The organism is Tibeticola sediminis (assembly GCF_003843835.1).
Taxonomy (GTDB): Bacteria; Pseudomonadota; Gammaproteobacteria; order Burkholderiales; family Burkholderiaceae_C; genus Tibeticola; species Tibeticola sediminis.
The window spans coordinates 222,267-449,016 of sequence record NZ_RKQL01000001.1 but is presented as its reverse complement, the minus strand read 5'-3'; the positions used below and the strand labels follow the sequence as shown (position 1 = coordinate 449,016).

The following is a 226,750-nucleotide window of genomic DNA, read 5'->3' as shown; positions in this document are numbered from 1 at the left end:
GTCAGGGCGCGAGGCGTTCGCGCACCCAGACGCCGTTTTCGAGGCGGTAGCGCAGCCGGTCATGCAGGCGGCTCCGACGGCCTTGCCAGAACTGCCACTGATCGGGCTTGAGTCGGTAGCCGCCCCAGTGCGGCGGGCGCGGCGGGTTGAGCATGAATTTCGCGCCGTATTTGGCCGCGGCGGTGACGAGCACGCTGCGGTCGGGGATGACTTCGCTTTGCGGGCTGGCCCAGGCGCCGATGCGGCTGTCGAGCGGCCGGCTGTGGAAATACGCGTCGCTCTCTTCAGGGCTGACTTTCTCGACCACGCCTTCGATGCGCACCACGCGCTCGAGCTCGACCCAATGAAACTGCAGCGCGGCGTAGGGGTTGCCGGCGAGCTCCTGGCCTTTACGGCTGTGGTAGTTGGTGTACCAGACAATGCCGCGCGCGTCGTAGCCTTTGATGAGCACCACGCGCGTGCTCGGGCGCAGGTCTGGCCCGACGGTGGCGAGCGTCATGGCGTTGGGCTCGGGAATTTCGGCGCGAATGGCTTCCTCGAGCCACTGCTCAAACTGTTTGAGCGGGTCGGCGTGGGAATGGGCCTCGCTGAGTTCGGCCTTCTCATAGCTCTTGCGCAACTGCGCGAGGTGGCGGGCGGTATCGGTCATGGACGTGGGGTCTTTCGGAGGTGGCGTCAACGCAGGCTCGTACCGGACGATGCCTCGTCGGGCCGCTCGATGAGTTCGATTTTGTAGCCATCGGGGTCGGTGATGAAGGCGATCACCGTGCGGCCGCCTTTGACCGGGCCGGGTTCGCGCGTGATGGTGCCGCCAGCGGCGCGGATTCGGTCGCAGGCGGCGTAGATGTCCGGCACGCCGATCGCGATGTGGCCGTAGGCCGTGCCGATTTCGTAACGATCCACGCCCCAGTTGTAGGTGAGCTCGATCTCGGCTTGCGCGGGGTTTCCACCTTCGTAGCCGAGGAAGGCGAGCGAGTATTTGTACTCGGGGTTCTCCGAGGTGCGCAGCAGCGTCATGCCCAGCACCTGGGTGTAGAAGTCGATCGAACGCTGCAGATCACCGACCCGCAACATGGTGTGCAAAATGCGCATCGAAAACTCCAGGACTTCGGGGTTCAAGGGGGCGTGCAGCGGTAGCGGTGCAGGACGCGATAAAACACCCCCTGCGCCGACGAGCACGATTCAACGAGAGCATACCCGCGCACCGCCCAGTGCACGCCCCGAGCGCCGCGCGGCGGCGGGAGTGCAGCGGCTTGCGCCCGGCGCGCCAGCGTCACATGGGGCTGAAATGGTCGAGGGTCGACCCGGTGGCCTGCCGCGACGATGCGGTCTGCCAGGCGCTGGTGCAGCGTGAGCAGACCCTCGGGCACGGCCACGGGCATCCAAACGGCAATGCCATGTGGCCACAGCGCGTAGCGGTCGCCCTCGAGGTCGAAAAGGGTGCAAGCGACTTTGAGTCGTCGAATCCAGCGCGGCAGCTCGGACTCGTGCACGGCACCCAGGTAGTGCAGGGTCAGGTGCAACTGCGCCGCATCGACCAGCCGCACCCCGCGGGGCCAGGCTCCAAGCGCCTGCCTCGCCCGCAGCGCCGATCGGGTCCGGCCGTCCGGCCACAGGGCGATAAAGAGGCGGCGTGTCGGCGGGGACGTGTCCGGGGACGGGGGCACCGGCGACGGGTCTGAGCGTGCGTGTGCGGCCATGGCGACGTGAACTACTGCGCGTGTCCGAGGTTTATGTCGTTCCTTTGGACCACGAAGGCCCACCGTCTTCGTTGAGAATCATCGGTTATCTTCAAAACCATGATTCCACGCCGTCTATTTCTCAAGGGTATCGCCCCGCTGACTTGGCCGCTGCCTGCGGCGCTGGCCGGCTCGGCTGCGGCTGCAGCGGCGTCCGGCTCGTCGCTGGACGGCGCGCCGCGCACGACCCAGGCTGCTGCGCCGCTGCAGTCCCTGGCGTTTTATTACGGAGCGCAAATTCCGTTCGACGAACTGTCGGCGTTCGACGGCGTCGTGCTCGAGCCTGAACATGCGCTGGCGGCGGACCCGGCAGTCGTCGCTCGGCTCGCGCCGCAGACGCTCGCGATGGCCTATGTCTCGCTCGGAGAGGTGCAGGCGAGCCGGCCCTACGCGGCCGATCTGCCCGCAGGTGCGGTGGTCGGCCGCAACCCCGAATGGGATGCCCAGATCATCGACCAGACCCATGCGCGTTGGCCGGCCTTTGTGGCAGAGCGGATCATTGCACCGCTTTGGAAGGCAGGCTTTCGGGCATTCTTTCTCGACACGCTGGACTCCTATCACCGCATCGCGAAAACCGACTCCGCCCGCCTACAGCAGGCGCAGGCCTTGCGGGCCACGCTGCGGGGACTGCAGCAGCGATACGAGGGCATTCGTTTCCTGCTCAACCGCGGTTTCGAGCTGGTCGATGCCGAACTCGCCCCCAGCGTGCTCGCGGTCGCCGCCGAGTCGCTGTTCCAGCGCTGGGACCCACAAAGCCGTCGTTACGGCGAAGTGCCCGAGGCCGACCGCCGTTGGCTGTTGGACCGCTTTGCCGAGCTGCGCAGCCGTTACGGGATTGCGGGCGTCGGCATCGACTATTGCGCCCCCGCCGAGCGGGCGCTGGCCCGGCAGACCGCGCAACGCATCGCCGATGCGGGATTGATCCCTTGGGTTGCCGAACCCTCCCTGACAAGCCTTGGGGTGAGCACGATCGAGGTGCTGCCGCGCAAGGTTTTGCTGCTGCACGCCAACCCAGACGGCAATACGCCGGATCTGCAGGCCGAAAGCGCCCATATGTATGGCGCACTGCCGCTGGAATACCACGGCTTCGTCCCCGAATACCGATACGTTGGCGATGCGACGCCGGTGGAAGGGCCGCTGGCCGGCCGCTACGCGGGCGTGGTGTTGTGGTCCGACCGATCCGAGGTGCCCGAGCCCGCGCGCGCCTTGCTTCGGCTGGCGCGCGAGCAGGGTGTGCCCTGTGTCATTCTGGGGCAGAGTGAACCCGCCTTGTTGCGCGATTTTGGCTTGCAACCCGGGGTCGATGCCCTGCCCGGGCCGATTCGGGTGCAACGTCTACCAGCGGTCCCCGCGGGCGAGGTGCTGCCGCTGATCGCTCCAACCGATACGGTGGAGTTGGCGGCGGGGGCGGGCAGCGAAGTTTGGCTTTCGGCACTAGCCCGCGATGGTCGCCGCATGGACGGCGCGGCCATCACGCCCTGGGGCGGCTACGCACTGGGCAACTTCGGCGTCTTCAATTTGCCTGGGGCTGCCGGCGCGCGCTGGTCGGTCGATCCGATCGAGTTTTTCCGCCGTGCGCTGCGCGTGAGCGACGCGCCGATGCCCGACGTCACCACCCGCGTCGGGCGGCGGGCGTTTTTCGTGCATTTCGATGCCGATGGCTGGGTCAACCGCTGCGACCGACCCGGCTCTCCGCTGGTCGCGGAGGTACTGTTGCGTGAGTACATCGAGGTCTACCGCACGCCGATTCTGGGCTCTGCGGTCGTGGCCGAGATTTCGAAAGAAGGGGTCTACCCGGAGACGGCTGAAGCCGCTCAGCAATGGGCGCGTCGGCTCTTTGCCTTGCCCTTCGTCGAAGCCGGCAGCCACAGCTGGAGCCATCCGTTCGACTGGGTCGTGGCCGCAGGCGAGCAGAGCAGCCACCGGCCCTACAACCCGCTCAAATACGGCGCCTACCTGCCGGTGCCGGGCTATCGCTTCAGCACCGAGACCGAGGTTGTCGGCTCGAAGCGCTGGATCGAGCAAAACCTATTGCCACCCGGGAAGGCGTGCAGCATGTTCCTCTGGCCTGGGGATTGCAATCCCCCCGTGAGCGCGGTTGCCGCGGTGTATGCCGCAGGCATGGGCAACATCAACGGCGGCGGGGCGACGATCACACGCTCGGCACCGACCCTCTGCAATGTCTGGCCGCTGGGGATCCCGAAAGGGGGCCGTTGGCAGGTGTATGCGCCGATGTCGAACGAACAAGACTACACGAACAATTGGACCGGCCCGTTTTTTGGCTTCGAGCGCGCCATCGAAACCTTCGAGCTCACCGACGCGCCGCGTCGGCTCAAGCCGCTCAACCTCTACTTTCATCCCTACGTGGTCTCGAATGCTGCGGGGGCCAAGAGCCTGCACAAGCTCTGGCGTTGGGCCCTGGCTCAGCCCGTGCACACGATCTATGCGAGCCAGTATTTCGCGAGCGTCCTGGCCTGGCAGCGGGCCGTGGTCGCGCGTCGGCTCGACGGGGGCTGGCAATTGCGTGCGCCCGACGCCCTGCGTCAGTGGCGGCAGCCGCTGCCTTCGGCTGCGCCCGATCTCCGTCGCAGTCAGGGACTGGCGGGCTACAACGAACATGCGCAGATGCGCTACCTGCATGCCGTGGCCTCCACCGTCGTCCTGCGCACAGCCTCCGAGCTTGCGGCTGCCGCGCCGCGCTTGGTCGATGCCAATGCCGCCGTGGTCCGGTGGGAGGCGATGGACCAGCGCCTCGAGGTCGAGTTTTCCGGCCATGGCCCGCTCGACGTTCGGTTCGAATGGCCACCGGGCTGGCGTGTGAAGGATGCGGCCAGCAGGGGCTGGCGGATCGAACGAGAGGCAGGTGGCGTTTGGCGCCTCGCATCCAAGCACAGCCGCGGTTCGATCGAGCTCGAGTTTCGGGCTGGATGAGCTTTTGACGCCGCAGAGCCCATGCCCGCGCCGCCCGATCGCCATTCCAACCGTCCGCCACCGCTGACCGTGGTGCCGGACGATCCGAGCCGCAGTCGGCTGTTCCCGCGCGGAACTCTGGTGGGCTTGGCCTTGCTCGGCCTCGCCGCCATGGCCGTGATGTGGCCGGAGCGGCAATTGGCGCGTTTCGTGGAGGCCAGCCAGGACGACCGTTTGGCGATTCAGTACCTCGAGCAATTGTTGCGGCTGCGTCGCGGCGATGTCCAACTGCGCCTGCAGCTTGCGCGGCGCTACCTCCACGCGGGCGAGCCCGATGCGGCGCTCGAGGCACTGGCACCCTTGGGCAACGACCCGCGCGCGGATGCTTTGCGTTTGGGCGTCTATCAGCGGCGCTGGTTCGACGCGCAAGCCCAGGGGAAGGCGGACGAGCAGGCCGCCGCCGAAGCCGCCTTGCGTAGGCTCCTGGCGCGTGCCGCACCGCCGGAGCGTTTCGATCTTTGGCGCGAGCGTCTGGTTACCGCTCAGGCGCTGGGCGATGCAGCGCTGATCGAGCGGACCGCGGCGTCGGTCGAACGCTTGCTGCCGCTGCCGCTGGCGCAAGCCCGCGAGGCGGTGTCGGCACTCGTGGGCATCGGGCAGTACCGGCGCGCCGCCGAAGTTGCGCTGCGGTCCTTGCGCGCGGTGTCCAATCCGGTGGCCCGCCGCGAGTTGCTGATGCTCGCGGCCCAGGCCTTGCTGGCTTCGGGCGATGCGGTGGCGGCCTATGACACGGTTGCGCCCCTGGCGCGCAGCGGACCGGTCGACACCGATCTGGCCTGGTCGCTGCTGAAGTGGGCCTTGGCGGCGAATCGACCCGGTGATGCCCGGCAGTGGCTGCTTCAGGCGTGGCCCGCAGCGAACACGGCGCAGAACAGCACGGCGCGGTTGACGCCCGAGCAGGCCGAGTGGGCCTGGCGCGCGGCGCTGGGCGGCGCGGACTTACCGCTCGCGCTGCGCGTCGCCGATGCGGTCCTCGCGAACCAAGCCAGCGAGGAGTGGGCGCGACGCCGCGCGCAGGTGCTGGAGTGGAGCAATCAGCCCGACGCGGCCATGCGGCAATGGATGGCCTTGCTCGAGCGTCATTTCAGCACCGAGGCGCTCGAACAACTGGGCCGGCTTGCCACCGCCTTGGGTTCCGGGCCTGGGCAAATCGCCTACTGGCGTACCCGTGAGCGTTCGGGCAAGCTCACCGCCGCAGAGTGGGAGCAATACGCGAAGGCCGTCGAGCTTCAGGGCGATGCCCGCGAGGCGGTCGCCGTGCTGCGGCGAGGCGCGCTGCAGCACCCCCGGCTTTACGGCCGCATGGGCTGGCTCTTGCTGGCGATGGGGGAGATCGACGAGGCGAAAGCCGCTTACGCCCGAGGGCTCGAGGCCGGTGCGCTCGACCTGCAGGCAGCCATGGACGATGCGCTGTTGCTGATTCAGACCGGTGCTTACGAGGCAGCCCTCGAGGTGCTCGAGCGCACCCGCACCGCTCCAGGCACAGAGGCCCAGCGCATCGCCCACGGCGGCTTGCGCGGCGACCTTGCGTGGGACCTCGGCCGGGTGCCGCAGGCGGTGGGCGCCTACCGGGAACTGTGGGCCGCGCCCGCGCTGCGCCGCGGACTCAAGCCCTATCAGTTCCAGCGTTTCGTCGCGGGGGTGGCGGAAACCGAAGGCCCGGCAGCGGCCCTTGCCCTGATCGAACAGGTTTGGTCGGAGGCCCCGAGCGCCGCGTTGGCGATGCAGTGGTTGGCGGCGCTGGTCAAGCAGCCCAGTTTGGCGGGGCTCGAAGCGTGGCAGCGCGCGACGGCCTCACTCGCCGGGCAGCTCGAGCGCGATGCCGCCGTGCACGCGGCCAGGGCGCAGGTGTGGTTGGCGCTCAAGCGTTCGAATGCGGCCCTCGGTGATCTGCAGCAGGCGGTGCGTCTGGATCCGGCCAGTCGCGACTATCGCGTGGCCTTGATGTGGTTGTTACTCGATCTCCAGCGTCTCGACGAGTTGCGTCAGCAGGTTCGGTCGGCCGCACGAATGTTGTTGACCTCGACCGAGGGCCAGGATTTGCTTGCGGTTGCCTACCAAGCACTCAATGATCTGCCGCGGGCCCTGGCGCTGTCGGCACGGCTGTACCCGAGAAAGCGTGGTGACGCGCTGTGGCTCATCAACTATGGCGACTTGCTCACGCGCGCGAACGACGGCGTGCGGGCACGCGCGGCCTACGATCGGGCCTGGACGCTGCTGCAACAGGCGGCGCGCACCGGTGGCGCTGCGGGCGGCGGCAACGCGCCGAGCTTCGAGCAACTGCTGGCGGCTTTGCGCCTGGCCAAAGAGCCGCCCGATCGGGTGTCCGCGTCGCAGCAACAGCGGCTCATCGCTGCGTTACGTGAGAAGCTGCGCTGTACCGGGCAGCCCGTCTCCTGCACCGAGCGATTGCCCGAGCAGGCGCGCGCCCAGCTCGATGCGGCCATCGCCACCTGGCTGGTTCGTCTCGACACCAAGGATGCGGCGCGTGCCTGGTTGGCGAAGGCGGTGCTGACTCAGGCCGATCGACAGTCGATCGAGTTGCAAATTGCGCTTGCCGAGAACGATCGTCAGCGCGTCGACGAACTCATCGACGCGGGTGCTCTGAGGGCACTGACGCCGATCGACCGGGTGGAAGCATTCCGCGTGGCGGGGCGGAACATGGATGCGCGGGCGCAGGCGGCCGAGGTGCTCGAGGAGACCGCCGATCGCGGGCAGAACAGTGACGCCATCAAGGCGCTCATGCGGGATGAAACCCAGCGCCGCATCGACATCGCCCACCAAACGGGGTTGCGATTCGAGCATCGCCTCAACGACGTCGTGCGGCGCGAGGGTCCGGTCCTGTCGCAGAGTGTCACGCTGACATCTCAGCTCAAGCTCACGCTCGATTTGGGGCGTTGGCGGCTGCAGTCGACCAATGCGCAAGCGTTGACCGGGCTTCCGGCTCAGGCGCAGGAGGCCCGAGTCGCCCTGCAGTACGCGGACGAGGGCTTGCGCGCCAAGCTTTCGGTGGGACGCAACGAGGCCGTCGGTGCGACGAATCCGCTGTCGCTCGAAATCCAAGGCAAACTGCCCTGGGGCATCCAGGGGGATTTCCAATGGCACCGCAACGAGGTCACCGAGGATTCGGCCGCTTTGCTGGTTGCGGGTAAGGCCGACCGCGTGCATGCCGGGGTCAGCAAGACCGTCGGGCGTTGGTGGGTGCAGGGCGGGCTCGATACGCTGCGCTATTCGACCCGATTGGGCGCGCATCTGGGCAACGCGCAGCAGGCCGATGTTCAAGCCGGGGTGTGGCTGCGCCAGGGCGAGCCCGACATTGGTCTGCGCGCCTCCGTGACGAGCCGACGATCCCAAGCGAACGGGGTGCCCGAGGCGGCGTACGCGCGGCTCGACATCGACGGTAACCGGCCTGATGCCCGCTTTTTCGTGCCCGCGGGGGATGATTTCGTGGGCGTGGGCCTCACGATCAACCAGTTGGCCGCCGACCGTTACAGTCGGCACTGGTTGCCTTTGTTGGATGCGGGCTGGACACAGTCTCGGCGTCAGGGTGGGGCTTTGGAATGGACGCTCGGTGTGCAAGGGCCGGTGGTCGGTGCAGACCGCCTGTCGCTCGTGTACCAGCGGCGGCGGGATGCCGCCGGGCAAAGCCGTCAGTGGAGCATCCAATATCGGATCTGGTATGGACCCTGAGGCTGCGTGAACGGTCGCGCCCGCCGGTTGGATGGTCGGTGTCGCGCGTGGATGGAAGCTTGAATCGAAGAGGAGTCGCGTATGTGGACGGGAAATGATGCCTTTGGATGGCTGCGCGGGGTCGCGCGGGTGGTGCTGCTCGCTGGGGCGCTTGGGAGCCTCGCAGCTTGTGTGACGCAGGCCATTCCGGGCAACCGGGTGAATTTGGACGCGAAGGCGCGGGTGGCGCTGCTGCCTTTGGCCAATGCCACCGAAGTTCCGCAGGCGCAGGACCGCGTCGGGGCCATCGTGGGGTCTTTGCTGCGCCAAAAGGGTTTAGAAGACCTCGTGGTCTATCCGCAGAAGCTCCCGGACAACCCGCTCGAGGGCGCGCCGGTCGTCACGCCGGAGCAAGCCCTCGAGTGGGCGCGCAAGCAAGACGCCCGCTATGCCATCACAGGGACGGTGACCGAATGGCGCTACAAGACCGGCGTCGATAACGAGCCCGCGGCCGGGGTGATGCTGCAGTTGCATGAGCTGCCCTCGGGTCGGGTGATCTGGTCGGCTTCGGGTGGGCGCACCGGCTGGGGGTATCAGGGTCTCGCAGCGGTCGGGCAGGCGCAGATCGCGGACCTGCTTTCCGGGATGACGGTGACGGCGCCTCCGGCAAAGCCGCAGGCCACGGAATGATCGAACGCGTTCGACGCTTCGCGGCGCTGCGCCGGCTGTGGACGCCTCGCGGCTGGCTGGCGCGCCTGCGCGCGCGCGTCGTTGCAGGACGGCACGTACAGGAAGAGCCTGGCTGGTTGCGGCTTTGGCGTTTTTTGCGGGTTTGGCGTCCCAGCGAGCGCGGGGATCGCTGGCTTGCGATGGCCGAGAGTGCGGCGCTGCCCCTGTTGGCGCTGGCCCTGGCTTGGCGCATCGATCCCTCCGACCCTTTGGGGTTGAATTCGGGTTTTCCGTGGATATGGTTTGGGCCCTGGCTCGCGGGCGTGCGCTACGGCGCGGGCTATGGGCTTTTTGGCGTCGCGCTCTACCTCACGGTGTGGGCAGTCTGGGCGTCACCCCAAGCGCTGGAGTTCCCGGGTGAATTTTTCCTGGGCGGCGCCCTGGTGAGCTTGATTTTGGGCGAGTTCGGCTCCGCCTACCGCAATCAGGCCGAGCGTCATCGTGAGGTGGAGCAAGACCTGATGGCCCGGCTGGAGCGCACGAAGCGCCGCTTGTTCGTCATTCGGGAATCGCTGGCGCAGCTCGAGCAGGAGCTGACCGATCGGCCCATGACCTTGCGCGACGCGCTGCTCGCGCTGCGGCGCCGGCTCGTCGACTACGACGGGGAGCCGAGGTCGGGCGGCGTCGCCTTGCCCGATCCGGCGGCGTTTCTCCAACTGCTCAGTCAAAGCTGCCGGATCGTCGAGGCCGGTATCTATCGGCGAAGCGAATCGGACTGGAGCTTGATGGCGCAACTCGGCCAACAGCTTCCGGCGCTCGCTCCGTCGCATCCCCTGATCGCCCATGTGCTCGAAACCGGTGAGGTGGCCCACATCGCAGAGCCCCGCCTGACCGACCCGAGGTTCAACGAGTGGGTGTTTGCGGCTGCTTTGCGCCGTGACCAAGCGGGCGAGGTCGATGCGGTGCTTGCCGTCCACACCATGCCGTTCATGGCGTTCGACGAAGTCAACCTGCGTCGGATGCAGGTTCTGTGTACCTCGTATGCGGATTTCGCCCAGCTGGAGCAGGGCGTTGCCGAAGTGCGCGCGGCGTGGCCTCAGGCCCCGATCAGCCTGCAGCAAGAATGGGCGGAACTCGCTTCGCTGTATCAGCGCTCGCGCCTGACGAGCTACTGCGCGCTCTGGGTGGGCAAGGAGCGTCTCAGTACCGAGGTGCTGCAGGAGTTCGCTGCCATGCAGCCGGCAGACTCGAGCCAGTGGATCCTGCCCACGGCCCATGGCCACGATGTTTTGTTGGTGCTCTTGCGCATCACCGGCGGCGCCGGTCTGGTCGTCTACCGCCGGGAGATGATCGAAGCGCTCGAGGGCATCCTCAGCCGGCGGGGCGTGCCGAAGCAAGCGATCGCGCTCGACTTCCATCCGGTTCGCAGTGCCGAGGACTTTGCGGGTCTGCGCCGGCACCTGGAGCGGCTTTGAGGCGCAGTGACGCACCGCTATGGATCCGATCCAGTTCTACAAACTTGCCTTCCTCTCGCTGAGCCTCGAATCGGCGGCCCTGGTGTTGCTCAACACGCGGGGCGACGCTTATTTCTTTGCCTTTTGGGTGACCCATGGGGCCGCCGCGGTGGTCGCCGCGTGGCTCGTCTGGACGACCTTGCCCAAGACGCTGCGGCGGCCACGTCGCTACGCACTCTCTTTGGTGTTCCTGCTGGCCTTGCTGTTTCCCTTGCTGGGGGTGGCGGGGCTGGTGGTGGCGGTCCGCATTGCTTTGGCTAGCCCCAAGGCACCCCGGGTGCAGGATGCGGTGCAGGACGCGCCAAAGCTCGAGATTTATGCCATACGCCCAGGCATGGATCATGAAGTCGATGCCCTGCCCCCCGGCAAAGTGGCGCGCATCGCGGTCGATCCGAAGCGCTCGACCTCGCAGCGCATCCGCGCGGTGCTCGCGCTGCGGGATATGCCCGCGCGCCTCGCGCTGCCGCTGCTGCGCCAGTTGTTGGGGGACCCGGACGAGGAGATTCGGTTGCTGGCTTACAGCATCGCGAGTACCTGGGAGCAGCGGGTCACGGCCGATCTACAGAAGGTCAAGCAGGAGTTTGAAGCCTTGCAGGCGCGGTCGACCGCGCGCCCTGAAGCGCTGGCCCAAGCGGCCAAGCGCGTTGCCGAGTTGCAGATGGAGTTCATCTACCAGGGGCTGGCGCAGGGCGATTTGCGCCGCTTTGCGCTGGACCAGGCTTGGACCTACACCCAGTTCGGCCTGCGGGTGCAGCCGAACGATCCGACGCTGTTGATGCTGCAGCTTCGCTTGGCCATGGCTCGAGACGATCTCGACGCCGCGCAGGACGCCTTGATGCAGCTCGACGAGAATGCCAGCCCCGCCGTATGGGTGCCCTACGCGGCCGAACTGGCCTGGAAGGCGCGTCACTTCACGGCGGTTCGTGCCATCCTCTCGCAGTTGCGTATGGCAGAGGTGGCTCCGCGACTGCGGCCCATGATGCAGCTTTGGTTCGCCGAGGAAGGCTGAGGATGTCCGATACTCCCGAAATCGACGTGATGCTGCTGCTCGAGGGCACCTATCCGTATGTCTCCGGAGGGGTGTCGAGCTGGGTGCATCAGATCATCGGGGGCTTTCCCGAGCTGAAGTTTCACTGCTGCTTCTTGGGCTCACGCGAGCAAGACTACGGAGAGCCGCGCTACAAGATGCCCAGCAACGTGGTGGGGCTGACGCACCACTATCTCTTCAGCGACTCGGTTTTGCCCCCGCCCCGTGCCCAGCGTGGCGATCCACAGACCAGCGTGCTGGTGCGTGAGCTTCATGAGCGTCTGCGCGGCCAGGGCAGCGACGTCGATGGCGGCCGTGCCGCGAGGGCGCAGGTGCTCGACCGCACGCTGCGCGAGATGGACCACAAGCTCACGCTCGACGATTTCCTGCATTCCAAGGAGTCGTGGCGTTACCTCACCGAACAGTATCTCGAACGCTGCACAGACCCATCGTTCGTCGATTACTTCTGGACGGTGCGGACCATGCACACGCCGATCTGGACGCTGGCAGCGCTGGCCCGCGAACTGCCGCCCGCGAAGGTCTACCACACGATTTCCACCGGCTATGCGGGCTACCTCGGTGCCGTGCTGGCGCACCGAACCGGTCGCCCGCTGGTTTTGTCCGAGCACGGGATCTACACCAAGGAGCGTCGGATCGACCTGTTTTCAGCCCAATGGATCAGCGACAACCAGCCCATCCTCGAGCGCAACGCGGGCGATGCGGGTTACTTCCGGGAGTTGTGGATCCGTTTGTTCGAGTCGCTCGGGCGCATGTGTTACGACGCCGCCGACCCGGTGGTTGCGCTCTATGAAGCCAACCGCTTGCGTGAAATCGCCGATGGCGCCGATCCGGTGACGACCTGCCTGGTGCCCAATGGCATCAACGTGCCACCGTTTGCGGCCACTCGTTCGCAGCGGCCCGAGCAGCCGCCGCTGGTGATGTGCCTCATCGGACGGGTGGTGCCGATCAAGGACGTCAAGACTTTCATCCGCGCGGTCCGTGTCGCCAGCAGCCGCATGCCGGGCTTGCAGGGCTGGATCGCCGGCCCCGAGGACGAGAACCCGGACTATGCGCGCGAATGCCACGAGCTGGCCGCCAGCCTCGAACTGGGGGATACGCTCCAATTTCTCGGCTTTCAGAAACTCGTCGAACTGCTGCCGAAGGTTGGTGTCGTCGTTCTGTCGTCGATCAGCGAGGCGCTGCCGCTGGTGTTGCTCGAGGGCTTTGCTGCGGGTGTGCCTGCGGTGACGACCGATGTGGGTTCGTGTCGGCAACTCATCGAGGGCTTGGGCGATGAAGACTGTGCGTTGGGCGAAGCAGGTGCGGTCGTCGGCATTGCCGATGCGCAGGCTCTGGGTGAGGCCTGCGTGGCGCTGTTGTCCGACCCGGAGCGCTACCGCCGGGCGCAGCATGCAGGGATTGCGCGCGTGGAGCGCTACTACACGCAACCCCTGATGTTTGGGAAATATCGGGCCATCTACGAAGACGCCTTGGCGCGCAGCGCGGGCGCACAGCGGCCGCGAGGTTACATTGCCAGCGTCATCCGCGAAGGCCGTCCATTGCCCGAGCCCACGCCGGCCGGGCTGGCGTCTGACATCGGGAGGGGCTGATGGCGGGTATCGGGTTCGAACTTCGCAAGCTGCTGCGCAACGAAACCTATCTGGGTTTGTTGCGCGCCTATGGCTATGCGTCGATCATCAGCTCCGGGCCCTGGGTTTTTTCCATTCTGGGTCTGATCGTCATTGGCGGGCTGTCGCTCGGCGTGGTTTTGCCCGATTCGCGCATCACGCAATTCCAGGTCACGGTGACCTATCTGATCATGTCCTCCTTGATTTTGTCCGGCGGTATCCAGCTGGGCTTTACGCGGTGGGTCGCAGATGCCTTGTTTGCCAAGCGGGACGACACCGTGGCCTCGGCCTTCCTGGGGGTTTTGCTGGTGACGACGGCCGTTGCTGGCGCGATCGGCTGGGTGGTGGCTTGGCTCCTCTTTCCCGCGCAATCCAACCTGTACCGAGTCTTGATCGTCGCGGGCTTGCCCTTGCTGTGCGACATCTGGGTCGTGACGGTGTTTCTCTCGGGCTTGAAATACTACAAAGCCATCGTCGCGCTGTATGCGCTGGGCTATGGCGTTTCGGTGGTTTTTGCCTGGGTGGGGCGCGCTTGGAACCTCGAGGGGCTGCTGGCCGGTTTTCTTGGCGGACAGTTCTTGATGTGGGTGGGCATGATGACCCTCGTGCTGCGCAACTTTCCGCCGCGCCAACCGATTTCGATGGCCTGCTTCGAGCCTCGTGCGATGTACCGCAGCCTGTTGCTGGGCGGGACGCTCTACAACTTGGGGGTTTGGGCCGACAAGCTGGTGTTTTGGTTCACGCCCGAAACCTCCGAACCCGTCATTGGCGTGCTTCGGGCCTCGCCGATCTACGACTTGCCGGTGTTTCTGGCCTACCTCTGCGTCATTCCGGGCATGGGGGTGTTTCTCGTGAAGTTCGAAACCGATTTCGTCGAGTGGTATGACCGGTTCTATACCGCGGTGCGTTCGGGCGGGTCGCTCTCGGACATCGCCCGCTACCACGACCGAATGCAGGAGACGGTGCGCGAGGGGGTCTATCAAATCATCAAGGTCCAGGCGATCACGCTGCTGGCGTTGACGACTTTCGTGGTGCCGCTGTTCCGCTGGATCGGGATCAGCGAGCTCTACATTCCGTTGTTCCTGGTGCAAGCCACCGCTGCGAGCTTCCAGGTCTTGTTGCTGGCCGTGCTCAACGTGTTTTTCTACCTCGATCGTCGCAAGGCCGTGGTCGCGCTCACGGCGATTCTGGTCGTGTTGAATTTCGGTCTCAGCCTGGCTTCGGTTCGCTTGGGACCAGTGTTTTTTGGCTATGGGTTTGCGCTGGCGCTGTTGATCACCCTGCTCATCGGTTTGGCGATGGTGCAGCGGCTGTTGCGCCAGTTGGAATACCGCACCTTCATGCTTCAGGGCGCGTAGCCCTCGGGGTTTTGCTGCTGCCAGCGCCAGGCGTCGGCGCACATGCGGCCGAGGTCGTGTTCGGCTTGCCAGCCCAGTTGTTCGCGCGCCTGCGTGGGGTCGGCGTAACAGGCGGCGACGTCGCCGGGGCGGCGCGGCTGGATGACGTAGGGCACCGGGCGGCCGCTGGCGCGTTCGAAGGCGCGCACGACTTCCAGCACGCTGTAGCCCCGGCCGGTGCCGAGGTTGACGGTCAGCACCTTGGGCGTGTCGAGCCGCTCGAGCGCGGCGAGGTGACCTCGGGCCAGGTCGACGACGTGGATGTAGTCGCGCACCCCGGTTCCATCGGGGGTCGGGTAGTCGTTGCCCCAGACATTGAGGTGGTCCCGTCGGCCGATGGCGACCTGGGCCACGTAGGGCATGAGGTTGTTCGGCGTGCCTTGCGGGTCCTCACCGATCAGGCCGCTTTCGTGGGCGCCGACGGGGTTGAAGTAGCGCAGGATGGCGATGCGCCAATGCGGCTCGGCCCGGTACAGGTCGCGCAGCATCTCCTCGATGAACAGCTTGGTGCGGCCGTAGGGATTGGTCGCTGAGAGCGGATGATCCTCGGTGAGCGGCAACCGTTGCGGCTCGCCATAGACGGTGGCTGACGAACTGAACACGATCGTGTGCACGCCGCAGCTGCGCATGGCGCGCAGAAGGCGATGCGTGCCGATGAAGTTGTGGTCGTAGTACTCGAGGGGTTTCTGCACCGACTCGCCGACCGCCTTGAGGCCCGCAAAATGAATCACCGCGGTGCAGCCGTGCGTGCGCAGCGCGTGCTCGACCGCAGCCTCGTCCCGGATGTCTGCCCGGACGACCGTCAGCGTGCGACCGGCCAGCCGTTCGACCCGTTTCAGCGCTTCGGGGTGGCTGTTGGAGAAGTTGTCGTAGACGACGACGTCGTGGCCCTTTTCAAGCAATTGCAAGCAGGTATGCGAGCCGATATATCCGGCGCCGCCGGTGACGAGAATGTTCATGCGAGCACTTCCTTCAGAGTACGGCGATTCTAGGGCGGCCCTGCCGGGAGCCTTGCCTGCACCTCGGGGGCTCTGCGCAGCGGGGCGGTAGGCCTGCGCTTGGCGCGGGAATACCCTGAGTCTCGATGGGCTGCGATGGGCTGTGTGACGGCTAGAATTTGTTTCGCAGACCGACCGGTCGGTTAATGAATCAAAGCCGGCCGATGGCGGTCGCTGCCCGATCCCTCACCCTTGGAGACAAGCACCATGAAGCTGAAGAAAGTTCTCGTCGCAGCGCTCGCCGCGGGGGCCTCGCTGGTCGCGCTGGCCGACATCAACGTCGGCGTCACCGTCTCGGCCACCGGGCCGGCGGCCTCGCTCGGCATTCCCGAGAAGAACACGATTGCGCTCATGCCCAAGACGATCGCCGGGCAGAAGATCAACTACATCGTGCTCGACGATGCCTCGGACACCACGGCCGCGGTGTCGAACACGCGCAAGCTGATTGCGGAAAACAAGGTCGATCTCATCATGGGCTCGACGATCACGCCCAACTCGCTGGCCATGATCGACGCCGTGTCGGAGGCCAAGACGCCGATGATCTCGTTCGCCGCCTCGGCCGCCATTGTCGAACCGGTGGATGCGAAGAAGCGCTGGGTCTACAAGACGCCGCAGAACGACATCATGATGTCGCTCGCCATTGCCGAGCACATGGCCAACCACGGCGTGCAGACGGTGGCCTTCATTGGTTTTTCCGACGCGTATGGCGAGGGCTGGGCGCGCGAGTTCGCCAAGGCCGCGGATCTGAAGAAGCTCAAAATCGTCGCCAACGAGCGTTATGCCCGCAACGACACCTCCGTCACCGGTCAGGTGCTCAAGATCCTCGCCGCCAAGCCCGATGCGGTGCTGGTGGCCGGCTCGGGCACGCCCGCCGCGCTGCCGCAAAAGACGCTCAAGGAGCGCGGCTACGCCGGCAAGATGTACCAGACGCACGGCGTGGCCAATGCCGACTTCCTGCGCGTGTGTGGCAAGGACTGCGAGGGCACCTTCCTGCCCGCCGGCCCGGTGCTGGTGGCCGACCAGTTGCCCGCCACCAACCCGGTGAAGAAGTCGGCCATGGCCTACGTCGCCGCCTATGAAGCCGCGCACGGCAAGGGCAGCGTGTCCACCTTCGGCGCTCATGCCTGGGATGCGGGCCTGCTGATGGCGAGTGCGGTTCCGGTGGCGCTGAAGAAGGCGCAGCCGGGCACGCCTGAGTTCCGCGCCGCGCTGCGCGACGCACTCGAGGGCGTGAAGGAAATGCCCGGCGCGCACGGCATCTTCAACATGTCGCCGACCGATCACCTGGGTCTGGATCAGCGCGCGCGCGTGATGGTCAAGATCGAAAACGGCACCTGGAAGTACCAGCCCTGAGCGCGAGGGCGGGCAGGTCGGCTGGCGGGCGCTCGGGCCGCCTTGAGCCTGGCCGTGCCCGCGACTCCACACGTCGCGTGGCGGCGGGCCAGCGCCGCTGGCGCAAGCCCCGGTTCATCGGTGCGCCGTCGTCGGCCTGAGCTCGCCCGACTCTCACCTTCCGGCCGAACCTGCTGCGGCTCTTCAGAGCTTCTTCAACCTAAATCCGGCAGTTGACCGCTTCTCGCGAAAGGCAAGGTGTTGATGTTTAAGCAATTTTCGGTGCGCAGGCCGTTCACCGTTTGGGTGAGCGCTGCGCACCCGTTCGAGTCGCCCTCGGGCGCGGGGGCGGCGTTGCAAATCCTCGCCATGGCGAGCGCCATGGCTGTGGTTTGCGCCTTGCCCGCGCGCCCGATGACGACCCGCCCAGGCGCGCCCAACTGCCGGATTTAGGTTCAATGGATGCACAAATTGCCCTGATGCTGGGCCAGGATGGGCTGGTCAACGGCGCGGTGTACGCGCTGATGGCGCTCGCGCTGGTGCTGGTGTTCTCGGTCACGCGGGTGATCTTCATCGGCCAGGGTGAGTTTGTTACCTTCGCTGCGCTCTCGATGGCCATGCTGCAGGGCGGGGCACGCACGCCCGCCACGCTGTGGCTGCTGCTGGCGCTGGCCGTGGCCACGCTGGTGGTGGAGGCCTGGCGGCACCAGCGCGGCGCCCCGGTGGACTGGGGTTCGACCCTGGTTTGGACGGTGGGCCTGCCCGCGTTGGCCTGCGCCGCAGTGCTGCTGTGGCGGCCGACTTCGGTGTGGGCGCAGGCCTTGGTGACGCTGCTGCTGATCACGCCGCTGGGGCCGCTGTTGTACCGGCTGGCCTACCGGCCGCTGGCGCATGCGACCGTGTTGATGCTGCTCATCGTCTCGGTGGCGCTGCATGGGGTGCTGGTGGGGCTGGGGCTGCTGTTCTTCGGTGCCGAGGGCTCGCGCACGCCGGCGTTCTCCGAGGCGCGCATGGACTGGTTCGGCGTGCCGGTGACGGGGCAGTCGCTGGTGGTCATCGCGCTCACGGCGGTGCTGGTGCTGGCCATGTTCGGGTTCTTCGAGCGCTCCATCATTGGCAAGGCCTTGCGTGCCACCGCCATGAACCGGGTGGGCGCGCGGCTGATGGGCATTCCGACCGAACTCGCCGGAGACGTGAGCTTCGCGCTGGCTGCGCTCATCGGCGCGGTGTCGGGGCTGATGATTGCACCCATCACCACGATTTATTACGACACCGGCTTCCTGATCGGCCTCAAGGGTTTCGTTGCCGCCATCGTCGGCGGGCTCGCCAGCTACCCGCTGGCGCTGGCTGGGGCCCTGCTGGTGGGGCAGTTGGAGGCGTTCTCCTCGTTCTGGGCCAGTGCATACAAGGAGGTGCTGGTGTTCACCCTCATCATCCCGGTGCTGTGGTGGCGCTCGCTGCGCAGCCACACGGTGGAGGAGGACGAAGAATGAGCGCGCGCACCCTCACCCTGCTGGCGGTGGCCGCGCTGGCCGTGTCTTGGCCGTGGTTGCCGGATTTCACCGTCACCGAGCTCAACTACATCGGCCTGTATTCGCTGGTGGCGGTCGGTTTGGTTATGCTCACTGGCGTTGGCGGTATGACCTCGTTCGGGCAGGCGGCTTTCGTCGGCCTGGGCGCCTATGCCACGGCCTGGCTCAGCACGTCGCCCTGGGTGGCGCAGACGCTTGGCGGCGTGCTGCCGGCGGCGTGGCTGCCCTGGATCGGGCTGCCGCTGGGTCTGCTGCTGACCTATGCCGTGGCCTGGCTGCTGGGCACGGTGACGCTGCGCCTGTCGGGCCACTACTTGCCGCTGGGCACCATCGCCTGGGGCCTGAGCCTGTACTACATCTTCGGCAACCTGGAGGCGCTGGGTGGCTTTACCGGCCTGGCCAACGTGCCGGCGCTGACGGTGGGGGACTTTTCGCTTGCCTCGCCGCGCGTGCTCGGGCCGGTGATCTGGGCGGTGCTGCTGTTGGCGCTATGGGGGCTGCACAACTTGCTCGATTCGCGCGAGGGCCGCGCCATCCGTGCGCTCAAGGGTGCTCGGGTGATGGCCGAGTCCATGGGCGTGGACACGGCGCGCCAGCGCATCAAGCTGTTCATTCTGGCGGCGCTGCTGGCGAGCGTGTCGGGCTGGCTGTATGCGCACATGCAGCGCTTCGTGAACCCGACGCCGTTCAACATCCACATCGGGATCGAGTACCTGTTCATGGCCGTGGTGGGGGGTGTCGGCCATCTTTGGGGCGCGGTGCTGGGCGCGGCCATCATCACGCTGCTCAAGGAGCAATTGCAGGACATCCTGCCCCGGCTGTTGGGCAGCAGCGGCAACTTCGAGATCATCGTCTTCGGCCTGCTGATGCTGGTGGTGCTGCAGCGCTTTGCCGATGGCTTGTGGCCGCGCATCGCCGCCTGGACGGCGCGCTGGCGGCGTGCAGACGCCGCTGCGCGCCCGGCTGCGGCCGCCGCAGCGGCGCTGCCCACGCGCGAACTCCCCGCGCGCGGCACGGTGGTGCTGCAGGCCGCCGACGTGACCAAGCGTTTTGGCGGGCTGGTCGCCAACAACGCGGTGAACTTCGACGTCAAGGCCGGCGAGGTGCATGCGCTCATCGGCCCGAACGGCGCAGGCAAGAGCACGTTTTTCAACATGATTTCGGGCGTGGACGCGCCGACCAGCGGCGAGGTTCGCCTGATGGGCGAGCGCATGAACGGTCAGCCTGCTCGGGCTTACGCGGCACTGGGTCTTTCGCGCACCTTCCAGCATGTGCGGCTGCTGGGCGCGCGCAGCGTGCTGGAGAACGTGGCGCTGGGGGCGCACCGGCGCGCGCGGCGCGGCTGGGTGGCGGCCATGCTGCGCCTCGACCGCGCCGAGGAGACCGCGCTGCTGGCCGAGGCACGCCGTCAGATCGAGCGCTGCGGCTTGGGCGCGCATGCGCTGCAGAACGCAGGCTCGTTGGCGCTGGGCCAGCAGCGGGTGGTGGAGATTGCGCGCGCGCTGGCCAGCCAGCCCGCGGTGCTGTTGCTCGACGAGCCGGCCGCGGGCCTGCGGCATCTGGAGAAGCAGGCGCTGGCCACGCTGCTGGCGCAGTTGCGCAGCGAGGGTCTGGCCATCGTGGTGGTGGAGCACGATATGGAGTTCGTCATGAATCTGGCCGATCGGGTGACCGTGCTCGAGTTCGGCACGGTGATTGCCGAGGGCACGCCCGCGCAGGTGCAGGCCGACCCGCGCGTGCTCGACGCCTACCTCGGGGGTGCGGCATGAACGCGGGCAACGGGCTGGCGCTGCTCGAGCTCAGCGAGTTCAGCGTCTCGTACGGCGCGGTGGAGGCGGTGCATGCCGTGGACCTGCGCGTGGGCGAGGGCGAGATCGTCACCGTCATCGGCCCCAACGGCGCGGGCAAAAGCACGCTGCTCAACGCGAGCATGGGTCTGTTGCCCTCGCGCGGGGTGCTCACGCTCGCGGGCGAGCGCATCGACCGCCCGAGCGTGGAGGCCATGGTCGCGCGCGGCGTGGCGCTGGTGCCGGAGAAGCGCGAGCTGTTCGGCGAGATGTCGGTCGAGGACAACCTGCTGCTTGGCGGCTTCGCGCGCTGGCGCCGCGGCCTGCGCGACCAGGCCAGCCGCATGGAGGAGGTGTTCGCCATCTTCCCGCGCCTCAAGGAGCGCCGCGCGCAAATGGCGGCGACGCTCTCGGGCGGCGAGCGGCAGATGCTGGCCATCGGCCGCGCGCTGATGAGCCGGCCGCGGCTGCTGATGCTCGATGAGCCCTCGCTGGGCCTCGCACCCCTGATCGTGCGCGAGGTGCTGCACGTGGTGGCCTCGCTGCGCACGCATGGTGTGTCGGTGCTGCTGGTCGAGCAAAACGCCCGCGCCGCGCTGCAAGTGGCCGACCGCGCCTATGTGCTGGAGATGGGGGCCGTCGCGCTCAGCGGCGAGGCCGAGGCGCTGCTGCACGACCGCCGCATCATCGACACCTACCTCGGCCTCGGCGGCAAGGCGCAGGCGGCTTGACGGTGCCGCGTGCTGTGCGCGTGCTGTGCGCGCGTGCCGTTACGCCTCGCTGCTGCGACATTTTTTGAAGTTTTTCCCTCAAACCCCGGCGTCAAACCCAGGGTTTCTGCTATCAAAAAAGGAATGACCATGAGCCAAGTTCTACAGAGCTACCTTGCCGGCCGCTGGATCGGCGCCACGCCCGCGCAGGCGCTGCGCCATGCGGTCAACGGCCAGACCGTGGCCTACACCCATGCCGAGGCGGCCGATTTCGCCGAAGCGGTGGACTATGCGCGGCGCGTCGCGCTGCCCAAACTGCTGGCGCTCGACTTTCAGCAGCGCGCGTCGCGGCTGAAGGCGCTGGCCAAATACCTCAACGAACGCAAGGAAGCGCTCTACGCCGTCTCGGCCTGGACCGGCGCGACCCGCGCAGACGGCTGGATCGACATCGAGGGCGGCACCGGCACGCTGTTTTCCTACGCCAGCGTCGGCTCGGCCGAACTGCCCAGCGGCAACCTCATCCACGAAGGCCCGGCGCTGCCGCTGGGCAAGAAAGGCGTGTTCGCCGGCACCCACATCCTCGTGCCGCGCGGCGGCGTCGCGGTGCACATCAATGCGTTCAACTTCCCGGTCTGGGGGCTGTTGGAGAAGTTTGCGCCGAGCTTTCTGGCCGGGATGCCCTGCATCGGCAAGCCCGCGACGGCGACGAGCTATCTGACCGAAGCCTTGGTGCGGCTGATCAATGAGTCCGGCATCCTGCCCGAGGGCGCGCTGCAGCTCGTCATCGGCTCCACCGGCGACCTGCTCGACCAACTCGATGAGCGCGATGTGGTCACCTTCACCGGCAGCGCCGACACCGCAGCGAAGCTGCGCGTGCACCCCAACCTGGTTCGCCACAGCATTCCCTTCAACGCCGAGGCCGACTCGCTCAACGCGGCGATCCTCGCGCCCGAGGTCACGCCCGACGACCCCGAGTTCGACCTCTACGTCAAGGAGCTGGTGCGCGAGATGACCGTCAAGGCGGGGCAAAAGTGCACCGCCATTCGTCGTGCCATCGTGCCGCGCGCACATCTCGACGCGCTGGTCGAGCGTGTGCAGGCCCGGCTGGCGAAGGTCGTCGTGGGCGACCCCGCGGTCGAGGGGGTGAAGATGGGGCCGCTGGCCTCGCACGCGCAGGTGGCCGACGTGGCCGAGCGCGTCGCCCTGCTGCGCCGCAGCGCCGAGGTGATGTTCGACGGCGGCAGCGGCTTCGCGCCGGTGGGCGTGGGCACGGCCGACGGCGCCTTCTTCCCGCCGACGCTGCTGCTCGAGCGCGCGCCGCTGGGCGACGCCCCCGCGCACGACGTCGAAGCCTTCGGCCCGGTCAGCACGCTGATGCCCTACGACGGCCTCGATGAAGCGCTGGCCCTGGCCGCCCGCGGCCGCGGCAGCCTGGTCTGCACCCTCGTGACCCGCGAGCCGCAGACCGCCGCGCGCATGGTCGGCGCGCTGGCTGCGCTGCACGGCCGCGTGCACATCCTGGATGCCGAGGCTGCGGCCGAATCCACCGGCCACGGCTCGCCGCTGCCGGTGCTCAAGCACGGCGGGCCGGGGCGCGCGGGCGGCGGCGAGGAGCTCGGCGGCCTGCGCGCGGTGCGGCACTTCATGCAGCGCGCAGCCGCCCAGGGCTCGCCCAGCATGCTGGCCGCCGTCACCGGTGAATACGTGCGCGGCGCGCGCCGCATCGAAACCGGCACCCATCCGTTCCGCCGCCATTTCGAGGACATCCAGATCGGCGAGTCGCTCACCACGCCCAGCCGCGTCATCACCGACGCCGATGTGCACGCCTTCGGCCAGCTCACCGGCGACCTGTTCTACATGCACTTCGACGACGAAGCGGCCAAGGCCAGCCCGTTTGGCCAGCGCATCGCGCACGGCTACCTGGTGCTGTCGGATGCGGCGGGCCTGTTCGTCGTGCCCGAGCCCGGCCCGGTGCTCGCGAACTACGGGCTCGACACGCTGCGCTTCGTCAAGCCGGTGGCGATCGGCGACAGCATTCAGGTGCAACTCACCGCCAAACGCAAGATTGACCGCCAAAAGACCGACGCGCAAGGCCGCGGCCAGGGCGTGGTGGCTTGGGATGTGCAGGTGACGAACCAGCACGGCGAGCTGGTCGCGAGCTACGACATCCTGACGCTGGTGGCCAAGCGGGAAAGGTAGGGCAACGCTGAACAAGGCCCCCGCGCGTCGCGCATCCCGGCTGCGGGCGGTCTGCGTCGAGAGCAAATCCTCGCCAGAGCTGCGGCTATGGCTGCGGTTTGCGCCTCGCATCCCATCCCGCGGCCGGGCGCGCGCCATCACGGAAACTGTTCGGCGTTGCCTTAGGCGGCTCCAGTAGTCCTGTTTCGATAGCGCAATCGCACCGATTCACGCCGGCATCCCGCCGATTTGGCTGAAAAATCAGCTTTTGGGGCCTCCACGGGCGGTGCGCGCGCGCCGCTCATGGGCTTGGGTCCTCGGGGCCGCTGCTTCGCTGGCCAGCGCAGCCACCGGCAGGCGGACATCGGCCTTGATTTCTTTGAGCACGATGCTCGAGCGCACATGCGTCACGCCGGGCAGCTTGAACAGAGTGGCGTGCAGGAAGCGCTCATAGGCGGCGATGTCGGGCATCATCACCGTGAGGATGTAGTCGGCCTGCCCGGTCGTGGACAGGCAGCGCACGATGGCCGGCTCGGCAGCGACGGCGCGTTCAAAGCCGCGCACCAGTTCCTCGGTGTGCGCCGCCAGATTGACTTCGACGACGACCAGCAAAGACAGCCCCACCCGGCTGCGGTCCACCAGCGCGCTGTAGCCGCGAATCACGCCCGCGTCCTCCATGGCCTTGATGCGCCGCCAGCAGGGCGTGGGCGAGAGGCCCACCGCGTCGGCGATTTGCTGCAGCGTCTGGCGCGCGTCGCGCTGCAGCTCCTGCAGGATGCGCAGGCTCCAGGTGTCTAGGGTGAATACTTCGCTCATCGGGGCTATTTGAGAAAAAATCGGTCGTAATCATGCCGATCTTGGCGAAAAGAGCAAACGGTTTCTCCGAGCGTGCGCAGAAACTGGCGCCTCCACCGTTCCCCACGAGGAGGCTGCGCCATGTTCACCCATCCGGCCCCAGCACCGTGCGAAAGCGCATCGGATCGCATCGCTGAAGCACCGCCGTTGCAACGCCCTGGCTATCGGCTGGACGACGCGCTGTGGGCCGACGAGGGCGTGGTGTTTCTCAGCGGCACCCAGGCGCTGGTGCGTCTCTTGCGAATGCAGCGCGCGCGCGACGCAGCAGCGGGCTGGAACACCCGCGGCTTCGTGAGCGGCTACCGGGGCTCGCCGCTCGGCGGGCTGGATCAGGCTTTGTGGAAGGCCGGCACCCGGCTCGAGGAGGCGGGCGCGCACTTCGTGCCGGCCGTCAACGAAGAACTGGCGGCCACGCAGGTGCTCGGCACGCAGCGCGTCGAGTCCGACCCCGAGCGCACGGCCGACGGGGTGTTTGCGCTCTGGTACGGCAAGGGGCCGGGTGTGGACCGCGCCGGCGACGCGCTCAAGCACGGCAATGCCTTTGGCGCCTCCCCCCACGGCGGTGTTCTGGTGGTGGCCGGGGACGACCACGGCTGCGTGTCCTCATCCATGCCGCATCAAAGCGATGCGCTGTTTGCCGCCTTCCACATGCCGGTGCTGCAGCCGGCCAACGTCGCCGAGTTGCTCGAGTTCGGGCTCTACGGCTGGGACTTGTCGCGCTTTTCGGGCGCCTGGGTGGCGATGGCGGCGCTCTCGGAGGTGGTCGAGAGCGCCGGTACGGTGGACCTCGACGCGGTGCAGTCGCGTGTGCGTGCCTGGGTCGGCCCTGAGGCGGTGCGCGCCGCGACCGGCTACACGCCGCCCGCCGATGGGCTGCATTACCGCTGGCCCGACCTGCCCTCGCTGGCGATCGAGACGCGGCTCGCAGCCAAGCTCGAGGCGGTGGCGGCCTTTGCGCGCGTCAACCGCATCGACCGCATGGTCATCGAGGCGCCGCAGGCGCGGCTGGGCATCGTGACCTGTGGTAAGGCGCATCTGGACTTGATGGAGGTGCTGCGGCGGCTCGACATCAGCCTCGCGCAGCTCGCGGCCGCAGGCGTGCGCCTCTACAAAGTGGGCCTGGCCTGGCCGGTGGAGCCGACGCGGCTGCGTGCCTTTGCCGAGGGGCTCGAGGAAATTTTGGTCGTCGAGGAAAAAGCGCCCGTGGTCGAGCAGCAACTGCGGGCTTTGTTCTACAACGCGCCGCCGTCGGCGCGCCCGGCCATCGTCGGCAAGCACGACCGACGGGGGGCGCCGCTCATTGCCGCCACCGGCGAGTTGCGCCCCTCGCGCCTCATCGAAATCTTCGCGCACTGGCTACAACGGCATTTTCCCGACGCAGCCACCTTCAACGACCATCTACAGCATGTGCGCGACTTCACGGTGCCCGAGCTGCTCTCAAACGCCGCCGACACGGTCAAGCGGCTGCCGTATTTCTGCGCCGGCTGCCCGCACAACACCAGCACCGTGGTGCCCGAGGGCTCCACCGCGCGCGCGGGCATCGGCTGCCATTTCATGGCGAACTGGATGGACCGCAGCACCGCGGGCCTGATTCAGATGGGGGGCGAAGGGGTGGACTGGGTCTCGCATGCACGCTTTACGCGCGTGCCCCATGTCTTTCAGAACCTCGGCGACGGCACCTTTTACCACTCGGGCACGCTGGCGATCCGCCAAGCGGTCGCCGCGCGCGCCCACATCACGTACAAGATCCTCTACAACGACGCCGTTGCGATGACCGGCGGCCAGCCGGTCGATCGCCGCATCAGCGTCGATGCGATCGCGCGCCAGGTCGAAAGCGAAGGCGTCAGCGCTGTTGCCGTCGTGTCCGACGACATCGGCAAGTACGCTGGCTTGCGCAGCCGTTTCCCGGCCATGACCACCTTTGCCGATCGCAGCGAGCTCGATGCGGTGCAGCGCCGCCTGCGCGACACCCCAGGCGTGACCGTGCTCATCTACGAGCAGACCTGCGCTGCCGAGAAGCGCCGCCGTCGCAAGAAAGGCGCGCTGGCCGAGGCGCCGCAGCGGCTCTTCATCCACGAGGCGGTGTGTGAAGGCTGTGGCGACTGCACCGTGCAAAGCAATTGCGTCGCCGTGCTGCCCGACGCGAGCGGGCCGTCGGCGGCGCTGTTTGGCCGCAAGCGCCGCATCGACCAGACCGCCTGTAATCAGGACGAACGCTGTGCCGACGGTTTTTGTCCGAGCTTCGTCAGTGTCCAGGGCGCGCGCATCCGGCGCAGTCTCGGTGCCTTGGCAGGCCCCGCGGCCAGCGCCTTCGAGGCCGCGGTGCGCGCCTTGCCTGAGCCCGGGTCGCATGTCTGGCAGGCACCTTATGACCTGCTGATCACCGGCGTCGGTGGCACCGGCGTGGTCACGGTCGGGGCGATCGTGGCGATGGCGGCGCACCTCGAGGGCAAGCGCGCGAGCGTGCTCGACTTCATGGGCTTTGCGCAAAAAGGTGGCGCCGTGCTGAGCTTCGTTCGTCTGGCCGACCGGCCGGAGCGGCTCCACCAAGTGCGCATCGATACGCAGCAGGCGGACGCGGTGCTGGCCTGCGACCTGGTGGTGGCAGCCTCGCCCGAGGCCCTGCAGACCGTGCGCCACGGTCGCACCCGCATCCTGGCCAACCTGCACGAGACTCCGGTGGCCGAGTCCTTGCGGAACCCCGATGCCGATCTGCACGTGCCCGAACTGCTCGCCAAGTTGTGCCATGCGGCGGGCGAGGAGCGGGTGCAGACCTTCGACGCACAGGCGCTGGCCGAGGACTTCCTCGGCGACACCGTCACGGCCAACATCCTGGCGCTGGGTTTTGCGTGGCAGCGGGGTCTGGTGCCCTTATCCCGCGCGGCCCTCGAGCGCGCCATCGAGCTCAACGCCGTGGCGGTCGACGCCAATCGCCGCGCTTTCGCACTCGGGCGCCTCGCCGCTGGTGATGCGCGGGCCCTCGAAGCGCTGCGCGTGGCCGCGCACACGCCAGGTGCCGCCGCAGATCTGCGATCAGCGACCGAGGCGGCCTTCGACCTCGATGGCTATGTCCAGGCCGGCGTGGCCCATTTGCGCGCTTACCAAGACGCGGCCTGGGCCGAGCGCTACCGCCAGCGCGTCGCCGCCGTGCGTGCGCGTGAGGCAGCCTGGGGCACGGTGGGCCGAGAAGGCCGGCTGGCGCAGACTTACGCCCGCAGTCTCCTCAAGCTCATGAGCGTGAAGGATGAATACGAAGTGGCGCGGCTTTACAGCGACGGTAGCCTCGAGCGCGCGCTCGAGGCCCATTTCGAAGGGTCCTACACGCTCACCTACCATTTCGCGCCCCCGCTGCTCGCGCGCGCCCGGGGCGGCCAGCCGCCGCGCAAATGGCGCTTCGGGCCCTGGGTGCGGCCACTGCTGCGCCTGCTGGCTCAGGGCCGACGGCTGCGCGGCACGCCGCTCGACCCCTTCGGCCATACCGCCGAGCGGCGCATGGAGCGCCGCCTGCTCGCCGACTACGAGGCACGCGTCGACGAACTCCTTGCCGCGCTCGAAGGCGCGGATGCTCGAAGCCCGAAGCGTGTGGATCTTGCGGTGCAGATCGCCGCACTGCCGCTGTCCCTGCGCGGCTATGGACATGTGAAGGCGGCCCAAGTCGCTCAGGCCCGGCTGCGCGAGGCCGAACTGCTGCACCGCTTCGACCCCAAGCGATATCCCGCGCCGGTGCGCACCGCGCAAGCGGGCCAGTTGCGCGGCATTCCGGTTGCTCGTGCAGGTTGAGACAGCGCCGACTACCGGAATGCTTTCCGCCTTGGTTTCAGGCAAGAAAAAAGGGCCCGAAGGCCCTGGATTTGGCGTTGGCCAAGAAGGTTTACTTCTTCGCTTCGCCGGTCACGGGCTTTTCGCCCGCAGGGATGGTGCCGGCCTTGGCGGCTTCCTTGGCTTCAGCCTTGACTTCCGCACGCTTCTTGGTCGACTTGGTGGCCTTGGCCGGAGCGGGTTTGTCGCCAGTGGCGACTTCACCGGTCTTCATGGCTTCCTTGGCTTCGGATTTGACCTCGGCACGCTGCTTGGTCGACTTGGCGGCCTTGGCCGGAGCGGGCTTGTCGCCGGTGGCGACTTCACCGGCTTTCATGGCTTCCTTGGCCTCGGCCTTGACTTCGGCGCGCGCCGGGGCAGCGGCCGGAGCCTGAGCCTGAGCAACGAGCGAAGAGCCAGCGAGAAGGGCGAGCAGAGCGAGCTTCAATTTCATGGTCAATCCTTTGAAAAGTTGGACCGGATACAGTGGGTTTGCCCGGAAGCGCGATGCACTTCCATGCAGGTCTGACAACGGCTGGGTATTGCTCGGCGTTGACCGCATTCCGTCCAACCCTGCAAATTTCGGTATCAGAGTGTGTCCATGAAGCTGCGCAGTTTGTCCGAGCGGCTCGGGTGCTTGAGCTTTCGCAGCGCCTTGGCTTCGATTTGGCGAATGCGCTCGCGCGTGACGTCGAACTGCTTGCCCACCTCTTCGAGGGTATGGTCGCTGGCCATTTCGATGCCAAAGCGCATCCGCAGCACCTTGGCCTCACGCGGGGTCAGGCTGTCGAGGATTTCCTTGACGACTTCGCGCAAGCCAGCCTGCATCGCCGCATCCACCGGCGCGACGTTGCTGCTGTCTTCGATGAAGTCGCCCAAGTGGCTGTCGTCATCGTCACCGATCGGGGTTTCCATCGAGATCGGCTCTTTGGCGATCTTCATGATCTTGCGGATCTTGTCTTCCGGGATTCCCATCTTCTCGGCCAGCACGCTCGCGTCGGGCTCGTAGCCGAACTCCTGCAGGTGCTGCCGGCTGATGCGGTTCATCTTGTTGATGGTCTCGATCATGTGCACCGGGATGCGGATGGTGCGCGCCTGATCCGCGATCGATCGCGTGATGGCTTGCCGTATCCACCAGGTGGCATAGGTCGAAAACTTGTAGCCGCGCCGGTACTCGAACTTGTCGACCGCTTTCATGAGGCCGATGTTGCCTTCCTGGATGAGGTCGAGGAACTGCAGGCCGCGGTTCGTGTATTTCTTCGCGATCGAGATGACCAGGCGCAGGTTCGCCTCGATCATTTCTTTCTTCGCGCTGCGGGCCATGGTCTCGCCTTCGTTCATGCGCTTGTTGATGTCCTTGAGCTCATGCAGCGGCACGACCACCTGGGCCTGGAGGTCGATGAGTTTTTGCTGCAGATCCTGCACCGGCGGGATGTTGCGCGCCATCACTGCGCTCCAGGGCTTGCCGGCAGCGGCTTGACGCTCGATCCATTGCAGGTCGAGCAGGTGCGAGTTCGGCCCGCTGAATTCGGCTACGAATTGCTCCTGCGGGTAACCACACCGCTCGACGATGATTCGGCGCAGCTCACGCTCTTTCTTGCGGATGTCGTCCACCTGCGCGCGCACCATGTCGCAAAGCTTCTCGATCGTCTTGGCCGTGAAGCGGATGGTCATGAGCTCGTCCGACAGCGCCTTCTGCGCCTTCTGGTAGGCCGGGGTGCCCCAACCTTCGCGGTCGTAGACCTTGTGCAGCTTTTCGAACAGCACGGCAATGCGATCGAAGCGTTCGAGCGCCTGGTTCTTGAGCTCTTCGAGCTTCTTCGTGAGTGCCTTCGAACCGCCCTTGCCATCGTCGTCGTCGGCTTCGTCGAACTCGTCGAAGTCTTCCTCGGCAACGTAGTCGTCGGCTTCGTTCGCGTTGACGAAACCATCGACTACGGTGGAGATGACGACCTTGCCCTCGCGGATCTCTTCGGCCATGCGAAGGATCTCGGCAATCGTGGCGGGTGACGCGCTGATCGCTTCCATCATCGCCGTCAGGCCTGCCTCGATGCGCTTGGCGATCTCGATTTCGCCCTCGCGGGTGAGCAGTTCAACCGTGCCCATCTCGCGCATGTACATGCGCACCGGGTCGGTCGTACGGCCAAATTCGCTGTCGACGGTGGAAAGCGCGGCCTCGGCTTCTTCTTCGGCCTCTTCTTCCGAGGCGGCGGTCGGCGCCGCATTGCTCAGCAGCAGCGTCTCGGCGTCCGGGGTCTGCTCGTAGACCGCCACGCCCATGTCGTTGAGCATGTTGACCACGACCTCGAGCGTCTCGGCGTCGACGAGCTTGTCGGGCAGGTGGTCGGAGATTTCGCCGTGGGTCAGATAGCCGCGCGTCTTGCCGAGCTTGATGAGCTTCTTGAGCCGCTCGCGCCGCTTGGCCAAGTCTTCCTCGGAGAGCACGGTTTCGTCGAGGCCGAACTCCTTCATCAAGGCGCGTTCCTTCGCCTTACTGATCTTCATGCGCAGGGGCTTGACCTTTTCTGCGGTCGGCTCGGCCGCGACTTCGGTCTCCTCGATCAGCTCTTCTTCGACTTCGATCAGGTCGAGATCTTCTTCGAGTCCGATCTCGTCGCCCGCCTTGGCCTTGGGCTTGCGGCCGCGTTTGGCGCCACCCGTCTTTGCGGCGGTGGTTTTCTTGGCGGCCGCCGGGCGTCCCGGTTTTTTGCGGGCAGGGGCTTCGGCTTCGCTCACGGCCAGTTCGGAGTCGAGTTTTTCGACGGCGGCAGCGGCAGATTTCTTCTTGGCAGACTTTTCGGCAGGGGTTTTGGATGCAGGCACGGGGACGACTTTCCGAACGATGGTTTCAGACGAGCTTGGGGCTGCGACACCGGCGGCCGCCGCGGCGGCTCGCGGGTTCTTCGCCGGGGTGTCGCGCACAATGGAATGCCCGGCCGCGGCCGGTTTCTTCGACGTGGAAGCAGGCATCTGGAACCTCGAAACACAAAACTACACACGGCGCGCGGCGCTACGGACGCAGCGGCGCGTTCACGCCAGCCCGCATGGGCCGGCACTCGAGGCAAGATGGTGGGCGAACATTTGGCGTGCAGTCCTTGCGGTAAGGTGGCCGGTCGAGCGCGGTAGACGCTGGCTGCGGTTGGCCTGGCCCGGAGGTGCTGCTGTCGCTCTTGCCGTAGGCAACCGGTAAGTATATCCGATCCGGCAGGTATTCAACCTAAATCCGGCAGTTGACCGCTTCTCGCTGAATGCAAAGTGTTGTTGTTGCAATGGCTTTTGTTGCGGAGGCGGTTCACCGCCCGGGTGAGCGCTGCGCACCCGGTCAAGCCACCCTCGGGCCCGGGGGCGGCGTTGCAAATCTTCGCCATGGCACCCGCCATGTCTGCGGTTTGCGCCTTGCCCGCGCGCCCGATGGCGGCCCGCCCGGGCGCGCCCAACTGCCGGATTTAGGTTCAAGGGCTCGACGCGGGCGATTCGACGGCGTCGAGCCCCGCCTGGAGTTGGCGCCGGCGCTCGTGCAGGGCGCGCAAGCGATCGAGCGCAGAGGGGTCCTCCGCGGCCTGCGCGACGGCCTCGTTTTCGAGTGCGCTCAAATGTTCGAGCAGCATGCGATTGAGCAGGCCGCGCAACTCCTGTTGGGCTTCATGGGGGCGACGCTCGTCGCTGCCGCGGGCCAGTTCGCGGGCGAGCGACATCGCGCGCAGCGCCAGATCCTCGAACGGCTCTCCGCGCAAGGCCTCGCGCAGCGTGCCCCAGGGGAGCGGCCCTTGGTCATGGAAGGTCCGGTCGATCCACCGGAACAGCTCGCCATGCGGCTCGGGCAGCGCGCACAGCAGGGCTTGATCCTCGTGCGTGAGATGTTCCCACTGGGCCATGTCATCGAGCACCAGACGCGCGGCATGGTCTGCCTTGCCGATGGGCGCGGGGCGCCGCAGCGGTCTGCGGCTCGTGCCCGGAAACCGCACGGCGCCGGGATGGCCGCGTCCCGCCGCCGGGTAGGTCGGCGCTCCGTGAGGCGCGGTGTCGCTGCGGCCACCCGCGGGCGTGCCGCTTGTTGCGGGGTTGGCTTGCCAGACCGCAAGGAGGTTGGCGGTGCTCATCTGGGCGGCGCGTGCCAAGTCCTCCAGGATCTGCAGGCGCAGCGCGCCCTCGGGGAGCGCTTGCCAAAGCGCTTGGGCGGCCCGCACCATGCGGGCCCGGCCTTCGGCGCTGTCGAGGTCGCATTCCTGCGCCGCGACTTCGAGGAGGAAGCGCGAGAGCGGCACTGCCTCGGCGACGCGCTCCGCGAACGCGGCCTGCCCCAAGGCGCGGATGTAACTGTCGGGGTCGTGTTCGGGCGGCAAGAACAAAAAGCGGACGCTGCGCAGGTCGGTGGCGTGGGGCAGGGCGGCGATCAAGGCTTTTTGCGCCGCGCGTCGGCCGGCAGCGTCACCGTCGAAGCTGAAGACGACGGAGTCGGTTTGTCGAAACAGCTTTTGCACATGTTCCGGGGTGCAGGCCGTGCCCAAGGTCGCAACCGCATTCGGAAAGCCCAGTTGGGCGAGTGCCACCACGTCCATATAGCCCTCGGTGACCAGCGCGTAGCCGGCTTGATGGATCGCCTGGCGGGCTTCGTAGAGGCCATACAGCTCGCGGCCCTTGTGGAACAGGGCGGTTTCGGGCGAGTTGAGGTATTTGGGTTTTTCATCGCCCAGCACGCGCCCCCCAAAGCCGATGCAGTCGCCTTTGATGTTGCGGATCGGGAACATGATGCGGTCGCGGAAGCGGTCGTACCGGCGGCGCTCGCCCTCGTCCTCGCCTTGGGTGATGACCAGCCCACTTTCCTCCAGCAGGGGATCGTCGTAATTCGGGAAAACCCCGGCGAGGAAGTGCCAGCCCGGCGGCGCGTAACCGAGCCCGTACTGGCGCGCGACCGCACCGCTGACGCCGCGCCCTTTGAGGTATTCGATCGCCCGCGGCGCGTCTTTGAGGGCGCGCCGCCAGGCCTGGGCGGCTTGCTCGAGCACCAGACCCAAGGTCTGGCGGCGTGTGCGCTCGGCGGCGTCACGGGCTTGATCGGCAAGGCTGCGCTCTTCCTTGGGCACGGTCAGGCCGACCTGCGTGGCCAGATCCTCGACCGCGTCGATGAACCCCAGGCCGAGGTGCTCCATCAGGAATCGGATGGCGTCGCCGCTCGCGCCACAGCCAAAGCAATGGTAGAACTGCTTGGTCGGAACGACGTTGAAGCTCGGGGATTTTTCGCTGTGGAACGGGCACAGACCGACGAAGCTCGCGCCGGCTTTACGCAGCGGCACGTAGCGGCCGACGACGTCGACGATGTCGACCCGGGCGAGCAGCTCGTCGATGAAGGACTGGGGAATGGCCACGCGGCCATTTTCGCCGATTCGATCCCCAGCCAGCGCCGCGGGGAACCCGACGCTCGCCTCAGTCTCCCAAAACCACCCCTTCGCGTCGCGGGTCGGCGCCGCCCAGCCAGCCGCCGCCGGGCCGCCGCATGAGGGCTTGCAGGCCGCTGGTCATGGGCATTTCACGCACCTCGGCGCCGCGTCGGCGCAACGCCTCGACGGTGGCTGCCGGGAAGCGTTTTTCCTCGAGCAAGGTCGGTCCGTTGAGCGAGCCGAAATTGGGCAGGTCGATGGCTTTCTGCGGGCTCAGGTCCCATTGCAGGCTGCCATAGAGCGTCTTGACAGTGTAGTGGATGATGAGTGCGCCGCCTGGGCTGCCGGCACTCATCAGCAGTTCACCCGTGGCCGCGTCGAACACCAGCGTGGGCGACATCGACGAGCGCGGGCGCTTGCCGGGCTGTACGCGGTTGGCAATCGGTGTGCCGCTGGCGTCTCGGGGCGTGAAGCTGAAGTCGGTGAGCTCGTTGTTGAGCAGGAAGCCGCCGCTGCGCGCGGGCTGGGTGGTGACCATTTGCCGCGAGCCGAAGGCGTCCTCGATGGTGGTGGTCATGGCGAGCGCGTGGCCCTCGGCATCGACGATGCTGATGTGGCTGGTGCCGTGCTCGACCTGCTCGGGCATGGGGGCGAGGCTGGTCTGGAGCCGTCCGGGGTGGCCCGGACGGGCGAGCTTCATCGACGGGGCGTCGGGCGCCACGCCGATGAGCTTGGCGCGTTCGGCCAGGTAAGCCGGGGCAAGCAGACTCGACCACGTGCCCGCAGGCGGTGCGACGAAGTCGGGGTCGGCGACGTATTGTGCGCGGTCGGCAAACGCCAGGCGTGCCGCTTCGGTGTAGAGGTGCAGCCAGTCGGCCGAGGGTAAGCCCGCTTCGAGCGGGATCTCGGCCGCGGGCGTGTGGGCGAGCAGCCCGAGGATCTGCCCGATCGCGAGCGCGCCCGAACTCGGTGGCGGCATGCCGCAGAGGCGCAGACTCCGGCCGCGTGCGGTCCAGCCGTGGCACAGCGGTTCGCGCTCCTTGGCCTGATAGCGGGCAAGGTCTGTGGTCGAAAGCGTGCCGGGGTTCTTCGCATGGCCTTGCACCTTCGCGACGATGGCCGCTGCCACCGGCCCTTCGTGCAGCGCGCGCGATCCTTGTGTGGCGATCAGGCGCAGCACGGCGGCCATTTCTGGGTTCTGGAGCCTGTGGCCCACCGGCCAGGGTTGCCCATCTGGACCGTAGAAATAGGCGCGCGCCACCGGGTCGTCGCGCAGGAAGCGGTCGTTGGCGAGCAGGCTGTGCAGGCGCGGGCTCATCGGGAAGCCCTGCTCGGCGAGCGTGATCGCGGGCCGGAACAACTCGGACCACGGCAAGCGGCCGTGCTGACGGTGGGCGAGCTCCAGCATGCGCACCGCGCCAGGCACGCCGACCGAGCGGCCACCGACGACCGCTTCGTGAAAGGCCATGGGCTGGCCGTCGGGTCGCAGAAACAGCGTTTCATCGGCCGCGGCCGGTGCGGTCTCGCGCCCGTCGTAGGCCTGCACGCGGCGTCCGTCCCAGTGCAGCAGGAAGGCGCCGCCGCCGAGGCCGCTCGACTGCGGCTCGACCAGCGCCAGAACCATTTGCACCGCGACGGCGGCATCGACTGCGCTGCCGCCCGCCTTCAAGACCTGGTAGCCCGCATCGGTGGCCAGCGGGTTGGCAGCGGCGACCGCAAAACGCGCGGTTGTCCAGCCCGGTTTGGCATTGAGGCCCGTGGCGGCCTCGGGCTGGTTCGGGACGGCGTACTCGAGCCGCGGCGGGGCGCTCGCGCAGGCGGCGAGCAGGCAGGCGGCTGCGAGGCCGAGCCAAGCGCTGCGGCAACGACGGAAGGTTCCATTCATGGCGGCTCCTTTGACGAGTTCGTTCTCGGCCCGGTAGCGATACTCGCAGCGTTCGCTGCGGCTGTCAGAGTTTCTCGGTCTCACCCGCCTTGGGCTGCCACTTCATCAGCTGTCGCTCGATGCGGCCCACGGCAGCGTCAAGGGCCAGCGCGAACGCGGTGAGCACCAGGATGCCGGCCGTGACGGTATTGATGTCGAAGCTGCCCTCGGCTTGCAGGATCAGGTAGCCCACACCCGAGGCCGAACCCAGGTACTCACCGACCACCGCGCCGACGAAGGCCAGCCCGACGGAGGTGTGCAGCGAGCTGAACACCCAGCTCGTCGCGCTGGGCAGGTAGACATGGCGCAGCAGCTGGCGCTGGTTCGCACCGAGCATGCGCGCGTTGGCGAGCACCACGGGGCTCACCTCCTTCACGCCCTGGTAGACGTTGAAGAACACGATGAAGAACACGAGCGTGACGCCCAGCGCGATCTTCGAGCCCATGCCCAGCCCAAACCACACCGAGAAAATCGGTGCCAGGATGATGCGGGGCATGGAGTTGGCGGCCTTGATGAACGGGTCGAGGATGGCCGAGGCCATGGGCGCGAGCGCGAGCCACAGGCCCGCAGCCAGCCCCAGCACGGAGCCGATGCCAAAAGCCGCCACCGTCTCCAGCAGCGTCACCCACAGATGCGGGTAGATGTCGGCGTCGGTGACGAACCAGGCCCAGATCCGGCTCAGCACCACGAGCGGCTGGCCAAAGAAGAACGCGGCCTGGCGGTCGTTGTCGAACATGAAAGGCGGAATCAGCCCCGGCTGCGTCATCACATGCCAGAACGCGAACAAGGCGAGCAGCAGCGCGCCCTGCCACAGGCGCAGCGTGCCGGCCCGGGGCTTGAGGAGTTGCCACATCGTTTCAGCCCACCTTTTGCAGTTGCTGGGTGTAGCCCTTGAGCACTTCTTCGCGCAGCACGTCCCAGATGGCGCGGTGCAAGTCGATGAAACGCGGCGTCATCTTCACCTCGGCGACGTCGCGGGGGCGGGGAATGTCGATGCTGAAGTCACCGATGGGGTGGCTGCCCGGACCGGCGGAGAGCACGACGACACGGTCGCTCATGGCGATGGCTTCATCGAGGTCGTGGGTGATGAACAGCACGGCTTTTTTCTTGCGCTGCCAGAGGTCGAGCAACTCGTTTTCCATGAGCTGCCGAGTCTGGATGTCGAGTGCGGAAAACGGCTCGTCCATCAGGATGATGTCGGGGTCGAGCACCAGGGTTTGCGCGAGGCTTGCGCGCTTGCGCATGCCGCCGCTCATCTGGTGCGGGTAGCGGTCGCCAAAGCTGCCCAAGCCGACGCGGCGCAGCCAATCGTCGGCCTGCGCACGCGCCTCGGCGAGGGGCACGCCGCGAAATTCCAGCCCCGCGGCCACGTTGTCGCGCGCGGTGCGCCAGGGCATGAGGCTCTCGGCCTGGAACATGTAGCCCGCCCGGCGGTTGACGCCGACGACGGGCTCGCCAAACGCGCGGATCGTGCCGGTGCTCGGCATCAGCAGGCCAGCCGCCACATTGAGCAGCGTGCTCTTGCCACAGCCCGTGGGGCCGACGACGCTCACAAACTCGCCCGCGGCGACGGTGAGATCCACGTCGCGCACGGCGGTGTAGCGCTGCGCCGGGGCATCCCGGGACACGAAGGTGCAGGAAACGCCGCGGAATTCGAGCGCCGCGGCGGTGTGTGCGCGCGTCACCGGCTCAACCCTTCGGGTACTTGGCGTTGGCCTTCTTCGCGAACTCGTTGGTGTAGACGGCCTTGAGGTCGAGCTTGGCGGCAGCCATCTTCGGGTCGATGCTGGCGAGCGCGCGGTAGGCGGTTTCGGCGCCTTTTTCGGGGATCAGTCCGTCGGGCGAGAGCGCGCCCCTGGCGGCGAGGAAGGCGTCCACGTACACCGCGCGATCGCCAAGCAGGTAGCTCTCCGGCACGGCCTTGATGATGTCGCCGGCGCCCGCCTGCTGAATCCACTTATCGGCGCGCACGATGGCATTGGCAAGCGCTTGGGCCGTTGCCGGGTACTTGTCGAGAAAGGCCACGGGCGCGTAGAGGCAGCCCGCCGGCATGGGGCCGCCGAAGACTTTTTCCGCTTCGGCGGGCTTGCGGGTGTCGGCGATGATCTGCAGGTCGCCCGAGCGTTGCAGCAGCGTGATGACCGGGTCGAGGTTGCTGATCGCGTCGATCTGCCCGGCACGCATGGCAGCGACCGCCCCGTTGCCCGCGCCCACTCCGATCACGGAAAAGTCCGTCGGCTTGAGCCCGGCCTTGGCGAGCACGAAGTTGGCCACGATGTTGGTCGAACTGCCCGGCGCCGAAACCCCGATCTTCTTGCCTTTGAGGTCGGCCGGGGTCTTGTAGTTGGGCAGGGTCTTGGGATTGATGCCCAGCACGATCTGCGGGGCGAGCCCCTGCAGCACGAAGGCGCGCATGGGCTGGCCCTTGAGCTGCATGTTCAACGTGTGCTCGAACGCGCCCGAAACCACGTCCGCGCTGCCGCCGACCACGGCTTGTAGCGCCTTGGCGCCGCCGGCGAAATCGACGATGGTGACATCGAGCCCCTCGGCTTTGAAGTAACCGAGTTGCTCGGCCACCGTCAGCGGCAGGTAGTAGAGCAGGTTCTTGCCGCCGACCGCGATCGTGAGCTTCGGTTTTTCGAGGCTTTGCGCGGGCGCGGGCAGGGGCAGCGCCGCGGCGAGGCCGCTGGCGAGAACGAGGCGGCGTTTCATAGGGTTGTCTCCTGGAAATGTTCTTAGGGTGCCCCCAGCGGCTGCCAGGGCGCAAAAATCATACTCCCGGGGCAAAAAAGCCGACAAAACGCCAGTATGCCAGCGTGAAATGGCGCTTAAGTGCTACCAAATCAGGAGCTTTTCAGCGCGGGGCGAGGCGGATGGCGCCGTCGAGCCGGATCACTTCGCCGTTGAGCATCTCGTTTTCGATGATGTGCTTGACCAACTTCGCGTAATCCTCGGGCGTGCCCAAGCGGCTGGGGAAGGGCACGCTCGCCGCCAAGGCATCTTGCACCTCTTGCGGCATACCAAACAGCATCGGGGTGCCGAAGATGCCGGGGGCGATCGTCATGTTGCGAATGCCGTTGCGCGCGAGGTCCCGGGCGATTGGCAGCGTCATGCCGACGACCCCGCCCTTGCTGGCGCTGTAGGCCGCCTGGCCGATCTGTCCATCGTAGGCCGCCACGCTGGCGGTGGAAATCAGCACGCCGCGCTCACCCGTGGACTCGGGCTCGTTCTTGCACATCGCGTCGGCGGCGAGCCGAATCATGTTGAAGCTGCCTACCAGGTTGACCATGACGGTCTTGGTGAAAGTGGCCAGGCTGTGCGGCCCGTTCTTGCCCACCGTCCGCTCGGCGGGCGCGATGCCCGCGCAATTGACCAAGCCCATGAGCTTGCCCAGTGACACCGCCTGGGCCACGACCGCCTGGCCGTCGCTCTCGCTGCTCACATCACACCGCACGAAGGCGCCGCCGATGGCCGTCGCTACGGCCTGGCCCTTGTCGGCCTGCATGTCCGCGATGACGACCTTGCCGCCATGGGCCGCGAGCATGCGCGCCGTGCCTTCACCGAGGCCCGACGCGCCGCCGGTGACGATGAACACCTTGCCTTCGATTTGCATGGAAGTCTCCTGGATGAGTTGACGTTAACGTAAACGTCAATTATGCCCAAGGCAAAAAAAAGGCTGGTCGCAAGACCAGCCTTTGAAAGGATCCCTGAACCTTAGAGGTTTCGAAAGGACCCGAGGAGACAACCAATACAGGATCGCACGAGTGTTTCGAACGACCGTTCAAGTTCAAATTATGCCCGAACAGGCCGATGGTTTGCTAGAGCGAGCGCTCCATTTCCACCTCGGTCTGCGGGCTTTGGGCAACGCTGAAAAAGCCCCTCGCGGGAACTTATTCAGCGTTGCCTTTGGTCTTCAGCGCTTTTTAGCGCCGGCGGTCGCCGTCTTGGCCGCGGTCGCGGTGGTCGAGGCCACGGCTTCCATGTTGGCTTGAGCGACGTCCGCGGCTTGCTTGACGACCTTTTGCACCGACTCGTACGCATTGTTGGCGGCAGCGACGGCGCTCTTCATCATGGCGACGGCGGTTTCGGAGCCGGCCGGCGCGTTCTTGGCCGCGTTGTCGAGCAAAGCGGCGAACTTTTGCTGCGCGTCTTCGGCCTGGGCTTCAAAGGTCTTGGTGAACTCGGCGCCGGTCGACTGCGCGATTTCGTAGACATGACGGCTGTACGCAGCGGCCTTTTCAGCCAGCGGCTGGAACATGCCGGCTTGCAGGGCGAGCAGTTCCTGGGCGTCCTTGGCGCTCAGCAGCGCCTGGGTATTCTCAGCGCTCTCTTTGAGCGTGGCACGGGCGACGGCGAGGTTGAGCTCGACGAGCTTCTCGACGCCTTCAAAGGCTTTGTTGGTCAGACCAAACAAGGTCTCCATGTTGGCTTTTTGCGCGGCCAGCAGTTGTTCGGGGGTCAGCATCGGAAATTCTCCTTCAGGTTGGGGTTTCACCATCTGCGCCGAACCGACCCGGGAAGAGCCCGATTCATGTTGCAGTGCAGCATGGACAAATTGTAGGGCGGGTTTTCCCGAATGCAAGCATTTTTTTGTTGCGGCGCAACAAATAGAGGTGATTTTCTAGAGACCGATCCGTGTCGGGTGACGACACCGACGATTTCATGCGCCTTCTGGCGGCGCCGCTGGCAGAATCGCAGCGCATGAACACGCCCGCCGAGCCACGATGAGCGAGACACGCCCAAGCACCGAGCCCCCGCGAAGCCCCGAGTCCCGTCCCGCGCCACGGCCGCGCGCCGACTTTCGGGCCTGGCGCTCCATCAGCACGCGCTGGATGGACAACGACGTGTACGGGCACGTGAACAACGTCGTGTACTACAGCTGGTTCGACACGGCGGTCAATGCCACGCTGATCGAGCGTGGCGTGCTCGACATCGAGCATGGCGTCGTCATCGGGCTGGTGGTGCAAACGCAATGCCATTATTTCGCGCCGCTGGCGTTTCCGCAGACCGTCGAGGCGGGAATCCGCGTCGCGCGGCTCGGTGGATCGAGCGTGCGCTATGAGATTGGGCTGTTTGCGGAAGGCGAGGCGTTGAGCGCCGCGCATGGCCACTTCGTCCATGTTTACGTCGACCGGCAGAGCCGCCGGCCGGTGCCATTGCCGCCGGTGCTCCGGGGCGTTTTGGAGACACTGCAATGAATGCACCCAACACCCGACCGAGCGAGCCGGTCAGTACCGTGGTCCGCGACCCCGACAGCGTCGACGCGGCGATCGAAAGCCGCTTCTCGGCGCGCGCCTTCCTGCAGCGTGCCGTTCCGCGCGAGACCATCGAGCATCTTTTGCGGGTGGCATCGCGCGCACCCAGTGGCACCAACACCCAGCCCTGGAAGGTCTACGTGTTGCAAGGGGCGGCGCGCGACAGCTTGGTGCAGAAGGTCTGCGCCGCGCACGACGCGCTCGCTGCCGACCCGGCGCTCGCGGCCGAGTACCGGGAAGAGTACGACTATTACCCCGAGAAATGGGTCAGCCCGTACATCGACCGGCGGCGCGCCTGCGGTTGGGGGCTGTACGGCGCGCTCGGCATCGGCAAGACCGACAAGGCACGGATGCACGCGCAGCACCAGCGCAATTTCCGCTTTTTCGATGCGCCGGTGGGGATGATGTTCACCATCGACCGCATCCTGGGCCGCGGCAGCCTGCTCGACTACGGCATGTTTCTGCAAAACATCATGGTGGCGGCGCGGGCGCGCGGGCTGCATACCTGCCCGCAGGCGGCATGGAACGGCTTTGCGAAGATCGTGTTGCCGCACATCGGCGCCGGTGCCGATGAAATGCTGGTTTGCGGCATGGCGCTGGGCTACGCCGATGAATCCGCACCCGAGAACCACTTTCGCACCGAGCGTGAGCCCGTCGAGGCCTTCACGCACTGGCTGGCCTGATGTATCACCGCCCGAGCGCGCCTTCACGTTGCATTTCTGACGACGTCACCGGAGACCTTCGCTCATGAAAACCACCCGGCGCGCCCTTGGGGCCGCAACTCTTGCCCTGGCGATCGCCAGCGTTCCCTCGCTGGCGGTCGCCGCCGACCTCGACGGGGCGAACCTGTCTGTGCTTTGGGCGGTGCCTTTCGCCGGCATTTTGCTGTCGATTGCGCTCATGCCTTTGTTGGCGCCATTCTTCTGGCACCACCACTACGGCAAGGTGGCTGCAGGCTGGGCGCTGGCGTTTCTGCTGCCGTTTGCGGCTGCGTACGGGCCGGGCGCCGCCGGCGGGGTGCTGGTGCATGCGGCGGTGGCTGAATACATTCCCTTCGTGATTCTGCTCACCGCCTTGTTCACCGTGGCAGGCGGCATCTTCATCCGCGGCAACCTGCACGGAAGCCCTGGGCTCAACACCAGCATTCTGGCCATCGGCGCGGTGCTGGCGAGCCTGATGGGCACGACCGGCGCGTCGATGCTGCTGATCCGCCCGCTGATTCGCGCCAACGACAACCGCAAGCACACCGCGCATGTGGTGGTGTTCTTTATTTTCATCGTCTCTAACGCGGGCGGCTCGCTCACGCCGCTGGGCGACCCGCCGCTGTTCCTGGGCTTTCTCAAAGGGGTGGATTTCTTTTGGACCGTCTCGCACATCTTCCCGGAGACCCTGTTCCTCGTGGGCGCCTTGCTGGCGATCTTCTACGCGCTCGACAGTTGGTACTACCACCGCCGCGAGGAGCTTCTGCCCCGCGACCCCACGCCCGATACGCCGCGCCTGGGCTTTGATGGCGCGATCAATTTCGTGCTGCTGCTCGTCATCGTCGGCCTGGTGCTCATGAGCGGGCTGTGGAAATCCGACGTGGTCTGGCATGTGGCCGGTGCCGAGGTGGGGCTGCCGGGGCTGGTGCGTGACATCGGGCTGATCGCCGTGGCAGCGGTGTCGCTGGCGATCACGCCCAAGCAGGTGCATGCCGACAACCAGTTCGGCTGGGGCCCGATGCAGGAGGTGGCCAAGCTGTTCGCTGGCATCTTCCTGACCATCGTCCCCGTGATCGCCATGCTCAAGGCCGGCGTGAACGGGCCGTTCGGCGCGGTGGTCTCGGCCGTCACGCGCGCCGACGGCACGCCCGACCCGGCGATGTATTTCTGGGCGACCGGTGCGCTGAGCTCCTTCCTCGACAACGCACCGACCTACCTGGTGTTCTTCAACACCGCGGGCGGCGACCCGGCGGTGCTCATGACCACGCATGCCGCGACCTTGGCTGCGATCTCGGCGGGCGCGGTGTTCATGGGGGCGAACAGCTACATCGGTAACGCGCCGAACCTGATGGTCAAGGCCATCGCCGAGGACCGCGGCGTGAAGATGCCGAGCTTCTTTGGTTACATGCTGTGGTCCTGCGGCATTCTGGTGCCGCTGTTCCTGGCCATGACCTTCATCTTCTTCCGTTGAGGCGAGAACTCATGAGCCGACCAGCCGTTCTGGTGGCGCGTGCCGTGTTTCCCGAGGTGGTGGAGCGCCTGGCCACGCACTTCGAGGTGGAAGCCAACCCCGACGATGTGATCTGGAGCCGGGCTGAGCTCATCGCCCATTTGCAGGGCAAGGCCGGCGTGCTGACCACCGGCAGCGAACGCATTGACGCCGATCTGCTCGCCGCGTGCCCGGGGCTGCGCATCGTCGCCAACATGGCCGTGGGCTACAACAATTTCGATGTGGCGGCCATGACGGCGGCGGGTGTGCTGGGCACCAACGCGCCGGACGTGTTGACAGAGACCACGGCGGACTTCGGCATGGCGCTGCTGCTGGCGACCGCGCGGCGGGTGTGCGAGAGCGAGCACTTCCTGCGCGCGGGCCTGTGGAAAAACTGGCGCTACGACCTGTTCCTGGGCGCCGAGGTGCACGGCAGCACGCTGGGGATCATCGGCATGGGGCGCATCGGCCAGGCGGTCGCGCGGCGCGCGGCATTGGGTTTTGGCATGCGGGTGCTGTATCACAACCGAAGCCGGCTCGCCGGCGAGATCGAGGCGGCCTGCGGCGCGCGCTACGTGGAAAAGGACGAGTTGCTGCGCACAGCCGACCATGTGATGCTGGTGTTGCCCTACAGCGCCGAGTCGCACCACACCATCGGTGCGGAAGAGCTCGCGCGGATGAAGCCGACGGCGACGCTGATCAATCTCGCGCGCGGCGGCATCGTCGACGACGCCGCGCTCGCCCGTGCCTTGCGCGAGCGGCGCATCGCCGCTGCGGGGCTCGATGTGTTCGAAGGCGAGCCGCGGGTCCATCCCGATCTGCTGACCGTGCCCAACGTGGTGCTGACGCCCCACATCGCCAGCGCCACGCGCGGCACCCGGCTGGCCATGGCGAACCTGGCAGCGGACAACCTCATCGACTTCTTCACCACGGGCCGGCCGCGCACGCCGGTGAACCCGCAGGTGCTGCGCTGAGTCGATTTTTTCGATCATTTGCCCGTTTGCCTGCATGAATGCATGCTTAGTTGCTACTATTTTGTGATTTTTTTAGGGCGGGGAAACAACAATGCTGGTGTCTGAACTTTGGCTCTGGGGCCTGTCGCTGGCGCTGGTGGTGGCCCTTTCGCTGCTGGTGCTGCTGCTGTGGCGCCGCCCGCGGGTGGATCTGCCGCCCGAGTGGGCCGCACGGCTGCAGGCGATGGAGCAAGCGGTGCAAGACACGCGTCTGGCCGTGGCGCAAAACGGGGGGGTGCTCGATGCCATGGCCGACCAGGCGCGGAGCGCCAGCCAGGCCAGCGGGGCGCAGGCCGAGGCCTTGCGCGCGGTGGTGGACGAGCGGTTGGCGCAGGCGGTGGCGGAGTCACGCAACGGCCGCGCCGAGCTGCTGGCCGCGTTTGCCGGGTTCGAGGTCAAGCTCGAGCAGCGGCTGGGCAGTTTCGATGCCGCGCTCGCACAGCGGCTCGCCGCGCTCGAGACGGCGCTCGCGCAGCGGCTGGCCACGATGGACGCGGCGCTCGCGCAGTCGCTTGCGGCCTCGCGCGCGGACTTGAGCGGCGCGCTCGCGGCGATGTCCGCGGCGCTCAAAGACCAGCTCGAGGCCAGCAGCTCGCAGCTGCGCCAACAGTTCGGCGTGCTGCAAGACGGCTTGCAGCAGCAGTCGAGCGTCTTGCAACAAGGACTCTCGCAACAGCTCAGCGCGCTGGTGCAGGGCAGCCAGGCCAATGCCGAGCAGTTGCGCACCGCGCTCAACGAGCGGCTGGCTGCGATTCAGGCCGACAACACCGCCAAGCTCGAAGAAATGCGCCGCACGGTGGACGAAAAGCTCCACGCCACGCTGGAGCAACGCCTGGGCGACTCGTTCAAGCTGGTGAGCGAACGGCTCGAGCAGGTACACAAGGGCCTGGGCGAGATGCAGTCGCTCGCGGGCAGCGTGGGCGACTTGAAGCGCGTCATGACCAATGTGAAAACCCGCGGCACCTGGGGCGAGGTGCAACTGGGCGCGATCATCGACAACGTGCTCACGCCCGAGCAGTACGCGCGCAACGTCAAGGTCGCGCCTGGCAGCGACGAGCTGGTGGAATTCGCCATCCGCCTGCCCGGTCGGCGCGACGAGCAGCCCGTGTGGCTGCCGATCGACGCGAAATACCCGGTCGAGCACTACCAGCGCCTCATGGACGCGCAGGACAGCGCCGACCGCGCCGCCATCCTGGCCGCAGGCACGGCCTTCGAGAACTCGCTGCGCTTTGAGGCGAAGAAAATCGCCAGCAAATACATCGCGCCGCCGCACACGACCGACTTTGCGATCCTCTACCTGCCCACCGAAGGTCTGTTCGCCGAGGCGCTGCGCCGCCCGGGCCTGATGGAGGCGCTGCAGAACGAGCACCGGGTGATGGTGTGCGGCCCGGCCAACCTCGCAGCCATGCTCAACAGCCTGCAGATGGGGTTCAAGACCTTGGCGATCGAAAAGCGCTCATCCGAAGTGTGGGCGGTGCTCGGTCAGGTGAAGACCGAATTCATGAAGTTTGGCGACGCGCTCGACGCCGCCAAGAAGTCCATCGACACCGCCGCCAAGAAGTTCGACGACGTCGGCGTGCGCACCCGCGCCATCCAGCGCAAGCTGCGCGACGTACAGGAACTGCCGGCGCCGGAGTCGCCCGCTGGCCTGGACCCGCAGGCGCTGCTGGGCCCAGCGGACTGAAACGCTGCCGCTGGTCATGCCCCGCCGCGCTGCTGCGCTCGAATGGCTGGCGACGCTGCGCTGGCCTTTGCCTGCGGTCCTCAGCTGGGGTGTGGCGGCTCTGGCCTATGCGGGCTTGCGTGTCCTGACGCTCGGGCCTTGGCCCGCGGCCATCGGCGCCAGCGTGCTGGCTGTGGGGCTGGCAAGCCAGACCCCCACCACGGGGATGCGGCGCGCGTGGATGGCGCTGGGTTTCCCACTGGCCTGGGCCTTGCTGCAGGGCACGGGTGAGAGCGGCGGTGCGGCGCAAACCGCTTGGGCTTGGTTGCTGGGCTTGGCCGCCTTGCTCGCGCTCTATCCGCTCGGGGCCTGGCGCGACGCCCCTTTGTTCCCGACGCCGCACGACGCCTTCGAGGGCCTGGCCGCCGCGCTGCCTTTGGGGCCGAAGCCCACCGTGCTCGACGCGGGCTGCGGCCTCGGCGATGGTTTGCTGGCGCTGGCCCGGGCGTGGCCACAGGCCCGGCTCGAAGGGGTGGAGCGCAGTGCCGTACTCGCCTGGCTGTGCGCGCGGCGGCTACCTCAGGCGCACATCCGCCGCGGGGACTTGTGGCAATCCGACTGGTCGGTGGCGGATCTGGTCTATCTGTTCCAGCGCCCGGAGAGCATGCCCAGGGCATGGGACAAAGCCCAGCGCGACATGCGCCCCGGCACTTGGTTGGCAAGCCTGGAGTTCCCCATTCCCGGCCGCCCCGCCGATGCTGAGTTCCGCTGCCCCGACGGGCGCATCCTGTGGCTCTACCGCATTCCGGCCAGCAGCCCTCGGAGCGGCGGGCAATAGGCTGGGGAAAGTCCGGATGACAGGCGCAGCGCCTTCGTTTCGAATCCAAGCCTTACTCGGTACGGTATTTCGGGCTGCCTGAGTCACGCGCGCGCAGCACACACCGGACGGTCGGTGTGCGCCGCTTGCGGGTGGTTCAGCCCGGCCGAGATGCCGTCATACGGGCCAGGTTCCACATCGTTTCCCACACCCACGCCCATGACGCTGCTTCCCCCTCTGCGCTTGCTGATCGTTGCGATCTTGCTGAGCCTCCTGGCGCACGCGGCGCACGCGGTTGCGCCGTACCAGCGGGGGAATCCCCTGCCGGCATCCAGCCTGAACGAGCAGATGAGCCGGGTGGAAAAAAAGCTCGAGGCGGCCGGTTTTCGGCTGCTGGGCCGCCACCAGCCCAAGGGCCTGGGCGAGCGCGGCGTCGTGGTCTACACCGATGCGGCGCTGCTCGATGCCATCGGCAAGGTCGGCGGCCATGCCATTTTGGCCGCGCCGCAGCGGGTGGGCGTGAGCGCTTCCGGTGAACTCAGCTACACACGGCCCGAATACTGGTTGCGGGCTTATTTCCGGGATCGGTTCGCGCTCGCCGCGCCGGTTGCGCGGGCGATGCAAGGGCGGCTGGAGCAGGCGCTGGGCCGCGGCGAGGTGTTCGGTGGCGATGTCCCGGAACAGACGCTGGCCGACTATCGCTACATGGCTGGGATGGAGCGGCTCGATTCGTTCCGTGCGGAATTGATCGATCTCCAGCAGTTCGACGCCGCGGTTCGGACCGTGCGCAGCCGGCTCGCCGAGCATGTCGCGGACACCGCACCGGTGTACGAACTCGTGCTGCCCGAGCACAAGTTGGCGGTCTGGGGTGTTGCGCTCAACAGCGCGCGCGACGGCGAGGGAGTCTGGGTCAACAAGCTCGGCCCCGTCGGGCCGCAGCACATCGCGGCGCTCCCTTATGAGATCTACGTGATCGGCGGCAAAATCTATTCGCCCGCGGCGCGCTTTCGCATCGCGCTGGCGTGGCCTTCACTCGACCTCGGGCAGTTCATGAGCATCCGCTACACCCCCGATGCCATTGCCGCGACCATGCGGCGTGTGGCCAATGTGCCGGATTTGGTGCAACTGGCCAACTGAGCCTGAATCCCTTCATTCAAGCCGGGCGGGCCAGCCCGTAGAAGTCGCGAATGAGGTTCCAGGCCGTCAGTGGATCGTCGACGAAGTGCAGCAGGTCGAGGTCTTCGGGGGAGATCACGCCTTCTTCGACCAGCAGATCGAAGTTGATGAGCCGCTTCCAGTACGCGCTGCCAAAGAGCAGGATCGGCACGGGCTTGGCCTTCTTCGTCTGCACCAGGGTGACGACTTCGAACAGTTCATCGAGCGTGCCAAAGCCGCCGGGAAAAGTCACGAGCGCCTTGGCACGCATCATGAAGTGCATCTTGCGCAGCGCGAAGTAGTGGAACTTGAAACTCAGCTCCGGCGTGACGTAGGGGTTGGCATGCTGCTCGTGCGGCAGTGAGATGTTGAGCGCGACCGAGGGCGCGCCCACATCGTGCGCGCCGCGGGTGGCTGCTTCCATGATGCCCGGGCCGCCGCCGGTACAGATGTAGAGGCGTTGCTCGGCGGGGCAGGCGAGGCTGTCGGTCGCGACTAGGCGCGCGAATTCCCGGGCCTGCGCGTACCACTGCGCGTTGCGCAGGTCGCGCTCGGCCCGGCGGATGGCCTCGGGCTCGCCTTCGGCCTGTGCAGCGGCAAACGCGCGCTGCGCGACGTCGGGCGGGAGCATACGGGCGCTGCCAAAGACGACGATGGTGTTTTCGACGCCAGCTTCGCTTTGCATCAAGTCGGGCTTGAGCATCTCGAGCTGAAAGCGAATGCCGCGGGTTTCACGCCGCAGCAGGAACTCGGGGTCGGCAAACGCCAGTCGGTAGGCGTCGCGTTTGAGTGTTCCCCCGGCGACGGCGTGGTTTTGCAGCTCAGCCCAGGCATCGGCGATGCGGCGTTCGGTGATGTCTTGCGTGGTTTCCATGGTGCGAGTGGTCGGCGCGAGGCAAAAGAAAAAAGGCTCCGAATGGAGCCTTGTCGGTCGCGGGCGTCGTTCAGACGCGTTTTTTGTATTCACCCGTGCGGGTGTCGATTTCGATCTTGTCGCCCTGGTCGACGAAGAGCGGAACCGCCACTTCGAAGCCAGTGGCGATCTTCGCGGGCTTCAACACCTTGCCCGAGGTGTCGCCCTTGACGGCGGGTTCGGTCCAGGTGATTTCGCGCACGACGGTCGTGGGCAGCTCGACGGAAATGGCCTTGCCGTCGTAGAAGACGACTTCCGCGCTCATGCCATCTTCGAGGTAGTTGAGCGCGTCGCCCATGTTCTCGGCCTCGACTTCATACTGGTTGTAGTCGCTGTCCATCCAGACGTACATCGGGTCGGCAAAGTAGGAGTAGGTGCACTCCTTTTTGTCCAGAATGATCTGGTCCATTTTGTCGTCGGCCTTGAAGACGACTTCGGTGCCGAAGTTGTTCAGCAGGCTTTTGAGCTTCATGCGCACCGTGGCGGCGTTGCGGCCACCGCGGCTGTATTCGGTCTTCAAGACGACCATCGGGTCTTTGCCGTGCATGATGACGTTGCCGGCGCGAATTTCCTGTGCGATTTTCATAACGATTCCAGTGTCGAAAGAGCTGCCGCTGCATGAGGTCCCACGGTCTCTGTGCACCCCAGGGGGCCAGCGGCGAGCGAACGGCAAATGAACGGCGGTCGGGCTTGGGTGGGCGCGGCAAGCGCCATCACCAAAGCCTTCTATTTTAGCCGGCTCATGGCTGCTCCTGCAGCTGTTGACGCCGGTCGGCGACGAAAGCCCTCAATTGCGAGAGGAGATCGGGCTGCGTGAGCAGTCGCTCGCGCGCGGCGCGGATGCACGCACCCCAGAGCGCCAGGTCGGGTGGGGGCAGGGCGCCGCTCGAGAGCCCATTCCAGATCCGGTGGAAGCGGCGCAGACTGGGCGGGGCGTCGAGCCAATCGAGAAGTGCCTCCAGCTTGGCCGCGTGCGCGCCGTCGTCCTGCGGGTAGATGTTCCAGATGAAAGGCTTGCCGGCCCAGAGCGCGCGCACCAGCGAATCTTCCCCGCGCACGAAGTTGAGGTCTGCTGCCCAAAGCAGGTGGTCGTAATCAGTCTGCGTGAGGGCTGGAAGGTATGAAACTTGTAGCGCTTGCGCACCGTTTTGCAAGGGGGTTACCGGGTTTCCAGCGCAAAAATGGCCGCGGACGGCCGCAGCGGCACGCCCATGCGTCACCCACAGCTGCACGGGTTGCCCCGTGCCCGATCCACCCGCGGCGAGCGCGTCGAGCCAAGCCCCCAGCGCTGGCGGCTCGTAGCAAAAAAGGCTGATGCGCAGCGCCCGGCCCGAGGGCAGCCGCTGCCGCTCCCGCCAACGCGCCGCGTCGAAGGCGACCTGGCGGGCCAACAAATCGGGCTCGCGCAGCAAGCCGCCGGTGCGCTCGGTGTAGCCCGGAAAGAAGAAATGCCGCGTGCGCCCCCGCGCTGGCCCGTGCAGGATGGGCGAGGGCAAGCCGTGGCTACGCTCGACGTAGGCTTCGGCCGAGAGGTATTCGAGGTTGATCCAGACCGGGTTATTTTTAGGGCAACGCTGAACAAGTCCCTCGCGCGTCGCGCATCCCGGCTGCGGGCGGTCTGCGTCGTTGCCAATCCTCGCCATAGCTGCGGCTATGGCTGCGGTTTGCGCCTCGCATCCCATCCCGCGGCCGGGCGCGCGCCATCGCGGGAACTTATTCAGCGTTGCCTTAGATTTTGCGCCGGATGCCGGCGTGAAACGGTCATGTTGCGCTATGAATTCAGGATCGATGTCGCAACCGAACAATTCCACCCACACGTCCGCCGCACCCTGCGCGAGCGCGTCGGCCGCGAAAGGCTGCGTCCAAGGCCGCACCTGCAAACGCGGCCAACGGCCTTCGAGCGCGCCCGGGGCCATCCAGGCGAGCGCCTCGGGCGCGTCGACCCAGAGCTGCACCGTGTCGCCGCTCGCGGCGATCTGGCTCGCCAGCCGCCAGGCGACGCCGAGGTCGCCGTAGTTGTCGATGACGCGACAGAACAGCGCCCAGTGCATGGGGCCTGCCTCTAGGGTGTCTCGCATCCCGATCAGCCGCCGCAGGGACGGTAGAGGTCCAGCTCGGGCCGGTAGGCCGAGGTCTGCACGCCAAGCAGCCCGAGCACCGAGTGGAAGTAATGGTCGTGTGACACGCGCTCGTCCTGCCGCGCCTTCAGGCAGGCGGTCGAGATGCCGCGCTCGCGCGCGTAGCGGTTCGACAGCCACGTGATCCAGGGCACATGCTTTTGCACATCGGGTGCGACGCCGTAGGGCAGGCCGTGCAGGTAGAGGTTGTTCTCGCCGAGCGACTCGCCATGGTCCGAGAGGTAAATCATCGCCGGGCTCCAGGCGCTTTCGCGGGACTTGAGCCAAGAGATCGTCTGCGCGAGCACATGGTCGGTGTAGGCGATGGTGTTGTCGTAGGCATTGACGACCTGCTCGCGCGTGCACTCTTGCAGTGCGTTGCTGGTGCATTCGGGCAGGAAGCGCTTGAACGCCGGCGGCGAGCGTTTGAAATACGCTGGGCCGTGGCTGCCCATCTGGTGCAGCACCAGCACCACGCCACGCGCGCGGCGCTCGGGGTCGAGCGCGGCGATGCGTTCGTCGAGGCCGCGGAGCATGATTTCGTCAAAGCACTCTCCGCCGCTACACAGCGCCGGGTCCTTCAGCTCGGCCGTGCTCACGTGCGGCGTGCGGTCGCACACGCCTTTGCAGCCCGATTGGTTGTCGATCCACAGCACTGCAAGGCCCGCGTGCTGCAACACGTCGAGCAGCGTCTCGCTGTTGTAGGGGCGCCGCTCAAATTCGTCGCGCGGCAGCGCCGAGAACAGGCAGGGTACGGACGCCGCCGTGTTCGTGCCGCAGGACCAGGCGTTGCGCTGGTTGATGATGTCTTCGCGCGCGAGTTCGGGCGTGGTTGCGCGCGCATAGCCGTTGAGCGAGAAGTTGTCCGCACGCGCCGTCTCGCCGAGCACCAGCACCAGCAGCGGCGGCTTTGCGCCCGCAGGGCGGGGGGCGAGCCGCGCGTCCTGCCCCAGCGGCTCGAGTCGCCGCGTGTCACGCTTGAACGGCGTGGCCGCGACGTCGGCCAGCGCCCACACCGAGTTGAGCGGATTGATGAGGTAGCGCAACTGCGTGTGGTTGCGCATCACCGAGGAAAAGTCCTGGAAGATCGCCATCAGCGCGCCAGACGTGAGCGCAAGCCCGCCGACGATCAGCGCCAGATGCACACCGAGTTGCCGCCCCAGCGGCTGCGGCTGCAGAGGCCGCCGCCAGACCCACCACAGCCCCGGCCCCGCCAGGCCCAGGAGCGCCAGCGCGAGCTTGAGGTTGAGCAGATCGCCAACTTCTCGGGGGTCGGTCTGCACCACGTTGACCATCATCGTCGGGTCGATGACGACGCCGTAGCTCAGCATGAAATACGCGCCCACCGCCGTCGCAACGAGCAGCAGAGAGAGCAGCGGCCGCAGCAGCCGTCCCCAGCCTAGCGCCGCCACCAGCGCCACCAGCAGCCCCGCGATGCCCAGCGCAAAGCCAAGCGCGAACGCCAGCCCGCGCGGCCCGCTCACCTCGGGCAGGGCGCGGATTTGCTGCCACAGCGCCAGGTTGCCCACGCTGGCCATCCAGACGCAGACCGCGAGGATGAGCGTGTGCCGCGCCTGGGTGCGATGGGCGCCCGCGTCCGCCGTGGACATGGGGCGTTTGGGCCAGGCTGTGACCGAGATGTGTGCGCTCATGAACGATGGAAACACCTGGGGCCGGGCTCTCAGCCTCTCAGGCCGGCCAGACCGAGCCGTGCTCGGGCACGCGGGCGCGCCAGTACAGCTGATGCTCGATGCGTAGTCGCAGTGCGTCACTGGCGCCGACTTCGCCATGCACGACATACACCTGCCCGGGCGGCTGCGGCAATCGGCGCAGCCAGGTCATGAGTTGCTCGCTGTCCGCGTGGGAAGAGGCCGTGCGCAGTTGCACCACCTCGGCAGCCACCCAGACGTCTTGCCCATGGATGCGGATCGAGGTTTCACCGGCCGCCAGCCGCGCACCGCGCGTGCCCGGCGTCTGATAGCCGGTCAGGATGATCATGTTGCGATGGTCGCCTGCATAGTGCGCCAGATGATGAAGCACCCGCCCGCCCGTGGCCATGCCCGAGGCTGCAAGGATCACCATCGGGCCGTGCTGCGCCGCCAAGGCCTTGCTCTGCTCGGGGGTTTCGATGAAGTGCGCGACCTTGGCCATCGCACGGACTTCGTCTGGGCTGAGCTTGTGCGAGCCTGGGTGGTCGATGAAAACCTGGGTGCTGTGGATCGCCATCGGGCTGTCGAGATAGACCGGCAGACCGTGCGGGATGCGCCCCTGGGCCTTGAGCGTCGCAATCGCGTGCAGCAGCGTCTGCGCGCGGCCGACCGCGAAGACCGGCACGACCGCGATGCCGCCGCGCCGTGCCACGCGTTCGAGCGCGGGCGCCAGTTCGTCGAGGACGGTGCCTTCTGGGTGGCGGCGGTCACCGTAGGTCGACTCGATCAACAGCGTATCGGCCGCGGGCGGATCGGCGGGCGGCTTCATGAGGAGGTCGTCGCTGCGCCCGAGGTCGCCTGAGAACAGAATGCGGCGCCCGCCGACTTCGAGCAGCACGCTGGCCGCACCGATGATGTGTCCCGCCGGAATGAAGCTCACGCGCCAGCCCCGGTGCGGCTCGAACGGGTGAAAGAAAGGCACGGTATGAAACAGCCGCAAGCTGTCGAGCGCATCCTGCCGGGTGTAGAGCGGCAAGGCCGGGTGATGCTTGGAAAACCCATGCCGGTTGGCGAACGCGGCGTCCTCTTCCTGCAGATGGCCGCTGTCGGGCAACAGAATCGCGCACAGGTCGCGCGTGCCCGGCGTGGCATGCACCCGGCCGCGAAAACCCTCCTTGGCCAGCAGCGGCAGATAGCCGCTGTGGTCGAGGTGGGCGTGCGTGAGCACGACCGAATCGATCCGGCTCGGAACGACCGGTAAGGGACGCCAATTGCGTTCGCGCAGCGGCTTGTAGCCCTGAAACAGGCCGCAGTCGACCAACACCCGAACACCGGCATGTTCGACCAGGTACTTCGAGCCCGTGACGGTCTGCGCGCCGCCGAGGAAAGTGATGTTGACGCTCATGAGCGATCGCCCCAGGAAAAGATTGCCCGATGGATGCGCGGCCGGCGGCAGGGGTCTCGGGCCGCACCGCCCACCCCGGTCAGTGCCTGCATGCTTCAGGCGGCCGTGAAGAAGCGCTTGATGCGCTCGGCCCAGCTGCTGCCGTCGGGCGAGTGCTTGGCGCCGCCCTTACGCAAGGACTCGTCGAGTTCCTTGAGCAGCTTCCTTTGATGCTCGGTCAACTTGACCGGCGTTTCGACGCGGACATGGCAATAGAGGTCGCCCGGCGTGGCCGAGCGCACACCCTTGATGCCCCGGCCGCGCAGCCGGAAGCGTTTGCCGGTTTGCGTGCCCTCGGGGATGTCGATCGTGGCGCTGCCCTCGAGCAAAGTCGGAACTTCGATTTCCCCCCCGAGCGCCGCCGTGGCGAAACTGATCGGCACCTCGCAGTGCAGATCGTCGCCGTCGCGCTCGAAGACATCATGCTTCTTGACCCGCACCTCGATGTAGAGGTCGCCCGCGGGCCCGCCGTTCTTGCCGGGCTCACCGTTGCCGCTGCTGCGGATGCGCATGCCGTCGTCGATGCCGGCGGGAATCTTGACTTCGAGCGTCTTGTGTTTGCGCACACGACCTTGCCCATGGCAACTCGGGCAGGGCTCGGGAATGATCTGGCCGGTGCCGTGGCATTGCGGGCAGGTTTGCTGGACGCTGAAGAAACCTTGGCGCAGTTGCACCACACCGGCCCCGTGGCAGGTGGTGCAAGTGATCGGGCGGGTTCCGGGCTTGGCGCCGCTGCCGTGGCAGCTGTCGCAGTTTTCCCAGCTGGGGATGCGGATCTGCGTCTCCTTGCCGGCTGCGGCCTCTTCGAGCGTGATCTCGAGCACGTAGCTGAGGTCGGCTCCCCGGTACACCTGCCGGCCGCCGCGGCCACGCCCTTGGCCAAAGAGATCGCCGAAGATGTCGCCAAACGCCTCGGCGAAGCCGCCAAACCCGTCACCACCACCGCCGCCGAAGCCACCCATGTTCGGATCGACACCGGCGTGGCCGAATTGATCGTAGGCCGCGCGCCTTTGGGCGTCGCAGAGGGTTTCGTAGGCCTCCTTGACCTCTTTGAAGCGCGCTTCCGCCTCTTTGAGCCCTTCCCCGTGGTTGCGGTCGGGGTGGTATTTCATGGCGAGGCGCCGGTACGCCTTCTTGATTTCTTCTTCCGATGCGTTGCGGGCAACGCCCAGAACTTCGTAATAGTCGCGTTTGGCCATTGCGTTCCTGCTCTCAAACCCGTTGCGCAACAACGCCGCGTCGGGTCATTTTCCAGGGGAAAACAACTCGACGCGGCGTCGCTGCAAAGAGCGGAGCAGTCAGAGGAGCTGCTCCGCTGTTTGCCACCAAGGCGCTCAGTCTTTCTTGACTTCCTTGACCTCGGCGTCGACGACATCGTCATCGCCGCTGCTGCCGCTCGTGCCCGCGCCCTGAGCGCTCGCACCGCCGGCCGACTGCTGCGCCTGCTGGGCATACATTTTCTCACCCAGCTTTTGGCTTGCAGCCATGAGGGCATTGGTCTTGGCCTCGATGGCGGCCTGGTCCTCGCCCTTGATCGCTTCCTCGAGGTCTTTGATGGCGGCCTCGATTTGCGCCTTTTCGGACGCATCGACCTTGTCGCCGTGTTCGGCCAAGCTCTTCTTGACCGAGTGCACGGTGGCATCGGCCTGGTTGCGCGCTTGTACCAGCTCGACGCGCTTCTTGTCCTCGGCGGCATGCAGCTCGGCGTCCTTGACCATCTTCTCGATCTCGGCCTCGGACAAGCCCGAATTTGCCTTGATCGTGATCTTGTTCTCCTTGCCCGTGCCCTTGTCCTTCGCGCTCACGTGCAAGATGCCGTTGGCGTCGATGTCGAAGGTCACCTCGATCTGCGGCATCCCACGCGGTGCCGGCGCAATACCCTCGAGGTTGAATTCGCCCAGCAGCTTGTTGGCTGCGGCAATCTCACGCTCGCCCTGGTAGACCTTGATGGTCACCGCCGGCTGGTTGTCTTCCGCGGTCGAGAAGGTCTGCGAGAACTTCGTCGGGATGGTCGTGTTCTTCGGAATCATCTTCGTCATCACACCACCCATCGTCTCGATACCGAGCGACAGCGGCGTCACGTCGAGCAGCAGCACGTCCTTGCGCTCACCCGAGAGCACCTGGCCCTGGATGGCGGCGCCGATGGCCACCGCTTCGTCCGGGTTGACGTCCTTGCGCGGCTCCTTGCCGAAGAATTCCTTGACCTTCTCCTGCACCTTGGGCATGCGCGTCATGCCGCCGACGAGAATCACGTCCTGGATGTCGTTGACCGACACCCCGGCGTCCTTGATTGCGGTGCGGCAGGGCGCGATCGTGCGCTCGATCAGGTCTTCGACCAGGCTTTCGAGCTTGGCACGCGTGAGCTTGATGTTCAGGTGCTTCGGCCCCGACGCATCGGCCGTGATGTAGGGCAGGTTGATGTCGGTCGAGGTCGAGCCCGACAGCTCGATCTTGGCCTTTTCGGCGGCGTCCTTGAGGCGCTGCAGGGCCAGCACGTCCTTGGACAGATCGACACCAGACTCTTTCTTGAACTCGGTGACGATGTAATCCATGATGCGCTGGTCGAAGTCCTCACCGCCGAGGAAGGTGTCGCCATTGGTCGACAGGACCTCGAACTGCTTCTCGCCATCGACGTCGGCAATTTCGATGATCGAGATGTCGAACGTACCGCCGCCCAGGTCATAGACCGCGATCTTGCGGTCGCCCTTGGTCGCCTTGTCCAGGCCGAAGGCCAGCGCCGCCGCCGTGGGCTCGTTGATGATGCGCTTGACTTCGAGGCCCGCGATGCGGCCGGCGTCCTTGGTGGCTTGACGCTGGGCGTCATTGAAGTAGGCGGGCACCGTGATGACCGCCTCGGTCACCTCTTCGCCCAGGTAATCCTCGGCGGTCTTCTTCATCTTGCGCAGCACTTCGGCGCTGATCTGCTGCGGGGCGAGCTTCTTGCCACGCACTTCGACCCATGCGTCGCCGTTGTCGGCGGGCACGATCTTGTAGGGCATGAGCTCGATGTCTTTTTGGACTTCTGGGTCGGTGAACTTGCGGCCGATCAGACGCTTGACCGCATAAATCGTGTTCTTCGCGTTGGTGACGGCCTGGCGCTTGGCCGGCGCGCCGACGAGGATCTCGCCGTTTTCGAGGTAAGCGACGATCGAAGGCGTGGTGCGGGCACCCTCGGCGTTTTCGATGACTTTGGGCGTGTTGCCCTCCATTACCGCGACGCAGCTGTTGGTCGTGCCCAGGTCGATACCGATGATTTTTGCCATGTTGATTTGCTCCGTTGGGTCAATGATTTTTGGTGGGCCAAGCAGCTCTTGCCGACCCCGTTGTCTTCTAAATGCGGCTGCCCGGCGCGGTTTCAAGGCGGGGCGGGCTGCCCCGCCCGGATGCGGCGCCCTTTGCAGGCTTTAGCCGCCTTGCCCGGGCGTGACGGTCACGAGCGCAGGGCGCAACACGCGGTCGGCAATCAGGTAGCCCTTTTGCAGCACGGCGACCACGGTGTTCGGCTCCTGGTTGGCCTCGGCAACGCTGATCGCCTGGTGCAGGTTCGGGTCGAAGCGGGTGCCGGGGGCCGGGTCGATCGGCACCACTTTGTTGCGTTCGAGCGCGGCACGCAATTGCCGCAGGGTGGCTTCCGCGCCTTCGCGGATTTGTTCGGTCGTCGCATGTTGCACGGCCAAGCCCGCCTCCAGGCTATCGACGACGGGCAGCAGGCTCTCGGCGAAGCTTTCGAGCGCAAACTTGCGCGCCTTGGCGATTTCTTCCTCGGCGCGGCGACGGGCGTTTTGCACGTCGGCCTGGGCGCGCAGGTATTGCTCGCTCAGCTCGGCGTTTTTCGCCCGCAACTGCTCGATTTCCGCCTGCAGCGCCGCGCGCTCATCGGTCGCAGCCGTTGGCTGGGCTTGCGAGGCTTCGGCCTCGTTCGGGTTTTGCGTGTTGGAGTTGGTTTGGGTTTCGGCCATGGGGTTCAAAGAAAGCAAACAGCCGGGATGACCCGGTTGTGGGGATGAATCGAGAGGAAGAAATACGGGTCCATCGCGCCGACAGACCCATCGGGCAGGCAACTGGGGGTCAGCCCAGAAAATTCAAGAGGCTGAAGGCAGCGCTGAACCAGTCCCTCGCGCGCCGCGCAGGGGGCAGGGCTCAGGCGCTGCGCCATTCGGGCAAGCCGGGCCGTGTCCTGATCGCTTGCTCATTCCGCCGCCTTGCGCGCCTGGGCCGCTGCCCATTTTGCGGCGAACGCCTGCAGATCCGAGAGGCGCTTGACCAGGTCGAGCCCGCTGGCCGTGAGCCGGTAGCCTTCGTTACCGTGGGCGATGAGCCCGGCCGCGCGCAGCGCCTTCAGCCGCGTGTTCAGGGTGTTGGGGGTGATGCCGCCGACGCTGTCTTGCAGCAGCCGAAAGGTTTGCGGGTGTCCATCGCGCAGCGCCCACAGCACACGCATGGCATAGCGGGTCTCGAGCAGAGCCAGTAACTGGCCGATGGCGGCGGTGTCTTTGGAACTCATGGCGATGTTCTCCTTCGATCTCGATCGTGCCTGTTGCGTGCCGGCCTCTCAGGCTAGGCGCAATTAGGGCAACGCTGAATAAGTTCCCGCGATGGTGCGCGCCCGCAGCCGGGATGCGCGACGCGCGAGGGACTTGTTCAGCGTTGCCTTAGCTCCCTGGAAGGCTGGTGTTGCCCCAGGCGCGGCGCGCGAGCCTGCTCCAGGTGTGTGCCCGGCCACGCTGCGGCAACTATAGCGCAAAGTGACTCGATGCTACACCTTTCATAGCTGGAGGGCTTCTCCTCGAGCCCGGTCGTGCCGACCCCGAAGCGCTTCGGGTAGACGGAGCAGCGTTTGCGACGAAAATACCGGAATTCGGTCAACGCTGAACCGGCCGCTCGCGCGCGATCGCGGCAGCGGATTGAGCGTTGCCCCAACGCGGCCACCTTTCATTTTTTCATCTGAACTCAAGCGTCCTTCGTCGTGAACTCAACTGCATCTCACCCCCTGGATCTGGCCCAACTCGATGCGCTCACCGGGGGTGCCTTTACGGCGCCGACTTCCGGGGAACGCGCGGCGCGTGTGCGCGATTGGCTCGCCACCGAGCCTTCTGCCGAACTGATGCAGGCGGTCTTCAAAGAACTCAGCGTCAAGGACAAGGGCGCGGCGCGGCCGCTGCGCGAGCGGCTCGACGAGCTGCGCCGCGCCAAGGCGCAAGAGGCTTTGGCCGCGCAGTGGGCCGAGCGTGCCCGGGCGCTGCTGGCTGCGCCGCGGTTTTCGATCGCCGACGCCCTGGCTTGGCAACGGGATGCGGCCCGTGCGGGCGCGCCGCTGTCTCGTGAACCTCTGACGGGTTTGCGGGCCGCGCTGGCCGAGCGCATCAAGGCGGTCGAGGATTTGCAGAACCAGGTGATGGTGCTGCGGGAGGCCTCGGTGCTGCTCGCGCAGCGCATCGAGATTCTCTCCACCCGGAGCTGGAAAGATGCCCAGGCGGCCGCGCCGGTGCTGCGTGAAGACGTGGCGCGTTGGCTGGCCCAGGTCGAAGCGTTGCGCCAGCAGCCCGATTGGTCCGTCATGGACCCGAAGTACGCGCCCATGCTCGATGCGGCGCAGAGCCAGCTTCAAATCGTTTGGGACGCTTTTACCGCCGCCTTGGCCCAGGCCGAGGCGGCTGCCGCCGACCCATCCGTCGCGCCGCCCCCGGTGCCGGTGTGGGCGGCGGAGATTCGCGCCGCACGCGGCGAATCAATTGAGGCACCCGACGCCGAACGTCATCGGCCTAAGGCCGACCCGGCCGAGCGGCAAGCCCGGCGTGAAGCGGCGCTCGCAGCCGTCGTGCCGCTGCTCGAGCGGCTCGAGCGGGAGGTGGCCGAGGGACACGGCAAAGCCAGTGCCGGCGTCGCGGCTGCGCTGCGCGAGGCCTTCAAGACGCATGCGCGGCATCTGGAGGCAGCGATCGAATCGCGCGTGCACGCGGCGCTGGCCGCAGCCGGCGAGCTCGAAGGCTGGGCCCGTTGGCGTGCGGACCAGATCCGCGAGGAGTTGATCCAAAAAGCCCAGGCGCTGGTGGACGGCGAACATGCGCCGCAAGGCCGCAAGCTCCAGGAAGCGCTGCGAGCCCTGCGGGAACAGTGGAAGGCCACCGACCAGAGCGGCGTGCCAAACCATGCGCTCTGGAAGCGGTTTGACGAGGCCTGCACCGCAGCCCACGCCCGGGTGGAGGCTTGGCTCGAGCAAGTGCGCGCCGAAGCCGCAGCCCACCGCGCCGAGCGCCTGGCCTTGATCGACGAGGTCAAGGCATGGACCGAGGCCCAGGCGCAGCAGACGCCTCCCGACTGGAAAGCCCAGATCCGTGCCTTGGCCCAGTTTGCCGAGCGCTGGCGCAAAGCCGGACACTTGAGTGAGAAGGCCTTTGCCGAGCTTCAGCCGCTGTGGAAAGCCGCCATCGGCGAGGCAGGCGCCGCTTTGGCCAAGGCCCAGGAGGAAAGCCTGCAGCGCCGCCAAGCCTTGATTCAGGAGGCGCAGGCCCTGGCGCAGGAGCCTGTGTTGCGCGTCGATGCGGTGCGCAGCTTGCAGCAGCGCTGGCAGGCCGAAGCTCAAGCCGTTCCGCTGGATCGGCGCGCCGAGCAAAAGCTTTGGGAGGCGTTCAGAAAGCCCATCGACGAGGCCTTTGCACGCAAAGGAAGCGAGCGCGCGCGCGTGGAGCAGAGCCTCAGCGAGCGCGACCGTGCCGTCATCGAGGCGGCGCGCGCCCTCGAGGCGGCCAATGCCAGTGGCGACGCGCAGCGCATCCGGGCCGCCATGGCGGCGTTGGAGGCTGCGGTGCGCGGCGGATCGACCGCGCGGACCGCAGCCGCGCCCGCAGGCGCACCGCTGGCGCAGGTTCTCGAAGAAAAACAGCCCAACGCCGGCGAGAAATCGGCTCCGGATGCTACGAAAACAGAAGTTTCAGAGCCGGCGGAGGCGAGCGGGAGCGCCAGCACCACGCCCGCCAAGCCGGTGGTGGCCGTGCGCGGAGACGATCGGCCCGGTGCCCGCCGCAGCGCCCCGGAAAGCCGCGCCGGCGCCGGAGCCGAGGGCTTGCGCGGACGCGGCCGCGACGGTGGGGCCGCCAGCGCGGGTGGCGGGCGACGCGAGGCCCGGCCGACGTTCGGGCGCGGCTCTGAGCCCGAACGGGCGCCGCGCCTCGGTGATGCGGCGTTTCGGGCGCAGCGCGAAGCGCTCGAACATGCGGAGGCGACGCTGCGCCGGCTCGCGGCCCAGGCGCATGGCGAAGCGCTCACGCAGTTGCTTCATGCCTGGGAGGTGCGCGATCCGCAAGCCTTGCCCGGCGCTCAGGCCCTGGGCCGCGCCGTGTCGGCGGGCGTGCGCGCCGCTTGGGTCAAGGCGCTCGGCGCACCGCCCTCGGGCGATGCGGCCGAGGCCCTGCTGCGCCTCGAGATCGCTGCCGAGGTGCCCACCCCAGCCGCCCAGCTCGACGCCCGGCGCGCGCTGCAGCTCAAGCTCTTGACGCGCCGGCACGACCCCGCACCGGCCGAGACCTGGCCGCTGGATGTAGCTACCGTGCTCGCCAGTGCCTGGAACGCCGAAGCCGCCCAGCGCTTGCAGTCGGCACTCAAGGTTCTGCTGCGGCGCGGCTGAACGCAGCGGCTCGACCGTGAGGCCAACATTGCCTTAAGGCCCTCTTCAGCCGGCCGCGTCAGCATGATGTTTTCGGATTCTGAGGGGGAGCGATGCGCATTTTGCTGGCGGAGGACGATGATTTGCTCGGCGCCGGGCTGCGCGCGGGCTTGACGCAGCAAGGCTTTCAGGTCGACTGGGTGCGCGACGGCGTGGCCGCTCTGCGGGAACTGCGCAGCGGTGAATACCAGGCGGTGGTGCTCGACCTGGGTTTGCCCCGAATGGACGGCATGGACGTGTTGCGCGAGGCGCGGGCGCAAAAGCTGGCCGTTCCGGTGCTGGTGCTGACCGCCCGCGATGGACTGCCGCAGCGGGTCGAGGGGCTCGATGCCGGGGCAGACGACTATCTCGTCAAGCCGGTGGATTTGCTCGAACTCGCCGCGCGGCTGCGTGCCTTGGTGCGGCGCGCTCATGGACATACCTCGGCACGGCTGGGGGCAGGGCCGATCGAACTCGACGAAGCCGCGCGCCAGGTGTGGCTCGAGGGGCAGCCGGTGGCGATTGCCGGGCGCGAGTACGACCTGCTGCACCTGCTGGTGCTCAATGCGAACCGCGTGCTGAGCCGCGAGCGCATCGAGCAGCAGCTCTATCGCTGGGGCACCGAGGTCGCGAGCAATGCGGTCGAGGTACATGTCCACAACCTGCGCCGTAAGCTCCGGCCCGACCTCATCGAAACTGTGCGCGGCGTCGGCTATGTGCTGCGCACGTCGGCGCTGCAGGGACACGCATGAGTGCAGCCGAGCGCCGTCCGGCGCGGGCCCAGCCGTCCTTGCGCAGCCGGCTGCTCCTCACGGTGCTGAGCCTGCTGGCTGCGGGCTGGGTGCTGGTGCTGGGCCTGACCTGGCTGGATTTGCGTCATGAGCTTGACGAACTGCTCGATGCGCATCTCGCGCAGACTGCCGCGCTGCTCTCAGGCCTACACCTCGAGGACTTACGCAACCTCGACGCCGTAGACGCGCCGGTGCTGCATGAATACCAACAGGAAGTGGCGATCCAGGTCTGGCACGAGGGTCGGCTCGTCGCGCGCTCGGTCAATGCGCCGGCCGCGCCGCTGGCCCCGCTGGGGGAAACGGGCTTCAGCGTGGAGACGCTCTCGGGCGAGCCCTGGCGGGTGCTGAGTGCACCGGGGCTCGAGAGCGATGTGCACATCCTGGTGGGCGAGCGCGAGGCGGCGCGCGCGCATGTGTTGCTCTCGAGCATGGAGCGCGCCGTCTGGCCGATCCTGTTGGGTTTCCCTTTGATCGTGCTGGGTATCGTCTGGGCCGTGCGCGGGGCGGTGCAGCCGCTGCGGCGCCTGGGCGAGCAAGTGGCCCAGCGTCGACCGCAGGCGCTGGAGCCGCTCGAAGCGCAGGACGCGCCGCGGGAAGTGTTGCCGCTGGTGCAGGCACTCAATCGGCTGTTCGAACGCATGGCCGAGCGCCTCGAAGCCGAGCGGCGCTTCACCGCCGACGCTGCGCATGAACTGCGCACGCCACTGGCGGCAATCCGCATGCAGGCACAGGTCGCGCAAGGCGCGCTCGATGCCGGCGAGCGCGCGCAGGCGCTCGCCGCCACCGTGGCCGCCTGTGACCGCGCGAGCCATCTGGTCGATCAGTTGCTGCAGCTCGCGCGGCTCGAAGCCGAGGCTGGCGCAGGCGTCGCCTCGGCGCATGCTGTGGAGTCCGTGACCGTATGGCCCCGCGTGGTGCATGAGCTCTGCGAGCTGCTCGAGCCGCAGGCGCAGGCCAAGAACCAGCGGCTCGAGCGCTCGGTGGCAAGCGAGGTCGCACCGGCTGCCCTGCCGGCGGCACTGGCGCGCGTGCTGCTGCGCAACCTGCTCGACAACGCCGTCCGTTACAGCCCCGAGGGGGCGCGGGTGCGCTTGTCCGTGGTCGCCGCAGGCCAGGCGACGCGGATCACGGTGGAGGACAGTGGCCCCGGCTTGTCGCCCGAGGCGATGGCCCGCTTGGGCGAGCGATTCTTTCGCGTGCTGGGCACCGGGCAGCCGGGCAGTGGTCTGGGCTGGTCCATCGTGCGGCGGCTGGCGCGCATGTATGGGATGGACGTCGAGGTCGGGCGCAGCACCGAACTCGGCGGTCTACGGGTCACGCTGACCGTGCCCGAGGCGCTTGCCGTCCGCGCGGCGACTCGATGAATGCTTGAGTTGGGTCAAGTGTGATTTCGTGACAAAGTTGTCAAATCGCGTCCCACAACCGATGTGGAGATTTGACGATGCGCACAGACATGCTCCAGCAGGCGCTGGAGGACCTCAACGGGTCGACGGCCGACATCGAGGCCTCGGCCCTGATTTCAACCGACGGCTTGATGATCGCCTCGGCCCTGCCCAACGGCATGGACGAGGACCGCATTGGCGCGATGTCGGCGGCCTTGCTGTCGTTGGGTGAGCGCACCGCCAAGGAACTGGCCCGCGGCGGGCTCGAACGCGTGCTGGTGCAGGGCGAGCGCGGCTATGTGATCATGAGCGCGGCCGGGCCTGAGGCGGTGCTGACCGTGCTGGCCAAGTCCAATGCCAAGCTCGGTCTGATCTTCCTCGACATCAAGCGGGCGGCGGAGACGCTGTCCAAGCTGCTCTGAGTAGGAGCGTGTCATGGCTTTGCCCGACATGGCGCCGCCGGCCGCGCCGTACCGTGAATGCCGGCTGACCTACACCGATGGCAGCTCGCGTACCGTCTATGTGACCGAGATCGAAGTGCCGTTCCCCGAGGGGCGGCTGATCGTTTCCCGCACCGACCTCAACGGCATCATCACCCACGCCAACGACGCCTTCGTCGAGATGAGCGGCTGGTCGCGCGAGGAACTCATCGGTGCGCCGCACCACATCCTGCGCCACCCGGACATGCCCAAAGTCGCCTTCAAGGGGCTGTGGGACGACCTCAAGGCGGGCAAGAAGTGGCACGGCTATGTGAAGAACCTGCGCAAGGACGGCAGCTTCTACTGGGTCTATGCCACCGCCGTACCCAACATCCGCAATGGCGTGGTCGTGGGCTACACCTCGGTGCGGCGCAAGCCTTCGCGCACGCGCATCGCCGAACTCGAACCGCTCTACCGTCAATGGCTGGCCGAGGAGAAAGCAGCATCATGACCCTCAACTTCATGATCGCCCCGGACTTTGCCCCGGATCGTTTCGCGGGTTGGCACATGCTCAACACGGTGCTGCAGCGCCGCTCCGGCCTGGGCCTGCATCTGCTCACGCCCGCCGGTGCGCGCGAGCAGGCCGAGCTGCTCGCCGAAGGCAAGGCCGACATCGTTTACGCCAATCCCTTTGACGCCGCGGACATGATCCGCTCGCAGGGCTTCATTCCGTTCGCACGGCCCGCTCAACGCTATGACGAAATGGTGATCGCCAGTGGCGCGTCCTCCGGCATCAACCGGGTGGAGGACCTCAAGCCAGGGTGCCGCATCGCGCTCACCGACAACCGCGATGTCAAGCTCATCGGCCTGCGCCTGCTTGAACCGGCGGACCTGACCGATGCGCAGATCCAGTGGATCGACGTGGACAGCTACCAGGCGGCGGCCCGTCTCGCCATCAAGGGCGAGGTGGAGGCCGCGTTCTTCCTGGCCGATGCATATGCCTCGCTCACGCGGATTTCCCGCAGCCAGTTGCAGGTGCTGGTGGAGAGCGCCATCCACGACATTTCCCACGTGCTGCTCGCGCATCCGCGCCTGGCGGCCGAAGTACCGCGCATCGCCGAGGCGCTGCTGAGCATCGGCTCGCAACCGGGCGATGCGGATGTGCTCGATGCGCTCGGCCTGCCTGCCGGTTTTGAGCGCATGAGTCAGGAGCAGGCCGAGTTCATGATCGACCTCATGGACACCTTGCTGGACTGAGGCTGGCATGGTGAGCAATGCCCGCCCTGAGCCTGCGGCGCGCCTGTCCTTGCGGCGGCAGGCAAGGCGCTTGCTTCGGGACCCGCGCGATGCCCAGGCCCACCTGGAGCGGCTGCGCTGGGCGCTGGCGTTGCCGGGTTCGGAGCCGGTTCAGGGTGCCTTGGCCGATGTGTACGTCGCGCTCGACGAAACCTTTGGCCCGCTCAAGCGGCAGGCGCTGCGGCTGGCGCGCGAGCGTCTGGCCGCGCACGTGGCGCGGTCGTTCGAGGCGCAGGTTGAGGGCGCGGCGCTGGCACGCATCACGCCGCTGGCCACGCGCTGGAGCGTGCTGGCCCGGCCTTCGGCCAACATGACAACGCGGGCACGGCGCTGCAGCGTCGACGACTCGCGGTCCCTGGCGGCTGCAGCGGTTGCGGCGTTCGAAGCCCAGGACCGGGCCGCGCAGCAGGCGTTTCTCGAGCACTGCGTGACTTGCCACGACAACCTGGCCTTCATGCTCGCACGGCGCGCGTTGCTGCGCGCGGGCGCCGTGCTGCCGCCCGAATGGGAAGCCGTCAGCCAGCAACTCGAACAAGGGGAAGATCTCAGATGAAAGTCGCCTACATCGGGCTGGGGCCGCAGGAAGCCGCGGCCTTGGCGTTTCTCGTCGAACGCGAATTCAAGGGGAGCTGCATCCAAGTGCCCCAGCCCGAATCGGGGGCTCGGGTCGAAGCAGACGTCTGGGTGATGGATCTGCTCGCGCTCGGTCTGCCACACCATACGCCGCAGGGGCAAGCGCAGCTCGAGCGCTGGCTGCAGCTGCGTCCTGCCGTGGCCCTGGTTCCGGCCAGCGACACGAGCTGGGCGGCCGCGTGGGCACAGCCCGTCGGGTCTGCGCGCCCGATCGTCGCTTTGCGCAGGCCCTACGGAGCCGAAGCCATGCGCGCGGCGCTGGCACGGGCCATGTCGCTCGCCGCAGCCGATGCAGCCCCCTCGCGGAGTGTCGAATCCCGGCCAGAACCGCCTCGGCCCGCGGCGCCGCTGCCAACCGCCGCAGCGCCGGCGAGCGTTGCGGCTCTGTCGCCTGCCGACGAGGCGTCGTCCGTTTCGGAAGCCCAGCGCATGCTCGACGCCGCGGCGCGCGAGCCCGGTCGGGCCTTGCTGCGCCGAATGGCCGGTGCCATCGGGTCGGGCTCCGCATTCGAGATGCATTTCACGGTGCAACACAGGGTGGTGGTCGACCCGGGCGCCGCTTGGGTGGCCGGCAATACGCCGATGAGCGTGGTGCAGCGGGTCAGCCGCAGCGATGCCCTCGCATCGGTCGTCTCGCTGCGGACCATCGATTCCGCGCAGGCCGAGGCCCGCGTGCGGCAGCTGCGGCTCGATCTGATGCCGCTCGAAGATTTCGTTGGCGCCCTGCTCGCGCCGCCCGAGGCTCGCCCACAGCGCGCCGAACAAGGGGCGGTGGCTTGAATGAACCGGGGGAGGCGGCTCGATGGGATGCCGCCGGGGCTGAGAGAGAAACGTAAACGATGAATGCACGCTCGAATCGTTGGTGGATCCTGACGCCGCAGGGCGCTTTGCGGGCTTTTTCGAGCCCTGAGCCGGACGCGGAGGCGCGCGCCTTGCAAGGTCTGTTGACGTCGGATCGCGCGCTCGACGAGGCTGCGTTTCTGGCGCGCAGTGGGGTGACGGTGGCGTGGCTCGATGCTGCGGCCGAGGCCGGCTGGGTCGAGTCCTTGCCGCGCCCTTTGCTCGGGCCCGATGCGCGGCTCGACGACTTCTTGCAGCATGTGATTCCCTCGCTCTCGGGCGTGCGGCGCGCCGTGCTGGCTTCGGATGGGGGCTTTTGCCTCGGTGCTTGCGGTCTCGCGCCGGACGAGGCCGAAGCCCTGAGTGTTGCGGCCGCCGATTTCGGCGCGTATGCCGAGCGTCAGCAGCGGCGCGGCTGGGGCGGCGCCCGGGGTTTCGTGTCGTTTCACAGCGACCCGGAATTTTTGCTGCCCAATTGGTCCTTCGTGCCGCTGTGGGTCGATGGCAATGGCTATTGGCTGATCGTCGGTGGTGAGCCGCTGCTCAACAACGCCGCGTTGGTCGAACTGCTCTGGGGCCTCAAACTCGCGGGTGAGCGCTATTCGGCCGCTTCGGCCCAGTCGGGACCGAAGCCGTAAAAGGTTGCGAGCAGTTCAAAAAGAGGAGCATGTTCGCGCCGGAATACGCCGGGCGACACGAAATAAGCTTCGGACGCGACTGCGAAGAACTCGGCCGGTGACGCTGCGGCATAGGCATCGAGCCAGGGCGGATCGACCAGGCCGCCAAAGCGCTCGGCTGCCGTGACCGCCTCGCAGAATTCGGCATACAGCGGTTCGAAGCGTGCCTGCCACTGCGCCCGCGCGGCCTGCGGGCTTCTCGTGCCGAGCCAGCCCGGCGGCAGGGGCGGGCAGCCGTCGATCGCGCCGTCGCGCGCGTCGATCTTGTGTGCAAACTCGTGGATGACGAGGTTGTAGCCCTCGGCGGCGGTTTCGTCGGCGCGCGCGACATCCGCCCATGCGAGCATGACCGGCCCGCCGTCCATGGATTCGCCGGCCAGTTCTTCTTGCCATTCGTGCAGCACACCCGCCTCGTCGAGATGCTGCCGGCGCGCCAGCACCTCGCCGGGGTAGAGCACGATACCGACGAAGTCCTCGTACCAGCGCAGCGCCTGCGCGCTCGACTGGCCGGCGGTGATGTGCAGCAGGGGCAGACACGCTTGCGCCGCCACGGCCACCGCCATGGGGTCGGTCACGACGAGCCCGCCCGCGCCAGAAAATTCCTTGCGCGCCAAAAAAGCGGCGGCCAGCGCGCGCAGCCGCTCTTGCTGCGGCGGCTGCAGGCGCGCGAGGAAGCGGTGGCCGGTGAGCACAGGCTGCCAGAGCGCATCGGGAATCTCGGCGGCCGAGGCCCGGCGCCGCGCACCGCGCGCCGTGGCGACCAGGCGCTTGAGCGGCTCAAGCCAGGCGATCATGGTTCAAAGTGGAAGCGCGATGCGCTGCCACTGGCCGCTGCGTTCGACCCGAAGCACCGACCCGCGCGCGGGCTCGGCGTCGAAGTCCCAGTCGCTCAGAACGATGCGAGAGGCTGAGCTCGTGCGGCACGGCAGGGTGTGAACCGCGGGGCGATGCGTATGGCCGTGGATCAGCACCGGTGCGTCGGCGGCTTCGAGCCAGGCGCAGGCAGCTTGCGCGTCCACCTCGGCCAACGCGTCGGCGGCAAGCGCACGTTGGCGTTCGGCGCTCTGCGCGCGCAGCGCCCGGGCCAGGGCGAGTCGCGCGTCGATCGGCTGGGCCAGAAAGGCCTGTTGCCATGGGTGCGCGCGCACCTCGGCGCGAAACGCTTGGTAGGCGGTGTCGCCGGTGCAGAGCGCGTCGCCGTGCGAGAGCAGCCAGCGCCTGCCGCCGAAGTGGAGCACCGTCGGGTCGGCCAGCGGCCGCACGCCGGTGCGGGCGAACCACGCGGGGCCGACGAGAAAGTCCCGGTTGCCCGGCATGAAATACACCGGGCGGTGGGCCGTCGCCTCCGAGAGCACCTCCGCACAGTCGCGTGCGAAGGCGTCGCTTTCGGCCAGGTCGTCGCCCACCCAGACCTCGAACAAGTCGCCGAGGATGAAGACGGCGTCGGCCGTCGTCCGGTGCAGATAGTCGCGCCAGACGGTAAAGGTGCGCGCTGCGGCGGCCTCCAGGTGCAGGTCGGCGATGAAGTCGACGGCACGCCAATCGGCGCGGGCGTCGAGGTCGGCCATCGCCGGAGCCTGCATGGCTACGTTTATTCCTTCACGATCGCGCGCTCGATCACCACGTCGGTGACGGGCACGTCGGCATGTCCGGCCTTGTTGCCGGTCTTGACCCTGGCGATCGCGTCGACGATCTCCTGGCCCGCGATCACCTTGCCGAAGACCGCATAGCCCCAGCCCTGCGCGCTCGGCGCCGTGTGGTTGAGGAAGTCGTTGTTCGCGACGTTGATGAAAAACTGGGCCGTGGCCGAGTGCGGCGCGCTGGTGCGGGCCATGGCAATGGTGTAGGTGTCGTTCTTCAGGCCGTTGTTGGCCTCGTTTTCGATCGGGGCGTCGGTCGCCTTTTGCTTCATGCCCGGCTCCATGCCGCCGCCCTGGATCATGAAGCTCGGGATGACGCGGTGAAACAGCGTGCCGTCGTAGTGGCCTTTGCGCACGTAGTTGAGAAAGTTCTCGACCGTCTTGGGCGCGCGTTCGGCGTCGAGTTCGAGGGTGATGACGCCGTGGTCTTTGATGTGCAGTTCGACTTGAGGGTTGCTCATGGGGGGGGCTCAGTTCAGAAGGGTGGCGGATTGGATGACGACGGGCGTGCGCGGTACATCGCGGCCGAACGGGCCGCCGGGGCCCGTCGGTACGCTGCGGATGCGGTCGATCACGTCCATGCCTTCGACGACGCGTCCGAACACGGCATAACCGTAGCCGTCCGGCCGCGGCGCGTCGAGGTTGGGATTGTCCACGACATTGATGAAAAACTGTGCCGTGGCCGAATTCGGGTTGGCCGTGCGCGCCATCGCAATCGTGCCGCGCTGGTTTTTGAGGCCGTTGTTCGCTTCGAGCTGGATCGGTGGGCGCGTGGGCCTCTGCGCGTATTGCGCGTCGTAGCCGCCACCCTGGATCATGAAGCCGTCGATGACGCGGTGAAAGACGGTGCCGTCGTAGTGCCCGGCGCGGACATAGGCGATGAAGTTTTCGACCGTCACAGGCGCTTTGGCCGGGTCGAGCTCGACCGTGAACGCGCCCAGGTTGGTGGAAAAGCGCACCCGCGGCGCGGGCGTTGCGGCCCGCGCTGCAGCAGCGCCCAGCGTGGCAAGGCTCGCTGCGGCCAGCAGCAGCGCGCGGCGACCGAAGTGGGGCGTATCGAGCTGGGAAAACGGCTTCATCCGATGACTCCTTCGAAAATGATTTTCCAGTGGGTACCGCGACGCACCCAATACTGGCGCTTTACGGGCCCGGTTCGGGCGCCGGCGACGACTTCACCGAAGGTGGTCACCATGATGTCGTCGCTGTCGGTCCAACGCAGAACACTCAAGTCTTTGAGTTCGATTTCACGTCCCCGCGTCGCAGCGACCTCCTGCGCGAGGGCGGGCATCCACTCGGGCAGTGTGCGCTTGTAGGTGCGAAACTCCGGGGCATAGAACGCGAGCACCCGCTGAACATCACCGCTGCTTTTCGCCGTGCGCCAGGCCCTGAGCGTGTCCTCGAAGCCCTTGATCTCGGCCCGTAGGGCCTGCGGGGACGCCCAATGCAGCTGGCGGGCGATCACCACGGGGGTGGAGCGAACCTCGACCGTGCGGATGATGTGGTTGAGGTCGGTGTTGGCGAGCACGATGCAGCCATCCGAAGCCTGCGGTGCGCGCGCGTACTGACCCGGCGGCGTGCCATGTAGCCAGATCCCGTTGCCGGAGCGACCCCGCAGTTGATCGATCGGGTTGGGGTAGTTGATCGGCAGGGCACCGGAGCCGTAGAAGTCTTTGAGGCTGCGCGGGTCCAGGTTGCTGGTGATGTAGTAGACACCCAGCGGGGTGCGCTGGTCGCCCTCGGCCTGCTTGTCGACACCGAGCTTGCCCACCGAGATGTAATAGTCCGCGACGAGCCGCAGACCCTGCTCGGCCGTGTTCTCGAACAAATACAGCCGCGAACGCGAGGTATCGATCGCGATGGCGTGGCGCGTGCGCGGCGAGAGCGCCACGAAGTTGCTCGGAATCTTGCCGGGTGGCGGCCGCTCGCGCAGCGCGCGCAGACGCTGACGCGACTCTTCGCGCAAATCACTCAAGGCTTCAGGGGCGGCCCGCTCGGCCGTGTCGGGAACGTCACCGAAGCGGCTCACTGGCCGCACACGGCTGCTGAGCAAGTCGCCGTAGACCAGCTGAGCGAGTTGAAAGTCGGGATAGTCGTTGACCAGCTGCTGCGCGGCTTCGAGCGCGGCGCGCGTTTCGGCACGGCCGATCAGGCGGTAGACGGCCATCAGACGGGCTTCCGCGTCACCACTGGGCCGGGCTTCGGTCTTGGACGGCGCGCGCGGCGATGCCGCAGAGGGCGCTGACGCGTGTGCCCGAGCCGCAGCCCGCTCGCTGCGCGCCGAAGCTTGGGTGACGAACGTCAAGGTCGCTATTAAAGAAATAGCGATCAGCGACCATTTCATGCCGGCAATCCCGGAAAAATCTGTGAAGTCGCGTGCGATGCGGCACGCGGCGACGGCGGCGCTCAACCGCCGGTCGTCTCGCGCACGATGAGCCAGCGGTCACCGGACTTCACGAGGTCCAGCCGCTTGCGGCTGGTGACGTGCAAGCCATCGGCCCGGTAATCCTGGCGGAATTGCGCGCTGGCCTTCGACCCGTCGACGGACACCTTGAGGTCCTCGATGCGGACTTCGATCCGCGACTTGCCCAGGATGCGGCTGCGGCGCTCTTCCTCCCAGGACTTACGTGGCTTCTTCCCCGGCGTCTCGAATTGCGGCGCATAGGCCGAGAAATACTTGCCGAGGTCCTTCGAGGCCCATGCCGTGGCCCAGGCACGCACGGCGGCTTCGACCGCACGCGCTTCCGGGGCGGGCGCGGCGCTCGGGGCCGCTGCGGTCGAAGCCGATCCCGTGGCTGCTGGGGCCGTTTTCGCCGCGGCGCTGGCCGCTGGCGCCGGCACCGGCGCGACGGCGGATGCTGCTGGCGCGGCAGGGGCGGGCTTGGCTGCAGCCGAAGCCGTTTTTGCACTGGCTGGCGGCTGTTTGGCGGGTGCTGCAGCGCCCTTGGGCGCCGGCGCCAACAGTTCGCGGATCAGGGCGAGCTTGGGCTGGACGGCGGTGTTGCTGGCATCGAGCTGCAGCGCCTTGCTGTAGGCCTGGCTGGCCAGCCGGGCGTAGACGTCCCCGAGGTTTTCGTGCGCGGTGGCGTAGCTCGGGTTGGTGCGGATGGCCATTTCCAACGCGGCACGCGCCTTGTCGTACTGGTTCTGCGCGGCGTAGAGCACGGCGAGGTTGTTGTAAGGCTCGGGCAGTTCGGGATAGTCCTCGGTGAGCTTGACGAAGACGTTGATCGCGTCCGCGGTTTTTCCCATTTCGGTCAGCACGACCCCCTTAAGGAAGCGCAGGCGCGGATCGCCGGGCTTGGCCGTCAAGGCCTGGTCGACGCGGGCGAGCGCCTCGGAGCTTTTGCCCGCACGCAGCAGCTGGGTCACGTCACTGGCCTCATCGGCCCAGGCATAGGGGCCGGCCAGCGCGAGCACGAGGACGCTCAGCGACGCGCGGCGCAAGAAGCGTGTAAGCATCGGGTTTGGGTTGACGTTCATGGATTTGGGAGGATGTGGCGTCGAACTGGAGCCAGCCCAAGGGACTGGCCGTCGGTATACTGAAACGATTGTAGCCACCCATCACGGGTCGCCTTGCGCGCGTGCGCTGCACCGTGATCTCGGCGCCGCCGGCCGTGCAGGCGCCTTTTTTGTTTTCCGAATTTTCCATGAGCCTACGCATTTACAACACGCTCGCGCGTGCGCTGGAGGCATTCCAGCCGCTCGAACCCGGCCATGTGCGCATGTATGTTTGCGGCATGACGGTCTATGACTTCTGCCACCTCGGCCATGCGCGCTCGATGATCGCCTTCGACGTGGTGCAGCGCTGGCTGCGCACTTCGGGCTATCGCGTCACTTATGTGCGCAACATCACCGACATCGATGACAAGATCATCCGTCGCGCGCTGGAAAACGGCGAGACGCTGCGCAGCCTGACCGACCGCATGATCGCGGCGCTGCACGAAGACGCCGATGCGCTCGGGGTCGAGCGCCCGAGCTTCGAGCCGCGCGCCACGGACTATGTGCCCCAGATGCTCTCACTGATCCACACGCTGGAAGACAAGGGGCTCGCCTATCGCGGCGAGGGCGGCGACGTCAACTTTGCGGTGCGGCGTTTTGCCGGCTACGGCAAGCTCTCGGGCAAGTCGCTCGATGAACTGCATGCGGGCGAGCGCGTCGCGGTGGCCGCGGGCAAGGAAGATCCGCTCGACTTCGTGCTTTGGAAAGCCGCCAAACCCGAGGAGCCGGAAGAGGCCAAGTGGAGCGACACCGTCGAGCCCGCACATCCCTACGGGCGCGGGCGACCGGGCTGGCACATCGAATGCTCGGCGATGAGCTGCGCGCTGCTCGGTGAGACCTTCGACATCCACGGCGGCGGCGCCGATCTGCAGTTTCCGCACCACGAAAACGAGATTGCGCAAAGCGAGGGCGCGCACGGCAAACCGCTGGCGCGCTTTTGGATGCACAACGGCTTCATCAACGTCGACAACGAGAAGATGTCGAAGTCGCTCGGCAACTTTTTCACCATCCGCGATGTGCTCCAGCGGTTCGACGCCGAAACCGTGCGCTTCTTCGTGGTGCGCAGCCACTACCGCAGCCCGCTCAACTACAGCGATGCGCATCTGGCCGATGCGCGCGCGGCGCTCAAGCGGCTCTACACCGCGCTCGACGCCGTGCCGCCCGAGCCGTTGGCTGCCATCGACTGGAGCGAACCGTACGCCGCGCGTTTCAAGGCTGCGATGGACGAAGACTTCGGCACGCCCGAGGCCGTTGCGGTGTTGTTCGACCTCGCCGGCGAAGTGAACCGCACGCGCTCCGGCGCGCTCAGCGGCTTGCTTCAGGCGCTCGGGGGTGTGCTGGGCTTGCTGCAAGACGAGCCGCGGCGTTTTCTGCAAAGTGGCGGCGCGGCGCAGTCGATCGACGCCGCGTGGGTGGAGGAGCGCATCGCGGCGCGCGCCGCAGCCAAGGCGCGCCGCGACTTTGCGCAGGCCGATGCCATCCGCGCGGAGCTGGCCGCCGCCGGCGTGGTTCTCAAAGACGCTGCCTCGGGAACCACTTGGGAAGTGGCGGCGCCATGACGTCCCGAGACGACTTGGATGCACCCCTGCGGGTTCCCGCGGCGGGCCCGGTGGCGGACGCGGTTGGGGGCCTGTCGCCTTGCGTCAAGCCCGCATACTGGGATGAAGCGACGCGCCACCTCATGCGCAAGGACCGGGTGCTCAAGCGCCTGATTCCGCGGTTTGGTGATGCCTGCCTCGAATCCCGCGGCGACGCGTTCGGCACGCTGGCGCGTTCGATCATCGGCCAGCAAATTTCGGTCAAGGCCGCGCAGTCGGTCTGGGACCGCTTCAAAGTGCTTGCAGACGAGGTGACGCCGCGCGCGGTCTTGCGCATGCGCGTCGATGACATGCGCGCCGCAGGCCTGTCCGCGCGCAAGGTGGAATACCTGATCGACCTGGCGCTGCATTTCGACTCGGGCGCGCTGCACGTCGAGGCTTGGCCCCAGATGGACGACGAAGCCATCATCCGCGAACTGATTGCGATTCGCGGCGTGGGCCGCTGGACGGCCGAGATGTTCTTGATTTTTCACCTCTTGCGGCCCGACGTGCTGCCGCTCGACGACGTCGGGCTCATCCGCGGCATCAGTGAAAACTATTTTTCTGGCGAATCGGTGAGCCGCAGCGATGCCCGCGAGGTGGCCGCCGCCTGGGCGCCTTACCGCAGCGTGGCGACTTGGTATATTTGGCGCGCTTTGGATCCCCACCCCGTTTCCTACTGAACTGAATGCGATCTGGGGTGGCCGCAGGGCGCGGCGCCGACCTCGGCGGCCTGCAGCGTCCGATCCACCCGGGGCTCCAACACCCGAATTCACGAGGAGAACGGCCTTGGCCAAGAAGACCTATCTCGACTTCGAGCAGCCGATCGCAGAGCTCGAAAGCAAGATCGAGGAATTGCGCTATGTCCAGAGCGAGTCGGCGGTGGACATTTCCGAAGAAATCGAGCAGCTCAGCAAAAAGAGCCAGCAGCTGACGAAGGACATCTATTCCGACCTCACGCCGTGGCAGATCACGAAGATTGCGCGCCACCCCGAGCGTCCCTACACGCTCGACTATGTTTCGGAAATCTTCACCGACTTCACCGAAATGCACGGCGACCGCCATTTCGCCGACGACCTCTCGATCGTCGGCGGGCTGGCCCGGTTCAACGGCATGCCGTGCATGGTGATCGGCCACCAAAAAGGCCGTGACACCAAAGAGCGCGCCTTGCGCAATTTCGGCATGACCAAGCCCGAGGGCTATCGCAAGGCGCTGCGCCTCATGAAAACCGCGGAGAAGTTCGGGCTGCCGGTGTTCACCTTTGTCGACACACCGGGCGCCTACCCCGGCATCGACGCCGAGGAGCGCGGCCAGTCCGAGGCCATCGGCCGCAACATCTTCGAGATGGCGCAGCTCGAAGTGCCGATCGTCACCACCATCATCGGCGAAGGCGGCTCGGGCGGCGCGCTGGCGATCTCGGTCGCCGACCAGGTCTTGATGCTGCAGTACGCGGTCTACTCGGTCATCAGTCCCGAGGGCTGCGCGTCGATCCTGTGGAAGACCGCCGACAAGGCCGAGGAGGCCGCCGCGGCCCTGGGCATCACCGCGCATCGCCTCAAAGCGTTGGGCTTGGTCGACAAAATCGTCAATGAACCCGTGGGCGGGGCGCACCGCGACCCCAAGCAGATGGCCGCCTTCCTCAAGCGCGCCTTGGCCGAAGCCTGGCGCCAACTCGCCGACCTCAAGACCAAAGACCTGCTCGACCGGCGCTACGCGCGCCTGATGAGCTATGGCCGCTTCACCGACACCAAGGCGGAACGACGCTGAGGCGGCGGCCGCTCCTCGCGTCCGACTGCCGGCGCGCGGCGTTCATCGATGATGAACACCGCGGTCGATGTCGCCCTGGCGCGCTTTCAGCCGCGGCTGCCGCTGGCCGTGGCCTACAGCGGTGGGGCCGATTCGACGGCTTTGCTGCTCGCGTGCGCCCAGCGTTGGCCAGGCCGGGTCCACGCGATCCACGTCCACCACGGCTTGCAGCCCGCGGCCGATGCGTTCGAGCAGGCGTGCCGTGCCTTTTGCGCCCAGATCGGCGTGCCGCTGAGCGTGGGCCGCGTCGACGCCCGTCACCGCTGCGGCGAGAGCCCCGAAGACGCTGCCCGGCGCGCCCGATATGAAGAAATTCGGCGGATTGCCGGCGCCATTCGGTCGCCGGATGCTATTGAAGATATAGCGCTGGCGCACCACGCCGACGACCAGGTGGAAACCCTGCTGATTGCGCTCTCGCGTGGGGCGGGCCTGCCCGGCTTGGCGGCCATGCCCGCGGTGGCCGAGCGCTCGGGCCTGCGCTGGCACCGCCCGCTGTTGGAAGTGCCTGCGGGGGCGATCCGCGAGTGGCTGCGCTGCCGGGGCGTGCGCTGGATCGAGGACCCGACCAACGCCGACCCGCAGTACCTGCGCAACCGTCTGCGGGCCACGGTTTTGCCGGCGCTCGACGCGAGCCTGCCGCAGTTTCGAGCGCTCTTTGCGCGCAGCGCCCGCCACGCAGCCGAGGCGCAAGGTCTGCTCGAGGAACTCGCGCGCGAAGACCTCGAGCGCGTGGGCGATCCGCCCGCCCTCGCAGCGCTGCGCTTGCTCTCGGAGCCGCGCCGCCGCAACCTCTTGCGGTTCTGGCTGCGGACCCGGCATGGCACCACGCCGACGGCCGCGCAGCTGTCCGAACTCTCGAGGCAGATTGCCCACTGCAGCACGCGCGGCCATGGACTGCGGATTCGCGTCGGCCGAGGGCTGGCGGAGCGCCGCGGCGACTGTCTGGTGTGGATGCCCGAAGAAAGCTAAACCCTGGCTCGGCACGTGCTTCGACCTCGTCAGGTCCGGTCAGGACGGGCCGATACAATCGGGAGTGGTCCAGTGTCGTCATCGAAGCTCACCGGCAGCGGCTTCGTCTGCGGCGCGTGACGGCCTCGCGACCCGGCGCCGCGTGGATCGTGGCGCCTGCCCGCCGCTTCGCGTCTGGATGGCGCCGGAACCCTCCCTACTTATTCGCAGCTTGCAAGCATCATGTCATTGATCGTTCACAAATACGGCGGCACGTCGATGGGCTCGACCGAGCGCATCCGCAACGTCGCCAAGCGCGTGGCCAAGTGGGCCCGCGCCGGCCACCAGATGGTCGTCGTTCCGAGCGCCATGAGCGGCGAGACCAACCGCCTGCTCGGCCTGGCCAAGGAACTCGCTCCCGAGCGGCCCGACACCGCGTACTACCGTGAACTCGACATGCTGGCGGCCACTGGAGAGCAAGCCTCGAGCGCGCTGCTCGCGATCGCCTTGCAAGCCGAGGGCCTCGAAGCCGTCAGCTACGCGGGCTGGCAGGTTCCGATCCGCACCGATAGCGCCTACACCAAAGCGCGCATCGACTCGATCGACGACGCGCGGGTGCGTGCCGATCTGGCCGCTGGCAAGGTCGTCATCGTCACTGGTTTTCAGGGCGTGGACGAGGCCGGCAACATCACGACCTTGGGCCGTGGTGGCTCGGACACCTCGGCCGTGGCGGTGGCCGCAGCGCTCAAGGCCGATGAATGCTTGATCTACACCGACGTGGACGGCGTTTACACCACCGATCCGCGCATCGTCCCCGAGGCTCGGCGGCTGCACTCGATCAGCTTCGAGGAAATGCTCGAAATGGCCAGCCTCGGCTCGAAGGTGCTGCAGATTCGCTCGGTCGAGTTTGCCGGCAAATACAAAGTGCCGCTGCGTGTGCTGTCGAGTTTCACACCGTGGGACATCCCCATCGAAGAAGAGGCCCGCTCGGGAACCCTGATTACTTTTGAGGAAGATGAAGACATGGAACAAGCCGTAGTCTCGGGAATCGCGTTCAACCGCGACGAAGCGAAAATCTCCGTTCTGGGCGTGCCCGACAAGCCCGGCATTGCTGCCCAAATCCTCGGCGCCGTCGCTGACGCCAACATCGAGGTGGACATGATCATCCAGAATGTCGGCAAAGAGGGGCGGACCGACTTCAGCTTCACCGTGCACCGCAACGATTACGCCCGCACCATGGACCTGCTGAAGGAAAAAGTGGCTCCGGCCCTGGGCGCGCAGGAAGTGGTGGGGGACGCGAAGATTTGCAAAGTGTCCATCGTCGGCATCGGCATGCGCAGCCATGTCGGCGTGGCCAGCACCATGTTCCGCAGCCTCTCGGAAGAGGGCATCAACATCCAGATGATCTCCACCTCCGAGATCAAGACCTCGGTCGTCATCGACGAGAAATACATGGAACTCGCCGTGCGGGCCCTGCATCGCGCATTCGGCCTCGACGCCGAATGAGGTTCCCGCCGCCGAGCCGCCGTGCTCTGGCATAATGGCGAGACTGGAGACGTGACCGAGAGGCCGAAGGTGCTCCCCTGCTAAGGGAGTATGCGCGCTAAAACGTGCATCGAGGGTTCGAATCCCTCCGTCTCCGCCAAAAAGGAAAAGCCCCGACTGCTCATGCATCGGGGCTTTTGTTTTTCCCCCTCGACCCCGGGCGCAGTCTCACTCGTCGATCGACGCGCTCCAGCGCCCGTTCCATCGGGCCTTGCCAAGCTCGCGGCGGTCGCGCTTGGTGGGGCGGCCGTGGGTCAGCGTCAGCGCGGGCTCGGGCGCAAGGCGGCGTTGTTCAGCGGCGCGCTCGCGCTCGGCAATGCTCTCGGGTGTTTCTTCGTAGAGGGCTTGCGCCACGCTGGCCGGCCCGCGCTGGGCGCTGATGCCGCGCACCACCACGGTGCGCTGCACCGATCCCTGGCGCAGCTGCACGGTGTCGCCGGGTTTGACCTCGCGTGCGGGCTTGGCCACGAGGCCATTGATCTGCACACGGCCTTTGTCGATTTCTTCCACGGCCAGCGCGCGGGTCTTGTAGAAGCGCGCGGCCCACAGCCATTTGTCGATGCGCAAGCGGTCCATGGGCTGCATTGTCGCGCCACAGGGTCTTGGGACGGAGGTCAGGGGCGCTGGAAGGACAGGATTTGATGCTTTTGCGCGAAGCCCCACCGTCAAATGGTCAGGTAGTGCTATCAAAAATGATATGCCCGGTGGTCTCGAGGCCGCGCTACCATCGCGCCATGGACGCTTCCCGCACCGAACCGGCCGACGCCGCGGCCGCGCTGCCGCGCGATGCGCAAGGCATTCTTGCGCTGGCGGCGCGCTCGCTGTTCTCGGTGCTCGCCAGCGCCAGCGAGGGCATGCTGCTGGTCGACCGCGAGGCGCGGGTGGTTTGGATCAACGACCAGTACCGCCGCTTTCTGCCCGCGCTGGGCTTTGCCCGCGAGGAGGACTTCGTCGGCCATCCAGTGTCGGCCGTGGTGCAGAACACGCAGATGCACAAGGTGCTGGAGACGGGCAAGCCCATCCTCATTGACCTGCTGACCAACCGCGCGGGCACCTTCGTCGTCAGCCGCATTCCGCTGCGCGACGACGGCGGCGAGGTCATCGGGGCGCTGGGCATCGTGCTGTTCGACCAGCCGCAGGAGAGCCTGCAGCCGCTGATCGCCAAGTTTTCGCTGCTGCAGCGCGACCTCGACGAGGCGCGCCGCGAACTGGCCGCGCAGCGCAGCGCGCTGGGTGGCGGCCAGCGGCAGGCGAAGTACACCTTCGCGAGCTTCGTCGGCTCCAGCGCCGCCGCACAGGAGGTCAAGCGCCAGGCGCGGCGCGCGGCGCGCTCGAGCAGCCCGGTGCTGCTGCTCGGCGAGACCGGCACCGGCAAGGAACTGCTCGCGCATGCCATCCACGCAGCCTCGCCGCGCGCGCAGGGGCCGTTCGTGAGCGTGAATATCGCCGCCGTGCCCGACACCTTGCTCGAAGCCGAGTTCTTCGGCGTCGCCCCCGGCGCCTACACCGGCGCGGATCGCAAGGGCCGCGACGGCAAGTTCAAGCTCGCCGACGGCGGCACCCTGTTTCTCGATGAAATCGGCGACATGCCGCAGGGCCTGCAGGCCAAGCTGCTGCGCGCGCTGCAGGAAGGCGAGATCGAGCCGCTGGGCTCCAACCGGCTGGTGCCCTTCGACGCGCGCATCATCGCCGCCACCTCGCGCGACCTGGCTGCACTGGTGCGCGAGGGGCGCTTTCGCGAGGATTTGTTCTACCGGCTCAACGTGCTGCCGCTGCGCGTGCCGCCGTTGCGCGAGCGCCGCGAGGACATCCCCGCCCTGGTCGAGGTGCTCGCCGAAGACCTGGCCCACCGTGCCGGCGTGGTGCCGCCTGAACTGCTGCCCGATGCGCTGGCGCTGCTGGCCGCGCAGAGCTGGCGCGGCAATATCCGTGAACTGCGCAATGTGCTGGAGCAGGCGGCACTCTCGGCCGACGGGCCGCGCATCGATGCCGCGCAGCTCGAGCGCCTGCTGCACCACTCGGGCCTTGGGCCGGTGGCGCCTGCGCTCAGCCCTGTAGCCGACACGGCCGGCGCCGCCGCGCTTCTGCGGCCGCTGGCCGAGCAGGTGGCCGAGATCGAAGGCCGTGCCATCACTGCCGCACTTGAAGCCACTCACGGCAATAAGCTCGCTGCCGCACGACTGCTGGGCATTTCCCGAGCGACGCTGTACGAACGCTTGGGTAAACCCTGATCGAACTTCAGACAACTGTTCGATATTCGGACATTGTGAATGTCTATATATTGAACGCTGACTGGGTTGTTCAAGCGGCAGATAGCGGCACATCAAGCACTTGCCGCCTGGCATGAAGCATGCAACGCATGGGCAAACCACCGAACAAGGAGACTGCCCCATGCAACGCCGCACCACCCTCGCGCTGGCCACTCTGGCCGCTGCTGCCCTGGTCACGCCGCTGGCCCTGGCCCAGGCCAAGGATGTGAAGCTCGCGCTGATCTACAGCAAGACCGGGCCGCTCGAGGCCTACGGCAAGCAGACCGCCACCGGTTTTCGCATGGGGCTGGAGTACGCCACCGGCGGCACCATGACGGTGGCCGGGCGCAAGATCACAGTGATCGAGAAGGATGACCAGGGCAAGCCCGACCTGGGCAAGAGCCTGCTCGCCGCCGCTTATGGCGACGACAAGGTGGACCTGGCCGTGGGGCCGACTGCGTCGCCCGTGGCGCTGGCCATGCTGCCGGTGGCCGAAGAGTACAAAAAAATCCTGCTGGTCGAGCCGGCCGTGGCCGACTCCATCACCGGCGAGAAGTGGAACCGCTACATCTTCCGCACCGGTCGCAACTCCAGCCAGGACGCCATCGCCAACGCTGTGGCGCTGGACAAGGAGGGCGTCTCCATCGTCACCATGGCGCAGGACTCGGCCTTTGGGCGCGACGGCGTCAAGGCCTTCCGCAATGCGCTCAAGAAGGCCAAGATCGTGCACGAGGAGTACCTGCCCCCGGCTACCACCGACTTCACCGCCGGGGGCCAGCGCATGATCGACAAGCTCAAAGGCTTGCCCGGGCGCAAGGTGATCTTCATCATCTGGGCCGGCGGCAACCCGTTCAAGATCGCCGACCTCGACCTCAAACGCTACGGCATCGAAATCGCCACCGGTGGCAACATCCTGCCCGCCATGACGGCCTACAAGCAGTTCCCCGGCATGGAAGGCGCGGCCTACTACTACTTCGGCATTCCGAAGAACCCGGTCAACGAGGCGCTGGTATCCATGCACTACCGCGAGTTCAAGACGCCGCCGGACTTCTTCACCGCAGGCGGCTTCGCCGCGGCGATGGCGGTGGTCACCGCGCTGCAGAAGACCAACGGCGACACCGACACCGAGAAGCTCATCCGCACCATGGAAGGCATGAGCTTCGACACGCCCAAAGGCAAGATGACCTTCCGCAAGGAAGACCACCAGGCCATGCAGAGCATGTATCACTTCCGCATCAAGGTGGACCCGGCGTTTGCCTGGGGCGTTCCCGAGCTGATCCACGAGATCAAGCCCGAGGAAATGAACGTGCCCATCCTCAACAAGCGCTAAGCGCCGCGTCGCATCCCCCGCGCTTGCGTTCTCCGGCCGGCCCCGCGTGGGCCGGGCGCAGCCATGCTCGAAACCCAGGATCTCACCGTTCGTTTTGGCGGCCATGTGGCGGTCAACGCCGTCTCGTGCCGTTTCACGCCGGGCACGCTCACGGCCATCGTCGGCCCCAACGGCGCGGGCAAGACGACGTATTTCAACCTCATCTCCGGCCAGATCGCCGCCACCGCTGGCCAGGTACGACTCGACGGCCAGGTGCTCGACGGCCTGAGCGCCTCTGCACGCACCCGCGCCGGGCTGGGACGCGCGTTTCAGCTCACCAACCTGTTCCCGCACCTGAGCGTGCTGGAGAACGTGCGCCTGGCCGTGCAGGCCACGCGCGAGGGCGCGCACCGCCGCGGCCTCAACCTCTGGAGCCTATGGAGCGACCACCGCGCGCTGACCGAACGCGCCGAGGCGATTCTGGAGTCGGTGGCGATGAGCGCGCGCGCCCACAACCTGGTGGCCGGCCTGCCGCACGGCGACCAGCGCAAGCTCGAAGTGGCGCTGCTGATGGCCCTCGAACCCAAGGTGTACCTGTTCGACGAGCCCACTGCGGGCATGAGCCATGACGAGGCGCCGGTGATCCTCGACCTCATCCGCCGCCTCAAGGCCGATGCGCGGCACACGATCCTGCTCGTCGAGCACAAGATGGACGTGGTGCGCGAACTGGCCGACCGCATCATCGTGCTGCACAACGGCACCCTGGTTGCCGACGGCGAGCCCGCTGCCGTGATGGCCTCGGACGTGGTGCAGCAGGCCTATCTCGGCACCGCCGCGGACGAGGGCGGGACGGCCGCTGCGCCGTCGGGGGGCGGCGCAGCGGCCCCGGGCGAAGCGGGGAGGGCGGCGGCATGAACACCGTTTCCTCACCGCCGGCCCCGCTGGCCAGCGCGCCGCAGGCTGTCGCGGCCGAGCCGCTGCTCACGCTGCAAGGCGTGCACACTCACATCGGCGCCTACCACATCTTGCACGGCGTGGACCTGAGCGTGCCGCACGGACAGGTCACGCTGCTGCTCGGGCGCAACGGCGCGGGCAAGACCACCACGCTGCGCACCATCATGGGTTTGTGGAAGGCGTCGTCGGGCGCACTGCGTTTCGACGGGCATCTGCTGAGCGCGCTTTCCACGCCGCAGATTGCGCAGCTCGGCATCGCCTACGTGCCGGAGAACATGGGCATCTTTGCCGACCTCACGGTCAAGGAAAACCTGCTGCTCGCGGCCCGGCGCGCGCGCACCGCCGCGCAGATCGACAGCGCGCGGCTGCAATGGATTTTTTCGCTCTTTCCGGCGGTGGAAAAGTTCTGGAACCACCCGGCGGGCAAGCTCTCGGGTGGGCAAAAGCAGATGCTCGCGGTGGCGCGCGCCATCGTCGAGCCGCGCCGCCTGCTCATTGTCGACGAGCCCAGCAAGGGGCTGGCACCGGCCATCGTGAACAACATGATCGACGCCTTTGCCCAGCTCAAGGCCAGCGGCGTGACGCTGCTGCTGGTGGAGCAGAACCTTGCCTTCGCGCGCCGCCTGGGCGACACGGTGGCGGTGATGGACAACGGCCGCGTGGTGCACGCCGGCGCGATGGCGGCGTTCTCCGCCGATGCCGAGCTGCAGCAGCGGCTGCTGGGACTCTCCATCTGAAGATTTTTGATGTTTTCCCCCGAACCCCAGCGCGAAATGGTCAGGTAACGCTATGAAAAAAGGAGTTCTCGGTCCTGCTTGCGGCACCGCTAGGCAACGGTCCCGCCGGTCTGCGCGGGCCCGTTGCGCAGCCGGCGTGGCGCGCACGCGCCTCACCCAGACACGGGGGCGCGCATGAGCGCGGCCGCCATGGACCGCAAGCCCCTGTGGCTGGTGCCGGCGCTGGCGCTGGCAGCGCTGCCGGCGGTGGGCTCGGGCTCGACTTGGCTCACCCTCACCGTCGCGGGGCTGGCCATGGGCATGATCATCTTCATCATCGCCTCGGGGCTCACGCTGGTGTTCGGCCTAATGGACGTGCTCAATTTCGGCCACGGCGTGTTCATCGCGCTGGGTGCCTTCGTGGCTACCAGCGTGCTCGGCGGCATGGCGGACTGGACTGCCTCTGCCGAGTTGTGGCGCAACCTCGCGGCCGTGGGCCTGGCCATGGCGGTGGCGATGGCCGTGGCTGGCGCGGTGGGCCTGGCGTTCGAGCGGCTGATCGTGCGGCCGGTGTACGGGCAGCACCTCAAGCAAATCCTCATCACCATGGGCGGCATGATCATCGGCGAGGAGCTGATCAAGGTGATTTGGGGCCCCGAGCAGATCGCCTTGCCGCTGCCCGAGGCGCTGCGCGGCGCGCTGACCTGGGGCGACGCGGCGGTGGAGAAGTACCGCTTGGCAGCGGTGGCGGTGGGGCTGGCGGTCTTCGCCCTGCAGGCCTGGACGCTCTCGCGCACCAAGATCGGTCTGTTGATTCGCGCCGGCGTGCAGGACCGCGAGATGGTCGAAGCGCTGGGCTACCGCATCCACCGGTTGTTCCTCGGCGTGTTCGTTGCCGGCAGCGCGCTCGCCGGGCTCGGCGGTGTGATGTGGGGGCTGTACCAGCAGAACGTGGTGCCGCAGATGGGCGCGCAGGTCAACGTGCTGATCTTCATCGTCATCATCATCGGCGGCCTCGGCAGCACCGGCGGAGCGCTGATTGGCGCGCTGCTGGTGGGGCTGATGGCGAACTACACCGGGTTCCTTGCGCCCAAGGTGGCGCTGTTCTCGAACATCGCGCTGATGATGGCGGTGCTGCTGTGGCGGCCGCAGGGCGTGTACCCGGTGGCCAACCGGTGAGGGCACGCATGAACCTCGAACGCATCCTCTCGGGCGACCTGCCGCGCAGCCGCGTGCTGGCGGTACTGCTGGTACTCACGCTGCTGGGGCTGGCGGCCGCCCCCTTCGTGTTACCGGGCGTCAAGGCGCTCAATGTGGCGGCGAAGATTCTGGTCTTCGTGGTGCTGGTGGCGAGCTTTGACCTGCTGCTGGGCTACACCGGCATCGTGAGCTTTGCGCACACCATGTTCTTTGGCATCGGCGCCTACGGCGTGGCCATCGCGTGCACCCGGATGGAGCCGAGTCTGGCAGCCATCGCGCTGGGCGTGGGCGCGGCGCTGGGGGTTTCGCTGTTGCTGGCGCTGGCCATCGGCCTGTTCTCGCTGCGCGTACGGGCCATCTTCTTCGCCATGATCACGCTGGCGGTGGCCGCGGCGTTCCAGACGCTGGCCTCGCAGTTGTCGGACTTCACCGGCGGCGAAGATGGGCTGAGCTTTCGCCTGCCAGCGTGGCTCATGCCGGCCACGCGCTTCGTCGAGGAGCCGGTGCTTGGCGTCTCCATCGACGGCCGGCTACTCACCTATTACCTGCTGTTCTTCGCAGCGCTGGCGCTGGTGCTGGCGCTGCTGCGCATCGTCAACTCGCCGTTCGGCCGCGTGCTGCAGGCCATCCGAGAGAACGAGTTCCGCGCCGAGGCGATCGGCTACCGGGTGGTGGTGTTTCGCACTTTGTCGAGCGTGCTCTCCGCGCTGTTCGCCACGCTGGCCGGGGCGATGCTCGCGCTCTGGCTGCGCTACAACGGGCCCGACACCTCGCTGTCCTTCGAGATCATGATGGATGTGCTACTCATCGTCGTCATCGGCGGCATGGGTACGGTGTATGGCGCGGTGATCGGCTCGGTGCTGTTCGTGGTCGCGCAGAGCTATCTGCAGGATCTGCTGCGCCTCTCCAGCGACGCCACCGTCGCCTGGCCCTGGCTGTCGGCGTTGCTCTCGCCCGACCGCTGGCTGCTTTGGCTCGGGCTGTTGTTCGTGCTTTCGGTCTACCACTTCCCTACGGGCATCGTCGGGCGGCTGCGGCTGCGGCTGCCGCGAAAGCCTTGAGGCGTCGCTTTCCCAACCCAAAGAGGAGAACCTGCCCATGAACACGCTGAACGCCATTCGAGCGCGGCTGGCCACCTGGGCCGCAGTCGCCGGCCTGTCATTGATGCTGGTCGCCTGCGGCGGTTCGGACGATCCCCTGCGGCGCAAGACGCATCTGGGCGAGGTCATCGGCGCGGAAGACGTGCGCAGTGGCACCTACGCCTGGAAGGGCATTCCGTTTGCCAAGCCCCCGGTGGGCGCGCTGCGCTGGCGGGCGCCGCAGGAGCCCGAGGCCTGGACCAGCGGGCGCGCCGCTACCAGCTTCGGCAACGCCTGCGCGCAATACGGGCGCATCTACGGCCCCGGTGCCAACAACCGCTACGACCTCAGCATTGCCAGCACGCTCGGGCAGGCGGTGGGCAGCGAGGATTGCCTCTACCTCAACATCTGGCGCCCGGCCACGTCGGAGACCAACCTGCCGGTCATCGTGTTCTTCCACGGCGGCAGCAACGTTTCGGGCTACACCGCCGACCCGGTCTACGACGGCGCGGCGTTGGCCAAGGCAGCCAATGCCATCGTGGTGACGCCGAACTTCCGCCTCGGCGTGCTCGGCTTCTTCAACCTGCCGCAGCTCAAGACGGGGGATGCAGCGGCCGATTCGGGCAACTTCACCCTGCTCGACCACATCAAGGCGCTGCAGTTCGTGCGCACCAATGCCGAAGCCTTCGGCGGTAACCCGCAAAGCGTCACCATCATGGGCCAGTCGGCTGGCGCCATCAATGTCTGGGCGCTGCAAACCTCGCCCGCCATGGTGGCAAGCAGCCCGCGGCCGTTCCACCGCACCGTGCCCTTGTCTGGCGGCATTTCACTCGCGTCCTCGCTGCCGCCGGGCAGCCTGCCGATGATCGCCCCGGCCAGCACCTACCTGCTGCAGGGTAATGCCCTGCTGCAGAACCTGCTGATTGCCGACGGTCTGACCTCGGATGCGGCCACCGCCCAGGCCTACGTGGCCAGCCGCAGTGCGGACGAAATCGCCCAGTACCTGCGCAGCAAGACGCCGGCGCAGCTCTTTGCCACGCTGCTCATCAAACTCGCGCCGCTGGGCCTGGCAGGATCAGGCCCGATCCCCGATGGCACGGTGGTCGCGACCGACCCCATCGCCGCGATTCAGGCGGGCCAATTCGTCGACGTGCCCACGCTTGCGGGCAACACCCGCGACGAGGGCAAGCTGTTCCCGTCCTTCCTGCCGCTGGTCGGCGGCACGGGCAATGCGCGCCTGGTCTCGGATGCCGAACTGTTCATCAACCACTACGGCTACAACCCGAATGCCGCGCCGCAGACCCGGGTGGAGCAGTGGATCGCGCCGTCCTACCTGCCGGTTGATGCGCCGGTGAGCGGCTTCACCGCGCGCGCCGAGGCGCTCAACCGGGTGTTCTTCCTCAACAACCGCGACAGCGTGCTCAACGCTCTCAAGGCCCGGCAGGCCAAGGTCTGGTACTACCGTTTCGACTGGGACCGGCAGCCCGCCCCGTGGAACGACATCTACGGCGCGGTGCACACGGCGGATTTGCCGTTCATCTTCGGCAACTTCGGCCCTTCGCTGTTCGGCAACGTGTGGTTCAGCACCGCCAACCAGCCGGGGCGGCAGGAGCTGTCTGCGGCCATGATGCAGACGCTGGCCGCCTTCGCCCGCCATGGCGACCCCAACACCGCCGCACTCGGCGTCAACTGGCCGAACTGGCCCGCCACCCTGGTGTTCAACGCCAGCCCCACGGCCAAATCGATTTCCGTGCAGTGATGGGGCGCCGTGTGCTCACGCCGTTCGATGGTTGCAGCCCGCTCGGGGGCTTGGGCCAACGGTGCTGCGCGTCACACCACTGAGCAGAGGGCGGCATGCCATTGAGTTCCAACTACCTGAGCTGCGCGGGCTACGAGCTCCACTACACCGAGTGGGGGGCGCAGCACGGGCGTACCGTGGTCGCCTGGCATGGCCTGGCGCGCACTGGGCGCGACATGGATGAACTCGCGGCGCACCTGGCGGCCCGCGGCTGGCGGGTGATTTGCCCCGACACCCTCGGCCGCGGGCTGTCGCAGTGGGCGCGCGAGCCGCAGACGGAGTACCGGCTGGCGTTCTACGCGCGGCTGGCGCGCGAACTGTTCGATGCGCTCGAGCTCGACGCGGTGCACTGGGTGGGCACCTCGATGGGTGGGGCCATCGGCACGGTGGCCGCGGGCGGGCTGGTGGAGCCATCGCTCAAGCCGCGCATCAAGAGCCTGGTGCTCAACGACAACGCCCCCGAGCTGGCGGCGCCGGCGATTGCGCGCATCAAAGCCTATGCGGGCGAGCCGCCGGCGTTCGATACGGTGCGCGAGCTCGAGGCCTTCTTCCGCCAGGTCTATGCGCCGTATGGCTGGCTCAGCGACGCGCAGTGGCGGCGGCTCACCGAGACGTCCACCCGAAGATTGCCCGACGGCCGGGTGACGCCGCATTACGACCCGGCCATGGTGCGCCAGTTCGACCACCAGCCCGACGACTACCTCATCTGGCCGCACTACGACGCGCTGCAGGTGCCCGTGCTGTTGTTGCGCGGTGCCCAAAGCGATCTGGTGCTGCCGCAGGCGGTGGCGCAGATGCGCACGCGCGGCCCGGGCGCGGCTGGCCGGCTGCAGGTCATCGAGGTTCCGGGCTGCGGGCATGCGCCGGCGCTCAACGTGCCCGATCAGCTCGAGGCGGTGACGGCGTTCATCGAGGCGCACGCAGGTGCCTGACGCGCGCGGCCTGCGTTTGCGGCCACCCCACACGGGGCCGCAGCACCAGGGCCGGGCGAACCACCGTCAGCCGCCACTACTGTTTGGCCCCCAGCGCGAGTGCCGCGGCGCGTTGCGCGGCGAGCGCGGCGGGGTCGGGTAACTCCCGCGTGGGCCAGCCGGTGAGATGCCGTTCGGCGAGGTCGGCGAGTGCGGTGATCCAGGCGTCGCTGTCGTTGAGACAGGGGATGTATTCGAAGGTCTGCCCACCCGCGTGCAGGAAGGCTTCCCGCGCTTCCTGGTTGATTTCCTCGAGCGTCTCGAGGCAGTCGCTGGTGAAGCCGGGGCAGACCACCTGCACATGCTTGACGCCGCTTTGCGCGAGCGCCACCAGCGTGGGCTCGGTGTAGGGCTCGAGCCATTTGGCCTTGCCAAAGCGCGATTGGAAGGTCAGTTGCCACTGCGAGGCTTCCAGGCCGAGTTCTGTGGCGAGCAGTCGCGCCGTTTTGTGGCATTCGCAATGGTAGGGGTCGCCGAGCTGCAGCGTGCGTGCAGGAACGCCGTGAAAGCTCATCACCAGCTTGTCGGGCTGGCCGTGGCTTTGCCAGTGCGCGCGGATGCGCTGCGCGAGCGCGGCGATGTAGCCGGGGTCGTCGTGGTAGCGGTTGACGAAGCGCAGCTCGGGGATGTTGCGCGTGCGCGCGGCCCAGGCGTAGACGGCGTCGAACACACTGGCGGTGGTGGTGCCGCTGTATTGCGGGTAGGCTGGCAGGATCAGGATGCGCGTCGCGCCCTCGGCCTTGAGGCGGTCGAGCTCGGCGGCCACCGATGGGTTGCCGTAGCGCATGGCGTAGCGCACCGTCAGCTGGTGGCCGCGCTCGCCCAGCCAGCCGCTGAGCTTCGTCGCTTGCCGCTCGGTCCAGACCTTCAGCGGCGAGCCCTCGGGCATCCAGATGCTGGCGTACTTGGCGGCGGACTTCTTCGGCCGCACCCGCAGGATGATGCCGTGCAGGATCAGCCACCAGATGGGTTTGGGGATCTCCACCACCCGCGGGTCGGCGAGGAACTGCGCGAGGTAGCGGCGCAAGGCGCTGGCGGTCGGTGCTTCGGGCGTGCCGAGGTTGCACAGCAGCACGGCGGTCCGCGGCGGCTGGCCGTGGGTGTAGGGGGGTTCGGGGCGAAAGCGCATGCGGTATTCTCGCCCACCCATGACAACCTCGGATTCCACTGAACTTCTCCCCTGCGGCTGCCGCCGCCCGGCGCCCGCACCTGCGCCCGAGGGACCAGGCCCGAGCGGTGCCATGGCGGGCGTGGGCCTCGACGTCGGCCGGATTCGCGCCATCACGCTCGACCTCGACGACACCTTGTGGCCGATTTGGCCCACGATTTCCCGCGCGGAGCAGGCGCTGACGGCCTGGCTGGTGCGCCACGCCCCGGCGGCAGGCGCGCTCGCGAGCCAGCCGGGCGTGACCCGCGCGATGCGCCTGGCGGTCGAGGCGGAACGGCCCGATCTGGCGCACGACCTGGGTGCGCTGCGTCTGGAGGCGCTGCGCGCGCTGTTGCGCCGCGCCGGTGAGGATGTGGCTTTGGCCGAGGCGGCTTTCGAGGTTTTTCTCGAGGAGCGTCACCGCGTGGACTTCTTTGCCGATGCGATCGACGCGCTCGAGCTGCTCTCGGCGCGCTATCCGGTCGTGGCCTTGTCGAACGGCAATGCGTGCGTGCACCGCATCGGCATCGGACACCGTTTTTGCGCCGCCGTCAGCGCGCGCGAGATTGGCTACGGCAAGCCCGACCGGCGAATTTTTCTGGCCGGTGCCGCCGCAGCAGGGGTGCCACCCGAGGCGGTTTTGCATGTGGGGGACGACGCGGAACTCGATGGCCGCGGGGCGCTCGACGCCGGGATGCAACTCGCCTGGGTCAATCGCACGGGCTTGGCTTGGCCCGATCCGACGCGCCGGCCACACGCCGTCGTGACGGACCTGCGGCAGCTCTGCGCGCTGCTTTCGTAAAGAAAAGCGTCACAGGCCGTCGTAAAACGGTCGTTTAGTGCTCTCTTTTTAGGAGTTTTCGGACGACTTGGCGCTGGGCAAACGCAGCGGCCGATCCTCGAACTCGGTGTTGAGGACCACCGTGCTGGTCGTGCGGGCGACGCCGGGGATGGCCTTGATGGCGTAGAGCACGTCTTCGAGGGCTCGGGCGTGGCTGGTGCGTATCTTGGCCAGGAAGTCGTATTCGCCGGCGACGCTGTGCAGTTCCTGCACCTCGGGCATCTCGCGCAGACGCGGGGCAACCTCGCGGCAGTGCACGCCGCCGTCGTTGCGAATCATCACGAAGGCGGTGAAACCGAGGCCCAGCGCCAGCGGATCGACGCTGAGCGAAAAGCGCCGGATCACCCCGCGCTCGATGAGTTTCCTCACCCGCTCGTGCACGGCAGCGGTGGAGAGACCCACTTCGTGGCCAATGTCGGCGTAAGAACGACGGCTGTCGACGCTCATGGCCGTAAGAATTCTTGCGTCCATCTCATCAATCGATATATTGTTCTGCATACGGAGAAGATACGTATAAAATATCGTCAATCGTCAAGCCAACCGTAAAACCTTCGGAGGGTGCGAAAAATGGCAAAAAATGTCTGGAGTGAACCGAGCGGGGCGGGCCTTGGTTTGCGCGTCGCGACGGCCTTGGCGCTCGTCTATGTGGTTTGGGGAACGACGTACTTTGCCATTGGTGTGGCTTTGAAGGAAATCTCGCCGCTTTGGCTCAACGCCAGCCGCTTCACCGTCGCCGGCGTGTTGATGTTGCTTTGGGCGCTGGCGCGTGGCGAGCGTCTGCCGGGTTGGCGGCTGCTCGCGCATGCGGCGATCGTGGGTGGGTTCATGGTCAGTTTGGCGATGAATTTCGTCGTGTTTGCGCAACGCGCAGGCATCGGCTCGGGCCTGATGGCGACGGTGGTGACCACCATGCCGTTGTGGCTGACACTCTGGAGCCGCATCGGCGGCGCGCCGGTTTCGCGGCGGACCTGGACCGGCTTGGTGCTGGGCGTGCTCGGTGCGGTGCTGCTCGCGCTCGAGCGCGATTTTTCGGCGACGCCGCTGGGCGCTTTGCTGGCGTTTGGCGCGCCGCTCGCCTGGAGTCTGGGCTCTCATGCCAGCCGCCGGCTCGAACAGCCCACGCCGGGCGTTGGCGCTGCGGTGCAGTGGCTGGTCGGGGGCTTGGTCTGCGCCGGGATGGCGCTCGCGTTCGAGCCGGTGCCCGATCCGGCGCACTGGAGCCTCGAAACCCTGAGCGCCTGGTTGTACCTGCTGCTGCTCGGAACGCTGGTGACGCTCAATGCCTATCTGTGGTTGCTCCAGCACACCTCGGCAGCGCTCGCGGGCAGCTACAGCTTCGTCAACCCGGCGGTCGCCTTGCTTTTGGGCGCCCTGATCGGCGGTGAGCATCTCGATGGTTGGGTGATGCTCGCGCTGCCGCTGATTCTGCTGGCCCTCGTGCTCATCCTGCTGCCTGCGCGCAACCGCAGCCCGGCAGCCTCGGCCCTGCTGCGGCCCGCGCGCTGAGCGGCGCTCGCGACCGAGGCTTGACGTGCTTCAGACCGCGTGCGGGTCGTGGGCGCTGCGCACCCGCAGGCGCAGGCTGAGGTCGGTTCGAGAGTCCGCGTGCTCGAGGGCGGTTTCGAGGGTGATGCGTCCGCTTTGCACCAGCCGCAACAGATCCTGGTCGAAGGTGTGCATGCCGAGTGCGGCGTTTTTCTCGATCGCCACGCGCAGTTCGTCGACCTCGCCCTTTTCGATCAGGTCCGCGATATGGGCCGAGCGCAACATCAACTCGGTACACAGCACAGGGCCCTCGCTGTCGCTGGCTGGGGGCAGCAGGCGCTGCGAGAGGATCGCTTCGAGGTTCATCGACAGGTCGAGCCGCACTTGCGCGTGTCGATGTTCCGGGAAGAAGTTGATGATGCGTTTGATGGCCTGCGCCGCGTTGGCCGCGTGCATCGTCGAGAGGCAGAGCTGCCCGGTTTCGCTGTAGTTGAGAGCTTGCTCCATGCTCTCCCGGTCGCGAATTTCCCCAAGCACGATCACATCGGGCGCTTGCCGCATGGCATTGCGCATGGCTTCGCCGAAGTTTTGGGTGTCGAAGCCGACTTCGCGCTGCACCACGGTGCTTTGATCGTGCTCATGCAGGTATTCGATCGGGTCTTCCACCGTCAGGATGTGGCCGGCTCGCCGACGCGCCCGTTCGCGCACCAAAGCGGCCAGCGTCGTGCTTTTGCCGGAACCCGCGGCACCCACGATGAGCACGAGTCCGCGCGGCAGCAGCGACAACTCGCGCACCGTCGCGGGCAGGCCGAGGGTTTCCGTTGGCGGCACCGTGTCGCGGATGTGCCGCGCCACCATGCCGACATGGCCACGTTCGCGGAATAGGTTGATGCGAAAGCGTCCGACGCCGGCTTCGTCCCAGGCGAGATTGAACTCTTGCTGCGCGTCGAACGCGGCCGACTGGGCCGGCGTGAGCAGCGAACGGGCAAGCCCATCGACTTCGGCCGCGGTGAGCGCGGGGTAGCCCGGAATCGGGGCCGCGCGCATTTGAACGCGCAGCCGGGGTGGGGCGTAGGCGATCAGGAACAGGTCGGAAGCTTGTGCCGCGACCGCGGCGCGAAACAGGGCAGCGAGTTTGGGAGTGCTCATGGGCGGGCCTTTCGGTCTGGCGTCGGATGCCAGCCGGGTTCATGCTAGCGCGCGGCGCCCGGTTTGCACAGCCTGGCGGGGGCTTGGAATTTGACCGAACGCAACGCTGAACCAGTTCCTGCGATGGCGCGCGAGGGACTTGTTCAGCGTTGCCCGAAATCAATCAAGCACGCCGCCGCGGCGCCGCTTCGGACCGCGCCTTCGAGTGTTGCGGGGTAGGGGCCGGCGACGTAGTCACCTGCGGCCCACAGACCCGGGGCAATGCGGGCGCTCGGGCGCTCGAGGTCCGGCGTGCAGGCGAAGGTGGCGCGCCGCTCGGTGAGCGTGGCGACGGGCTCGAGCCTCAGGCCCAACTGGTCGCGCGCCTGCGCGAGCACGGCGGCCTCGATGTCGGCGCGCTCGCCGCGGCTGTCGCTCACGACGAAAGCGTACAGACCCGCGGGCCCGCCCAGTGCGCCGCGGTCGAAGACGAATTGCGCCGGAGCCCCAGCGCCGCTGCGCAGCGCCAACATGGGCTCGGGCAGGGCAGGCGGGGCGGCGCCTGCGCCGGCGCCGGCGTAGTTGGATGGCCATCGTGCATAGACGGTCGTGATGGCGGTCGCGCGCAGGGCTTTGGCGCTGCGGGCCCAGCGCTCCAGGGTGGCGGCTTCGGTAGCGCTGGGGCTGTGCGCCGCAGCGGTATGCACGAGTCGCGCGGCTTCGATGGAGGGGCAGGCGAGGATCACCTGATCGAAAACCGCACCGTCGAGCTGCCATCTCGGCTGGGTGGGGGCTGCCCCATGGCCTTCCGGCGCGAGGGTTTGCACGCGCGCGCCCAGGCGCAGCGTCTGAGCGCGCGCACGCAGCCAGTCGACGGCGGCGTCGGGAAACAGCCGGCCCAAGTCCACGCGCGGCAGCAGCAGGTCGCTCGCGCGCATGCCGGGGGCGGGCGCGGTTGCGAACAAGGCGTCTTGCAGCACCCGCAGGAACACCGCGCCGCTGGCTTCGTGTGCGGCTGTGTTGAGGGCCGAGACGCACAGCGGCTCGATGAAGCGCTCCTGCACCGGAGGTGGCAAGCCGCGCGCGAGGTCGGCCACCGTGGCGTTGGGTGCACAGCGAAACGCCGCGAGCCGCCAGCGCGCCGCGCGCGTGAGCAGCGAGCCCCGCTCGCGCAGGCTCCAGCCCCGTGCACGGGCGATGCCCATCAGCGCATTCCAAGGCGCGGGCAGGTCGGGCAGCGCCACGCCCTCGCCGTTGGCGTCGCGCAGCGCGAGCGGACGGCGGAGCAGCACCGCCTCGGGCGAGACGCCGACCGTGCGCATCAGCGCAAGCGTCTCGGTGTACGCACCGATCAGGATGTGCTGGCCGTTGTCGAGCGTGAGGCTGGCGCCGGGCACGGTTGTGCGTTCGACGCGGCGCGCGCGGCCTCCGACCTGGCGCGCGGCTTCGAACAGGGTGACGGCGTGGCCCGCCTGCGTGGCATGGACGGCTGCAGCCAGCCCGGCCCAGCCGGCGCCGACGATGGCCACGCGAGCGGGAAAGCCTGGCGCGGCCATCACATGCGCCCGAGCGCCTGCATCTTCCAGGCGAGCCAGAACTTGCGCAAGGGTGTGAGCGCGATGCGCTGATCGAGCACGCGAAAACCCTCGCGCTCGATGGCGCGCAGCAAATCGCGGTAGATGCTCGCCATCATGAGCCCGGGCTTTTGCGCCCGTCGGTCGGCTGCGGGCAATTGGGCCAGCGCCTCGTCGTAGAGCGCATGCGCGCGCTCGGCCTCGAAGCGCATCAGCGCGGCGAAACGGTCCGAGTGCTGGCGCTGGAGGATCTCTTGGGCCTTCACGTCGAAGCGCTGCAAATGGTCGATGGGCAGGTAGATCCGCCCGCGCAGCGCGTCCTCGCCCACATCGCGCAGGATATTGGTGCGCTGCAGCGCCTGGCCCAGCGTGTGCGCGTAGGCCGTGGTCGCGGGGTCGGTTTGGCCGAAGATGCGTGCGGCGACCTCGCCCACCACGCCTGCGACGAGGTGGCAGTAGCGGGACAGCGCCGCTTCGTCGAGGTAGCGCGTTTGCGTGAGGTCCATGCGACAGCCTTCGATCACGGCCTGCAGCGGCGCCTCGGTCAGGCCATACGGGGCGATATGGGGGCTGAGGGCGCGCATCACCGGGTGGCTTGGCCGGCCGGCAAAAGTCTGGTGGACTTCCCTCTGCCACCAGGCCAGCTTCGCCGCCGCGACGTTGGGCTCATGCACTTCATCGACCACGTCGTCCACCTCGCGGCAGAAGGCGTAAAACGCCGTGATCGCCGCGCGCCGCTCGGGGCTCAGAAACAAAAACGCGTAATAAAAGCTGCTGCCCGAGGCGACGGCTTTTTGCTGAACGTAATCTTCGGGCTTCACGGGCAAGGCGAGGTGGGGTTTCGGAACGGCGCCGATTGTCCCATTGCCTTTGGGCAACGCTGAAAAAGCCCCCTCGCGCGTCGCGCATCCCGGCTGCGGGCGGTCTGCGTCGTTGCAAATCCTCGCCATAGCTGCGGCTATGGCTGCGGTTTGCGCCTCGCATCCCATCCCGCGGCCGGGCGCGCGCCGCCGCAGGAACTGATTCAGCGTTGCCTTTTGGGCGCCGCGGCTTGGAGGGAATCTCAGGGTGGCGGACGCCGCATGCACAGCGCCCGCCAGAGCAGCCGCGGCACATCGCGGGCGTGCAGCCGCGGGCGCTGCTCGAGCAAGCGGTCGCCGCTCGCCGCGATCTGCTCGAGCATGCGCTCTGCGCCCTGCACGACCAGGCGCAGCTCCCAGCCCGAGCGGCCCGGCACTTCGAACACGATCGGGGAGCCTTTTTGCAGCAACGCCCGCGTGAATTGGTGCAGTTCTGCTATCAAATTTGAGAATTCCGGGCCGCGCACGGGCGCCCGCGGGTCGACGCCGTGGTGCGCGCAGCGGTCGGCCGGCAGGTAATAGCGCTGGCGCGGCAAATCCACGCTCAGGTCTTGCCAGAAGTTGATGAGTTGCAGCGCGCTGCACACCGCGTCGCTGCGCGCCCGCGTGTCCGGGTCCTCGATGCCGTAGAGGTGCAGCATGAGCCGTCCGACCGGGTTGGCGGAGCGGCTGCAATAGTCGAGCAACGCGTCGAGATCTGCGGGCACCGCACCCCCGCGTGTCGCGCGCACGTCCTGCTCGAAGGCATCGAGCAGATGCTCGAGCGGCGCCAGCGGCAGCCGGTGCCGCGCCATCACCGCGGCCAGCGGCGCAAACACTTCGGGCCAAGCGCTGTTCTGGCGCGGGCTGCCGGCGGCGGCAGCCTGCAACTCGGCGCGGTATTCGGCCAGCCGCTGCAGGCGCGTCGCGGCATCGACCTCGCCCTCGTCGGCCAGGTCGTCCGCCGTGCGCGCATAGGCGTAAATCGCCGCGACCGCCGGCCGCAGCGCAGCCGGGCACAGCCACGAGGCGACGGGGAAGTTTTCGTAATGGGTGACCGGCGGGGCCAGCGGTTCGGCAGTCATGGGCACTCGATTGTCGCTTGACAGGCAAGGGGGTCTTCCTCTAGATTACTAACCAGTCAGTCAGTAACTGGGTTCGGGGCGCCGTGCGCATCCGTTCCCACATCGGTTTTACCGGAGCACGAGATGCAAGCAGTACAAGGGCGGCACCGGTCGCTGTTTTTTTCGGACGGGCGCGGCGCGCGCGTGTGGCTTGCGCTGAGCGCGGCGCTCGCACTGGGCGCTTTGAGCGGCTGCAGCAAGCCGCCCGTGGAGGAGCCGCCGCTGCGCACGGTCAAACTCATCACGGTCGGGGTCGCGCCCTTGTCCGCGCAGCGCGAATACGCCGCCGAGGTCCGTGCGCGTGTCGAGTCGCGGCTGGGCTTTCGGGTGGCCGGCAAAATCATCCGCCGTTCGGTCGAACTCGGGCAGCGCGTGGCTGCGGGCACGGTGCTGGCGGAGATCGACCCGCGCGACTACGCGCTCGCGGCCGAGGCTGCACGCGCGCAGGTGGCAGCGGCGCAGACCCAGCGCGACCTCGCGGCGGCCGACTTCAAGCGGTACCAGGCGCTGCGCGAGCAAAACTTCATCAGCGGAGCTGAACTCGAGCGCCGCGAAACCGCGCTGAAGGCGGCCGAAGCCAGTCTGCAGCAGGCCCGAGCGCAGTTGGGTGTGCAGGGCAACCAAGCCAGCTACACCCGGCTCGTCGCCGATGCGGCTGGAGTCGTCACCGGGCTCGACGCCGAAGTCGGGCAGGTGGTTGCCGCTGGCGCGCCGGTCGTTCGCGTCGCGGTCGATGGCCCGAGAGACGTGGTGTTTCATCTGCCCGAAGACAAGCTCTCCAGCGTGCGTCGCGGCCTGGCCGTGACGGTACGCGTTTGGGGCGAAGCGCGGGAGCGCGAAGGGGTGGTGCGCGAGATTGCCGCGGCGGCCGACCCGGTCACGCGCACCTACCTGGTTCAGGTGGCTTTGCAAGGCGGGGAGCCGCCCGCCCTCGGGGCGACGGCGATGGTCGCACTGCCCGCGCCCATGGCCAGCGGCGCGCCGGTGGCGGCGATCAAGCTGCCCACCACGGCGCTGCGGCAAGAGGCCGGCCACTCGGCGGTCTGGGTGTACGACCCGCAGAGCAGCACCGTTTTGTCGCAACCGGTGGAGGTCGCCACGGCCGATGGCAACGAGGTCGTCGTCACGGCCGGCCTCAAGCCCGGCCAACAGGTGGTGGCGACAGGGGTGCATGTGCTCGCGCCCGGCCAGAAAGTGCTGGTTTATCAGGAAAAGTACCAGAATGCCGGCGCCAATCGGACCTTGGCTGCTCCTCAAATAGGAGCAAGTCAGACGTCGCCTGCGCGTGCAGCGGCCTCGGACGCGGCTCGGTGAGGTGCATATGGTTCACCACACCCACCCGGAACGGGCTTTCAACGTCTCGCGTTGGGCCATCGAGCACGACGCGCTCACCCGCTTCCTGCTCATCGTGCTGATGCTGCTGGGCATTGCCGCGTATTTCCAACTGGGCCAGGACGAAGACCCGCCGTTCACCTTCCGCGCGATGGTCGTGCGCACCTATTGGCCGGGGGCGAGCGCGCGCGAGGTGGCCGAGCAGGTGACCTACAAGCTCGAGAAGACGCTGCAAGAAGTCCCCTACGCCGATCGCATCCGCAGCTATTCCAAGCCCGGCGAGTCGCAGATCATCTTCCAGATCAAGGACTCCTCGCGCCCGTCCGACGTGCCCAACGTCTGGTACACGGTGCGCAAGAAGATCGGCGACCTGCGCGGCACGCTGCCGCAAGGCGTCGTCGGGCCCTTCTTCAACGACGAATTCGGCGATGTCTTCGGCGTCATCTACGTGCTCGAAGCGCCAGGCTTCAGCCCCGCCGAGGCCAAGGTCTTCGCCGACCAGGTGCGCGACCAGCTGCTGCGCGTGCCCGACGTCGCCAAGGTCGAACTGTTCGGTGTGCAGGACGAGAAGGTCTACATCGAGCTGTCGCAAAAGCGCCTGGCCGAGCTTGGGCTCGACCTCAACGCCGTGCTCGCGCAGCTCAACCAGCAAAACGCGGTCGAGTCCGCCGGCGCGGTGCAGACGCCCTCCGAGGTGGTGCAGGTGCGGGTGGCGGGTTCGTTCAATTCGGTCGAAGACCTCGCCGCCATGCCGATCCGCGGCGCGCCCGTGTCGGCGGGCGCCGGGGCGCCGCAACTGCGGCTGGGCGACATCGCGCGCGTGTACCGCGGCTATGTCGATCCGCCGCAAATCAAGGTGCGCCACGACGGCGAGGAGGGCATTGCGCTCGGCGTCTCGATGGCCAAGGGCGGCGACATCATCCGGCTCGGCAAGGCACTCAAAGCGGCCGCCGCGCGCATCGAGCAGGGCCTGCCCGCCGGTGTGAAACTCGTGCAAATCCAGGACCAGCCGCGCGCGGTGAGCACCTCGGTCAACGAGTTCGTGCGCGTGCTCATCGAGGCGGTGGTCATCGTGCTCGGCGTGAGCTTCGTCTCCCTCGGCCTGCACAAGAAAGCCGAAGCCGCCGGTTTGCCGCTGTGGCGGCGCTACACGCTCGACGTGCGTCCCGGCCTGGTGGTCGCGATCACCATCCCGCTCGTGTTGGCCATCACCTTCCTGGCGATGCGCTACTTCGACATCGGGCTGCACAAGATTTCGCTGGGCTCGCTCATCATTGCGCTCGGCCTCTTGGTCGACGACGCCATCATTGCCGTCGAGATGATGGTGCGCAAGATGGAGGAGGGCTACGACAAGGTGCGCGCAGCGACCTTTGCCTACGAGCTCACCGCCATGCCCATGCTCACCGGCACGCTGATCACCGCCGTGGGCTTTCTGCCCATCGGCATTGCGCGTTCAGCGGTGGGGGAATACACCTTTGCCATCTTCGGCGTCACCGTCATCGCCCTGCTGATCAGCTGGGTGACCGCGGTGTATTTCGTGCCCTATCTCGGCGTGGTGCTGCTGCGCCAGCCGCCCAAGGCTGCGGCGGCGGGCAGCGGCGAAGGCGCGGGGGGTGGGGCGGTTGCCGGCGACGGACCCGACGAGGTCTTCGACTCGCCTTTTTACAACCGCTTCCGCGCCGCGGTGACCTGGTGCGTGACGCACCGCTGGAAGACGATCGGCGCGACGATCCTTCTCTTTGCGCTGGGCATCGTCGGCATGGGCAAGGTGCAGCAGCAGTTTTTCCCGGATTCCTCGCGACCGGAAATCCTGGTGGACCTTTGGTTCCCCGAGGGCACTTCATTTGCCGCCAACGAAGCGGTCGCCAAGCGGGTCGAGGCACGTCTTCTAGCCGAACCCGGCGTCACCGCCGTGAGCCAGTGGGTGGGTTCGGGTGTGCCACGCTTTTACCTGCCGCTCGACCAGACCTTTCCGCAGACCAATGTCTCGCAGCTCATCGTGCTGCCCAAGGACCTGCCCACGCGCGAACGTCTGCGCAAGGCGCTGCCCGCGGTGCTGGCCCAGGAATTCCCCGAGGTGCGCGGCCGCGTGAAGCTGCTGCCCAACGGGCCACCGGTGCCGTATCCGGTGCAGTTCCGCGTCATCGGCGCCGACCCCACGCTGCTGCGCGAGCGGGCCGATGAGGTCAAAGCGGTGCTGCGTGCCAGCCCCCACCTCCGCGGGGTCAACGACAACTGGAACGAGTCGGTCAAGGCCCTGCGCCTCGAAGTCGACCAGACCCGCGCGCGCGCGCTCGGCGTCTCGAGCCAGTCGATTGCCCAGGCCTCGCGCACGCTGCTGGCGGGCGCCACCGTGGGGCAGTACCGCGAGGGCGACAAGCTCATCGACATCGTGCTGCGCCAGCCGCTCGACGAGCGCAACGCCATCACCGCGATCGGCAACGCGTATTTGCCCACCGCCTCGGGCAAATCGATTCCGCTCACCCAGATTGCACGGCCGGTCTTCACCTGGGAGCCGGGTGTGCTTTGGCGCGAGGGCGGCAACTACGCCGTCACCGTGCAGGGCGACACCACCGAGGGCTTGCAGGGCGCGACCGTCACCGCTGAACTGCTGCCCGAATTGCGGCGCATCGAGCAGCGCTGGGCGGCGCAGGGGCCGCAGGGCTACCGCATCGAGGTGGCCGGCGCGGTGGAGGAGAGTTCCAAAGGCCAGTCCTCCATTGCTGCGGGCCTGCCCATCATGCTGTTCCTGACCTTCTTCCTGCTGATGCTGCAACTGCACAGCTTCAGTCGTGCGGTGCTGGTGTTCATCACCGGGCCGCTGGGCATCGCCGGCGTGGCCGGCGCGCTGATTGCGCTCAACCGGCCGTTCGGCTTTGTCGCGCTGCTCGGCGTGATTGCACTCATGGGCATGATCCAGCGCAATTCGGTCATTCTGATCGACCAGATCGAGCAAGACCGCGCGCGCGGCGTGCCGGCGTGGGATGCCATCGTCGAGTCCGCCGTGCGGCGCCTGCGCCCGATCGCGCTGACCGCTGCGGCGGCGGTGCTGGCGATGATTCCGCTCTCGCGCAGCGTGTTCTGGGGGCCGATGGCGGTGGCCATCATGGGTGGCTTGATCGTGGCCACCGTGCTCACGCTGCTGGCCTTGCCCGCCATGTATGCGGCGTGGTTCCGCGTGCGGCGCGAGCCCGCCGGCGCGCCCGGCTCCGCGGAGGATGGCGCGGGGGCGGTTCCCGGTTAAACTTGAAGTTTCGCCGATTTCCTTGGGGTGGTCTGGCCAGCTCGCGCTGTCGACCACCCTTTTGTTCGGACCCGCGCGGGTGGCGAAATTGGTAGACGCACCAGGTTTAGGTCCTGACGCCAGCAATGGTGTGGGGGTTCGAGTCCCCCCCCGCGCACCACATTCCTTCATTCAAACAGAGAGCAATCCCATGGCCGTTACCGTTGAAAACCTCGACAAGCTGGAACGCAAGATCACTTTGACTCTGCCCATCGAGCAGATTCAGTCCGAGGTCGACGCGCGTCTCAAAAAGCTCGCTCGAACCGTCAAGATGGATGGCTTCCGTCCGGGCAAGGTGCCGGTCGGTGTGGTCGCACAACGCTACGGCTATTCGGTGCAGTACGAAGTCGTCAACGACAAAGTCGGCGAAGCCTTCGCGCAAGCCGTGCAGGAGGCCGACCTGCGCGTCGCGGGCGCGCCCAGTATTACCGAGAAGGAAGAGGCGCCCGAGGGAATGTTGGCCTTCGACGCCGTCTTCGAGGTCTACCCCGAGGTCAAGCTCGGTGACCTCACTACCGTCGAGGTTGAAAAAGTGGTGGCGGACGTGTCCGAAGAGGCCATCGACCGCACCATCGAGATTTTGCGCAAGCAGCGCCGCACCTTCGCCCAGCGTCCGCTCGACGCCGCCGCCCAGGATGGCGACCGCGTGACGGTCGATTTCGAAGGCAAGATCGACGGCGAACCCTTCGAAGGCGGCCGTGCCGAGGGCTTTCAGTTCATCATCGGCGACGGCCAGATGCTCAAGGAGTTCGAGGACGCGGTTCGCGGCATGAAAGTCGGCGAGAGCAAGACCTTCCCGCTGAATTTCCCGGCCGACTATCATGGCGCCGAGGTGGCTGGCAAGACGGCTGACTTCCTCGTGACGGTGAAGAAGATCGAGGCCGCACACCTGCCCGAAGTCAACGAAGCGTTCGCCAAGTCGCTCGGCATCGAGGACGGCAGCGTCGAAGGTTTGCGCGCCGACATTCGCAAGAACCTCGAGCGAGAAGTCAAATTCCGCCTCCAGGCGCGCAACAAGAAGGCTGTTCTCGACGCCGTCGTTTCCGTCGCTGAGCTCGATCTGCCCAAGGCCAGTGTCAAGGCCGAAATCGACCGCCTGGCCGACCGGGCGCGCGCCGAGCTCAAGCAGCGGGGCGTCAAGGATGCGGACAAGGCGCCCATTCCCGACGAAATCTTCCGTCCGCAGGCCGAGCAGCGGGTGCGCCTCGGGCTCGTCGTGGCCGAACTGGTCAAGGCCAATCAACTGCACGCCACGCCAGAGCAGGTGCGCGCGCATGTCGAAGAACTGGCCTCGAGCTACGAGCGTCCGGAAGAGGTGGTGCGTTGGTACTACAGCGACCCGCGCCGCCTGGCCGAGGTCGAAGCCGTGGTGATCGAGAACAACGTCTCCGACTTCGTGCTGTCGAAAGCCAAGGTTCAGGAGAAAGCCATAGGCTTCGACGAGCTGATGGCTCAGCAGGGCTGAGTTCCCGGGGAGTCGCTGGACTCCCTGAAGCCGCGGAGGGGCTTGCAGGCGCGCCTGGCGTGCGGCAGGCCCTTTTTGTATGGTTGGCCACATGCGAAGAGGTCGGTAGGGTGCAGAGGCCTTGGTCTGCATATCACCGCCCAGAGCGCCTTGCCACAGCCATCGCTTGCCAACGTTGCCCGTAGGCCGCCGTCAACTTGGTTAAAGTTGCGCTATTTCCAGGAGCGTGTATTCATGAGTCATCAGGTCATTCAAAGTCTGGGCATGGTGCCCATGGTCATCGAACAGTCGGGGCGTGGCGAGCGCGCCTACGACATCTATTCGCGTCTTCTAAAGGAACGGGTCATCTTCCTCGTCGGGCCGGTCGACGACCATTCGGCCAACCTGGTGGTGGCGCAGTTGTTGTTCCTCGAGAGCGAAAACCCGGAAAAGGACATTTCGCTCTACATCAACTCACCGGGCGGCTCCGTGTCGGCGGGCATGGCGATTTACGACACGATGAACTTCATCAAGCCCGATGTCGCGACCTTGTGCACGGGCTTCGCCGCCAGCATGGGCGCTTTCCTGCTCGCGGCGGGCGCCAAAGGCAAGCGCTACTCGCTGCCGCATTCGCGCATGATGATTCACCAGCCCTCGGGCGGCGCTCAGGGGCAGGCGACGGAAATCGAGATTTCCGCGCGCGAAATCCTCAAGACGCGGCAGTTGCTCAACAAGATCCTCGCCGAACGCACGGGGCAGCCGCTCGAGCGCATCGAGCGCGACACCGAGCGCGACTACTACCTCGATCCGCAGGAAGCCCTTGAATATGGCTTGATCGACCAGATCCTGACGAAGCGGGCCTGAGAGACTGAGAGGAGTCGGTCGTGCCCGCTTTGACGCCCCAAGGCACGCCCAACTCCCTCCCAGTCTCTGAGCCCGACCCAGTCCGGTCGACTCGCTATCATCGAGATTCACATAACCCACCAGGCAAACTGCTCAATGGCCAAGAAAGACGGTAACGGCACCGCGAAACCTTTGTATTGCTCGTTCTGCGGGAAGAGCCAGAACGAAGTCAAAAAGCTCATCGCGGGCCCGTCGGTGTTCATCTGCGACGAGTGCATCGAGCTGTGCAATGAAATCATCCGTGATGAGTTGCCTTCGAGCGCCATGCAAGACGCCGCGAAGACCGACCTTCCCACGCCCGCCCAGATCAAGGCCAACCTCGACCAGTACGTGATTGGCCAGGAGAAAGCCAAGCGCATCCTCGCCGTGGCGGTCTACAACCACTACAAGCGTCTGCGGCACCAGGACAAGGCTCGCAAGGACGATGTCGAACTGGCCAAAAGCAACATCTTGCTGATCGGCCCGACCGGCTCGGGCAAAACCTTGCTCGCGCAGACGCTCGCGCGGATGCTCGACGTGCCTTTCGTCATGGCAGACGCGACCACGCTCACCGAGGCGGGCTACGTGGGCGAAGATGTGGAAAACATCATCTCCAAGCTGTTGCAAAACTGCAATTACGACGTCGAGCGTGCGCAGCGCGGCATCGTCTATATCGACGAAATCGACAAAATTTCGCGCAAGTCCGACAACCCTTCGATCACCCGCGATGTCTCTGGCGAAGGCGTTCAGCAAGCGCTGCTCAAGCTGATCGAAGGCACGATGGCCAGCGTGCCGCCCCAGGGCGGGCGCAAGCACCCAAGCCAGGACTTCATCCAAGTCGACACCACCAACATCCTGTTCATCTGCGGCGGAGCCTTCGCGGGGCTGGAAAAAGTCATCGAGGCGCGCACCGAGTCTTCGGGCATCGGCTTTGGCGCGGCTGTGCGCAGCAAGGCCCAGCGCTCGTTGACGGAAATCTTCAGCGAAATCGAGCCTGAGGATCTCATCAAGTTCGGCCTCATCCCCGAATTGGTCGGGCGCATGCCGGTCATCGCCACGCTGGCCGAGTTGACCGAGGACGCGCTGGTGCAAATCCTCACGGAGCCGAAGAACGCCCTCGTCAAGCAGTTTGCTCAACTGTTCGCGATGGAAGGCGTCGAACTCGAGATCCGGCCGGCGGCGTTGCGGGCCATTGCGCGCAAGGCCCTCCAGCGCAAGACCGGTGCGCGTGGCCTGCGCTCGATCCTCGAGCAAGCGTTGATGGACACGATGTTCGAACTGCCGAACCTCGGCAATGTCGAGCGGGTCGTGGTCGACGAGGCGACGATCGAGGAAAACAAGCCCCCGCTGCTCGTCTACCGAGAGGCGGCCCGACAGGCTTGACGGGCGCTCGTCGCGCGCCATCCCGGGCGCACGGCTTGTTCTCGCCATGCGCGGGTTAACTGCCCGCCTGCAGCCCCATCGGCTGCGCCTCGTCTATTGAAAACGTCGGGCGCGCAGCCATCTTGGTAAGGTTATGAAAGGGGAATTTCCCATGTCTGGACACACGCCTTTACCTTCCACGCCGATCGACCTGCCGTTGTTGCCCTTGCGCGACGTCGTGGTCTTTCCGCACATGGTCATCCCGCTGTTCGTGGGCCGTGCGCGCAGCATCAAAGCCCTCGAGGCGGCGATGGCGTCCGACCGTCGCATCATGCTGGTCGCCCAAAAGACAGCGGCGAAAGACGAACCGATGCCGACCGACCTGTTCGAGGTTGGCACGGTCGGCAGCATTCTTCAGTTGCTCAAGCTCCCCGATGGCACCGTGAAGGTTCTGGTCGAGGGCTTGCAGCGCGCAACGATCACCCAGGTGGAGGCATCGGAAGACCGCTTCGTGGCGACCGTCGTCCCCGCGCCGCTGCCCACGGAAGCCGAACTGCAAAGCACCGAGACCGAGGCCTTGCGCCGCGCGCTGATGCAGCAGTTCGATCAGTACGTCAAACTGAACAAGAAGATTCCGCCGGAAATTTTGAGCTCGATCGCGAGCATCGATGACCCGGGCCGTCTGGCCGATACGATCGCCGCGCATCTGCCGCTCAAGCTCGAGCACAAACAGATGGTGCTCGAGTTGATCGACATTGGGCCCCGCCTGGAAAATCTCTTCGAACAACTGGAACGCGAAGTCGAGATCCTCAACGTCGACAAGCGCATCCGCGGCCGCGTCAAGCGCCAGATGGAAAAGAGCCAGCGCGAGTTCTATCTGAACGAGCAGGTCAAGGCGATCCAGAAAGAGCTCGGTGAAGGCGAAGAGGGCGCCGATCTCGAGGAACTCGAAAAGCGCATCAAGGCCGCGCGCATGCCCGCCGAGGCTCGCAAGAAGGCCGAGGCCGAGCTCAAGAAGCTCAAGCTGATGTCTCCCATGTCGGCCGAGGCTTCGGTCGTGCGCAACTACATCGAGGTCCTGGTCGGCTTGCCGTGGAGCAAGCGTACCAAGATCAAGCACGACCTCGCCTACGCGGAAGAGGTGCTCAATCAGGATCACTATGGCCTCGAGAAGGTCAAGGAGCGCATCCTCGAGTACCTCGCCGTGCAGCAGCGTGTCGACAAGGTGAAGGCGCCGATCTTGTGTCTCGTCGGGCCGCCTGGCGTCGGCAAGACCTCCTTGGGTCAGTCGGTGGCCAAAGCCACGGGCCGAAAATATGTGCGCATGGCCCTGGGCGGCATGCGCGACGAGGCCGAGATCCGCGGGCACCGGCGCACCTACATCGGCGCCATGCCCGGCAAGGTGCTGCAGAGCCTCTCGAAGGTCGGCACGCGCAATCCGCTGTTCTTGCTCGATGAAATCGACAAACTGGGGATGGATTTCCGGGGTGACCCTTCGAGCGCACTGCTCGAGGTGCTCGATCCCGAACAGAATCACACCTTTTCGGACCACTACGTGGAGGTCGACTTCGACCTTTCGGACGTCATGTTCGTGGCGACCTCGAACTCGATGAACATTCCGCCGGCGCTGCTCGACCGCATGGAGGTGATCCGCCTGTCGGGCTACACCGAGGACGAAAAGGTCAACATCGCCATGCGTTATCTGCTGCCCAAGCAGATGAAGAACAACGGCGTGCGCGAGGGTGAGCTGGAGGTAGCCGAGGAAGCGGTTCGGGACATCGTGCGCTATTACACCCGCGAGGCGGGCGTGCGCTCGCTCGAGCGGGAGCTCTCCAAGATCTGCCGCAAGGTCGTCAAGAGCTTGCAGCTCGGATCGCTGACGGCGCCGGTTCGTGTGTCGAGTGAAAACCTCGACCAGTTCTTGGGTGTACGGCGCTACACCTACGGCCGGGCCGAGACGCAGAGCCAAGTCGGGCAGGTGGTTGGCCTGGCCTGGACCGAGGTTGGCGGCGACCTGCTCACCATCGAGGCGGCCGTGATGCCCGGCAAGGGCGGCATCATCCGCACTGGCATGCTCGGTGATGTGATGAAGGAGTCGGTGGAAGCGGCGCGCACCGTGGTGCGCAGCCGCGCGCGCCGGCTGGGCATTCCGGATGAGATGTTCGAAAAGCGCGACATCCACATCCACGTGCCCGACGGTGCGACGCCGAAGGACGGGCCGAGCGCGGGTGCGGCCATGGTCACCGCGCTGGTTTCGGCGCTGACGGACATCCCGGTTCGGGCCGACCTGGCGATGACCGGCGAGATCACGCTGCGCGGCGAGGTCACGGCGATCGGTGGGCTCAAGGAGAAGCTGTTGGCGGCGCTTCGGGGGGGCATCAAGACGGTGTTGATTCCCGAAGAGAACGTGAAAGATCTCCAGGAAATCCCGAAGAACGTCAAGGATGGCTTGGCCATCGTGCCGGTGAAGTGGATCGATCAGGTGCTCGAGCTCGCGCTCGAGCGCCAGCCCGTTCCGCTGAAGGACGACGTCATCGCGGCGGCCACGCCGATCGAGCCGACTTCCGCGGCTGCGGTGGCGGGGGTGGTCGGCGAGCCGCTCAAACATTGATCGAGCGCGCCGAGAAAACCGCAAAAAGTTGGTATATAATTTCGTTATTGCAGCAACGACAGCGAAACACTCAAAGTCGTCGCTTCATGCGGGAATAGCTCAGTTGGTAGAGCGCAACCTTGCCAAGGTTGAGGTCGCGAGTTCGAGCCTCGTTTCCCGCTCCAGATCGAGGAAGATTTCCAACGTCTTCCGAAAAAGGGAAGCTCTGGCTTCCCTTTTTTGTCAGAGCATGGCGCGGTAGCAAAGCGGTTATGCACCGGATTGCAAATCCGTGTAGGTCGGTTCGACTCCGGCCCGCGCCTCCAAACCGAGCCCCAGCCGCTGCACGCTTGCTGGGGCTTCTTTTTTGGGCGCGATCCTCTGCGACAATTCGCCGCCTGGCCTCGATGGTGGAACAGGTAGACACAGCGGACTTAAAATCCGCAGACCTTAACCGGTCGTGCCGGTTCGATTCCGGCTCGAGGCACCACCTGAGCGCGTCGTCTTCGAAAGCGGAGGGTACGCACAGGAAAAACAAAGCCCGCTGCGAGCGGGCTTGTTTTTGAGTTGAATTGGTGGGTCCTGTAGGATTCGAACCTACGACCTACGGATTAAGAGTCCGCTGCTCTACCAACTGAGCTAAGAACCCGAACGGTGGTGGAGAGGAGGAGGATCGAACTCCCGACCTTCGCATTGCGAACGCGACGCTCTCCCAGCTGAGCTACCCCCCCGCCGTCGAGGCTTGCATTATAGCAGCGCCCAAAGCCGTGCCTTGCCTGGCCGACGCTGGGCCGTCCGTTTGGCTGGTCTCAGGTCATCCCGTTGCGGCGGGCCAGCTCCACGAACAGCGCAGCATGGTCGAGATCGGCCAAACCGTCGGCGATGGCTTGCGCGTAAAGCCGCTCGAACAAGGCCGTGACCGGGGCATCGAAACCCAGGGCGGACGCAGTATCGAGCGCGTTGCGCAGGTCCTTCAGTTGTACCGTCATGCGGGCGCGCGGCGCAAAATCGCGTTCGACCATGCGCTGGCCATGTACCTGCAGCACCTGGCTGTCGGCGAAGCCGCCCGTGATGGCTTCGCGCACCTTGGCCATGTGAGCGCCGCCGCGCTCGGCGAGCAGCAGGGCTTCGGCCACCGCGCCAATGGTGATGCCAACGATCATCTGGTTGGCGAGTTTGGTGAGCTGCCCTGCACCGTGGGGGCCGACGTGCGTGGCGCGTCCAAGCGCCGCGAACACCGGTGCGGCGCGCTCGAAGTCGGCCGCATCGCCGCCGACCATGATGGCGAGCGTGCCCGCTTCGGCGCCCACGGTGCCGCCCGAGACCGGCGCGTCCAGATGGGATACGCCGCGCTGCGCCAGCAGCTCGGCGTGCGCGCGGGCCTCCGCCGGCTTGATCGAGGACATGTCGATCACGAGCGAGCCGGGCGGCATGGCGTCTGCGGCGCCCAGTTCGAACAACACCTGGGCGACGACCGGCCCGTCTTCGAGCAGGCAGACCACCGCTTCGGCTTCGGCAACCGCTGCAGCCGGGGTGTCATGCACCTGCGCGCCAACCGCGGCCAGCGCTTCGGCCTTCGCTCGGGTGCGGTTCCACACCTGAACCGTGTGCCCCGCCGCGCACAGCCGTCGCGCCATGGGCAGCCCCATGCGGCCGATCCCAAGCACGCAAAGTTTCATTGTTGACTCCTGAAATGAGAGCGCATCATGACCCGTTCACGCCGGCATCGGCTTGTTTTTCTCAAAAAATGCGGCTGGTGCGATGATCGAATCTCGTTCCGAGGAGACGCCCATGCCCCGCACCGACCCCGAATGGCTCGACCGCATGTACAACAACCGGGCGCTCGTGCCCGACCATGGCGCGCATTTTGCCCGCTGGGCCGCCGATTCCGCCGCGGCGCGGGCCACGCAGGCCTGCGCGCTCGATCTGCCGTATGGCCCGGGCGCGGGCGAAACGCTGGATGTATTCCTACCGGCCGAGGCCGCAGGGCCGGGCAGGGCGCCGGTGCTGGTGTTCATTCATGGCGGTTATTGGCGCGCTCTCGATTTCCGGGGTGTTCGATCTTGCGCCTTTGCGCCACACGCCGTTCGTGAAAGACGATCTGCGCCTCACGCCCGTGCAGGTGGCGCGGGCGAGCCCAGCTCGGCTGCCAGCGCCGCGCGCGGGAATCCTGGCGGCGGTGGTCGGCGGGGATGAGAGCGCGGAGTTCATCCGGCAGAACCGGCTGATCCGCGAAGCCTGGGGCGCACGGGCCGTGCCGGTGTGCGAGGAACTGCCCGGCCGCAACCATTTCAGCGCGCTCGAAGCCTTGGTGGAGCCGAGGCATCGGCTGTACGTCCTGGCGCTGGGGATGCTTCAGGAACGATAGCGGGGTCGCGCCGGTTGGCGATGGGATCAGCCCCGGAATCCGAAACTGGACTGTTGGGATCGGTGTGGCTCACATCAGCAAATGCTCGCCCGCGTTGTCGCCGCCGAGGATGACGTAGTTCACTTTGCGGATGTCCATGAGCTGGGTGCCGCCGGCGTAGCTGATGGAGCTTTGGATGTCCTGCTCCATTTCGATCAGCGTGTCGGCCAACTTGCCCTTGATCGGCTCGAGGATGCGTTTGCCCTCGACATGCTTGTATTCGCCTTTGTTGAAGTCGCTCGCCGAGCCGTAATACTCTTTGTAGAGCTTGCCGTCGACCTCCACCGTTTGCCCCGGCGACTCTTCGTGCCCAGCGAACAGCGAACCGATCATGACCATCGTGGCGCCGAAGCGGATCGACTTGGCGATGTCGCCGTGGCTGCGGATGCCGCCGTCGGCAATGATCGGCTTGGTTGCGACGCGTGCGCACCATTTTAGCGCCGAGAGCTGCCAGCCGCCGGTGCCAAAGCCGGTTTTGAGCTTGGTGATGCAGACCTTGCCAGGCCCGACGCCGACCTTGGTTGCATCCGCACCCCAGGTTTCGAGGTCGATGACCGCCTCGGGCGTGGCGACGTTGCCGGCGATGACGAAGGTCTGCGGCAGCTTTTCCTTGAGGTAGGCGATCATTTTGCGCACGCTGTCGGCATGGCCATGCGCGATGTCGATGGTGACGTACTCGGGGATGAGCCCTTCGGCGGCGAGGCGGTCCACCGTGGCGTAGTCGGGCGCTTTGACGCCGAGCGAAATCGACGCGTACTGTCCTTCGGCACGCATGCGCCGCACGAAGGCGACATTGTCGAGGTCGAAGCGGTGCATCACGTAGAAATAGCCGTGACGCGCCAGCCACAGGCAGATGGACTCATCCACCACCGTCTTCATGTTCGCCGGCACCACCGGAAGACGGAAGCGCCGCGGACCAAATTGAACGCTGGTGTCACATTCCGATCGGCTCTCCACGCGGCACTTGCGCGGCAGCAGAAGAATGTTGTCGTAGTCGAAGATTTCCATGATTGATCCAAGCTCCGGTCGGTCGTTGTAACGAGTGAGCGCTTGGCTTGGGTCCGGTCGCTGTGCCGTGCAGCAGGCACAAAAAACCGGGCGCAAGAAACTTGGGCCCGGTGCTTGATTCTACGCGGAGGCTCAGTCGCTGCCGGTGGTGTAGGTGAAGCTTTGAGTGAACGGCACGCCTGCATTGCTGCCGCGGAATGTGAATTGATAGCGGCTGTTGGGCGCGAGCGGCTGGGCGGGCAGGTAAAAGCCAGTGTTGGGTGCCAAATGGCGGTTGGGGTCGTTCGATGCCGTCACCGGGGGCAGAACCTCGACGGTTTGGCCGCTGGCCACATGCACGAGCGTGCCGGCGCCGAGCGTGAGGGTGTTGCCGCTCGCCACTGAAACAATGATGGACGAGCCCGTGGGGTTCGTCGACAGATCGCGACCGGGAATCGGGTTGGGGTTTTCCGCCAGCGTTCGGGTCAGCACCCCAGTCGTTCCCTCGCAGGGATAGGTTTTGACCGAGTTCGGCGGGTAGACGACGGGGCCGACAGCCGCCCCCTGGGGGGCTGCCAATTCCACGACCAGCGGCGCGTAATAGCCGTCGCTCGGCCCGAGCGCCAGCCCGACCTCGGGCAGGTTGAAAGCCACCACGCCAATCGCATGGTAGGGCACGGCCATCAGGCCGCGCAGCGCGCGCACGGCCACCCCGTTCGCCACCGGAGCAACCGAACCCCAGCCGATCGACTCGGCGACGGCCCGCACCGGATAGCCCACGTACTGCAGCCGTTCGAGCGCGGTCTCGCCGGTGAATCCTGGCGTTCCCGGCGTTTCCTCGTGGCTGTTGGCGTCGTTGGTGACGAGCCAGTTCGCGTGGTTGCGCGCGGCCTGGGCCAGCAGGCTGTTCGGGCTTGGGGCACCAAAACCGCAGCGGCTGCGTTCGTCGCGCAGCAAGGTGTAAGCCGCCTGCTCTTCCGCCTCGACGCTGGTTGCGACGATGGGCTGTGGGCTTTGCGGGACCGGCGCTGCCTCGTCGCCGCCCCCGCCGCAAGCGACGAGCAGCGCGGCCCAGGTCCAGCCGAACAGAAGCAGCGCGCGGCGCAGCGCCGAGCGGGCGAGCTGGTGGGGTGCGGTATTCATGAAGGGCAATTCTGCCGTGGCAGGGTTCGACCTTTGTGATTCATTCGTTACGGCGTGCAAGCGCTGAGCGCGGCGTCGATGATGCGACCCCGGGCGTCCTCGACCCAGCCAAACACCCGCAGCCGGGCCGGGTGCGCACCCTCGGGGATGTTGAGCGGGCGCAGTTCATCGAGTCGCACCCACCGCGGTCGCGGCCCCGCCGTTCGCCCGCTCCAGTTGGGCGTGAACACGTTGCGTACCAGCGCGCGTGCGACGGGGCTGCCCTCCGTTCCGGCAGGAAAGATCTCGATGAGCGCCAGATGCGCGGTGAGCGGCGCCAGGGCGTCGCGCGCCGGGGTGTAGCGGATCGACGCGCCGACATAGCCGCCGAACGCCGTGCCTTGCGCCACGCGCAGGCGTCGCGGGTTTTGGGGAAATTCGGCGGCCAGCACCGACTGAAACCGGTCGAAGCGCGGCGGCATTGCGGTGCCGGATCGCAGACCGGCGGCCTGGGCGCGCGCATTCGCTTCAGGACGCGCCACGGGGGAAAGCGGCGCGTCCTCGCCCTGAGCGCCGGAAAAAACCCAGTCGAGCGCCCATGTACGCCCGTCCACGGACGGCGTCGCCGGGTCGCGCCAGCACTCGGCGCAGTCCGCGCTGATGAAACGCTCCAGAACCGTCGGGGGCGGTTCGAGGCCGTCGCTGCTGCATGACGACGGCTGCGCCTGCGCCACGGCGAAGGGCAGGGCGAGCAGCAGAGCGACGCGGCTGCGCCGCCGCGCACGGGTGTTTGGGGCCGGGGCGGTGGGGTGGCTGTTGCGTGAGCGCGGAGCGATCGAGGGGTGGAGCATCATGTTTGGGTCTTCCTACAATGCCCGCATGTTCCCAGAAAACGCGTCCTCGAGTCCGCTGCTGCACAACCTCAACCCTGAACAGCGTGCGGCGGTCACGCTGCCCGCCGAGCATGCGCTGATTCTGGCCGGTGCCGGTTCGGGCAAGACCCGGGTGTTGACCACACGCATCGCGTGGCTGCTGCAAACGGGGCAGGTGACACCGGGCGGCATCCTGGCCGTCACTTTTACCAACAAAGCGGCCAAGGAAATGCTCACGCGGCTCTCCGCCATGCTGCCGCTCAATGTGCGCGGCATGTGGATGGGCACCTTTCACGGCCTGTGCAACCGCATGCTGCGCGCGCACCACCGCAGCGTGAACCTGCCGGCCACCTTCCAGATCCTCGACACCCAAGACCAGCTCAGCGCCATCAAGCGTCTGTGCAAGCAGTTCAACGTCGACGAGGAGCGCTTTCCTCCGAAGCAGCTGCAGTACTTCATCTCGGGCTGCAAGGAAGAGGGCCAGCGCCCGGGCGATGTGCCCGCGCGCGACGAGGACACGCGCAAAAAGGTCGAGCTCTACCAGCTCTACGAAGACCAATGCCAGCGCGAAGGCGTGGTCGATTTCGGCGAGCTGATGCTGCGCAGCTACGAGTTGCTGCGCGACCAGGACGCCATCCGCGAGCACTACCGGCGGCGCTTCCGCCATGTGCTGGTCGATGAGTTCCAGGACACCAACCGGCTGCAGTATGCGTGGCTGAAGATGATCGTCGGCCTGCCGGGCGAGGGCGGCGGCGCCATCATGGCGGTGGGCGACGACGACCAGAGCATTTACGCCTTCCGCGGCGCGCGCGTGGGCAACATGGCCGATTTCGTGCGCGAATACCAGGTGCGGCACCAGATCAAGCTCGAGCAGAACTACCGCAGCTACGGCCACATCCTCGACTCGGCCAACGCGCTGATCGGCCACAACACCGCGCGCCTGGGCAAGAACCTGCGCACCACCCAAGGCGCGGGCGAGCCGGTGCGGGTGTTCGAGGCGGCGAGCGATTTCGAAGAGGCGCAATGGCTGGTTGACGAAGTGCGTCAGCTCGTGCGCAACGACGGCTTTGCGCGCCACGAGATCGCCGTGCTCTACCGCAGCAATGCGCAAAGCCGCGTGATCGAAACCGCGCTGGTCAACGCGGGCATCCCCTACCGGGTCTACGGGGGGCTGCGCTTTTTCGAGCGCGCCGAAATCAAGCACGCGCTGGCCTATCTGCGCCTGATCGAGAACCCGCGCGACGACACCAGCTTTTTGCGGGTGGTGAACTTTCCGCCGCGCGGCATCGGCGCGCGCACGATCGAGCAGCTGCAAGACCTGGCCCGCGAATCCGGCTGCGCGCTGGTCGATGCGGTCAGCGCCGTGCCAGGCAAGGCGGGTGCGAACCTCGGCGCGTTCATCGCCAAGATCGACGTGCTGCGCGAGCAAACGCAGGGCCGCACGCTGCGCGAAATCATCGAACTCGTGCTCGAGCACAGCGGGCTCATCGAACACTACCGCGCCGACCGCGAAGGGGCCGACCGCATCGAGAACCTCGAAGAACTCGTCAACGCCGGCGAGAGCTTCGTCATGCAGGAGGGCTTCGGCCGCGACGCGGTCGCCCTGCCGCTCGACGAGCAAGCCCCGGCGGCGTTGGGCCAAAGCCCGGCGAGCCAGGGGCTGGACCTCGACGCGCCCGTGCTCGATGCGCCGCTCGCGCCCGATCAGGAGACCGGCGAAACCTTGAGCCCGCTGGCCGCTTTCCTCACCCACGCCGCACTCGAAGCCGGAGACAATCAGGCGCAGGCGGGGCAGGACGCGGTACAGCTCATGACCGTGCATGCGAGCAAAGGCCTGGAATTCGACGCCGTGTTCATCACCGGCCTCGAAGAGGGCCTGTTCCCCCACGAAAACTCCGCCAGCGACCGCGACGGCCTCGAGGAAGAGCGCCGGCTCATGTATGTCGCCATCACCCGCGCGCGCAAGCGCCTGTACTTGAGCCATGCGCAAACCCGCATGCTGCACGGCCAGACGCGCTACAACCTGCGCAGCCGGTTTTTCGACGAGTTGCCCGAGGGTGCGCTGAAGTGGATCACCCCGAAACGCAGCGCCAGCGCCTCCACCGGCGCCGCGCCCTGGGGCAGCAGCGGTGCCATGCCCTGGGAAGCCGCGCCGCGCCGCAACCCGACGCCGCAACCCGCCTGGGGCCGCAGCAGCCTCAGCGCCCCCGACTTCGGCGCCGGCCCCGTGCCCGAGCGCAAGTCCGAGCCCGAACACGGCTTGCGCGTCGGCATGGCGGTGTTCCACAACAAGTTCGGCGAAGGCAAGGTGCTCGCGATTGAAGGCGCGGGGGCGGACGCGCGCGCGCAGGTGCAGTTCACCCGCCACGGCACCAAGTGGCTGGCGCTGTCGGTGGCCAAGCTCACGCCGGTGTGATCGGCTGCCTCATCCCGCGCAGCAAGACAATTGCGTCACGTCCTTGCGGAAGGTCTGTGCCGCGAGCTTGAGCCCCTCGACCATGGTGAGGTAGGGGAAGAGCGTGTCGGCCAGGTCCTGCGCGGTCATGCGTTGGCGGATGGCCAGCGCTGCGGTCTGGATCAGTTCGCCCGCCTCGGGGGCCACCGCCTGCACGCCGATCAGCCGGCCGCTTGGGGCTTCCACCACCAGCTTGATGAAGCCGCGCGTGTCGAAGTTGGCCAGCGCCCGCGGCACTTGATCCAGCGGGAGCGTGCGGCTGTCGGCGTCGATGCCCTGCAGACGGGCTTCGGCTTCGGACAGGCCGACGGTGGCCACCTGCGGGTCGGTGAACACCACGGCGGGCAGCGCCGTCAGATCGAGGCGCGCGTCGCCCCCGGTCATGTGGATGGCTGCGCGCGTGCCGGCAGCCGCGGCGACATACACGAATTGCGGCTGATCGGTGCAATCACCCGCGGCGTAAATGTTCGGGGCGCTGGTGCGCATGCTCGGGTCGATGACGATGGCGCCGGCGGCGTTCACCGCAACGCCCGCCGCGGCCAAGTTCAGTCGGGTCGTGTTCGGCCTGCGGCCGGTGGCGATCAGCAGCCGGTCGGCGTGCAGCACGCCCTGCGGTGTGGTCAGCAGGAAGGCCCCCGCGGTGTAAGCCACTTCGGAGGGGCTCGTGTGCGTCCGCACCTCGATGCGCTCGGCGCCGAAGGCATCAGCCAGGGCGGCGCCGATGGCCGGGTCCTCGGACGAGAGCAGGGTGTGGCGTGCCAGCACCGTCACGCGGCTGCCCAGCCGCGCATAGGCCTGCGCCAGCTCGAGCGCGACCACGGACGAGCCGATCACGACCAGGTGCTCTGGGATGGACTCGCTCTCCAAGGCTTCGGTGGACGTCCAGTACGGTGTTTGCGCCAAGCCGGGAATGTCTGGCACCGCGGGGCTTGCGCCGGTGGCGACGAGGCAGCGGTCGAAGGCCACCACCCGCTCGCCGCCCGCGTTCAAACGCACCCGCAGGCTCGCGCCATCCAGGAAACTCGCCTCGCCGTGCAGCACGGTGATGTCCGGGTTTTGCGCCAGGATGTTCTCGTACTTCGCGTGGCGCAGCGCCTCCACCCGGGCGTGCTGTTGGGCCAGCAGTTGGCGGCGGTCGATGGTGGGCACTGCCGCGCCGATGCCGCCATCGAACGGGCTGCTGCGGCGCACGTGGGCGATGTGCGCGGCACGGATCATGATCTTCGACGGCACGCAGCCGACATTGACGCAGGTGCCGCCGATGACGCCCCGCTCGATCAGCGTCACTCGCGCGCCGCGCTCGACCGCCTTGAGCGCCGCAGCCATCGCCGCACCGCCGCTGCCGATGATGGCGATGCGCAGGCCGTCGCCGTCGGTGCTTGGGCAGCATGCATGCAGGCCGGCCTGCGGCTGCTGGGCAGATGCGGCGGGGATGGGGCGGATGGTCATTTCTTGACGCTCGAGGGATAACCGGCAGCCTCGGTGGCGTCCATCAGGGCGTCTACGCTGGCCTTGGTGTCGTCGAAGCGAACGATGGCCTCGCGCTTTTCGAGGCTGACGTTCACCTGCTGCACGCCCTCGACCTTGGTGAGCGCCTTTTTGACCGTGATGGGACAGACGGGGCAGTTCATCCCCGGCACCGAGAGGGTCACGGTTTGCACCGCTGCATGGGCGCCTGTGGCGAGCGCGCCGAGCAGGAGGAAGGCTGCGAGTCGCAGAGACTTGGTTTTCATGAGCGGAACTCCTCGGTGTCAATAAAACAAGGGCGCCAGATAGGGAAAGCCCAGCGCCACCAACACCAGCGCAGCGACGATCCAGAACAGCAAGCGGTAGCGCAGCCGCACCGCCGGCACGGCGCAGACGGCACCCGGCTCGCACGCAGTCGCGGGGCGAAACAGTCGCCGTGCCGCCAGGGCCAGCGCTAGCAAGGCGGCTGCGATGAACAACGGGCGGTAAGGCTCCAGCACCGTGAGGTTGCCGATCCAGGCGCCGCTGAAGCCCAGCGCCAGCAACACCAGCGGCCCGAGGCAGCAGCTCGAAGCGAGGATCGCGGCGAGGCCGGCGGCCAGCAGTGCTCCGCCTGGGGATCGTTTGGGTTCGTCCATCGCGACATCTCCGTCAACAGTGGGGTTGAACGCGTAAGCTTCCGTCCGTAGTGAAGTACGGAGTCAACCCCCCCCTCATGAAAGACCCTTTCGAGCCCATGACCATCGGCGCGCTGGCGCAGGCAGCCGGGGTGAACGTGGAAACCATTCGCTTCTACCAGCGCCGCGGCCTGCTGCGTGCGCCCGAGCGCACGGAGGGCCGGATCCGGCGCTACGGCGCGCCTGCGCTGGGCCGGCTGCGCTTCATCAAAGCGGCGCAGCGTCTCGGTTTCAGCCTCGACGAGGTGGCGGAGCTGCTGCGGCTCGAAGACGGCACGCATTGCGCCGAAGCCAGCCTCCTGGCCGCGCAGAAACTGCGCGACGTGCGCGAACGCCTCGCGGACCTGCAGCGCATGGAGGCGGTGCTCTCACGCCTGCTGCACGCCTGCCAAAGCTCCGCAGGCACCGTCTGCTGCCCTCTGATCGAGGCGCTGCAAGAGGGCGCAGTCGATGGCCAGCCATCACATGAGCTCCGGGAAGTTGACGTCAGACCGAGCCCGCCGCCTCATCCAGAAAACAATCCCGCACCGTGAACCACATGGAGGTGAAGAACATCGCGGCCATCATGAGGGCGGCAGGGACGAGCGCCACGGTGGCGATGCCGGGGTTGCCGAACAGGGCGGAGATCAGCATGGCGAGGACGCCCGCGCCGATGAACACGGCGAGCCAGCCGAGGGTGTAGAGGAAGAATGCCTTGAAGTTGCGCGCGCAGGCGACGAAGCTGAAAAAGAGGCTTTTCACGGGTGCCACGCCATGCCAGTGCACGAGCGCGGGCGCGTGCCAGAACATCATCGACAAGGGCAGGTAGGCCGCGGTGGCGGCCCAAGTGGCGGCTTGGAAGCCTGGAGCGTTCATCAGCTCGGGCGTGAGCGAGCCGCCGAGCAGGTACACCTGGGCGAACTTGCCACCATCGAACAGGGCCGAGAAGCCCATGACGCCGAAAAACCCCGCCGCATAGAGTGCGCCGAGCTGCAACATGGCGATGGTGCGCGCCTTTCCTTCTCGAAACGCGGTGAACAGCACCCAGGGCATGGGGAAGCGCCCCGCCACCGCCTCGCGCGTGGCGGCCATCATGCCGAGCGTGAGTGCGGGCAGCAGCACCAGGGCGAGCGGCAGCCCGATCCAAGGCAGCATGGTGGCGACCGAGACCACCGCCATGAACATGAAGAACAGCCCGACGAAGGCCAGCGGCTGGCGCCAGAAGGTGCGCAAGCCCTCGCGAACCCAGGCTAGGCCGCTGCGGGCGGGGACGAGTTGGAGTTTCATGCGGTGGCGGACTCGCTCAGGATGAAGGCGGGGTGGGTCGCGCGCTCGCGCAGCACGCGCTCGAAGTGGGCGGGGTCATGGGGTTTGAGCATGCGGGCTTCGCGCGGCAGGTACCAGTCCCAAAGCCGCGAGATCCAAAACCGCAGCGCGCCGGCGCGCAGCATGGCGGGCAGCAGTTGGCGCTCGGCGGCTTCGAGCGGGCGCACCGCCTGGTAGGCGTCGAGCATGGCCGCAGCGCGAAGCGGATCGTGCCGGCCCGCGTGCCAGTCAATGGCCCAGTCGTTGAGGCAGACGGCAAGGTCGAACAGCCAGGTGTCCACACCGGCAAAGTAAAAGTCGAAGAAGCCGCTCAAGCGATCACCATCGAACAGCACGTTGTCGCGGAATAGATCGGCGTGAATCGGGCCGCGGGGCAGGGCGGCGTAGCGGCTGCTCGCGGCGATGTGGTTCTGGTAGGCGAGTTCCTCGCGCAGCAGCGCGGCCTGCGCTTCATCGAGGTGCGGCAGCACCAGCGGGGCGGTCTCGTTCCACCAGGGCAGTCCGCGCAGGTTGGGTTGGCGCAGCTCGAAGTCGCGCCCGGCCAGGTGCATGCGCGCGAGCATGTCGCCGACCGCGGCGCAGTGCTGCGGCTCGGGTACCAGCACGCTTTTGCCGGCCAGGCGGTTGACCACGGCTGCGGGCTTGCCGCAGACACTGTGCAGCAATTGCCCGCGGGCATCGGCGGCGGGTTCGGGCACGGGAATGCCGCGCTGCGCGAGGTGTTTCATCAGCCGCAGATAAAACGGCAGCTGCTCGGCCGTGAGGCGCTCGAACAGCGTCAGCACCCAGGCCCCCTGGTCGGTGGTGGCGAAGTAGTTGGTGTTCTCGATGCCCCCCTCGATGCCTTCGAGGTTCTGCAATTCGCCCAGGCCGAGGCGCAGCAACAAATTTCGGGCGGTGTCGAAGGGAACGGGCGTGAAAACGGCCATGAACAGTCGGGTCGGGCGGTGACGGGTGAGCGGGGCGGGGTGCCAAGCGTGGCACATGCAGCCGCGGGGCGCTTCATTGTAGGGCTCGAGCGCTCTTGGCCCTGGCGCGGTCCCTGGCGTTGCGCCGGTCGCGGGCCGATGCCGCGGGTCGAAACGGGGCGTGCACAATAGTCCCATGAACGAAAAGAAGATCCTGCTGCTGATCGACGGGTCGAGCTATCTCTACCGCGCCTATCACGCCATGCCGGACCTGCGCGCCGACCCGAACGACCCCAACAGCGCCCCGACGGGCGCGATTCGCGGCATGATCAACATGCTCGAGAAGCTGCGGCGCGAGGTCAACCCCGATTACGTCGCCTGTGTCTTCGACGCCAAAGGGCCGACCTTCCGGGACGAGCTGTATGCGGACTACAAGGCGCATCGTCCGCCCATGCCCGAGTCGCTGGCCGCGCAGATCGAGCCGATTCACGAGGTGGTTCGGCTGCTGGGCTGGCCCGTGCTCGAGGTGCCCGGCGTCGAGGCCGACGACGTCATCGGCACCTTGGCCGTGACCGGGGCCCGCCAGGGGCTGGCGGTGATCGTCTCCAGCGGCGACAAAGACCTCGCTCAGCTCGTCAACGACGACATCACCATCATCGACACGATGAGCGGCAAAACCCGTGACCGCGCCGGCGTCGAAGCGGAGTTCGGCGTGCCGCCCGAGCGCATGCTCGACTTCCAGGCGCTCGTGGGCGACGCCATCGACAACGTGCCGGGGGTGGAGAAAGTCGGCCCCAAGACGGCGGCCAAGTGGTTGCAGGCCTATGGCTCGCTCGACGGCGTGATCGCGCACGCAGACGAGATCAAAGGAGTGGTCGGTGAAAACCTGCGCCGCGCGCTGTCGTGGTTGCCGCAGGGGCGCGAACTGCTGCGCATTCGCACCGATTGCGACCTGAGCCCGTGGATTCCCGGCTTTCCCGCGCTCGAGGCGCTGCGCCCGGGCGAGGCCGATCGCGCGGGCTTGCGCCAGTTTTACGAGCGCTATGGTTTTCGCAGCCTCGCGCGCGCACTCGATGCGGGCCAGGCTCCGCCACCAGCAGCGACGGCGCGCAACGGCGACTTGTTTGCGGACGCTGACCGGCCCGCGTCGCTGCAGGTGCAGCACCGAGCCGGCCGCGAGGACGAAATCATCCTCGACTGGGACCGCTTGGACCGCTGGCTCGAGCGTCTGCGTTCGGCACCGCTGGCCGCGCTCGACACGGAAACGACCTCGCTCGACGAGATGCAGGCGCGCATCGTCGGCATCAGCTTTTGCGTCGAACCGGAAGCGGCGGCCTACATCCCGCTGGCGCACGAGGGGCCGGACGCGCCGCAGCAGTTGCCGCTGGCGCAGGTGCTCGATCGGCTGCGGCCCTGGCTCGAGGACCCACGCGCGCCCAAGTTGGGGCAGCATGTGAAGTACGACCGGCACGTGTTCGCCAACCACGGCATCGAGGTGCGTGGCTACGCGCACGACACCATGCTGCAGAGCTATGTGCTCGAGGTGCACCGGCCGCACAACCTGGGCAGTCTCGCCGAGCGGCATCTGGGCCTCAAGAGCATCAGTTACGAAGAGGTGGCGGGCAAGGGCGCGCGCCAGATTCCGTTTGCGCAGGTGGCGGTGGACCGCGCAGCGGCTTATTCCTGCGAGGACTCGGCGCTGTGCCTCATGGTGCACCGGGTTTTGGCGCCGCGGTTGGAGGCGGAGCCCAAGCTCGCGGACATTTACGCGCTAGAGATGGCCACCAGCGAGGTGCTGTTTCGCATGGAGCGCAACGGCGTGCTGATCGATGCGCAGGTGCTCGCCCGCCTCAGTCACGAGCTGGGCGAGCGGCTGCACGCCATCGAGCAAGAGGCCTATGCCCTGGCCGGCCAGCCGTTCAACCTCGGCAGCCCCAAGCAACTGGGCGAGATCTTCTTCGACAAGCTGGGCCTGCCGTCGGTCAAGAAAACCGCCACCGGCGCGCGCAGCACCGACGAGGAAGTGCTCGAAAAGCTGGCCGAAGACTATCCACTGCCGGCCAAGGTGCTCGAGTGGCGCAGCCTCTCCAAGCTCAAGGGCACCTACACCGACAAGCTCGCCCAGATGGCCGACCCGCGCACCGGGCGCGTGCACACCCACTACGCGCAGGCGGTGGCGGTGACCGGGCGGCTTTCGAGCAACGACCCGAATCTGCAAAACATCCCCGTGCGCACGCCTGAGGGCCGGCGCATCCGCGAAGCCTTTATCGCGCCGCCGGGCCGGCGCATCGCCAGTGCCGACTACAGCCAGATCGAGCTGCGCATCATGGCGCACCTCTCGGGCGACGAAGCGCTGCTCGCCGCCTTCCGCCAAGGGCTCGACGTGCACCGCGCGACCGCCGCCGAAGTGTTTGGCGTCGCACCCGATCAGGTCACGCCCGAGCAGCGTCGCTATGCCAAAGTCATCAACTTCGGCCTCATCTACGGCATGAGCAGTTATGGCCTGGCGAAGAATCTGGGCATCGACAACAGCGCCGCCAAGGCCTGGATCGACCGCTATTTCCAGCGCTATCCCGGCGTCAAGCGCTACATGGACGAGACCCGCGCGCAGGCGAAGGCGCAGGGCTATGTGGAAACCGTCTTTGGCCGGCGGCTCTACCTGCCCGAGATCAACTCCCCCAACGGCCCGCGCCGCGGCGCCGCCGAGCGCGCCGCCATCAACGCGCCCATGCAGGGCACCGCGGCCGACCTCATCAAGAAAGCCATGGTGGCGGTGCAGCAGGCGCTCGATGCGCGCGCGCGTGGCACGCTGATGATCATGCAGGTGCACGACGAACTGGTGTTCGAGCTGCCCGAAGACGAGGTGGATTGGCTGCGCAGCGAGATTCCGCGGCTCATGGCGGGCGTCGCCGAACTGCGCGTGCCGCTGGTCGCGGAGATCGGGGTCGGCGCCAACTGGGAGGAGGCGCACTGAGAGGCTGAGCGCCTGCGCACTCGGGCGCGGTCCGGCGGATTTCCCGGCGACCTGCAGACCTTGCCGCCGGTCGATAGACTGGTGGTGCGCACGCCGCAGCGATGACTGTCACCCCTTCAACCTTCAAGGAAACTGCCATGCTCGACCGCAACCAACTCTCGGACGCCCATGCCTTGCTCGACGCCACCCCGGGTCACAGCGGGGTCACCACCCGCCGCGCCGCGCTCAAAGCCGCGCTCGGTGTGGGCTATGCCGCTGCCGTCTTGCCCGCACTGGCGCAGACCGCCATAAAGACTTCGGCCGAGGGCCTCACCGAAGGCGAGGTCACCATCGATGTCAACGGCTTCAAGATGCCCGTGTACCGCGCCGCGCCTGCGGGCAAGACCGGCCTGCCGGTGGTGCTGGTCATTTCGGAAATCTTCGGGGTCCATGAGTACATCGCCGATACCGCGCGGCGCTTCGCGCATGCTGGCTATCTGGCGCTGGCGCCGGAACTGTTCGTGCGTCAGGGCGACGCGCAAAGCTACGGCGAGTTGGCCAAGCTCATCGCCGAGGTGATTTCCAAGGTGCCCGACGCGCAGGTCATGGGCGACCTCGACGCCTGCGTGGCCTGGGCGGGCGCCCACGGGGGTGACCTCGAGCGCGTGGGCGTGACCGGGTTTTGCTGGGGCGGGCGGCAGACATGGTTGTTTGCCGCGCACAACCCCAAGGTCAAGGCCGGCGTGGCCTGGTATGGCCGACTGGTCGGGGAGCGAACCGCCCTCACACCTCGCAATCCGATCGACGTCGTGGACCAATTGCATGGCCCGGTGCTGGGCTTGTACGGTGGCGCTGACACCGGTATTCCGCTGGCGACGATCGAGCAGATGAAGGCGGCGTTGGCGGCTTCGCGCAATCCGGCAGCCCGGGCCAGCGAGTTCGTGGTCTACCCGGAGGCACCCCACGCCTTCCATGCCGACTACCGACCGAGCTACCGCAAGGAAGCAGCGGAAGACGGCTGGAAGCGGGCGCTCGCCTGGTTCCAGAAGCACGGCGTGGCTTGAAGGCCTGATGGGTAGGCTTTGGGCATGGCTGAAGCCTTCCCCCGTTGATTGACTGGCCTTTTGCGCCGATGCCGCCGACAAATGGGCATTGTTTACTATGTTATTAATAGCAATTTTGACGGGTACCCTGATCGCCGGTGTTGGCAGCGTATGGCTCGCGGCACTGCTGAGTTTCGGCGCGCTGGCGCGTTATTCGCAGCATCTGTTGAGCCTGGCCGCGGGCGCGCTGCTCGCCACCGCGTTCATGCATTTGTTGCCCGAGGCGTTTGAGAGCGGCATCGAGCCCCACACGCTGTTTACCGTGCTGCTGGTCGGTCTGGTGGGCTTCTTTCTGCTGGACAAGGCTGAACTCTGGCACCACGGGCATGAACATCACCACGGGGCCGACCACGCCCATGCGCATGGCGTGGGGCAGGGCCACGACCATGCCCCCCAAGCGAGCGGCAGTTGGGCCGTGATCGCCGGCGACAGCGTGCACTGCTTCGGCGACGGACTGCTGATCGCCTCTGCGTTCCTGGCGGATTGGAAGCTGGGCACGGTCACTGCGCTCGCGGTGCTGGCGCATGAGGTGCCGCACCACATGGGCGACCTGGCGGTCTTGCGCGTGGGCGGCAACGACCGGCGCATGGCCTTGCTCAAGGTGACGCTGGCGGGCTTGGTGACGGCGCTCGGCGGGCTGCTGGGCTACCTGCTGGTCGGGGCACTCACCGAGTTTTTGCCCTTCTTCATCGTCGTCGCCAGCAGCAGCTTCATCTACGTCGCGCTCGCCGACCTGATTCCGCAACTGCAAAAGCGCCTTAGCCTCGCGCAGACCGCGGTACAACTGCTGTGGCTCGTGCTGGGCATCGCCGCAGTGACGCTGCTGAGCAGCTTTGCACACGCGCACTGAGTTCGGGAACCCGGGCGCGCTGCTGGCCTAGTTCACCAGCACCAACTTGCCCATGACCGCACGTGAGGCCATGCGGGCGTAGGCGGCTTTGAGTTCGCGCATCGGCAGGGTTTGATCGATCACGGGCTTGATCTTGCCCTCGCCATACCAGCGCGCGAGTTCCATGAGCATTGCGGCGTTGGCCTGCGGCTCGCGCCGCGCGAACTCTCCCCAGAACACCCCGACGAGTGAGGCACCTTTGAGCAGTGGCAAATTCATCGGCAGCGCGGGGATGGGGCCCGCCGCAAAGCCGATCACCAGGTAACGCCCGCGCCACGCGATGGAGCGAAACGCCGGCTCGGCCAGATCGCCGCCCACGGGGTCGTAAATCACGTTCGGGCCCTGGCCATCGGTGAGCGATTTGAGCGCATCGCGCAGGTTTTCGCGGCTGTAGTTCACGGTGGCATCGGCCCCCAGGCGCTGGCACAGCGCGCATTTCTCGTCGCTCGAAGCCGCAGCGATCACGCGCGCACCGGCCACCTTGGCGATCTGGATCGCTGCGGTGCCCACCCCGCCAGCCGCACCGAGCACCAGCACCGTTTCACCCGCCCGAAGTTGCCCGCGGTCGATCAGCGCATGGTGGCTGGTGGCATAGGTCATGATGAACGCGGCCGCATCCACCGCAGGAAACTCCGCCGGCAGCGGCAGGCACAGCGCGGCCTTGGCCACCGTGTGGGTCGCAAAGCCGCCGGTGCCGCTCAAGCAGGCTACGCGTTGCCCCACACGCAGTTGCGTCACGCCCTCTCCGACGGCCTCGACGATGCCGGCATATTCGGCGCCCGGCACGAAGGGCAGCGGCGGCTTGATCTGATATTTGTTCTGCACGATCAAGAGATCGGGGAAGTTCAGGCTCGCCGCCTCGATGCGGATCCGCACCTCACCCGGCCCCGGCGTGGGCGTGGGCAGTTCCTTCCAGACGAGCGCGTCGACACCGACGGGGTTTTCGCAAAGCCAGGCATGCATGGGCAGATTCCTTCGAGTCAATCGGACGAACGCGCATGATAGGGATCAAGTGTGTCTGCGCCCAAGGGCGGTTGTCCCCTCCGTGTCAGCGCGGCAGGACGGGCTGCGAGGGCTCGGGAGCGACGGTTTGGCGGCACCTACAATCGATCGATCGGAGCCCTCGCCATGCGCATGAACATCCTGCTTTCCAACGACGACGGCTTTCAGGCCCCGGGCATCGTGGCGCTGTTTGAAGCGCTCAAAGACGTGGCACACGTCGAGGTCATCGCGCCCGAGCACAACAACAGCGCGAAGTCCAATGCGCTCACGCTGCATTCGCCGCTGTACGTGCACCGCGCGCACAACGGTTTTCGCTACGTCAATGGCACGCCGGCGGACTGCGTGCACATTGCGCTCACCGGATTGCTCGAGACGCGGCCCGATCTGGTGATTTCCGGCATCAACAACGGCGCCAACATGGGCGACGACACGATTTATTCGGGCACGGTGGGCGCAGCGATGGAGGGCTACCTGTTTGGCATCCCCGCGATTGCGTTTTCGCAGGTCGAGAAGGGCTGGGCGCATCTCGAGGACGCGGCGGCCAAGGCGCGCGAGATCGTGCTGGGACTGGCTGCGACGCGGATCGGTTCGGGCGCGCCGTGGCTGCTCAACGTCAACATCCCGAACCGGCCGCTGGCCGAGATGCGCCCGCTCAAGGTGTGTCGTCTGGGCCGACGCCATGCGGCTGAGCCGGTGATTCGCCAGCAGAATCCGCGGGGCGACACCATGTATTGGATCGGCGCGGCCGGCCCCGCGCTCGACGAAGGCGAGGGCACCGATTTCCACGCCAGCGCTGAGGGCCATGTGGTGATGACGCCGCTCAAGGTTGATCTCACGGACCACGAAAGCCTGCGCTACTGGGCGCAGACCGCAGCGCGCCTCGGCGCGGGCTCAGCGGCTGTCGGTGTCGACGGAGGCCACGCCCGATGAGCGCGCGCCGCCCCGGCTTCCCGGCGCGGCTGGATTCGGCTGCTCCGGCAGCGCCGCCCGCGCGTGCGGGCAAGGCGGCAACGGCTGCCAGCGCGTCCGTGCCGCCGGCGCGGAGCCCCGTGGCCCAGCCCGCGCGGACGCCTGCCACGCTCGAGCCGGTGCGCGGCTTGGGGCTCGATTCCGCCGCGGTGCGCGCGCGCATGGTGCAGCGACTTGCCGCGCAGGGGATCCGCGATGAAGCGGTGTTGGCCGCCATGGCCCAGGTGGAGCGACACCGCTTCGTCGACACGGGGCTCGCCGCCCAGGCGTATGAGGACACCAGTTTGCCGATCGGCTTTGCACAGACGATCTCCAAGCCCAGCGTGGTCGCGCGCATGCTGGCCTTGCTGCGTGAGGGCGAGATTCGCCCGCTGGGCCGTGTGCTCGAGATCGGCACCGGCTGCGGCTATCAGGCCGCGGTGCTGAGCCAGATCGCGCGCGAGGTCTACAGCGTCGAGCGGATTCGCGGCTTGTACGAACGGGCACAGGCGAACCTGCGGCCCTTGCGCTTGGCCAATGTGCACCTGATTTTGGGCGACGGGATGCTCGGCTTTGCGCAGGGTGCGCCATATTCGGCCATCATTTCGGCCGCTGGCGCGGGTGCGCTGCCGCAGGCTTGGATCGAACAGCTTGCGGTGGGCGGGCGGCTGGTGGCCCCGGAGGTCACGGCGCAGGGCACGCAGGCGCTCGTGGTGATCGACAAACGGCCCCAGGGCCTCGTGCGCACGGTGCTCGAGGCGGTGCACTTCGTGCCCCTAAAATCAGGCTTGGCCTGACCGGGCACCTCAGGGAATGAACAGCATGCTTGGATTTCATCGTTGGCGGGCCCTCGGCCTGGTGGTTTTCGTGGCGGCGACGCTGGGTGCGTGCTCGTCGAGCCGGCCCACACGGGCGCCCGTGGAGGACCGGGGTCTTGCAGCCGGCCGCCTGCCCGCGCCGTCGGCCCCCGCCCCCGCGGCGCCTGAGGTTGCCAAGCCCCTGCCCGGGGCCGAAAACGCGGGCAAGCCGGGTTACTACACGGTGCGTCCGGGCGACACACTCATGCGCATCGGGCTCGAGACCGGGCAGTCCTGGCGCGATCTCGCGCGCTGGAACAACCTCGACAACCCGAACCAGATCGAGGTCGGTCAGGTCTTGCGGGTGATTCCGCCGGTGTCGGGGACCAGCGGCGGCTCGCCAGCGGCAGCCGAACCCGCCGCGAGCGGTGTGGTGACGCGACCCATCGGTGCGGCCAGCGTGACGGTGAGCCCCGTCCCGGCGGGCTCAGCGGCGTCCAGCGCGTCGGCGACTGCGCCGGCCGCAGCCAGCTCGGTCGCATCCAAGCCCGAGGACGCGAAGCCAGATGCCTCGGCGGCGGCCGATGCGGGCATTTCGTTCATCTGGCCCGCGAGCGGCGCGGTGATCGCGGGCTTCGACGAGCAGAAAAACAAGGGCATCGACATTGCGGGCAAGCCTGGTGATCCGGTCGTGGCTGCGGCCGATGGCCGGGTCGTCTACGCGGGCGCGGGCTTGCGCGGCTACGGCAACCTCGTCATCCTCAAGCACAACAACACCTTCCTGACCGCCTACGCGCACAACCAGACGCTGTTGGTGAAGGAAGACCAGACGGTGCGCAAGGGGCAGAAGATTGCCGAGCTCGGCGCCAGCGACGCCGATCGGCCCAAGCTCCATTTCGAGATCCGGCGTCAGGGCAAGCCGGTCGACCCGGCGAAGTATCTGCCGCCGCGCTGATCAGCGTTCGCGGCGCGGCTCGGCGGCGGTCGCCACCGGCTCGTTTGCCGTCTGCGTGCTGCGCGCATGCGCTTCCCAGGCCTTGCGCACCGCGAGGCCCAATTCGATCACGGCCATCGCGTAGTAACTGCTCCAGTTGTAGCGCGTGATGGCGTAGAAGTTTTCGGTGCCGAGCACGTAGCTCGGCGCGTCGCCGCCGTTTTGCAGCTCCACCAGCGCCAGCGGCCCGCCGTAAGACTGAGCGGCAGGCTCGGGCGTCGCGCCGAGTTCGGCCAATCGCGCCGCGCTGAAGCTGGGCAGGATGTCGGGAGCGAGCAGGGCATCCAACTGGGCCGGCGTGGCGTGCAGTTCCACCTGGAAGTGGGTGGGCACGCCCGGCTTCCAGCCAAAGGCCCGCAGATAGTGGGCCACCGAGCCGATCGCGTCGGCAGGGGTGTTCAGATCCACCGTGCCGTCGCCGTCGAAGTCCACCGCGTACTTGGCGACGCTCGAAGGCATGAACTGTGGCATCCCCATCGCACCCGCGTAGCTGCCGCGGGGCTGCAGCGGATCGGTGCCGGTGCGTTGCGCGCGGGTCAGGAACTGCTCGAGTTCGTCGCGGAAAAACGCTTGCCGCGCGGTGGCGCGTGGGTGTGCGGCAGGGAAGTCGAAGGCCAGGGTTGCCAGCGTATCGATGACCCGAAACGTTCCCATCTGTTGCCCCCAGATCGTCTCCACGCCCAGGATGCCCACGATGATCTCGGCGGGTACGCCGGTCTCGGCCTCGGCCCGCGCGAGGGTGTCGGCATGGGCGCGCCAAAAGCGCAAGCCCGCGGCCACGCGCACCGGCTCGATGAAACGTGCCCGGTAAGCCCGCCAGTTCTTCGCCTGGGCGGTGGGGGGCGGCAGGATCAGACGTTCGACCTGCGGCAACCGCCGGGCCTGGGCGATGGCCGCGCGCACGGCCTCGCGGTCGAGGTCGCGGCGCTCGGCCAGATCGTCGGCGAACGCCATTGCTTCGGGCCGATGCGCGTACATCGTCGCCGCCGTCGCCAGCCGCTCCTCACGGACCGTGATCGCCGTCGCTGTGGGCTTTTTGGGGTGTTTTTTCGCGAAAGCCGGCGAAAATTGGGCGATCATTGCTATCAAAATTATTGCATTTTTGAAACGATCGGTCATGGTCTGAATCCGGGGCGGCCGAACTGCGCGAGTGCGTGCCGAAGATTGGAGCGCGCGTGGGCCCGTGCCGCGCCGGGCTCGGGCATGGCTGGTGCGTAGCGCTCGCGTTCCAGCGCTTCGAGCGCGGCGCAGAGGCGCAGGGCCGCCTCGCGCTGCGCAGGATGCTCGATGGCTTTCGTTTGCAGCGTTTGGATCAACGCGCGGGGTGTGGCTTGCGGCGGCACCGCGTAGCCCATTCGACGCAGCCGTCGGCGGCAGGCTTCGAGCGTGGCCAGCCACGGATCGCGTCGGCGCCACGGACGGGCGCCCGCCCAAGCCGTCGCCGCTGCGGCGACCGTCGCCACCACGGCCAGAGCGACGCCCAGGTCGCGGCTGTCGGGTTCGCGGATGCCGAATCGGCGCAAAAGATCGAACTGCCGTTGCGGCGTGTAGTCCAGCACCCACTGGTTCCACGCATGGTCGAGCGCACGCCAGCCGTCGCGCAGGCGCTGCAGCAGGGTGGGGCTCAAGCGCAGCAGCGTGCTCTCGACCGCTCCGGCGGGTAGCGCCAGACGCTGGAAGCTGCCGATGCGGCTGGGCGCCACCGCAGCCGTGGGATCGACGCGGAGCCAGCCCTCGCCTTCGATCCAAACCTCGGCCCAGGCGTGGGCGTCGCTCTGGCGAACCTGGAGCACGCCATCGACCGAGTTGAACGTGCCCCCTTGGTAGCCCGTGACCACGCGCGCCGGTACGTCCATGCCTCGCATCAGGACGACGAAGGCCGACGCGATGTGCTCGCAAAATCCCTCCCGCGTGTCGAACCAGAACGCATCGGCTGCATGCACACCGGCCGGCCGGGGCTCGAGCGTGTAACGGTAGCCGCCCCGGCGCAGGCGATCGAGGGCGGCATCCACCGCCCCACGCGCGCCGGCTGCGCGCACCGCAGGATCGCGCAACAGCTCGGCAGCAAGCTCCAGCGTTCGAGGGTTGTAGCCCGGCGGCAGGTCGACCGCCTCTCGCAGGGCGATCCGTTCATGGCCTTGCGCCGTGGAAGGCCCCAGGCGGTGTTCGAGGTGGCTCACGACCCGATAACGCTGGCGCTCTTGGATCGGTCGCTCGGCCAGCCACTGCTGGTCCGCGGTGCGGCGGGTGAGCAGCCCCGGCAGCTGCGGCAGCACCAGCGGAAACTCGAGTGCGAACAGCCAGGGCTGGCGCGTGGGCTCGAGCGTGACTTCATACCCGGTCGGTGCCCCCAGTGGCTGCACCAGCGAGCCGCTGCGCTCGGCATCCGCACGCTCCGGCACGGGGGTCGGCCGCCAGGTGCGGCCGTCGTAGGCGCTGAGCACCGGCCCGCGGAAATACAGCAAGGGCTGGGCGGGCGCGGGCCCGTCGAAGCGCACCCGCATCACCAGTGTGTCGTCGAGCACCAGTTGGGCGATGTTGCCGACGTCCATACTCGCCGACAGGCCGCTGCGCGCGCGTTCGGCGTCCGCTGGCAGCCCCCAGAGCGGCGCCACGCGCGGAAACAGCACGAAAAGCGCCAGCATCACCGGCGTGCCCCAGAGGGTGAGCTTGAGTGCCATCGCAGCCGCCATCTTCAGCGAAGGTCGCCCCAGCGGCAGGTGCGCATTCACCAAAGCGGTGAGCAGCCCCCAGAGCGCCAGCACGATGGCCGCGGCCGTACCCAGCGACTGCGAATAGAAGAAGTGCGTGAGCAGCGTAAAGAAGCCGAGGAAAAACACCACCATGGCGTCGCGTCGGGCCCGCAGCTCCAGCGTTTTGAGCGCCAACATCACGACGATCAAGCTCAGCCCCGCATCGCGCCCGAGCAAAGTCCCCTGGCTGTAGACGGTGAGCGCGGCGACGCCTGCGGTGAGGGCGATCAGCCAGCCGCGGGAGGGCAAAGGGCGCTGCATCCAGGCGAGCCCAGCGCGCCAGGCCAGGGCCGCGGCCGCCGCCGCGCCGGCCCAGAGCGGAATGTGCGGCAGATGCGGTGCGATCACCGCCGCGATCACGAACAGCAAAAACAGCGTGTCGCGGGTTTCGCGCGGCAGCGTCGCCGCTCGGGGCCGGAACCCGAGGCTTCGAGGCCGGCGCGCACCGGCCTCTTGGGCGTGGTCCTGTGCGGCGCTCATGCGCCCGGCTCCCGCGGATAGAGCGCCAGCGCGCTGAGGCAGGCGTCGCAGTGCGCCGCGCCCCTGTCGGGCGCCAGCCGCAGCTCGCCGAGCCGCAGGCCATACCGCAACCCCAGCCGATCGGCGGCCAGCACCCAGGCGCAGAGCCGGGACAGCGCTGCCTCCCGGTCCCGCAGCCCGGTCTGCACCAGATCGAGCCACAGCGGAGCCGACGCCGCGCCGGAGGCATCCCGAGTGAGCAACTCGCCGCTGCGGGCGAACTTCTTCCAGGCCACGCCGCGCAGCCCGTCGCTCGGTCGCCAGGGCCGCAGGCCGTGGAACTCCTCCGACAGCGCCATCGCGCGCGTGCTGCGCGCCAGGTCCGAAAAGGGCTCGGTGTCTGGGTGCGGCAGCGGGGGCGCGGCCGGCTCCGGGGCGGGATACACCAGCACCGGCCGCAGCGGCTGCCAGACCGTCCAAACCCGAAAGCTGCCGAGCGGAAACAAGGACTGCACGATCACGAGGGGCGGCGTTTGCCGACCGCGCTGCGCCGGTGTCCATGCCAGTTCCACGCTGGCTTGCCCTTGCGCGGGCACATCGGCGTAGGCCCAGCCCTCGGGCGCTTGGACCGTGCGCACGGCCAGTGCCCAGCGCGCGCGGCCGTCGGCTTCGCCCAGAGCGACCACGAGCGGCGCCGCCGCTCCTGCAAAGCAGCGCGGCGACGGACCCAGGCGCAGGCGCAGGCCGCGCAGGTTGGCGTGGCCGACATGCATGGCGGCGAGCGCGCTGCCCGCGAGCAAAAAGGTCAGCAGATAGCCCAGGTTGAGCTGATAGTTGATCGAGGCCACGAGCAGCACCAGCAGCGTGGCCGCCAACATCCACCCCGCCCCGGTCGGCAGGATGTAAACCGTGCGGTGGTCGAGGGTCACGTCCTCTCGCGCTTCGTGACGCGCGGCCATCCAGCGCTGCCATCGCGCGCGCAGCCGCGAGCCTGCGAGCACCGCGCGCCCGATCCGGCCCTGCACCGGCCATCGGCTGCGCGGTCGGTCGATCGTCGCCGCGCGCGCGTGGGAACGGCCGAGGGCTCTTGCTGTTCTTTCTGTCATCAGCCTAAATCCGGCAGGTGGGCGCGCCCACCCAAACGGTGAACGGCCTCCGTACCGAAAACTGTTCAAACATCAACACCTTGCATTCAGCGAAAAGCGCTCAACTGCCGGATTTAGGATCAGACCAGCGGCAGGGCTTCCAGCAGGGCTTCAAGCTGCGCGCTCGCGCTGCGCCCCGAATCGGGCAGCGGCTGCAGACGGTGAGCAGCGACCTTGGGCAGCATGGCGCGCACATCGTCGGGGGTGACGTAGTCGCGACCCTCGAGCCGTGCGCAGGCGCGGGCCGCGCGCAGCAACGCCACGCCCGCACGCGGCGACAAACCCTCGACAAACCAGCGGCCGCTGCGCGTGGCGTCGAGCACATCCTGCACATAGTCGAGCAGCGCGTCGGAAGCGAACACGGCGTTCACCTGTTCCTGCAGCCGCAACAGCTCGAGCGGCGTCAGCACCGGCTGCACCTGCGCGAGGCGCGATCGGCGGTCGCCCGAGACCAGCAAGGCGCGTTCGGCAGCGCGGTCGGGATAGCCGAGCGAGATCCGCATCATGAAGCGGTCGAGCTGAGACTCGGGCAGGGCGTAGGTGCCGAGTTGCTCGAGCGGGTTTTGCGTCGCGATCACGAAGAATGGGTCGGGCAGAGGGCGGGTCTCGCCTTCCACCGTCACTTGCCGCTCTTCCATGGCCTCGAGCAAGGCGCTTTGCGTTCGCGGGCTGGCGCGGTTGATTTCGTCGGCCAACACCACCTGGGCAAAGATCGGTCCGGGGTGAAAGACAAAGCTCTCGCGGGCGCGGTCGTAGACCGACACCCCGGTGAGATCGCTGGGCATGAGGTCGGCCGTGAACTGCACCCGCGCAAAGCGCAGCTCCAGGCTTTGCGCAAGCGCATGGGCGAGGGTGGTTTTGCCCACGCCGGGGACGTCCTCGATCAGCAAATGTCCGCCCGCCAGCAAGCAGGCGACACAGTCGCGCACGCGGTCGGCCTTGCCGACGATGACCGTGTTAAGCTGATCCAGCAACGATCTGAGTTTGTCTTGAATTTCCATGGCGTGAGCTTAGCGGCAAAGCCTATGGGGTGTGCGCGTGGCGTCCAAAACCGGTTATTTCTCCCATCCTGCGTGTGGCCTGCATGAAATGGGCCCGGCCCACCCCGAATGCCCGGCGCGGCTGAGCGCCATCGAAGCGCGCTTGCGCGCCACCGGCGTGTGGGATGCGCTCGAACACCGCGAAGCACCGCCCGCCTCGCTGGCCGATCTGGAGCTCGCGCACGACCGCTACTACCTCGCCGCCTTGCGCGGATTCGTCGACGAGCTCAAAGAGCAGATCGAGGCCGGGGGGCCTGAGCACATCCATGTCGACCCTGACACGGCCTTCAACCTGCACACCTGGGACGCAGCCCTGCGCGGTTCGGGTGCGGCGATCACGGCCACCGACGCCGTGCTGGCCGGTGAGCTTCAAAACGCGTTTTGCGCCGTTCGCCCGCCCGGGCATCACGCCGGCCGGGCGCAGGCCATGGGCTTTTGTTTCGTGAACCACATCGCGGTCGCGGCGCGTCATGCGCTCGAACGCGGCGGGCTCTCCCGGGTCGCCATCATCGATTTCGATGTCCACCACGGAAACGGAACCGAGGACATCGTGGCCGGCGACGACCGGATTCTGATGGCGAGCTTTTATCAGCACCCGTTCTACCCCGAGGGCGGCTCGCGTTCCAACGCCGCCAACCTCGTCAATTTGCCGGTGCCCGCGCATACCCGGGGCATGGAAATCCGCGAATTGATCGAGCTGATGTGGCTGCCGCGGCTCGAAGCGCATCGCCCGCAGATGATTTTCATCAGCGCGGGCTTCGACGCGCATCGCGAGGACGACCTGGGGCAGCTCGGACTGGTCGAGGCGGATTACGCCTGGATCACCTGGCGCATCCGCGAACTCGCGCGGCGCCATGCCCGCGGGCGCATCGTGAGTTGTCTCGAGGGTGGCTACAAGCTCGGGGCTCTGGCGCGCAGCGTCGAAGCGCATCTCGGTGCCTTGATGGCGCCTTAGGGCAACGCTGAACAAGTCCCTCGCGCGCCGCGCATCCCGGCTGCGGGCGGTCTGCTTCGTTGCAAATCCTCGCCATAGCTGCGGCTATGGCTGCGGTTTGCGCCTCGCATCCCATTCCGCGGCCGGGCGCGCACCATCGCGGGAACTTTTTCAGCGTTGCCTTAGCCTTCCAAGAGCCAGCGGCGCTGGGACGCTGCGGCAATCGCAGGTGCTTCACCAGGCGAGATAGGCGTAGCCCTTTTCCTGCAACTCCATGATGGTGGCCGCGCCCACGTCTTCGATGGTTGCGTATTCCACCATGTCCGCAGCCGTCCAGCCGAGGGTGTGCATGGTGTTGCCGCAGGCAAAAAACCGCACGCCATAGGACTCGGCCAGACTGCGCGCGCGCTGCTGGTGGAGCTTGGACACCGGGCGCTTGGGGTTCTTCGCAAGCAGGTGGATGCCTGGGCCCCAAACGACGACCGCGATTGCCACGTCGTCGGTATATTTCTGCAGCATCGCCGAGACGGAGTTGAAGATCGCTTCTCGGTACTCTTCTTCGGCTTTGTTGAGCTGGTAGACGATCTTGTGCGGCGCGCCTCCCTCGTTCGCCGCTATGGGTTTGGGTGTCGCGGCGGCCCGAGCGCTCAAAACCGGCGTCGCAGTCGCCGTTGCCACGGCTGCGCCGAGGAGCATGCGGCGCCGGGGCAGGTCAGCGTGGTTCACGGCGGGTGTGGGCGAGGCGGAGAGTCGGCGCTTCGTGTTCATACCCGTAAGAGTATCCGAAGATGAGCGATCGCGCACAGACGGTGGTTACCTGCGTGTTGCCCAAGCGCTTCTCGGTGAAAATGGGCGGCCGACTGGTTTTCCGTTTGCCCGTCCGTCTGGAGTTTTTGATGAGTTCCACTGCCTCTGCCTCTACCACCGCCGGCCCCACCCCGACTGCTCCGCTGCAGCACGAGCGCGATGACCGGGGCGTTCACACGCTGGTGCTCGATACGCCGGCCAGTTTCAACGTGCTCTCCGAGGCGATGCTCGCCGCCTTGCAGCAGGCGCTGGACGCCGTGGCTGCCGACGAGGCTGCCCGGGCCGTCGTCCTTGCGGCGCGGGGTCGCGCGTTTTGTGCCGGGCACGACCTCAAGGAAATGAAGGCGCGCCCCGACGCGGCGTATTACCAGGATCTGTTTGCGCGCTGCTCGAGGGTCATGCTCTCGATACAGAAGCTGCCCGTGCCGGTGATCGCCCGGGTACAGGGGCTGGCGACGGCGGCGGGCTGTCAGCTCGTCGCGCAGTGTGACCTCGCGGTGGCTGCCACCGGCGCCCGTTTTGGCGTCAACGGCATCGACGTCGGCCTGTTCTGTGCCACGCCGAGCGTGCCGCTGGTGCGCAACGTGCCGGCCAAGGTGGCGATGGAGATGCTGCTCACCGGCATGTTCATCGATGCGCAAGAGGCACGTGCCCGCGGGCTGGTCAACCGGGTCGTCGAGGCCGAAGCGCTCGATGCCGAGGTCGAGTCGCTGCTGCAGGCCATCCTGGCCAAGCCGCGGGAAGCGATTGCCATGGGCAAAGAGGCGTTCTACCGCCAGCGCGAGATGGGCATCGAAGCGGCTTACCAGCTCGCCGGGCAGACGATGGCGTGCAACCTGGTCCATCCCGTGGCGCAAGAAGGCGTGCAAGCCTTCATCGAAAAGCGTAAGCCCCTGTGGTCCCAATGAAGCTTGCCCCCGCGCGGTTCGAGGACTTCGATACCTGGCTTGCGGCGCTGTCCCGGCCGACTTCACTGGTCGAGGTCGGTACCCTCATCTTGGGCGGCCTGCTGGCCTGGGCGCTGGTTGCCGCTTCGGCACGGCGGTTCCGTTCGGCGGGCAGTTCGGTGTTGCTCGGCCGGCATGGGGTCGATGGTGTTTTGTTTCCGCTGCTGTGGTTGGTTTTTGCGGCCGGCGCGCGCGGGTTGTTGGAGCTTTGGCTGCGGCCGGCCATCTTGCATCTGGCGCTTGCGGCCTTGCTGGCTTTGGTGTTGATCCGGCTCGGGGTCAAGGTGCTGCAAGTCGCGGTCGGGCAGACGCCTTGGGTTCGCTTGCTCGAGCGCAGTATTTCCTGGTTGGCGTGGGGCGGCGTCGTGCTGTGGGCCAGCGGCTTGCTCAACGTGGTGCTGGAGGAATTGGACCAGGTGCAGTGGCGGCTCGGCGCGACCAAGGTGTCCTTGCGGACCTTGCTCGAAGGGTCTTTGACCGCGGGTGCCGTTCTGATTTTGAGCTTGTGGCTGTCCTCGGTGATCGAGGCACGTCTGCTGCGCGGCGCGAGCGGCTCGGACCTGTCTTTGCGCAAGGCCGCGAGCAACGCGCTGCGCGCGGCGCTGATGCTCATCGGTCTGTTGCTGGCGCTGTCCTCGGCCGGCATCGACCTCACGGCGCTGTCCGTGCTCGGCGGCGCCATCGGTGTCGGGGTGGGCTTTGGCTTGCAGAAGCTTGCGGCCAACTATGTCAGCGGCTTCGTGATCTTGGCCGAGCGCAGCCTGCGCATCGGCGACATGATTCGCGTCGATACCTTCGAAGGCCGCGTCACCGATGTGCGGGCGCGCTACACGGTGATCCGCTCGCTGACCGGGCGCGAGTCGATCGTGCCCAACGAGATGCTGATCACCAGCCGGGTGGAAAACCTCACGCTCGCAGACCCCAAGGTCTGGGCGACGACCACGGTTGCCGTCGCCTATGACAGCGATGTCGCGCTGGTCCAGAAGCTGCTCACCGAGGCGGCGCTGGCGCAGCCCCGGGTGTTGCGCGATCCGCCGCCGTCGGCGGCCTTGACGGCTTTTGGCGCAGATGGTCTGGAATTCACGCTGGGCTACTGGCTGGCCGACCCCGAAAACGGGCAGATTTCCTTGCGCTCGGACATCAATATGGCGATCCTGGAGTCCCTGCGCCGCCACGGCGTCGAGATCCCCTACCCGCAGCGCGTCGTCCATGTGCGGCCCGCGACGCCGGGGCCCGGCTGAACCGGTTTCTCGTGCGCCGCGCGTGCGCCATCCCTCAGCCTCTGATCCGTCCCTGCCCCAAGTCGGGCTCCAGCACCGTATAATCAAAAAAATAGAACGGTCGTTCTATTTCTAACGCTGGCGAACCGTAGAATTGACGTTAACGTCAACTCATCGGCGTTACCCCTTTGCATCATCCTCGGAGCGGTCTCTCATGAAAATTCTTGTTCCCGTCAAGCGTGTCGTGGATTACAACGTCAAGGTCCGCGTCAAGTCGGACCAGTCCGGCGTCGATATCGCCAACGTCAAAATGAGCATGAACCCGTTTGACGAGATCGCCGTCGAAGAGGCCGTGCGCCTGAAAGAAAAAGGCATCGCCACCGAGGTGGTCGTGGTTTCCTGCGGAGTCGCGCAATGTCAGGAAACGCTGCGCACCGCGATGGCGATCGGTGCGGACCGCGCGATCCTGGTGCAAACCGACGCCGAGCTGCAGCCGCTGGCGGTGGCCAAGCTGCTCAAGGCGCTGGTCGACCAGGAACAGCCCTCGCTGGTGATCCTGGGCAAACAAGCCATCGACGACGATGCGAACCAGACCGGGCAGATGTTGGCTGCGCTGGCCGACATGCCGCAGGCCACGTTTGCCAGCAAGGTCGAGGTCGATGCGGCCGCCGGCGTCGTGCGCGTGACCCGCGAGGTCGATGGCGGGCTCGAGACGCTCGAGGCCACGCTGCCGGCCGTCATCACGACCGATTTGCGTCTCAACGAGCCGCGCTACGTCACGCTGCCCAACATCATGAAGGCCAAGAAGAAGCCGCTCGATACGGTGACGCCCGAGGCGCTTGGGGTCGATGTCACGCCGCGCCTCAAGACCCTCAAGGTCTCCGAGCCGCCCAAGCGCAGCGCCGGGGTGAAGGTGCCGGACGTCGCCACCCTCGTCGACAAGCTCAAGAACGAAGCCAAGGTCATCTGACCGCCGCCTTTGCATTTCACGAACGAGAGGAAAACCGAACATGACCACACTCGTCATCGCCGAACACGACCACGCCGGCCTGCGCGGCGCGACCTTCAACACCATCACCGCCGCGGCCCAGTGCGGCGGCGACATCCATGTGCTCGTGGCTGGCTACAACGCTGCGGGCGCGGCCCAAGCAGCGGCCCAGATTCCCGGTGTGAGCAAGGTGCTCCACGCCGACGGCCCGTCGCTCGAACATGCGCTGGCGGAAAACCTCGCGGCACAGGTGCTGGCGGTGGTGGGCGCGGGCAGTTACACCCACATCCTGTTCCCCTCGACGGCGGGCGGCAAGAACGTCGCGCCGCGCGTGGCGGCCAAGCTCGACGTGGCGCAGGTCAGCGACATCATCCGTGTGCATGCACCGGACACTTTCGATCGGCCCATTTATGCGGGCAACGCGATCGCCACGGTGCAAAGCCTCGATGCGGTCAAGGTCATCACCGTGCGCACCACGGGCTTCGATGCCGCACCGGCGACGGGTGGCAGCGCCGCGGTCGAGTCGGTTGCAGCCGTTCCCGATTCGGGCAAGAGCCGTTTCCTCGGCAGCGAGATCGCCCAAAATGACCGCCCCGATTTGACGGCGGCCAAGATCATCGTTTCTGGCGGGCGTGCACTGGGTAGCGCCGAGAAGTTCAATGAGGTGCTGCTGCCGCTGGCCGACAAGCTCGGCGCGGCCATCGGTGCCAGCCGCGCCGCGGTCGACGCAGGCTACGCGCCCAACGACTGGCAGGTGGGGCAGACCGGCAAGATCGTGGCGCCCGAGCTGTACGTGGCGGTGGGGATCTCCGGGGCCATTCAGCACCTCGCCGGGATGAAGGATTCGAAGATCATCGTCGCGATCAACAAAGACCCCGAGGCACCGATTTTCTCGGTCGCCGACTATGGGCTCGAGGCGGATCTATTCACGGCCGTTCCCGAACTCATCCAGTCTCTCTGAGCAGCGAAGGACATCAGGGCATCGATGTGATGCCCTTTTTTTGGCCATCAACAGCCCTTCATCCGAATGACCTGGAGTCACCATGAGCTATACCGCCCCTCTCAAGGACATGCTGTTCGACATCGCGCACCTCGCGCGCATCGATCAGATTGCGCAACTGCCCGGCTTCGAGGAAGCGGGTCTCGACACCGCACAGGCTGTGCTCGAGGAATGCGCCCGATTCAACCAGGACGTGGTGGCCCCACTGAATCAAGAGGGCGACCGCAATCCCTCGTTTTTCCATGACGGCGCGGTCACGACCACGCCGGGATTCAAGGAGGCTTACCGTCAATACGCCGAAGGCGGTTGGCAGGGCCTGCAGCACCCGGTGGATTTCGGCGGGCAAGGGCTGCCCAAGACCATCGGTTCGGCCTGCAGCGAAATGCTTAACTCGGCCAACATGAGCTTTGCGCTGTGCCCACTGCTGACCGACGGCGCCATCGAAGCGCTGCTGACCGCTGGGTCGGATGCGCTCAAGGCCACCTACCTGGAGAAGCTGGTCAGCGGGCAATGGACCGGCACGATGAACCTGACCGAGCCCCAGGCCGGCAGCGATCTGGCGCTGGTGCGCACACGCGCCGAACCGCAGCCCGACGGCACCTACAAGATCTTTGGCACCAAGATCTTCATCACCTACGGCGAGCACGACATGGCCGAGAACATCGTGCACCTGGTGCTGGCGCGCGTGCAGGGTGCGCCGGAAGGGGTCAAGGGCATCAGCCTCTTCGTGGTGCCGAAGTTCCTGGTCAACGCCGACGGCAGCCTGGGCGCGCGCAACGACGTGCATTGCGTGTCCATCGAGCACAAGATGGGCATCAAGGCCAGCCCGACGGCGGTGTTGCAGTACGGCGACCATGGCGGCGCCATCGGCTACCTGGTGGGTGAGGAAAACCGCGGCCTCGAATACATGTTCATCATGATGAACGCGGCGCGCTACGCCGTGGGCGTGCAGGGCATTGCGATTTCCGAGCGGGCCTATCAAAAGGCCGCGCGCTACGCCCATGAGCGCATCCAGAGCCGCCCGGTGGACGGCAGCATCCCGGCCAGTGCGCCCATCGTGCATCACCCCGATGTCCGCCGCATGCTCATGACCATGCGCGCCGTGACCGAGGGCTGCCGGGCAATGGCGACGGTCGCCGCCGCCGCTTATGACGCTGCGCATCACCACCCCGATGCGGACGCCCGTCGGCAGAACCAAGCCTTCTATGAATTCATGGTGCCGCTGGTCAAGGGCTACAGCACCGAGATGAGCCTGGAGGTGACGAGCCTCGGCGTGCAGGTGCATGGCGGCATGGGTTTCATCGAGGAAACCGGCGCGGCGCAGTACTACCGCGACGCCAAGATCCTCACCATCTACGAAGGCACCACCGCCATTCAGGCCAACGACCTCGTGGGTCGCAAGACCGTGCGCGATGGCGGCCAGACGGCGCGCGCCATCGCCGCGCAAATCGAGGCGACCGAGGCGCAACTCGTCCACAACGGCAGCGCCGATGCGGTCGCCGTGGCGCGGCGGCTCAAGGACGCGCGGGAAGCCTTCCTCGAAGTCGTTGACTTCATGGTCGCCCAGGCCAAGGGGAATCCGAACGCCGCCTATGCGGGCAGCGTTCCCTATCTCATGCTCGCTGGAAACCTGATGGCGGGCTGGCAACTGGCGCGCTCCCTGCTGGTGGCGCAGCAGGAAGCGGCAGCGGGTCATGATGCCGCGTTCATGGCGGCCAAGATCGTGACGGCCCGTTTCTACGCCGACCACATCCTCACACGCACGCTGGCCCAGCGTGTGGCCATCCTCGAAGGCGCCGCAAACGTGACGGCGCTGCCGGTCGACGCCTTCTGAACTTCAAAAACAAGAGCGCTTCGACGCCGTTTTACGCGGGCGGGGCGCCTGATTCATTCATCATTCTTTGGAGACTGCCACCATGTCCCGACTTCCCGCCGTCTTGCAGCGCGTTCCGTTTCCGGTGATCGGCTCGCCGCTGTTCATCATCAGCAACCCCAAGCTCGTCATTGCGCAATGCACCTCGGGCATCGTGGGCTCGATGCCGGCGCTCAACGCGCGGCCAGCCTCGCAGCTCGACGAATGGCTCGCCGAAATCACCGAGGGGATCGAGGCCCACAACCGCGCCCACCCCGACCGGCCCGCCGCGCCGTTTGCGATCAACCAGATCGTGCACAAGAGCAATGACCGGCTCGAGCACGACATGGCGGTCTGCGCCAAATACAAGGTGCCCATCATCATCACCAGCCTGGGGGCCCGTGAGGACGTGAACCAGGCCGTGCATGGCTGGGGCGGCGTGGTTCTGCACGACATCATCAGCAACGTGTTCGCGCACAAGGCCATCGAGAAGGGCGCCGACGGGCTGATCGCGGTCGCCGCAGGCGCGGGCGGCCATGCCAGCGTCAAGAGCCCGTTTGCGATGGTGCAGGAGATTCGGCAGTGGTTCGACGGGCCGCTGGCGCTCTCGGGGTCGATTGCCAGCGGCGGAGCGATTCTGGCCGCGCAGGCCATGGGCGCGGACTTTGCTTATGTGGGCTCGGCCTTCATCGCCACGCACGAGGCCCGGGCATCCGAGGGCTACAAGCAGATGATCTGCGAGAGCAATTCGGACGACATCGTCTACACCAATTACTTCACCGGTGTCCACGGCAACTACCTCAAGGGCAGCATCCGCAATGCCGGTATGGATCCCGAGCACCTGCCCGAAGCCGACCCAAGCAAGATGAACTTTGGCGGTGGCGGCGAAGCCAAAGCCTGGAAGGACATCTGGGGCAGCGGTCAGGGCATCGGAGCGATCAACGAGGTCGTGCCCGCGGCCACGCTGGTCGAGCGTTTCAAGCGCGAATACGCCGAAGCCCGCGCGCGGCTGTGCGCCTCCACCTGACCCGATCGTCTCCGTAAGCACGACTTGAGCCGCCTTCGGGCGGCTTTTTTCTGCTGCGGGCTCGGGCATACTCATGTCGTGCCGATGGTGGCGCGTGCAACCGGAGACGAATCGATGAGTATGCAGACCAAATACTTGTTGGGTGAAGGCCAGATGCCCCGCTTCTGGTACAACATTCAAGCCGACCTGCCCAAGCCCCTGCCGCCCGTGCTGCATCCGGGAACCTTGAAGCCGATCGGGCCCGACGACCTGGCGCCGCTCTTCCCCATGGAGCTGATTGCGCAGGAGGTCAGCACGGAGCGTGAGATCGAAATTCCCGAAGCCGTCCGCGACATTTACCGGCTTTGGCGGCCCAGCCCGTTGTTCCGGGCGCATCGGCTCGAAAAAGCGCTCGGCACCCCAGCCAAGATCTTCTACAAGTACGAAGGGGTCAGCCCGGCGGGCAGCCACAAGCCTAATACGGCTGTGCCGCAGGCGTTCTACAACGCCCAGGCCGGCGTGAAGCGTCTGACCACCGAAACCGGCGCCGGTCAGTGGGGTACGTCGCTGGCCTTTGCTGGCAACGTCTTCGGGTTGGAGGTTTTGGTGTTCCAGGTTCGGGTGTCCTACGACCAGAAGCCTTATCGGCGCGCGGTGATGGAAACCTACGGCGCTCGCTGCCTGCCCTCGCCGTCGACCGAGACCGAATATGGGCGCAGCGTGCTCGCGCAACGGCCCGACCATCCGGGCAGCCTCGGCATTGCGATTTCTGAGGCGGTCGAGCTCGCGGTTCAGCGCGAGGACACCAAATACGCCCTGGGCTCGGTGCTCAACCATGTGCTGCTGCATCAGACCGTCATCGGCCTCGAAGCCATGGAGCAGCTGCAGATGGCCGATGTCTGGCCCGATGTGATCGTGGGTGCGACCGGCGGCGGCAGCAACTTTGCGGGCATCGCCTTCCCATTCATCGGTCACGGCTTGCGGGGCGGTGCCAAGCCGCGCATCGTCGCGGTCGAGCCGGCCGCCTGCCCGTCGCTCACGCGCGGCAAATATGCCTATGACTTTGGCGATACCGGCCACATGACGCCGCTGACCAAGATGCACACGCTCGGCAGCACCTTCACGCCGCCGGGCTTCCATGCCGGTGGCCTGCGCTACCACGGCATGGCGCCGCTGGTGTCGCATCTGAAGGAACTCGGCCTGCTGGAGGCGACCGCCTACACCCAGGGCCAGTGCTTCGAGGCCGGTGTGCTGTTTGCGCGCGCCGAGGGCATCGTGCCTGCGCCCGAGGCCAACCACGCAGTGAAAGGGGCCATCGAGGAGGCCCTACGCTGCAAGCGCGAAGGCAAAAGCGAAGTCATCCTGTTCAATCTCTGCGGGCATGGCCACTTCGACATGGCGGCTTACCAGAAGTACTTTGCCGGTGAGCTCCGAGATGAAACCTACGACGAGCGGGAACTCGCCATGGCGCTTTCGGGCTTGCCCAGCGTGCCGGAACCGGTTTGAGGCCGAGATACGGGGGCGTGTCGGGGTGGACGGGAGCGGGTGGGGCGGTATGAACCGACGTCGCTGGATGATGGGCTGTGGCCTCGCAGGGCTTGCGACGTGGGCGCGGCCGGGCCATACAGCAGCTTCGGGGGTGGCCGATCCCGCCGCGGCCCGTGTCTGGCGTTTTGCGGTGCTCAACCAGCGCACGGTTACGGCCACTGCGGAGCTTTGGAACCCCATTCTGCAATGGGTCTCGAGGCGCAGCGGCGTGCCTCTCACCCTGGCGATGGGCAAGACCGCGGTCGAAACGACGGAGCGGACCGTCGCCGGCGCGTTCGACTTTGCCTATACCAACCATCTGTTCACGCCCGAACGTCGCCAGTTGGGCTGGCGGGTGCTGGTCCGTTTCAACCGGCCAGCGATACACGGGCAGATCGTGGTGCCGTCGACGTCGCCGCTGGGCTCTCTGGTCGATTTGCAAGGTAAGACGGTGGTGTTCCCCTCGCGGGAGGCGGTCGTGGCTTATCACGGTCCTCGGCAAGCCCTGCACCGCGCCGGTGTGCGCGTGGTCGAACGGTTTGCGAGTCACCAGGAGGCGGCGATGCACCAACTGGTGAGTGGTGCCGCCGACGCGGCGGGGGTGAACGACACGGCCATGCGGGCGTATGCGCTGCGGTAGGGGCTCCGCTACAGGGCTTTGTGGACGTCTGCGCCCTTTCCCGACCTTCCCGTCATGGTCCATCCGCGCGTTCCGCGCGACATCGTCGGGCGCGTGCAAGCCGCGTTTTTGGCGATGGACGCCGACCGCGAGGGCCGACGCATCCTCGACGACGCCGGGGCTTTGCTCGCGGCCGATCACCCCCTGGCCTTCGTGCGCGCGGATGAGTCGGATTACGACGTCTACCGCGCGCTCTGGGCGTCTGCGCCTGGGGGAGCACGATGAAGCGGCTGTGGTCACGGCTGCCGCTGCTGGCGCGCTTGCTGCTCGCCGTGCTGCTGGCCGTCGGCTTGGCGGGAGGCTTGCGTTTGGCCTTGTTTTTTGGCGAGGCCACTGCGCAGGCGCAGGCGCAACAAGCCCGCACCCTGGCTTTGGCAGGCGAGCTGCTTGCGCCCTTGCTGGCCGAGGCCGCCGTGACGGGCGACTACGGAGCGGCCAGCGAGCTGATGCATCGGCTGGTCGATACGGATCCGGCGCTGGCAGAAGTGGAGTGGGTGTACGGCCGCAGCCGGATGAAGGCGGCGGGGGTTCCTGAACCGGCGGTTTACCCGCGATGGTTTGAGACCCTGATCGGGCTCGAGGCACAGCCTCATGCGCGGCCGGTTCGTTTGGGTGACGTGGATTACGGACAACTGCTGCTGACGATCGACCCTGTTGGGCTGCGCAACACGATCTGGCTCGGATTTCAGCGGCAAATGCTGGCCATCGGCGCGGCGATGATGGCGGCCAGCGTTCTGCTGTCGGCGGTGCTGTTTTCTTCGCTGCAGGCGCTGCGCGCCATCCTCAGCGCGATGCGGCGCTTCCGGGGCGACTCTACGGTGCGGGCGCCGGTCCTGGGCAGCCCTGAGACCCGCACGCTCGCGGAAAACTTCAACCGCATGGCCGACGAAATCGCCGCGAACCTCGCGGCGCTGCGCGAGGCACGCGCGCACTGGCAAGGGTTCGCGCAGTTGCACCAAGCGACCCTGCTCGCCATTGCCGACGCCGTGATCGTTTGCGACGCCGAGGGCCAGATCACGCAGATGAACGCCGTCGCCGAGCGTTTGACCGGATGGAGCCGTTCCAAGGCGACCGGCCGCGCGGCCCGAGAGGTCTTTCGTCTCGTCGATCCAGCCTCGGGCCTCGTCATGCCGGACCCGGTCGCCGCCGCGCTGCATTTGAGAGCCGCGATCGGCGGGCGGACGGGGACGGCCAGCCTCGAGTCGCGCGACGGCACCCTCTGGCCCGTCGAGGCCACTGCCGCGCCCATTCGAGACGAGGCGGGCGTCTTGCACGGCTGCGTCCTGGTCTTTCGCGATCGTACCCAGCATGAACAAATCCAGCAGCGCCTGAATTGGCAGGCCTTGCACGACGCGCTGACCGGATTGCCCAACCGGTATCTGTTCTCCGACCGCTTGGCGCAGGCGATTGCGCGCAGCGAACGGCAGCCGCAGCTCATTGCGGTGTGCCTGTTCGATCTGGACCGATTCAAGCCGGTGAACGACCGCTTGGGCCATGCGGCCGGTGATGAACTCTTGCGGCAGGTCGCTCGGCGTGCGCAAGAGGTTTTGAGAGACACCGACACGCTGGCGCGTTTCGGCGGCGATGAATTTGCGCTGGTGCTCCCCGATCTGCGCCAGGTCGATGAAGCGGAGTCCATTGCGCAGCGGCTGCTCGAGCGTTTGGCTGAGCCGTTCGTCCTTGGTGCCGAGACGGTCGAAATCAGCGCATCGTTGGGCTATACCGTCTATCCCTTCGATCCGGGCGACCCCGATCTTTTGCTGCGCCACGCCGACCAGGCGATGTACGCGGCCAAGCACAGCGGGCGCAATCGCCTGCACCTGTACGACGTGGCTTCCGACCAAATGCAGGAAGCGCATCGGCAACAGCTCGATCGGGTGCGTCTGGCGCTCGAGCAGCGCGAGTTCGAGTGGCATTACCAACCCAAAGTCGACATGCGCCGGGGAGTCGTCGTGGGCTTCGAAGCCTTGGCGCGGTGGCGCCATCCGGAACGCGGGTTGCTCTCGCCGTTGGCGTTTTTGCCCTATATGGAGTCGGGCCCGCTGGCCATCGAGTTGGGGGTGCAGGCGCTCGAAGCCGCACTGGCGCAGCTCGAAGCCTGGGCCGCAGAGGGCTTCCAGACCCGGGTGGCGGTGAACGTGGCGCCCGACCACTTCACCGCCGACCGCTTCGTCGACGATGTGCGGGCCGTGCTGGCGCGCCACCCGAGCCTGCCGTCGGGCAGTCTGGAAATCGAGATCGTCGAGTCGGCCGCCATCGACGACCTGGCCCGCGCGGTCGCGGTGATCGAGGCGTGTCACGTGCTGGGCGTGACGGTCGCGCTGGATGACTTCGGCACGGGTTATGCGTCGCTGTCCTACCTCAAGCGCTTGCCGGTGGATGTGCTGAAGATCGACCAGAGTTTCGTGCGCGACCTGCTCGACGATCGGGGCGACCTTGCGCTCATCGAAGCCGTGGCCGCGCTTGGCAGCGTCTTTGGCCGCCGCGTCGTCGCCGAAGGGGTGGAGCTGGCCGAGCAAGGGGTGGTTCTGATGCGCTTGGGTTGCGACCTGGCCCAGGGCTATGGCATTGCCCGGCCCATGCCGGCGGCCGAGGTGCTCGCCTGGCGCGAGACCTGGCGTGCCGATCCGGCCTGGGCCTTGTGGGCCGACACGCGGTGGGAATTGAGCGACTTTCCGCTGCTGGTCGCGCAATACGACCACCTGCGCTGGATACGCACGGTGCTGGCGACGCTCGACGGCGCGCCGGTGCGGCTGGGCCACGAGGAGCTGGTCGATCATCATGCCTGCCGCCTCGGCCATTGGTACGACACCCACGGCCGGCGTCGCTATGGGGCGCTGCCCGCCTATCGAGCGCTCGAGCCCGTACACGCCGAGGTTCACCGTGTCGGGCGGGCGTTGGTGGCTGCAGCCGCATCCGGGCAGAAAGAGACCGCGGCACAGCTCGGGCTCGAGCTATTGGCGCTCAAGGACCGCGTCCTCGAACTGCTGGCGCGGCTGCAGATCGAGGTCTTGCACGCGGGCGCCCCGGATGCGGCGCTTGGAGACGATCAGGCGTAGCGCCCTTCGGGCGGGGCGAAGATCTCGAGCAAGCGGTCGAGCCCGCCGATGTCGATCGCCACCTTGGCCTGGGCCCGCACCCGCGGTTTGGCACGGTAAGCCACCGACAAGCCCACGGCCGCCATCATCTCGAGGTCGTTGGCGCCGTCGCCGACCGCGATGGCCTGTTCGGGCGTGCAGCCGATGCGCGCGCAGGTCTCGAGCACGGCCCGGCGCTTTTCCGCTCCGTCGCAAATGTCGCCCCAGGGCTGGTCGAGCAGGCGGCCGGTGAGCTTGCCGTCCCGGATTTCGAGCAGATTGCTGCGCGTCTCGTCGAGCTGCAAGCGTCGCTGCACCCGCTCGGCAAAGAAGGTGAAACCGCCGGAGACCAGCAGCGTGCGCAAGCCTGCTTCGCGGCACGCGTGCACCAGTTCATCGGCACCGGGGTTGATCTGTAGCCGGTGGCGATAGATTTGTTCGAGCTGCGCGGTCGTGACGCCCTCGAGCAGCGCCACGCGCCGGCGCAGGCTTTCCTTGTAGTCGGCGATTTCGCCGCGCATCGCCGCTTCGGTGATGGCGGCGACTTCGGCCTTGCGTCCAACGGCATCGGCGATTTCGTCCACGCACTCGATGTCGATCAGCGTGGAGTCCATGTCGAAGGCGATGAGGCGGTAGTCGGGCAGTCGCAGCGGCGGCGTGATGCCGCGCACGAACAGACCCGGCGAGAGTTCGGTTTCAGGGTTCATGGCAGAGACTCAGGCGGTCACGGGGGTCGGGGTGCCGAGCGCGCGCAGCACGTCACGCACCATCTGCGCGCGGGCTGTTGCGTCGGGCAGGGCGCGCTCGATGCGCAGCTTTTCATTGCCGGCAAGCTTGATGTGGCGGTTCTTCTGAATCAATTCGATGATGCGCAGCGCCTCGATCGGCGGGTTGGGCCGAAAGCTGATGGTGATCACGCTTGGCGCTGCGTCCACCTTGGCGACGCCGTAGGGGGCCGAGAGCACCCGCAGCCGATGCACATCGATGAGCGTCTGCGCGGGCGGGGGCAGCTTGCCAAAGCGGTCCACCATTTCTTCGAGCAGGCCATCGATCTGTTCGTTGGTCTTGGCGGTGGCGAGCTTTTTGTAGAACGAGAGCCGCAGGTGCACGTCGCCACAATAGCTCTCGGGCAGCAGAGCGGGCGCGTGCAGGTTGATGTCGGTAGTCGCCGACAGCGGTGCGAGCAGGTCGGGCTCTTTGCCGGCTTTCAGGCTGCGCACCGCTTCGGCGAGCATCTCGTTGTAGAGCTGAAAGCCGATCTCCATCATGTTGCCGCTTTGGCTCTCGCCGAGCACCTCGCCCGCGCCACGGATTTCCAGATCGTGCATGGCCAGGTAGAAGCCGCTGCCGAGTTCTTCCATTTGCTGGATGGCTTCGAGCCGCTGCGCGGCCTGTTTGGTCAGGCCGTCCACGTCGGGCACGAGCAGGTAGGCGTAGGCCTGGTGGTGGCTGCGGCCCACGCGCCCGCGCAACTGGTGCAGCTGCGCGAGCCCGAATTTGTCGGCGCGGCTGATGACGATGGTGTTGGCCGTAGGCACGTCGATGCCGGTTTCGATGATGGTCGAGCACAGCAGCAGGTTGTAGCGCTGGGCGACGAAGTCGCGCATGACGCGCTCGAGCTCGCGCTCGGGCATTTGTCCGTGGGCGACGCCGATGCGCGCTTCGGGCAGCATCTCCTGCAGCTTCTGGCGGCGGTTCTCGATGGTTTCGACTTCGTTGTGCAGGAAATACACCTGGCCGCCGCGCTTCAATTCGCGCAGCACGGCCTCGCGGATGACGCCCTGGCCTTCGTTGCGCACGAAGGTCTTGATCGCCAGACGCCGCTGGGGCGCGGTGGCAATGACCGAGAGGTCGCGCATGCCTTCGAGCGCCATGCCCAGGGTGCGCGGAATCGGCGTAGCGGTCAGCGTCAGCACGTCGACCTCGGCGCGCAAGGCTTTCATCTGCTCCTTGTGGCGCACGCCGAAGCGGTGTTCTTCGTCGATGATGAGCAGGCCGAGGTTGTGAAACTTCGTCGAGGCGCTGAGCAGCTTGTGCGTGCCGACGACGATGTCCACCGTTCCGTCGGCCAGCCCCTTGAGGGTTGCATGGACTTCTTTGGTCGAGCGAAAGCGCGAGACCTCGGCCACTTTCACGGGCCACTTCGCGAAGCGGTCGGCCAGCGTCTGGTAGTGCTGCTCGGCCAGCAGCGTGGTGGGGGCGAGAAACGCCACCTGTTTGCCGCCGGTGACGGCGACGAAGGCCGCGCGCAGCGCGACCTCGGTCTTGCCAAAGCCCACGTCGCCGCAGACCAGGCGGTCCATGGGCCGCGGACTGATCATGTCCTGAATGACGGCATGAATCGCCGCTTTTTGATCGGCGGTTTCTTCGAAGCCGAAGTCGGCGGCGAACTGCTCGTAGTCGTGCGCGCTGAAGCGGAAGGCATGGCCTTCGCGTGCGGCGCGCCGTGCGTAGATGTTGAGCAGTTCGGCCGCGGTGTCGCGCACCTGCTCGGCGGCCTTGCGCTTGGCGCGCTCCCACTGGCCGCTACCGAGCTTGTGCAGCGGCGCCTCGTCGGCGCTCACGCCCGTGTAGCGGCTGACCAGTTGCAACTGGCTCACCGGCACATAGAGCACGGCCTTGTCGGCGTACTCGAGGTGTAAAAACTCCTGCAGCGCGGGGCTGCCGTCGGGGTTCTTCTCGCCCAGGTCCAGGCTCACCAGCCCGCGGTAGCGGCCGATGCCGTGAGCGCTGTGTACCACGGGGTCGCCCATGTTGAGCTCGGAGAGGTCTTTGATGAGCGCGTCGACGTCGCTGACCTGCTCCTGCTTCTTGCGCCGGCGCACGCTGGGGGCGGCGGCGAAGAGCTCGGTCTCGGTGATGAATTCCAGCCCGCGTTCGATCCAGGCAAAGCCCGCTTGCAGCGCGCCGGTGGCGATCCCCAGCGGCTCGTCGCTGGCTTCGAACTCAGCCAAACTGTCGAACGCGGGCGGCGAGACGCCCGCGTTGCGCAGGAAATCGAGCAGGCTTTCGCGCCGACCGTCGCTTTCGGCCAGCAGCAGCGCGCGCGCGGGCGTGGTGCGCAGGTGGGTCTGCAGGCGTGCCAACGGCTCGTCGGCGCCGCGCTGCACGGCGAGCTCAGGCAGGGGAGCCAGCCAGGGATGCGCCGCGGCGTCCTGCTCGGTCGGTCGCAGCGCCAACTGGGGCAGGTTTTTGGCTGCGGTGTAGAAGGCTTCCTGCGTCAGGAACAGGGCTTCTGGCGGCAGGATCGGGCGCTCAGGATCGCCTTGAAGCAGGCGGTAGCGTTCGCGGGTGTCTTGCCAGAACTGCGCAAAAGCCGCCTCGAGGTCGCCGTGCAGCACCAGCGTGGCGTCCGATCCGAGGTAATCGAAGACGGTGGCGGTTTCTTCGAAGAACAGCGGCAGGTAATACTCGATACCGGCGCTGGCTACGCCGTTGCCGATGTCTTTGTAGATGCGGCTGCGAGTTGGGTCGCCTTCGAGGAATTCTCGCCAACGCTGCCGAAATCGGCTGCGCGCAGCCTCGTCCATGGGGAATTCGCGGCCGGGCAGCAGCCGCACTTCGGGTACGGGGTAGAGGCTGCGCTGGCTGTCGGGGTCGAAGCTGCGAATGGAGTCGATCTCGTCGTCGAAGAGGTCGATCCGATAGGGCATGGGTGAGCCCATCGGAAACAGATCGATCAGGCCGCCGCGCACGGCATATTCACCGGGGCTGACGACTTGGGTGACATGGTTGTAGCCTGCCAGCGTCAATTGGCTCTTGAGCGCCTGCGCATCGAGCCGTTGCCCAACCTTGAAGTGAAAGGTGTAGGCCGCCAGGAATGAGGGCGGCGCGAGGCGGTAGAGCGCGGTCGATGCAGGAACCACGATCACGTCGGCGCCTTGCTCCCGATCGCGCTGCTGAATGCGCCAAAGCGTTGCGAGTCGCTCGGAGATCAGGTCTTGGTGCGGCGAAAAGCTGTCGTAGGGCAGCGTTTCCCAATCGGGGAAGAGGGCGCAGCGCAACTCGGGCGCGAAGAAGGCCAGTTCCTCGATCAGCCGAACCGCGTCGGTCGCTTGAGCCGTCACGATGGCGACGGGGCGCCCGTCGGTGCGCGCGCGGCGCGACAGCTCGGCAAGCAGCAGACTGTCGGCCGACGCGGCGGGCTGGGGCATCGTGTAACGACGCGCGGGGGTGAGTTTGGGTAGTTCCATGCGTGCGGTGGGCGGGTGGTGCCCAGAACGAACACCCCCGGCCCAAGGGTAGGCCGGGGGTGCGTCCGGGATTTTAGAATGGCAAGTTCCGCGCCGCTGCCCTCTCATGACCGAAACCGCACCGATTCCCCGTCTTCATGCGCTGGTTCCCTGTGCGGGCGTGGGCCTGCGGGCGCAAGCGAACGGGCCCAAGCAGTACGCCGACCTGGAAGGGCGGCCGGTGGTCATGCATACCCTCGATGCGCTCTTGGCGGTGCCGCGGCTTGCGCGCATTCTCGTGGTGGTCGCGCCGGGGGATGGTTTCTTGCCGGTGCCCGATGCCAGGGTCGAAGTGGCGGACTGCGGGGGCGTGAGCCGGGCCCAGTCGGTATTCAATGGGGTCGAGCGGCTGCTAGAGAGCGGGGCGGATCCTGCGGATTGGGTGCTGGTGCATGATGCGGCGCGCTGTCTGGTGGCGCCGGCCTTGGTCGAGGCGCTGATCGATGCTTGCATCGACGACCCGGTCGGTGGCTTACTGGCGTTGCCGGTTGCCGATACCCTCAAGCGTTCGGTCGAAGGCCGCGCGGCCGAAACGATCGAGCGCAGTGACAAGTGGCTCGCGCAGACGCCTCAAATGGCGCGCCTGGGCTTGTTGCATCGGGCTTTGGCCGCCCGGGCGCCGGCTTTCGTCGGGGTCACCGACGAGGCCCGCGCGCTCGAGGGCTTGGGTTTGCGGCCGCGTCTCGTGCCGGGAAGCCCATGGAACATCAAATTGACCTACCCGCAGGACTTCGTTCTGGCGCGGGCCTTGCTGCGGAGTCTGGCGTGATGAGCGATGACGAAATGGCTGCGGCGGCCTTGAACATCCGCATCGGCGAGGGCTGGGATGTGCACGCGCTGGTGCCGGGGCGGCGTTTGGTCATCGGCGGGGTTGAGATTCCCCATGCGATGGGCCTGTTGGGCCACTCGGACGCCGATGTGTTGTTCCACGCGGTGACCGATGCGGTGCTGGGCGCCGCAGGCCTTGGCGACATCGGTCGGCACTTCCCCGACGACGACGCCCGGTTCCAAGGGGCCGATTCGGCCGTGCTGCTGGCTGAGGCCGTGCGCCGCGCGTTGCAGGCAGGCTGGCGGGTCGCAAACGTGGACAGCACGGTGGTGGCCCAGAGCCCAAGGCTTGCCCCCCACATCCCGGCGATGACGGTCGCCCTCGCGCGGGCCCTCGGCGTTGAATCGGCCCAAGTGAACATCAAGGCCAAGACCGCCGAACGCCTTGGCCCCGTGGGGCAGGGCGCCGCGATCGAGGCCCGTGCGGTGGCGCTCCTGGTTAGGCTGCGCGATGCAGCACGATGAAGGCCGCCAGGCCGCCGGTGCTGCTGTTTTTGAGCGAAAAGCGCCCACCCATGCGTTCGACGGTCTTGGCGACGATGGACAAACCCAGACCAGCGCCCGTGGCGGCGGTGCGGGCGGCATCGCCCCTGAAAAAGGGCTTGGTCAGTTTATCGAGGAGTTCGGGCGCGACGCCCATGCCGTGATCGCGCACCTTGATGTGGATTTCATCGTCTTTGACGCGTGCGCCGATGTCGACCCGCGCGATGCCGGTTTCGGGTGATTTGCCATAGCGGCGGGCGTTCTCGATGAGGTTGGAGAGCACGCGCGCGAGTTCGACTTCATCGGCCATGACGCGGATCCCGGCGGGGATGTCCAGATCGATCGATATGTCAGCGGCGTCCTTGAAGGGATAGATGCAGGCTTCGACGATCTCGGACAGGGACACTGGGCGCAACTCGGCCTGTCCCGGACGGGCGTATTCCAGGAATTTGTCGATGATCGCGTCGAGTTGGGCGATGTCGGCGATCATGTGCTCACGCGCATCGGGGTCGGCGACGCTCATTTCGGCTTCGAGGCGCAGGCGCGCAAGCGGTGTGCGCAGGTCGTGGGAAATACCAGCGAGCATCACGGCGCGATCCTGTTCGATCTTGGCCAATTGCGCCGCCATGCGGTTGAAGCCGATATTGACCTCGCGGATTTCGCTGGTGACGGCCCGCTCGTCGAGGTGGCTCGCATCGAAGTCGCCGTCGCGCACGCGGCTGGCGGCAAAGGAGAGTTTTTTGAGCGGCTGGTTGATGAGCCGCGCGATGAAGGCAGCGCCGAGCAGCGACAGCGCCGCTGCGGTGGCAAGCCAGATGAGCCAGGTCTCGCCACCCACGGGGCGCAGACGGGCGGGGTCCATCAGCAGCCAATAGGCATCGCCATCGATGTCAAAGCCGACCCAAAGGCCGCTTTCGCCGTTGACGGAACTGGCAACCAGGGTGCCGCTGCCGAGGCGCGCGCCGAGCTCGCGCGCGATCCGCTCCTCCATCGCGTCGCCACGGTAGGGTGTGTAGCGGTCGTTGGGCTCGCGCGGGACGATGCGCACGCCTTCGCGCGTGGCCAGCTCTTTGATCAGCGACAGCCGGGCAATTCCGTCGGAGTGGACCAGCGCCGCGCGCGTGAGGTTGACCAGCGAGGCGACTTGCTGCGCCGCGAGGACAGCGCGCGGCTCATACTCAAACGCGCGAAAGGTTTGCATCCACGCCACGCTGCTGCCGACGAGCAGCAGGGCGAGCATGATGAAGGTTCGCCAGAACAGGCTGAGTTCGAAGCGGGCGCGTCGGCGCTGGCGCGCTTCGAGGGGCGCCGGTGCCGTCCCGAGCGGCGCAACCGCGGAGACAGGTCCGCTCTGGGCGCCGGAGGGTCGGCGTTCAGCTCGCATCCGGGACGAAGACATAGCCCACGCCCCAGACCGTCTGGATGAAGCGCGGCGAAGCCGGGTCGGGCTCGATGAGTTTGCGCAGCCGCGAGATCTGCACGTCGAGACTGCGGTCAAAGGGCTCGAATTCGCGGCCGCGCGCGAGCTGCGCGAGCTTTTCACGGGACAGGGGCTGCCGCGGGTGACGGACCAAGGCCTTGAGCATCGCGAATTCACCGGTCGTCAAGGGGATGTCTTCGCCGTTCTTGCGCAGTTGGCGCGCCCCGAGGTCGAGGGTGTAGGGGCCAAACTGCACGACCTCGTTCTCACTCGAGGGCGCGCCGGGGGCCTCCATCACCGGACGCCGCCGCAGAACCGCGTGGATGCGTGCGAGCAACTCGCGCGGGTTGAAGGGCTTGCCGAGATAGTCGTCGGCGCCGACTTCGAGGCCGACGATGCGATCCACATCCTCGCCTTTGGCGGTCAGCATGATGATCGGTGTGCGGTCGTTGGCCGCGCGCATCCGCCGGCAGATGGACAGGCCGTCTTCGCCGGGCATCATCAGGTCGAGCACGATCAGGTCGACCGTCTCCCGCAGCAAGAGGCGATTGAGCGCCTTGCCGTCCTCGGCGACGATGACTTCGAAGCCCTCCTGCGCCAAGTAGCGACGGAGCAAATCTCGGATGCGGGCATCGTCATCGACGATGACGATCTTGTCGGGGCGGCTGGTCGTGTTCATCGGGGTGTTCTCCGCGGGCGAAATTTGTAACAGCGCCGATTTTGCGGGCAGCCCCGCGGTTTTGGGCCCGATTCGCAGTGCTTTTTCCCGCAGTTACAAATGTTGCCCCGCATCGAAGCTTCCCTACGTTTCGCGATAACGCTTCGGGGCCAATGGCGGGAATAATCCGGCGCATGAAATCCGCTCCTGTCGTCTGGACTCTGTTCGCTGCCTGCAGTTGCGTCGCCGCCCAGCCGGCCGATGCGCAGGCTGCGCGCGCTGCATCGCCCCAGCTTCGGCAGTGGCTGCAGACGCAGCGTCAGGAGGCGGCGGCACCAGTGGCACCCGAGCCGCGTCGCTTGACGGCGGACGAGCGCGCCCGCTTGCGTGAGCAGATCCGTCAGAGTGGCACCGGCGCGCGTTGAGCGCGGAGTTGAGCGCCGAAGGGGCGCAGGATTGCGTTGCTCGGCCGTCACGCGTGGTCATCCCGGGCCCTTGGGCGTGCCGAGCCCGTGCAGGCACCCTTTTGAGAAGAATCCGGCTGGGAAGCCCTTCAGCAGCGAATTTTGAACAAAAACCGCCGGAGGCCAGCGTCAAACGGCCCGATATTGCTATGAACTTGAGAGCAAGGCGGAGGTGCTCATTGCGCCACCCAGCCGCCGTCCATGTTCCAGGCCACCCCGCGTACGTTGTTCGCGGCGGGTGAGCAGAAAAAGACCGCCAGCGCCCCCAATTCCTCGGGCGTGGTGAACTGCATCGAGGGCTCTTTTTCGCTCAGCAGCAAGCGCTTGGCCTCCTCGTTGCTGACGCCGAGCGCGGCGGCCTTGGCGTCCACCTGTTTTTGCACCAGCGGGGTCAGCACCCAGCCTGGGCAAATGGCATTGCAGGTCACGCCGGTGGTCGCGGTTTCGAGCGCCACCGTCTTGGTGAAGCCGACCAAGCCGTGCTTGGCTGCGACGTAGGCCGATTTCTCCGCCGAGGCTACCAGCCCATGCACCGAGGCGACGTTGATCACACGGCCCCAGTTGGCCGCGCGCATCGCCGGCAGCGCAAGCCGCGTCGTGTGGAAGGCGCTGGAGAGGTTGATGGCGAGGATCGCGTCCCATTTCTCGACCGGGAAATCCTCCACCCGGGCCACATGCTGGATGCCGGCGTTGTTCACGAGGATGTCCACCCGGCCGAAGGTTTGGGCCGCGTGTTGCATCAGGGCTTCGATTTCGGCCGGCCGGCTCATGTCGGCGCCGTGGTAACTGACCTCGACGCCGAGCGCGGCGATGCTGGCACGGGCCGATTCGACATCGCCAAATCCGTTGAGGACGATGTTGGCGCCTTCGCGCGCCAGCGCTTGCGCAATGCCGAGACCGATTCCGCTGGTCGAGCCGGTTACGAGGGCTGTCTTGCCTTTGAGCATGGTGTGAACTCCGGTTGATTTACGATGCACGCGACGCCGCGATGCAAGTCAGAAACGGGCTGGATTATCGGCCCCGACCCCCGGGCGCGGCTGACACGAAAATGACCATGACCCTGAACGGACCGACCCTCGAACACGTCGCCTGCGCGGACCTTATGGTCGCCGGCGCAACGCACCGCATGGCCTACACACAGTGGGGCGACGCGCAGGCCGCGCACGTCGTCGTTTGCGTGCATGGCCTCTCGCGCCAGGGGCGGGACTTCGACGCGCTCGCACTCGCCCTGCTCGAACAGGCGCCGGCGCCCTTGCGCGTCGTCTGCCCGGACATCGTAGGCCGGGGCGGGAGCGACTGGCTGCTCGACCCGCGCGCTTATCAACTGCCGCAGTACGTCTCCGATCTGGTGACTTTGCTCGATGCGCTGCACCGGCAGGCGCCGATCGCCGTGCTCGACTGGGTTGGCACCAGCATGGGCGGGCTGATCGGCATGGCCGTGTGCGGCCGGCATGACTTGCCGCTGCCGGTGGCGGTGCGGCGGCTGGTGCTCAACGACGTGGGGCCGGCGGTGCAGTGGGCGGCCATCGAGCGCATCGCGCAATACCTGGGGCGTGGCTCGCGTTTTGCGACGCTCGACGAGGCGGCCGATGCCCTGTGGGCGATTTCCTCGTCTTTTGGGCCGCACTCGCGGGCTCAGTGGCTCGACTTGTGCCGCCCGATGCTGCGCCCGGATCCCCTCGGTGGCTATCGGCTGCACTACGACCCGGCAATCGCTTTGCCGCTGCGCGCGCTGACCCCTGAGGCAGCCGCCGCCGCTGAGGCGGTGATGTGGGCGCTCTTTGATGCGATCGAGGCGCGCACCCTCTTGCTGCGCGGCGCCGACTCCGACCTGCTCTCCCGCGAGACTGCGCAAGCCATGGGCGAGCGTGGCCCGCGCGCGCGCTGCGTGGAGTTTGCCGGTGTCGGCCACGCTCCGACCCTGGTCGCCGACGATCAGCGCGCGGTGGTCAGCGGCTTTCTCTTCGATCCAGAGCCATGAGCGCCGCACCGGTGGGTTCCCCAGCCCGCTCGAACCGCCATGCGGAGCACGAGGGTGTGCCCGTGAGCGCAGCGTTGGGTGCTTCCGCAATCGCCGCGGCCGATGCGCAGGCTTCGCAAAGCTCGGCTCCCGCAGGCCCTGCCGCGGTCGTGCTGGCCGCGACCGCCGGGCCAGCCGATGCAGCCCTGGTTGCCCGGGCGCGGGCGTTTGCCGAGCCGCTGATCGCCGCGCAGGCGCTCGATACCGGCGAAAACATGCTCGAACACGCGGATTCCGTAGTCGCGATTCTTCGCAGCATGGATACGGGCGACGACACCCAGGCCGCGGCCTATCTCGTCTACACGACCGAGGTGCTCACCCGACCACAGGAAGTCATCGCCAAGGCCTTTGGCGCGGGGCTCGCGGCTCTTGCCGTCGAGACGGCCCGGCTCGTCAAGGTCCAGCGGCTCTCGCGTGCCGCCCAGGCCGCTGCTTCCGACGGCGTGGATCCGGCGGTCCAAACCGAAAACGTGCGCAAGATGCTGCTGGCCTTCAGCCGTGACCTGCGCGCGGTGCTGCTGCGGCTGGCCTCACGGCTGCAGACGCTGCGCTGGCATGCCGCGAGCCGTCAGCCCTTGTCCCCGGTTTTGGCACAGGAGACGCTGCAGGTGTTCGCGCCGCTGGCTAACCGGCTTGGCATCTGGCAGATCAAATGGGAACTGGAAGACCTGGCCTTCCGGTTCCTCGAGCCCGAAACCTACAAGCAGATCGCTCGGCTGCTCGATGAAAAGCGCGCGGGCCGCGAGGCCTACATGGCCGCGCTGCGTGAGCGCCTCGAGCACGAGCTGAGTGCTCTGGGCATTCGCGCCCGCGTCGAGGGCCGGCCCAAGCACATCTACAGCATCGTGCGCAAGATGCGGGGCAAGGGTCTGGATTTCAGCCAGGTGTTCGATGTGCGTGCGCTGCGCGTGATCGTGCCGCGCCTCGAGGACTGCTACACGGTGTTGGCCTGGGTGCATGAGCACTTCACGCCCATCCCCGAAGAGTTCGACGACTACATTGCCAAACCCAAACCCAACGGCTACCAGTCGCTGCACACGGTCGTGCGCGATCCCACCGACGGCAAACCGATCGAAATCCAGATCCGCACCGAGGCCATGCACGCGCATGCCGAGCACGGCGTCGCCGCCCACTGGGCGTACAAGGAGGCCGGCACCAAGGGCTATGCCGGCGTGAGCGCGTCGAGCGGATACGACGCCAAGATTGCGGTGCTGCGCCAGCTGCTCGCGTGGGAGCGCGATCTTTCGGGGGCCGTACGCGACCAAGGCCTGTTCGACGACCGCATTTATGTGCTCACGCCCGACGCTGCGGTGATCGAGCTGCCGCAAGGGGCGACACCGGTTGATTTTGCTTATGCGGTGCACACCAACCTCGGCCACCGCTGTCGCGGCGCGCGGGTCGACGGCGCGATGGTGCCGCTCAACACGCCGCTGAAGAACGGTCAGACGGTCGAGATCGTGGCGGCCAAGGAAGGTGGGCCGTCGCGCGACTGGCTCAACCCCGAACTGGGCTTTTTGGCCAGCCCCCGCGCTCGCTCCAAGGTGCGCGCCTGGTTCAACGCCCAAATGGCCGAGGAGACGGCCGCGCGCGGTCGCGAGGCGGTCGAACGCCTGCTGCAACGAGAAGGCAAGACCAGCATCAAGCTCGAAGATCTCGCGTCGCAACTCGGGTTCAAGTCGGCTCAGGCCATGTTCGATGTGGTCGGCAAGGATGAATACTCCTTGCGCAACATCGAAGCCTTGCTGCGCCCGAGCCCTGCCGCCGAAGACGATTCCGAGGCTCAGCTGTTCCGCAAGCTCCGCAGCGGTCCGGAGAAGGCAGCGAGCGGCGGCGTGTTGGTGGTCGGGGTCGACTCCTTGCTGACCCAGCTCGCGCGCTGCTGCCGCCCCGCGCCGCCAGATGCGATCAGCGGCTTCGTCACCCGCGGCAAAGGGGTGAGCGTGCACCGAAGCGACTGCAGCAACTTCCGGCAAATGGCTTTGCGCAACCCCGATCGGGTCATCCCGGTGGCGTGGGGACGGTCCGCGGCGTCGGGTGCTGCGGTGTATCCGGTCGACATCGCGATCGAGGCCGTCGACCGGCAGGGGCTGTTGCGCGATATTTCCGAAGTCTTTGCCCGCGAGCGCATGAACGTGGTTGGCGTGCAGACGCAAAGCGTCAAAGGCATCGCGTGGATGACTTTCACGGTCGAGGTCTCGAGTGCGACGCGGCTCGGTGCTGCGCTCGCGGCGGTGCGCGCCGTGGCTGGCGTGCGGCGGGCGCGTCGCCGTTGACGCTGCGAATTTTTTGCATCCGCATCGCGGCGCAGAGCCGGGGGACGCTTGGTTTGCTGCTATACTAGCGGCTTCAAACGATCTTAGGCGCGTAGCTCAGCTGGTTAGAGCACCACCTTGACATGGTGGGGGTCGTTGGTTCGAGTCCAATCGCGCCTACCAATCTTTCTTCTTTCCGCACAGCGGCCCGGGTATCGCCGGAGTGGCTTGAGTGTGGGGGTTCTTGGAATGCGTGCTGTTTGCCCGATTGGGCGCGGCGCCGAAGGACCAGCCGAGGAGTTTTACCGTGTCTGCACCAAGACCAGCCTCTGCCGCCGGGAAGGCGACTGTGCGCATCATCAAAAAATATCCCAATCGCCGTCTCTACGACACCGCCGCATCGAGCTACATCACGCTGGCCGAAGTCAAGCGGCTCGTGATGGCCGGCGAGCCCTTCGTCGTGCGTGACGCCAAGACCGGCGAGGACCTCACCCGCAGCATCCTGCTGCAAATCATCCTCGAGGAAGAAGCGGGCGGCGCACCGATGTTTTCCGAGGCGGTGCTGGCGAACTTCATCCGGTTCTACGGACACGCGATGCAAGGCTTCATGGGCGCCTATCTCGAAAAGAACGTCCAGGCCTTTGCCGAGCTCCAGGCCAAGCTGTTGGAACAGGCCAAAGGTCTTTCGCCTGAGGCGCTGGCGCAGTTTCTGAGTCTTCAATCCCCGATGGTGCAGGCCATGATGGGCGCTTATGCGGAGCAGTCGCGCACTGTGTTTCAGCAGATGCAGGAACAGATTCAAAAGCAGACCGAGCAACTCATGGGCGCCTTTGGCCTCAAGCGTTGAGCCCGCCCTGACCCCGCCATGGACGCCATGAACGAACCAGCCCCGTCGGCGACGGTTGCCAGCGCCGCGGATGCACCGCGCATCGGCTTCGTCAGCCTCGGTTGCCCCAAGGCTTTGACCGACTCCGAGTTGATCCTCACGCGCCTGAGCGCCGAAGGCTACCGCACGAGTAAGACGTTCGAGGGTGCCGATCTGGTGATCGTCAACACCTGCGGCTTCATTGACGATGCGGTCCGAGAAAGCCTCGACGCCATCGGTGAAGCCCTGGCCGAAAACGGCAAGGTGATCGTCACGGGCTGCCTGGGCGCCAAGACCGGCGCGGACGGCGGCAATCTGGTGCGCCAGATTCACCCGAGCGTGCTGGCAGTGACGGGCCCACATGCGACCGACGAAGTGCTCGATGCCGTCCATGCGCATTTGCCGCGGCCGCACGACCCCTTCATCGACCTCGTGCCCGGAGCGTTTGGCGAAGCGGGGCTCAAGCTCACGCCGCGGCATTACGCTTACCTCAAGATCAGCGAGGGCTGTAACCACCGCTGCACCTTCTGCATCATCCCGTCGATGCGCGGCGACCTCGTGAGCCGCCCCATCGGGGACGTCCTGCGCGAAGCGCGCGCGCTGTTTGAAGGTGGCGTGAAGGAGTTGCTGGTCATCAGTCAGGACACGTCGGCCTACGGTGTGGATGTCAAATACCGCACCGGCTTTTGGGAGGGGCGTCCCATCAAGACGCGGATGACCGAGCTGGCCCGTGCCCTGGGTGAACTGGCTGCCGAACATGGTGCCTGGGTGCGCTTGCATTACGTCTATCCCTACCCACATGTGGATGAGGTCCTCGAGCTGATGGCCGAGGGGCTGGTCTTGCCGTATCTCGACGTGCCTTTCCAGCACAGCCACCCCGAGGTACTGCGCCGGATGAAGCGGCCGGCGAGCGGCGAACGCAACCTCGAGCGGATCGAGCGTTGGCGTGCCATGTGCCCCGAACTCGTGATCCGCAGCACCTTCATTGCGGGGTTTCCCGGCGAGACCGAGGAAGAGTTCGAACATCTGCTCGACTTCATCCGCGCGGCACGGATCGATCGCGCCGGGTGTTTTGCGTACAGCCCGGTGCAGGGCGCTGCGGCCAATGCGCTGCCGGGCATGCTGCCCGCGGCGGTGCGTGAGGAGCGGCAATCGCGCTTCATGGCGGTGGCCGAGGCGGTTTCGGTTGAGAAGCTGCGCGGGCGCATCGGGCAGACGCTGCAGGTGCTGGTCGACTCTGCGCCGGCGCAGGGCCGACGGGGCGGGGTGGGCCGCAGCTATGCCGATGCGCCGGAAATCGACGGCACGGTGCGGCTGCTGCCGCCGGAGAAGATCAGCAAGACGCTCAAAGTCGGGGAATTCACCCGCGCCCGGGTGGTCGACGCACAAGGGCATGACCTCGTGGCGGTGCCGGTTTGATCGGTGCCTTGGTGGGGTTCCGCTGGCTGATGCCCGCTGGCGGCCGATGGCGCGAATCGATGACGGCATCGGCGCTGCTGAGCGTCATTGCCAAAAACAAAATTGCCAAAAACAAAAAAGCCGCTGGGGTGGCCAGCGGCTTTCAGACTCGAAACCGATCACTCGGTTTGTTTAAACTTGGTGCCCAGGAGAGGACTCGAACCTCCACGCCTCTCAGCGCTAGTACCTGAAACTAGTGCGTCTACCAATTCCGCCACCTGGGCATCTCAGGAAGTAAAGGATTATATATCAAAAATTTGACTCCAACCAGCGCGTTGCTGGATGAAATCGAGGGAACCGTCCAAGGTCATCGCGACGGGCATGGATTCGTCGTTCGAGACGATGGCGGGCCGGACATCTACCTGCCGCCCAATGAAATGCGCGCAGTGCTGCACAACGACCGGGTCAAGGTCCGTGTCGTGCGGACCGATCGACGCGGGCGCCCGGAAGGCCGCGTGCTTGAAATCGTCGAACGCCCGGCGCAGCCGATCATCGGTCGGCTGCTGCACGAAGGCGGGGTTTGGCTCGTCGCGCCCGAAGACAAGCGCTATGGGCAGGACATCCTGATCCCCAAAGGCGGACTCGCGGGTGCCCAGGTCGGGCAGGTGGTGGTGGTCGAACTGACCGAGCCGCCCGCTTTGTTCGGCCAGCCGGTCGGGCGCATCCGCGAGGTGCTGGGCGAGATCGACGATCCCGGGATGGAGATCGAGATCGCCGTGCGCAAGTACGGCGTGCCTCATGTCTTTTCGGACGCCTGCATCGCCGAGGCGCGCAGCCTGCCTGAAACGGTCCAGCCGCAGGACAAAGTCGGGCGCGTGGACCTGACCGATGTTCCGCTGGTCACGATCGACGGTGAGGACGCACGCGACTTCGACGATGCGGTCTATTGCGAGCCGGCGCGGATCGGCCGCGCTAAGGGCTGGCGCCTGCTCGTGGCCATTGCCGATGTGAGCCACTACGTGCGCAACGGCAGTGCGATCGACATCGATGCGTACGAGCGGGCGACGTCGGTTTATTTCCCGCGGCGGGTCATTCCGATGCTGCCCGAGAAACTCTCCAACGGTCTGTGCTCGCTCAACCCGGAGGTCGAGCGGCTGTGCATGGTCTGCGACATGCTGATTACCGCTAAAGGCGAGATTCACGCCTACCAGTTCTACCCGGCGGTGATGTTCAGTCATGCGCGCTTCACCTACAACGAGGTGGCGGCGATTCTGGCCAACACCCGCGGGTCGGAAGCTCAGCGGCGCAAGGAACGTGTGCCGGATCTGCTCAACCTGCATGACGTGTATCGCGCTCTGCTTTCCCAGCGGATCCAACGGGGGGCGGTCGATTTCGAGACCACCGAGACGCAGATCGTTTGCGATGAGGCGGGGCGGATCGAGCGCATCGTGCCGCGCACGCGCACCGAGGCGCACCGCTTGATCGAGGAGGCCATGCTCGCTGCCAATGTGTGCAGTGCGGACTTCATCGACCAGGGCAAGCACCCGGGGCTGTACCGGGTTCATGAAGGGCCGACGCCCGAAAAGCTCGAACTGCTGCGCAACTACCTCAAGGCGCTCGGCGTAGGGCTCACGCTCGGCGAGCGCCCGGAGCCGGGCGACTTCCAGCGCATCGCCGAGGCTACGAAAGACCGGCCCGATGCGCAGCAAATTCACACGATGTTGCTGCGTTCGATGCAACAGGCGATCTATTCGCCGGTGAACAAAGGGCATTTCGGGCTGGCTTATCCGGCCTACACCCATTTCACCAGCCCGATCCGGCGCTACCCGGATCTGCTGGTGCACCGGGTCATCAAGGCCTTGCTCGCGGGCGAGCGCTATCAACTGCCCACGCTGCCCATACCCGGCGAAGCGCAGGCCAAGCTGGCCCGCCGGCTCGAAAAAGGCCAGGCGCCGCGCCCGGGGCAGGTCGCCGCGCCTCGGCCCAAACTCAGCGGCGAGATGTTGGCCTGGGAAGCCGCCGGACTGCATTGCAGTGCGGCCGAGCGTCGCGCCGATGAGGCCAGCCGGGATGTCGAGGCGTGGCTCAAGTGCGCCTACATGCGCGAGCATTTGGGCGAGGAATACGCCGGCGTCGTCACCGCCGTCACGGGTTTTGGCATTTTCGTCACGCTCGACCAGATGTATGTCGAAGGCCTGGTGCACATCACGGAGCTTGGCCAGGAGTATTTCCGCTTCGATGAGGTCCGCCAGGAACTGCGCGGGGAGCGAACCGGTGTCCGGTACGCGATCGGAAGCCGGGTTCGTGTGCAGGTGAGCCGTGTCGATCTCGATGGCCGGCGCATCGATTTTCGTCTGGTGCAGGAGGGCGAGTCGGGCTCGGGGCGAGCGGGCCGCAGCAGCGCGAGCGTCGGCCGGGAGCGGGCTGAGTCGGGCGCGAGCGGTGCCGAGCCCGCAGCCGCCGACACCGAAGGTCGCCCGCGCGGCACGGGACGCGGTCGGCGCGGCGACTCGGGCGCCGCCGGACGGGAAAAGCCCAAATCGAAAGGCGCTGCAGCACCGGCGCCCCAGCCGGGTGCGGCTCCGAAGCAGCGCGGGCGTAAGTCGCGGCGCTGAGGCAGGGCTGAACAGCGGCCTCTGTGCTAAGGCAACGCTGAACAAGTCCCTCGCGCGTCGCGCATCCCGGCTGCGGGCGGTCTGCTTCGTTGCAAATCCTCGCCATAGCTGCGGCTATGGCTGCGGTTTGCGCCTCGCATCCCATCCCGCGGCCGGGCGCGCGCCATCGCGGGAACTTATTCAGCGTTGCCCTAAGGCTGCAGCGCTTGGGCCAGCCGGAGCGCGGTCAAGGCTTGTGCCGGCGGGAAATGATCGGCGGCGGCGCCGTGCTCTTGCACGGCGGTGACGGCCGCCTCGAAGGGGTCGGGCACGACCGCGAGTCGCGCACCGCAGAGGCCGGCGAGCACGTCGCCGGTACCGCCGGTGGCTAGGCGCGCATTGCCGGTCGTGTTGATGACGGGCGTTCGATCGGGTGCGGCGATGATGCTGCCTGAGCCTTTGAGAATCACGGTGCAGCCGAAGGCAGCGACCAAGGCCCGCGCGGCTGCGATTCGGTCGGCTTGAACGGAGTGCGCATCGGTGCCGAGCAACCGCGCCGCTTCGAGCGGGTGCGGCGTGAGCACGGTGGCCCGATGGCTTTGTTGCCGGCGCTGCAGGCGCGTGCGCAGTTCGGCGTCGGCCGCGATGCGGTTGAGCGCATCAGCATCGAGCACGAGGCGGGCCGAGTGCTCGAGGACCTCGGGCAAAACCGTCTGCACCGCCTCGCCACCACCGCAGCCGCAAACCACGGTGCTGCGCTGCGGGTCGATCGCTTCGAACCGTCGCAACATCAACTCGGCCTGTTCGGGCAGGGCGGAAAGCGCGCCCTCGTCCAGCAGGCACAGCATGACCCGGCCGGCACCGGCATGCAGCGCGGCGGTGGCTGCCAGCTGCGCCGCGCCCGTCATGCCCCTGCCGCGCCGCGCAAGACCTTCGCCGCCGATGACTGCGATGTCACCCCAATGGCCTTTGTGACTCGCTTGTGGCCGGGGCGGTCGGGGGGGCGTGGCGCGCAGTTCCGCCACGGCGCTCTCCGCAGGGGGCGGCATGTCGAGGTCGTCCCACCACACGGTGCCCGCCGTGTCGCGGCCGAGGGCCGTGAAGAGCCCAGGCTTGAGGGTCAGGAGGCTCAAGGTGAATTTCGCATGAATGACGCTGGATCCCGGCGCCAAATGGTCGCTTTGTGCTCCTGAAATCAGAGTGGAGCCGGTGTCGGCGCTCAGCCCCGTGGGAACGTCGACCGCGAGTGTTGGCGCGGCGGAGGCGTTCATCGCCGCGATCCACTCGGCCATGCGACCCTGGGGCGCGCGCCGCGCGCCGATACCGAGCAGCGCGTCGATGCACAGATCCCGTGGCGTCAGGCCGTCGGGCGGCGCGGGCGCGAAGCCGACGCCGGCGGCCTGTGCGCGTGCCAGCGACGCTCGGGTGTCCGGGCTTGCGCGGTCGGGGTCGCCCAGCCAGGTTACGACGACGGACGAGCCGAGGCCTTGGAGCTGGGCCGCCGCTTCAAGGCCGTCGCCGCCGTTGTTGCCGGGGCCGCAGGCGATCCAGATCGTCCGGGCATGCGGAGCGAGCGCGCGCGCGAGGCGGGCCACCGCGAGCCCGGCGCGTTGCATCAGCGTGTGCGGCGGCAAGATCGCGGCGGCCGCGGCTTCGATGGCGCGCGTGGCGGAAACCGCATGGAGGGGCAGAGGCCGAGAGGGATCGGGGACGGCAGGGCGCAACATGGCGCGATTGTGCCGCGAGGCCCGTTCAGCGCCGCAGGCCGAGCCGTTCGATCCCCAGGCCTTCGAGCTCGATCTCGGGCTTGCGGCCCGCGATGCGGTCGGCCAGGGCCCGAGCGCTGCCGCAAGCCAGCGCCCAGCCGCTCGACCCGTGGCCGAGGTTGAGCCACAGCCCGGGCAGGCCGCTTGGGCCGATCACGGGCGGTCCGTCGGGCAGCATCGGGCGTGCGCCCCTCCATTCCTGCACGCCGTGGGCATAGTCGGCCGCGCCGGGAAACCAGTCTTGCAAGACCTTGTAGAGCGTGCGCAGCGCCTTGGCGTCCATCCGGCCTTGGGGTGCGCCCAGTTCGGCACTGCCCGCGACGCGCACCCGCTGCCCGAGCCGTGAGATGGCCACCTTGTAGCGTTCATCCATCACGGCGCTGCGCGGCGCGTTCAGGGGTTCGCGGATGCGCGCGGTGATCGAATAGCCATGCACCGCTGCGAGCGGCAGCCGTATGCCCAGCGGCCGCAGCAACGCATCGGAGGCCACTCCGGCGCAGACCACGACGGCATCGAAACTTTGGGGGGCGGGCTCGCCTTCGACCCGGACCATCGGACTCGGCGTCATCACCAGAGCGGTGACCTTCGCGCGGAACGCGAACCGAACGCCCCGTGCCCGCGCCCGTTCGCGCAGCAGCAGGGTGAACTGGCGGCAGTTGCCTACCTCGTCGTCGGGCAGGTGGATGGCGCCGGCCAGGGGCGTTTGGGCGCTCAACGCGGGCTCGATGTGCCGCGCCTGGGCAGCGTCAATTTCGGCGTAGCGGATTTCCGCTGCGCGCAGCAGTTCCAAGCCCGAGCGGGCCTGTTTCAGGTCCTCTTCGGAACGCAGCAGCACCAGATAGCCTTCGCTGCGTTCGTATTCCAGTCGTTCCTGGGCCGTGAGCCGATGCAGCCGCTCGCGGCTGTAGAGCGCCAGCCGCTGCATGTGCGCGCGGTTGCGGGCCGAGCGCTCCCGTTCGCAGGCGCGCCACCAATTCCAGGCCCATCGCCACTCGCTGAGCGACAGGGCGCCGTGCAGCCGCACGGGCGCATGGGCTCGAAACAGGTCGACGAACACTTTGCGGCGCATGCCGGGCGCGGCCCAGGGCGTCACATAGCCGGGTGCGATGACGCCGGCATTGGCAAAGCTCGTTTCCTCGGCGACGCTGCCGTGACGCTCGAAGACGGTGATTTCGTGGCCGTCGCTGGCCAGCTCAAAAGCGGTGGTCACGCCGATCACACCGGCGCCCACGATGGCAATTTTCATGAATTGGGTCATTTTGCCGGCATTGCCGGCGTCAATCGGTGCTTTGTTGCTATTTTATTTGAAGCGACTCCTCGACCCGGAGGCCGAGATTGAGGATCGCTTCGTCGCGCATGGCTGGTGCCCAAAGCATCAGCCCGACCGGCAGTTCGTCCGGCGTGTGGCAGGGCAGCGTAAGCGCGCAGCCGTCGAGCATATTGACCACGCTGGTGTGGCGCAGCAGCAAGCCGTTGACGCGAAAAAATTCGGCATCCCGCGCCGCGTCGAGCGCAGCGTCGCGACCGTCCGCGGGCGCCACGTCGGCCAAGCGGGGAGCGACGATCGGCGTGGTGGGTGAGAGCACGGCGTCGTAGTCGCGCAAGGCGGCCGCCATGCGCGCGATCCAGCGCCGGCGCCCCGCGATCAGCTCGATGTAGGCATAAGCGGGCACCTCGGCTCCGCGCAGGATGCGCGCGGCCACCCGCGGGTCGTACTCGGCCCCTTGCTTGGCGATGCGCTCGCGATGCCAGGCGTAGCTCTCCACCGGCGAAAAATGGGCGCGTGCGGTCAGCTCCGTCAGTTCGTCCAAAACCGGAAGGTCGATTTCCTCGACTTGCGCCCCCGCTTGTCGCAGTCGGGCAAGGCTGCGCTCGAACGCGCGGCCGACCGTCTCGTCGAGCGTTTCGAGCATGGGGTGGCGCACCACCGCGAGCCGCCAGGCGGCGAGCGGCGCCGCCGTGCGCGTGACCGTACGCGCGGCGAGCAGCTCGTGTACCAGGATCGCGTCGCGCACGCTGCGGGTGAGCGCGCCCACCGTGTCGAGCGTGATCGACAGCGGCACCGTGCCTTCGGTCGGCACGCATCGGGCGGTGCTCTTGAAACCCACGATGCCGTTGAGTGCCGCCGGAATGCGCACCGAGCCCCCCGTATCCGAACCCAGGCCGATCAGCGCCGCGCCCGTGGCGACCGACACCGCAGCGCCCGAAGACGACCCGCCGGGCACGCGCGGCTCATCCGGTGCGCCGACTGTCTGATGCCAACGCCCGTCGAACGCCGCGGGCGTGGGGTAGTGCGGGTTGGTGCCCACGCCCGAGAACGCAAACTCGACCATGTGTGTGCGGCCGATCAAGCTGCCCTCGCCCGCCAACAGCCGCGCCACCGCCGGTGCGTGCTGCGTCGCCGGCGGCTCGTCGGCCAGCACGCGCGAGCCCGCGCGCGTGACCTCGCCGGCGACATCGAACAAGTCCTTCACGCTGAACGGCAATCCAGCCAGCGGGGGCAGCGGCCGGCCCGCGCGCAGGTCGGCATCGACCGAGGCAGCCTGCGCACGGGCGCGCTCGGGTGTGAAGTGCATCCAGGCGGCCCGCCCGGCCGGGCTCAGCGCGCGCTCGATCGATCGCTCGACCTGCTCGGCGGCGGAGGTGTGGCCGCGCCAGATGCTCAAACGCAGGCTAGTGAGGTCGTGCGGCATGGGGCAGAGGGGCGGGATGCAGAAGGTGCGTAATGCTAGAATCGAGCGGTTTTGCAGCTTGCAGCACGAACGCTGTGGCGCTTGCCAAAACCAATCGCAAACCGGCTTATCCAGGTGTTGCGCCGGGGTGTAGCTTCAGGGAAAGACCTGTGCTCCACGGCCCGGCGCGATTTCGAGCCGGATTTTAGACCCAACCTTTGGAGTGAAAACATGAACGTCACCATGCGCGAAATGCTCGAGGCCGGTGTGCATTTCGGCCACCAGACCCGTTTCTGGAACCCCAAGATGGCTCCGTACATCTTCGGTCAGCGCAACAAGATTCACATCATCAACCTGGAAAAGACGCTGCCGATGTTCCAGGACGCGATGAAATTCGCGCGTCAGCTCTCGGCCAATCGCGGCACCATCCTCATGGTCGGCACCAAGCGTCAGGCGCGCGACATCGTCGCCGCCGAGGCGCAGCGCGCCGGCGTCCCCTACGTGACCCAGCGCTGGCTCGGCGGCATGTTGACGAACTTCAAGACCGTCAAGACCTCGATCAAGCGCCTCAAGGACATGAAGGCGCAACAGGAAGCGGGTCTGGAGTCCATGAGTAAAAAGGAACAGCTCATGTTCGCCCGTGAGATCGAGAAGCTCGAGCGCGACATCGGTGGTATCCAGGACATGAACGCGCTGCCCGACGCGCTGTTCGTCATCGACGTTGGCTATCACAAGATTGCCGTGCTCGAGGCGCAGAAGCTCGGTATTCCCATCATCGGCGTGGTGGACACCAACCACTCGCCCGAAGGCATCGACTACGTCATTCCGGGCAACGACGACTCCGCCAAGGCGGTGGCTCTGTATGCGCGCGGCATTGCCGACGCGATTTTGGAAGGCCGCGCTGAAGGCGGCTCGGCGGCACCGGCCGTCGCTGCAGGCTCCGACGAGTTCGTCGAGGTCGAGGGCTCTGCGGCCTGAGTCCAGCCCAACGCGGCGAAAGGGGCTGTTGCCCCTTTTTTCTTTGAACGAAATTTTTGAGACGATGGAGTAAGAAATATGGCTGCTATTACCGCAAGCATGGTCGCTGAACTTCGGGCCAAGACCGATGCTCCGATGATGGAGTGCAAGAAAGCTCTGACCGAAGCCGATGGCGACATGGCCAAGGCCGAGGAAATCCTGCGCGTCAAGCTCGGCACCAAGGCAGGCAAGGCGGCATCGCGCGTCACCGCCGAGGGCGTCGTTGCCGCGAAGGTCGACGGCACCCAGGGTGCACTGGTCGAAGTGAACTGCGAAACCGACTTCGTCAGCAAGAACGACAGCTTCCTCAAGATGGCTCAGGCGGCCGCTGAGCTCGTGGCGCGCCGCAACCCGGCGGATGTGGCGGCTTTGGCAGCCCTGCCGTATGAGCAAGACGGCTTCGGCCCGACGCTCGAGGATGTGCGCAAGGGCCTGATCGGCAAGATCGGCGAGAACATGACCTTCCGCCGCTTCAAGCGCTTTGATTCCGGTGCCAAGCTGGCCGTCTATCTGCACGGCACCCGTATCGGTGTCGTGGTCGAATATGAGGGGGACGACACCGCGGCCAAGGACGTCGCGATGCACGTCGCGGCGATGAAGCCGGTCGCGCTGAGCAGCGCCGATGTGCCGGCCGAACTCGTCGAGCGTGAGCGTGCCGTCGCGACGGCCAAGGCCGCCGAATCGGGCAAGCCCGCCGACATCGCAGCCAAGATGATCGAAGGCTCGGTGCAGAAATTCCTCAAGGAAGTCTCGCTGCTCAACCAGCCGTTCGTGAAAAACGACAAGCAGACCGTCGAGCAAATGCTCAAGGGCGCGAACACGACGGTCAAAGGCTTCACGCTGTTCGTCGTTGGCGAGGGCATCGAGAAGAAATCCGATGACTTTGCGGCCGAAGTCGCGGCTCAGGTCGCAGCTGCGAAAGGCGCCGCTGCCTGATCGGCGGCGGTTCTTGTCGGCTTCCAACCTCAGACCCGGGACCCTCGCCATGGCTCCAGTGCAAACGGCTCACCATCGCATCCTGCTCAAGCTGTCGGGCGAGGCCTTGATGGGCGATGACGCCTACGGCATCAATCACGCGACGATCCAGCGGATCGTCGGCGAGATTGCCGAGGTCACGCGTCTCGGTGTCGAACTGGCGGTCGTGATCGGTGGCGGCAACATCTTCCGCGGCGTCGCCGGCGGCTCGGTCGGCATGGACCGTGCCACCGCCGACTACATGGGGATGCTCGCCACCGTCATGAATGCCCTGGCGCTGGCCGACACCATGAACAAAGCCGGTCTGACCGCGCGGGTGATGTCCGCCATCGCCATCGAGCAGGTGGTCGAACCATATGTGCGGCCCAAGGCCTTGCAATATCTGGAAGAGGGCAAGGTGGTGGTTTTCGCCGCGGGAACGGGTAACCCATTCTTCACGACCGACACCGCCGCAGCCCTGCGTGGCGCGGAAATCGGCGCCGATGTCGTCCTCAAGGCGACCAAGGTCGACGGCGTCTACACTGCTGACCCGAAAAAAGATCCCACTGCCACGCGCTACCACCGTATCAGCTTCGACGAGGCAATGGCGCGCAATCTAGGCATCATGGATGCGACCGCCTTCGCGCTGTGCCGGGATCAAAAATTGCCGATCAAGGTGTTCTCGATCTTCAAGGCCGGCGCGCTACGGCGCGTCGTGCTCGGTGAGGATGAGGGCACTCTGGTTCACGTCTGAGCTCGAGCCCCCGCGGCTCACACAGGAGATTGCATGACCACGATCGCAGACATCCGCAAGACGATGGAAGCCAAGATGGACCAGTCCATCGAGGCGCTCAAGACCAACCTGACCAAAGTTCGCACCGGCCGGGCCAACCCCGCCTTGCTCGACACCGTCCATGTCGAGTATTACGGCTCCATGGTTCCGCTGAGCCAGGTGGCCAACGTCTCGCTGCTCGACGCCCGGACGATCAGCGTGCAGCCTTGGGAGAAGGGGATGGGCGCCAAGATCGAGAAGGCCATCCGCGAGAGCGAGCTTGGCCTCAACCCCGCGTCGATGGGCGACCTCATCCGGGTGCCCATGCCGCCGATGAGCGAAGAGCGTCGGCGCGAAATGACCAAGATCGTCCGCGCCGAAGGCGAACACGCCAAGGTTGCCATTCGCAACCTTCGGCGTGACGCCAACGAGGCGGTGAAGAAGCTCGTCAAGGAGAAGTTGGCGTCAGAAGACGATCAAAAACGGGCTGAGGCCGAGATCCAGAAGGTGACCGACCGCCACATCGCCGAGATCGATCGACTGGTCGCGGCGAAGGAACAGGACATCATGGCCGTCTGAGCGGCCTCGATGCCGCACCGATGAGTTCGAATTCCGGGGGACGTACCCCCAGCCATGTGGCCATCGTCATGGATGGCAACGGGCGATGGGCCACGCGCCGCCTGCTTCCCCGCGTGGCCGGGCACCGCCAGGGCGTCGAGTCGCTCAAGCGCTGTGTGCAGGCCTGCCTGGATCGGGGCATACGCGTCCTGACCGTGTTCGCGTTTTCTTCCGAAAACTGGAATCGGCCGGCCGACGAGGTTTCCGGGCTGATGGAGTTGCTCGGTATGGCGCTCGGCCGTGAAGTCCCGCAACTCGCTCGGGCGGGCGTGCGCATTCGAGTGGCCGGCGACCGCAGCGGCCTGTCCGCGCGGCTGCGCGAAGGCCTCGACGCCGCCGAGCGCGAGACGGCGCACAACGATCGGCTGATTCTCAATGTCTGCTTCAATTACGGGGGGCGTTGGGACATCGTGCAGGCCGCTCAGACCCTCGTTGCGCGGGGAGAGCCGATTTCCGAGGAAAGCCTCTCGAAGGCCTTGTCACTGGCGCATGTGGGCGACCCGGACCTGCTGATCCGGACCGGGGGCGAGCAGCGGCTGAGTAATTTCCTGCTGTGGCAGGCCGCCTACGCCGAACTGTTTTTCTCGGACCGCTTGTGGCCCGACTTTGATGAGGTGGCGCTCGATGAGGCGCTTGCCGAATTTGCCCGCCGCGAGCGCCGATTTGGCCGCACCTCGGAGCAGCTCCTCGGCGCTGCAGCCGTGCCTGGCCCGCGCGCTGCGGCTTGAACCTAAATCCGGCAGTTGACCGCTACTCGTGAAAAGCAAAGTGTTGATGTTTCAACAATTTTCGGTGCGCAGGCCGTTCACCGTTTGGGTGAGCGCTGCGCACCCGTTCGAGTCGCCCTCGGGCGCGGGGGCGGCGTTGCAAATCCTCTTCAATAGCGCCCGCCATGGCTGTGGTTTGCGCCTTGCCCGCGCGTCCGATGACGACCCGCCCAGGCGCGCCCAATTGCCGGATTTAGGTTGAACCAGGAGCTTTCCGTGCTCAAGCAGCGCGTCATCACCGCCTTGGTCTTGCTGGCCGTGTTGTTGCCAGCCGTCTTTGCCGCATCCCCGTGGCCCTTCGCGGTGCTGGCCGCCGTGTTCATGGGGGCCGGGGCTTGGGAGTGGGGGCGGCTCAATGAAGCCAGCGGGCCTGCTGCGGTCGGGCTCGCGGCCGTCTGCGCCGTGTGGTGTGGGGCGTCGGCCTTGGCGGGCTGGCCCGAGCAGCCACCCTCCGGCCTTTGGGCGGTTGGCGCAGGGGCGTGGATGCTTGCGGGCGCCGTGATGCTCGCGCGCGGCGAGTCGGCTTGGCGGGCGATTCCGCGCGGCCTGCGATGGATGGGCGGCGTGGCGGCGCTTTGGCTCGCTTGGATCGCCGTCGCCCATGCCCGCCTGTTGGGTGTGAACTTTTTGTTGTCCGTGCTGGCCCTCGTTTGGGCGGCGGACATTGCGGCCTATTTCGCCGGGCGCGCGTTCGGCATGAAGTTGTTTTCGCGGCGCCTGGCGCCCAGCATCAGCCCCGGCAAGACCTGGGAGGGGGCGCTCGGTGGTGCGCTCGGGGTGCTTGCCTTGGCTGCGGTTTGGATCGCGGTCGATCGGACGTTTTCGGTGGCCGACCCGAGCTTCTACACACGGATCGCCCGGCTCCGTCCCGAGGTGCTGATCTGGGCTCTGCCCCTGCTGACGGTGATGAGTGTGGTGGGCGATCTCGTGGAATCGATGGTCAAGCGCAGTGCCGGCGCCAAAGACAGCAGCGGCTTGTTGCCCGGTCACGGCGGGGTACTCGATCGCGTCGACGCCTTGCTGCCCACGCTGCCTCTGGCTTTGATGATTTACGAAGGGGTGGCCCGATGAAGCCACGGATGCAGGTCACGATCCTCGGCTCCACCGGCTCGATCGGCGTCAGTACGCTCGACGTGCTTGCGCGCCACCCCGAACGCTTCGAGGTGTTCGCGCTGACTGCGGCGTCCCGCGATGAGGTGCTGCTGGCTCAGTGCATCCAATTTCGGCCGCGTTACGCGGTTTTGACCGATACAACGGCAGCTCGTCGGCTGCAGGAGCGGCTCAAGTCGACCGACCTCGAGACCGAGGTTTTGGCCGGCCCGCGGGCGCTCGAAGAGGTCGCCTCCGACCCGGCGGTCGATGTCGTGATGGCTGCGATCGTCGGAGCCGCAGGGCTGGCCCCGTGCCTCGCGGCGGCACGCTCGGGTAAGCGCTTGCTGCTGGCGAACAAGGAAGCGCTGGTGGTCGGCGGCGAGGTGTTTCTCGATGCCGTGCGCACCGGCGGCGCGCGGCTCCTGCCGATCGACAGCGAGCACTCGGCCATCTTCCAGTCCTTGCCCGACGACGAGCAGCTTTGGCCGCAGAGCGTCGATCGCATCATCCTCACGGCCTCAGGCGGTCCGTTTCGGACCTGGCCGGTCGAGCAGCTCAGCGGTGTGACGCCGGAGCAGGCTTGCGCCCATCCCAACTGGTCCATGGGGCGCAAGATTTCGGTCGACTCGGCCACGATGATGAACAAGGCGCTGGAAGTGATCGAGGCGCGTTATCTGTTCGGTCTGGCACCGCGGCAGATCGAGGTGCTGATCCACCCGCAAAGCATCATCCATTCGATGGTGCAGTACCGGGATCATTCCGTGGTCGCGCAGCTCGGCACGCCCGACATGCGCGGCCCGATTGCCTATGGCCTATCCTGGCCCGAGCGCATCGCATCGGGCTCGGCCGCGCTCGACTGGCGGCGTCTGCCGGCGATGACATTTGAAGCGCTCGACGAGCATGACCACGAGCGTCGATTTCCCGGCTTGGCGCTCGCCTGGCAGGTCCTCGAAGGGCCGCCGGGGCAATGTGCGGTACTCAACGCCGCCAATGAGGTGGCTGTCGCGGCCTTTCTCGATCGCCGGATTCGTTTCGACCAGATCCACGCGGTGAATCTTGCGGTGCTCGAGTCCATGCGTTTCGCCCAACCCCGTTCGTTGGAAGATTTGCTGGCCATCGACACCGAGGCCCGGGCCGAGGCACAGGCGCGCGTGCAGGAACTGGGCGCCTGAGGGGCTGAGAGGCTGAGGTCGGAAACGAAACCCTCCCATGCAAACCCTGCTTGCTTTTGCCCTGACGATCGCGATCCTGATTGCCATCCACGAGTGGGGGCATTACCGGGCCGCGGTTGCCATGGGGGTGCGGGTGCTGAGGTTCTCGATCGGATTTGGGCCAGAACTCTTGCGCTACAAGCCCCGGCGACAACGGCCGGGTCAGGATACGGAGTTCGCACTCTGCGCTTTCCCGCTCGGCGGCTACGTCCGGATGCTGGATGAGCGCGAGGGCCCGGTCGCGGCCGACGATCTCCCGCAGGCTTTCAACCGCAAGCCTCTGGGCGCCCGAGCCTTCATCGTCGCGGCTGGCCCTTTGGCCAATTTGCTGCTGGCCGTGGTGTTGTACGCGGCCCTGAATTGGACCGGGGTCGCCGAGCCCCAACCCATCCTTGCGGCGCCGTTGGCAGGCTCGCCGGCGGCCGAGGCGGGCTTGTCCGGAGGCGAGCGTGTGCGCAGCGCGGTGATCGAGCCGGACGACCGGCGCGAGGTCCCATCGTTCGAGTCGCTGCGCTGGATCCTGACCCAGGCGGCGGTGCGCCAGCGGGACGTGGTGCTCGAGGTCGAGCGCCCGGGTGATGCGGCGCCCCGCCAGATTCGACTCCCGATTGGCCGCCTGGGCCTGGCCCCGGATGTTCAGCTCCTGGCGCAGCTGGGTCTGACGGGTCCCTGGACGCCCCCCGTGTTGGGCGACTTGCAGGCCGAGGGTGCTGCCGCGCGAGCTGGCCTGCAAACCGGTGACCGGGTGCTTCGGGTCAATGGCCAGCTCGTGAGTGATGGCCAGGCCTTGCGGCGACTCATTCGGGAGTCCCAGGGCCGCCGCCCGCTGGCGTTCGAGGTCGAGCGTGGCGGGCGCCGGCTGGTGATTTCGGTGCAACCCGACCGTGTCGAAGAAGCTCAGACGGTCGTGGGTCGAATCGGTGCTTACGTCGGCGGACCGCCGGAGATGGTCGTGGTTCGATACGGGCCGTGGGAGGGTGTGCAGCGCGCGCTGTCGCGCACGGTCGAGATGAGTGAGCTGACGCTGCGCATGATTGGGCGTATGTTGATCGGCGAGGCTTCGGTGAAGAACCTCAGCGGGCCGCTCACCATTGCCGATTACGCGGGGCGTTCGGTAGCGATCGGTTGGCAGGCGTATGTCCAATTTCTGGCCGTCATCAGCATCAGTCTCGGCGTGCTCAACCTGCTGCCGCTGCCCGTCCTCGATGGAGGGCACCTGATGTATTATCTTTGGGAGGCGGTGACGGGGCGGCCCGTTTCCAACGCCTGGATGGAACGGCTGCAGCGGGGAGGAGTCGTCCTGCTGATCCTGTTGATGTCCATCGCGCTCTTCAACGACATCTCGCGGCTGTTCGGCTGAGGTGTCTCCTCTTTTTGCGGCTCTTGCCAGCTCGGCTTTCGTTCATGAATATCTTTCCCTCACGCCTCAGCCCCACGATCCTGGCGGTCGCGACGCTGTTTGCCGCCGGTCAGGCCGCAGCGATTGCGCCATTCACCATCCGCGACATTCGGATCGAGGGCCTGCAGCGCGTGGAGCCCGGCACCGTTTTCGCCTCGATTCCACTGAGGGTCGGTGAGACCTATGACGACGACAAGGCGTCGGCGGCCATCCGCGCGCTGTATGCGCTGGGTGTGTTCAAGGATGTGCGCATCGAGGTGGTCGATGATGTCGTCGTCGTCGCCGTCGAGGAGCGACCCACCGTGGCGGGCGTCGAGTTTTCCGGCGTGCGCGAGTTCGACAAAGAAGTGCTGATGAAGTCGCTGCGCGAAGTCGGTCTGGCCGAGGGTCGGCCCTATGACAAGGCGCTGATCGACCGCGCGACGCAGGAACTCAAACGGCAATACATCAACCGCAGCCTCTACGGCGCCGAGATTCAAACGACCGTGACGCCCATCGAGCGTAATCGCGTCAACCTGACGTTCACGGTGACCGAAGGCTCGCCCGCGCGGATCAAGGAGATCCGCATCGTCGGCAACCAGGCCTTCAGTGAGTCGACGCTGCGCGGTTTGTTCGAGCTGGATACCGGCAACTGGCTCAGCTGGTACACCAAGTCGGACCGTTATTCCCGCACGAAGCTCAACGGCGACTTGGAGACGCTCAAGTCGTATTACCTCTCGCGCGGCTACATCGACTTTCGAATCGACTCGACGCAAGTGGCGATTTCGCCTGACAAGCAGGAGGTGTCGATCATCATCAACATCACCGAAGGGGAGCCCTACATCGTCTCCGAGGTCGACCTTGCCGGCAACTATCTCAACCGCGAGGACGAGTTCAAGCAGCTCATCACCGTCAAGGCGGGGCAGCCATACAACGCCAACGATGTGGCTGAGACCACCAAGGCGTTCACCGATCGCTTCGGCGACTTCGGCTTTGCCTTTGCCCGGGTCGAGGCTCGCCCCGAAATCGACCGCGCGCGCCGGGTGGTGCGGCTGGTGTTTGCGGCCGATCCGTCGCGTCGCGTTTATGTGCGGCGCATCAACATCAACGGCAACGACCGCACCCGCGATGAGGTCATCCGGCGCGAATTTCGCCAATATGAGGCAGCCTGGTACGACGGGCGCAAGATCCGCCTCTCTCGCGACCGCGTCGACCGCCTGGGCTATTTCACCGAGGTGAACATCGAGACGGCAGACGTCCCTGGTGCGCCAGACCAAGTCGACCTGAACCTGACGGTGGCCGAAAAGCCGACCAGCAGTCTTCAGGTTGGGGCTGGCTTTTCGAGCGCCGAGCGCTTGTCGCTCAATTTCAGCTTCAAGCAGGAAAACGCGTTTGGTACCGGGCAGTACCTGGCGGTTGAACTCAACACCAGCAAGTTCAACCGCGTACTCGTGCTCAGCAGCGTCGATCCATATTTCACGGCAGACGGGATATCGCGCAGCTTCGACATCTACCACCGCAGCTCCAAGCCCTACAACGACTACGGTGGAAACTACGAGCTCATCACCGAAGGCGGCTCTCTGCGTTTTGGCGTCCCCTTCACCGAGAACGACACGGTGTTCTTTGGCGGAGGCATCGAGCGCACCCGCATCAAGACGGGCACGAACATCCCGGCCGAGTATCTGGCCTATGCCGAGCAGTTTGGCTACACCAGCAACACGGTGCCGCTGACCGTGGGCTGGGCTCGGGACGATCGGGACAGCGCGCTCGCCCCGAACCGGGGCCGTTACCAACGCTTCAACACCGAGTGGGGCGTCGGCGGCGACGCGCGCTTCATCAAGCTCAATTACCAGTTCCAGCAATTCGTGCCGCTGTCGCGTCAATACACGCTCGCGTTCAACTCGGAGTTTGGTTGGGGCAAGGGGCTCAACGGCCGGCCGTTCCCGGTGTTCAAGAACTTTTACTCCGGGGGTCTGGGTTCGGTGCGCGGCTTCGAACAATCCACCTTGGGGCCGCGCAGCATCACCGGAACCTATGCGGGCGGGCCGAAGAAGATCACGCTCAACGGTGAACTCGTCGCACCATTCCCGGGCGCGGGTAATGACAAGACGCTGCGTTTGTTCGCCTTCACCGATGTCGGTACCGTCTGGGGGGAGTCGGAAAAGGTCGATCTGTCGCAGATGCGGGCGTCGGCGGGTGTCGGCATCAGCTGGATTTCGCCGGTCGGACCGCTGCGGCTGGCTTGGGCGACGCCGGTGCGCAAATTTGCCGGGGATAAAATCCAAAAACTGCAATTCCAAATCGGGACTTCCTTCTGATGAACTACCTTCGCTCCCCCTTCTGGTCGGCCCTGGTGCTGGCTGGCTCCGCGCTCTTTTCGACGCTTGCCGTGGCCGAAGAGGTCAAGATCGGTTTCGTCAACACGGAGCGCCTCTTCCGCGAGGCCAACAGTGCCAAGGCGGCCCAAGCGCGGCTCGAGCAGGAATTTGCCAAGCGCGAGAAGGAACTCGTGGACCTCGGCAACTCGCTCAAGACCTTGTCGGAGAAGTTCGAGCGTGAGGCTCCGACGCTGTCGGAGAGTCAACGGGCGGCTCGCCAGAAGCAGTTGCTCGAGCAAGACCGTGAGTTTCAGCGCAAGCGCCGCGAGTTCCAGGAGGACCTGACGGCTCGCAAGAACGAGGAGCTGCAGCAGGTGATCGACCGCGCCAATAAGGTGGTCAAACAGGTCGCCGAGTCCGAAAAGTACGACGTCATCCTGCAAGAGGCGGTCTACATCAATCCGCGCCTCGACATCACCGACAAGGTGCTCAAGGTTCTCAACGCCGCCAACGGCAAGTAAGCGGCGCGCGCGGGCCCGGTGGCGCTGTCACTTGGATTCATCGTCGAGCGCTTGGGCGGCGCGCTGCACGGCGACGCCGCGCTGCAAGTGCGTGCGATTGCACCACTCGAGCGCGCGCGAGCCGATGAAATCAGCTTTCTGGCGCATCCCAAATACGCGGCCCAACTTGCCCACACGCACGCGGGCTGTGTGATCGTTGGGCCGGAGCAGGCGGTCGCCGCACGCGCTCGAGGCGCATGCATCGTGACCGAGCGGCCTTATGTCTACTTCGCGCGGCTGACACAACTCTGGAAGGCCGAGCACCGAGGGCCGGCGCTACGGGGGATCCACCCCACGGCGATTGTCGACCCCGACGCGGAAATCGGGGACGATGTCTCCATCGGCCCGTTCTGCGTGGTCGAACGCGGGGCTCGAATCGGTGCGGGGACGGTGCTGCGCGCGCATGTGACGGTGGGCGAAGATTGCGTACTTGGGCGCCGCTGTCTGCTGCATGCCGGCGTGGTGATCGGGGCCGATGGCTTTGGCTTTGCGCTCGACGAAGACCGGCATTGGATCAAGATCGAGCAGCTTGGGGCGGTGCAGATCGGGGACGACGTCGAAATCGGAGCCAACAGTTGCGTCGACCGGGGCGCGTTGTCGGACACGGTGATCGAGGATGGGGTCAAACTCGACAATCTGGTGCAGATCGGCCACAACGTGCACATCGGCGCGCACTCGGCGTTGGCCGGCTGCGCCGGTGTTGCGGGTAGCGCGAAGATCGGCGCGCACTGCACCATCGGCGGTGGCGCGGTCGTGCTGGGGCATTTGACGCTAGCCGATGGGGTCCACATTTCGGCGGCCTCGGTCGTGATGCGCTCGATTCTCAAACCGGGGCAGTATTCGGGCATCTTCCCGATCGACGAAAATGCCTCTTGGGAGCGGAATGCCGCTACGCTCAAGCAGCTGCACGGCTTGCGCGAACGGATCAAGGCGCTCGAGCGCGGCCTGACCGCCTCTTGAGCCCGCGTGCCGGCCCCGGGCCCCTCGGTTTTTCAACCCAGATTGTTCATGAGGACGCACGAAGATGGCGCGGCGGTTTGCGCGTGGATTCGCGCACGGGGGAGGAGCCAATAGCCGAGGCTATTGGCGACGAGCACGGGGGCAAAGACGCCGCAAAGCGACCGCCAGGGCGTGCGTAGGCCCGTAGGGCCGCCTCATGGACAATCTGGGTTCAACCTTCTTTAGACCGGCGGTTTCGCCGCCCACCGAACGATGATGGACATCCACCGCATTCTCAGCCAACTGCCGCACCGCTATCCGTTCTTGCTCGTCGATCGTGTGGTCGCGCTCGAGAAGGGGCAGCGCATCACGGCGCTGAAAAACGTCACGATCAACGAACCTTTTTTCATGGGCCATTTTCCCCACCGTCCGGTGATGCCCGGGGTGTTGATGCTCGAAGCTTTGGCGCAGGCAGCGGCTTTGCTGACCTTCGACATGCAGGATGCGAGCCCCGACGCCCAGACGGTTTATTACTTCGCCGGCATCGACAATGCACGATTCAAGCGGCCGGTCGAGCCGGGCGACCAGTTGATGCTCGAGGTCGAACTCGATCGGGTGCGGGCCGGGATTTACAAGTTCAAGGCGCGGGCGACGGTCGCGGGTGAACTCGCCTGCGAGGGTGACCTGATGTGCACGATGCGCCGCATCGGCTGACGCGAGGGCGCATGGCACGCATCCACGAAACGGCACGGGTCGACCCGGCGGCCGAACTCGACGCAGATGTCGAAATCGGTGCCTACACGCTCATTGGTCCCAACGTGCGGATCGCTGCCGGCACGAGCGTCGGGCCGCACTGCGTGATCGAGGGCCACACCACGATCGGCCGAAACAATCGCATTTTTCAGTTCTGCTCGCTCGGGGCGGTGCCGCAAGACAAGAAGTATGCCGGCGAACCCTGCGAGTTGATCATCGGCGACGGCAACACGGTGCGCGAGTTTTGCACCTTCAACATCGGCACGCCCGGCGGCGGAGGTGTCACGCGCGTGGGCGATGACAACTGGATCATGGCTTACGTGCATTTGGCGCACGATTGCCGGGTGGGCAACCACACGATTTTTGCCAACAACTCGCAACTGGCAGGTCATGTTGAGGTTGGTGACTGGGTGATCTTGGGCGGCTTCACGGTCGTTCACCAGTTCGTGCGGCTCGGTGCCCACAGCATGACCGCGATGTGTTCGCTGTTGTTTGCAGACCTGCCACCCTTCGTCATGGCTCAGGGGCAACCGGCTCGTGCGCGGTCGATGAATTTCGAAGGGCTGCGTCGGCGGGGGTTTACGCCTGAGCGTATCGCCGCGGTCAAGGCCATGCACAAGGCGCTCTACCGCGATGGTTTGACGCTTCAAGAGGCCATCGCGGAGATCGGCGCCTTGACGCAGCGCTATCCGGAGGCGGCGGCCGATGTCTCGTTGATGACATCGTTTCTGAGTGCAACGCCGGCCGAGCGGGGCATCGTCCGTTGACACAGGGGCTTCTTGGCGTGGACGCGGATCGCGTAGCGGCACAGGGGCACCGGACGCCGAAGCGGCCAGCGACCGACCCGGGTTTGTCGGTCGCGATGGTGGCGGGTGAGCCCTCGGGAGATCTGCTGGCTGGCTTGTTGCTCGATGGCTTGCAGCGGCACTGGCCGGGGCTCAAAGCCGTCGGGATTGGTGGGCCGCAGATGGATCGACGCGGCTTTGAGGCCTGGTGGAGCGCCGACCGGCTCGCGGTGCGCGGCTATGCCGAGGTGCTTCGCCATTACCGGGCCATCGTTTCGATCCGCGCGCAGCTCCAGCGCCGGCTGCTGTCCGAGCCACCGGATGTCTTCGTCGGGGTTGACGCGCCGGATTTCAACCTGCCGCTCGAGCGCGCGCTCAAGGCGGGCGGGGTGACGACGGTGCATTTCGTGTGTCCTTCGGTCTGGGCCTGGCGCGCGGAGCGCATCCACACGCTCGCGCAGAGCGCAGACCTGGTGCTGTGCGTCTTCCCCTTTGAAATCCCGCTGCTGGAGCGGCACGGCATCCGTGCCCGCTATGTGGGGCATCCATTGGCTCAGGTGATTCCGCTCGAACCCGACCGCGTGGCTGCGCGCCGACGCTTACAACTTCCAGTCGACGGGCCCGTGGTTGCGGTCTTGCCCGGCAGCCGGGGCGCGGAAGTCGAACACCTGGCGCCGAGGTTCTTTCGAACAGCGGCATTGCTGGCGCAGGCGCGGCCGGCCATGCGCTTCGTCGTGCCGTCCGTGCCGGCGTGGCGGGCGCGGGTGGGCGAGTTGGCGCGCCGATACGCTCCGGGCTTACACCTGGAGATACTCGAAGGGCACTCGCACGACGCGCTGGAGGCGTGTGACGTGGCCTTGATCGCCAGTGGGACGGCGACCTTGGAAGCGGCGCTCTACAAGCGCCCGATGGTCATCGCCTACCACATGAACGAACTGTCCTGGCAGATCACCCGCCGCAAGATGCTGCAGCCGTGGGTGGGTTTGCCCAACATCCTCTGCGGGTCGTTTGTGGTTCCGGAGTTTTTGCAGCGCCAGGCTCAACCCGCGCGCTTGGCGGCGGCGGTGCTCGAGTGGTTCGAGGCTCCCTCGCGCGTGGCCGCCCTCGAGCAGCGCTTCACCGAACTCCACCATGAACTTCGCCGCGACACGCCGGAGCAAGCTGCCCATGCGATCGAAGAGCTTCTTGGGCGCTAGGCAGGCCAGCCTGGATTGGGGCACCTTGGGGCTGATCGCGGGGGTGGACGAGGCCGGCCGCGGCCCGCTGGCCGGCCCGGTGGTGGCCGCTGCGGTGATCCTCGACCCCGAGCGCCCGATCGACGGCCTGGCCGACTCGAAGAAGCTCGCACCCAAGCGTCGCGAGGCCTTGGCCGAGCGGATTCGGGCCGATGCGCTTTGCTGGGCGCTGGGGGAGGCCAGCGTCGAGGAGATCGATCGGCTCAACATCCTGCAGGCCACGCTGCTGGCGATGCAGCGGGCGGTGGCGGCCCTGCGGTTGCGCCCGGCTCGGGTACTCGTGGACGGCAACCGTTTGCCGGTGCTCGACGTCTTGGCAGAGGCCGTGGTGGGGGGGGATGCGAGCGTCGCCGAGATTTCGGCCGCCTCGATCCTCGCGAAGGTGCATCGCGACCGATGGTGCCTGGAGATCGACCGGCTGCATCCGCAATACGGCTTTGCCGCCCACAAAGGTTACGGCACGGCGGCTCATCTCGCCGCGCTGCGGACGCATGGGCCGTGTGAATGGCACCGGCGCAGCTTCGCGCCTGTGGCGCAGTGGAGGGGCGATGAACGCTGAGTCTTCCTCGGGCCGGCCAGGGCCGCGCGTGCAGTTCATCGCCTCGCGGGACAATCCGCGCTACAAGGCTTTGAAGCGGCTCGCGCAGGTCAACACCGAGTACCGAAAACAGGGGCAGGTTTGGATCGAAGGCGACCATCTATGCCGGGCTGCGCTGGCTCGAGGCTTGCGGCCGGCGCTGGCCGTGTTTTCTGAATCATTTTGGGCTGATGCCCGCGATAAATCCGACTTTCTTGCTCTTGAAAATATAGTAATTCCGGCGGCAATGATGGCGGGAATCAGCAGCCTCTCGTCACCGGCACCGATGGGTTTCGTGCTCGACTTGCCCGCCCAGGCACCGTTCAACGCCGGGGCGGCGACAGTGGTGCTCGACCGCGTGCAGGATGCCGGCAACGTCGGTTCGATCTTGCGCAGCGCCGCGGCCTTCGGTTTCCATCAGGTTCTGGCTTTGCGGGGTACTGCGGCGCTGTGGTCGCCCAAGGTTGTGCGGGCCGGCATGGGGGCCCACTTCGGTTTGCGGCTGATCGAAGACCTCGACGTGGACGTGCTCGATGGCTTCGAGATTCCGCGCGTGGTCACCCATGTGCATGAGGGGGTTCTGTTGCACGAGCGGACGCCGCCGACCCCCTGCGCGCTGGTTCTGGGGCATGAAGGACAGGGGGTCAGCGCGGCGGTTTTGGCGCGCGCCGATCGTCGTGTGCGCATCGCCCAGCCAGGGGGCGAGGAGTCGCTGAACGTGGCGGCAGCTGCCGCGATCTGCCTGCACGCCATCGCCGTCGGGCCGCGCTGAAGGAAACGCTGCATCTTTCTTCAGCGCTTCCTGAACGGGTCGCTGTCATGCGCTCCCCACGCACGCGCGTCTGCTGCCCGGTCCGATCGACCCCCAGGGCCGCGGCTATAATGAGAGGCTTTTTGGCCCCCGCCCGTACGCCCAAATCCCTCTGAAGCTCCCTCCCACAAAAGCAGCCAGGCGCAACTCTGTTTGCGACGCGCATTTGGGCGTACCCGCAACCATCCGGAGAACCCAGTGCTTTTGTCTCTACAGGGAAATTTCCCGCCCGCGCTCCTCGCGCTTGCAGACGGCACGGTCTTTGTTGGTCACTCGATTGGTGCTCCCGGCGTTACCGTTGGTGAGGTCGTCTTCAATACGGCGCTCACCGGCTACCAGGAAATCCTCACCGATCCGAGCTATTGCCAGCAGATCGTCACGCTCACCTATCCCCACATCGGCAACACCGGCGTCAACGATGAAGACGTCGAGTCGGACCAGGTCCAGGCCGCAGGACTGATCATCAAGGACTTGCCGCTGCTCGCCAGCAACTTCCGCGCGCAGCGCAGCCTGGGGCAGTATCTGCGCGACGAAGGCACGGTGGCGATCGCCGGGATCGACACGCGCAAGCTCACCCGGCTGCTGCGCACCCATGGCGCACAGAACGGCGTCATCGTCGCCCTCGAGGCCGGGCAATCCTTCACGCCGTCACAGATCGACGAAGCCGTCGCCACCGCACGCCGCGCCCCGAGCATGGCGGGGCAGGATCTGGCGCGCGTGGTCAGCACGACGAAGGCTTATCGCTGGACGCAGACCGAGTGGGCTTTGGGCAAGGGCTATGGTGAACTCGCCGAGCCCCGTTTCCACGTGGTGGCCTACGACTTTGGCATCAAGAAGAACATACTGCGTATGCTCGCTCAGCGCGGTTGCGCCGTGACGGTGGTGCCCGCACAGACGCCTGCTGCCGAGGTTCAGGCGATGCGGCCCGATGGGGTGTTTTTCTCCAACGGCCCCGGGGATCCCGAGCCCTGCACTTATGCCATCGAGGCGGCACGCCACTTTCTCGATGGGGGCCTGCCCACCTTCGGCATCTGCCTGGGGCATCAGATCATGGCGCTCGCAGCGGGTGCGCGCACCTTCAAGATGAAGTTCGGCCACCACGGTGCGAACCACCCGGTGAAGGATCTCGACACCGGGCGGGTGTCCATCACCAGTCAGAACCACGGCTTTGCGGTCGATGCCGATTCGCTGCCCGCGAACCTGCGGACCACGCATGTGAGCCTGTTCGACGGCACCTTGCAAGGCCTGGCCTGGAACGACCGGCCGGCGTTTTGCTTCCAGGGTCACCCCGAGGCCTCGCCGGGCCCGCATGACGTGGCCTATCTGTTCGACCGTTTCACCGCGCTCATGCAAGCCCAGGAGAACGCGCATGCCTAAGCGCACCGACATCCAGAGCATCCTCATCATCGGCGCCGGCCCCATCGTGATCGGGCAGGCCTGCGAGTTCGACTATTCCGGCGTGCAGGCCTGCAAGGCGCTGCGCGAAGAGGGCTACAAGGTCATCCTGATCAACAGCAACCCGGCGACGATCATGACCGACCCGGCCACGGCCGACGTCACCTACATCGAGCCCATCACCTGGCAGACGGTGGCGCGCATCATCGAGCGCGAGCGGCCCGACGCCATCCTGCCGACGATGGGCGGACAAACGGCGCTCAACTGCGCGCTCGACCTCTGGCGCAACGGCGTGCTGGATCAGTTCGGCGTCGAACTCATCGGCGCCAAGCCCGAAGCCATTGATAAGGCCGAAGACCGGCAGAAGTTCAAGGCTGCGATGACCGCCATCGGCCTGGGCTCGGCGCGCTCTGGGATCGCGCACAGCATGGAAGAAGCCTGGGCGGTGCAGAAAGCGGTGGGCTTCCCGACCGTGATCCGCCCGAGCTTCACGCTGGGCGGCACCGGCGGCGGGATTGCCTACAACCCGGAGGAGTTCGAGGCCATCTGCAAGCGCGGCCTCGAAGCCTCGCCGACCCGCGAGCTGCTGATCGAGGAGTCGCTCGTTGGTTGGAAAGAGTTCGAGATGGAGGTCGTGCGCGATCGCGCCGACAACTGCATCATCGTCTGCTCGATCGAAAACCTCGACCCCATGGGCGTGCACACGGGCGACTCGATCACCGTCGCCCCCGCGCAGACGCTGACCGACAAGGAGTATCAGATCATGCGCGACGCCTCCTTGGCGGTTCTGCGCGAGATCGGCGTTGATACCGGGGGCTCGAATGTGCAGTTCGCCGTCAACCCCAAGGACGGCCGCATGATCGTGATCGAGATGAACCCGCGCGTCTCGCGCTCCTCAGCCTTGGCGTCCAAGGCAACCGGGTTTCCGATCGCCAAGGTGGCGGCCAAACTGGCCGTGGGCTACACACTCGACGAACTGCGCAACGAGATCACCGGCGGCGCGACGCCGGCGAGTTTCGAGCCGACGATCGACTACGTGGTGACGAAGATTCCGCGTTTCGCGTTCGAGAAGTTCCCGGCTGCCGACAGCCGGCTCACGACGCAAATGAAGTCGGTGGGCGAAGTCATGGCCATGGGCCGGACCTTTCAGGAGTCGTTCCAGAAGGCGCTGCGCGGGCTGGAAGTCGGCGTCGATGGCATGAACGAGAAGACGCAGGACCGCGAGATCCTCGAGCGCGAGCTCGGCGAGCCCGGCCCCGAGCGCATCTGGTATGTCGGCGACGCCTTTGCGGCGGGCTGGTCGCTCGAGGAGGTGCACCAGCTCACCAAGATCGACCCCTGGTTCCTCGCGCAGATCGAGCAGATCGTGAAGATCGAACTCGACCTCGACGCGCTGGCCGCCGAACGCGGCGAGCAGGCCTTGGCCGCGCTCGATGCGCCCACGCTGCGCGCGCTCAAGCAAAAGGGGTTCTCCGACCGGCGGCTCGCCAAGCTGCTCAAAACCACCGAGAAAGCGGTGCGCGACACCCGCCGACGCCTGGGCGTGCGGCCGGTCTACAAGCGCGTGGACACCTGCGCGGCCGAGTTCGCGACCCACACCGCCTACATGTACTCGACCTATGAAGACGAGTGCGAGGCCGAGCCGACGAACAAAAAGAAGATCATGGTGCTCGGCGGCGGCCCCAACCGCATCGGCCAGGGCATCGAGTTCGACTACTGCTGCGTCCATGCGGCCTTGGCGATGCGCGAGGACGGGTACGAGACCATCATGGTCAACTGCAACCCCGAGACGGTCTCCACCGACTACGACACCTCGGACCGCCTGTATTTCGAGCCGCTGACGCTCGAGGATGTGCTCGAGATCGTCGACAAGGAAAAGCCTACCGGCGTGATCGTGCAATACGGCGGCCAGACGCCGCTCAAGCTCGCCTTGGGCCTCGAAGCCGAGGGGGTGCCCATCATCGGCACCACGCCCGACATGATCGACGCCGCCGAGGACCGCGAGCGCTTCCAGAAGCTGCTCCACGACCTGGGCTTGCGCCAGCCACCCAACGCGACGGCGCGCACCGAGGCCGAGGCGCTGGAGAAGGCGGCCGCGCTGGGCTATCCGCTGGTGGTGCGGCCGAGCTATGTGCTGGGCGGTCGCGCGATGGAGATCGTGCACGAGCAGCGGGATCTGGAGCGCTACATGCGCGAGGCAGTCAAAGTCAGCAACGACTCGCCGGTGCTGCTCGACCGCTTCCTCAATGACGCCATCGAGTGCGACGTGGACGCGGTGCGCGACGCCTCGGGCCGCGTGTTCATCGGTGGGGTGATGGAGCACATCGAGCAGGCCGGCGTGCACTCGGGCGACTCGGCGTGTTCACTGCCGCCGTACTATCTCTCGAAGGCGACGGTCGACGAGCTCAAGCGCCAGACCGCGGCCATGGCCGCGGGCTTGAACGTGGTGGGCTTGATGAATGTGCAGTTCGCCATCCAGGAAGCGGACGGCCAGGACGTGATCTATGTGCTCGAGGTCAACCCCCGCGCCTCGCGCACCGTGCCCTTCGTGTCCAAGGCCACCGGCGTGCAGCTGGCCAAGGTGGCGGCACGCTGCATGGCCGGCCAGACGCTGGATGCGCAGGGCATTGGTGCGGAGGTCACGCCGCCATACTTCAGCGTCAAAGAGGCGGTGTTCCCGTTCGTGAAGTTCCCGGGCGTCGACACCATCCTTGGGCCGGAAATGAAGTCCACCGGGGAGGTCATGGGCGTGGGCCGGACCTTCGGCGAGGCCTTCGTGAAGAGCCAACTCGGCGCCGGTACGCGGCTGCCGCGACCATTCAAGCCCGATGGCACACCCGCCGGTAAGGTGTTTCTGACGGTCAAGAACGGCGACAAGCCGCGCGCGGTGGAGGTCGCTCGTGCCCTGCATGAAATGGGCTTCGAGCTGGTGGCGACTCGGGGCACCGCCGCAGCGATTGCCGCGGCTGGTGTTCCGGTCGCGGTCGTGAACAAAGTGACCGAGGGGCGGCCGCACATCGTCGACATGATCAAGAACGACGAGATCGTGCTGGTGATACACACCGTCGAGGAACGGCGCAATGCCATCGCTGACTCCCGCGCCATCCGCACGTCGGCATTGGCTGCGCGCGTGACGACCTTCACGACCATCGCCGGTGCGGAGGCTGCCGTCGAAGGGATGAAGCACCTCGACAGCTTGACGGTGATTTCCGTTCAGGACATGCTCGCCGCCCTGGGCCGTTGATCCGCTGCAGGTTCACGGCATAATTCCCCGCAGTCAACCGCCGGACGTTCACGCCCGGCGGTTGCTTTTTGGGATCTCGAGAAGCGCAGCGCTCCTCGGGCTACACCCCGACAAGTAAAGACTTCCGACCGATTCATCCGACTTTTATGGCAACGATACCCATCACCAAGCGTGGTGCCGAACTGCTCAAACAAGAGCTGCACCGTCTCAAGACCGTCGACCGGCCAGCCGTCATTGCCGCCATCGCCGAAGCGCGGGCGCAGGGCGACCTCAGCGAAAACGCCGAGTACGAAGCAGCCAAGGACCGTCAAGGCTTCATCGAGGGCCGGATCCAGGAGATCGAATCTAAGCTGTCGGCCGCCCAGGTGATCGATCCGGCCGCGGTCGACGCTGGTGGGCGCGTCGTGTTTGGCGCGACCGTCGAGCTCGAGGATGAAGACAGCGGCGAAACGGTCGTCTACCAGATCGTCGGTGAGGACGAGGCCGACCTCAAACTGAATCTGATCAACATCTCAAGCCCCATCGCTCGGGCGCTGATCGGCAAGGAAGAGGGCGACGTGGCCGAGGTTCAGGCGCCGGGCGGGGTGCGGCGCTACGAAATCGTCGCGGTCCACTATCGGTGAGGGTGCGATGAGCGCCCGACGGACATCCGCTATCCGGCTCGTGGGCTTGCTCGCCGCGGCACTGTGGTGGGGCAGCCTCAGTGCGACCGCTTTCTGGGTTGTCCCGGGCCTGTTCCGCCATCTCCCGACGCCTGCCCTGGCCGGGAACATGGCGGGGCAGCTGTTTTCCGCTCAGAACGCGGTCGCAGCGGCGTGTGGGCTGGCTCTGCTCGGCGTTTTTTGGTCTTTTGAGCGCGATGCCCGCATAAAATCGACTTGGGTTGCTCTTTTTTTAGTAGTGATCGGCCTCAGCTTTGCAGCCATCTCTGAATGGGTCGTGGCGCCCCACATCCTGGCGCGCGACAACCTGCCGCTGTGGCACGGGCTGGGCTCGCTCCTCTACCTGGGACAATGGCTGTGCGCTTTGGGCACGCTCGTCGCCCTCGGGCGGCCGGGCTGGCAGTCGCCAAACGCCTGAAGCGGCGCCGCAACAGAGCGCAACCCGAGGTCGGGCGTGCTTCGGTGCTCAGCCTCTCAGTCGGGCTGACGCTTTTTGACCGATTGCTTCCGGGGCTTCGCACGTTTGACCTTGCCGCCGGGCGTGAGGCGTTCGTTGCCGAGCACGCGCACGATTTTCACTTCGGGCCGCTGGCCGCCGCGCTTGCTGTTTTGGATGACTTTGTATTCCCGCGGTCCTGGCTTGCGGTCTTCGTCGATCGGGCGCTCTTTTTCAGGAATGGGCCGCCACAAGACGAAGAGCTTGCCGATGTGCTGGATGGGCGCAGCGTCGAGCTGCTCGGCCAGCGACTGAAAGAGCGCCTCACGCGCCACGCGGTCGTCACTGAACACGCGGATTTTGATCAGTCCGTGCGCCTTGAGCGCGGCATCGGCTTCTTTGAGGACGGATTCTGTCAAGCCGTCGGCACCGATCATGACGACGGGGTCGAGGTGGTGGGCTTCGGCGCGAAAGACCTTGCGCTCGGCCGGAGTCAATGTAATTTTGGGCATCGTTCTATTATCCGCGGCAAATGAAAGTCAAGACCAAGAGCGGCAAAGTCAACAAGGCTTGGCTCAACGACCATGTCAACGACCCTTGGGTCAAGCGGGCTCAGAAGGAAGGTTATCGCGCGCGCGCCGCCTTCAAGCTCGAGGAAATCGATCAGACCTTCGGTTTGGTACGTCCCGGCGCGTTCGTGGTCGACCTGGGCAGCGCGCCGGGCGCCTGGAGCCAATACCTGCGCCGCCGCATGGGCACTCGACCCGACCCTCAAGGCACCAGCAGCCTCAATGGGACGATCATTGCGCTCGATTTGCTGCCGATGGAGCCCATCGAAGGCGTGCATTTCATTCAGGGCGATTTTCGCGAGGCCGAGGTGCTGGCGCGCCTCGAGGCCGTCGTGGGCATGGCGAAGGCGGACCTGGTGGTCTCGGACATGGCGCCGAACCTGTCTGGAATCGCCTCGGCGGATGCGGCGCGGGTGAGTGACCTGATCGAGCTCGCGGTCGACTTTGCGCGCGAGCACCTCAAGCCCGAGGGGAGCCTCGTGGCCAAGGTGTTTCATGGCGGCGCATACGACGCGCTCGTGCATTTGTTCCGCCAGACCTTTCGAACGGTCAAGGTGCACAAGCCCAAAGCTTCCCGGGACCGCTCGGCAGAGACCTTCTTGATCGGGATGGGGCTGCGCGACTGAGGCCAATCCCGCGTGCGGGATATGGAAAGCGCAACGGCCTTGGGCCGTTGGGCAACTTGAAAGACCTAAAATGACCGCAACGTAGCGTGCTGCGTTGTCGTTTTTACTGGAGTTGCGCTTGAACAATCAATGGTTTTCCAAATTGGCCGTCTGGCTGGTCATTGGCATGGTGCTGTTCACCGTGTTCAAACAGTTCGACGGGCGAAGCACGGCCTCGGCCGGCTACATGGGGTACTCGGACTTCCTCGAGGAGGTGCGCTCCAACCGAATCAAGTCGGCGACGATCCAGGAAGGCAGCAGCGGCACGGAAATCGTTGCCACGACGACCGACGATCGACGCGTCCGAACCACCGCGACCTACCTGGACCGTGGACTGATCGGTGACCTGATCAACAACGGCGTCAAATTCGACGTCAAGCCCCGCGAGGAAGGCTCGCTCCTCATGACCTTGCTGGTCAGCTGGGGCCCGATGCTGTTGCTGATCGGCGTCTGGGTGTACTTCATGCGCCAGATGCAGGGCGGGGGCAAGGGCGGCGCCTTCAGCTTCGGCAAGAGCAAAGCGCGCATGCTCGACGAGAACAACAACACCGTCACTTTCAGCGACGTGGCGGGGTGCGACGAGGCCAAGGAAGAGGTCAAGGAGGTCGTCGACTTCCTGAAAGACCCGCAGAAGTTCCAAAAACTCGGTGGCCGCATTCCGCGCGGGCTGCTGCTCGTCGGCCCTCCGGGGACCGGCAAGACGCTGCTCGCCAAGGCCATCGCAGGCGAGGCCAAGGTGCCGTTCTTCAGCATTTCGGGCTCGGATTTCGTCGAAATGTTCGTCGGCGTGGGCGCTGCCCGCGTGCGCGACATGTTCGAGAACGCCAAGAAGAATGCGCCCTGCATCATCTTCATCGATGAAATCGATGCGGTGGGTCGTCAGCGTGGCGCGGGCCTCGGTGGCGGAAACGACGAGCGTGAGCAGACACTCAACCAAATGCTCGTCGAGATGGACGGGTTCGAAACCAACCTCGGCGTGATCGTCATCGCGGCCACCAACCGGCCGGACATTCTCGACGCGGCGCTGCTGCGCCCGGGGCGCTTTGACCGGCAGGTTTACGTGACCTTGCCCGACATCCGCGGCCGCGAGCAAATCCTCAGCGTCCATATGCGCAAAATCCCGATCGGTCAGGACGTCAATCCGGCGATCATCGCGCGCGGTACGCCCGGCATGAGCGGAGCCGATTTGGCCAACCTCTGCAACGAGGCCGCTTTGATGGCCGCGCGGCGCAACGCCCGTGTCGTCGAGATGCAGGACTTCGAGAAGGCCAAGGACAAGATCCTGATGGGCCCCGAGCGCAAGAGCATGGTCATGCCCGAGGAGGAACGCCGCAACACCGCCTATCACGAGGCTGGCCATGCGTTGATCGGCAAGCTTCTGCCCAAGTGCGACCCGGTGCACAAGGTCACCATCATTCCCCGGGGCCGCGCGCTGGGCGTGACCATGAGCCTGCCGGCGCAGGACCGCTACAGCTACGACAAGGAGTACATGCTCAATCAAATCAGCATGCTCTTTGGCGGTCGTATCGCGGAAGAGGTGTTCATGCACCAAATGACCACCGGCGCCAGCAATGACTTCGAACGCGCGACCCAGATCGCGCGTGACATGGTGATGCGCTACGGCATGACGGACGCGCTGGGGCCGATGGTCTATGCCGAGAACGAGGGCGAGGTGTTCCTGGGCCGCTCGGTGACCAAGACCACCAACATGAGCGAGTCCACCATGCAGAAGGTGGACATCGAGGTCCGAAAAATCATCGATGAGCAATACGCGCTGGCGCGCCGGCTGATCGAGGAGAACGCGGACAAGATGCACGCCATGGCGAAGGCTTTGCTCGAATGGGAAACCATCGACGCCGAGCAGATCGATGACATCATGGCCGGCCGTGAGCCCCGTCCGCCCAAGGACTGGACGCCGCGCACCCCGCCCGCCGCCGGCGGGCCCGGCAGCGGGCCAGCCGTGACTGCCGAGCCGGCGGCCTCGGGGGCTTGAGCCACAGCGCCCTCGACCTGCGCGACCTTTCGAGAGAGCCGCCCTTGCGCGGCTCTTTCTTTTTGGCCAACCGCCGTCAGCGGTCCAGGGATTGCTCCAGGGCCGACCAGGCGAGGTCCACGTCCAGCGCCTGCGTGCCCGAGAGGTGAACGATGGGCGGAGCCCCCTCAGGCGGACGCAGCCCCGTCAGCGCCGGGACGGTGACGGGAAAGAGTGCAACGCCGCCGCGACCGAGCGCCGCTGCGATGTGCATGAGGCCCGTATCCATCCCGATCACGGCATCGGCACGCGCGATGATCGCCGCCAGCGGGTCCAGCCCCAGCCGTGGCAATACGCGCACGCCGCTGGCCTCCTGCGCCACGCGTTGCGCGCGCTGGTGCTCCCGCTCATTACCCCAGGGCAGCAGCAGAGAGCGCCCGGTCTGCGCCAGTCGCCGGGCGATTTCGATCCACGCATCGACCGGCCATTCCTTCTCCGGGCGACTGGTTCCATGCAGCCCCAGAACGTAGCCGGCGCTGAGTTCCAGCTCGGGCGGTGGTTCGAACCGCGTGGCCTGCAGACCATATTCGAGCCCCAGGCCGTCGAGCGTGTAGCCGAGCGCAGCGGCCAGCAAGAGACGATTGCGTTCGATGGCGTGGAGATCTTTCGCGACCTGGACCCGGTGCGACCAAGCGAAGGCGGCGAGCGGCTCGCGCGCGCTCGCCCAGTCGTAGCCCCATCTCGGCCCGCGGGCCTGCCGGGTGATGAGGGCGGACTTGAGAAGTCCCTGCGCGTCGACCACTGCGTCGTATGCAGTGGCCCGCAAGCCCGAGCGAAACACGCGCCATTCCTGCCGCGTCTCCGCGCTCGACCATGCGCGTCGCCAGCGGCGGATCGCAACCCGGTGGACCCGCGCTACCTTGGGGTGCCAGGCGGGAACGGCGGCGAAGCTTTCCTCGACGACCCAGTCCGCTTGGAGGCCGGGGTAACGCCGTGCCGCGTCGGTCAATGCAGGCAGCATATGAACCACGTCGCCCAGCGACGAGGTCTTTACGATCAAGAGGCGCAGCGGCCGGTCCAAGGTCGTCATCGTCGAATCAGGCGCGGTTTTCGAGCAGCGAGTCGACCGCTGCGAGCACACGGGCAAGCTCGAGCTCCTCCAGGCAGCGGCTGGGGCTTTGCGTGTGCCGCTCGCAGCCTTCCTGCAAGCAGGGCACGCAGTCGCCCAAGCCTTGGAGCAGCAGCACGTGGTTCTGGTGCTGCAGGGGGGCCTTCATGCGCCAGGGGCTGCCTGCGGGCAGTGTGTCGTTTGCACCCAGCGGCCAGGGCCCCCAGCGGACGGGGCTGCTCGGGCCGAAGAGCGCCACCGTCGGGGTTCCGGCGGCGGCGGCGAGGTGCGTGGTGACGGTGTCTGGGCCGACAAAGAGCACCGCCGAGCGCAAAACCACGGTCCAGTCCGCGAGTCGCAGCTTGCCGGCGAGATTGACCACGCCGGGGCATTGTTCGGCAATCGCTGTGCAGGTTTCATGCTCCGCGGGTGCCGGCCCGCCACTGAGCAGCACCTGCAGTCCACGCGCGGACAAGGCCCGAGCCAACTGCGTCCAATGGGCCGTTGGCCATGCCTTGTAGCGAAACATCGGCTGCGGATGCAGCACGGCGAGGCTGCGGCCCGAGGCGGCCCAGCGGGACGCATCGCCCCGCGTCGCGCCCGCGGAGGGCAAAGGCGGCACCACCTGAACGCAAGGCTCTACGCCCAACAGCTGCGCCAGCGCGAGATTCTGAACGACCACATGCTCCGTGCGCTCGTCCGGCGCCAGCCAGCGCGTGCAACTGGCCCGCTTCCAGGCGTCCTGCCAGCGGTCGGGCGGAACGACGCCGACGCGCCGTGAGGCCGCCCAAGCCGCGATCAGGTGCGGTTTGTCGCCGGGCTGCGTCACCAGCGCCCAGTCGTAGCGCCGCCGTAGCGGCTGCAGCCGCTTCCACTGCATCGCCAGCGACGCCGCCTTGGGCCATTCGATCACCTGTGCGACATCGGTATTGCCCTCGAGCGCCGCACCGGTGCCCTCGAACACCAGGGCGTCGATCGTGGCCTGCGGCCAAGCCCGGCGCAGACTGTGCAACAGCGGGGTGGTCAGCAGCACGTCCCCGAGCCGCTGCAGCGTGATGACCAAGACCCGCCGGGGGGCGTCGACCGCTTCAAGGGCGTTTCGGCGCGGCTGCGGGCGTTGGTTGTCGGTCTGGGGGATAGGACTCGGCACGACCATCATGGGGCTTCGGCGGCGTCCTCGCGTAGCCCCTGCACCGCCACGACGGGCCGCTCCCCGCGCAGGGTCGCGTCGAGCAAGGACCGGTTGTCGCGCGCGCGATCGCGGGCGGCGGGCGGGTGCCAGAGGTGCAGGACCGGGGTGGCGAAACGCCCGCTTTTGCGGGTCAGGCCGCGCCGAATCAGTCGCACGGCCAGGTCGGCGTCCTCGTGGCCCCAACCGACGAAGGCAGCGTCGAAGCCGTTGACCGCTTCGAAGTCCGAGCGCCAGAGCCCGAGATTGCAGGTTTGCACCCCTTGCCAGCGCTTGGAGCGCGGCCGTGGCAGGGCTGCTGGCAGCAGGGGAAACAAGGGTGCGAGTCGGTTCACGTCGCCCCTCCAACGGGCGGCCAGCCACTGAAGCGGCCCGGCTTCGCTCAGGCGTGCGCCGTGGTGCAGCCACCGACGCGTGGCTTCGGGGGACAGCAAGATGCGCTGTCCCGCGACGAAGCGCCCCGGTTCAGCCAGTTGCGCGTGGCCGCCGATGAATGGGGGCAGAGGCACACAGTCGCCGTCGAGAAAGACGAGATAGTCACCCCGGGCCAGTGCCGCGGCGCGATTGCGCGCACGGCCGGCGCGGAAGCCCCGGTGTTCTTGCCAGACATGTTGCAAAGGAAACGGCAACGTGGCAGCCAAGGAGGCAATCCGCCTGGCCGTCTCAGGGGTGGAGCCGTCGTCGGCAATCAGCACCTCGAGCGGCCGCGTGTGCTGCGCCGCGAGGCCGCGCAGGACCTCGGTGAGCGCCTCGGGCCAGTTGTGGGTCGTGACGATGACGCTGATGTTTGGCGGGTTCATCGCGGCGTCGGAGCTTGGGGCTTGGGCCGTGTGTGCAGCCAAAGGCGCATGTAGCGATAGTACGTGCCTTCGGCATTGGTCACGGCGAGGATGAAGCCCTCCGCGCCGTCCAGGAAGCCGGCTTTGAGCACGTAACAGCGCACAAAGGTCCAAAGACCGTGCAGCACCGCGCCGAGCGGCGTGGCCCGCCGTCCGGCGCGGCGCATCCGCTCGGCGCCAGCGATCGCATACCGGTTCATTTTGTCCAGTGCGTCGTCGAGATTCGGCATGGTGTCGTGCAACAGCGGCGTCTTCAGCCGTGCTGGAGGTCCGTCGAACACCAGCCGTTCGTGCACGAGATCGTCAGAAAAGTGCGCCTTGCCGCGGCGGAACAGCCGGGGAACTTCGTCCGGCCACCATCCGCCGTGACGCATCGGGCGCCCGAGAAAGTAGGACAGGCGCGGCAGGGCGTAGACGTCCGCCTGCGGGGCGGCCATCGCGGCTTGGATTTCGCGGGCGAGGGCGTCGGTCACGAGCTCGTCGGCATCGATCGACAGTACCCAGTCTCCCGTCGCTCGTTCGAGCGCCCGATTTTTCTGCGGCCCAAACCCGGGCCAGTCGCTGGTCACCAGCACCCGGTCCGTATAACGCCGCGCGAGCTCCGGGGTGCCGTCGGTGCTGCCGGAATCGACGACGATGATCTCGTCGGCCCAGGACACCGCCTCCAAGACCGGCGCGAGCCGGTGGGCTTCATTGTGGGTGATCAGGATGACGGAGAGGCTCATGGGACTGGGTGGCGGCTGGCGGGGCTCGAACGCCCGGCGCTCCAGAGTGCTGCAGCGATGATCACGTAAAAATGACCATCTTGATGGTCGTAGAGGATCGAATTGAACAGTGCGGCCACGCCGACGAGGATCAGGAAGCCCTGGGCGATCTGCGACACCGGTGGCGAGAGTCGGCGATTTTCCCGTGCATGGGCCCAGCCCAGAAGCAGCAACAGCGCCAGGCCGATGGCCCCCGACTGGTGCCAGATCAACAAGTATTCGCTGTGCGGGTTGTGCGAAACCCGTGCGCCGATCCAGCCGTGACGAGCGGCCAGGGCCGCATATTCCGGGGCATAGCTGCCGATGCCGCCGCCGAGCCACGGGTGGGTCTGCGCGAGTTCGACCGTGTTGCGCCAAAAATCCAGCCGATAGGCGAGCGAGGTGTTGATCTCCCCGGCTTGTGCCCGCTCGATGTCACCCAGCCCTTCGACCGTGCGCGCCCGAAACGTGGGTGAACTCACGAACAGCAGCGCGGCGAGACTCGCGCCCAGCAGCGCCGTCAAGCCGATTCCACGCCAGCGCCAGCGCTGGTAGAAAGCGTGCGCTGCGTGCAGCAGCAGGAGCAGCAGGAACACCGCCTGGCCGGTACGGCCCGTGTTGATGAAAAACAGATTGGTCGCTGCGGCAGCGGCGTACCCGAGCCAGAGCCTTCGGCGTCGGGGCTCGGCGGTGGCGAGCCAAACCGTGGCCCAGGTCACGAAGGCCAGCATCGTCGAGTAAGCGATGTGCGAGGTGTAGCCCGAAGGCGTGTGCCATCGATTGGGGGGGGCGAAGCCCAGCGCCTGTGCGTAAGACAGGCCGAGCAGCAGCGCGAAGCCGCCGAGGAAGCCGTAAAGCATACGCCAGCCCCATAGGGGGTCACGCAAAATGGCCATCAGCGCGATCAGGAGCAGCAGTTTGCGGTACGGCCAGACCGCGCGCAACGCCTGCTCCCAGGGCAGGGGTGACCAGCAGGCGCTCAGCAGCAGCCACAGGCTCAGCGCCAAGGCCGCTTGGGCCCAGCGGTTGTGCGCGAGGAGGGCCCGGGTTTGCGGCCAAGGGGCAGCGCCCAGCCAGCACAGCACGAAGGCAGCGCTGGCCAGACTGAGCCAGAACGTGGGCAGTGCGATCGCAATGGCGCAGGCCACGGCGCACATCAGCGCGGCGCGCTCGCACGCATGACGCCAGCGAAATAGCCCGTCGTCGGCGCGGGTGTTCATGCGGGCAGGCGGCCCGCGAGCCGCTCAAGGATGGCTGACGCGATCGGCTGCGGCGCGAGGTCCGCGAGGCAGCGGTTATGGCCGAGCGGACAGACGCGCTTGAAGCAGGGCGAGCAGGTGAGCCCCAGGCGGATCACCCGGGCCTGATCGGAAAGCGGCGGCGTGTGTTCGGGCGATGTGGATCCAAACAAGGCCCAGAGCGGGGCGTCGAGCGCCGCGGCCACGTGCATCAGCCCCGAGTCGTTGCTGACGCAGGCTTGGGCAAGCGCGATCAGGTCGACGGCATCGACCAGTGTCGTTTGGCCGCACAAATTGACGGTGCCTGGAGCCTGATTGGTGATTTCGGTGCCGACGGCAGCGTCTTTCGCCGAGCCCAGAACCCAAACCTCGACATCGGCAGCGCGCAGGGCTCGAGCAAGCGCGGCATAGTGCTCGGCCGGCCATTGCTTGGATGGCCCGAATTCGGCGCCCGGCAACAAGGCGACGACCGGTCGGTTGGGGGACAGCTTCAGCCGGGTCAACAGCCGCTGCTGGTTGGCCGGATCGACTCCCAGGCGGGGCCTGGGGGCGGGCGCTGTGCCTTGGGACGCGCCTGTTTCGAGGCCGAGTGCCGCATAGCGCTGAACCATCAGGGGCATCGCGGCCGGATCGAGGCGGCGCATATCGTTGATCAGCCCCCAGCGGTGCTCACCGCGGTAGCCGGTGCGCCGAGCAATTCCGGCCCAGGCCGGGATCAGCGCCGACTTCAGCGAGCCGGGCAGGACGATCGCCTGCCCATAGCGGCCGCGCAGGCTGCGGGCCAGGCGCCAACGGGTGCCCAGGGCCAGCCGTCCATGGCCGACAGGCATCTCGATCCCGTGGCGAACCTCGGGCATACGCTCGAGCAGTGGCAGTGACCAGGCGGGCGCGAGCACGTCGATGGCGACGTTGGGCCGTTGCGCACGTAGGGTTTGGAACAGCGCGCTGGCCATGACCATGTCCCCGACCCACGACGGGCCGACGACCAGGACCGCATCCGCGCCCTCCTTGCTTTCGCTCAGGGACGCTGAAGCCATTGCAGGTACCGCGGAACGCCTTCTTCGACCCGCATGAAGGCTGCGTCGTATCCGGCCGAGCGCAGCCGGCTCATGTCGGCTTGCGTGTAGCTTTGGTAGGCCCCTTTGAGGTGATCGGGAAACGGGATGTACTCGATTTCCCCGCGCCCGTGAAAGCCGATGACTGCGCGGGCGACTTCATTGAAGCTCTGCGCATGGCCGGTGCCGAGGTTGAAAATGCCGCGAACTTCGGGATGGTCGAAGATCCAAAGCTTGGCGCGGACCAGGTCGTCGACGTGGATGAAGTCCCGACGCTGTTCGCCGGGGCCGTAGCCGTCACTGGCACCGAAGAGCCGCACCTTTCCATCGCGCAGCAACTGGTGGTGGAAGTGGTAGGCCACGCTGGCCATCGGGCCTTTGTGTTGTTCCCGCGGGCCATAGACATTGAAGTAGCGCAGCCCGACCACTTGCGACGCCGGCGGCTCGGGCAGGGCGCGCACATACTGGTCGAACTGCCACTTGGAGAAGGCGTACATGTTGAGCGGGTGCTCGTGCTCGCGCCGCTCCGAGAAACCCGGGCCCATGCCATACACCGAGGCCGACGAGGCATAGAGAAAGGGTACGCCGCGATGCAAGCACCAGTGCAGCAGCGCCTTCGAGTAGTCGTAATTGACCTGCATCACGAAGCGGCCGTTCCATTCCGTCGTGGTCGAGCAGGCCCCTTCATGGAAGACGGCGCGCACGGCGCCGAAGTCGCGACCGTTGGCGATGCGCTCGAGGAAGCTGTCCTTGTCCAGGTAGTCCCGGAAGTCTGCGCCCACGAGATTGAGGCATTTGTGGCCGTCGGTCAGGTCGTCGACGACCAGAATATCGGTGATGCCGCGCGCGTTGAGCGCATGGACGATGTTGCTGCCGATGAAGCCGGCACCGCCGGTGACGATGATCATGTGCGCTCCTTGATGCGGTCGATGACCCGGGTGCTCGAGTGGCCGTCGACGAAGTCGAGGATCCGGACCTCGCCGCCGGCGCGCTGGACGCAGTCGGCCCCGGCGATCTGGTCCGGGCGGTAGTCACCGCCTTTGACGAGAACGTCGGGCAGCAGCTTGCAGATCAGCCGCTCGGGCGTGTCTTCGGAAAAGGGGACGACCCAGTCGACCGAAGCCAAGGCGGCCAGCAGAGTCATGCGGCTTTGCAAGTCGTTGACCGGGCGGCTCGGGCCCTTGAGACGGGCGACGGAAGCGTCGTCATTGACGGCCACGATGAGGCGATCTCCGAGTGCGCGGGCCTGTTGCAGGTAGTGCACATGCCCGGGGTGGAGCAGGTCGAAGCAGCCGTTGGTCATGACGATGCGCTCCCCGGCGGCGCGGCAGGCTCGGATGTATCCCACGAGCGCCTCTTCATCGACGATGCCGGTCGGAACCTCGGCGTGTTCGTGCAGCGCGCGGTGAAGTTCGTCGAGCGTGACGCTGGCGGTGCCGAGTTTGCCCACCACGATGCCGGCCGCAAGGTTGGCCAGCGCCGTCGCGTCCGCCAGCCGGAGGCCGACGCCGAGGCCAGCCGCCAGCACGGCGACCACGGTGTCGCCGGCGCCCGTGACGTCGAACACCTCTCGGGCGCGTGCGGCCAGCGGGAGGGCGGGGCGGTCGCGCTCGATGAGCAGCATGCCCCGCTCGCTGCGGGTGATCAACAAGGCTTGAAGGTCGAGCGTCTCGCGCAGGTTCTGGCCGCGTTCGATCAGGGCCTCTTCGCTGTCGACGCGACCCGCAACCGCTTCGAACTCCTGCATGTTGGGGGTGAGCACCGTCGCCCCGCGGTAGCGAGAGAAATCGGTGCCTTTGGGGTCGACCACGATCGGGATGCCAGCAGCGCGAGCCATGTCGATCAGCTGGGGCGCGGCCGCGAGCGTGCCCTTGGCGTAGTCCGAAAGGACCAGCGCGCGATGCCCCGGCAGATGCAGCCGCACCTGTTGTTCGACCCTTGGCCGGGTTTGCGCCGCGAACGGCGCCTCGAAGTCGAGGCGGATCAGTTGTTGGTGGCGGCTGACGACCCGCAGCTTGGTGATGGTGCGCGCGTCGGGCAGGGTGACGAGCCGGGAGTCGACGCCGCGAGCCACGAGCTGCTGGCGCAGCGTGCGGCCGTCCTCGTCGTCACCCACGAGTCCAACCAGGGTCGCGTGAGCACCGAGGGCCGCGATGTTCGCGGCGACGTTACCCGCGCCGCCGATGCGCGACTCGTCGTTCTGAACATGAACGACCGGGACCGGCGCTTCGGGCGAGATGCGCGACGTGGCGCCGTGCCAATAGCGGTCGAGCATGACATCGCCGACCACCAGCACGCGCGCGGCGGAGAAATCGAGGGTCCGAGGTGTGGACAAGGCAAACTCGCAGGCAATTAAACTCGTGCGATTCTATGGTTCCCGTGTCGCGTGCGAGCCGGTCCGCATGGCCCTGAGCGCGGGCCGAGTTGCTTTACCTCCTTTTTGAGATTCCCCGATGAATGCCATAGATGCCCAGATCGCAAGCCATGAGGCGACCGTCCATGCCCTCAAAGGGCTGATTCCCACGATTGCGGCAACCGGTTCTGCGCTCGTCGCGACGCTGCGCCAGGGCGGCAAGGTGTTGTTGTGCGGGAATGGCGGGAGCGCGGCGGATGCGCAGCACATTGCCGCGGAACTGGTGGGCCGCTTTGTGCGTGCGCGCCCCGGGCTTGCGGCGATTGCGCTCACGACCGATACCTCGGCGCTGACCGCCATTGCCAATGATTTCGGCTACGAGCAGGTGTTCGCCCGGCAGGTTCAGGCCCTGGGGCGCTCGGGCGATGTCTTGGTGGCGATTTCGACGTCGGGCAACAGCGCCAATGTGATTGCGGCCGTCACGCAGGCGCAGACGCTGGGAATGAAGGTGGTCGGTTTGCTGGGCGGTGACGGTGGTGCCCTCGCGGCTCGGGTGGATCAAGCCCTGATCGTCCCGAGCCGCGAGACCGCCCGGGTGCAGGAATGCCACATCCTCATCGGTCATATCTGGTGCCAGATGGTCGACGAGGCTGCGGTGAGCGAGGGGTGGACGTCGTGAGTGCGACTCGCTCTCGGCTGGTGATCCTCGACCGCGACGGGGTGATCAACGCCGATTCCGACGCTTACATCAAATCGGCCGAGGAGTGGCAGCCCCTGCCCGGCAGCCTGGATGCCATCGCGCGACTCAAGGCCGCGGGCTGGCGGGTGGCGGTCGCCACGAATCAGTCCGGCTTGGCGCGGGGACTGTTCGACCGGGCGGCGCTCGACGCGATGCACCAGAAATTCGCCGATCTGCTGGCCGAGCGCGGCGCTGCGGTCGACCTCATCGTCTGGTGCCCACACGGGCCGGACGCCGGCTGCGACTGCCGTAAGCCTCGTCCGGGGCTGCTGCATCGCATCGCGGAGCAACTCCAAATCCCGCTCGAGGGCGCGGTTGCGATCGGCGACAGCCTGAGGGACCTCGAAGCGGCCGTCGCCGTCGGCGCCGAGCCGTGGCTGGTGCGGACCGGCAAGGGGGAGCGCACCCTCGCCAAAGGGGGGCTGCCGGCAGGTACACGGGTGTATGCCGATCTGGCTGCGGCGGTTGACGCACTGCTCCGGCCAGAGGAGGTGCCTGCATGAACACAGCATGGAGCCGCCCTGAAGGCTACCCCGGAGGCCGATTTTGGCAGACCGCCCGATTTGCCATCGATCTTTCGCGTCCGAAGGTCATGGGCATCGTCAACGTGACGCCGGATTCGTTCTCGGACGGCGGCAGTCACTGCGATGCCACGGCTGCGCTGCGGCACTGCGAGCAGCTGCTGAGCGAAGGGGCCGACATGCTCGACATCGGCGCCGAGTCGACGCGCCCCGGTGCCGAGCCGGTGCCGCTCGAGCAGGAACTCGAACGTCTCGAACCGGTGCTCAAGGAGGCGGTGCGCCTGGGCGTGCCGATTTCGGTCGACACCTACAAGCCCGCGGTGATGCAGCGGGCACTCGACCTCGGGGTCGACATCATCAATGATGTGCGCGCGCTGCAGGAGCCCCAGGCCGCCGGGACGGTTGCGCGTCATCCGTCATGCGGGGTGTGCCTCATGCATATGCACCGGGACCCGCAAACGATGCAGGTGGCGCCGATGGAGGGCGACGTCGTCCCGGCAGTGCGGGGTTTCCTGGCCCAGGCCGCGGCACGGCTGCGGGTGTTGGGGGTGGAGGCAGAGCGCATCGTGCTCGACCCAGGCATCGGCTTTGGCAAAACCGTCGAGCAAAACTTCAGCCTGCTCGCACGGCAGGGCGAACTGCTCGAACTGGCTTACCCCTTGCTGGTCGGTTGGTCGCGCAAGTCTTCACTCGGTGCGGTGGTGGCCGCTCCCGGGGCGGTGGTGCCGCCGCCGGGGCAACGCCTGGGCGCGAGTGTCGCAGCCGCGCTCCTCGCGGTCGAGCGGGGCGCGGCGGTGGTGCGGGTGCACGATGTGTTGGAAACCGTCCAGGCGATCAAGGTCTGGGAGCGGGTCCGGCAAGCATCCCCGGCCTGAGGGTGAGTACTTAGAATTCAATAGCAACAAACGACCAATTGACGCCGGCAATCATGAGAAAATATTTCGGAACCGATGGAATCCGGGGGCGCGTGGGCCGTGCGCCGATCACGCCCGACTTCGTGCTGCGCCTGGCGCATGCGACCGGCCGGGTGCTCAAGCGCAGCGAGAGTCGACCGGTCGTTCTGATTGGCAAGGACACGCGGATCTCGGGCTACATGCTGGAGAGCGCGCTGGAATCGGGGTTCAACTCCGCAGGCGTCGACGTCGTGTTGCTCGGCCCGGTGCCGACACCGGCGGTGGCCTACCTCACGCGGGCCTTGCGCGCGAGCCTCGGCGTGGTGATCAGTGCCAGCCACAACCCGTTCGACGACAACGGCATCAAATTCTTCAGCGCCCAGGGCACGAAGCTGCCCGATGAGTGGGAGCTCGAGGTCGAGGCGGCGCTGGAGGAGCCTGCGCAATGGGCAGACTCGATCGGGCTGGGCAAAACCCGCCGGCTCGATGACGCCGCGGGCCGCTACATCGAGTTCTGCAAAAGCACCTTCCCCAACGACCTGACGCTGCATGGCCTCAAGATCGTCGTCGATGCTGCGCACGGTGCGGCCTACCAGATCGCGCCCAAGGTCTTTCATGAGTTGGGCGCCGACGTTGCCGCCATTGGGTGCCAGCCCGACGGTATCAACATCAACGCGGGCGTCGGGGCCACGCATCCGGAGGCGATCGTCGAAGCGGTGCGGGCGCAGCAGGGGCAGTTTGGCATTGCGCTCGACGGCGACGCGGACCGCTTGCAGCTCGTCGACGGACGCGGACGGCTCTACAACGGCGACGAGTTGCTCTACATGCTGGTGCTGGATCGGCTGGCGCGGGGCGAGGCCGTGCCAGGCTGTGTCGGGACCCTGATGACCAATATGGCGGTGGAACTTGCGCTGCGCGCGCGCGGCGTGGCCTTCGTGCGTGCTCAGGTAGGCGACCGCTATGTGCTCGAGGAACTGCTGCGCCGGGGCTGGCTGCTCGGTGGCGAGGGTTCGGGGCATCTCTTGGTGCTGGACAAGCACACGACGGGGGATGGCCTGATTTCGGCCTTGCAAATTCTGCAGGCCAGCGTTCGCCGCAGCCGGCCGCTGGAGGATTTGCTCGAAGGGCTCACGCTATTCCCGCAGGTGTTACGCAACGTCCGCCTCGAGCCCGGCGCCGACTGGCGGCACAACCCCAAGCTTACCGAGGAGGTCCGACGCGTCGAAGCCGAGCTGGGGGATCGGGGGCGGGTTCTGATCCGTGCCAGCGGCACCGAGCCCTTGCTGCGCATCATGGTCGAAGCGCAAGACGCCGACGCCTGCGCACGCGCGGTCGAGCGGCTCACAGAGGCTGCGCAGGCGGGATGAGAGGCTGAGCGCCGTTGCTTTGATGTCGAGCTCCGCTTTGGCCCTGGAAACCCAAGCGCTTTGGCACGAGGCCGTCGATTGGGGAGTGGTCGGCGTGTTTGCGCTCGTCTACCTTGGCATGTTCCTGGGCGGGTTGCCGCGGCTCAAGCTCAACCGCCCTGGGGTCGCTCTGCTCGGGGCCATCGCCATGATGGGGCTGGGCGTCGTGTCGACTGAGGAGGCGGTGCGCGCCGTCGATTGGCCGACGCTGATGCTGCTGTTTGCCTTCATGGTTTTGGCTGCGCAAATGCATCTGGGCGGGTTTTTTACGGCGGTGGTCGATCGGCTCGGGCAGCGCCCCATGTCGCAGGGCCGTTTGCTGGCAGCCCTCATTGCGGTGGCCGGTGCCTTATCCGCGGTGTTTTCGAACGATGTGGTTTGCCTGGCCATGGCGCCGCTGGTCGCGCGCATCTGCGTGCAGCGTCGACTGGCACCCGTGCCGTTTCTCGTGGGCTTGGCGTGCGCGGCCAACATCGGTTCGGCGGCGACCCTCATCGGCAACCCGCAGAACATGCTGATCGGCTCGGTCATGCAGCTCGACTTTGGCCGCTACGCCCGGCTGGCGCTGGGGCCGGTTGCGGCGAGCCTTGTCGTGCTGTGGGCGTGGTTGCGCTTTGCGCCCTTGGGCTTGGCGGCTCGAGCAACGCCGGCTCCGAGCAGGGACGCGGTCGAACCCGCCTCCGGTTCGCCCCTGCCCGCAGGCGGGTTGGCGATGCCCGCGCCCGATCGCTGGCAAATGCTCAAGGGCTTGGCCGTGGCCTTGGCGCTCATGGCGGTGTTCCTCGCGACGGACTGGCCTCGGGAGGCCGCTGCGCTGGTGGGGGCGGGCATCTTGCTGTTGAGTCGACGCTTTCTGTAAGTGATCAACCGGTTTGATAGCGTTGTCGCAGAGGTTTGATAGCGTTTCTCAAAAGATTTGCTAGCGCGCTAGCAAACCGGTTGCTCATGGGATGAGCGCGCGGTAGCTGTCGGGCAGCTGCGCGCCGGAGACTTCAGACTCGTAGCTCTTACGGCAGTGGTCGCGCTCAAGGGGGCGGAATAGGGCGTCAATGATCGGACGCAGGATCCGGCCGGCGGGCTTTCCTTGGCTCTCCATGCGCCAGGCGGCGGCGCTGATGGTCTCGTCTGGGCTCCCATCGCCAAGTGTCACCACCACCCAGGCGAGCTGGTCGATGGCGATGAAGATGTGAAGCAATCTGCGACGCAGGTTGGTGATGGCGCGGTGGATCATGCGGGACCTCATGGCTGGTGTCATGGCGTGATCTCGACGCGGATGGTCTGCGGCTGCGGTGCAGCCTTGAGCCTCAGCGTCAGGTCGAGTGTGACGTGGCCTGGGCGCGGCATCTGGGCTGTGACGCGCTGGACGATGACGCGCGGCTCCCAGCGCTGGATGGCGACGGCCACCTCGCAGTAAAGGTCGGCCAGCCACTGGGCATTGACTGGCCGGTCGATCAAGTCTCGCAGGCGGCAGCCGTATTCGGGGCGCATGATGCGCTCGCCCGGATAGGTGGTGAGGATGTCCAGGATGGACTGCCGGATGTGGTCGAGTCCGGCGATGCGCCGCCCGGCGGCGCGATGCAGGCCGATCCAGCGTGACAGCGAGTCTATGGTGGGCGCACGACGTGGCAGTATCTCGATGAGCGCGGCGTCTGGCATGGCTTAGTCCACCTCTTCCAGGATGCTTTCGATGAGGTCTTCTTGTGCGCGTCCTGGCGCGGCCGGCGGCACGCATTCGATGCGCGTGCGCAGACCCTGCGCGTCCAGCGTGTGCTCGGCGCGTTGGATGACCCACTGGCCGCCGACCGGCTCGGAAAGGCCCGTGACGAGCACGTGATGCCCAGCCAAGAGCCGCGTGTCACCCGGCAGCTCGAGCGTGAGGCTGCCGCTGGCACGCCTTAGCTGGCGTAGCCGGGCCTCGGCGGCGGCGCGGGCGTCGTCCTCTGTCTTGGCGTCGTGGCGCAGGTCGAGGGTGGGGGCGTCGGCGTGCTCGCCATCGCCGACCTCGATGGGGTAGCGGCGGCCGGTGTCTGGATCGTAGGACCAGGCGCGTACCTTGCCGTAGCGGTGGCGAGCGTTGGTGGTGTAGTCGTAGCGGGTAATGCGCCTGGCATCGATGCGGTGCAGGGGCGGAGTCCAGTCGGCGGCCTCGCGACCCGGCGGCAGAGCGCTGGCGTGCGGGCGCAGGATGAGGCGATCGGCGTCGAGACGCAGCGTCCAGTCGCGGGCGCGGGCGAGCCTGGTGAGCAGCGCCATATCGCTCTCGGTCTGCTGGTCGATATGACCGAGCTCGATACGCTCGGCGTCTGGGTGGATGTGCGCCGTGAGCCGGTGTTTTTCTGCGATGCGCCGCGCCAGATCAGCCAGGGTGCGGTCGTCGCCGTCATCGATCAGCGGCGCCTTTAAAGCGGTATTGACCAGATCGGCTCCCTTGGCGGAAAAGGCGATGGACAGCGGTGGGCCTGACAGCCGGACCTCATCGACGATAAAGTCACCGATCGTCGGTATTGTGGATTGCTCCATATAGCCGAGCAGCAGGCGCACCTTATCGCCGACCGCTGGGAGCTGCACGGACTGGCCGCGGTCGTCGAGCTCGACCTCCAGCGAGTCGCTGGCCAGCCCCTCGGCATCGACGACCGTCAGGCGCGTGGTGCGCTCCATCAGCGTGCCGGTGATGTCTGCGCCGTCTGTGCTGTACAGGTAGAAGACGGGACGCATCAAAAGGCCCTCGGCTCTGGCGCGCGCCGCGGCAGCGACGGCATGACGACGATGAGACCGGCAGGCAGCCGCGCCGGATCACGCGCGGCCAGCCCTGGGTTGGCGTCGAGCACGCGCTCGACGGTGCCGGCAAGCGTGCCGTACCAGCGCCAGCAGATCAGATCGAGGCGGTCGCCCTCGCGGGTGGTGTACGTCGCGCTCATGCGATGTCGTCCCCGTAGGCGGCGAGCGTGAGGCTGAAGCGCTGCTCAAGCGCGGCGCCGCGCTCGCCGATGGTGGGCTGCTCCTCGTCCAGGCCGGTGATGACCCAGCGGCCAAGCACCTCGCCGTAGCCGGTGACGAGCGTGAGCGGCCGTGCGCCGGCGCCTTGCGTGAGCGCGGCGTCGGCCAGCTCGCGCAGGGCATTGATCTGCCCGACACCGCCCCGGAAGGCGGGCAGGATCACACCATCGAGCGTGATTTCGTCCGTGCCGCGCCCGGTGAACTGGCGCGCTGGATCAGCCCAGAGCCTGTCCTGTGCTGGCCAGCGCCACTCGGTCTTGCGCTTGACCGACTGGTAGGCGGCGGTGTCCACAGCGAAGCGGAAAGTAGTGGAGCCGTCGCCCAGGGTCATGAGCACATCCATCAGGCCATGCCTCCATCGATGAGCGCAGCGCGTCTGGCAAGCGCATCGCGGCGAGACATGTCAGCCAGCGCCCGCTCGACCTCGCGGCGCACGGCGGCGGCCACGTCCTGCGCCGCATCTGGGGTGGCCTGGCCGTTGAGGTTGACGGTGATGTTGATCTGCGCCGGTGTCATGGACGGCATCTGGCCCGCGGCGGCCGACGGCGCGGGCATGGCCAGCGGGGCCGGCGCGATGACCTGCGGCGCGGGCATGGCGTGGGCCGAGAGCGTCACCGCGCCAGCGGCGATTGGGGCGGCCAGCGCGCCGGCCACGCCGCGCAGGGCGGCGAGCGGCAGATTGGCTGCCTGCGTGATGCCTTGCGACAGGCCGGTCATGAGATGCCCACCGATCGCGGCAAAGACGCGGCTCGGCGAGCGGATGCCCAGCGCGCCCTTGACCGTATCGGCGATGCCGCTGGCGATGCCAGTGACGCTCTCTTTAAGCGCCTGCCAGCGCTCGCGGATGCCACCGATCAGCCCATCGAGAATGGCGCGCCCGGCCTCCAGCATGCGCGCGGGCAGCGTGCTGATCCACTGCCAGGCGGAGTTGAAGGCGTCTTTGACCGTTTGCCAGACGGCGGCGAGCTTGGGGCCGATCACGTCCCAGTGGCGCCAGATGAGATAGGCCGCCGTAGCGATGGCGGTGAGTGTCAGGCCGATCGGGTTGAGCAGCAGAGCGCGGCCGACCAGGGCGATGGCGCGCGCGGCAGCGCCAGCACCGGAGACGATGGCGCCCCAGGCGCTTGAGGCAACGGCGGCCACCAGCGATCTGAGCCGCGCGCCCAGGCTGCGGGCCGCACCCGCTACGCCACCGCCTTTGCCGCCGAGGTCTGGCATGCCGCCGGCGAGCCCGCCGCCGGGCATGTTGACCACCCAGACCTTCTGCACGCCGCCCGTGACAGCCTCGACCGCGCCGCCGATGAGGTCGCCGTTGCCAGATGGCTGCCCTGTAGCGGCCGCTTTGCCGCCGCGCAGCAGCCCGATGATGCCGCGCAGCTTGCCAAGCGCGCCCACGGCGATGAGCGCCGTGCCCAGTGCGGCCAGCGCGGTGGATAGTCCGGCCAGCCCAGCCACGGCTGCCGCTGTGACCTTGGGGAATCGCTCGATCAAACCGTCGATGGCATCCACCACGCGCAGCACCACGCCGGCGATGGCGTCCTTGATGGGCATGAGCGCCTGGCCAAGGCGTATCCAGGTTTGCTCCATGCGGTTGACCATCTGCTGCCACTTTGCGCCGGCGGAATCGTTGATGATCTTGCTGGCCGACTCGAAAGACCCGGCGCTGTCGCGGATGGCGGCGAGGTCGTCCTTGAGCGTCTCGGTCTGCGTCAGCAGTAGCATGACGGCGCGAAAGCCCTCGTCCCCGAATCCTTTGCGCAGCTTATCCTCCATCTCTGGCGCGAGCTTGTTGATGTCGCCGATGCGGCGTTTGAGGTTTTCTAGTGTGCGGGCCAGATCGAGCTCGCCGGTGCCTTTCTTGACGGCCACCTTGAAGCCGATCTCCTGAGCGGCCTTGAAGCGGTTGGCCAGCATGCTGGCCAGCGCCGTGCCCGCCATGCTGCCTTGCAGACCAGCGCTGTTGAGCCGGCCGACGGCGGCGGCCATGTCCGAGACCGCGAGCTTCGCGGTCTTGGCGGCTGGCGTGGCGTATTTGAGCCCCTCCGTGAGCTGCGAGAGGTTGCGTAGCTGGAAACGCTGCTGCGTGGCGGTGATGATGTCGCCCATGCGCGCGAACTCGCCGCTGGCCTCGCGGCTGCCGTCGCGCATATTGTTAAAGAGGATGGCGACCGCTTCGCCCGCCTCGTCGGCGCTGCCGCGCGTGGCTTGGCCGACCTTGATGGCGACCTCGGTGGCGTAGGTGGCCAGCGCATCGGGGATGCCGGCCGAGAGGATGTTGTAGGCGGTGTTGTAGTAGTCTGTGATCGTGGCTTTGTTCTGGCGCGTGAAGGCGAAGGCCGCCGCCTGCATCTTGTCGAGGGACTCTTTGGTCACACCCGGCATCGAGGCGATGACTGCGCGCGCATCGTCGAAAGACGCGAACGATTGCAGCGCATGCATGCCGATCTGCTGCATGCGGGCCGATAGGCCGGAGGTCGCCAGCGCCATGCCGTGCAAGGCGGCACCGGCCAGCGCGGCCTTGGTCGAGATGCGTTCCAGCGCCTCGCCGAGCTTGCCTGTAGCGCCCTGTATCTGTTTGATCGGCGCGCTGGCGCGGTCGATGGCGGAGATCACCACGCCGACCGTCATGCCTGCTAGACTCATCGCATGTCCTCGCTCGGTATCGCTTTTGCCGTTGCGCTGCTGGCGTCCATCGTGCCGCTCTACGCTCTGGGTCTTGACTGGGAGACCGCCGCCGCGGTGGGGCTGCTCACGCTCATCGTCTGGCCGCTCGTCGTGCTGGCGCGCCGCGTCGTGGACTGGCTATACCGCCTGCTCACAGGCCGCGCGCCTTGAGCACGGCTTGCGCCCGGCGCACCCACTCGGCGAACTCGGCCACATCCATCGCCCGGCCCACGCCCGGCGGCCAGTGGTACGCGAGCGCCAAAAGCTCCAGACCATCCATCGGCGCGATTATCCGTTTCCCAGCATCTCCGCCACCGCCTTGGAGGCGGCGGCAAAGTCCGCCGCATCGAGCTCGCGCACCTGCTCGGGCGTCCACTCGGCCAGGTTGGCGATGAGCATCACCGTCTTGGCCGTCTCGCCTTGCACCTTGTCGATGGCCTCCAGGTCGCGCACTTTCGGCCGGCGAAGGCTTAGCACGCCGATTTGGGCCCCGTTGATCTCGACGGGTTCGCGTAGGGTGATCGTGGTCATTCAAGCCTCCTTCGCAGCCGCTTTGCGGCGGGTTTTTGGTGGTGTTGCGGCGGCTCTGTCCGCAATCGATGCGACATCGGGCAGCGGCTCCAGTCGCACGATGCCGCGCCGGGCGAGCGCCTCGGCGGTCGCGGCGTCGAGCGTGAGCGTGTCGCCTGCGGCCAGCACGCGCCCAGGCAGCCACCAGCCAGCGCGCAGCACCGTCACGGCGCGGGTGCCCATGTCAGACTCCCAGCGCCGCGCGCATGTCGGCGAGCTGGTCGGTGCCGTCGATCGTCGCCACCATGTTGATCGGGTCGATCTCATGCACCGTGCGCCCGGCCACATCCAGCTTGTAGTAGTGGCACATGGCGGTGACCTTGAGGTCGGACGCCTCGGCGGGCTTCCAGGCGTCCGGCTCGAAGGCCAGCACCGCGCGCAGCGTGATCTCGATCGGCTGCGTGCTGCCGTCATAGTCAACGAGTGCGCCAGTAAAGCGCAGCTGCACCAAACGCCCAGGCACGACCGAAAACTGCGCCAGCAGGTCCGGGTCGTAGCCGGTGAGCGTGAAAGAGCACTCGAGCTTTTCGACCGCGCCCATCGGGATGGCGACCTCCGCCCCCATGCCACCGGCCTTGTACTCGCGCACCACGGGCGAGAGCTTGGGCGGCGAAAACTCGCTCACCCGGCCAAGATACCCTTTGCCTGCGACGAAGGCGTTGAGATTGCTCAGGATGTGTTGGATGGCCATGTCGCGCTCCTATCAGTTGCTGAAGATGTCGGCCGCATAGTCGGCCACCAGATGCGAGCGGAAAGTCACGCGCTCGGCCGGGGCGGGCGGGGTAAAGTCGAAATCGAAATACACCTTACCCGCGGCGATGTTGGCCGGACTGTTGAGCTCCTCATCGAGCCAGCACCGCCCGCCCAGGATCGCGCCCACGCTCTTGAGGTGCCGCAGGTAGGCGGAAACCGACTCCTGCACATCGCGCACATAGGCTTTGCCGATCGCGCGATCCACCGCCCACAGGTGAGCCTGCAGTAGACTCTCCTGGATCATGTCGGCGGTGCGGCGCACACTCAAGAAGGCCCACTTGGGGTCTGCTGAACAGGTGCGGTTGCCCCACAGTCGGATGCCCCGCTCGCGGATGAGCGTGGCGACGCCAGGCTCGTTGAGCAGGTTGGCCTCGCTGTCCACGCGCCCCAAGCCGAAGTCGATGGGCCGCGCGGCGCGCTCGATGCCGAGCAGCGGATTATTCGACGGGCTCGCCCAAAAGCCGCGCTCGTTGTCGATCTTGGCGATCAGCCCAGCTACGTGCGAGCTGACCGGCACGACCTGGCCATCGGCCACGGCCCACGGGTCGATGAGATAGGCGCGATCTGAGCTGATCTGGGTGCGATAGGCCACGGCGCCTGACGTGGTGGTATTGGGCCCGTCGAGCAGCGCCACGCCGCGCAGCTTGGCCGCCTGCGCGATCAGCGCATCGGCCACCAGCTTGTGCTGGCTGAAGCCGGGCGCCAGCACGATGCGCGGCACCACACCCACCGTGCCGCGCGCGGTCTCCAGCGCGGCGATGCCGGTGCGCGCGCCGGTGGTGGTGTCGGTGCCGCCGATGATGGCCGCCAGCCGTTCATTGGCGGGCGTGTCTGGGTCGTCGGCCACCTCCGGCACGCGGATGGCGACGATGATGGGCGCATACCCCTGGGCGTGGATGGCGGCGATGGCGCCTGGCAGCGTGCCGGTCGCGCCCAGCACCGCGGCGCTGCGCGGCGTGGTGAGCAGGATCGGGGTGTTGAGCGGCGCGGCCGTGTCAATGGCCGCCGGCGCGGTGCCGACGATGCCGATGACCGAGCTGCGCACGGTCTGGATGGGGCGGATGCCGTCGTCGATCTCGACGACCTCGACGCCGTGATGGAATGCTTCTGGCATATCAGTCTCCTTGGGGGTTGAGGATTTCCGCCGCCCGTCCCGGCGCGATCAGGCCGGCCATCTCCAGCGCCTGCACGCCGGCGAGGGTGGCCGGGTCGGAGAGCACGATGCCCTCGGCCGTCTGCCACTTGAGCAGCGCGGCCTCGAGCATCGGGCTGGACTTGGCGGCGCCGAGGACGGTCTGCATCTCGGTGTCCGTGAAGCGCGACAGGAACTGCAGGCGCGTGATCCGCAGGGGCGTCGCGCGGTCGGCATCGGTGACGGCGAAGGTCACCGCCTTTACGGCCGCATCGTCCTGCGCAGAGGCGATCTCGGCCTCGCAGCGGTTGCTCGCGCGCCGGATCGCCTCGCGCTCCAGCAGCACATCGGTCACCATCTCGCCGGGCAGACCCAGCCGGTCGCGCTCCTCGGCACGCTCGATCCGCCAGTCCAGCGCCGCGATTTGCGCCGCGGCAAAGCGCCTGATCTCGGCCACGCGCCGGGCCTTGATAGCCGCCAGCGCCGCTGCCGCATCGCGCACCAGCGCGCCGTCCTGATAGCGCCACTCGCCGATATCACGCTCGTCAAAATTTGACGGCAGCGGCACGCGCACCAAATCAGGGCCGCCGGACTGCGGGTCTGAGCTTACGGCCAGCACCCATCCGGTCATGGGGTCACAAATCGCAAACATGCTGCCTCCTTATACGGTGATGTAGCGCACGTAGAGCGTACGTCCGTAGTACCATGTATTGCGCCGCAGACCGCTGCAGGCACACACCAGGTTGGCCGCATCAGACTCGCTGTTGCAATACGAGCCATTGCTTGTGTAGCTGCCCGTCTGTGTGCCGTAGCCTGGCTGACCATACAGGCTGCGGCCCGACGGCGTGGAGAGGTCTCCGCCGCTGCGGCTCCATTGCAGGTAGTCGTACTCGTTGCTGCCGTACCAGCGGCGCAGCAGGATGACTCGGGTGCCGTTTGCGACGAAAGTAAACGAATCCGATCCAGTGGAGGCGTACATCGTGCGGCCGCTGATGCCGATCTGCCGCGCGATTTGCGCGGGCGCGGCTTGGAGCGCCGTCAGCGCCGTGTCGGACTCCCAGACGGCGGTTTTTGCTGTGGTCGACGTCAGCACCGCATCGGCTGCCGTGTCCGAGGCCCAAACCGCCGCCATCGCCGTGCTGCTGGCCGCCACCGCCGCCATCGCCGTGCTGCTGGCCGCCACCGCCGCCATCGCCGTGCTGCTGGCTACCACTGCCGCCCATGCGCTACTGCTTGCCAGCACCGCCGCCATCGCCGTGCTGCTGGCCGCCACCGCCGCCATCGCCGTGCTGCTGGCTACCACCGCCGCCATCGCCGTGCTGCTGGCTACCACTGCCGCCATCGCCGTGCTGCTGGCCGCCACCGCCGCCATCGCCGTGCTGCTGGCCACCACTGCCGCCATCGCCGTGCTGCTGGCGCACATCGCCGCGGCGCCAGACGGAGACGCGATCAGCTGCTCAAAGGCCGCGACGTGCGCGGGCGTTTGCATCCATGTGTCCAGCGCCGATCCTGTAATCGACGGTGAGAGAATAACTTCGAGCGCCTCCGGCGGGCCATTGAGCAGCCGGAAGTGCCGGTGCAGTCGTGCAATCTCGGCGTAGGATGGAGCGATCAATGCCTGCGACATCTCAAGACTCCATGACTGTGTAGCTGGCGAGTGCGCCGGTGCTGTCGTAGTGGTAGGACGTGGTGCGCGTGCGGCCGCCGAGGACGCTTGCCGCCTGCGTCAACCGGCCCGCGCCGTCGTAGCTGTAGGTCGTGGTGCGCGTGCCGCTTGGCAGCGTCTCGCTCATACCGGACACGCGCAGCTCGCCATCGTGGCTGTAGGTGACGGTGTATGGACGTGCTGTGGCCGTGGCGATGGCCTCATCACGCGCGACCTGCTCGGCTGTGATGGCTGCCTGTAGCTGCGTCTGGGTGACGACTTCGCCCACGCCGGCCAGCGCGGCCACCAGCGCGTCGCGCCTGGCACCAAGGTCGGCGATCATGTCGTCCACCGCCTGCATCGATGGCCCGATCAGCGCATCGATGCGCTGCAGACCAAAGCGCGTCAGGTCGTCGATCACGCCTTGGAGGTCGGCTCGACGAGCCTCCAGCTCGGCGATGCGCGTATCGATATCGGCGAACACAAAGTTGAAGTAGTCCGCCGACAGCGGTGTAAGGCCGTCTTGCATGCGGTAGGCCGGATATCGCGTTGCCATCTCGCCACCCTCCCTATCACAGCGCCAGGTCGTAGCGCTCGGCCACGTGCCAGGCGCGCCGCCAGTCGTCGGTCGAGCCGGTGATCTCGATGCGGTAGCTGGTCTGCGCAGTGGCCGGGCTGTAGCGGTACTCGCGCCAGCGGCTGCGGCCATCGACGATCTCGTCTCGGCTGCTGGCCGGATCGAGCGGGCCACCAGAGAGCAACAGGCGGCAGCCGACGGTGTGATGCGCCGGGTCGTAGTCCTCAAGCAGCAGGCGCACGCGGATATCCGTTGATCCCGTGCTCAAAGTGCGCTGCGTCGAAATGTGCGCGAAGCTCGTGCCGACGCGCGCCACGCGCACCTGCGATCCGGTCAGGCGCATGGCCGGCATCAGGTCGGTGGTGCCGACAAACACCGCGCGCAGCGGCACCATGGCCGGCAGGCTGGCCAGACCGGACTCTGTGCCGTCGATGATCGGCCGCCAGACGCCCCCCACCTGATACTCAAAGACCAGCTCACAGCCGTCTGGCGTGACGCCATCGAACAGCATGTCGATGTCGGCGATGCCGCCCGAGAGCTGCAGCGGCTGCAGCTGCACCACGGCACGGGGGGAGGCAAAGCGGCAGAAGTTGATCCGCAACATCAGGTCGCGCTCGGCCGCCTCGGTAAAGAACTGGCCGTCTTGCCGGTACATCAGCACGCCCTGGGTGTACTCGGTGCCCTCGGTGTAGCCGACGCGGTGGCTGCCGCCCGAGACCAGCACCAGCGCATAGCGCCGGCCGGACTCGACCAGCACCGGGTCGGCAAACGGCACGCGCAGCCAGCCTGTGCTCACTGCGCCTGGCGCGAGCGTGGCGCGGGCGATGACGCGCTGCATGTCCGGCTGGCCCAGCGGCGCGTCGCACAGCATCACCTCCAGCCCGGCGGCGGGGTCTGCATGTGTGACAAAGAGCTCTACGCTGGGCACCCAGCCGGTCTGCGCCATCAGCAGCGTCTGTGCCAGGATCGAGCCCTGCACCGTGTGCGTGGTGGTCACTGCCTCCCAGTAGGTCTCGATGTAATGGTCGATCCAGATGCGCGTGCCGCGCACCGCGCCGGATCGAGACAGCATGTTGCCGACGTAGGCCGGGTCGATCTCCCAAGTCTCGTCGCCGCGGCGGTAGATGCGGGTGATCGGGTCAAATGGGCCCTGGCTCCAAAACCCGGTGTTGGTGCACCAAGTACGCGTCTCGCCGTAGCGTATGCGCTGGCGGCTCATCTGCCGCTGCACCATCTGCGTGGTCTGGTACTGGTACGCATTGATCGTGACCTCGCCGCGGCGCGTCTCCATGCGCAGACGCGGTATCTCGGTATATGCCGGCAGCAGCAGACCGGCGCTGGAGACACGCGCCTCTGGGTCGAGCGGGTTGAGCAGTGCGAGCGACTGCGTGGCGTGGCCGACGATGGGCGCTCGGATGCCCTCCTCGATGCGCGCGCTATAGCCGGTATAGGACTCGTCCGACTCGTCCGCCGTCAAAAAGTGATCCGCGCCGTAAAAGACATAATCGTCCGGCAGCTCGAGCCGCTCTTTGACGCGCGCCATGTCCTGCGCCACCTGCAGCATCTGGGTGAGCGTGGCGCGCGTGGCCATCTGCTCGCCAAGACCCGCGATATCGCTCATGATGTGTGCGATGCGCGGCTCGGCTGATGTGATCCAGCCCTCGGCGGCGCTCAAGCGGCGCTCGACGGCATAGAGGTTGGGCAGCCGGCGGCTGGCGGCCAGCACCACCTCTTGGATGCCGGTGGGTGACAGGCGCACGTGCGCGAGCAGCGTGTAGCCGGTGGGCGGCTCTGGGCGCTCTGGTGTCGGGCTCTCCAGCCCCTGCGCGATGTGGATCGTCGCCACACGGCGGCGCTGCATGGCCACCGCCTCGGGCTCCACCTCGCGGGTCTGCAGGTCGATCAGGAAGTCCCGCGGCTGGATGTCGGTGTCCTCCTCCTGTCCGTAGGCGGAGATGGCCAGCCACTTGCTGTCCTGCAGCGGCAGCATGGCAAAGATCGAGTGCACCTGCGCGCTCTCGATGGCATAGACCTTGCCGCTCGGGCCGTCATAGAGCCGCCCTGGCGCCACCTCGATCTCGGTCGCGGAACGCGACGAGACGGCCAGCCCGACAAATTGCCGCTCGGTCGTGATGGCGTCGGTGACCAGATGGCGGTCGGCCTCGTCCGCCCAAGTCTGGGTGTTATTGAGGTCTGCGGCCTGCAGCTCTTGCCTGTCGCGGTAGATGACCTGTTTTTCCATCGTTCAGCTCCTGTAGATGACTTGCCCGGCCAGCACCTGGCCAGCGCGGTGGATGCGTGATGCGCGCGCCACGCCATGCAGCCGGGTACGCACCAGCACCTGATCGTGCACGGCGCGCGCCCAGTCCATGGCGTCGAGCACCGGCGCGATGCGCGCGCGCGCGTCGCCCGTGGCCAGGCAGGCGCGCATGGCGCTGCTGGCGATGGTCATCGGCAGGCGCCGCGCTGGCATACGCACATGGGCCAGCGCCACAAAGGGCGGGCTGGTCAGGCGGGTAAAGCCAAGGTAGGCCGGCCCGTGCTTGGGGCGCGCTGCCACCGCCGGGTCGTGCAGGCGGATGCGGTGATAGATGCGCGCGCCGGCATCCGAGCGCGCCGTATGCGCGCCGTAGAGTGTCGCGCCGAATGTGAGCACGCCCGCGCGCCGCGCGCGCGCGGCGACGGTCTCGGTGTCTGGGGTGAGCGGCTCGAGCGACGGCGCCATCTGGCGCAGCGTCAGCAGATGCTGGCGCTCGCGATAGCGCACGCGCTCGATGCGCCACAGCCGCGCGCTGGCATCGGCGCGGCTCACCACGCCGGCAAGCGGGCGGCCGATCACCTGCCCCACGGCCTGCGCCCGGCGCGCCAGATCGAGCGTGCCGCTGGCCTCGGTATCCAGCGTGCTCCACTGATGGCTGGTCAGCGGCTCGACACGCCCGTCGGGCCAGACGATCTCGGCGCGGATGGCGCTGCGGGCCATCGCCGCGGTGCGGCATGGCGGCTCGGCGCGGTGGCCGATGTAGGCGCGCCCGAGCATCAGCCCCTCGCTGGCCGAGCGCTCCCGCAGCGTGTGCAGGCGCATCTCTGGATGCGCGTCCAGCCACTGGCGGCGGCTGGCGTCGTCCCAGAAGCCCAGGAAAGTCTTGGCCGGCGGCATCTCCATCCGGGCGATGTGCGCGCCAGCCAGCCGCGCCAGCGTGCGCAGACCAGCCGGCGTGCCGATGAGTGCGTGCAGCCGCGGACTGGCCGCGATGAGCGCGCGCTGCGCGGCCTCGTCGTCAGGCCACACGGGCGGCACATCCTCGCCGGCTGCCAGATGCGGCAGCAGCCGCGCCGGGATGCGCCGAGGATCGGCGAGCGTCGCGATGGTCTCGGCGCCTGGCGTCCATGGGCCAATGGCCTGGCTCGCCGCGATCTCCAGCGGCGTGGCGTTGGCCGGCAGCAGGTGCGCACGCTCAGTCATGGCGCGCCTCCGTGGTCAGATCGATGGCCGTGATGACGGGCAGCTCGCCCGGCCCTGCGGCCACATCCTCGGCTGGCGATGTCATGATCACATCGCGGATGCCGTCTCCCATCAGGGCAGCGACCATGGCCGCGCGTGTCAGATCGACACGATATGCAGATCGCCCGGCCAGCGTCTCGAGCCGCTGGCGCGCCTGCGCGACGAGCTGCGCGGCATCCATGCCAGGCGGATGGATCAGCCGCGCCGACACGGCAACTGGCAGCGCCTGCGCGACCGTCACATCCACATCGACAGACAGCGGCCGCACATCCTCGGCCAGCAGCGCGGCGGCCACCTGGGCGACGATGGGGTCGCCTGCGCGCGCTGCGCGCCAGCAGCGGCTGGCATCCGGATGCGCGCCGAAGAGCGACCGCCCCACGGCGGCGTCCTGCGCCGTCACGTCGCGGGCATCGTCGCTCACACGCGCCAGCAGGCACACCTTGACACGGCCGGGGCGGTCGGCCCACACATCCACCTGCCGGATGTCTGTCGAGACCGACAGCGCGCGCAGCCGCCAGCTCGCAGCGCTACCCGCGGCGGACAGTGCGTGATAGCCGATCAGCACCCGGCGGCGCAGCCGATCGTCGTCCTCGCCAGGCAGTCGCACGATGTCGTAGCGCGCGGCCAGGTTATCCAGATCGGCACCAGTGGCCCAGGGCAGCATCACGGCGCGAGACGCATCGTTGACGCGCGCGCGCAGCACCGTCTCCCGCCAGGCCGCCACCTCCAGAAGCTTGACCAGCGGCTCGCTCTCCAGGGCGAGCACGGGCGCGATCTCCGGCAGCCGCGCGGTGAGATCCGCCTTGATACTGGCGAGCACCGCATCAAAGCCGAGCGGCTCGACGACCGCCGGCGGCGGCAGGGTGGACAGATCAGCCGCAGATGACATCGCCGCTGCCCTCCACCATCGTGCTGCCGCAGGACACCGCATCACCGATGCGGCAGGCCGGCCGGCCATTGACATAGACCGTATCGCTGCCGGTCGCCGCCGAGCCGCCGTGCGCCGGGCACCGTGCGCAGCCGTGCGCCGACCAGCCATCGCCCAGCCGGTGCCAGCCGCGGCCATTGACAAGCACATTCGGGCTCGCGGCGGCGTTCTGGCGCGACGGAAAACAGCCGTGCCCGCTGCAGTGATCGCCCAGTCGAACAACGCCCGTGCCCATCAGTTGATCTCCACGCGGTCTGCTGTGATCTTGATCAGGCTGGGCGCGTGCAGGTGCAAACTGCCGGTATCGCGCTCATAGCGGATGTATCCGCCGCCGTCCCATGCCAGCAGCGTGTGCATCGGGTTGGCGGACGGTGCGGGATATTGCCCGCTCTGCTCAAACACCGCTGGCAGCGCCACCGCCTGCGCCAGATCGCCGGACGGCGCCAGCACCAGGCACTGCTCGCCAGTCGCCGGCGGGCTCCAGACGCGCAGATGCCCGGCTGCCCAGGTCGCCCACGGCAGCCAGCCGGTGGTCACGCCATCGCTGTGGTCGCCGGCGATGCGCACACGCACCCGGCAGCGTATGGCGTGAAACTCGGTCACCGTGCCCAGTCGCACCGTACCGCCACGGCCCCAGTCGGCCGCATCCAGCGTGATGACGTCGGCATCCACGCTCATGGCAGCATGTCCTCCAGCGAGGTCTCGCCGATGACCGGCTCGGTATCGACGCGCACGTATTTGTCTTCGTGGGCCGCGCCGATCCAGGGGGCCACGCCGAGATAGGCAGACGTGTAGCGCAGATCGTCAGCGCTCCCGATAGCGGCAGGATCGATGCGGCCGCGCACCCTGTAGATGGCCACGAGCGCCGCAGCGGCCTCCTCGATGCGCTCCTCCACTGAGGTGAGCGACATATCGATCGACAACAGGCCAGGCGCGGACACCCTCAGAGGTGCAGCAAGCGCCACCACCAACTCAGCTAGCGGCACCGCGTCGATATGATCAGCCTGCACGACGACGGCAACGCGCCCGTCAATGACATCTGTATCGCGGATGTCCATGCGCTCGACCATGACGGCGACCTGCTTTTCGCCCCAAGCGGTCAGCGTCAGCGCAGCATCCACAGCGCGCACACGCGCGCTGATGGCCTGGGCGATCTGCGCCCTCACATCACCCTCCCGACGAGCACGCTCACCAGCCCGGCCACCACCGTCGCGGCGATGCCGGAGAGCCACACCAGCGGCCCGCGCATGCCGTCGATGCGCCGCTCGGCCGCATCCATGCGGTTATCGAGATCATCCAGCCGCGCATGCACGCGGCGCACCTCGTCGCGCGTGGCCGCGTGCTGCTCCTCGATGCGCACCAGCCGCATCAGCGCATCGCGCATCGTCGCCATCTCGGCTTGCATGCCAGTCAGAGCACCCTCAATCCTGGCCAGCCGCTCGACGTGATCGTCAGTGCCCATAGAAACCCGTTTAAACTCGTTCAAAACCCGTTTAAATTCGTTCGGAGCGCGCCGGCCTATGTCCTACCATTGCCCGGCCATGAAAATCGCTCCTGCGGCCTTCTAGACCGCCGCCGCAAAAAACCCGCCCGCGCCGGCCGCGCCGGCCAGACGCGCCAGGCACCCATCGCGCAGCTCGGCGAACCGCCGGGCCAGCGCCTCCACCTCGTGCGGGGCCAGAAAGCGCCACTCCACACCGCCTTCCAGACGGCCCACCTTGGCCGCGCCGGCAAGGGCGAAGGTGTTGAGCACCGGGCAGGCAGTGCGCGCCGCCTCCCAGCAGATGGCCTCCTCGTAGTCGGCTCCTGCGCGCGCCACGGTCAGCACATCGATCGCCCGCTTCGCGGCGGATAGATGTGCCGTCAGCAGCGCCTCCGGCACATCCTCCGGCCAGCCGGTGAGCTCCCTGACGCGCTCCGGGGTCATGGCTCGGCATCAGTAGCCGTACACGCAGGCCTGCTTGATGGCGATCTCGTAGTCGACCGCGAAGTCGAACACCCAGCGCAGCGCGCGCGCATCGTCGTCCCAGCGCCGCTTCTGCCAGATCTCCGTGGTCATGCCGAACACCAGATTCTGCGGCGGGGTGAACAGCACCTTGCCGGTTGGGCAATATGGGCTGGTCAGGATCGGCCGGCCGAGGAAGCGGCGCAGCGGCGTCTCGGCGATGAACGCCGTGCCGGAGACGGTGCCCGCCACCTCGTAGGCGTAGGCGTCGGCGTCGCCCTCGTTCATCACGAAGGCCGCCTGTGGGCGATAGACATCCGGGCAGGCGTCGAACACGCTCTTGAGCGCCTGGCGCCAGGTCTGCGTGCCGCCCGGATCGATGTCCACCTTCGGCGTAGACGTCGCGTCCGCCGCCACCTGCACCCAGCCCTTGTTCAGCGTGGTGAAGCCGCCGCTGTTGTCGTCGGCCGTGCCGTTGAAGGCCAGGTCTTCAAGCTCGGCCTCCATGCGGTTGGCCAGCAGCTGCTCGACTTCCGCCACCAGGTTTGGATTGTCGGCGTTGTCGCGCAGGGTGGAGAGCGACATCTGCGGGAAGAGCTGCACCGGCAGCGCGGTGAGCGTGCAGCCGTGCTGGGTAGCCCCCAGGCGCTGCGCATCGGTCGGCGTCTGCCCCTCGGCCACGCGCACCAGCGAGCGCGCGGCGATGCCGATCACCGACACGTCGGCGCTCAGTTTTTTCATGCGCCGCGTCGTGACGTTCTTCATGAAGCCGCTGGACGACAGCAGCGAGATCAGCCGGTCGGCCGCTTCCGGGCGCAACTGCCCGCCGGGGTTCATGTCGCCGGGGCCGATCATGCCCTTGGCAATCTTGATCAAATCATGCATGGCAATACTCCTTGTCTTGAGTTTCAGCGTAGGCCACACCCTGCGCCGTGATGAACAGCCGCTTCGCGGCCTTGCGCAGATAACCGGCCTCAACGAGCAGCTCGATCTCGTTGAGCGGGTGTCCGCCGGCGAACAGGTTTTCGATCGGCACGCCCTTCCAGCCGCCGATGGCATAGTCCAGATAGACCGTGCGCATGATCTGCGCGCGCGCCTCGGTCAATGGCAGGATCAGGCTCATACGAAGCTCTGCGTCTCCGGCGCCTGGCCGCCCTCGGCAGGCGCGGCCGGCTTGGCCGGGGCAGCCTCCAGCGCCTCGATGCGCTTGGCCAGCGCCGCAGCCTCATCGAGCGCCTTGGATAGCGCAGTCTTGAGCGCCTCGATCTCTTTCTGGCCGTCGGCCAGCGCCTTTTCCAGTTTCTCGCGGCTGGCCTCGGCCTCAGCCTTGGCCACCGTCTCGTCCAGCGCCTCGCGCACGATGGCGCGCACGTCTTCAGGGGTCATTTCACGCTCCTTCTTCGGGGTAAAAATCCGTCGCCACAGGCTCGCCTCGTGAGCCACATCACTGCCCTTTTCAAGCCTGGCAGTTCCGGCGAGACTCAGGCCCTCCACCTCGCCGGCCTCGATCGCATCCCACAGCGCCGCATCCGTGACCTGGATGCCGACGGCCCACGCACCCTCTTTCTCATCTGGGAAAAAAGGGTCGCCGGAGCGGACAAGCCAGCTCTCGGCGACAAAGGCCGGCAGGAAGGAAAAATCGTGCTCGCGATCGACATTGGACGCGCGCCCGGACAGCATCCAGGCATCCGCCGCCTTGCGGATCGTCTCGGCGTCCGTCCAGTCGCCCTGACTGTCCACGCTGTCGGGCGCATAGACGATCCCGTAGACGCGCTTGAGCCGCGCATCGGCCTTGCGGATGGCGAACTCGTGCGCGCCGGATACGCCGCGCAGGATCACGCGCCGCCCGTTGGCCGGGCGCTTGACCAGGCTGATGAACTGCACATCCAGATCGGCGAGCTTTGGCATGCCGCGATGATCATCCATCGACCGCGCTTATTGATCGCGCAGAATCCATATATGGATGCTGATGATCAGCCGCGCCGCCGCGCTCATGGATCATCGCCGCATGGACGTCACCCTGGAAAAATCCGCCGCCGCGCCCACGCTGGACATGCTCGGCGCCAATGCCGACGAATACCCCTGGCCGATCGACCCGGCGCGGCTGATCGGCTGGACGCAGGCCGAACCCACCCACGCGCGCGCGCTCTCAATCAAGGCCGAGGCCATCGCCGCCGCCGGCTACACCGGCGCCGGCGCCGAGGATGCCGCCCGCATCCTGCCCGCGCGACGGCTGGTCGATGTGGCCCTCGATCTGGAGACCTACGGCAACGCCTTTTTGCGCATCGAGCGCGACCGCGCCGGCCGCATCCTCGCGCTTGCCCGCATCCCGGCCTGGAGCGTGCGCCGGCTGCGCGCCGGCGGTTACGTCTCGCGCCTGTGGGATGGCATGCGCGAGCAAAAGACCGTGTTCGCCGCCGACGAAGTGCTGCACCTGCGCCAGCCCTGCCAGCTCCCCGGTTGGTATGCCACACCCGCCTGGGCCGCCGCCGCCGGCGTCATCGAGCTCCTGGACGCCATTACCCGCTACAACGCGCGTTTCTTCGAGCACAACGCGGTGCCCGATCACATCGTCACCCACACCGGCGGCACGCTGTCCGACGCGCAAAAGACCGCCATCCGCGACTTCTTCCGCACCGAGTTCAAGGGCCTGGAAAACGCCCGTAAAACCCTCTTTGTCAGCCTCTCCGAAGGCCAGACGCTCGACATCAAGTCCGTGGCGCAGGCCAACGACGGCCGCTTCATCGAGCTCTACAAGACCGCGCGCGAGGTGCTGCCCGCCGCGCATGGCGTCCCGCCGCGCTTACTTGGCATCGCCACCCCCGGCGCACTGGGCGGGCTTTCCGAAGCGCGCGAGCAGATGCACATGTTCGAGGTCTTCACCCTCGCCCCGCGCCGCGCCGTGCTCCGGGATGCGCTCGCGCCGGTCTTCGCCGCCGCCGGCATCGGCGACTGGGACATCGCCGCGCCAGACCTCACGCCCCCCGGCACCGACATCGCCGCGCTGCCGCAGATGGTCGCCGCCGGCATCATGACCCCAGCCGAAGCGCGCGCCTGGATCGACCTGGAAAAATCCGCCCGCAGCCAAAAGCTCGACCGCGCCCGGCTCATCGCCGAGCTGCTCGACGCCATGGAGGGCTGATATGCCCGCTCGCATACCGGATGAGACGCGGCGCGACATCCTGGCCGCCATCAAGCGCATGGAACCCTCCGGCGCCATCGCCGAGCGTTTCGGCGTCAGCCGCAAGTTCGTCGATACCCAAAAGCGCCGCCTCTTCGGCCCGGGCACCCCCGGCAAGACCCCGCGCTACGGCATCGATGTGCGCCGCGAAGCGCGCGAACGCTATCTCGCCGGCGAACCCATCGCCCACATCAGCCGCGCGCTGTCCGTCTCGGAAAACACCCTGCGCGTCTGGGCGCGCGACTTCGGCTGGAAAACGGAGCTTGCCAACCGGCGCCAGACCCCCGCCCAGCTCGAGGCCGAGATCAGTCAGGTCACCGCGCTGCTGCGCGCCGCCGGCGAAGCCCAGGCCTACAAACTCACCCTGCGCCTGCGCATGCTCCAGAAGGCGCTGGACGGCATCCGCCGCAGCCTGCCCAAGCCCAAGCCCTTGCCCAAAGTGGCCAACTTCGCCAGCCGCGAGCTGCTGGCAAAAGCCCTGGCGCCGGACTACGGCCTGCTGCCCTACCAGCGCCGCTTCATCGAGGACGACGCCCGCTACCGCTGCGTGCTCAAGGCCCGGCAGATCGGCTTCACCTATGTCATCGGCCTGTCGGCCGTGCTGGGGCTGGCCGCCGGGCGCGACCAGATCATCGTCTCGGCCTCCGAAGACCAGGCGCGCCTGGTCATGGGCCACCTGCGCGCCCACGCCGAAAAGCTGGGGCTGCCCATCGACGAAGACACCGACCGCGAAATCCGCATCGCTGGC

At 66.9% G+C, this 226,750-nt stretch carries 200 protein-coding genes, 9 tRNA genes and 3 pseudogenes (1 of these 212 running past the window's edge); 117 read left to right on the top strand and 95 right to left on the bottom strand.

Annotated elements, in window-relative coordinates; translation table 11 throughout:
* Position 1: 1 nt before the first annotated feature.
* Genes pdxH through thpR form a run of 3 tightly spaced genes read right to left on the bottom strand, consistent with a single transcriptional unit; the run spans position 2 to position 1,700 of the window.
* Complete coding sequence (gene pdxH, locus EDC62_RS02120) at positions 2–649, bottom strand: pyridoxamine 5'-phosphate oxidase (protein ID WP_124219948.1); 648 nt, start codon at positions 647–649, stop codon at positions 2–4.
* Positions 650–675: 26 nt separating this feature from the next.
* Entirely contained in the window at positions 676–1,092 is a 417-nt protein-coding gene (gene gloA / locus EDC62_RS02115) for a lactoylglutathione lyase (RefSeq protein WP_124221078.1), read from the bottom strand.
* 23 nt (positions 1,093–1,115) lie between these two features.
* Positions 1,116–1,700, bottom strand: coding sequence for an RNA 2',3'-cyclic phosphodiesterase (gene thpR, locus EDC62_RS02110; protein WP_124219945.1), 585 nt, complete (start codon positions 1,698–1,700; stop codon positions 1,116–1,118).
* A 99-nt stretch (positions 1,701–1,799) separates the two neighbouring features.
* Between thpR and EDC62_RS02105 the strand changes: the two genes are divergently transcribed.
* The 7 genes from EDC62_RS02105 to pelG all read left to right on the top strand — a co-directional run bounded on the left by EDC62_RS02105 (position 1,800) and on the right by pelG (position 14,574).
* Positions 1,800–4,670 (top strand): bifunctional glycoside hydrolase/polysaccharide deacetylase family protein, encoded by a 2,871-nt coding sequence (locus EDC62_RS02105; RefSeq protein WP_124219943.1) that lies wholly within the window; start codon positions 1,800–1,802, stop codon positions 4,668–4,670.
* A 21-nt stretch (positions 4,671–4,691) separates the two neighbouring features.
* Entirely contained in the window at positions 4,692–8,399 is a 3,708-nt protein-coding gene (locus EDC62_RS02100) for a tetratricopeptide repeat protein (RefSeq protein ID WP_124219940.1), read from the top strand.
* A gap of 81 nt (positions 8,400–8,480) precedes the next feature.
* Entirely contained in the window at positions 8,481–9,068 is a 588-nt protein-coding gene (locus EDC62_RS02095; protein ID WP_124219938.1) for a penicillin-binding protein activator LpoB, read from the top strand.
* Entirely contained in the window at positions 9,065–10,522 is a 1,458-nt protein-coding gene (locus tag EDC62_RS02090) for a hypothetical protein (protein WP_124219935.1), read from the top strand. Before EDC62_RS02095 ends, EDC62_RS02090 begins: the two co-directional genes overlap by 4 nt.
* A gap of 19 nt (positions 10,523–10,541) precedes the next feature.
* The gene (locus tag EDC62_RS02085) at positions 10,542–11,570 is read left to right on the top strand and encodes a hypothetical protein (RefSeq protein ID WP_124219933.1); all 1,029 of its coding nucleotides are present in this window, start codon (positions 10,542–10,544) and stop codon (positions 11,568–11,570) included.
* A 2-nt stretch (positions 11,571–11,572) separates the two neighbouring features.
* Positions 11,573–13,198 carry a GT4 family glycosyltransferase PelF gene (gene pelF / locus EDC62_RS02080; RefSeq protein ID WP_124219930.1) on the top strand — a complete coding sequence of 542 codons (1,626 nt, stop codon included), beginning with the start codon at positions 11,573–11,575 and terminating at the stop codon, positions 13,196–13,198.
* Positions 13,198–14,574 carry an exopolysaccharide Pel transporter PelG gene (gene pelG, locus EDC62_RS02075; RefSeq protein WP_124219927.1) on the top strand — a complete coding sequence of 459 codons (1,377 nt, stop codon included), beginning with the start codon at positions 13,198–13,200 and terminating at the stop codon, positions 14,572–14,574. The genes pelF and pelG overlap by 1 nt, the downstream gene beginning before the upstream one ends.
* On the opposite strand, the gene galE is transcribed toward pelG, so the two are convergent.
* Positions 14,562–15,572 (bottom strand): UDP-glucose 4-epimerase GalE, encoded by a 1,011-nt coding sequence (galE, locus tag EDC62_RS02070; RefSeq protein ID WP_124219925.1) that lies wholly within the window; start codon positions 15,570–15,572, stop codon positions 14,562–14,564. The two genes, pelG and galE, sit on opposite strands and share 13 nt — an antisense overlap.
* Before the next feature lie 246 nt (positions 15,573–15,818).
* Here galE and EDC62_RS02065 point away from each other — a divergent pair, with 246 nt between their 5' ends.
* From EDC62_RS02065 to paaZ, 6 genes are all read left to right on the top strand, one after another.
* The gene (locus tag EDC62_RS02065) at positions 15,819–16,964 is read left to right on the top strand and encodes an ABC transporter substrate-binding protein (protein ID WP_124219922.1); all 1,146 of its coding nucleotides are present in this window, start codon (positions 15,819–15,821) and stop codon (positions 16,962–16,964) included.
* 243 nt (positions 16,965–17,207) lie between these two features.
* Positions 17,208–17,396: a hypothetical protein gene (locus EDC62_RS02060; RefSeq protein ID WP_124219920.1), complete on the top strand. Its 189-nt coding sequence runs from the start codon at positions 17,208–17,210 to the stop codon at positions 17,394–17,396.
* A 5-nt stretch (positions 17,397–17,401) separates the two neighbouring features.
* A complete protein-coding gene (locus EDC62_RS02055) occupies positions 17,402–18,436 on the top strand; it encodes a branched-chain amino acid ABC transporter permease (protein WP_124219917.1) in 1,035 nt (344 codons plus the stop codon).
* Positions 18,433–20,244: a branched-chain amino acid ABC transporter ATP-binding protein/permease gene (locus EDC62_RS02050; protein WP_124219915.1), complete on the top strand. Its 1,812-nt coding sequence runs from the start codon at positions 18,433–18,435 to the stop codon at positions 20,242–20,244. Before EDC62_RS02055 ends, EDC62_RS02050 begins: the two co-directional genes overlap by 4 nt.
* A complete protein-coding gene (locus tag EDC62_RS02045; RefSeq protein WP_124219911.1) occupies positions 20,241–20,993 on the top strand; it encodes an ABC transporter ATP-binding protein in 753 nt (250 codons plus the stop codon). The genes EDC62_RS02050 and EDC62_RS02045 overlap by 4 nt, the downstream gene beginning before the upstream one ends.
* A 129-nt stretch (positions 20,994–21,122) precedes the next feature.
* Positions 21,123–23,171: a phenylacetic acid degradation bifunctional protein PaaZ gene (gene paaZ, locus EDC62_RS02040; protein ID WP_124219908.1), complete on the top strand. Its 2,049-nt coding sequence runs from the start codon at positions 21,123–21,125 to the stop codon at positions 23,169–23,171.
* Positions 23,172–23,411: 240 nt separating this feature from the next.
* Here the strand turns inward: paaZ and EDC62_RS02035 are convergent, their stop codons facing one another.
* A complete protein-coding gene (locus EDC62_RS02035; protein ID WP_124219906.1) occupies positions 23,412–23,966 on the bottom strand; it encodes an Lrp/AsnC family transcriptional regulator in 555 nt (184 codons plus the stop codon).
* A gap of 120 nt (positions 23,967–24,086) precedes the next feature.
* Between EDC62_RS02035 and EDC62_RS02030 the strand changes: the two genes are divergently transcribed.
* Positions 24,087–27,785, top strand: coding sequence for an indolepyruvate ferredoxin oxidoreductase family protein (locus EDC62_RS02030; RefSeq protein ID WP_124219904.1), 3,699 nt, complete (start codon positions 24,087–24,089; stop codon positions 27,783–27,785).
* A gap of 91 nt (positions 27,786–27,876) precedes the next feature.
* Here EDC62_RS02030 and EDC62_RS02025 read toward each other — a convergent pair whose 3' ends face one another.
* Complete coding sequence (locus EDC62_RS02025; protein ID WP_124219902.1) at positions 27,877–28,257, bottom strand: DUF4148 domain-containing protein; 381 nt, start codon at positions 28,255–28,257, stop codon at positions 27,877–27,879.
* Positions 28,258–28,391: 134 nt separating this feature from the next.
* The gene (rpoD, locus tag EDC62_RS02020) at positions 28,392–30,773 is read right to left on the bottom strand and encodes an RNA polymerase sigma factor RpoD (protein ID WP_124219900.1); all 2,382 of its coding nucleotides are present in this window, start codon (positions 30,771–30,773) and stop codon (positions 28,392–28,394) included.
* Between the two features lie 291 nt (positions 30,774–31,064).
* Here rpoD and EDC62_RS02015 point away from each other — a divergent pair, with 291 nt between their 5' ends.
* Positions 31,065–31,253: a hypothetical protein gene (locus EDC62_RS02015; RefSeq protein ID WP_124219897.1), complete on the top strand. Its 189-nt coding sequence runs from the start codon at positions 31,065–31,067 to the stop codon at positions 31,251–31,253.
* A gap of 2 nt (positions 31,254–31,255) precedes the next feature.
* Here the strand turns inward: EDC62_RS02015 and dnaG are convergent, their stop codons facing one another.
* From dnaG to phaP, 7 genes are all read right to left on the bottom strand, one after another.
* Positions 31,256–33,169 (bottom strand): DNA primase, encoded by a 1,914-nt coding sequence (gene dnaG / locus EDC62_RS02010; protein WP_124219894.1) that lies wholly within the window; start codon positions 33,167–33,169, stop codon positions 31,256–31,258.
* A gap of 58 nt (positions 33,170–33,227) precedes the next feature.
* Positions 33,228–35,066: a gamma-glutamyltransferase family protein gene (locus tag EDC62_RS02005; RefSeq protein WP_124219892.1), complete on the bottom strand. Its 1,839-nt coding sequence runs from the start codon at positions 35,064–35,066 to the stop codon at positions 33,228–33,230.
* A gap of 64 nt (positions 35,067–35,130) precedes the next feature.
* A complete protein-coding gene (locus tag EDC62_RS02000; protein WP_124219889.1) occupies positions 35,131–35,958 on the bottom strand; it encodes an ABC transporter permease in 828 nt (275 codons plus the stop codon).
* A gap of 4 nt (positions 35,959–35,962) precedes the next feature.
* A complete protein-coding gene (locus EDC62_RS01995) occupies positions 35,963–36,790 on the bottom strand; it encodes an ABC transporter ATP-binding protein (RefSeq protein WP_124219887.1) in 828 nt (275 codons plus the stop codon).
* 4 nt (positions 36,791–36,794) lie between these two features.
* Positions 36,795–37,817, bottom strand: coding sequence for an ABC transporter substrate-binding protein (locus EDC62_RS01990; protein ID WP_124219884.1), 1,023 nt, complete (start codon positions 37,815–37,817; stop codon positions 36,795–36,797).
* A 142-nt stretch (positions 37,818–37,959) separates the two neighbouring features.
* Positions 37,960–38,718: a 3-hydroxyacyl-CoA dehydrogenase gene (locus EDC62_RS01985; RefSeq protein ID WP_124219882.1), complete on the bottom strand. Its 759-nt coding sequence runs from the start codon at positions 38,716–38,718 to the stop codon at positions 37,960–37,962.
* Positions 38,719–39,018: 300 nt separating this feature from the next.
* Positions 39,019–39,570: a TIGR01841 family phasin gene (gene phaP / locus EDC62_RS01980; protein ID WP_124219879.1), complete on the bottom strand. Its 552-nt coding sequence runs from the start codon at positions 39,568–39,570 to the stop codon at positions 39,019–39,021.
* A gap of 259 nt (positions 39,571–39,829) precedes the next feature.
* On the opposite strand from phaP, the gene EDC62_RS01975 reads away from it, so the two are divergent.
* The 7 genes from EDC62_RS01975 (at position 39,830) to EDC62_RS01945 (ending at position 47,180) form a co-directional block, all read left to right on the top strand.
* The gene (locus EDC62_RS01975; RefSeq protein WP_124219877.1) at positions 39,830–40,303 is read left to right on the top strand and encodes an acyl-CoA thioesterase; all 474 of its coding nucleotides are present in this window, start codon (positions 39,830–39,832) and stop codon (positions 40,301–40,303) included.
* A complete protein-coding gene (locus EDC62_RS01970) occupies positions 40,300–41,043 on the top strand; it encodes a nitroreductase (protein WP_124219874.1) in 744 nt (247 codons plus the stop codon). The genes EDC62_RS01975 and EDC62_RS01970 overlap by 4 nt, the downstream gene beginning before the upstream one ends.
* 64 nt (positions 41,044–41,107) lie before the next feature.
* Positions 41,108–42,532 carry a sodium:proton antiporter gene (locus EDC62_RS01965; protein WP_124219872.1) on the top strand — a complete coding sequence of 475 codons (1,425 nt, stop codon included), beginning with the start codon at positions 41,108–41,110 and terminating at the stop codon, positions 42,530–42,532.
* An 11-nt stretch (positions 42,533–42,543) separates the two neighbouring features.
* Entirely contained in the window at positions 42,544–43,524 is a 981-nt protein-coding gene (locus EDC62_RS01960; RefSeq protein ID WP_124219870.1) for a 2-hydroxyacid dehydrogenase, read from the top strand.
* 91 nt (positions 43,525–43,615) lie between these two features.
* Positions 43,616–45,247: a DNA recombination protein RmuC gene (locus EDC62_RS01955; RefSeq protein WP_124219868.1), complete on the top strand. Its 1,632-nt coding sequence runs from the start codon at positions 43,616–43,618 to the stop codon at positions 45,245–45,247.
* Positions 45,248–45,263: 16 nt separating this feature from the next.
* Positions 45,264–46,064 (top strand): class I SAM-dependent methyltransferase, encoded by an 801-nt coding sequence (locus tag EDC62_RS01950; protein ID WP_124219865.1) that lies wholly within the window; start codon positions 45,264–45,266, stop codon positions 46,062–46,064.
* Positions 46,065–46,262: 198 nt separating this feature from the next.
* Positions 46,263–47,180 carry a hypothetical protein gene (locus tag EDC62_RS01945; protein ID WP_124219862.1) on the top strand — a complete coding sequence of 306 codons (918 nt, stop codon included), beginning with the start codon at positions 46,263–46,265 and terminating at the stop codon, positions 47,178–47,180.
* A gap of 16 nt (positions 47,181–47,196) precedes the next feature.
* Here EDC62_RS01945 and EDC62_RS01940 read toward each other — a convergent pair whose 3' ends face one another.
* The 9 genes from EDC62_RS01940 to EDC62_RS01900 all read right to left on the bottom strand — a co-directional run bounded on the left by EDC62_RS01940 (position 47,197) and on the right by EDC62_RS01900 (position 57,825).
* Positions 47,197–48,072 carry an LOG family protein gene (locus tag EDC62_RS01940; RefSeq protein WP_124219859.1) on the bottom strand — a complete coding sequence of 292 codons (876 nt, stop codon included), beginning with the start codon at positions 48,070–48,072 and terminating at the stop codon, positions 47,197–47,199.
* 70 nt (positions 48,073–48,142) lie between these two features.
* Positions 48,143–48,697 carry an elongation factor P gene (gene efp / locus EDC62_RS01935; RefSeq protein ID WP_124219857.1) on the bottom strand — a complete coding sequence of 185 codons (555 nt, stop codon included), beginning with the start codon at positions 48,695–48,697 and terminating at the stop codon, positions 48,143–48,145.
* Positions 48,698–48,851: 154 nt separating this feature from the next.
* Positions 48,852–50,189, bottom strand: coding sequence for an elongation factor P maturation arginine rhamnosyltransferase EarP (locus tag EDC62_RS01930; protein WP_124219854.1), 1,338 nt, complete (start codon positions 50,187–50,189; stop codon positions 48,852–48,854).
* A 5-nt stretch (positions 50,190–50,194) separates the two neighbouring features.
* The gene (locus tag EDC62_RS01925) at positions 50,195–51,880 is read right to left on the bottom strand and encodes a phosphoethanolamine transferase (RefSeq protein ID WP_124219852.1); all 1,686 of its coding nucleotides are present in this window, start codon (positions 51,878–51,880) and stop codon (positions 50,195–50,197) included.
* Positions 51,881–51,917: 37 nt separating this feature from the next.
* Entirely contained in the window at positions 51,918–53,282 is a 1,365-nt protein-coding gene (locus tag EDC62_RS01920; protein WP_124219849.1) for an MBL fold metallo-hydrolase RNA specificity domain-containing protein, read from the bottom strand.
* A 95-nt stretch (positions 53,283–53,377) separates the two neighbouring features.
* Positions 53,378–54,520, bottom strand: a complete 1,143-nt coding sequence (dnaJ, locus tag EDC62_RS01915) for a molecular chaperone DnaJ (RefSeq protein ID WP_124219847.1) — start codon at positions 54,518–54,520, stop codon at positions 53,378–53,380.
* A 135-nt stretch (positions 54,521–54,655) separates the two neighbouring features.
* Complete coding sequence (dnaK, locus tag EDC62_RS01910) at positions 54,656–56,584, bottom strand: molecular chaperone DnaK (RefSeq protein WP_124219844.1); 1,929 nt, start codon at positions 56,582–56,584, stop codon at positions 54,656–54,658.
* Between the two features lie 141 nt (positions 56,585–56,725).
* Positions 56,726–57,280 (bottom strand): nucleotide exchange factor GrpE, encoded by a 555-nt coding sequence (gene grpE, locus EDC62_RS01905; RefSeq protein ID WP_124219841.1) that lies wholly within the window; start codon positions 57,278–57,280, stop codon positions 56,726–56,728.
* Positions 57,281–57,510: 230 nt separating this feature from the next.
* Entirely contained in the window at positions 57,511–57,825 is a 315-nt protein-coding gene (locus tag EDC62_RS01900) for a winged helix-turn-helix transcriptional regulator (protein ID WP_124219839.1), read from the bottom strand.
* 462 nt (positions 57,826–58,287) lie between these two features.
* Between EDC62_RS01900 and EDC62_RS01895 the strand changes: the two genes are divergently transcribed.
* The 9 genes from EDC62_RS01895 to EDC62_RS01855 all read left to right on the top strand — a co-directional run bounded on the left by EDC62_RS01895 (position 58,288) and on the right by EDC62_RS01855 (position 66,962).
* Positions 58,288–60,945 carry a DUF349 domain-containing protein gene (locus tag EDC62_RS01895; protein WP_124219837.1) on the top strand — a complete coding sequence of 886 codons (2,658 nt, stop codon included), beginning with the start codon at positions 58,288–58,290 and terminating at the stop codon, positions 60,943–60,945.
* Between the two features lie 92 nt (positions 60,946–61,037).
* A complete protein-coding gene (locus EDC62_RS01890) occupies positions 61,038–61,715 on the top strand; it encodes a response regulator (RefSeq protein WP_124219835.1) in 678 nt (225 codons plus the stop codon).
* On the top strand, positions 61,712–63,118 hold the full coding sequence (locus tag EDC62_RS01885; RefSeq protein WP_124219833.1) for an ATP-binding protein: 1,407 nt from the start codon (positions 61,712–61,714) through the stop codon (positions 63,116–63,118). The genes EDC62_RS01890 and EDC62_RS01885 overlap by 4 nt, the downstream gene beginning before the upstream one ends.
* Positions 63,119–63,195: 77 nt before the next feature.
* Positions 63,196–63,558 carry a roadblock/LC7 domain-containing protein gene (locus EDC62_RS01880; protein WP_124219831.1) on the top strand — a complete coding sequence of 121 codons (363 nt, stop codon included), beginning with the start codon at positions 63,196–63,198 and terminating at the stop codon, positions 63,556–63,558.
* 13 nt (positions 63,559–63,571) lie between these two features.
* Positions 63,572–64,066 carry a PAS domain-containing protein gene (locus tag EDC62_RS01875; protein ID WP_124219828.1) on the top strand — a complete coding sequence of 165 codons (495 nt, stop codon included), beginning with the start codon at positions 63,572–63,574 and terminating at the stop codon, positions 64,064–64,066.
* A complete protein-coding gene (locus EDC62_RS01870; RefSeq protein ID WP_124219826.1) occupies positions 64,063–64,812 on the top strand; it encodes a phosphate/phosphite/phosphonate ABC transporter substrate-binding protein in 750 nt (249 codons plus the stop codon). Before EDC62_RS01875 ends, EDC62_RS01870 begins: the two co-directional genes overlap by 4 nt.
* A gap of 7 nt (positions 64,813–64,819) precedes the next feature.
* On the top strand, positions 64,820–65,404 hold the full coding sequence (locus tag EDC62_RS01865) for a hypothetical protein (protein WP_124219823.1): 585 nt from the start codon (positions 64,820–64,822) through the stop codon (positions 65,402–65,404).
* Positions 65,401–66,264 (top strand): hypothetical protein, encoded by an 864-nt coding sequence (locus EDC62_RS01860; protein ID WP_124219821.1) that lies wholly within the window; start codon positions 65,401–65,403, stop codon positions 66,262–66,264. Before EDC62_RS01865 ends, EDC62_RS01860 begins: the two co-directional genes overlap by 4 nt.
* 59 nt (positions 66,265–66,323) lie before the next feature.
* Positions 66,324–66,962: a hypothetical protein gene (locus EDC62_RS01855; protein WP_124219818.1), complete on the top strand. Its 639-nt coding sequence runs from the start codon at positions 66,324–66,326 to the stop codon at positions 66,960–66,962.
* On the opposite strand, the gene EDC62_RS01850 is transcribed toward EDC62_RS01855, so the two are convergent.
* From EDC62_RS01850 to EDC62_RS01825, 6 genes are all read right to left on the bottom strand, one after another.
* Entirely contained in the window at positions 66,923–67,795 is an 873-nt protein-coding gene (locus tag EDC62_RS01850; RefSeq protein ID WP_124219815.1) for a M90 family metallopeptidase, read from the bottom strand. The genes EDC62_RS01855 and EDC62_RS01850 overlap by 40 nt on opposite strands.
* 3 nt (positions 67,796–67,798) lie before the next feature.
* On the bottom strand, positions 67,799–68,584 hold the full coding sequence (locus tag EDC62_RS01845) for a UDP-2,3-diacylglucosamine diphosphatase (protein ID WP_124219811.1): 786 nt from the start codon (positions 68,582–68,584) through the stop codon (positions 67,799–67,801).
* Between the two features lie 8 nt (positions 68,585–68,592).
* Positions 68,593–69,102, bottom strand: a complete 510-nt coding sequence (locus EDC62_RS01840; RefSeq protein ID WP_124219808.1) for a peptidylprolyl isomerase — start codon at positions 69,100–69,102, stop codon at positions 68,593–68,595.
* A 9-nt stretch (positions 69,103–69,111) separates the two neighbouring features.
* Positions 69,112–69,720: a peptidylprolyl isomerase gene (locus EDC62_RS01835; protein ID WP_124219806.1), complete on the bottom strand. Its 609-nt coding sequence runs from the start codon at positions 69,718–69,720 to the stop codon at positions 69,112–69,114.
* A complete protein-coding gene (locus EDC62_RS01830) occupies positions 69,717–70,982 on the bottom strand; it encodes a L,D-transpeptidase family protein (RefSeq protein WP_124219804.1) in 1,266 nt (421 codons plus the stop codon). Before EDC62_RS01830 ends, EDC62_RS01835 begins: the two co-directional genes overlap by 4 nt.
* 62 nt (positions 70,983–71,044) lie before the next feature.
* Positions 71,045–72,100, bottom strand: a complete 1,056-nt coding sequence (locus EDC62_RS01825) for a tetratricopeptide repeat protein (protein WP_124219802.1) — start codon at positions 72,098–72,100, stop codon at positions 71,045–71,047.
* A 188-nt stretch (positions 72,101–72,288) separates the two neighbouring features.
* Between EDC62_RS01825 and cysS the strand changes: the two genes are divergently transcribed.
* The 6 genes from cysS to EDC62_RS01795 all read left to right on the top strand — a co-directional run bounded on the left by cysS (position 72,289) and on the right by EDC62_RS01795 (position 78,115).
* Positions 72,289–73,698, top strand: a complete 1,410-nt coding sequence (cysS, locus tag EDC62_RS01820) for a cysteine--tRNA ligase (protein ID WP_124219800.1) — start codon at positions 72,289–72,291, stop codon at positions 73,696–73,698.
* Positions 73,695–74,399 carry a DNA-3-methyladenine glycosylase family protein gene (locus EDC62_RS01815; RefSeq protein WP_124219797.1) on the top strand — a complete coding sequence of 235 codons (705 nt, stop codon included), beginning with the start codon at positions 73,695–73,697 and terminating at the stop codon, positions 74,397–74,399. Before cysS ends, EDC62_RS01815 begins: the two co-directional genes overlap by 4 nt.
* Positions 74,400–74,505: 106 nt before the next feature.
* Positions 74,506–75,483 (top strand): acetyl-CoA carboxylase carboxyltransferase subunit alpha, encoded by a 978-nt coding sequence (locus EDC62_RS01810; protein ID WP_124219795.1) that lies wholly within the window; start codon positions 74,506–74,508, stop codon positions 75,481–75,483.
* A 51-nt stretch (positions 75,484–75,534) separates the two neighbouring features.
* Complete coding sequence (tilS, locus tag EDC62_RS01805) at positions 75,535–76,491, top strand: tRNA lysidine(34) synthetase TilS (protein ID WP_124221076.1); 957 nt, start codon at positions 75,535–75,537, stop codon at positions 76,489–76,491.
* A gap of 222 nt (positions 76,492–76,713) precedes the next feature.
* Positions 76,714–77,976 (top strand): aspartate kinase, encoded by a 1,263-nt coding sequence (locus tag EDC62_RS01800; RefSeq protein WP_124219793.1) that lies wholly within the window; start codon positions 76,714–76,716, stop codon positions 77,974–77,976.
* Positions 77,977–78,021: 45 nt separating this feature from the next.
* Positions 78,022–78,115: transfer RNA gene (locus EDC62_RS01795), tRNA-Ser, on the top strand.
* A gap of 68 nt (positions 78,116–78,183) precedes the next feature.
* On the opposite strand, the gene EDC62_RS01790 is transcribed toward EDC62_RS01795, so the two are convergent.
* The gene (locus EDC62_RS01790; RefSeq protein ID WP_425469937.1) at positions 78,184–78,591 is read right to left on the bottom strand and encodes an RNA-binding S4 domain-containing protein; all 408 of its coding nucleotides are present in this window, start codon (positions 78,589–78,591) and stop codon (positions 78,184–78,186) included.
* A gap of 158 nt (positions 78,592–78,749) precedes the next feature.
* Here EDC62_RS01790 and EDC62_RS01785 point away from each other — a divergent pair, with 158 nt between their 5' ends.
* From EDC62_RS01785 to EDC62_RS01750, 8 genes are all read left to right on the top strand, one after another.
* Positions 78,750–80,246, top strand: coding sequence for a sigma-54 interaction domain-containing protein (locus EDC62_RS01785; RefSeq protein WP_124219787.1), 1,497 nt, complete (start codon positions 78,750–78,752; stop codon positions 80,244–80,246).
* Positions 80,247–80,406: 160 nt separating this feature from the next.
* Positions 80,407–81,594, top strand: coding sequence for a substrate-binding domain-containing protein (locus EDC62_RS01780; RefSeq protein WP_124219784.1), 1,188 nt, complete (start codon positions 80,407–80,409; stop codon positions 81,592–81,594).
* A gap of 63 nt (positions 81,595–81,657) precedes the next feature.
* Positions 81,658–82,488, top strand: a complete 831-nt coding sequence (locus tag EDC62_RS01775; protein ID WP_124219781.1) for an ABC transporter ATP-binding protein — start codon at positions 81,658–81,660, stop codon at positions 82,486–82,488.
* A complete protein-coding gene (locus EDC62_RS01770) occupies positions 82,485–83,264 on the top strand; it encodes an ABC transporter ATP-binding protein (protein WP_124219779.1) in 780 nt (259 codons plus the stop codon). Before EDC62_RS01775 ends, EDC62_RS01770 begins: the two co-directional genes overlap by 4 nt.
* Positions 83,265–83,438: 174 nt before the next feature.
* Positions 83,439–84,422 carry a branched-chain amino acid ABC transporter permease gene (locus EDC62_RS01765; protein ID WP_124219777.1) on the top strand — a complete coding sequence of 328 codons (984 nt, stop codon included), beginning with the start codon at positions 83,439–83,441 and terminating at the stop codon, positions 84,420–84,422.
* 8 nt (positions 84,423–84,430) lie between these two features.
* Positions 84,431–85,504 (top strand): branched-chain amino acid ABC transporter permease, encoded by a 1,074-nt coding sequence (locus EDC62_RS01760; protein WP_124219775.1) that lies wholly within the window; start codon positions 84,431–84,433, stop codon positions 85,502–85,504.
* A gap of 37 nt (positions 85,505–85,541) precedes the next feature.
* The gene (locus tag EDC62_RS01755) at positions 85,542–87,281 is read left to right on the top strand and encodes a carboxylesterase/lipase family protein (RefSeq protein WP_124219773.1); all 1,740 of its coding nucleotides are present in this window, start codon (positions 85,542–85,544) and stop codon (positions 87,279–87,281) included.
* A 95-nt stretch (positions 87,282–87,376) separates the two neighbouring features.
* Entirely contained in the window at positions 87,377–88,252 is an 876-nt protein-coding gene (locus EDC62_RS01750) for an alpha/beta fold hydrolase (RefSeq protein ID WP_124219771.1), read from the top strand.
* 76 nt (positions 88,253–88,328) lie between these two features.
* Here the strand turns inward: EDC62_RS01750 and hemH are convergent, their stop codons facing one another.
* Positions 88,329–89,420 carry a ferrochelatase gene (gene hemH, locus EDC62_RS01745; protein ID WP_124219769.1) on the bottom strand — a complete coding sequence of 364 codons (1,092 nt, stop codon included), beginning with the start codon at positions 89,418–89,420 and terminating at the stop codon, positions 88,329–88,331.
* Positions 89,421–89,532: 112 nt separating this feature from the next.
* Between hemH and EDC62_RS01740 the strand changes: the two genes are divergently transcribed.
* Complete coding sequence (locus EDC62_RS01740; protein ID WP_124219767.1) at positions 89,533–90,240, top strand: HAD family hydrolase; 708 nt, start codon at positions 89,533–89,535, stop codon at positions 90,238–90,240.
* A 48-nt stretch (positions 90,241–90,288) separates the two neighbouring features.
* On the opposite strand, the gene EDC62_RS01735 is transcribed toward EDC62_RS01740, so the two are convergent.
* Positions 90,289–90,750: an Lrp/AsnC family transcriptional regulator gene (locus EDC62_RS01735; RefSeq protein WP_124219765.1), complete on the bottom strand. Its 462-nt coding sequence runs from the start codon at positions 90,748–90,750 to the stop codon at positions 90,289–90,291.
* Between the two features lie 96 nt (positions 90,751–90,846).
* Here EDC62_RS01735 and EDC62_RS01730 point away from each other — a divergent pair, with 96 nt between their 5' ends.
* Positions 90,847–91,785: an EamA family transporter gene (locus tag EDC62_RS01730; RefSeq protein WP_124219762.1), complete on the top strand. Its 939-nt coding sequence runs from the start codon at positions 90,847–90,849 to the stop codon at positions 91,783–91,785.
* Between the two features lie 30 nt (positions 91,786–91,815).
* Here EDC62_RS01730 and EDC62_RS01725 read toward each other — a convergent pair whose 3' ends face one another.
* The 4 genes from EDC62_RS01725 to hpnC all read right to left on the bottom strand — a co-directional run bounded on the left by EDC62_RS01725 (position 91,816) and on the right by hpnC (position 96,390).
* Positions 91,816–92,913 carry a PilT/PilU family type 4a pilus ATPase gene (locus EDC62_RS01725; protein ID WP_124219760.1) on the bottom strand — a complete coding sequence of 366 codons (1,098 nt, stop codon included), beginning with the start codon at positions 92,911–92,913 and terminating at the stop codon, positions 91,816–91,818.
* A gap of 143 nt (positions 92,914–93,056) precedes the next feature.
* The gene (gene hpnE, locus EDC62_RS01720) at positions 93,057–94,448 is read right to left on the bottom strand and encodes a hydroxysqualene dehydroxylase HpnE (protein WP_124219757.1); all 1,392 of its coding nucleotides are present in this window, start codon (positions 94,446–94,448) and stop codon (positions 93,057–93,059) included.
* Entirely contained in the window at positions 94,448–95,287 is an 840-nt protein-coding gene (gene hpnD / locus EDC62_RS01715; RefSeq protein ID WP_124219755.1) for a presqualene diphosphate synthase HpnD, read from the bottom strand. The genes hpnE and hpnD overlap by 1 nt, the downstream gene beginning before the upstream one ends.
* A gap of 242 nt (positions 95,288–95,529) precedes the next feature.
* The gene (hpnC, locus tag EDC62_RS01710; RefSeq protein WP_124219753.1) at positions 95,530–96,390 is read right to left on the bottom strand and encodes a squalene synthase HpnC; all 861 of its coding nucleotides are present in this window, start codon (positions 96,388–96,390) and stop codon (positions 95,530–95,532) included.
* A 123-nt stretch (positions 96,391–96,513) separates the two neighbouring features.
* Between hpnC and EDC62_RS01705 the strand changes: the two genes are divergently transcribed.
* The 10 genes from EDC62_RS01705 to EDC62_RS01660 all read left to right on the top strand — a co-directional run bounded on the left by EDC62_RS01705 (position 96,514) and on the right by EDC62_RS01660 (position 107,812).
* On the top strand, positions 96,514–97,743 hold the full coding sequence (locus EDC62_RS01705; protein WP_124219751.1) for an efflux RND transporter periplasmic adaptor subunit: 1,230 nt from the start codon (positions 96,514–96,516) through the stop codon (positions 97,741–97,743).
* Between the two features lie 7 nt (positions 97,744–97,750).
* Positions 97,751–101,005, top strand: a complete 3,255-nt coding sequence (locus EDC62_RS01700) for an efflux RND transporter permease subunit (protein ID WP_124219748.1) — start codon at positions 97,751–97,753, stop codon at positions 101,003–101,005.
* Positions 101,006–101,078: 73 nt separating this feature from the next.
* Positions 101,079–101,165: transfer RNA gene (locus EDC62_RS01695), tRNA-Leu, on the top strand.
* 30 nt (positions 101,166–101,195) lie between these two features.
* Entirely contained in the window at positions 101,196–102,509 is a 1,314-nt protein-coding gene (gene tig / locus EDC62_RS01690; RefSeq protein ID WP_124219746.1) for a trigger factor, read from the top strand.
* A 234-nt stretch (positions 102,510–102,743) separates the two neighbouring features.
* Positions 102,744–103,352 carry an ATP-dependent Clp endopeptidase proteolytic subunit ClpP gene (clpP, locus tag EDC62_RS01685; protein ID WP_124219743.1) on the top strand — a complete coding sequence of 203 codons (609 nt, stop codon included), beginning with the start codon at positions 102,744–102,746 and terminating at the stop codon, positions 103,350–103,352.
* 135 nt (positions 103,353–103,487) lie between these two features.
* Positions 103,488–104,753, top strand: a complete 1,266-nt coding sequence (gene clpX, locus EDC62_RS01680) for an ATP-dependent Clp protease ATP-binding subunit ClpX (protein WP_124219740.1) — start codon at positions 103,488–103,490, stop codon at positions 104,751–104,753.
* A gap of 151 nt (positions 104,754–104,904) precedes the next feature.
* Entirely contained in the window at positions 104,905–107,343 is a 2,439-nt protein-coding gene (gene lon / locus EDC62_RS01675; protein WP_124219737.1) for an endopeptidase La, read from the top strand.
* Positions 107,344–107,431: 88 nt separating this feature from the next.
* Positions 107,432–107,507: transfer RNA gene (locus EDC62_RS01670), tRNA-Gly, on the top strand.
* Positions 107,508–107,574: 67 nt separating this feature from the next.
* A tRNA-Cys gene (locus tag EDC62_RS01665) sits at positions 107,575–107,648 on the top strand.
* Positions 107,649–107,723: 75 nt separating this feature from the next.
* A tRNA-Leu gene (locus EDC62_RS01660) sits at positions 107,724–107,812 on the top strand.
* 83 nt (positions 107,813–107,895) lie between these two features.
* Here EDC62_RS01660 and EDC62_RS01655 read toward each other — a convergent pair.
* The 3 genes from EDC62_RS01655 to EDC62_RS01645 form a co-directional block, all read right to left on the bottom strand.
* Positions 107,896–107,971: transfer RNA gene (locus EDC62_RS01655), tRNA-Lys, on the bottom strand.
* 6 nt (positions 107,972–107,977) lie between these two features.
* Positions 107,978–108,053 (bottom strand) — tRNA-Ala (locus EDC62_RS01650).
* Between the two features lie 78 nt (positions 108,054–108,131).
* Positions 108,132–109,001: an NAD(P)-dependent oxidoreductase gene (locus EDC62_RS01645; protein WP_124219735.1), complete on the bottom strand. Its 870-nt coding sequence runs from the start codon at positions 108,999–109,001 to the stop codon at positions 108,132–108,134.
* A gap of 112 nt (positions 109,002–109,113) precedes the next feature.
* On the opposite strand from EDC62_RS01645, the pseudogene EDC62_RS01640 reads away from it, so the two are divergent.
* Positions 109,114–109,690, top strand: a pseudogene (locus EDC62_RS01640) (hypothetical protein).
* A gap of 69 nt (positions 109,691–109,759) precedes the next feature.
* Here the strand turns inward: EDC62_RS01640 and EDC62_RS01635 are convergent.
* The 3 genes from EDC62_RS01635 to EDC62_RS01625 all read right to left on the bottom strand — a co-directional run bounded on the left by EDC62_RS01635 (position 109,760) and on the right by EDC62_RS01625 (position 112,692).
* Complete coding sequence (locus EDC62_RS01635; protein ID WP_124219732.1) at positions 109,760–110,737, bottom strand: GMP reductase; 978 nt, start codon at positions 110,735–110,737, stop codon at positions 109,760–109,762.
* A gap of 132 nt (positions 110,738–110,869) precedes the next feature.
* Positions 110,870–111,859: a CAP domain-containing protein gene (locus EDC62_RS01630; RefSeq protein ID WP_124219729.1), complete on the bottom strand. Its 990-nt coding sequence runs from the start codon at positions 111,857–111,859 to the stop codon at positions 110,870–110,872.
* Between the two features lie 47 nt (positions 111,860–111,906).
* Positions 111,907–112,692, bottom strand: a complete 786-nt coding sequence (locus EDC62_RS01625; protein WP_245968707.1) for a hypothetical protein — start codon at positions 112,690–112,692, stop codon at positions 111,907–111,909.
* Positions 112,693–112,717: 25 nt separating this feature from the next.
* On the opposite strand from EDC62_RS01625, the gene EDC62_RS01620 reads away from it, so the two are divergent.
* Positions 112,718–115,126, top strand: coding sequence for a UvrD-helicase domain-containing protein (locus tag EDC62_RS01620; RefSeq protein ID WP_211330891.1), 2,409 nt, complete (start codon positions 112,718–112,720; stop codon positions 115,124–115,126).
* A gap of 9 nt (positions 115,127–115,135) precedes the next feature.
* On the opposite strand, the pseudogene merA reads toward EDC62_RS01620, so the two are convergent.
* Together merA and merT are read right to left on the bottom strand one after the other, a co-directional pair.
* Positions 115,136–116,826, bottom strand: a pseudogene (merA, locus tag EDC62_RS01615) (mercury(II) reductase).
* Positions 116,827–116,916: 90 nt separating this feature from the next.
* The gene (merT, locus tag EDC62_RS01605; RefSeq protein WP_124219719.1) at positions 116,917–117,270 is read right to left on the bottom strand and encodes a mercuric ion transporter MerT; all 354 of its coding nucleotides are present in this window, start codon (positions 117,268–117,270) and stop codon (positions 116,917–116,919) included.
* Positions 117,271–117,347: 77 nt separating this feature from the next.
* Between merT and merR the strand changes: the two genes are divergently transcribed.
* Positions 117,348–117,842, top strand: a complete 495-nt coding sequence (gene merR, locus EDC62_RS01600) for a mercury resistance transcriptional regulator MerR (RefSeq protein WP_124219716.1) — start codon at positions 117,348–117,350, stop codon at positions 117,840–117,842.
* Here merR and EDC62_RS01595 read toward each other — a convergent pair.
* Together EDC62_RS01595 and EDC62_RS01590 are read right to left on the bottom strand one after the other, a co-directional pair.
* Positions 117,796–118,575: a BPSS1780 family membrane protein gene (locus EDC62_RS01595; protein WP_124219713.1), complete on the bottom strand. Its 780-nt coding sequence runs from the start codon at positions 118,573–118,575 to the stop codon at positions 117,796–117,798. The genes merR and EDC62_RS01595 overlap by 47 nt on opposite strands.
* A complete protein-coding gene (locus tag EDC62_RS01590; RefSeq protein WP_124219711.1) occupies positions 118,572–119,543 on the bottom strand; it encodes a homoserine kinase in 972 nt (323 codons plus the stop codon). Before EDC62_RS01590 ends, EDC62_RS01595 begins: the two co-directional genes overlap by 4 nt.
* Positions 119,544–119,718: 175 nt before the next feature.
* On the opposite strand from EDC62_RS01590, the gene polA reads away from it, so the two are divergent.
* The 3 genes from polA (at position 119,719) to EDC62_RS01575 (ending at position 124,428) form a co-directional block, all read left to right on the top strand.
* On the top strand, positions 119,719–122,496 hold the full coding sequence (polA, locus tag EDC62_RS01585) for a DNA polymerase I (protein WP_124219708.1): 2,778 nt from the start codon (positions 119,719–119,721) through the stop codon (positions 122,494–122,496).
* A gap of 137 nt (positions 122,497–122,633) precedes the next feature.
* Positions 122,634–123,539: a dienelactone hydrolase family protein gene (locus EDC62_RS01580; protein WP_124219706.1), complete on the top strand. Its 906-nt coding sequence runs from the start codon at positions 122,634–122,636 to the stop codon at positions 123,537–123,539.
* Positions 123,540–123,636: 97 nt separating this feature from the next.
* On the top strand, positions 123,637–124,428 hold the full coding sequence (locus EDC62_RS01575; protein ID WP_124221072.1) for a ZIP family metal transporter: 792 nt from the start codon (positions 123,637–123,639) through the stop codon (positions 124,426–124,428).
* A gap of 27 nt (positions 124,429–124,455) precedes the next feature.
* Here the strand turns inward: EDC62_RS01575 and EDC62_RS01570 are convergent, their stop codons facing one another.
* Positions 124,456–125,430, bottom strand: a complete 975-nt coding sequence (locus EDC62_RS01570; RefSeq protein ID WP_124219704.1) for an NADPH:quinone oxidoreductase family protein — start codon at positions 125,428–125,430, stop codon at positions 124,456–124,458.
* 171 nt (positions 125,431–125,601) lie between these two features.
* On the opposite strand from EDC62_RS01570, the gene surE reads away from it, so the two are divergent.
* From surE to EDC62_RS01555, 3 genes are read left to right on the top strand one after another with little or no spacing between them, the layout of a single operon-like run.
* On the top strand, positions 125,602–126,399 hold the full coding sequence (surE, locus tag EDC62_RS01565; protein WP_124221070.1) for a 5'/3'-nucleotidase SurE: 798 nt from the start codon (positions 125,602–125,604) through the stop codon (positions 126,397–126,399).
* On the top strand, positions 126,396–127,214 hold the full coding sequence (locus EDC62_RS01560; protein ID WP_124219701.1) for a protein-L-isoaspartate(D-aspartate) O-methyltransferase: 819 nt from the start codon (positions 126,396–126,398) through the stop codon (positions 127,212–127,214). Before surE ends, EDC62_RS01560 begins: the two co-directional genes overlap by 4 nt.
* A 25-nt stretch (positions 127,215–127,239) precedes the next feature.
* Positions 127,240–128,169: a peptidoglycan DD-metalloendopeptidase family protein gene (locus EDC62_RS01555; protein ID WP_124219698.1), complete on the top strand. Its 930-nt coding sequence runs from the start codon at positions 127,240–127,242 to the stop codon at positions 128,167–128,169.
* Here the strand turns inward: EDC62_RS01555 and mltB are convergent, their stop codons facing one another.
* From mltB to EDC62_RS01535, 4 genes are all read right to left on the bottom strand, one after another.
* Complete coding sequence (gene mltB, locus EDC62_RS01550) at positions 128,170–129,327, bottom strand: lytic murein transglycosylase B (RefSeq protein WP_425469936.1); 1,158 nt, start codon at positions 129,325–129,327, stop codon at positions 128,170–128,172.
* A complete protein-coding gene (locus tag EDC62_RS01545) occupies positions 129,324–131,441 on the bottom strand; it encodes a transglutaminase TgpA family protein (RefSeq protein ID WP_124219696.1) in 2,118 nt (705 codons plus the stop codon). Before EDC62_RS01545 ends, mltB begins: the two co-directional genes overlap by 4 nt.
* Positions 131,438–132,526, bottom strand: coding sequence for a DUF58 domain-containing protein (locus EDC62_RS01540; protein ID WP_124219693.1), 1,089 nt, complete (start codon positions 132,524–132,526; stop codon positions 131,438–131,440). Before EDC62_RS01540 ends, EDC62_RS01545 begins: the two co-directional genes overlap by 4 nt.
* 119 nt (positions 132,527–132,645) lie before the next feature.
* Positions 132,646–133,566, bottom strand: a complete 921-nt coding sequence (locus EDC62_RS01535) for an AAA family ATPase (protein ID WP_124219691.1) — start codon at positions 133,564–133,566, stop codon at positions 132,646–132,648.
* Positions 133,567–133,654: 88 nt separating this feature from the next.
* Here EDC62_RS01535 and EDC62_RS01530 point away from each other — a divergent pair, with 88 nt between their 5' ends.
* Positions 133,655–134,560: a histone deacetylase family protein gene (locus EDC62_RS01530; protein ID WP_124221066.1), complete on the top strand. Its 906-nt coding sequence runs from the start codon at positions 133,655–133,657 to the stop codon at positions 134,558–134,560.
* A gap of 213 nt (positions 134,561–134,773) precedes the next feature.
* On the opposite strand, the gene EDC62_RS01525 is transcribed toward EDC62_RS01530, so the two are convergent.
* Positions 134,774–135,265, bottom strand: a complete 492-nt coding sequence (locus EDC62_RS01525; protein WP_211330889.1) for a DsrE family protein — start codon at positions 135,263–135,265, stop codon at positions 134,774–134,776.
* 170 nt (positions 135,266–135,435) lie between these two features.
* Between EDC62_RS01525 and EDC62_RS01520 the strand changes: the two genes are divergently transcribed.
* From EDC62_RS01520 to EDC62_RS01475, 9 genes and pseudogenes are all read left to right on the top strand, one after another.
* On the top strand, positions 135,436–136,254 hold the full coding sequence (locus EDC62_RS01520; RefSeq protein ID WP_124219687.1) for an enoyl-CoA hydratase: 819 nt from the start codon (positions 135,436–135,438) through the stop codon (positions 136,252–136,254).
* Positions 136,251–137,534 (top strand): mechanosensitive ion channel family protein, encoded by a 1,284-nt coding sequence (locus tag EDC62_RS01515; protein ID WP_124219685.1) that lies wholly within the window; start codon positions 136,251–136,253, stop codon positions 137,532–137,534. Before EDC62_RS01520 ends, EDC62_RS01515 begins: the two co-directional genes overlap by 4 nt.
* Positions 137,535–137,727: 193 nt before the next feature.
* Positions 137,728–138,483, top strand: coding sequence for an electron transfer flavoprotein subunit beta/FixA family protein (locus EDC62_RS01510; protein WP_124219682.1), 756 nt, complete (start codon positions 137,728–137,730; stop codon positions 138,481–138,483).
* Between the two features lie 40 nt (positions 138,484–138,523).
* A complete protein-coding gene (locus EDC62_RS01505; RefSeq protein ID WP_124219680.1) occupies positions 138,524–139,462 on the top strand; it encodes an electron transfer flavoprotein subunit alpha/FixB family protein in 939 nt (312 codons plus the stop codon).
* A gap of 82 nt (positions 139,463–139,544) precedes the next feature.
* On the top strand, positions 139,545–141,335 hold the full coding sequence (locus tag EDC62_RS01500) for an acyl-CoA dehydrogenase (protein ID WP_124219677.1): 1,791 nt from the start codon (positions 139,545–139,547) through the stop codon (positions 141,333–141,335).
* 82 nt (positions 141,336–141,417) lie between these two features.
* Positions 141,418–142,380 (top strand): NAD(P)H-dependent flavin oxidoreductase, encoded by a 963-nt coding sequence (locus EDC62_RS01495; protein ID WP_124219674.1) that lies wholly within the window; start codon positions 141,418–141,420, stop codon positions 142,378–142,380.
* Positions 142,381–142,494: 114 nt separating this feature from the next.
* Positions 142,495–143,865 carry a TrpB-like pyridoxal phosphate-dependent enzyme gene (locus EDC62_RS01490; protein WP_211330888.1) on the top strand — a complete coding sequence of 457 codons (1,371 nt, stop codon included), beginning with the start codon at positions 142,495–142,497 and terminating at the stop codon, positions 143,863–143,865.
* A pseudogene (locus EDC62_RS01485) lies at positions 143,795–144,790 on the top strand (phosphate/phosphite/phosphonate ABC transporter substrate-binding protein). The gene EDC62_RS01490 and the pseudogene EDC62_RS01485 overlap by 71 nt, the downstream one beginning before the upstream one ends.
* Entirely contained in the window at positions 144,787–147,624 is a 2,838-nt protein-coding gene (locus EDC62_RS01475; RefSeq protein ID WP_124219667.1) for an EAL domain-containing protein, read from the top strand. The pseudogene EDC62_RS01485 and the gene EDC62_RS01475 overlap by 4 nt, the downstream one beginning before the upstream one ends.
* Here EDC62_RS01475 and serB read toward each other — a convergent pair.
* On the bottom strand, positions 147,615–148,349 hold the full coding sequence (serB, locus tag EDC62_RS01470; protein ID WP_124219665.1) for a phosphoserine phosphatase SerB: 735 nt from the start codon (positions 148,347–148,349) through the stop codon (positions 147,615–147,617). The genes EDC62_RS01475 and serB overlap by 10 nt on opposite strands.
* A gap of 9 nt (positions 148,350–148,358) precedes the next feature.
* Entirely contained in the window at positions 148,359–151,835 is a 3,477-nt protein-coding gene (gene mfd, locus EDC62_RS01465; protein ID WP_124219663.1) for a transcription-repair coupling factor, read from the bottom strand.
* 106 nt (positions 151,836–151,941) lie between these two features.
* Here mfd and ispD point away from each other — a divergent pair, with 106 nt between their 5' ends.
* Positions 151,942–152,643, top strand: coding sequence for a 2-C-methyl-D-erythritol 4-phosphate cytidylyltransferase (gene ispD, locus EDC62_RS01460; protein ID WP_124219660.1), 702 nt, complete (start codon positions 151,942–151,944; stop codon positions 152,641–152,643).
* A gap of 29 nt (positions 152,644–152,672) precedes the next feature.
* On the top strand, positions 152,673–153,167 hold the full coding sequence (gene ispF / locus EDC62_RS01455) for a 2-C-methyl-D-erythritol 2,4-cyclodiphosphate synthase (RefSeq protein WP_211330918.1): 495 nt from the start codon (positions 152,673–152,675) through the stop codon (positions 153,165–153,167).
* On the opposite strand, the gene EDC62_RS01450 is transcribed toward ispF, so the two are convergent.
* Both EDC62_RS01450 and ompR read right to left on the bottom strand, forming a co-directional pair.
* Positions 153,142–154,569, bottom strand: a complete 1,428-nt coding sequence (locus EDC62_RS01450; RefSeq protein ID WP_124219657.1) for a sensor histidine kinase — start codon at positions 154,567–154,569, stop codon at positions 153,142–153,144. The two genes, ispF and EDC62_RS01450, sit on opposite strands and share 26 nt — an antisense overlap.
* A complete protein-coding gene (gene ompR / locus EDC62_RS01445; RefSeq protein WP_124219655.1) occupies positions 154,559–155,284 on the bottom strand; it encodes an osmolarity response regulator transcription factor OmpR in 726 nt (241 codons plus the stop codon). The genes EDC62_RS01450 and ompR overlap by 11 nt, the downstream gene beginning before the upstream one ends.
* Before the next feature lie 173 nt (positions 155,285–155,457).
* On the opposite strand from ompR, the gene EDC62_RS01440 reads away from it, so the two are divergent.
* Positions 155,458–155,688 (top strand): hypothetical protein, encoded by a 231-nt coding sequence (locus tag EDC62_RS01440; protein ID WP_124219652.1) that lies wholly within the window; start codon positions 155,458–155,460, stop codon positions 155,686–155,688.
* Positions 155,689–155,903: 215 nt separating this feature from the next.
* On the opposite strand, the gene EDC62_RS01435 is transcribed toward EDC62_RS01440, so the two are convergent.
* Positions 155,904–156,674, bottom strand: coding sequence for a 3-hydroxybutyrate dehydrogenase (locus EDC62_RS01435; RefSeq protein ID WP_124219649.1), 771 nt, complete (start codon positions 156,672–156,674; stop codon positions 155,904–155,906).
* 101 nt (positions 156,675–156,775) lie between these two features.
* Between EDC62_RS01435 and EDC62_RS01430 the strand changes: the two genes are divergently transcribed.
* From EDC62_RS01430 to rimO, 5 genes are all read left to right on the top strand, one after another.
* Complete coding sequence (locus tag EDC62_RS01430) at positions 156,776–157,708, top strand: alpha/beta fold hydrolase (RefSeq protein WP_425469935.1); 933 nt, start codon at positions 156,776–156,778, stop codon at positions 157,706–157,708.
* A complete protein-coding gene (locus tag EDC62_RS01425; protein ID WP_124219646.1) occupies positions 157,705–160,020 on the top strand; it encodes a RelA/SpoT family protein in 2,316 nt (771 codons plus the stop codon). Before EDC62_RS01430 ends, EDC62_RS01425 begins: the two co-directional genes overlap by 4 nt.
* An 85-nt stretch (positions 160,021–160,105) precedes the next feature.
* Positions 160,106–160,182 (top strand) — tRNA-Val (locus tag EDC62_RS01420).
* Positions 160,183–160,306: 124 nt separating this feature from the next.
* Positions 160,307–160,846, top strand: a complete 540-nt coding sequence (phaR, locus tag EDC62_RS01415; RefSeq protein WP_124219644.1) for a polyhydroxyalkanoate synthesis repressor PhaR — start codon at positions 160,307–160,309, stop codon at positions 160,844–160,846.
* A gap of 27 nt (positions 160,847–160,873) precedes the next feature.
* Entirely contained in the window at positions 160,874–162,283 is a 1,410-nt protein-coding gene (rimO, locus tag EDC62_RS01410; protein ID WP_124219641.1) for a 30S ribosomal protein S12 methylthiotransferase RimO, read from the top strand.
* A 178-nt stretch (positions 162,284–162,461) separates the two neighbouring features.
* Here rimO and EDC62_RS01405 read toward each other — a convergent pair.
* A tRNA-Leu gene (locus EDC62_RS01405) sits at positions 162,462–162,546 on the bottom strand.
* Positions 162,547–162,579: 33 nt separating this feature from the next.
* Here EDC62_RS01405 and rnr point away from each other — a divergent pair.
* Positions 162,580–164,877, top strand: a complete 2,298-nt coding sequence (gene rnr, locus EDC62_RS01400) for a ribonuclease R (protein ID WP_245968706.1) — start codon at positions 162,580–162,582, stop codon at positions 164,875–164,877.
* 191 nt (positions 164,878–165,068) lie between these two features.
* On the opposite strand, the gene EDC62_RS01395 is transcribed toward rnr, so the two are convergent.
* The 3 genes from EDC62_RS01395 to EDC62_RS01385 are packed head-to-tail and all read right to left on the bottom strand — an operon-like array spanning position 165,069 to position 169,315.
* The gene (locus tag EDC62_RS01395; RefSeq protein WP_124219635.1) at positions 165,069–166,583 is read right to left on the bottom strand and encodes an NAD(P)H-hydrate dehydratase; all 1,515 of its coding nucleotides are present in this window, start codon (positions 166,581–166,583) and stop codon (positions 165,069–165,071) included.
* A 25-nt stretch (positions 166,584–166,608) separates the two neighbouring features.
* Positions 166,609–167,868 (bottom strand): D-amino acid dehydrogenase, encoded by a 1,260-nt coding sequence (locus EDC62_RS01390; RefSeq protein ID WP_124219633.1) that lies wholly within the window; start codon positions 167,866–167,868, stop codon positions 166,609–166,611.
* Positions 167,869–167,917: 49 nt separating this feature from the next.
* A complete protein-coding gene (locus tag EDC62_RS01385; protein WP_124219631.1) occupies positions 167,918–169,315 on the bottom strand; it encodes an amidase in 1,398 nt (465 codons plus the stop codon).
* A gap of 210 nt (positions 169,316–169,525) precedes the next feature.
* Here EDC62_RS01385 and rpsB point away from each other — a divergent pair, with 210 nt between their 5' ends.
* The 21 genes from rpsB (at position 169,526) to EDC62_RS01280 (ending at position 190,800) form a co-directional block, all read left to right on the top strand.
* On the top strand, positions 169,526–170,272 hold the full coding sequence (rpsB, locus tag EDC62_RS01380) for a 30S ribosomal protein S2 (protein WP_124219629.1): 747 nt from the start codon (positions 169,526–169,528) through the stop codon (positions 170,270–170,272).
* A gap of 78 nt (positions 170,273–170,350) precedes the next feature.
* The gene (gene tsf / locus EDC62_RS01375; RefSeq protein WP_124219627.1) at positions 170,351–171,247 is read left to right on the top strand and encodes a translation elongation factor Ts; all 897 of its coding nucleotides are present in this window, start codon (positions 170,351–170,353) and stop codon (positions 171,245–171,247) included.
* A 49-nt stretch (positions 171,248–171,296) separates the two neighbouring features.
* Positions 171,297–172,019, top strand: coding sequence for a UMP kinase (pyrH, locus tag EDC62_RS01370; protein ID WP_124221058.1), 723 nt, complete (start codon positions 171,297–171,299; stop codon positions 172,017–172,019).
* A 33-nt stretch (positions 172,020–172,052) separates the two neighbouring features.
* Entirely contained in the window at positions 172,053–172,616 is a 564-nt protein-coding gene (gene frr / locus EDC62_RS01365; protein WP_124219625.1) for a ribosome recycling factor, read from the top strand.
* 20 nt (positions 172,617–172,636) lie between these two features.
* The gene (gene uppS / locus EDC62_RS01360) at positions 172,637–173,383 is read left to right on the top strand and encodes a polyprenyl diphosphate synthase (protein ID WP_124219622.1); all 747 of its coding nucleotides are present in this window, start codon (positions 172,637–172,639) and stop codon (positions 173,381–173,383) included.
* Positions 173,384–173,429: 46 nt separating this feature from the next.
* Positions 173,430–173,624 carry a hypothetical protein gene (locus tag EDC62_RS01355; RefSeq protein ID WP_124219620.1) on the top strand — a complete coding sequence of 65 codons (195 nt, stop codon included), beginning with the start codon at positions 173,430–173,432 and terminating at the stop codon, positions 173,622–173,624.
* A 14-nt stretch (positions 173,625–173,638) separates the two neighbouring features.
* A complete protein-coding gene (locus tag EDC62_RS01350; protein ID WP_124221056.1) occupies positions 173,639–174,493 on the top strand; it encodes a phosphatidate cytidylyltransferase in 855 nt (284 codons plus the stop codon).
* Entirely contained in the window at positions 174,490–175,686 is a 1,197-nt protein-coding gene (ispC, locus tag EDC62_RS01345) for a 1-deoxy-D-xylulose-5-phosphate reductoisomerase (RefSeq protein WP_124219617.1), read from the top strand. Before EDC62_RS01350 ends, ispC begins: the two co-directional genes overlap by 4 nt.
* Before the next feature lie 37 nt (positions 175,687–175,723).
* On the top strand, positions 175,724–177,085 hold the full coding sequence (gene rseP / locus EDC62_RS01340; RefSeq protein WP_124219614.1) for an RIP metalloprotease RseP: 1,362 nt from the start codon (positions 175,724–175,726) through the stop codon (positions 177,083–177,085).
* A 44-nt stretch (positions 177,086–177,129) separates the two neighbouring features.
* Complete coding sequence (gene bamA, locus EDC62_RS01335) at positions 177,130–179,421, top strand: outer membrane protein assembly factor BamA (protein ID WP_124219612.1); 2,292 nt, start codon at positions 177,130–177,132, stop codon at positions 179,419–179,421.
* Entirely contained in the window at positions 179,421–179,942 is a 522-nt protein-coding gene (locus EDC62_RS01330; RefSeq protein ID WP_124219609.1) for an OmpH/Skp family outer membrane protein, read from the top strand. Before bamA ends, EDC62_RS01330 begins: the two co-directional genes overlap by 1 nt.
* 18 nt (positions 179,943–179,960) lie before the next feature.
* Entirely contained in the window at positions 179,961–180,941 is a 981-nt protein-coding gene (gene lpxD / locus EDC62_RS01325; protein WP_124219607.1) for a UDP-3-O-(3-hydroxymyristoyl)glucosamine N-acyltransferase, read from the top strand.
* Positions 180,942–181,193: 252 nt separating this feature from the next.
* A complete protein-coding gene (gene fabZ, locus EDC62_RS01320; RefSeq protein WP_124219604.1) occupies positions 181,194–181,634 on the top strand; it encodes a 3-hydroxyacyl-ACP dehydratase FabZ in 441 nt (146 codons plus the stop codon).
* 11 nt (positions 181,635–181,645) lie between these two features.
* Positions 181,646–182,440, top strand: a complete 795-nt coding sequence (gene lpxA / locus EDC62_RS01315; RefSeq protein ID WP_124219602.1) for an acyl-ACP--UDP-N-acetylglucosamine O-acyltransferase — start codon at positions 181,646–181,648, stop codon at positions 182,438–182,440.
* Positions 182,441–182,535: 95 nt separating this feature from the next.
* Positions 182,536–183,654, top strand: a complete 1,119-nt coding sequence (lpxB, locus tag EDC62_RS01310) for a lipid-A-disaccharide synthase (protein ID WP_124221054.1) — start codon at positions 182,536–182,538, stop codon at positions 183,652–183,654.
* Positions 183,626–184,252: a ribonuclease HII gene (gene rnhB, locus EDC62_RS01305; protein ID WP_124219600.1), complete on the top strand. Its 627-nt coding sequence runs from the start codon at positions 183,626–183,628 to the stop codon at positions 184,250–184,252. The genes lpxB and rnhB overlap by 29 nt, the downstream gene beginning before the upstream one ends.
* Positions 184,242–185,042, top strand: a complete 801-nt coding sequence (locus EDC62_RS01300) for a TrmH family RNA methyltransferase (protein ID WP_124219598.1) — start codon at positions 184,242–184,244, stop codon at positions 185,040–185,042. Before rnhB ends, EDC62_RS01300 begins: the two co-directional genes overlap by 11 nt.
* Positions 185,043–185,279: 237 nt before the next feature.
* Positions 185,280–186,458, top strand: a complete 1,179-nt coding sequence (gene carA, locus EDC62_RS01295; RefSeq protein WP_124219595.1) for a glutamine-hydrolyzing carbamoyl-phosphate synthase small subunit — start codon at positions 185,280–185,282, stop codon at positions 186,456–186,458.
* Positions 186,451–189,720, top strand: a complete 3,270-nt coding sequence (gene carB, locus EDC62_RS01290; protein ID WP_124219593.1) for a carbamoyl-phosphate synthase large subunit — start codon at positions 186,451–186,453, stop codon at positions 189,718–189,720. The genes carA and carB overlap by 8 nt, the downstream gene beginning before the upstream one ends.
* 146 nt (positions 189,721–189,866) lie before the next feature.
* Positions 189,867–190,343 (top strand): transcription elongation factor GreA, encoded by a 477-nt coding sequence (greA, locus tag EDC62_RS01285; RefSeq protein ID WP_124219591.1) that lies wholly within the window; start codon positions 189,867–189,869, stop codon positions 190,341–190,343.
* 7 nt (positions 190,344–190,350) lie between these two features.
* Positions 190,351–190,800 (top strand): DUF4149 domain-containing protein, encoded by a 450-nt coding sequence (locus EDC62_RS01280; protein WP_124219589.1) that lies wholly within the window; start codon positions 190,351–190,353, stop codon positions 190,798–190,800.
* Between the two features lie 56 nt (positions 190,801–190,856).
* Here EDC62_RS01280 and EDC62_RS01275 read toward each other — a convergent pair whose 3' ends face one another.
* Positions 190,857–191,330, bottom strand: coding sequence for a YhbY family RNA-binding protein (locus tag EDC62_RS01275; RefSeq protein ID WP_124219586.1), 474 nt, complete (start codon positions 191,328–191,330; stop codon positions 190,857–190,859).
* Between the two features lie 20 nt (positions 191,331–191,350).
* On the opposite strand from EDC62_RS01275, the gene EDC62_RS01270 reads away from it, so the two are divergent.
* The gene (locus tag EDC62_RS01270) at positions 191,351–192,013 is read left to right on the top strand and encodes an RlmE family RNA methyltransferase (protein WP_124219584.1); all 663 of its coding nucleotides are present in this window, start codon (positions 191,351–191,353) and stop codon (positions 192,011–192,013) included.
* A 118-nt stretch (positions 192,014–192,131) separates the two neighbouring features.
* A complete protein-coding gene (gene ftsH, locus EDC62_RS01265; protein WP_124219582.1) occupies positions 192,132–194,045 on the top strand; it encodes an ATP-dependent zinc metalloprotease FtsH in 1,914 nt (637 codons plus the stop codon).
* A gap of 76 nt (positions 194,046–194,121) precedes the next feature.
* Here ftsH and waaC read toward each other — a convergent pair whose 3' ends face one another.
* Genes waaC through hldE form a run of 8 tightly spaced genes read right to left on the bottom strand, consistent with a single transcriptional unit; the run spans position 194,122 to position 202,531 of the window.
* Positions 194,122–195,114: a lipopolysaccharide heptosyltransferase I gene (waaC, locus tag EDC62_RS01260; RefSeq protein WP_124219579.1), complete on the bottom strand. Its 993-nt coding sequence runs from the start codon at positions 195,112–195,114 to the stop codon at positions 194,122–194,124.
* Positions 195,115–195,121: 7 nt separating this feature from the next.
* Positions 195,122–196,291, bottom strand: a complete 1,170-nt coding sequence (locus tag EDC62_RS01255) for a glycosyltransferase family 9 protein (protein ID WP_124219577.1) — start codon at positions 196,289–196,291, stop codon at positions 195,122–195,124.
* The gene (locus tag EDC62_RS01250; RefSeq protein ID WP_211330887.1) at positions 196,288–197,121 is read right to left on the bottom strand and encodes a glycosyltransferase family 2 protein; all 834 of its coding nucleotides are present in this window, start codon (positions 197,119–197,121) and stop codon (positions 196,288–196,290) included. Before EDC62_RS01250 ends, EDC62_RS01255 begins: the two co-directional genes overlap by 4 nt.
* Positions 197,118–197,885, bottom strand: a complete 768-nt coding sequence (locus EDC62_RS01245; protein WP_124219574.1) for a glycosyltransferase family 2 protein — start codon at positions 197,883–197,885, stop codon at positions 197,118–197,120. The genes EDC62_RS01250 and EDC62_RS01245 overlap by 4 nt, the downstream gene beginning before the upstream one ends.
* On the bottom strand, positions 197,882–199,123 hold the full coding sequence (locus tag EDC62_RS01240; protein WP_124219572.1) for an O-antigen ligase family protein: 1,242 nt from the start codon (positions 199,121–199,123) through the stop codon (positions 197,882–197,884). The genes EDC62_RS01245 and EDC62_RS01240 overlap by 4 nt, the downstream gene beginning before the upstream one ends.
* Positions 199,120–200,178: a lipopolysaccharide heptosyltransferase II gene (gene waaF / locus EDC62_RS01235; protein ID WP_124219569.1), complete on the bottom strand. Its 1,059-nt coding sequence runs from the start codon at positions 200,176–200,178 to the stop codon at positions 199,120–199,122. Before waaF ends, EDC62_RS01240 begins: the two co-directional genes overlap by 4 nt.
* Positions 200,160–201,104 (bottom strand): ADP-glyceromanno-heptose 6-epimerase, encoded by a 945-nt coding sequence (gene rfaD, locus EDC62_RS01230; protein ID WP_124219567.1) that lies wholly within the window; start codon positions 201,102–201,104, stop codon positions 200,160–200,162. The genes waaF and rfaD overlap by 19 nt, the downstream gene beginning before the upstream one ends.
* Positions 201,101–202,531 carry a bifunctional D-glycero-beta-D-manno-heptose-7-phosphate kinase/D-glycero-beta-D-manno-heptose 1-phosphate adenylyltransferase HldE gene (gene hldE / locus EDC62_RS01225; protein ID WP_211330886.1) on the bottom strand — a complete coding sequence of 477 codons (1,431 nt, stop codon included), beginning with the start codon at positions 202,529–202,531 and terminating at the stop codon, positions 201,101–201,103. Before hldE ends, rfaD begins: the two co-directional genes overlap by 4 nt.
* A 118-nt stretch (positions 202,532–202,649) precedes the next feature.
* Between hldE and EDC62_RS01220 the strand changes: the two genes are divergently transcribed.
* The 5 genes from EDC62_RS01220 to EDC62_RS01200 are packed head-to-tail and all read left to right on the top strand — an operon-like array spanning position 202,650 to position 206,967.
* Positions 202,650–203,228, top strand: a complete 579-nt coding sequence (locus tag EDC62_RS01220) for an SIS domain-containing protein (protein WP_124219565.1) — start codon at positions 202,650–202,652, stop codon at positions 203,226–203,228.
* Positions 203,225–203,791, top strand: coding sequence for a D-glycero-beta-D-manno-heptose 1,7-bisphosphate 7-phosphatase (gmhB, locus tag EDC62_RS01215; protein WP_245968705.1), 567 nt, complete (start codon positions 203,225–203,227; stop codon positions 203,789–203,791). The genes EDC62_RS01220 and gmhB overlap by 4 nt, the downstream gene beginning before the upstream one ends.
* Positions 203,788–204,684, top strand: coding sequence for a dihydropteroate synthase (gene folP, locus EDC62_RS01210; protein ID WP_124219561.1), 897 nt, complete (start codon positions 203,788–203,790; stop codon positions 204,682–204,684). The genes gmhB and folP overlap by 4 nt, the downstream gene beginning before the upstream one ends.
* Positions 204,685–204,734: 50 nt before the next feature.
* On the top strand, positions 204,735–206,069 hold the full coding sequence (glmM, locus tag EDC62_RS01205) for a phosphoglucosamine mutase (RefSeq protein ID WP_124221047.1): 1,335 nt from the start codon (positions 204,735–204,737) through the stop codon (positions 206,067–206,069).
* A gap of 22 nt (positions 206,070–206,091) precedes the next feature.
* Positions 206,092–206,967 (top strand): ArsB/NhaD family transporter, encoded by an 876-nt coding sequence (locus tag EDC62_RS01200; RefSeq protein WP_124219558.1) that lies wholly within the window; start codon positions 206,092–206,094, stop codon positions 206,965–206,967.
* Between the two features lie 84 nt (positions 206,968–207,051).
* Here EDC62_RS01200 and EDC62_RS01195 read toward each other — a convergent pair whose 3' ends face one another.
* From EDC62_RS01195 to EDC62_RS01170, 6 genes are read right to left on the bottom strand one after another with little or no spacing between them, the layout of a single operon-like run.
* Positions 207,052–207,351 carry a hypothetical protein gene (locus EDC62_RS01195; protein ID WP_211330885.1) on the bottom strand — a complete coding sequence of 100 codons (300 nt, stop codon included), beginning with the start codon at positions 207,349–207,351 and terminating at the stop codon, positions 207,052–207,054.
* 8 nt (positions 207,352–207,359) lie between these two features.
* Positions 207,360–207,764: a GPW/gp25 family protein gene (locus EDC62_RS01190; RefSeq protein WP_124219555.1), complete on the bottom strand. Its 405-nt coding sequence runs from the start codon at positions 207,762–207,764 to the stop codon at positions 207,360–207,362.
* Between the two features lie 3 nt (positions 207,765–207,767).
* A complete protein-coding gene (locus EDC62_RS01185; protein ID WP_124219553.1) occupies positions 207,768–208,823 on the bottom strand; it encodes a phage late control D family protein in 1,056 nt (351 codons plus the stop codon).
* The gene (locus EDC62_RS01180) at positions 208,823–209,026 is read right to left on the bottom strand and encodes a tail protein X (protein ID WP_124219551.1); all 204 of its coding nucleotides are present in this window, start codon (positions 209,024–209,026) and stop codon (positions 208,823–208,825) included. The genes EDC62_RS01185 and EDC62_RS01180 overlap by 1 nt, the downstream gene beginning before the upstream one ends.
* The gene (locus EDC62_RS01175; protein ID WP_124219549.1) at positions 209,023–209,448 is read right to left on the bottom strand and encodes a phage tail protein; all 426 of its coding nucleotides are present in this window, start codon (positions 209,446–209,448) and stop codon (positions 209,023–209,025) included. Before EDC62_RS01175 ends, EDC62_RS01180 begins: the two co-directional genes overlap by 4 nt.
* A complete protein-coding gene (locus EDC62_RS01170; RefSeq protein ID WP_124219547.1) occupies positions 209,448–211,748 on the bottom strand; it encodes a phage tail tape measure protein in 2,301 nt (766 codons plus the stop codon). Before EDC62_RS01170 ends, EDC62_RS01175 begins: the two co-directional genes overlap by 1 nt.
* A gap of 3 nt (positions 211,749–211,751) precedes the next feature.
* On the opposite strand from EDC62_RS01170, the gene EDC62_RS01165 reads away from it, so the two are divergent.
* A complete protein-coding gene (locus tag EDC62_RS01165; RefSeq protein ID WP_124219545.1) occupies positions 211,752–211,940 on the top strand; it encodes a hypothetical protein in 189 nt (62 codons plus the stop codon).
* On the opposite strand, the gene EDC62_RS13205 is transcribed toward EDC62_RS01165, so the two are convergent.
* Genes EDC62_RS13205 through EDC62_RS12950 form a run of 7 tightly spaced genes read right to left on the bottom strand, consistent with a single transcriptional unit; the run spans position 211,921 to position 215,356 of the window.
* A complete protein-coding gene (locus EDC62_RS13205; protein WP_281273811.1) occupies positions 211,921–212,049 on the bottom strand; it encodes a hypothetical protein in 129 nt (42 codons plus the stop codon). The genes EDC62_RS01165 and EDC62_RS13205 overlap by 20 nt on opposite strands.
* A gap of 8 nt (positions 212,050–212,057) precedes the next feature.
* Entirely contained in the window at positions 212,058–212,300 is a 243-nt protein-coding gene (locus EDC62_RS01160; protein WP_124219543.1) for a phage tail assembly protein, read from the bottom strand.
* Positions 212,301–212,522, bottom strand: a complete 222-nt coding sequence (locus EDC62_RS01155) for a hypothetical protein (RefSeq protein ID WP_124219541.1) — start codon at positions 212,520–212,522, stop codon at positions 212,301–212,303. It abuts the gene before it with no gap.
* 1 nt (position 212,523) lies between these two features.
* Positions 212,524–213,030 (bottom strand): phage major tail tube protein, encoded by a 507-nt coding sequence (locus EDC62_RS01150; protein WP_124219539.1) that lies wholly within the window; start codon positions 213,028–213,030, stop codon positions 212,524–212,526.
* Between the two features lie 12 nt (positions 213,031–213,042).
* A complete protein-coding gene (locus EDC62_RS01145) occupies positions 213,043–214,206 on the bottom strand; it encodes a phage tail sheath subtilisin-like domain-containing protein (protein ID WP_124219537.1) in 1,164 nt (387 codons plus the stop codon).
* A gap of 1 nt (position 214,207) precedes the next feature.
* Positions 214,208–214,876: a hypothetical protein gene (locus tag EDC62_RS01140; RefSeq protein ID WP_124219535.1), complete on the bottom strand. Its 669-nt coding sequence runs from the start codon at positions 214,874–214,876 to the stop codon at positions 214,208–214,210.
* Positions 214,877–214,885: 9 nt separating this feature from the next.
* Entirely contained in the window at positions 214,886–215,356 is a 471-nt protein-coding gene (locus EDC62_RS12950) for a hypothetical protein (RefSeq protein WP_170159001.1), read from the bottom strand.
* Here EDC62_RS12950 and EDC62_RS12945 point away from each other — a divergent pair.
* Positions 215,331–215,825 (top strand): hypothetical protein, encoded by a 495-nt coding sequence (locus EDC62_RS12945; RefSeq protein WP_170159000.1) that lies wholly within the window; start codon positions 215,331–215,333, stop codon positions 215,823–215,825. The two genes, EDC62_RS12950 and EDC62_RS12945, sit on opposite strands and share 26 nt — an antisense overlap.
* Positions 215,826–215,852: 27 nt before the next feature.
* Here the strand turns inward: EDC62_RS12945 and EDC62_RS01130 are convergent, their stop codons facing one another.
* From EDC62_RS01130 to EDC62_RS01080, 12 genes are all read right to left on the bottom strand, one after another.
* Positions 215,853–216,425, bottom strand: coding sequence for a hypothetical protein (locus EDC62_RS01130; RefSeq protein ID WP_124219533.1), 573 nt, complete (start codon positions 216,423–216,425; stop codon positions 215,853–215,855).
* Between the two features lie 16 nt (positions 216,426–216,441).
* On the bottom strand, positions 216,442–218,688 hold the full coding sequence (locus EDC62_RS01125) for a hypothetical protein (RefSeq protein ID WP_124219531.1): 2,247 nt from the start codon (positions 218,686–218,688) through the stop codon (positions 216,442–216,444).
* A 3-nt stretch (positions 218,689–218,691) separates the two neighbouring features.
* On the bottom strand, positions 218,692–219,909 hold the full coding sequence (locus EDC62_RS01120; RefSeq protein ID WP_124219529.1) for a phage tail protein: 1,218 nt from the start codon (positions 219,907–219,909) through the stop codon (positions 218,692–218,694).
* Complete coding sequence (locus EDC62_RS01115; RefSeq protein WP_124219527.1) at positions 219,902–220,837, bottom strand: baseplate J/gp47 family protein; 936 nt, start codon at positions 220,835–220,837, stop codon at positions 219,902–219,904. The genes EDC62_RS01120 and EDC62_RS01115 overlap by 8 nt, the downstream gene beginning before the upstream one ends.
* Positions 220,821–221,111: a PAAR domain-containing protein gene (locus EDC62_RS01110; RefSeq protein ID WP_124219525.1), complete on the bottom strand. Its 291-nt coding sequence runs from the start codon at positions 221,109–221,111 to the stop codon at positions 220,821–220,823. Before EDC62_RS01110 ends, EDC62_RS01115 begins: the two co-directional genes overlap by 17 nt.
* Positions 221,111–221,554 carry a phage baseplate assembly protein V gene (locus tag EDC62_RS01105; protein ID WP_124219523.1) on the bottom strand — a complete coding sequence of 148 codons (444 nt, stop codon included), beginning with the start codon at positions 221,552–221,554 and terminating at the stop codon, positions 221,111–221,113. The genes EDC62_RS01110 and EDC62_RS01105 overlap by 1 nt, the downstream gene beginning before the upstream one ends.
* Positions 221,551–222,042, bottom strand: coding sequence for a hypothetical protein (locus EDC62_RS01100; RefSeq protein ID WP_124219521.1), 492 nt, complete (start codon positions 222,040–222,042; stop codon positions 221,551–221,553). The genes EDC62_RS01105 and EDC62_RS01100 overlap by 4 nt, the downstream gene beginning before the upstream one ends.
* Positions 222,039–222,338 carry a hypothetical protein gene (locus tag EDC62_RS01095; RefSeq protein WP_124219519.1) on the bottom strand — a complete coding sequence of 100 codons (300 nt, stop codon included), beginning with the start codon at positions 222,336–222,338 and terminating at the stop codon, positions 222,039–222,041. Before EDC62_RS01095 ends, EDC62_RS01100 begins: the two co-directional genes overlap by 4 nt.
* Positions 222,339–222,440: 102 nt before the next feature.
* On the bottom strand, positions 222,441–222,803 hold the full coding sequence (locus EDC62_RS01090) for a hypothetical protein (protein ID WP_124219517.1): 363 nt from the start codon (positions 222,801–222,803) through the stop codon (positions 222,441–222,443).
* 9 nt (positions 222,804–222,812) lie between these two features.
* On the bottom strand, positions 222,813–223,706 hold the full coding sequence (locus tag EDC62_RS01085; protein ID WP_170158999.1) for a phage major capsid family protein: 894 nt from the start codon (positions 223,704–223,706) through the stop codon (positions 222,813–222,815).
* Positions 223,699–223,944, bottom strand: coding sequence for a hypothetical protein (locus EDC62_RS12940; RefSeq protein WP_170158998.1), 246 nt, complete (start codon positions 223,942–223,944; stop codon positions 223,699–223,701). Before EDC62_RS12940 ends, EDC62_RS01085 begins: the two co-directional genes overlap by 8 nt.
* Positions 223,941–224,747 carry an XkdF-like putative serine protease domain-containing protein gene (locus tag EDC62_RS01080; protein WP_124219511.1) on the bottom strand — a complete coding sequence of 269 codons (807 nt, stop codon included), beginning with the start codon at positions 224,745–224,747 and terminating at the stop codon, positions 223,941–223,943. The genes EDC62_RS12940 and EDC62_RS01080 overlap by 4 nt, the downstream gene beginning before the upstream one ends.
* A 37-nt stretch (positions 224,748–224,784) precedes the next feature.
* On the opposite strand from EDC62_RS01080, the gene EDC62_RS01075 reads away from it, so the two are divergent.
* Positions 224,785–225,963 carry a phage portal protein gene (locus EDC62_RS01075; protein ID WP_124219509.1) on the top strand — a complete coding sequence of 393 codons (1,179 nt, stop codon included), beginning with the start codon at positions 224,785–224,787 and terminating at the stop codon, positions 225,961–225,963.
* Position 225,964: 1 nt separating this feature from the next.
* Positions 225,965–226,750: the 5' end (the start) of a terminase large subunit domain-containing protein gene (locus EDC62_RS01070; RefSeq protein ID WP_124219506.1), read on the top strand. 990 nt of this gene lie beyond the right edge of the window; 786 of the gene's 1,776 nt are visible here — the first part of the coding sequence; its start codon is at positions 225,965–225,967; its stop codon lies beyond the right edge, outside the window.

Bases quoted from the DNA above. Each gene is read 5' to 3' on its own strand.
- EDC62_RS02000 (WP_124219889.1), bottom strand. From the start codon at position 35,958: ATGTGGCAACTCCTCAAGCCCCGGGCCGGCACGCTGCGCCTGTGGCAG.
- cysS (WP_124219800.1), top strand. From the start codon at position 72,289: ATGAGCCTACGCATTTACAACACGCTCGCGCGTGCGCTGGAGGCATTC.
- rfaD (WP_124219567.1), bottom strand. From the start codon at position 201,104: ATGATCATCGTCACCGGCGGTGCCGGCTTCATCGGCAGCAACATCGTC.
- EDC62_RS01955 (WP_124219868.1), top strand. From the start codon at position 43,616: ATGCTGGTGTCTGAACTTTGGCTCTGGGGCCTGTCGCTGGCGCTGGTG.
- EDC62_RS01635 (WP_124219732.1), bottom strand. From the start codon at position 110,737: ATGGAAATCTTCGACTACGACAACATTCTTCTGCTGCCGCGCAAGTGC.
- EDC62_RS01075 (WP_124219509.1), top strand. From the start codon at position 224,785: ATGCTGATGATCAGCCGCGCCGCCGCGCTCATGGATCATCGCCGCATG.
- greA (WP_124219591.1), top strand. From the start codon at position 189,867: ATGGCAACGATACCCATCACCAAGCGTGGTGCCGAACTGCTCAAACAA.
- EDC62_RS01425 (WP_124219646.1), top strand. From the start codon at position 157,705: ATGAGCGCCGCACCGGTGGGTTCCCCAGCCCGCTCGAACCGCCATGCG.
- EDC62_RS02105 (WP_124219943.1), top strand. From the start codon at position 1,800: ATGATTCCACGCCGTCTATTTCTCAAGGGTATCGCCCCGCTGACTTGG.
- EDC62_RS01110 (WP_124219525.1), bottom strand. From the start codon at position 221,111: ATGGGCACGGGCGTTGTTCGACTGGGCGATCACTGCAGCGGGCACGGC.
- surE (WP_124221070.1), top strand. From the start codon at position 125,602: ATGAACATCCTGCTTTCCAACGACGACGGCTTTCAGGCCCCGGGCATC.
- EDC62_RS01940 (WP_124219859.1), bottom strand. From the start codon at position 48,072: ATGGAAACCACGCAAGACATCACCGAACGCCGCATCGCCGATGCCTGG.
- EDC62_RS01185 (WP_124219553.1), bottom strand. From the start codon at position 208,823: ATGCGTCCCGTCTTCTACCTGTACAGCACAGACGGCGCAGACATCACC.
- EDC62_RS02095 (WP_124219938.1), top strand. From the start codon at position 8,481: ATGTGGACGGGAAATGATGCCTTTGGATGGCTGCGCGGGGTCGCGCGG.
- EDC62_RS01200 (WP_124219558.1), top strand. From the start codon at position 206,092: ATGTCGAGCTCCGCTTTGGCCCTGGAAACCCAAGCGCTTTGGCACGAG.
- thpR (WP_124219945.1), bottom strand. From the start codon at position 1,700: ATGGCCGCACACGCACGCTCAGACCCGTCGCCGGTGCCCCCGTCCCCG.
- EDC62_RS01960 (WP_124219870.1), top strand. From the start codon at position 42,544: ATGAGCCGACCAGCCGTTCTGGTGGCGCGTGCCGTGTTTCCCGAGGTG.
- rimO (WP_124219641.1), top strand. From the start codon at position 160,874: ATGAACGAACCAGCCCCGTCGGCGACGGTTGCCAGCGCCGCGGATGCA.
- frr (WP_124219625.1), top strand. From the start codon at position 172,053: ATGACCACGATCGCAGACATCCGCAAGACGATGGAAGCCAAGATGGAC.
- EDC62_RS01500 (WP_124219677.1), top strand. From the start codon at position 139,545: ATGAGCTATACCGCCCCTCTCAAGGACATGCTGTTCGACATCGCGCAC.
- EDC62_RS01520 (WP_124219687.1), top strand. From the start codon at position 135,436: ATGAGTTCCACTGCCTCTGCCTCTACCACCGCCGGCCCCACCCCGACT.
- phaP (WP_124219879.1), bottom strand. From the start codon at position 39,570: ATGCTGACCCCCGAACAACTGCTGGCCGCGCAAAAAGCCAACATGGAG.
- EDC62_RS01195 (WP_211330885.1), bottom strand. From the start codon at position 207,351: ATGAGGTCCCGCATGATCCACCGCGCCATCACCAACCTGCGTCGCAGA.
- EDC62_RS01255 (WP_124219577.1), bottom strand. From the start codon at position 196,291: ATGATGGTCGTGCCGAGTCCTATCCCCCAGACCGACAACCAACGCCCG.
- uppS (WP_124219622.1), top strand. From the start codon at position 172,637: ATGAGTTCGAATTCCGGGGGACGTACCCCCAGCCATGTGGCCATCGTC.
- EDC62_RS01855 (WP_124219818.1), top strand. From the start codon at position 66,324: ATGAATGCACGCTCGAATCGTTGGTGGATCCTGACGCCGCAGGGCGCT.
- EDC62_RS01155 (WP_124219541.1), bottom strand. From the start codon at position 212,522: ATGGGCACCCGCGCCGTGACGGTGCTGCGCGCTGGCTGGTGGCTGCCT.
- EDC62_RS02065 (WP_124219922.1), top strand. From the start codon at position 15,819: ATGAAGCTGAAGAAAGTTCTCGTCGCAGCGCTCGCCGCGGGGGCCTCG.
- EDC62_RS02060 (WP_124219920.1), top strand. From the start codon at position 17,208: ATGTTTAAGCAATTTTCGGTGCGCAGGCCGTTCACCGTTTGGGTGAGC.
- EDC62_RS02100 (WP_124219940.1), top strand. From the start codon at position 4,692: ATGCCCGCGCCGCCCGATCGCCATTCCAACCGTCCGCCACCGCTGACC.
- dnaJ (WP_124219847.1), bottom strand. From the start codon at position 54,520: ATGGCCAAACGCGACTATTACGAAGTTCTGGGCGTTGCCCGCAACGCA.
- EDC62_RS01545 (WP_124219696.1), bottom strand. From the start codon at position 131,441: ATGAGCGCCGCACAGGACCACGCCCAAGAGGCCGGTGCGCGCCGGCCT.
- EDC62_RS01495 (WP_124219674.1), top strand. From the start codon at position 141,418: ATGTCCCGACTTCCCGCCGTCTTGCAGCGCGTTCCGTTTCCGGTGATC.
- polA (WP_124219708.1), top strand. From the start codon at position 119,719: ATGAACGAAAAGAAGATCCTGCTGCTGATCGACGGGTCGAGCTATCTC.
- EDC62_RS02085 (WP_124219933.1), top strand. From the start codon at position 10,542: ATGGATCCGATCCAGTTCTACAAACTTGCCTTCCTCTCGCTGAGCCTC.
- EDC62_RS01625 (WP_245968707.1), bottom strand. From the start codon at position 112,692: ATGATGCTCCACCCCTCGATCGCTCCGCGCTCACGCAACAGCCACCCC.
- EDC62_RS01850 (WP_124219815.1), bottom strand. From the start codon at position 67,795: ATGATCGCCTGGCTTGAGCCGCTCAAGCGCCTGGTCGCCACGGCGCGC.
- lon (WP_124219737.1), top strand. From the start codon at position 104,905: ATGTCTGGACACACGCCTTTACCTTCCACGCCGATCGACCTGCCGTTG.
- dnaK (WP_124219844.1), bottom strand. From the start codon at position 56,584: ATGGCAAAAATCATCGGTATCGACCTGGGCACGACCAACAGCTGCGTC.
- EDC62_RS01630 (WP_124219729.1), bottom strand. From the start codon at position 111,859: ATGAATACCGCACCCCACCAGCTCGCCCGCTCGGCGCTGCGCCGCGCG.
- EDC62_RS01900 (WP_124219839.1), bottom strand. From the start codon at position 57,825: ATGAGTTCCAAAGACACCGCCGCCATCGGCCAGTTACTGGCTCTGCTC.
- EDC62_RS01555 (WP_124219698.1), top strand. From the start codon at position 127,240: ATGCTTGGATTTCATCGTTGGCGGGCCCTCGGCCTGGTGGTTTTCGTG.
- EDC62_RS01775 (WP_124219781.1), top strand. From the start codon at position 81,658: ATGCTCGAAACCCAGGATCTCACCGTTCGTTTTGGCGGCCATGTGGCG.
- EDC62_RS01760 (WP_124219775.1), top strand. From the start codon at position 84,431: ATGAACCTCGAACGCATCCTCTCGGGCGACCTGCCGCGCAGCCGCGTG.
- EDC62_RS13205 (WP_281273811.1), bottom strand. From the start codon at position 212,049: ATGGATGGTCTGGAGCTTTTGGCGCTCGCGTACCACTGGCCGCCGGGC.
- EDC62_RS01990 (WP_124219884.1), bottom strand. From the start codon at position 37,817: ATGAAACGCCGCCTCGTTCTCGCCAGCGGCCTCGCCGCGGCGCTGCCC.
- EDC62_RS01815 (WP_124219797.1), top strand. From the start codon at position 73,695: ATGACGTCCCGAGACGACTTGGATGCACCCCTGCGGGTTCCCGCGGCG.
- ompR (WP_124219655.1), bottom strand. From the start codon at position 155,284: ATGAACACGACCAGCCGCCCCGACAAGATCGTCATCGTCGATGACGAT.
- EDC62_RS01505 (WP_124219680.1), top strand. From the start codon at position 138,524: ATGACCACACTCGTCATCGCCGAACACGACCACGCCGGCCTGCGCGGC.
- EDC62_RS01575 (WP_124221072.1), top strand. From the start codon at position 123,637: ATGTTATTAATAGCAATTTTGACGGGTACCCTGATCGCCGGTGTTGGC.
- rpoD (WP_124219900.1), bottom strand. From the start codon at position 30,773: ATGCCTGCTTCCACGTCGAAGAAACCGGCCGCGGCCGGGCATTCCATT.
- EDC62_RS01985 (WP_124219882.1), bottom strand. From the start codon at position 38,718: ATGCAAATCGAAGGCAAGGTGTTCATCGTCACCGGCGGCGCGTCGGGC.
- EDC62_RS02045 (WP_124219911.1), top strand. From the start codon at position 20,241: ATGAACGCGGGCAACGGGCTGGCGCTGCTCGAGCTCAGCGAGTTCAGC.
- EDC62_RS02055 (WP_124219917.1), top strand. From the start codon at position 17,402: ATGGATGCACAAATTGCCCTGATGCTGGGCCAGGATGGGCTGGTCAAC.
- EDC62_RS01920 (WP_124219849.1), bottom strand. From the start codon at position 53,282: ATGAGCGTCAACATCACTTTCCTCGGCGGCGCGCAGACCGTCACGGGC.
- EDC62_RS12950 (WP_170159001.1), bottom strand. From the start codon at position 215,356: ATGGCGGCGGTTTGGGCCTCGGACACGGCAGCCGATGCGGTGCTGACG.
- merT (WP_124219719.1), bottom strand. From the start codon at position 117,270: ATGGACGAACCCAAACGATCCCCAGGCGGAGCACTGCTGGCCGCCGGC.
- EDC62_RS01170 (WP_124219547.1), bottom strand. From the start codon at position 211,748: ATGAGTCTAGCAGGCATGACGGTCGGCGTGGTGATCTCCGCCATCGAC.
- EDC62_RS01970 (WP_124219874.1), top strand. From the start codon at position 40,300: ATGAATGCACCCAACACCCGACCGAGCGAGCCGGTCAGTACCGTGGTC.
- tig (WP_124219746.1), top strand. From the start codon at position 101,196: ATGGCCGTTACCGTTGAAAACCTCGACAAGCTGGAACGCAAGATCACT.
- EDC62_RS01705 (WP_124219751.1), top strand. From the start codon at position 96,514: ATGCAAGCAGTACAAGGGCGGCACCGGTCGCTGTTTTTTTCGGACGGG.
- EDC62_RS01450 (WP_124219657.1), bottom strand. From the start codon at position 154,569: ATGCGAGCTGAACGCCGACCCTCCGGCGCCCAGAGCGGACCTGTCTCC.
- folP (WP_124219561.1), top strand. From the start codon at position 203,788: ATGAACACAGCATGGAGCCGCCCTGAAGGCTACCCCGGAGGCCGATTT.
- EDC62_RS01385 (WP_124219631.1), bottom strand. From the start codon at position 169,315: ATGCCGCACGACCTCACTAGCCTGCGTTTGAGCATCTGGCGCGGCCAC.
- EDC62_RS01540 (WP_124219693.1), bottom strand. From the start codon at position 132,526: ATGACAGAAAGAACAGCAAGAGCCCTCGGCCGTTCCCACGCGCGCGCG.
- EDC62_RS01130 (WP_124219533.1), bottom strand. From the start codon at position 216,425: ATGGCAACGCGATATCCGGCCTACCGCATGCAAGACGGCCTTACACCG.
- EDC62_RS01240 (WP_124219572.1), bottom strand. From the start codon at position 199,123: ATGAACACCCGCGCCGACGACGGGCTATTTCGCTGGCGTCATGCGTGC.
- EDC62_RS01740 (WP_124219767.1), top strand. From the start codon at position 89,533: ATGGCGGGCGTGGGCCTCGACGTCGGCCGGATTCGCGCCATCACGCTC.
- EDC62_RS01220 (WP_124219565.1), top strand. From the start codon at position 202,650: ATGAATGCCATAGATGCCCAGATCGCAAGCCATGAGGCGACCGTCCAT.
- EDC62_RS01440 (WP_124219652.1), top strand. From the start codon at position 155,458: ATGAAATCCGCTCCTGTCGTCTGGACTCTGTTCGCTGCCTGCAGTTGC.
- EDC62_RS01475 (WP_124219667.1), top strand. From the start codon at position 144,787: ATGAAGCGGCTGTGGTCACGGCTGCCGCTGCTGGCGCGCTTGCTGCTC.
- EDC62_RS01950 (WP_124219865.1), top strand. From the start codon at position 45,264: ATGCCCCGCCGCGCTGCTGCGCTCGAATGGCTGGCGACGCTGCGCTGG.
- EDC62_RS01825 (WP_124219802.1), bottom strand. From the start codon at position 72,100: ATGCTTACACGCTTCTTGCGCCGCGCGTCGCTGAGCGTCCTCGTGCTC.
- EDC62_RS01890 (WP_124219835.1), top strand. From the start codon at position 61,038: ATGCGCATTTTGCTGGCGGAGGACGATGATTTGCTCGGCGCCGGGCTG.
- clpX (WP_124219740.1), top strand. From the start codon at position 103,488: ATGGCCAAGAAAGACGGTAACGGCACCGCGAAACCTTTGTATTGCTCG.
- EDC62_RS02035 (WP_124219906.1), bottom strand. From the start codon at position 23,966: ATGAGCGAAGTATTCACCCTAGACACCTGGAGCCTGCGCATCCTGCAG.
- pelF (WP_124219930.1), top strand. From the start codon at position 11,573: ATGTCCGATACTCCCGAAATCGACGTGATGCTGCTGCTCGAGGGCACC.
- EDC62_RS01925 (WP_124219852.1), bottom strand. From the start codon at position 51,880: ATGAGCGCACACATCTCGGTCACAGCCTGGCCCAAACGCCCCATGTCC.
- EDC62_RS01530 (WP_124221066.1), top strand. From the start codon at position 133,655: ATGGGCCCGGCCCACCCCGAATGCCCGGCGCGGCTGAGCGCCATCGAA.
- EDC62_RS01755 (WP_124219773.1), top strand. From the start codon at position 85,542: ATGAACACGCTGAACGCCATTCGAGCGCGGCTGGCCACCTGGGCCGCA.
- mfd (WP_124219663.1), bottom strand. From the start codon at position 151,835: ATGGAACTACCCAAACTCACCCCCGCGCGTCGTTACACGATGCCCCAG.
- EDC62_RS01785 (WP_124219787.1), top strand. From the start codon at position 78,750: ATGGACGCTTCCCGCACCGAACCGGCCGACGCCGCGGCCGCGCTGCCG.
- EDC62_RS01510 (WP_124219682.1), top strand. From the start codon at position 137,728: ATGAAAATTCTTGTTCCCGTCAAGCGTGTCGTGGATTACAACGTCAAG.
- EDC62_RS01885 (WP_124219833.1), top strand. From the start codon at position 61,712: ATGAGTGCAGCCGAGCGCCGTCCGGCGCGGGCCCAGCCGTCCTTGCGC.
- EDC62_RS01645 (WP_124219735.1), bottom strand. From the start codon at position 109,001: ATGAAACTTTGCGTGCTTGGGATCGGCCGCATGGGGCTGCCCATGGCG.
- fabZ (WP_124219604.1), top strand. From the start codon at position 181,194: ATGATGGACATCCACCGCATTCTCAGCCAACTGCCGCACCGCTATCCG.
- EDC62_RS01180 (WP_124219551.1), bottom strand. From the start codon at position 209,026: ATGAGCGCGACGTACACCACCCGCGAGGGCGACCGCCTCGATCTGATC.
- EDC62_RS01245 (WP_124219574.1), bottom strand. From the start codon at position 197,885: ATGAGCCTCTCCGTCATCCTGATCACCCACAATGAAGCCCACCGGCTC.
- mltB (WP_425469936.1), bottom strand. From the start codon at position 129,327: ATGACCGATCGTTTCAAAAATGCAATAATTTTGATAGCAATGATCGCC.
- EDC62_RS01395 (WP_124219635.1), bottom strand. From the start codon at position 166,583: ATGTTGCGCCCTGCCGTCCCCGATCCCTCTCGGCCTCTGCCCCTCCAT.
- EDC62_RS01765 (WP_124219777.1), top strand. From the start codon at position 83,439: ATGAGCGCGGCCGCCATGGACCGCAAGCCCCTGTGGCTGGTGCCGGCG.
- pelG (WP_124219927.1), top strand. From the start codon at position 13,198: ATGGCGGGTATCGGGTTCGAACTTCGCAAGCTGCTGCGCAACGAAACC.
- carB (WP_124219593.1), top strand. From the start codon at position 186,451: ATGCCTAAGCGCACCGACATCCAGAGCATCCTCATCATCGGCGCCGGC.
- EDC62_RS01280 (WP_124219589.1), top strand. From the start codon at position 190,351: ATGAGCGCCCGACGGACATCCGCTATCCGGCTCGTGGGCTTGCTCGCC.
- clpP (WP_124219743.1), top strand. From the start codon at position 102,744: ATGAGTCATCAGGTCATTCAAAGTCTGGGCATGGTGCCCATGGTCATC.
- EDC62_RS01275 (WP_124219586.1), bottom strand. From the start codon at position 191,330: ATGCCCAAAATTACATTGACTCCGGCCGAGCGCAAGGTCTTTCGCGCC.
- EDC62_RS01535 (WP_124219691.1), bottom strand. From the start codon at position 133,566: ATGGAAATTCAAGACAAACTCAGATCGTTGCTGGATCAGCTTAACACG.
- EDC62_RS01865 (WP_124219823.1), top strand. From the start codon at position 64,820: ATGGTGAGCAATGCCCGCCCTGAGCCTGCGGCGCGCCTGTCCTTGCGG.
- EDC62_RS12940 (WP_170158998.1), bottom strand. From the start codon at position 223,944: ATGAGCCTGATCCTGCCATTGACCGAGGCGCGCGCGCAGATCATGCGC.
- bamA (WP_124219612.1), top strand. From the start codon at position 177,130: ATGAATATCTTTCCCTCACGCCTCAGCCCCACGATCCTGGCGGTCGCG.
- EDC62_RS01175 (WP_124219549.1), bottom strand. From the start codon at position 209,448: ATGGATGTGCTCATGACCCTGGGCGACGGCTCCACTACTTTCCGCTTC.
- waaF (WP_124219569.1), bottom strand. From the start codon at position 200,178: ATGGCTTCAGCGTCCCTGAGCGAAAGCAAGGAGGGCGCGGATGCGGTC.
- EDC62_RS01250 (WP_211330887.1), bottom strand. From the start codon at position 197,121: ATGAACCCGCCAAACATCAGCGTCATCGTCACGACCCACAACTGGCCC.
- EDC62_RS01750 (WP_124219771.1), top strand. From the start codon at position 87,377: ATGCCATTGAGTTCCAACTACCTGAGCTGCGCGGGCTACGAGCTCCAC.
- EDC62_RS01120 (WP_124219529.1), bottom strand. From the start codon at position 219,909: ATGACTGAGCGTGCGCACCTGCTGCCGGCCAACGCCACGCCGCTGGAG.
- EDC62_RS01830 (WP_124219804.1), bottom strand. From the start codon at position 70,982: ATGAAATGGTCGCTGATCGCTATTTCTTTAATAGCGACCTTGACGTTC.
- EDC62_RS01150 (WP_124219539.1), bottom strand. From the start codon at position 213,030: ATGGCCATCCAACACATCCTGAGCAATCTCAACGCCTTCGTCGCAGGC.
- EDC62_RS02090 (WP_124219935.1), top strand. From the start codon at position 9,065: ATGATCGAACGCGTTCGACGCTTCGCGGCGCTGCGCCGGCTGTGGACG.
- rnhB (WP_124219600.1), top strand. From the start codon at position 183,626: ATGCGATCGAAGAGCTTCTTGGGCGCTAGGCAGGCCAGCCTGGATTGG.
- hpnC (WP_124219753.1), bottom strand. From the start codon at position 96,390: ATGACTGCCGAACCGCTGGCCCCGCCGGTCACCCATTACGAAAACTTC.
- EDC62_RS01095 (WP_124219519.1), bottom strand. From the start codon at position 222,338: ATGGGCACTGACGATCACGTCGAGCGGCTGGCCAGGATTGAGGGTGCT.
- EDC62_RS01770 (WP_124219779.1), top strand. From the start codon at position 82,485: ATGAACACCGTTTCCTCACCGCCGGCCCCGCTGGCCAGCGCGCCGCAG.
- EDC62_RS01430 (WP_425469935.1), top strand. From the start codon at position 156,776: ATGACCATGACCCTGAACGGACCGACCCTCGAACACGTCGCCTGCGCG.
- rpsB (WP_124219629.1), top strand. From the start codon at position 169,526: ATGAACGTCACCATGCGCGAAATGCTCGAGGCCGGTGTGCATTTCGGC.
- EDC62_RS01860 (WP_124219821.1), top strand. From the start codon at position 65,401: ATGAAAGTCGCCTACATCGGGCTGGGGCCGCAGGAAGCCGCGGCCTTG.
- EDC62_RS01080 (WP_124219511.1), bottom strand. From the start codon at position 224,747: ATGGATGATCATCGCGGCATGCCAAAGCTCGCCGATCTGGATGTGCAG.
- EDC62_RS01160 (WP_124219543.1), bottom strand. From the start codon at position 212,300: ATGACCACGATCACCCTACGCGAACCCGTCGAGATCAACGGGGCCCAA.
- EDC62_RS01580 (WP_124219706.1), top strand. From the start codon at position 122,634: ATGCTCGACCGCAACCAACTCTCGGACGCCCATGCCTTGCTCGACGCC.
- EDC62_RS01390 (WP_124219633.1), bottom strand. From the start codon at position 167,868: ATGAAAATTGCCATCGTGGGCGCCGGTGTGATCGGCGTGACCACCGCT.
- tilS (WP_124221076.1), top strand. From the start codon at position 75,535: ATGAACACCGCGGTCGATGTCGCCCTGGCGCGCTTTCAGCCGCGGCTG.
- tsf (WP_124219627.1), top strand. From the start codon at position 170,351: ATGGCTGCTATTACCGCAAGCATGGTCGCTGAACTTCGGGCCAAGACC.
- hpnE (WP_124219757.1), bottom strand. From the start codon at position 94,448: ATGGCCGCGCCAGGCTTTCCCGCTCGCGTGGCCATCGTCGGCGCCGGC.
- lpxA (WP_124219602.1), top strand. From the start codon at position 181,646: ATGGCACGCATCCACGAAACGGCACGGGTCGACCCGGCGGCCGAACTC.
- EDC62_RS02050 (WP_124219915.1), top strand. From the start codon at position 18,433: ATGAGCGCGCGCACCCTCACCCTGCTGGCGGTGGCCGCGCTGGCCGTG.
- pdxH (WP_124219948.1), bottom strand. From the start codon at position 649: ATGACCGATACCGCCCGCCACCTCGCGCAGTTGCGCAAGAGCTATGAG.
- serB (WP_124219665.1), bottom strand. From the start codon at position 148,349: ATGAACCCTGAAACCGAACTCTCGCCGGGTCTGTTCGTGCGCGGCATC.
- EDC62_RS01085 (WP_170158999.1), bottom strand. From the start codon at position 223,706: ATGCATGATTTGATCAAGATTGCCAAGGGCATGATCGGCCCCGGCGAC.
- EDC62_RS01845 (WP_124219811.1), bottom strand. From the start codon at position 68,584: ATGCAGGCTCCGGCGATGGCCGACCTCGACGCCCGCGCCGATTGGCGT.
- EDC62_RS01165 (WP_124219545.1), top strand. From the start codon at position 211,752: ATGTCCTCGCTCGGTATCGCTTTTGCCGTTGCGCTGCTGGCGTCCATC.
- merR (WP_124219716.1), top strand. From the start codon at position 117,348: ATGAAAGACCCTTTCGAGCCCATGACCATCGGCGCGCTGGCGCAGGCA.
- EDC62_RS01560 (WP_124219701.1), top strand. From the start codon at position 126,396: ATGAGCGCGCGCCGCCCCGGCTTCCCGGCGCGGCTGGATTCGGCTGCT.
- EDC62_RS01945 (WP_124219862.1), top strand. From the start codon at position 46,263: ATGACGCTGCTTCCCCCTCTGCGCTTGCTGATCGTTGCGATCTTGCTG.
- pyrH (WP_124221058.1), top strand. From the start codon at position 171,297: ATGGCTCCAGTGCAAACGGCTCACCATCGCATCCTGCTCAAGCTGTCG.
- EDC62_RS01780 (WP_124219784.1), top strand. From the start codon at position 80,407: ATGCAACGCCGCACCACCCTCGCGCTGGCCACTCTGGCCGCTGCTGCC.
- EDC62_RS01490 (WP_211330888.1), top strand. From the start codon at position 142,495: ATGAGTATGCAGACCAAATACTTGTTGGGTGAAGGCCAGATGCCCCGC.
- rseP (WP_124219614.1), top strand. From the start codon at position 175,724: ATGCAAACCCTGCTTGCTTTTGCCCTGACGATCGCGATCCTGATTGCC.
- EDC62_RS01620 (WP_211330891.1), top strand. From the start codon at position 112,718: ATGTTCCCAGAAAACGCGTCCTCGAGTCCGCTGCTGCACAACCTCAAC.
- ispD (WP_124219660.1), top strand. From the start codon at position 151,942: ATGACCGAAACCGCACCGATTCCCCGTCTTCATGCGCTGGTTCCCTGT.
- EDC62_RS01140 (WP_124219535.1), bottom strand. From the start codon at position 214,876: ATGTTTGCGATTTGTGACCCCATGACCGGATGGGTGCTGGCCGTAAGC.
- EDC62_RS01355 (WP_124219620.1), top strand. From the start codon at position 173,430: ATGTTTCAACAATTTTCGGTGCGCAGGCCGTTCACCGTTTGGGTGAGC.
- EDC62_RS01570 (WP_124219704.1), bottom strand. From the start codon at position 125,430: ATGCATGCCTGGCTTTGCGAAAACCCCGTCGGTGTCGACGCGCTCGTC.
- EDC62_RS01300 (WP_124219598.1), top strand. From the start codon at position 184,242: ATGAACGCTGAGTCTTCCTCGGGCCGGCCAGGGCCGCGCGTGCAGTTC.
- EDC62_RS01975 (WP_124219877.1), top strand. From the start codon at position 39,830: ATGAGCGAGACACGCCCAAGCACCGAGCCCCCGCGAAGCCCCGAGTCC.
- EDC62_RS01835 (WP_124219806.1), bottom strand. From the start codon at position 69,720: ATGAAGCCGTTTTCCCAGCTCGATACGCCCCACTTCGGTCGCCGCGCG.
- EDC62_RS01725 (WP_124219760.1), bottom strand. From the start codon at position 92,913: ATGAGCACTCCCAAACTCGCTGCCCTGTTTCGCGCCGCGGTCGCGGCA.
- EDC62_RS01875 (WP_124219828.1), top strand. From the start codon at position 63,572: ATGGCTTTGCCCGACATGGCGCCGCCGGCCGCGCCGTACCGTGAATGC.
- EDC62_RS01735 (WP_124219765.1), bottom strand. From the start codon at position 90,750: ATGGACGCAAGAATTCTTACGGCCATGAGCGTCGACAGCCGTCGTTCT.
- EDC62_RS01730 (WP_124219762.1), top strand. From the start codon at position 90,847: ATGGCAAAAAATGTCTGGAGTGAACCGAGCGGGGCGGGCCTTGGTTTG.
- EDC62_RS01790 (WP_425469937.1), bottom strand. From the start codon at position 78,591: ATGGACCGCTTGCGCATCGACAAATGGCTGTGGGCCGCGCGCTTCTAC.
- paaZ (WP_124219908.1), top strand. From the start codon at position 21,123: ATGAGCCAAGTTCTACAGAGCTACCTTGCCGGCCGCTGGATCGGCGCC.
- gloA (WP_124221078.1), bottom strand. From the start codon at position 1,092: ATGCGCATTTTGCACACCATGTTGCGGGTCGGTGATCTGCAGCGTTCG.
- EDC62_RS02025 (WP_124219902.1), bottom strand. From the start codon at position 28,257: ATGAAATTGAAGCTCGCTCTGCTCGCCCTTCTCGCTGGCTCTTCGCTC.
- galE (WP_124219925.1), bottom strand. From the start codon at position 15,572: ATGAACATTCTCGTCACCGGCGGCGCCGGATATATCGGCTCGCATACC.
- EDC62_RS01270 (WP_124219584.1), top strand. From the start codon at position 191,351: ATGAAAGTCAAGACCAAGAGCGGCAAAGTCAACAAGGCTTGGCTCAAC.
- efp (WP_124219857.1), bottom strand. From the start codon at position 48,697: ATGAAAATCGCACAGGAAATTCGCGCCGGCAACGTCATCATGCACGGC.
- EDC62_RS01870 (WP_124219826.1), top strand. From the start codon at position 64,063: ATGACCCTCAACTTCATGATCGCCCCGGACTTTGCCCCGGATCGTTTC.
- EDC62_RS01145 (WP_124219537.1), bottom strand. From the start codon at position 214,206: ATGCCAGAAGCATTCCATCACGGCGTCGAGGTCGTCGAGATCGACGAC.
- EDC62_RS01840 (WP_124219808.1), bottom strand. From the start codon at position 69,102: ATGAGCAACCCTCAAGTCGAACTGCACATCAAAGACCACGGCGTCATC.
- EDC62_RS01090 (WP_124219517.1), bottom strand. From the start codon at position 222,803: ATGACCCCGGAGCGCGTCAGGGAGCTCACCGGCTGGCCGGAGGATGTG.
- EDC62_RS01700 (WP_124219748.1), top strand. From the start codon at position 97,751: ATGGTTCACCACACCCACCCGGAACGGGCTTTCAACGTCTCGCGTTGG.
- EDC62_RS02030 (WP_124219904.1), top strand. From the start codon at position 24,087: ATGTTCACCCATCCGGCCCCAGCACCGTGCGAAAGCGCATCGGATCGC.
- ispC (WP_124219617.1), top strand. From the start codon at position 174,490: ATGAAGCCACGGATGCAGGTCACGATCCTCGGCTCCACCGGCTCGATC.
- EDC62_RS02005 (WP_124219892.1), bottom strand. From the start codon at position 35,066: ATGAATGGAACCTTCCGTCGTTGCCGCAGCGCTTGGCTCGGCCTCGCA.
- grpE (WP_124219841.1), bottom strand. From the start codon at position 57,280: ATGGCCGAAACCCAAACCAACTCCAACACGCAAAACCCGAACGAGGCC.
- EDC62_RS01105 (WP_124219523.1), bottom strand. From the start codon at position 221,554: ATGAGCGTGGATGCCGACGTCATCACGCTGGATGCGGCCGACTGGGGC.
- EDC62_RS01115 (WP_124219527.1), bottom strand. From the start codon at position 220,837: ATGTCATCTGCGGCTGATCTGTCCACCCTGCCGCCGCCGGCGGTCGTC.
- hemH (WP_124219769.1), bottom strand. From the start codon at position 89,420: ATGCGCTTTCGCCCCGAACCCCCCTACACCCACGGCCAGCCGCCGCGG.
- EDC62_RS01190 (WP_124219555.1), bottom strand. From the start codon at position 207,764: ATGCCAGACGCCGCGCTCATCGAGATACTGCCACGTCGTGCGCCCACC.
- EDC62_RS01125 (WP_124219531.1), bottom strand. From the start codon at position 218,688: ATGGAAAAACAGGTCATCTACCGCGACAGGCAAGAGCTGCAGGCCGCA.
- EDC62_RS01435 (WP_124219649.1), bottom strand. From the start codon at position 156,674: ATGCTCAAAGGCAAGACAGCCCTCGTAACCGGCTCGACCAGCGGAATC.
- EDC62_RS01590 (WP_124219711.1), bottom strand. From the start codon at position 119,543: ATGGCCGTTTTCACGCCCGTTCCCTTCGACACCGCCCGAAATTTGTTG.
- EDC62_RS01515 (WP_124219685.1), top strand. From the start codon at position 136,251: ATGAAGCTTGCCCCCGCGCGGTTCGAGGACTTCGATACCTGGCTTGCG.
- EDC62_RS01595 (WP_124219713.1), bottom strand. From the start codon at position 118,575: ATGAAACTCCAACTCGTCCCCGCCCGCAGCGGCCTAGCCTGGGTTCGC.
- EDC62_RS01965 (WP_124219872.1), top strand. From the start codon at position 41,108: ATGAAAACCACCCGGCGCGCCCTTGGGGCCGCAACTCTTGCCCTGGCG.
- lpxB (WP_124221054.1), top strand. From the start codon at position 182,536: ATGGTGGCGGGTGAGCCCTCGGGAGATCTGCTGGCTGGCTTGTTGCTC.
- EDC62_RS01880 (WP_124219831.1), top strand. From the start codon at position 63,196: ATGCGCACAGACATGCTCCAGCAGGCGCTGGAGGACCTCAACGGGTCG.
- waaC (WP_124219579.1), bottom strand. From the start codon at position 195,114: ATGACGACCTTGGACCGGCCGCTGCGCCTCTTGATCGTAAAGACCTCG.
- EDC62_RS01930 (WP_124219854.1), bottom strand. From the start codon at position 50,189: ATGCGAGACACCCTAGAGGCAGGCCCCATGCACTGGGCGCTGTTCTGT.
- EDC62_RS01330 (WP_124219609.1), top strand. From the start codon at position 179,421: ATGAACTACCTTCGCTCCCCCTTCTGGTCGGCCCTGGTGCTGGCTGGC.
- EDC62_RS01800 (WP_124219793.1), top strand. From the start codon at position 76,714: ATGTCATTGATCGTTCACAAATACGGCGGCACGTCGATGGGCTCGACC.